The organism is Ruegeria sp. CDSC051, assembly GCF_059610665.1.
On the sequence record NZ_JBXWOC010000002.1, the window covers coordinates 115,343 to 346,028 of the forward strand.

209 protein-coding genes, 1 tRNA gene and 3 pseudogenes (2 of these 213 cut by a window edge) are annotated in these 230,686 nt (G+C 54.9%); 100 read left to right on the forward strand and 113 right to left on the reverse strand.

The genetic code is table 11. The annotated features are described in order from the left end of the window. The 3 genes in view from AC2FH0_RS06155 to AC2FH0_RS06165 are tightly spaced (at most 4 nt apart) and all read left to right on the forward strand, a layout consistent with a single transcriptional unit that may run on beyond the window. Positions 1–310 carry the end of an ABC transporter permease subunit gene (locus AC2FH0_RS06155; RefSeq protein ID WP_185956667.1) on the forward strand. 593 nt of this gene lie to the left of the window's left edge, so the window shows 310 of its 903 coding nt (coding positions 594–903); its start codon lies beyond the left edge, outside the window; the stop codon is at positions 308–310. A 4-nt stretch (positions 311–314) separates the two neighbouring features. Next, entirely contained in the window at positions 315–1,292 is a 978-nt protein-coding gene (locus tag AC2FH0_RS06160; protein WP_142636312.1) for an ABC transporter ATP-binding protein, read from the forward strand. Beyond that, positions 1,289–2,245: an ABC transporter ATP-binding protein gene (locus AC2FH0_RS06165; protein ID WP_496691600.1), complete on the forward strand. Its 957-nt coding sequence runs from the start codon at positions 1,289–1,291 to the stop codon at positions 2,243–2,245. The genes AC2FH0_RS06160 and AC2FH0_RS06165 overlap by 4 nt, the downstream gene beginning before the upstream one ends. A 1-nt stretch (position 2,246) precedes the next feature. On the opposite strand, the gene AC2FH0_RS06170 is transcribed toward AC2FH0_RS06165, so the two are convergent. Continuing rightward, positions 2,247–2,924, reverse strand: coding sequence for a GntR family transcriptional regulator (locus tag AC2FH0_RS06170; protein ID WP_496691601.1), 678 nt, complete (start codon positions 2,922–2,924; stop codon positions 2,247–2,249). A gap of 157 nt (positions 2,925–3,081) precedes the next feature. On the opposite strand from AC2FH0_RS06170, the gene AC2FH0_RS06175 reads away from it, so the two are divergent. Continuing rightward, positions 3,082–4,119, forward strand: coding sequence for a GlxA family transcriptional regulator (locus tag AC2FH0_RS06175; RefSeq protein WP_246097212.1), 1,038 nt, complete (start codon positions 3,082–3,084; stop codon positions 4,117–4,119). Between the two features lie 32 nt (positions 4,120–4,151). Here AC2FH0_RS06175 and AC2FH0_RS06180 read toward each other — a convergent pair whose 3' ends face one another. The 6 genes from AC2FH0_RS06180 to AC2FH0_RS06205 form a co-directional block, all read right to left on the reverse strand. Continuing rightward, a complete protein-coding gene (locus AC2FH0_RS06180; protein WP_496693755.1) occupies positions 4,152–4,994 on the reverse strand; it encodes a fumarylacetoacetate hydrolase family protein in 843 nt (280 codons plus the stop codon). 19 nt (positions 4,995–5,013) lie between these two features. Continuing rightward, positions 5,014–5,772 carry an SDR family oxidoreductase gene (locus AC2FH0_RS06185; RefSeq protein WP_496701870.1) on the reverse strand — a complete coding sequence of 253 codons (759 nt, stop codon included), beginning with the start codon at positions 5,770–5,772 and terminating at the stop codon, positions 5,014–5,016. A gap of 84 nt (positions 5,773–5,856) precedes the next feature. Next, on the reverse strand, positions 5,857–6,687 hold the full coding sequence (locus AC2FH0_RS06190) for an amidohydrolase family protein (protein ID WP_496788845.1): 831 nt from the start codon (positions 6,685–6,687) through the stop codon (positions 5,857–5,859). Then, positions 6,684–7,112, reverse strand: coding sequence for an RbsD/FucU family protein (locus AC2FH0_RS06195; RefSeq protein ID WP_496697009.1), 429 nt, complete (start codon positions 7,110–7,112; stop codon positions 6,684–6,686). The genes AC2FH0_RS06190 and AC2FH0_RS06195 overlap by 4 nt, the downstream gene beginning before the upstream one ends. Next, on the reverse strand, positions 7,102–8,154 hold the full coding sequence (locus AC2FH0_RS06200) for an aldo/keto reductase (RefSeq protein ID WP_496788847.1): 1,053 nt from the start codon (positions 8,152–8,154) through the stop codon (positions 7,102–7,104). Before AC2FH0_RS06200 ends, AC2FH0_RS06195 begins: the two co-directional genes overlap by 11 nt. Further along, the gene (locus AC2FH0_RS06205; RefSeq protein WP_281995093.1) at positions 8,151–8,888 is read right to left on the reverse strand and encodes a GntR family transcriptional regulator; all 738 of its coding nucleotides are present in this window, start codon (positions 8,886–8,888) and stop codon (positions 8,151–8,153) included. The genes AC2FH0_RS06200 and AC2FH0_RS06205 overlap by 4 nt, the downstream gene beginning before the upstream one ends. Before the next feature lie 83 nt (positions 8,889–8,971). Here AC2FH0_RS06205 and AC2FH0_RS06210 point away from each other — a divergent pair, with 83 nt between their 5' ends. The 6 genes from AC2FH0_RS06210 to AC2FH0_RS06235 all read left to right on the forward strand — a co-directional run bounded on the left by AC2FH0_RS06210 (position 8,972) and on the right by AC2FH0_RS06235 (position 16,745). Continuing rightward, on the forward strand, positions 8,972–10,525 hold the full coding sequence (locus AC2FH0_RS06210) for a UxaA family hydrolase (RefSeq protein ID WP_496789046.1): 1,554 nt from the start codon (positions 8,972–8,974) through the stop codon (positions 10,523–10,525). Positions 10,526–10,565: 40 nt separating this feature from the next. After that, positions 10,566–12,092, forward strand: coding sequence for a sugar ABC transporter ATP-binding protein (locus AC2FH0_RS06215; RefSeq protein WP_496788848.1), 1,527 nt, complete (start codon positions 10,566–10,568; stop codon positions 12,090–12,092). Next, positions 12,089–13,096 (forward strand): ABC transporter permease, encoded by a 1,008-nt coding sequence (locus AC2FH0_RS06220; RefSeq protein ID WP_281995092.1) that lies wholly within the window; start codon positions 12,089–12,091, stop codon positions 13,094–13,096. The genes AC2FH0_RS06215 and AC2FH0_RS06220 overlap by 4 nt, the downstream gene beginning before the upstream one ends. A 48-nt stretch (positions 13,097–13,144) precedes the next feature. Further along, the gene (locus AC2FH0_RS06225; RefSeq protein ID WP_496788850.1) at positions 13,145–14,089 is read left to right on the forward strand and encodes an ABC transporter substrate-binding protein; all 945 of its coding nucleotides are present in this window, start codon (positions 13,145–13,147) and stop codon (positions 14,087–14,089) included. A gap of 153 nt (positions 14,090–14,242) precedes the next feature. Continuing rightward, on the forward strand, positions 14,243–14,890 hold the full coding sequence (locus tag AC2FH0_RS06230; protein ID WP_246097210.1) for a GNAT family N-acetyltransferase: 648 nt from the start codon (positions 14,243–14,245) through the stop codon (positions 14,888–14,890). Positions 14,891–14,975: 85 nt separating this feature from the next. Then, positions 14,976–16,745 carry an adenylate/guanylate cyclase domain-containing protein gene (locus AC2FH0_RS06235; RefSeq protein ID WP_281286267.1) on the forward strand — a complete coding sequence of 590 codons (1,770 nt, stop codon included), beginning with the start codon at positions 14,976–14,978 and terminating at the stop codon, positions 16,743–16,745. A 52-nt stretch (positions 16,746–16,797) separates the two neighbouring features. Here AC2FH0_RS06235 and AC2FH0_RS06240 read toward each other — a convergent pair whose 3' ends face one another. The 5 genes from AC2FH0_RS06240 to AC2FH0_RS06260 form a co-directional block, all read right to left on the reverse strand. Continuing rightward, positions 16,798–17,403, reverse strand: a complete 606-nt coding sequence (locus AC2FH0_RS06240; RefSeq protein WP_496691609.1) for a hypothetical protein — start codon at positions 17,401–17,403, stop codon at positions 16,798–16,800. A gap of 113 nt (positions 17,404–17,516) precedes the next feature. Continuing rightward, a complete protein-coding gene (locus AC2FH0_RS06245) occupies positions 17,517–18,812 on the reverse strand; it encodes a gluzincin family metallopeptidase (protein ID WP_496691610.1) in 1,296 nt (431 codons plus the stop codon). A gap of 43 nt (positions 18,813–18,855) precedes the next feature. Then, positions 18,856–20,178, reverse strand: coding sequence for a TfuA-like protein (locus tag AC2FH0_RS06250; protein WP_496788852.1), 1,323 nt, complete (start codon positions 20,176–20,178; stop codon positions 18,856–18,858). Then, the gene (locus AC2FH0_RS06255; protein ID WP_496709009.1) at positions 20,175–21,380 is read right to left on the reverse strand and encodes a YcaO-like family protein; all 1,206 of its coding nucleotides are present in this window, start codon (positions 21,378–21,380) and stop codon (positions 20,175–20,177) included. Before AC2FH0_RS06255 ends, AC2FH0_RS06250 begins: the two co-directional genes overlap by 4 nt. A gap of 404 nt (positions 21,381–21,784) precedes the next feature. Then, a tRNA-Leu gene (locus AC2FH0_RS06260) sits at positions 21,785–21,869 on the reverse strand. Between the two features lie 663 nt (positions 21,870–22,532). On the opposite strand from AC2FH0_RS06260, the gene AC2FH0_RS06265 reads away from it, so the two are divergent. The 16 genes from AC2FH0_RS06265 to AC2FH0_RS06340 all read left to right on the forward strand — a co-directional run bounded on the left by AC2FH0_RS06265 (position 22,533) and on the right by AC2FH0_RS06340 (position 45,237). Next, on the forward strand, positions 22,533–23,015 hold the full coding sequence (locus AC2FH0_RS06265) for a hypothetical protein (protein ID WP_246097206.1): 483 nt from the start codon (positions 22,533–22,535) through the stop codon (positions 23,013–23,015). A 2-nt stretch (positions 23,016–23,017) separates the two neighbouring features. Further along, the gene (locus AC2FH0_RS06270) at positions 23,018–25,030 is read left to right on the forward strand and encodes a dynamin family protein (RefSeq protein ID WP_142636261.1); all 2,013 of its coding nucleotides are present in this window, start codon (positions 23,018–23,020) and stop codon (positions 25,028–25,030) included. Positions 25,031–25,038: 8 nt separating this feature from the next. Then, on the forward strand, positions 25,039–26,754 hold the full coding sequence (locus AC2FH0_RS06275; protein ID WP_496788853.1) for a dynamin family protein: 1,716 nt from the start codon (positions 25,039–25,041) through the stop codon (positions 26,752–26,754). Between the two features lie 30 nt (positions 26,755–26,784). After that, positions 26,785–27,186, forward strand: coding sequence for a hypothetical protein (locus AC2FH0_RS06280; protein ID WP_496691615.1), 402 nt, complete (start codon positions 26,785–26,787; stop codon positions 27,184–27,186). Between the two features lie 22 nt (positions 27,187–27,208). Beyond that, complete coding sequence (locus AC2FH0_RS06285) at positions 27,209–28,081, forward strand: hypothetical protein (RefSeq protein ID WP_496749800.1); 873 nt, start codon at positions 27,209–27,211, stop codon at positions 28,079–28,081. A 67-nt stretch (positions 28,082–28,148) separates the two neighbouring features. Beyond that, positions 28,149–30,191 carry a dynamin family protein gene (locus tag AC2FH0_RS06290; protein WP_271948834.1) on the forward strand — a complete coding sequence of 681 codons (2,043 nt, stop codon included), beginning with the start codon at positions 28,149–28,151 and terminating at the stop codon, positions 30,189–30,191. Then, the gene (locus AC2FH0_RS06295) at positions 30,188–31,474 is read left to right on the forward strand and encodes a dynamin family protein (RefSeq protein WP_496709014.1); all 1,287 of its coding nucleotides are present in this window, start codon (positions 30,188–30,190) and stop codon (positions 31,472–31,474) included. Before AC2FH0_RS06290 ends, AC2FH0_RS06295 begins: the two co-directional genes overlap by 4 nt. A gap of 334 nt (positions 31,475–31,808) precedes the next feature. Beyond that, positions 31,809–33,968, forward strand: coding sequence for a serine/threonine protein kinase (locus tag AC2FH0_RS06300; RefSeq protein WP_496709015.1), 2,160 nt, complete (start codon positions 31,809–31,811; stop codon positions 33,966–33,968). 202 nt (positions 33,969–34,170) lie between these two features. Continuing rightward, positions 34,171–35,142 (forward strand): FHA domain-containing protein, encoded by a 972-nt coding sequence (locus AC2FH0_RS06305; protein ID WP_496691620.1) that lies wholly within the window; start codon positions 34,171–34,173, stop codon positions 35,140–35,142. 3 nt (positions 35,143–35,145) lie between these two features. Then, positions 35,146–35,934 carry a PP2C family protein-serine/threonine phosphatase gene (locus AC2FH0_RS06310; protein ID WP_281995081.1) on the forward strand — a complete coding sequence of 263 codons (789 nt, stop codon included), beginning with the start codon at positions 35,146–35,148 and terminating at the stop codon, positions 35,932–35,934. Between the two features lie 19 nt (positions 35,935–35,953). Continuing rightward, positions 35,954–37,195, forward strand: coding sequence for a transporter substrate-binding domain-containing protein (locus tag AC2FH0_RS06315; RefSeq protein WP_142636243.1), 1,242 nt, complete (start codon positions 35,954–35,956; stop codon positions 37,193–37,195). 44 nt (positions 37,196–37,239) lie between these two features. Beyond that, on the forward strand, positions 37,240–38,346 hold the full coding sequence (locus AC2FH0_RS06320) for a peptidoglycan-binding protein LysM (protein WP_496788855.1): 1,107 nt from the start codon (positions 37,240–37,242) through the stop codon (positions 38,344–38,346). Between the two features lie 258 nt (positions 38,347–38,604). After that, the gene (locus tag AC2FH0_RS06325; RefSeq protein ID WP_496691622.1) at positions 38,605–40,083 is read left to right on the forward strand and encodes a Y-family DNA polymerase; all 1,479 of its coding nucleotides are present in this window, start codon (positions 38,605–38,607) and stop codon (positions 40,081–40,083) included. Then, a complete protein-coding gene (locus tag AC2FH0_RS06330; protein WP_496705130.1) occupies positions 40,080–43,454 on the forward strand; it encodes an error-prone DNA polymerase in 3,375 nt (1,124 codons plus the stop codon). Before AC2FH0_RS06325 ends, AC2FH0_RS06330 begins: the two co-directional genes overlap by 4 nt. Before the next feature lie 155 nt (positions 43,455–43,609). After that, the gene (locus tag AC2FH0_RS06335; RefSeq protein ID WP_496691624.1) at positions 43,610–44,581 is read left to right on the forward strand and encodes an ATP-grasp domain-containing protein; all 972 of its coding nucleotides are present in this window, start codon (positions 43,610–43,612) and stop codon (positions 44,579–44,581) included. After that, positions 44,581–45,237, forward strand: coding sequence for an HAD family hydrolase (locus AC2FH0_RS06340; RefSeq protein ID WP_496691625.1), 657 nt, complete (start codon positions 44,581–44,583; stop codon positions 45,235–45,237). Before AC2FH0_RS06335 ends, AC2FH0_RS06340 begins: the two co-directional genes overlap by 1 nt. Here AC2FH0_RS06340 and AC2FH0_RS06345 read toward each other — a convergent pair. The 10 genes from AC2FH0_RS06345 to AC2FH0_RS06390 form a co-directional block, all read right to left on the reverse strand. Beyond that, complete coding sequence (locus AC2FH0_RS06345; RefSeq protein ID WP_496691626.1) at positions 45,212–46,330, reverse strand: glycosyltransferase family 4 protein; 1,119 nt, start codon at positions 46,328–46,330, stop codon at positions 45,212–45,214. The two genes, AC2FH0_RS06340 and AC2FH0_RS06345, sit on opposite strands and share 26 nt — an antisense overlap. A 3-nt stretch (positions 46,331–46,333) precedes the next feature. Further along, complete coding sequence (locus AC2FH0_RS06350) at positions 46,334–47,353, reverse strand: glycosyltransferase family 2 protein (protein WP_185956666.1); 1,020 nt, start codon at positions 47,351–47,353, stop codon at positions 46,334–46,336. Next, the gene (locus AC2FH0_RS06355; protein ID WP_496691627.1) at positions 47,314–48,261 is read right to left on the reverse strand and encodes an NAD-dependent epimerase/dehydratase family protein; all 948 of its coding nucleotides are present in this window, start codon (positions 48,259–48,261) and stop codon (positions 47,314–47,316) included. The genes AC2FH0_RS06350 and AC2FH0_RS06355 overlap by 40 nt, the downstream gene beginning before the upstream one ends. Positions 48,262–48,271: 10 nt before the next feature. Beyond that, positions 48,272–49,516, reverse strand: coding sequence for a class I SAM-dependent methyltransferase (locus AC2FH0_RS06360; protein ID WP_496788857.1), 1,245 nt, complete (start codon positions 49,514–49,516; stop codon positions 48,272–48,274). Then, a complete protein-coding gene (locus tag AC2FH0_RS06365; RefSeq protein WP_142636227.1) occupies positions 49,516–50,718 on the reverse strand; it encodes a DegT/DnrJ/EryC1/StrS family aminotransferase in 1,203 nt (400 codons plus the stop codon). The genes AC2FH0_RS06360 and AC2FH0_RS06365 overlap by 1 nt, the downstream gene beginning before the upstream one ends. 24 nt (positions 50,719–50,742) lie before the next feature. Then, a complete protein-coding gene (gene rfbG / locus AC2FH0_RS06370) occupies positions 50,743–51,876 on the reverse strand; it encodes a CDP-glucose 4,6-dehydratase (protein ID WP_496691636.1) in 1,134 nt (377 codons plus the stop codon). A gap of 8 nt (positions 51,877–51,884) precedes the next feature. Beyond that, a complete protein-coding gene (gene rfbF / locus AC2FH0_RS06375) occupies positions 51,885–52,694 on the reverse strand; it encodes a glucose-1-phosphate cytidylyltransferase (RefSeq protein WP_142636222.1) in 810 nt (269 codons plus the stop codon). A 96-nt stretch (positions 52,695–52,790) separates the two neighbouring features. Continuing rightward, positions 52,791–54,425 carry a glycosyltransferase family protein gene (locus tag AC2FH0_RS06380; protein WP_496691637.1) on the reverse strand — a complete coding sequence of 545 codons (1,635 nt, stop codon included), beginning with the start codon at positions 54,423–54,425 and terminating at the stop codon, positions 52,791–52,793. A gap of 1 nt (position 54,426) precedes the next feature. Continuing rightward, positions 54,427–54,849: a GtrA family protein gene (locus tag AC2FH0_RS06385; protein ID WP_496691638.1), complete on the reverse strand. Its 423-nt coding sequence runs from the start codon at positions 54,847–54,849 to the stop codon at positions 54,427–54,429. A gap of 84 nt (positions 54,850–54,933) precedes the next feature. Then, a complete protein-coding gene (locus tag AC2FH0_RS06390; RefSeq protein WP_185956665.1) occupies positions 54,934–56,868 on the reverse strand; it encodes a polysaccharide biosynthesis protein in 1,935 nt (644 codons plus the stop codon). Positions 56,869–57,888: 1,020 nt separating this feature from the next. Between AC2FH0_RS06390 and AC2FH0_RS06395 the strand changes: the two genes are divergently transcribed. Genes AC2FH0_RS06395 through AC2FH0_RS06405 form a run of 3 tightly spaced genes read left to right on the forward strand, consistent with a single transcriptional unit; the run spans position 57,889 to position 60,097 of the window. Continuing rightward, the gene (locus tag AC2FH0_RS06395) at positions 57,889–58,494 is read left to right on the forward strand and encodes a sugar transferase (protein WP_496788859.1); all 606 of its coding nucleotides are present in this window, start codon (positions 57,889–57,891) and stop codon (positions 58,492–58,494) included. Continuing rightward, complete coding sequence (locus AC2FH0_RS06400; RefSeq protein WP_281995073.1) at positions 58,491–59,405, forward strand: methionyl-tRNA formyltransferase; 915 nt, start codon at positions 58,491–58,493, stop codon at positions 59,403–59,405. Before AC2FH0_RS06395 ends, AC2FH0_RS06400 begins: the two co-directional genes overlap by 4 nt. Then, positions 59,402–60,097, forward strand: coding sequence for a PIG-L deacetylase family protein (locus tag AC2FH0_RS06405; RefSeq protein WP_496709025.1), 696 nt, complete (start codon positions 59,402–59,404; stop codon positions 60,095–60,097). The genes AC2FH0_RS06400 and AC2FH0_RS06405 overlap by 4 nt, the downstream gene beginning before the upstream one ends. Before the next feature lie 31 nt (positions 60,098–60,128). Here the strand turns inward: AC2FH0_RS06405 and asnB are convergent, their stop codons facing one another. From asnB to AC2FH0_RS06420, 3 genes are all read right to left on the reverse strand, one after another. Then, complete coding sequence (asnB, locus tag AC2FH0_RS06410) at positions 60,129–62,078, reverse strand: asparagine synthase (glutamine-hydrolyzing) (RefSeq protein WP_496788860.1); 1,950 nt, start codon at positions 62,076–62,078, stop codon at positions 60,129–60,131. Between the two features lie 3 nt (positions 62,079–62,081). Then, entirely contained in the window at positions 62,082–63,212 is a 1,131-nt protein-coding gene (locus AC2FH0_RS06415) for a glycosyltransferase (RefSeq protein ID WP_496730822.1), read from the reverse strand. A gap of 94 nt (positions 63,213–63,306) precedes the next feature. After that, on the reverse strand, positions 63,307–64,470 hold the full coding sequence (locus AC2FH0_RS06420) for a DegT/DnrJ/EryC1/StrS family aminotransferase (RefSeq protein WP_496788862.1): 1,164 nt from the start codon (positions 64,468–64,470) through the stop codon (positions 63,307–63,309). Between the two features lie 424 nt (positions 64,471–64,894). On the opposite strand from AC2FH0_RS06420, the gene AC2FH0_RS06425 reads away from it, so the two are divergent. Beyond that, positions 64,895–66,127: a glycosyltransferase family 4 protein gene (locus AC2FH0_RS06425; RefSeq protein ID WP_496691349.1), complete on the forward strand. Its 1,233-nt coding sequence runs from the start codon at positions 64,895–64,897 to the stop codon at positions 66,125–66,127. Between the two features lie 24 nt (positions 66,128–66,151). On the opposite strand, the gene AC2FH0_RS06430 is transcribed toward AC2FH0_RS06425, so the two are convergent. The 15 genes from AC2FH0_RS06430 to AC2FH0_RS06500 form a co-directional block, all read right to left on the reverse strand. After that, positions 66,152–66,988, reverse strand: coding sequence for a sulfotransferase family protein (locus AC2FH0_RS06430; protein WP_496705149.1), 837 nt, complete (start codon positions 66,986–66,988; stop codon positions 66,152–66,154). Between the two features lie 33 nt (positions 66,989–67,021). Continuing rightward, positions 67,022–68,185, reverse strand: a complete 1,164-nt coding sequence (locus AC2FH0_RS06435) for a glycosyltransferase family 4 protein (RefSeq protein ID WP_496788863.1) — start codon at positions 68,183–68,185, stop codon at positions 67,022–67,024. 75 nt (positions 68,186–68,260) lie between these two features. Continuing rightward, positions 68,261–69,472, reverse strand: a complete 1,212-nt coding sequence (locus AC2FH0_RS06440) for a polysaccharide biosynthesis/export family protein (RefSeq protein ID WP_496703153.1) — start codon at positions 69,470–69,472, stop codon at positions 68,261–68,263. After that, on the reverse strand, positions 69,469–70,746 hold the full coding sequence (locus tag AC2FH0_RS06445; protein WP_496705153.1) for an O-antigen ligase family protein: 1,278 nt from the start codon (positions 70,744–70,746) through the stop codon (positions 69,469–69,471). Before AC2FH0_RS06445 ends, AC2FH0_RS06440 begins: the two co-directional genes overlap by 4 nt. Continuing rightward, positions 70,743–72,089 carry a lipopolysaccharide biosynthesis protein gene (locus AC2FH0_RS06450; RefSeq protein ID WP_142636192.1) on the reverse strand — a complete coding sequence of 449 codons (1,347 nt, stop codon included), beginning with the start codon at positions 72,087–72,089 and terminating at the stop codon, positions 70,743–70,745. Before AC2FH0_RS06450 ends, AC2FH0_RS06445 begins: the two co-directional genes overlap by 4 nt. A 173-nt stretch (positions 72,090–72,262) precedes the next feature. After that, on the reverse strand, positions 72,263–74,119 hold the full coding sequence (locus AC2FH0_RS06455; RefSeq protein WP_496701921.1) for a GumC family protein: 1,857 nt from the start codon (positions 74,117–74,119) through the stop codon (positions 72,263–72,265). Positions 74,120–74,409: 290 nt separating this feature from the next. Beyond that, positions 74,410–75,975: a carbamoyltransferase C-terminal domain-containing protein gene (locus AC2FH0_RS06460; protein WP_496691355.1), complete on the reverse strand. Its 1,566-nt coding sequence runs from the start codon at positions 75,973–75,975 to the stop codon at positions 74,410–74,412. Positions 75,976–76,029: 54 nt separating this feature from the next. Then, positions 76,030–77,352, reverse strand: a complete 1,323-nt coding sequence (locus AC2FH0_RS06465; RefSeq protein WP_496691356.1) for an alginate O-acetyltransferase AlgX-related protein — start codon at positions 77,350–77,352, stop codon at positions 76,030–76,032. A gap of 605 nt (positions 77,353–77,957) precedes the next feature. After that, positions 77,958–80,174 carry an NADP-dependent isocitrate dehydrogenase gene (locus AC2FH0_RS06470; protein WP_496691357.1) on the reverse strand — a complete coding sequence of 739 codons (2,217 nt, stop codon included), beginning with the start codon at positions 80,172–80,174 and terminating at the stop codon, positions 77,958–77,960. A 219-nt stretch (positions 80,175–80,393) separates the two neighbouring features. Then, positions 80,394–81,419, reverse strand: a complete 1,026-nt coding sequence (locus AC2FH0_RS06475) for a trans-3-hydroxy-L-proline dehydratase (RefSeq protein ID WP_496691358.1) — start codon at positions 81,417–81,419, stop codon at positions 80,394–80,396. Between the two features lie 11 nt (positions 81,420–81,430). Next, positions 81,431–82,669 carry an NAD(P)/FAD-dependent oxidoreductase gene (locus tag AC2FH0_RS06480; RefSeq protein WP_496691359.1) on the reverse strand — a complete coding sequence of 413 codons (1,239 nt, stop codon included), beginning with the start codon at positions 82,667–82,669 and terminating at the stop codon, positions 81,431–81,433. Further along, entirely contained in the window at positions 82,666–83,598 is a 933-nt protein-coding gene (locus tag AC2FH0_RS06485) for a 4-hydroxyproline epimerase (protein ID WP_281995061.1), read from the reverse strand. The genes AC2FH0_RS06480 and AC2FH0_RS06485 overlap by 4 nt, the downstream gene beginning before the upstream one ends. Continuing rightward, on the reverse strand, positions 83,589–84,548 hold the full coding sequence (locus tag AC2FH0_RS06490) for a dihydrodipicolinate synthase family protein (RefSeq protein ID WP_282021739.1): 960 nt from the start codon (positions 84,546–84,548) through the stop codon (positions 83,589–83,591). Before AC2FH0_RS06490 ends, AC2FH0_RS06485 begins: the two co-directional genes overlap by 10 nt. Before the next feature lie 159 nt (positions 84,549–84,707). Then, positions 84,708–85,766 (reverse strand): ABC transporter ATP-binding protein, encoded by a 1,059-nt coding sequence (locus tag AC2FH0_RS06495; protein WP_496788865.1) that lies wholly within the window; start codon positions 85,764–85,766, stop codon positions 84,708–84,710. After that, positions 85,763–86,569 (reverse strand): IclR family transcriptional regulator, encoded by an 807-nt coding sequence (locus AC2FH0_RS06500; protein WP_496691361.1) that lies wholly within the window; start codon positions 86,567–86,569, stop codon positions 85,763–85,765. The genes AC2FH0_RS06495 and AC2FH0_RS06500 overlap by 4 nt, the downstream gene beginning before the upstream one ends. Before the next feature lie 140 nt (positions 86,570–86,709). On the opposite strand from AC2FH0_RS06500, the gene AC2FH0_RS06505 reads away from it, so the two are divergent. The 10 genes from AC2FH0_RS06505 to AC2FH0_RS06550 all read left to right on the forward strand — a co-directional run bounded on the left by AC2FH0_RS06505 (position 86,710) and on the right by AC2FH0_RS06550 (position 97,974). Further along, positions 86,710–87,969 (forward strand): ABC transporter substrate-binding protein, encoded by a 1,260-nt coding sequence (locus tag AC2FH0_RS06505; RefSeq protein WP_142636170.1) that lies wholly within the window; start codon positions 86,710–86,712, stop codon positions 87,967–87,969. A gap of 94 nt (positions 87,970–88,063) precedes the next feature. Further along, positions 88,064–88,987 (forward strand): carbohydrate ABC transporter permease, encoded by a 924-nt coding sequence (locus tag AC2FH0_RS06510; RefSeq protein ID WP_496788866.1) that lies wholly within the window; start codon positions 88,064–88,066, stop codon positions 88,985–88,987. 1 nt (position 88,988) lies between these two features. Then, positions 88,989–89,837: a carbohydrate ABC transporter permease gene (locus AC2FH0_RS06515; protein WP_142636166.1), complete on the forward strand. Its 849-nt coding sequence runs from the start codon at positions 88,989–88,991 to the stop codon at positions 89,835–89,837. Positions 89,838–89,859: 22 nt separating this feature from the next. Further along, a complete protein-coding gene (locus tag AC2FH0_RS06520) occupies positions 89,860–91,200 on the forward strand; it encodes an alpha-glucosidase/alpha-galactosidase (RefSeq protein ID WP_496677199.1) in 1,341 nt (446 codons plus the stop codon). 24 nt (positions 91,201–91,224) lie between these two features. Continuing rightward, complete coding sequence (locus tag AC2FH0_RS06525) at positions 91,225–92,934, forward strand: IlvD/Edd family dehydratase (protein WP_496701930.1); 1,710 nt, start codon at positions 91,225–91,227, stop codon at positions 92,932–92,934. Beyond that, a complete protein-coding gene (locus AC2FH0_RS06530) occupies positions 92,934–93,701 on the forward strand; it encodes an SDR family NAD(P)-dependent oxidoreductase (RefSeq protein ID WP_496691363.1) in 768 nt (255 codons plus the stop codon). Before AC2FH0_RS06525 ends, AC2FH0_RS06530 begins: the two co-directional genes overlap by 1 nt. 4 nt (positions 93,702–93,705) lie before the next feature. Next, positions 93,706–94,599 (forward strand): 2-dehydro-3-deoxygalactonokinase, encoded by an 894-nt coding sequence (locus AC2FH0_RS06535; protein WP_496788867.1) that lies wholly within the window; start codon positions 93,706–93,708, stop codon positions 94,597–94,599. After that, positions 94,596–95,201, forward strand: a complete 606-nt coding sequence (locus AC2FH0_RS06540; RefSeq protein WP_496705173.1) for a 2-dehydro-3-deoxy-6-phosphogalactonate aldolase — start codon at positions 94,596–94,598, stop codon at positions 95,199–95,201. Before AC2FH0_RS06535 ends, AC2FH0_RS06540 begins: the two co-directional genes overlap by 4 nt. Beyond that, positions 95,198–96,058 carry an SMP-30/gluconolactonase/LRE family protein gene (locus AC2FH0_RS06545; protein ID WP_496691366.1) on the forward strand — a complete coding sequence of 287 codons (861 nt, stop codon included), beginning with the start codon at positions 95,198–95,200 and terminating at the stop codon, positions 96,056–96,058. Before AC2FH0_RS06540 ends, AC2FH0_RS06545 begins: the two co-directional genes overlap by 4 nt. Next, positions 96,055–97,974, forward strand: a complete 1,920-nt coding sequence (locus tag AC2FH0_RS06550) for a beta-galactosidase (RefSeq protein WP_496788869.1) — start codon at positions 96,055–96,057, stop codon at positions 97,972–97,974. The genes AC2FH0_RS06545 and AC2FH0_RS06550 overlap by 4 nt, the downstream gene beginning before the upstream one ends. A 27-nt stretch (positions 97,975–98,001) precedes the next feature. Here AC2FH0_RS06550 and AC2FH0_RS06555 read toward each other — a convergent pair whose 3' ends face one another. From AC2FH0_RS06555 to AC2FH0_RS06620, 14 genes are all read right to left on the reverse strand, one after another. Continuing rightward, complete coding sequence (locus AC2FH0_RS06555) at positions 98,002–99,252, reverse strand: ABC transporter permease (protein ID WP_142636150.1); 1,251 nt, start codon at positions 99,250–99,252, stop codon at positions 98,002–98,004. Beyond that, positions 99,249–100,169 (reverse strand): ABC transporter permease, encoded by a 921-nt coding sequence (locus AC2FH0_RS06560; protein ID WP_271948748.1) that lies wholly within the window; start codon positions 100,167–100,169, stop codon positions 99,249–99,251. Before AC2FH0_RS06560 ends, AC2FH0_RS06555 begins: the two co-directional genes overlap by 4 nt. Positions 100,170–100,181: 12 nt before the next feature. Then, complete coding sequence (locus AC2FH0_RS06565) at positions 100,182–101,294, reverse strand: ABC transporter ATP-binding protein (protein WP_496788870.1); 1,113 nt, start codon at positions 101,292–101,294, stop codon at positions 100,182–100,184. A 117-nt stretch (positions 101,295–101,411) separates the two neighbouring features. Then, the gene (locus tag AC2FH0_RS06570) at positions 101,412–102,536 is read right to left on the reverse strand and encodes an extracellular solute-binding protein (protein WP_496691368.1); all 1,125 of its coding nucleotides are present in this window, start codon (positions 102,534–102,536) and stop codon (positions 101,412–101,414) included. A 141-nt stretch (positions 102,537–102,677) separates the two neighbouring features. Then, entirely contained in the window at positions 102,678–104,675 is a 1,998-nt protein-coding gene (locus AC2FH0_RS06575; RefSeq protein ID WP_496788871.1) for a beta-galactosidase, read from the reverse strand. Further along, positions 104,639–106,285 carry an amino acid ABC transporter permease gene (locus AC2FH0_RS06580; protein ID WP_496788872.1) on the reverse strand — a complete coding sequence of 549 codons (1,647 nt, stop codon included), beginning with the start codon at positions 106,283–106,285 and terminating at the stop codon, positions 104,639–104,641. Before AC2FH0_RS06580 ends, AC2FH0_RS06575 begins: the two co-directional genes overlap by 37 nt. Positions 106,286–106,350: 65 nt before the next feature. After that, on the reverse strand, positions 106,351–107,100 hold the full coding sequence (locus AC2FH0_RS06585; protein ID WP_142636138.1) for a basic amino acid ABC transporter substrate-binding protein: 750 nt from the start codon (positions 107,098–107,100) through the stop codon (positions 106,351–106,353). Between the two features lie 22 nt (positions 107,101–107,122). Next, positions 107,123–108,169: a LacI family DNA-binding transcriptional regulator gene (locus AC2FH0_RS06590; protein ID WP_496705183.1), complete on the reverse strand. Its 1,047-nt coding sequence runs from the start codon at positions 108,167–108,169 to the stop codon at positions 107,123–107,125. After that, the gene (locus AC2FH0_RS06595; protein ID WP_281972972.1) at positions 108,169–108,921 is read right to left on the reverse strand and encodes a sugar phosphate isomerase/epimerase family protein; all 753 of its coding nucleotides are present in this window, start codon (positions 108,919–108,921) and stop codon (positions 108,169–108,171) included. The genes AC2FH0_RS06590 and AC2FH0_RS06595 overlap by 1 nt, the downstream gene beginning before the upstream one ends. A gap of 84 nt (positions 108,922–109,005) precedes the next feature. Further along, positions 109,006–110,088: an ABC transporter ATP-binding protein gene (locus AC2FH0_RS06600; RefSeq protein WP_496709040.1), complete on the reverse strand. Its 1,083-nt coding sequence runs from the start codon at positions 110,086–110,088 to the stop codon at positions 109,006–109,008. A 3-nt stretch (positions 110,089–110,091) separates the two neighbouring features. Beyond that, complete coding sequence (locus AC2FH0_RS06605; RefSeq protein ID WP_496788874.1) at positions 110,092–111,747, reverse strand: alpha-amylase family glycosyl hydrolase; 1,656 nt, start codon at positions 111,745–111,747, stop codon at positions 110,092–110,094. A gap of 9 nt (positions 111,748–111,756) precedes the next feature. Next, positions 111,757–112,905: a carbohydrate ABC transporter permease gene (locus AC2FH0_RS06610; RefSeq protein ID WP_496691375.1), complete on the reverse strand. Its 1,149-nt coding sequence runs from the start codon at positions 112,903–112,905 to the stop codon at positions 111,757–111,759. A gap of 3 nt (positions 112,906–112,908) precedes the next feature. Further along, positions 112,909–113,916: a carbohydrate ABC transporter permease gene (locus tag AC2FH0_RS06615; RefSeq protein ID WP_496788875.1), complete on the reverse strand. Its 1,008-nt coding sequence runs from the start codon at positions 113,914–113,916 to the stop codon at positions 112,909–112,911. A gap of 66 nt (positions 113,917–113,982) precedes the next feature. Next, positions 113,983–115,251 carry an ABC transporter substrate-binding protein gene (locus AC2FH0_RS06620; RefSeq protein ID WP_281995047.1) on the reverse strand — a complete coding sequence of 423 codons (1,269 nt, stop codon included), beginning with the start codon at positions 115,249–115,251 and terminating at the stop codon, positions 113,983–113,985. Between the two features lie 223 nt (positions 115,252–115,474). Between AC2FH0_RS06620 and AC2FH0_RS06625 the strand changes: the two genes are divergently transcribed. From AC2FH0_RS06625 to AC2FH0_RS06655, 7 genes and pseudogenes are all read left to right on the forward strand, one after another. Then, a complete protein-coding gene (locus tag AC2FH0_RS06625; RefSeq protein WP_496691376.1) occupies positions 115,475–116,506 on the forward strand; it encodes a LacI family DNA-binding transcriptional regulator in 1,032 nt (343 codons plus the stop codon). Positions 116,507–116,508: 2 nt separating this feature from the next. After that, positions 116,509–117,813: pseudogene (locus AC2FH0_RS06630) on the forward strand (GH1 family beta-glucosidase); the annotation flags it as partial. A gap of 39 nt (positions 117,814–117,852) precedes the next feature. Continuing rightward, positions 117,853–118,833 carry a glucokinase gene (locus tag AC2FH0_RS06635; protein WP_496789047.1) on the forward strand — a complete coding sequence of 327 codons (981 nt, stop codon included), beginning with the start codon at positions 117,853–117,855 and terminating at the stop codon, positions 118,831–118,833. A 36-nt stretch (positions 118,834–118,869) separates the two neighbouring features. After that, complete coding sequence (locus tag AC2FH0_RS06640) at positions 118,870–119,796, forward strand: carbohydrate kinase family protein (protein WP_496788877.1); 927 nt, start codon at positions 118,870–118,872, stop codon at positions 119,794–119,796. A 16-nt stretch (positions 119,797–119,812) separates the two neighbouring features. Continuing rightward, positions 119,813–120,478 (forward strand): D-lyxose/D-mannose family sugar isomerase, encoded by a 666-nt coding sequence (locus tag AC2FH0_RS06645; RefSeq protein ID WP_496709043.1) that lies wholly within the window; start codon positions 119,813–119,815, stop codon positions 120,476–120,478. A gap of 127 nt (positions 120,479–120,605) precedes the next feature. Continuing rightward, the gene (locus AC2FH0_RS06650) at positions 120,606–120,875 is read left to right on the forward strand and encodes a hypothetical protein (protein ID WP_496786396.1); all 270 of its coding nucleotides are present in this window, start codon (positions 120,606–120,608) and stop codon (positions 120,873–120,875) included. A 9-nt stretch (positions 120,876–120,884) separates the two neighbouring features. Then, complete coding sequence (locus AC2FH0_RS06655; RefSeq protein ID WP_496788879.1) at positions 120,885–121,358, forward strand: hypothetical protein; 474 nt, start codon at positions 120,885–120,887, stop codon at positions 121,356–121,358. Positions 121,359–121,361: 3 nt separating this feature from the next. Here AC2FH0_RS06655 and AC2FH0_RS06660 read toward each other — a convergent pair whose 3' ends face one another. From AC2FH0_RS06660 to AC2FH0_RS06685, 6 genes are all read right to left on the reverse strand, one after another. Then, the gene (locus AC2FH0_RS06660) at positions 121,362–122,534 is read right to left on the reverse strand and encodes an acetate/propionate family kinase (protein WP_496691380.1); all 1,173 of its coding nucleotides are present in this window, start codon (positions 122,532–122,534) and stop codon (positions 121,362–121,364) included. Beyond that, positions 122,527–123,921, reverse strand: coding sequence for a bifunctional enoyl-CoA hydratase/phosphate acetyltransferase (locus AC2FH0_RS06665; RefSeq protein ID WP_281972984.1), 1,395 nt, complete (start codon positions 123,919–123,921; stop codon positions 122,527–122,529). The genes AC2FH0_RS06660 and AC2FH0_RS06665 overlap by 8 nt, the downstream gene beginning before the upstream one ends. 521 nt (positions 123,922–124,442) lie before the next feature. Further along, a complete protein-coding gene (locus AC2FH0_RS06670; RefSeq protein ID WP_496709045.1) occupies positions 124,443–125,522 on the reverse strand; it encodes a helix-turn-helix domain-containing protein in 1,080 nt (359 codons plus the stop codon). 54 nt (positions 125,523–125,576) lie between these two features. After that, positions 125,577–126,317, reverse strand: coding sequence for a hypothetical protein (locus tag AC2FH0_RS06675; protein ID WP_496691383.1), 741 nt, complete (start codon positions 126,315–126,317; stop codon positions 125,577–125,579). Continuing rightward, positions 126,314–126,910, reverse strand: a complete 597-nt coding sequence (locus AC2FH0_RS06680; RefSeq protein ID WP_246097204.1) for an RNA polymerase sigma factor — start codon at positions 126,908–126,910, stop codon at positions 126,314–126,316. The genes AC2FH0_RS06675 and AC2FH0_RS06680 overlap by 4 nt, the downstream gene beginning before the upstream one ends. A gap of 245 nt (positions 126,911–127,155) precedes the next feature. Next, a complete protein-coding gene (locus AC2FH0_RS06685; RefSeq protein WP_496709046.1) occupies positions 127,156–128,088 on the reverse strand; it encodes a LysR family transcriptional regulator in 933 nt (310 codons plus the stop codon). Between the two features lie 146 nt (positions 128,089–128,234). Between AC2FH0_RS06685 and AC2FH0_RS06690 the strand changes: the two genes are divergently transcribed. The 7 genes from AC2FH0_RS06690 to AC2FH0_RS06720 all read left to right on the forward strand — a co-directional run bounded on the left by AC2FH0_RS06690 (position 128,235) and on the right by AC2FH0_RS06720 (position 134,711). Then, the gene (locus AC2FH0_RS06690) at positions 128,235–128,981 is read left to right on the forward strand and encodes a class II aldolase/adducin family protein (RefSeq protein WP_496705200.1); all 747 of its coding nucleotides are present in this window, start codon (positions 128,235–128,237) and stop codon (positions 128,979–128,981) included. Between the two features lie 88 nt (positions 128,982–129,069). After that, positions 129,070–130,251 (forward strand): 3-hydroxybenzoate 6-monooxygenase, encoded by a 1,182-nt coding sequence (locus tag AC2FH0_RS06695; protein ID WP_496701968.1) that lies wholly within the window; start codon positions 129,070–129,072, stop codon positions 130,249–130,251. A gap of 10 nt (positions 130,252–130,261) precedes the next feature. Further along, entirely contained in the window at positions 130,262–130,957 is a 696-nt protein-coding gene (locus AC2FH0_RS06700; protein WP_496701970.1) for a fumarylacetoacetate hydrolase family protein, read from the forward strand. Beyond that, positions 130,954–131,601: a maleylacetoacetate isomerase gene (gene maiA / locus AC2FH0_RS06705; RefSeq protein ID WP_496788880.1), complete on the forward strand. Its 648-nt coding sequence runs from the start codon at positions 130,954–130,956 to the stop codon at positions 131,599–131,601. The genes AC2FH0_RS06700 and maiA overlap by 4 nt, the downstream gene beginning before the upstream one ends. A 22-nt stretch (positions 131,602–131,623) precedes the next feature. After that, entirely contained in the window at positions 131,624–132,727 is a 1,104-nt protein-coding gene (locus AC2FH0_RS06710; protein WP_496788881.1) for a cupin domain-containing protein, read from the forward strand. A 32-nt stretch (positions 132,728–132,759) separates the two neighbouring features. Then, positions 132,760–133,278 (forward strand): maleylpyruvate isomerase N-terminal domain-containing protein, encoded by a 519-nt coding sequence (locus AC2FH0_RS06715; RefSeq protein WP_496702092.1) that lies wholly within the window; start codon positions 132,760–132,762, stop codon positions 133,276–133,278. Between the two features lie 335 nt (positions 133,279–133,613). Continuing rightward, on the forward strand, positions 133,614–134,711 hold the full coding sequence (locus AC2FH0_RS06720) for an autotransporter outer membrane beta-barrel domain-containing protein (RefSeq protein ID WP_496786402.1): 1,098 nt from the start codon (positions 133,614–133,616) through the stop codon (positions 134,709–134,711). A gap of 139 nt (positions 134,712–134,850) precedes the next feature. Here the strand turns inward: AC2FH0_RS06720 and AC2FH0_RS06725 are convergent, their stop codons facing one another. Beyond that, entirely contained in the window at positions 134,851–135,288 is a 438-nt protein-coding gene (locus AC2FH0_RS06725) for a MarR family winged helix-turn-helix transcriptional regulator (protein ID WP_496788882.1), read from the reverse strand. Positions 135,289–135,388: 100 nt separating this feature from the next. On the opposite strand from AC2FH0_RS06725, the gene AC2FH0_RS06730 reads away from it, so the two are divergent. Together AC2FH0_RS06730 and AC2FH0_RS06735 are read left to right on the forward strand one after the other, a co-directional pair. Further along, the gene (locus AC2FH0_RS06730; RefSeq protein WP_496788884.1) at positions 135,389–136,468 is read left to right on the forward strand and encodes a CDGSH iron-sulfur domain-containing protein; all 1,080 of its coding nucleotides are present in this window, start codon (positions 135,389–135,391) and stop codon (positions 136,466–136,468) included. A 27-nt stretch (positions 136,469–136,495) separates the two neighbouring features. After that, positions 136,496–137,029, forward strand: a complete 534-nt coding sequence (locus AC2FH0_RS06735) for a cytochrome b (protein ID WP_496709051.1) — start codon at positions 136,496–136,498, stop codon at positions 137,027–137,029. Positions 137,030–137,066: 37 nt separating this feature from the next. On the opposite strand, the gene AC2FH0_RS06740 is transcribed toward AC2FH0_RS06735, so the two are convergent. Next, a complete protein-coding gene (locus AC2FH0_RS06740) occupies positions 137,067–137,507 on the reverse strand; it encodes a MarR family winged helix-turn-helix transcriptional regulator (RefSeq protein ID WP_496709052.1) in 441 nt (146 codons plus the stop codon). Between the two features lie 141 nt (positions 137,508–137,648). On the opposite strand from AC2FH0_RS06740, the gene AC2FH0_RS06745 reads away from it, so the two are divergent. The 6 genes from AC2FH0_RS06745 to AC2FH0_RS06770 all read left to right on the forward strand — a co-directional run bounded on the left by AC2FH0_RS06745 (position 137,649) and on the right by AC2FH0_RS06770 (position 140,518). Beyond that, complete coding sequence (locus AC2FH0_RS06745) at positions 137,649–138,101, forward strand: hypothetical protein (protein WP_496705209.1); 453 nt, start codon at positions 137,649–137,651, stop codon at positions 138,099–138,101. After that, positions 138,101–138,553 (forward strand): anthrone oxygenase family protein, encoded by a 453-nt coding sequence (locus AC2FH0_RS06750; protein ID WP_496709053.1) that lies wholly within the window; start codon positions 138,101–138,103, stop codon positions 138,551–138,553. The genes AC2FH0_RS06745 and AC2FH0_RS06750 overlap by 1 nt, the downstream gene beginning before the upstream one ends. Before the next feature lie 32 nt (positions 138,554–138,585). Continuing rightward, positions 138,586–138,975: a hypothetical protein gene (locus AC2FH0_RS06755; RefSeq protein WP_496788885.1), complete on the forward strand. Its 390-nt coding sequence runs from the start codon at positions 138,586–138,588 to the stop codon at positions 138,973–138,975. 12 nt (positions 138,976–138,987) lie between these two features. Beyond that, positions 138,988–139,320 carry a c-type cytochrome gene (locus AC2FH0_RS06760; protein WP_496788886.1) on the forward strand — a complete coding sequence of 111 codons (333 nt, stop codon included), beginning with the start codon at positions 138,988–138,990 and terminating at the stop codon, positions 139,318–139,320. A gap of 2 nt (positions 139,321–139,322) precedes the next feature. Then, positions 139,323–139,829 carry a cytochrome b gene (locus tag AC2FH0_RS06765; protein WP_496705216.1) on the forward strand — a complete coding sequence of 169 codons (507 nt, stop codon included), beginning with the start codon at positions 139,323–139,325 and terminating at the stop codon, positions 139,827–139,829. A gap of 107 nt (positions 139,830–139,936) precedes the next feature. Further along, complete coding sequence (locus AC2FH0_RS06770) at positions 139,937–140,518, forward strand: DUF2269 family protein (protein ID WP_496788887.1); 582 nt, start codon at positions 139,937–139,939, stop codon at positions 140,516–140,518. Between the two features lie 167 nt (positions 140,519–140,685). Here AC2FH0_RS06770 and AC2FH0_RS06775 read toward each other — a convergent pair whose 3' ends face one another. Beyond that, entirely contained in the window at positions 140,686–141,054 is a 369-nt protein-coding gene (locus AC2FH0_RS06775) for an antibiotic biosynthesis monooxygenase family protein (protein ID WP_496701997.1), read from the reverse strand. A 379-nt stretch (positions 141,055–141,433) separates the two neighbouring features. Between AC2FH0_RS06775 and AC2FH0_RS06780 the strand changes: the two genes are divergently transcribed. The 3 genes from AC2FH0_RS06780 to AC2FH0_RS06790 all read left to right on the forward strand — a co-directional run bounded on the left by AC2FH0_RS06780 (position 141,434) and on the right by AC2FH0_RS06790 (position 143,851). Beyond that, on the forward strand, positions 141,434–142,423 hold the full coding sequence (locus tag AC2FH0_RS06780; protein ID WP_496701999.1) for a TAXI family TRAP transporter solute-binding subunit: 990 nt from the start codon (positions 141,434–141,436) through the stop codon (positions 142,421–142,423). 143 nt (positions 142,424–142,566) lie between these two features. Continuing rightward, positions 142,567–143,280, forward strand: coding sequence for a dienelactone hydrolase family protein (locus tag AC2FH0_RS06785; RefSeq protein WP_496705222.1), 714 nt, complete (start codon positions 142,567–142,569; stop codon positions 143,278–143,280). 160 nt (positions 143,281–143,440) lie between these two features. Next, a complete protein-coding gene (locus AC2FH0_RS06790) occupies positions 143,441–143,851 on the forward strand; it encodes a DUF4345 family protein (protein WP_496702093.1) in 411 nt (136 codons plus the stop codon). Positions 143,852–143,945: 94 nt separating this feature from the next. On the opposite strand, the gene AC2FH0_RS06795 is transcribed toward AC2FH0_RS06790, so the two are convergent. Further along, positions 143,946–144,533 carry a YceI family protein gene (locus AC2FH0_RS06795; RefSeq protein WP_496705225.1) on the reverse strand — a complete coding sequence of 196 codons (588 nt, stop codon included), beginning with the start codon at positions 144,531–144,533 and terminating at the stop codon, positions 143,946–143,948. 75 nt (positions 144,534–144,608) lie between these two features. Further along, positions 144,609–145,829, reverse strand: coding sequence for an NAD(P)/FAD-dependent oxidoreductase (locus AC2FH0_RS06800; RefSeq protein WP_496709057.1), 1,221 nt, complete (start codon positions 145,827–145,829; stop codon positions 144,609–144,611). A 262-nt stretch (positions 145,830–146,091) separates the two neighbouring features. Between AC2FH0_RS06800 and AC2FH0_RS06805 the strand changes: the two genes are divergently transcribed. From AC2FH0_RS06805 to AC2FH0_RS06825, 5 genes are read left to right on the forward strand one after another with little or no spacing between them, the layout of a single operon-like run. Next, positions 146,092–146,412, forward strand: a complete 321-nt coding sequence (locus AC2FH0_RS06805; RefSeq protein WP_496702006.1) for an SCP2 sterol-binding domain-containing protein — start codon at positions 146,092–146,094, stop codon at positions 146,410–146,412. Positions 146,413–146,450: 38 nt separating this feature from the next. After that, complete coding sequence (locus AC2FH0_RS06810) at positions 146,451–147,143, forward strand: cupin domain-containing protein (protein ID WP_496705227.1); 693 nt, start codon at positions 146,451–146,453, stop codon at positions 147,141–147,143. Between the two features lie 21 nt (positions 147,144–147,164). Next, positions 147,165–147,734, forward strand: a complete 570-nt coding sequence (locus AC2FH0_RS06815; protein ID WP_496702010.1) for a cupin domain-containing protein — start codon at positions 147,165–147,167, stop codon at positions 147,732–147,734. 52 nt (positions 147,735–147,786) lie between these two features. Beyond that, positions 147,787–148,569, forward strand: a complete 783-nt coding sequence (locus tag AC2FH0_RS06820) for an IclR family transcriptional regulator (RefSeq protein ID WP_496788889.1) — start codon at positions 147,787–147,789, stop codon at positions 148,567–148,569. A gap of 43 nt (positions 148,570–148,612) precedes the next feature. After that, a complete protein-coding gene (locus AC2FH0_RS06825; protein WP_496702014.1) occupies positions 148,613–149,083 on the forward strand; it encodes a flavodoxin domain-containing protein in 471 nt (156 codons plus the stop codon). Between the two features lie 115 nt (positions 149,084–149,198). Here the strand turns inward: AC2FH0_RS06825 and AC2FH0_RS06830 are convergent, their stop codons facing one another. The 12 genes from AC2FH0_RS06830 to mhpA all read right to left on the reverse strand — a co-directional run bounded on the left by AC2FH0_RS06830 (position 149,199) and on the right by mhpA (position 162,356). Next, positions 149,199–149,963, reverse strand: coding sequence for a LamB/YcsF family protein (locus AC2FH0_RS06830; protein WP_496709059.1), 765 nt, complete (start codon positions 149,961–149,963; stop codon positions 149,199–149,201). A gap of 31 nt (positions 149,964–149,994) precedes the next feature. Next, positions 149,995–151,899, reverse strand: a complete 1,905-nt coding sequence (locus tag AC2FH0_RS06835; protein WP_496788890.1) for a TRAP transporter permease — start codon at positions 151,897–151,899, stop codon at positions 149,995–149,997. Between the two features lie 18 nt (positions 151,900–151,917). After that, complete coding sequence (locus AC2FH0_RS06840) at positions 151,918–152,874, reverse strand: TAXI family TRAP transporter solute-binding subunit (RefSeq protein ID WP_496703063.1); 957 nt, start codon at positions 152,872–152,874, stop codon at positions 151,918–151,920. Positions 152,875–153,193: 319 nt separating this feature from the next. After that, a complete protein-coding gene (locus tag AC2FH0_RS06845; protein ID WP_496702022.1) occupies positions 153,194–154,033 on the reverse strand; it encodes a 3-oxoadipate:acetyl-CoA acetyltransferase in 840 nt (279 codons plus the stop codon). Positions 154,034–154,037: 4 nt separating this feature from the next. Continuing rightward, entirely contained in the window at positions 154,038–154,913 is an 876-nt protein-coding gene (locus AC2FH0_RS06850; RefSeq protein ID WP_496788892.1) for a dioxygenase family protein, read from the reverse strand. Between the two features lie 25 nt (positions 154,914–154,938). Continuing rightward, the gene (locus tag AC2FH0_RS06855; RefSeq protein ID WP_496702026.1) at positions 154,939–155,955 is read right to left on the reverse strand and encodes a branched-chain amino acid ABC transporter permease; all 1,017 of its coding nucleotides are present in this window, start codon (positions 155,953–155,955) and stop codon (positions 154,939–154,941) included. A gap of 28 nt (positions 155,956–155,983) precedes the next feature. Further along, positions 155,984–156,847: a branched-chain amino acid ABC transporter permease gene (locus tag AC2FH0_RS06860; RefSeq protein WP_496703055.1), complete on the reverse strand. Its 864-nt coding sequence runs from the start codon at positions 156,845–156,847 to the stop codon at positions 155,984–155,986. Next, a complete protein-coding gene (locus AC2FH0_RS06865) occupies positions 156,844–157,557 on the reverse strand; it encodes an ABC transporter ATP-binding protein (protein ID WP_496702030.1) in 714 nt (237 codons plus the stop codon). Before AC2FH0_RS06865 ends, AC2FH0_RS06860 begins: the two co-directional genes overlap by 4 nt. Next, on the reverse strand, positions 157,554–158,273 hold the full coding sequence (locus AC2FH0_RS06870; RefSeq protein WP_496788894.1) for an ABC transporter ATP-binding protein: 720 nt from the start codon (positions 158,271–158,273) through the stop codon (positions 157,554–157,556). The genes AC2FH0_RS06865 and AC2FH0_RS06870 overlap by 4 nt, the downstream gene beginning before the upstream one ends. Positions 158,274–158,332: 59 nt before the next feature. After that, positions 158,333–159,598 carry an ABC transporter substrate-binding protein gene (locus AC2FH0_RS06875; protein WP_496702034.1) on the reverse strand — a complete coding sequence of 422 codons (1,266 nt, stop codon included), beginning with the start codon at positions 159,596–159,598 and terminating at the stop codon, positions 158,333–158,335. A 41-nt stretch (positions 159,599–159,639) separates the two neighbouring features. Continuing rightward, positions 159,640–160,713, reverse strand: a complete 1,074-nt coding sequence (locus AC2FH0_RS06880) for a maleylacetate reductase (RefSeq protein WP_496788896.1) — start codon at positions 160,711–160,713, stop codon at positions 159,640–159,642. Further along, complete coding sequence (gene mhpA / locus AC2FH0_RS06885; RefSeq protein ID WP_496788899.1) at positions 160,710–162,356, reverse strand: bifunctional 3-(3-hydroxy-phenyl)propionate/3-hydroxycinnamic acid hydroxylase MhpA; 1,647 nt, start codon at positions 162,354–162,356, stop codon at positions 160,710–160,712. The genes AC2FH0_RS06880 and mhpA overlap by 4 nt, the downstream gene beginning before the upstream one ends. 331 nt (positions 162,357–162,687) lie before the next feature. Here mhpA and AC2FH0_RS06890 point away from each other — a divergent pair, with 331 nt between their 5' ends. Beyond that, positions 162,688–163,326 carry a TetR/AcrR family transcriptional regulator gene (locus AC2FH0_RS06890; protein ID WP_496702039.1) on the forward strand — a complete coding sequence of 213 codons (639 nt, stop codon included), beginning with the start codon at positions 162,688–162,690 and terminating at the stop codon, positions 163,324–163,326. Between the two features lie 17 nt (positions 163,327–163,343). Here the strand turns inward: AC2FH0_RS06890 and AC2FH0_RS06895 are convergent, their stop codons facing one another. From AC2FH0_RS06895 to AC2FH0_RS06905, 3 genes are read right to left on the reverse strand one after another with little or no spacing between them, the layout of a single operon-like run. Then, complete coding sequence (locus AC2FH0_RS06895) at positions 163,344–164,633, reverse strand: TRAP transporter large permease (protein WP_496788900.1); 1,290 nt, start codon at positions 164,631–164,633, stop codon at positions 163,344–163,346. A 4-nt stretch (positions 164,634–164,637) separates the two neighbouring features. Then, entirely contained in the window at positions 164,638–165,117 is a 480-nt protein-coding gene (locus AC2FH0_RS06900; RefSeq protein WP_496703044.1) for a TRAP transporter small permease, read from the reverse strand. A 5-nt stretch (positions 165,118–165,122) separates the two neighbouring features. Then, positions 165,123–166,112, reverse strand: a complete 990-nt coding sequence (locus tag AC2FH0_RS06905) for a TRAP transporter substrate-binding protein (protein ID WP_496788902.1) — start codon at positions 166,110–166,112, stop codon at positions 165,123–165,125. A 500-nt stretch (positions 166,113–166,612) separates the two neighbouring features. Here AC2FH0_RS06905 and AC2FH0_RS06910 point away from each other — a divergent pair, with 500 nt between their 5' ends. The 6 genes from AC2FH0_RS06910 (at position 166,613) to AC2FH0_RS06935 (ending at position 172,413) form a co-directional block, all read left to right on the forward strand. Next, positions 166,613–166,906: a ribbon-helix-helix domain-containing protein gene (locus AC2FH0_RS06910; protein ID WP_496697140.1), complete on the forward strand. Its 294-nt coding sequence runs from the start codon at positions 166,613–166,615 to the stop codon at positions 166,904–166,906. Between the two features lie 110 nt (positions 166,907–167,016). After that, positions 167,017–167,412 (forward strand): VOC family protein, encoded by a 396-nt coding sequence (locus AC2FH0_RS06915; RefSeq protein ID WP_496705248.1) that lies wholly within the window; start codon positions 167,017–167,019, stop codon positions 167,410–167,412. Between the two features lie 18 nt (positions 167,413–167,430). Next, positions 167,431–167,955, forward strand: coding sequence for a twin-arginine translocation signal domain-containing protein (locus AC2FH0_RS06920; RefSeq protein ID WP_496702048.1), 525 nt, complete (start codon positions 167,431–167,433; stop codon positions 167,953–167,955). Positions 167,956–167,971: 16 nt separating this feature from the next. Beyond that, positions 167,972–169,543 (forward strand): GMC family oxidoreductase, encoded by a 1,572-nt coding sequence (locus AC2FH0_RS06925; protein ID WP_496702050.1) that lies wholly within the window; start codon positions 167,972–167,974, stop codon positions 169,541–169,543. 300 nt (positions 169,544–169,843) lie between these two features. Then, positions 169,844–170,326: a hypothetical protein gene (locus AC2FH0_RS06930; RefSeq protein ID WP_496702052.1), complete on the forward strand. Its 483-nt coding sequence runs from the start codon at positions 169,844–169,846 to the stop codon at positions 170,324–170,326. A 143-nt stretch (positions 170,327–170,469) separates the two neighbouring features. Next, positions 170,470–172,413, forward strand: a complete 1,944-nt coding sequence (locus tag AC2FH0_RS06935) for a sigma-54-dependent Fis family transcriptional regulator (protein WP_496697150.1) — start codon at positions 170,470–170,472, stop codon at positions 172,411–172,413. Between the two features lie 101 nt (positions 172,414–172,514). Here AC2FH0_RS06935 and AC2FH0_RS06940 read toward each other — a convergent pair whose 3' ends face one another. From AC2FH0_RS06940 to AC2FH0_RS06980, 9 genes are all read right to left on the reverse strand, one after another. Next, positions 172,515–173,558, reverse strand: a complete 1,044-nt coding sequence (locus tag AC2FH0_RS06940; protein WP_496697152.1) for an NAD(P)-dependent alcohol dehydrogenase — start codon at positions 173,556–173,558, stop codon at positions 172,515–172,517. A 48-nt stretch (positions 173,559–173,606) separates the two neighbouring features. Further along, entirely contained in the window at positions 173,607–175,244 is a 1,638-nt protein-coding gene (locus tag AC2FH0_RS06945) for a molecular chaperone GroEL (RefSeq protein WP_496705253.1), read from the reverse strand. Between the two features lie 66 nt (positions 175,245–175,310). After that, positions 175,311–176,114, reverse strand: coding sequence for an iron-sulfur cluster assembly protein (locus AC2FH0_RS06950; RefSeq protein WP_496788903.1), 804 nt, complete (start codon positions 176,112–176,114; stop codon positions 175,311–175,313). 4 nt (positions 176,115–176,118) lie between these two features. After that, positions 176,119–177,141 carry an amidohydrolase family protein gene (locus AC2FH0_RS06955; protein WP_496788904.1) on the reverse strand — a complete coding sequence of 341 codons (1,023 nt, stop codon included), beginning with the start codon at positions 177,139–177,141 and terminating at the stop codon, positions 176,119–176,121. A gap of 87 nt (positions 177,142–177,228) precedes the next feature. Next, positions 177,229–177,600, reverse strand: a complete 372-nt coding sequence (locus tag AC2FH0_RS06960; RefSeq protein WP_496697160.1) for an MmoB/DmpM family protein — start codon at positions 177,598–177,600, stop codon at positions 177,229–177,231. 18 nt (positions 177,601–177,618) lie between these two features. After that, entirely contained in the window at positions 177,619–178,683 is a 1,065-nt protein-coding gene (locus AC2FH0_RS06965; RefSeq protein ID WP_496697161.1) for an aromatic/alkene monooxygenase hydroxylase subunit beta, read from the reverse strand. Positions 178,684–178,734: 51 nt separating this feature from the next. Then, on the reverse strand, positions 178,735–179,793 hold the full coding sequence (locus AC2FH0_RS06970) for an NADH:ubiquinone reductase (Na(+)-transporting) subunit F (protein ID WP_496788905.1): 1,059 nt from the start codon (positions 179,791–179,793) through the stop codon (positions 178,735–178,737). Positions 179,794–179,882: 89 nt separating this feature from the next. Next, a complete protein-coding gene (locus AC2FH0_RS06975; RefSeq protein WP_496697165.1) occupies positions 179,883–181,547 on the reverse strand; it encodes an aromatic/alkene/methane monooxygenase hydroxylase/oxygenase subunit alpha in 1,665 nt (554 codons plus the stop codon). Positions 181,548–182,627: 1,080 nt separating this feature from the next. After that, the gene (locus AC2FH0_RS06980; RefSeq protein WP_496787420.1) at positions 182,628–182,903 is read right to left on the reverse strand and encodes a hypothetical protein; all 276 of its coding nucleotides are present in this window, start codon (positions 182,901–182,903) and stop codon (positions 182,628–182,630) included. Positions 182,904–182,957: 54 nt separating this feature from the next. Here AC2FH0_RS06980 and AC2FH0_RS06985 point away from each other — a divergent pair, with 54 nt between their 5' ends. The 3 genes from AC2FH0_RS06985 to AC2FH0_RS06995 are packed head-to-tail and all read left to right on the forward strand — an operon-like array spanning position 182,958 to position 184,581. Continuing rightward, on the forward strand, positions 182,958–183,239 hold the full coding sequence (locus AC2FH0_RS06985; protein WP_496703025.1) for a hypothetical protein: 282 nt from the start codon (positions 182,958–182,960) through the stop codon (positions 183,237–183,239). Beyond that, positions 183,239–184,369, forward strand: coding sequence for a WD40 repeat domain-containing protein (locus tag AC2FH0_RS06990; protein WP_496788907.1), 1,131 nt, complete (start codon positions 183,239–183,241; stop codon positions 184,367–184,369). The genes AC2FH0_RS06985 and AC2FH0_RS06990 overlap by 1 nt, the downstream gene beginning before the upstream one ends. A gap of 32 nt (positions 184,370–184,401) precedes the next feature. Next, a complete protein-coding gene (locus tag AC2FH0_RS06995; protein WP_496697173.1) occupies positions 184,402–184,581 on the forward strand; it encodes a hypothetical protein in 180 nt (59 codons plus the stop codon). Between the two features lie 2 nt (positions 184,582–184,583). On the opposite strand, the gene AC2FH0_RS07000 is transcribed toward AC2FH0_RS06995, so the two are convergent. Next, positions 184,584–185,552 carry a hypothetical protein gene (locus AC2FH0_RS07000; protein WP_496705258.1) on the reverse strand — a complete coding sequence of 323 codons (969 nt, stop codon included), beginning with the start codon at positions 185,550–185,552 and terminating at the stop codon, positions 184,584–184,586. A 125-nt stretch (positions 185,553–185,677) separates the two neighbouring features. Here AC2FH0_RS07000 and rpoN point away from each other — a divergent pair, with 125 nt between their 5' ends. From rpoN to AC2FH0_RS07015, 3 genes are all read left to right on the forward strand, one after another. Then, entirely contained in the window at positions 185,678–187,036 is a 1,359-nt protein-coding gene (gene rpoN, locus AC2FH0_RS07005; RefSeq protein WP_496709075.1) for an RNA polymerase factor sigma-54, read from the forward strand. A 115-nt stretch (positions 187,037–187,151) separates the two neighbouring features. Then, positions 187,152–187,625 (forward strand): GNAT family N-acetyltransferase, encoded by a 474-nt coding sequence (locus AC2FH0_RS07010; RefSeq protein WP_496702095.1) that lies wholly within the window; start codon positions 187,152–187,154, stop codon positions 187,623–187,625. A gap of 316 nt (positions 187,626–187,941) precedes the next feature. Then, the gene (locus AC2FH0_RS07015; RefSeq protein ID WP_496702067.1) at positions 187,942–188,829 is read left to right on the forward strand and encodes an MBL fold metallo-hydrolase; all 888 of its coding nucleotides are present in this window, start codon (positions 187,942–187,944) and stop codon (positions 188,827–188,829) included. Positions 188,830–188,980: 151 nt separating this feature from the next. Here AC2FH0_RS07015 and AC2FH0_RS07020 read toward each other — a convergent pair whose 3' ends face one another. The 8 genes from AC2FH0_RS07020 to AC2FH0_RS07055 form a co-directional block, all read right to left on the reverse strand. Continuing rightward, positions 188,981–190,495 (reverse strand): M81 family metallopeptidase, encoded by a 1,515-nt coding sequence (locus AC2FH0_RS07020; protein ID WP_496702069.1) that lies wholly within the window; start codon positions 190,493–190,495, stop codon positions 188,981–188,983. Further along, positions 190,492–192,138: an amidohydrolase gene (locus tag AC2FH0_RS07025; protein ID WP_496788908.1), complete on the reverse strand. Its 1,647-nt coding sequence runs from the start codon at positions 192,136–192,138 to the stop codon at positions 190,492–190,494. The genes AC2FH0_RS07020 and AC2FH0_RS07025 overlap by 4 nt, the downstream gene beginning before the upstream one ends. A gap of 11 nt (positions 192,139–192,149) precedes the next feature. Continuing rightward, positions 192,150–193,073, reverse strand: a complete 924-nt coding sequence (locus tag AC2FH0_RS07030) for an oligopeptide/dipeptide ABC transporter ATP-binding protein (RefSeq protein ID WP_142636099.1) — start codon at positions 193,071–193,073, stop codon at positions 192,150–192,152. After that, entirely contained in the window at positions 193,070–194,050 is a 981-nt protein-coding gene (locus tag AC2FH0_RS07035) for an ABC transporter ATP-binding protein (protein ID WP_496691388.1), read from the reverse strand. The genes AC2FH0_RS07030 and AC2FH0_RS07035 overlap by 4 nt, the downstream gene beginning before the upstream one ends. After that, positions 194,047–194,904: an ABC transporter permease gene (locus tag AC2FH0_RS07040; protein WP_496703015.1), complete on the reverse strand. Its 858-nt coding sequence runs from the start codon at positions 194,902–194,904 to the stop codon at positions 194,047–194,049. Before AC2FH0_RS07040 ends, AC2FH0_RS07035 begins: the two co-directional genes overlap by 4 nt. Before the next feature lie 12 nt (positions 194,905–194,916). Then, positions 194,917–195,855 (reverse strand): ABC transporter permease, encoded by a 939-nt coding sequence (locus tag AC2FH0_RS07045; RefSeq protein ID WP_271948705.1) that lies wholly within the window; start codon positions 195,853–195,855, stop codon positions 194,917–194,919. An 86-nt stretch (positions 195,856–195,941) separates the two neighbouring features. Continuing rightward, on the reverse strand, positions 195,942–197,507 hold the full coding sequence (locus AC2FH0_RS07050; protein WP_282021720.1) for an ABC transporter substrate-binding protein: 1,566 nt from the start codon (positions 197,505–197,507) through the stop codon (positions 195,942–195,944). 21 nt (positions 197,508–197,528) lie between these two features. Further along, complete coding sequence (locus AC2FH0_RS07055; RefSeq protein ID WP_496788909.1) at positions 197,529–199,505, reverse strand: CocE/NonD family hydrolase; 1,977 nt, start codon at positions 199,503–199,505, stop codon at positions 197,529–197,531. Between the two features lie 128 nt (positions 199,506–199,633). Between AC2FH0_RS07055 and AC2FH0_RS07060 the strand changes: the two genes are divergently transcribed. Together AC2FH0_RS07060 and AC2FH0_RS07065 are read left to right on the forward strand one after the other, a co-directional pair. After that, positions 199,634–200,395, forward strand: a complete 762-nt coding sequence (locus AC2FH0_RS07060; protein ID WP_281972993.1) for a helix-turn-helix transcriptional regulator — start codon at positions 199,634–199,636, stop codon at positions 200,393–200,395. A gap of 151 nt (positions 200,396–200,546) precedes the next feature. After that, positions 200,547–200,696: a hypothetical protein gene (locus AC2FH0_RS07065; protein ID WP_496788911.1), complete on the forward strand. Its 150-nt coding sequence runs from the start codon at positions 200,547–200,549 to the stop codon at positions 200,694–200,696. 69 nt (positions 200,697–200,765) lie between these two features. Here AC2FH0_RS07065 and AC2FH0_RS07070 read toward each other — a convergent pair whose 3' ends face one another. Beyond that, the gene (locus AC2FH0_RS07070) at positions 200,766–202,592 is read right to left on the reverse strand and encodes a BCCT family transporter (RefSeq protein ID WP_496788912.1); all 1,827 of its coding nucleotides are present in this window, start codon (positions 202,590–202,592) and stop codon (positions 200,766–200,768) included. A gap of 485 nt (positions 202,593–203,077) precedes the next feature. Continuing rightward, on the reverse strand, positions 203,078–203,287 hold the full coding sequence (locus tag AC2FH0_RS07075) for a hypothetical protein (protein WP_496788913.1): 210 nt from the start codon (positions 203,285–203,287) through the stop codon (positions 203,078–203,080). A 33-nt stretch (positions 203,288–203,320) separates the two neighbouring features. Between AC2FH0_RS07075 and AC2FH0_RS07080 the strand changes: the two genes are divergently transcribed. From AC2FH0_RS07080 to AC2FH0_RS07095, 4 genes are all read left to right on the forward strand, one after another. Next, positions 203,321–204,079 carry an IclR family transcriptional regulator gene (locus AC2FH0_RS07080; protein WP_496788914.1) on the forward strand — a complete coding sequence of 253 codons (759 nt, stop codon included), beginning with the start codon at positions 203,321–203,323 and terminating at the stop codon, positions 204,077–204,079. Between the two features lie 81 nt (positions 204,080–204,160). Next, on the forward strand, positions 204,161–205,561 hold the full coding sequence (locus tag AC2FH0_RS07085) for a selenium-binding protein SBP56-related protein (RefSeq protein ID WP_496788916.1): 1,401 nt from the start codon (positions 204,161–204,163) through the stop codon (positions 205,559–205,561). 3 nt (positions 205,562–205,564) lie between these two features. Beyond that, entirely contained in the window at positions 205,565–206,233 is a 669-nt protein-coding gene (locus tag AC2FH0_RS07090; protein ID WP_496689454.1) for a hypothetical protein, read from the forward strand. 446 nt (positions 206,234–206,679) lie between these two features. Further along, complete coding sequence (locus AC2FH0_RS07095) at positions 206,680–206,988, forward strand: DDE-type integrase/transposase/recombinase (RefSeq protein WP_496788917.1); 309 nt, start codon at positions 206,680–206,682, stop codon at positions 206,986–206,988. Here AC2FH0_RS07095 and AC2FH0_RS07100 read toward each other — a convergent pair. The 4 genes from AC2FH0_RS07100 to AC2FH0_RS07115 form a co-directional block, all read right to left on the reverse strand. Next, on the reverse strand, positions 206,899–207,786 hold the full coding sequence (locus AC2FH0_RS07100) for a LysR family transcriptional regulator (RefSeq protein ID WP_496788918.1): 888 nt from the start codon (positions 207,784–207,786) through the stop codon (positions 206,899–206,901). The genes AC2FH0_RS07095 and AC2FH0_RS07100 overlap by 90 nt on opposite strands. Before the next feature lie 201 nt (positions 207,787–207,987). After that, a protein-coding gene (locus AC2FH0_RS07105; protein ID WP_496709084.1) for an IS6 family transposase occupies positions 207,988–208,670 on the reverse strand; the annotation gives its coding sequence in 2 pieces (ribosomal slippage) (positions 207,988–208,385 and positions 208,385–208,670; 684 coding nt in all). A 423-nt stretch (positions 208,671–209,093) separates the two neighbouring features. Further along, complete coding sequence (locus AC2FH0_RS07110; RefSeq protein ID WP_496788919.1) at positions 209,094–209,561, reverse strand: GNAT family N-acetyltransferase; 468 nt, start codon at positions 209,559–209,561, stop codon at positions 209,094–209,096. Then, positions 209,558–210,781: a helix-turn-helix domain-containing protein gene (locus AC2FH0_RS07115; RefSeq protein ID WP_496788921.1), complete on the reverse strand. Its 1,224-nt coding sequence runs from the start codon at positions 210,779–210,781 to the stop codon at positions 209,558–209,560. Before AC2FH0_RS07115 ends, AC2FH0_RS07110 begins: the two co-directional genes overlap by 4 nt. 214 nt (positions 210,782–210,995) lie before the next feature. Between AC2FH0_RS07115 and AC2FH0_RS07120 the strand changes: the two genes are divergently transcribed. The 5 genes from AC2FH0_RS07120 to AC2FH0_RS07140 all read left to right on the forward strand — a co-directional run bounded on the left by AC2FH0_RS07120 (position 210,996) and on the right by AC2FH0_RS07140 (position 217,984). Further along, the gene (locus AC2FH0_RS07120) at positions 210,996–211,763 is read left to right on the forward strand and encodes an alpha/beta fold hydrolase (RefSeq protein WP_496788922.1); all 768 of its coding nucleotides are present in this window, start codon (positions 210,996–210,998) and stop codon (positions 211,761–211,763) included. Positions 211,764–212,047: 284 nt separating this feature from the next. Next, a complete protein-coding gene (locus AC2FH0_RS07125; RefSeq protein ID WP_496788923.1) occupies positions 212,048–212,944 on the forward strand; it encodes an alpha/beta hydrolase family protein in 897 nt (298 codons plus the stop codon). Between the two features lie 318 nt (positions 212,945–213,262). Next, positions 213,263–214,636, forward strand: a complete 1,374-nt coding sequence (locus AC2FH0_RS07130; protein ID WP_496788925.1) for a S41 family peptidase — start codon at positions 213,263–213,265, stop codon at positions 214,634–214,636. Between the two features lie 134 nt (positions 214,637–214,770). Further along, a complete protein-coding gene (locus AC2FH0_RS07135) occupies positions 214,771–215,880 on the forward strand; it encodes a peptidyl-alpha-hydroxyglycine alpha-amidating lyase family protein (protein WP_496788927.1) in 1,110 nt (369 codons plus the stop codon). Positions 215,881–216,112: 232 nt separating this feature from the next. After that, positions 216,113–217,984 (forward strand): serine hydrolase, encoded by a 1,872-nt coding sequence (locus tag AC2FH0_RS07140; protein ID WP_496703662.1) that lies wholly within the window; start codon positions 216,113–216,115, stop codon positions 217,982–217,984. A gap of 344 nt (positions 217,985–218,328) precedes the next feature. Here AC2FH0_RS07140 and AC2FH0_RS07145 read toward each other — a convergent pair whose 3' ends face one another. The 3 genes and pseudogenes from AC2FH0_RS07145 to AC2FH0_RS07155 all read right to left on the reverse strand — a co-directional run bounded on the left by AC2FH0_RS07145 (position 218,329) and on the right by AC2FH0_RS07155 (position 221,344). Next, positions 218,329–219,345, reverse strand: coding sequence for a serine hydrolase domain-containing protein (locus AC2FH0_RS07145; RefSeq protein WP_496788929.1), 1,017 nt, complete (start codon positions 219,343–219,345; stop codon positions 218,329–218,331). Between the two features lie 632 nt (positions 219,346–219,977). Next, complete coding sequence (locus AC2FH0_RS07150) at positions 219,978–220,505, reverse strand: GNAT family N-acetyltransferase (RefSeq protein WP_496703658.1); 528 nt, start codon at positions 220,503–220,505, stop codon at positions 219,978–219,980. A 206-nt stretch (positions 220,506–220,711) separates the two neighbouring features. Then, positions 220,712–221,344 (reverse strand): annotated as a pseudogene (locus AC2FH0_RS07155) (tyrosine-type recombinase/integrase). Between the two features lie 20 nt (positions 221,345–221,364). Here AC2FH0_RS07155 and AC2FH0_RS07160 point away from each other — a divergent pair. After that, the gene (locus AC2FH0_RS07160; RefSeq protein WP_496703656.1) at positions 221,365–221,496 is read left to right on the forward strand and encodes a hypothetical protein; all 132 of its coding nucleotides are present in this window, start codon (positions 221,365–221,367) and stop codon (positions 221,494–221,496) included. A gap of 89 nt (positions 221,497–221,585) precedes the next feature. Here AC2FH0_RS07160 and AC2FH0_RS07165 read toward each other — a convergent pair whose 3' ends face one another. After that, on the reverse strand, positions 221,586–222,584 hold the full coding sequence (locus AC2FH0_RS07165) for a LysR family transcriptional regulator (protein ID WP_496705284.1): 999 nt from the start codon (positions 222,582–222,584) through the stop codon (positions 221,586–221,588). 136 nt (positions 222,585–222,720) lie between these two features. On the opposite strand from AC2FH0_RS07165, the gene AC2FH0_RS07170 reads away from it, so the two are divergent. Then, positions 222,721–222,864, forward strand: a complete 144-nt coding sequence (locus tag AC2FH0_RS07170; RefSeq protein WP_496704174.1) for a YjiS-like domain-containing protein — start codon at positions 222,721–222,723, stop codon at positions 222,862–222,864. Positions 222,865–223,551: 687 nt separating this feature from the next. Continuing rightward, a complete protein-coding gene (locus AC2FH0_RS07175; RefSeq protein WP_496788930.1) occupies positions 223,552–223,953 on the forward strand; it encodes a hypothetical protein in 402 nt (133 codons plus the stop codon). 216 nt (positions 223,954–224,169) lie between these two features. On the opposite strand, the gene AC2FH0_RS07180 is transcribed toward AC2FH0_RS07175, so the two are convergent. Genes AC2FH0_RS07180 through AC2FH0_RS07190 form a run of 3 tightly spaced genes read right to left on the reverse strand, consistent with a single transcriptional unit; the run spans position 224,170 to position 226,736 of the window. Next, positions 224,170–224,661 carry an asparaginase domain-containing protein gene (locus AC2FH0_RS07180; RefSeq protein ID WP_496788931.1) on the reverse strand — a complete coding sequence of 164 codons (492 nt, stop codon included), beginning with the start codon at positions 224,659–224,661 and terminating at the stop codon, positions 224,170–224,172. Then, the gene (locus AC2FH0_RS07185) at positions 224,662–225,576 is read right to left on the reverse strand and encodes an ornithine cyclodeaminase family protein (RefSeq protein ID WP_496788932.1); all 915 of its coding nucleotides are present in this window, start codon (positions 225,574–225,576) and stop codon (positions 224,662–224,664) included. Between the two features lie 11 nt (positions 225,577–225,587). Beyond that, entirely contained in the window at positions 225,588–226,736 is a 1,149-nt protein-coding gene (locus AC2FH0_RS07190; RefSeq protein ID WP_496704161.1) for an alanine racemase, read from the reverse strand. Between the two features lie 90 nt (positions 226,737–226,826). Between AC2FH0_RS07190 and AC2FH0_RS07195 the strand changes: the two genes are divergently transcribed. The 3 genes and pseudogenes from AC2FH0_RS07195 (at position 226,827) to AC2FH0_RS07205 (ending at position 228,626) form a co-directional block, all read left to right on the forward strand. Beyond that, entirely contained in the window at positions 226,827–227,735 is a 909-nt protein-coding gene (locus AC2FH0_RS07195; RefSeq protein ID WP_496788933.1) for a LysR family transcriptional regulator, read from the forward strand. Between the two features lie 64 nt (positions 227,736–227,799). Then, a pseudogene (locus tag AC2FH0_RS07200) lies at positions 227,800–227,964 on the forward strand (IS6 family transposase); the annotation flags it as partial. A gap of 395 nt (positions 227,965–228,359) precedes the next feature. Next, complete coding sequence (locus AC2FH0_RS07205; protein ID WP_496703642.1) at positions 228,360–228,626, forward strand: hypothetical protein; 267 nt, start codon at positions 228,360–228,362, stop codon at positions 228,624–228,626. Between the two features lie 44 nt (positions 228,627–228,670). Here AC2FH0_RS07205 and AC2FH0_RS07210 read toward each other — a convergent pair whose 3' ends face one another. Continuing rightward, positions 228,671–229,879: an MFS transporter gene (locus AC2FH0_RS07210; protein ID WP_496705296.1), complete on the reverse strand. Its 1,209-nt coding sequence runs from the start codon at positions 229,877–229,879 to the stop codon at positions 228,671–228,673. Positions 229,880–230,020: 141 nt separating this feature from the next. Further along, on the reverse strand, positions 230,021–230,686 hold the 3' portion of the coding sequence (locus AC2FH0_RS07215; protein ID WP_496788935.1) for a hypothetical protein. It continues 6,903 nt past the right edge of the window; only the last 666 of its 7,569 coding nucleotides appear in the window; its start codon lies beyond the right edge, outside the window; its stop codon occupies positions 230,021–230,023.

Consider the following 230,686-nt stretch of genomic DNA (forward strand, 5'->3'; position numbering starts at 1 on the left):
CGGTGCAAGCAAGGCACGCCTGATGTTCAAAACCGTGCTGCCGAACTGTCTGGCGCCGATCATTGTCCAGGCGGCGCTGTCCTTCTCGACCGCGATTCTGGATGCTGCGGCACTTGGCTTTCTGGGCATGGGGGCGCAGCCGCCAACGCCCGAATGGGGCACGATGCTGGCCGAAGCGCGCGAATTCATTCTGCGCGCCTGGTGGGTGGTAACTTTCCCGGGCCTGGCCATTCTGGTCACGGTGCTGGCAATCAACCTGATGGGCGACGGTCTGCGCGACGCGCTGGACCCCAAGCTGAAACGGAGCTGACGACATGAGCCTGTTGGAAATCCGAAATCTTTCGGTCGAGTTTGCTACTGCGTCGGGTGAGTTCCGCGCTGTGGATGGCGTTGATCTGTCTGTCAACAAGGGCGAGTTGATGGCCATTGTCGGGGAAAGCGGCTCGGGGAAATCCGTGTCAATGCTGGCGCTGATGGGGTTGCTGCCATGGACGGCGACGATCACGGCAGATGAAATGAGCTTTGAGGGTCGCGACCTGACCAAAATCTCGGCACGGGATCGGCGCAAGATCATCGGCAAAGATATTGCCATGATCTTTCAAGAGCCGATGTCTTCGCTAAACCCCTGTTTCACGGTCGGTTTCCAGATCAAAGAAGCACTGCGTATCCATCTTGGGCTCAACCGCAAAGACCGTCATCAGCGCGCGATTGAGCTGTTTGACCTGGTGGGTATCCCGGCACCCGAGAGCCGTCTGAATACGTTTCCTCACCAGATGTCGGGCGGCATGAATCAGCGGGTCATGATCGCGATGGCGATTGCCTGCACCCCGAAACTTCTGATCGCGGACGAACCCACTACCGCGCTTGATGTAACAATTCAGGCGCAGATTCTGGATCTGTTGGTCCGATTGCGCGATGAGCAGGGGATGGGCCTTGTTCTGATTACCCATGACATGGGTGTTGTGGCAGAAACCGCCGAGCGGGTTCAGGTCCAATATGCCGGTCAAAAGGTCGAGGAACAGCCGGTACGCGATCTGTTCCGCACACCGCGCCATCCTTATACCTCAGCTTTGCTGAACGCTTTGCCTGAACGGGCAACTTCGAAATTGCTGCCGACGATTCCAGGTGTTGTTCCTGGTCAATTTGACCGTCCCAAAGGTTGCTTGTTCAGCCCGCGATGCCAATTCGCCGATGACTTGTGCCGGAACACACCACCCGCTCCGCATGGAGCAGATTTCGGCAAGGCCCGCTGTCACCACGTCAAGGAAATCACCGCTGGAGAATTGGCATGACCGCCCCGATCGTTCAGGCAAACGCGTTGGCCCGGCACTATGAGGTCAAAGGGGGATTGCTGTCGAAATCGGCAACGGTCAAAGCCCTTTCCGGTGTGGATTTTGCCCTAGAGCCTGGTAAGACGCTGGCCATTGTAGGAGAGTCCGGGTGCGGTAAATCCACCCTCGCTCGCGTCGTAACGATGATTGAAGAGCCCACTTCGGGAACACTGACCATCGACGGCGTCGAAATCACCCCGTCAAAATGGGCTGAGATGCGCGAAAACGTGCAGATCGTGTTTCAAGATCCTTATGGTTCGCTTAATCCGCGACAACGGATCGGTCAGATCCTGCAGGAACCTCTGATCATCAACCGGCCCGATATGACCGCTGCGGAACGGGAAACTCGCGCACGCGAAATGATTGATCTTGTCGGTCTGCGCCCCGAGCATTATGATCGCTACCCCCACATGTTTTCGGGTGGCCAACGGCAGCGGATTGCGATTGCCCGAGCCCTGATGCTGAACCCCAAGGTTCTGGTTTTGGATGAGCCGGTATCGGCGCTGGATGTTTCGATCCAGTCTCAAATCCTGAACCTGCTGGTTGAACTGCAAGAGCGTCTGAACCTGGCCTACCTGTTCATCTCGCATGACCTGTCTGTGGTGAAGCATTTCGCTGATGACGTAATTGTCATGTATCTGGGACGCGCAGTCGAGAAAGCTCCGAAAGAACAGTTGTTCGCGGCGCCCCGGCATCCTTATTCCAAAGCGTTGTTGTCGACGACACCGCGTGCCGACCCCGAGGCGCGTAAGGAACGGATCAAGCTGGAAGGTGAGTTGCCCTCACCGATGAATATCCCCAAGGGATGTGCCTTTGCTCAGCGATGCTGGCTGGCAACTGACGAATGCCGTGCGGCACCACCCGATCTGCAAGGAACAACCCATCAGGCTGCATGCCTGCATCCGCTGGGTTAGGTTAGCTCTCGGAACTGCGCGTTGCGGTGACCATCGCAAGCAAATGGTCTTTTGTACGCCCAATATGTTGGGTCAACAGCGCGCAGGCTTCCTCAACTTGCCCATTCTCGGCCAGCGTCAGCAGTTGGCGATGGTCCTTTTTCGCGGGCTCGCGTTGTTCCATAACGCTCAGGTGCATACGGACATAGCGATCGGACTGTAGATTGATCCGTTGTAGTATATCATTGGTGATCCCACGGTCTGCTGCAGCGTAAAGCGCATTGTGGTATTCGTAGTTCAAACCACCCCACCGCCCGACATCATAGGCTTCGTAGGACGTTTCCATTTCGTCCAGAAACCTTTCGCATTCGGAAAAATTTGCCTCGGTCATCTGTGGAATTGCACGCCTGAACAGATCGACCTCCAACATTATCCGGAGGTCAAATATCTCACCGATTTCTGACAGCGAATGTCTTGTCACCGCAGCGCCGCGATTGTTGGTCAGCTGCACAAGACCCTCTGCATCAAGCCGTTTTAACGCTTCTCGTATGGGCATGCGTGACACGTCATAGTCTTCTGCCAGGGCTTCTTGACGGATGGCTTCACCTTCTGCCATCTCTCCGCTTAGAATCCGCTCGCGCAGGTCATTTGTGATGACATCGGGCAAACTTTGCCTGGGAATTGCGCGGGTTCTTGGCATTGTTACAGTCTCTGCTGGTGTAATTTTGTATCCAAAATACAAAATAGACACCGATTTTCCAAGAGCCTTGCATTCACTAATGAATATAAAGTGTTGATTGATTTCAAGCCGCCTCGGCTGCCACAATAAAAATGGTCACGTTCTATAAGGATTAAACATGAAAGAGGATCGTATGGATAATCCGCGCTTTTTGCCAAAAGGCGCAATTTCCGTGGACGTTTCCTATGACGGGCCGCCCAAGGCCTTCTATTTTCTGCTTTTACCCAACACGACGATGCTGGCTTTCAGTGCCGCGATTGAGCCTCTGCGCATATCAAATCAACTGTCCAGAAAGCAGCTGTTCGAATGGTACGTGCTCTCCACCGACGGAGAACCCGTGACCTGTTCCAACGGCATACGTGTTCAGGCGGATCACTCGGTTCATGACCTGGAGAAGGGAGCGTTTGTCTTTGTGTGTTCCGGAACGCAACCGATGAGGTCTTTCAACACAAATGTCCTGAACTGGATTCGGCGCCAAAAGGCGCATGGATGTGAGTTCGGTGGGATTTGTACCGGTGCATTTGCCTTAGCAAAGGCGGGCGTGATCGGAACCAGAAACTTTACCGTCCATTGGGAAAACCGGCCTGGCTTTTGTGAGAACTTCCCAACAATGGAGCCGACCCAGAACCTCTATGAAATTGACGGGAAACTTAGAACATGCGGGGGCGGGCACGCCAGCACTGACATGATGCTTGAAGTTATCGAGGAATTGTTTGGAAACGCCTTGGCAAACAATGTTTCGGAAATGTGCCTGCACAGAAGGCTGGGAGAAGGCGGCAGCAAACAGGTATCGCCGGTTTCGGCGCTTTTGGGCACGCGAAATGCCAAATTGATCGAAGCGGTGCAAATCATGCGCGAGAATATTGAAACGCAGCTTAGCCTCGAGGCAATAGCGGATCAGGCGTCCCTGTCCCGGCGGCATATGGAGCGGCTGTTCAGGCAGCACACTAACATGTCGCCGGGACGGTTCTACAACGAACTCAGGCTGGACCGTGCTTTTGCCCTGTTGAATGAAACAAACCTGAGCGTTTCTGAGATAGCCTTTGCATCCGGGTTTTCCAGTACGGATAGGCTTTCTGTGCATTTCCGGAACCGATTTAGAATTTCACCGCATAATTTCCGGCGATCCTGGTCCGAGGAAACCCACCCAGAATAACTGGATGAGCACCACTTGATAGGTCCCAGGGACTATCCCTGTATAACGTTCTGACGTTGAACCCCCAGACCTTCGATCCCCAGTTCCATCTTGTCTCCAGGTTTGAGGTAAACCTGCGGATTTTGCCCCAGACCCACACCGGGGGGTGTCCCGGTCGAGATCACGTCGCCGGGTTGCAGTGACATGAACTGCGACAGGTGCGAGATCACCGCTGTGACACTGAAATGCATCGTTCTGGTCGAGCCATCCTGATACCGATGCCCGTTCACCTCAAGATACATTGGCAGGTCTTGGGGATCAGGGATTTCGTCCCGTGTCACCAGCCAGGGACCGATTGGGCCGAACGTATCTGCGGATTTACCTTTGACCCACTGACCTGAACGGTGCAGCTGAAAATCCCGTTCTGACAGGTCATTGATCACACAATATCCTGCCACATGGGCCAGTGCTTCATCCTCCGAGATGTATTTTGCTTCTTTTCCGATGACGACGCCCAGTTCCACCTCCCAGTCGGTCTTGACTGACCCGCGGGGGATTTCAACCGTGTCATCGGGGCCTATGATGGCGGATGTCGCTTTGAAAAAGACCACCGGCTCAGCAGGTAGGTCCATGCCGCTTTCGGCCGCGTGATCGGCAAAGTTTAAACCGATGCAGATGAACTTGCCGACACGTCCAACACAGGCGCCTATACGGCTGTCGGCATCGACGGGTGGCAGCGTTTCAAGATCCAGCGCGCGCAGCCGTGCAAGGGTTTCATCGCTAAGCGCTTCCCCAGCAATATCGGCGACGATCCCCGACAGGTCCCGGATAGTGCCGTCTTTATCAACTATGCCCGGCTTTTCCGCGCCTGCTGGGCCGTATCGTAGCAATTTCATTTCACATTCCTCATTTGCTTCAGATCGTCCAGCCGCCATCAATGGCAAAGGGCTGTCCGGTTGTGTATTTGCTGGCATCGCTGGCCAGATAGAGCGCAAGTTCCGCGATCTCATCTGCGGTTCCGATGCGGCCCATGGGTTGCCGCGCAATAAAATCAGTCATTGCTTTCTCGTAATCCCCAGTTGCGCGCAACCGGTCGTGCAAGCTGGGGCTGTCGACAGTGCCGGGGCAGATCGCATTGCACCGGATGCCTTGTGTGACGAAATCGGCTGCGATCGATTTCGTCAGTCCGATTACGGCGGCTTTCGAGGCGCAGTATGCAAACCTGTTTGGAACGCCCTTCAACGAAGAGGCGACCGAAGACATGTTGATGATAGACCCGCCACCATGTTCCAGCATGGTTGGCAGGGCACATTGGATCAGCTGGTACATCGATTTGACGTTCAGCTCAAAACTGAAATCCCAGTCACGTTCATCACATTCCAGAATGGACCCGCCAGCCACATATCCTGCGCAGTTGAACAAAACATCCAACGGGGGCGTGTCCGCGACGAAGGCCTGCAATGCCGCCGCATCGGTTACGTCAAGTTTTACCGACGTAACGCCTTGGATATTCTGCAACTCTGCCAGAGAGGTATCATTGATGTCGCTGGCAAAAACCTGTGCACCTTCGGCGGCGAACAATTCGGCTGTTGCACGCCCTATGCCCTGTCCCGCAGCGGTGATCAGAGCAGTTTTTCCAGCCAGACGGCCAAGGTTTTCGGATGATGTCATCATCTATTTCACTCTCCTTCTAAAATCCAAGCTTAGGGGAACCACGACGGCAAAATCCCATCGGCATACAGCCTCGGAAAGATCAATCTAGTTCCTGAGGTCATAGGCCTGGGCAGCATTACCGCCCCGTATCGCCTGATGCTCGTGTGGTGACAGACCGGTTAACAGCGTATCGGTCGCCTCGAGCCATCGTTCATAACTGCTGTTTAATGTGCAAACCGGCCAGTCGCTGCCCCAGATCAGGCGATAGGGCCCGAATGTGTTCAGCAGGTGATCCACATAGGGCTTCAAATCTTCTACCGTCCAATTCGCCCCGGCCTCGGTCACCAACCCGGAAAGTTTGCACCAGGCATTTGTATTTCGGGCCAATGTCGACATGTCTTCTTGCCAGTCCTCCATGACTCCCTCCCGGATCAGGGGCTTGGCACCGTGATCAATTACCGTGCGCATATGTGGGTGCCGTTCCAGCAGCTGTTGAAGCGGCCCCAGATGTCGCGGCAGGGTCAGCGCATCAAAGGTAAGGTTTGCCTGTTGCAGAGAGTCAAAAGCCGGTGTCAGCCCATCCCTGAGCATCCATAATGGGTCGGGAATGTCCTGAACCATGGGGCGCAAACCGACAAAAACCGGGTGGGCAGCCAGTCGTGCGATTTGTTCCGGTGCGTCGGCGGCCTCAAAATCAACCCATCCGACAACGCCTTTTATGAACGGGGCCTGCTCGGCGAGTGACAGCAGATACTCGGTCTCAGCAGCTGTCGGCGCAGCCTGTACTAAGACCGTACCGTCAATTCCCGCTCCTTTCAGCAATGGGGCCAGATCCGCGGGCGCGAAATCCGCGTAAATCGGCCCCAGATCCGGTGTCAGCCAGCCATAGTCTTCGCGCGCCAATGTCCAAAAATGCTGATGGGCGTCGATCTTCATCCAAGAACACCCTTTTTCAGGATGATGTTGCCATACAGCCGACGTTCGCCGGTTTGCACGATCGAAAAAGCTGTGGCCGCCCGGTCGTAAAAGGCGAAACGTTCAAGGCCCTGTATCGTGGCCGGGTGGTCCGCTATTTCGCTGATAATGGTCTGAAAATCGGCGATGGCCTCAGGTATAGCATCCGGATCGCCAACAACCTGCATGGTCAGGGCCGGGTCAGGGACAAATGTGTCCAACGGCATGACAGACAAAATAGCTCTTAGGATTTCGCTGGCGCTTGACCCGTCGGCACGTATGCAGCCCGGCCCAGAGCTGGAGCCGGGGAAATTCGCATCCGCAATCACGATTTCATCACCATGCCCCATAGCGCGCAGGGTGTACAACAGGTCAGGCGACAGGATGGGATCAATATTACGCAGCATAGGCAGCCTCTCCGGGAAGGGGGGCGTCGGAACGGATCAATCCTTCCGAACACAGATCAGACCAAAGCGCAGCGGGGATTTGACGTTCGAGCAGGGCCGCATTGGCCTGCACCTCGGCAGCATTCACCGCGCCGGGGACAACGGTTTTGACGCAGGGATGGCCAAGGACAAATTGTAAGGCAGCAGCGATCAGTGGTGTATCATGGGCTGAGCAGACAGCCTCGATCTGGCGAACTCGGGCAAGGATGTCTTCGGGTGCATCAGCATAATTGTATTTCGCACCGGGAACAGCGCCGGTTGCCAGGATACCCGAGTTGTACGGCCCGCCAAGAATTATGCCCACGTCCCGCTTTTCGCAAAGGGGTAGAAAGCTGTCTAAAGCGTCTTGTTCCAAGAGGGTATAACGGCCTGCCAGAAGAAACCCGTCAAAGTCGCCCAAGCCCAATAATCTTTCGCAGACCTTCCATTCATTTACACCGGCTCCAATGGCGGCAATTTCACCGGCTTCACGAAGTTCGACCAGAGCTTTGTATCCGCCGCCATCGAACAGTTCCCGGATCTTGGCATCAGATGCCTCCTGACTGCCCTGACTGAACGCACAGACGTCATGCACAAGCAGGATATCGGCGCATGAGACACCCAACCGGTCGCGGCTGGCGTCGTAGGATCGCATGACCCCGTCATAGGTATAGTCGAAAACGATACGTTTCTGCGGCACATCAACAAAGGCTTCGGGTGTGACATGATGCGGTGCGCAATCCAGCAGCAGACGCCCGATCTTGGTCGAAAGTTGAATCTCTTCGCGTCCGAACCGGGCAATAGCCTGGCCAAATCGTTGCTCGGAGCGGCCCAACCCATATTGCGGTGCGGTGTCAAAAAATCGGATACCCAAATCAAAGGCTGCCTGCAGCGCAGCCTGCGCATCCTCGTCTGATACTTTGCGATAGAGATTCCCCAAAGGCGCGCCACCAAATCCCATCCGAGTCAGCGGAACGGGTCGCGCCGTGCGGCCATTTAGAAGCTCTGTTGCGGTAACTGTCATCCTGCCTCGCGTATTGGATGAGGGGAGTCCGTGAAAAGGTGGGACTGTTCCTGCTGCAAGCGTTGAATCCGAGGCATCAACTGCCCCAGATGACGTTGCATGGCGTCCTGTGCAGCTTTTTCATCTCTCTCAAGAACCGCGTTGAAAATGGCGCGGTGTTCGGCCAGCGTTTCCACCACCCGGCCCGGGGTAGGCAGCAGCAGCATTCGCGCTCTGGTCACTTGCAGTGAAACGGTTTGCGCGACGTCGCTTAACCTGTTGAATCCTGTGAATTTCATCAGCAGGCCGTGGAATTCTTCATCCGCCTCGTAAAAGCCGGGGACATCTTCATCTTCGATCAGCAGCTCTTGCAGACGCATGTTGCGGCCCAGTATCTTGCGCTGATCCTCGGTCAAATCGCGCGCGACTTTGGCGACCGTCGCAAGTTCAAGTGCTTCACGCAGGAACATACCCTCGCGAATTTCGGACATCGAGAAATAGGATACGCGCGTGCCGGATTGGGGCACTACATCCACCAGACCCTCGGAAGCAAGTCGGGCAATCGCCTCGGTCACGGGCGCACGCGAAACGCCAAGGCGTTCGCATATCGGCGCCTTCCTGAGGTTGTCGCCCGGCGCGAAGTCCAGCGACAGGATTGCATGCTTGATTGAGAGGTAAACGCGCTGAGACAAAGAGCCCTCAGACGTAGAAATATCGCGCAGGTGCAGAGCGTTTATGTCCTGTGGTTTATTCATATCTAGCGACCTAGCATACTAACATGTTAGTTGACAAGTGCGTGCCCGACGATTAGCAGTCGGGATCAGCAAACAGGAAAATGATGCAACCAGATCAGAAAATAAAGGCTTCTCAGCCCGCAGCGCGCGATACAGTCAGGTTGAACCCGGACGACAATATCGTCATTGCACTCCGAGATCTGAAGATCGGCACGCAGCCTTCCGGGCTGAATGTCCCGCTTCGGGATCAGGTTCTGCGTGGGCACAAGATTGCTATTACCCCAATTTCTGCCGGAAAAAACGTCATTCGCTATGGTCAGATCATTGGTCAGGCAAAGGCAGATATCGCAGCCGGAGATCACGTCCATGTCCACAATCTTGGTATGGGTGCCCATCAGCAGGACTATGCCCATGCGACCACAAATACCCCTTTGCCGCATATCGACGAAGAGCGGAGTTTTCTTGGGTATCACCGGTCCGATGGGAAGGTTGGCACGCGCAATTATATCGGAATTCTGACGACAGTGAATTGTTCGGGTTCAGTAGCCCGGTTCATCGCCGAAGCGGCCTCAAAAAGCGGGTTGCTTGATCCATATCCCAACGTGGACGGGGTGGTGCCCATCGTGCATGGCACGGGCTGCGGTATGTCGGCCAAGGATGACGGCTATGCTACGTTGATGCGCACCCTGGCCGGGTACGCCCAGCACCCGAACTTTGCCGGCATTCTGCTGATCGGGCTGGGATGTGAGGTCATGCAAGTGGCCAGTCTGGTTGATGGCCGCCCCATCCGCGAGGACGGTGCCTTGCGCTATATGACCATCCAAAACGAAGGCGGTACGCGCCGCACGATCGAGCGCGGGCTTGCCGAGCTGGAGGGGATCGCGCGGCTGGCCAATCAGGCCGTCCGCAAGCCGGCTCGGATCAGTGCGATTACGGTCGGGATGCAATGCGGTGGCTCGGATGGTTATTCCGGCATCACTGCCAATCCGGCGCTTGGATATGCCTCTGATTTGCTTGTGCGCCATGGCGGAACAACAATCCTATCGGAAACCTCTGAAATTTATGGCGCCGAGCATCTTTTGACCCGGCGCGCAGAAACGCCGGAAATCGGCGAAAAACTGATCGAACGTATTCATTGGTGGGAAGATTACACCAAGCGCAATGGCGGCGAGATGGACAACAATCCAAGCCCCGGAAACAAGCGCGGTGGACTGACGACCATTCTTGAAAAGTCTCTGGGTGCGGTGGCCAAGGGGGGCACGGCCCCGATGCGCGACGTCTACAGATTTGGCGAAATTATCGACAAAAAGGGCTTTGTCTTCATGGACAGCCCCGGGTTCGATCCTTGCTCAGTCACGGGTCAGGTAGCAGCGGGTGCCAATTTGATCGTGTTCACCACGGGCAGGGGGTCGGTCTCCGGATATCAACCCACGCCCTGCATCAAGCTGGCAACAAATTCGGAAATGTACGCCCGCATGTCCGAAGACATGGATCTGAATTGCGGCGACATCGTCACTGACGGGGTCAGTATCGAGGCCAAGGGCGAAGAGTTGTTCGAAATGTTGATCCGTGTCGCATCGGGCGAACAAACAAAAAGCGAAGAGCTTGGTTTTGGGGGCGTTGAATTTGTCCCCTGGCAAATCGGCGCTGTTATGTAGCCGCAGGTTCGTCTGGGGTAGGGGCAAAATGGGAGGAGAGATGGAAAAACTGGTCGAAATGAAGGGGATCGAAAAGTATTTCCCCGGTGTGCACGCGCTGAAATCCGTGCAGTTCGATCTGTTTTCGGGCGAAGTCCACGCGCTTATGGGGGAAAACGGGGCGGGTAAGAGTACGTTGATGAAAATCCTGTCCGGGATCTATCAGCGCGATGGCGGCGACTTGGCCATTCAAGGCAAATCAGCCAGTCCCACATCCCCGCGTGAGGCTCAGAACCTCGGGATCGGGATCATCCATCAGGAACTGAGTCTGATGAACGATCTGACCGTAGCGCAGAACATCTTTATCGGACGCGAGCCCCGGAAACGTTTTGGTCGCCTGGACGAGGCTGCGCTGAACGCTCAAACCGCCGAAATCTTCGGGGCGATGAACCTGAATCTCGATCCCAAAGCACTGGTCGGCGGGTTGACCATTGCCAAGCAGCAGATGGTCGAAATTGCCAAGGCGCTGTCCTATCGCTCCAAGGTTCTGGTCATGGACGAACCGACCGCGGCCCTGAACGACGCCGAGATTGCCGAGCTGTTCGTCATCATCCGCCGCCTGAGGGCCGAGGGGGTGGGGATTGTCTATATCAGCCACAAAATGGACGAGCTGAAACAAATCGCCGACCGTGTGACTGTCATGCGCGACGGTGAATATGTTGGCACTGTCGGTGCCAGTGACACGCCGATCAGCAAAATCATTGCGATGATGGTTGGGCGCGAAGTATCAGAGGATCCCTTGGATGTGCCCGACCTGAGTGATGCCGAGGTTGCGTTGGAAGTCGTAGGGCTGACACGAGTCAACGATCTGAAAGACGTCAGCTTCTCGGTCCGAAAGGGCGAAATCCTGGGGTTCGCCGGGCTGATGGGGGCAGGGCGGACCGAAGTTGCGCGGGCAATCTTTGGGGCTGACACTATCGATGGCGGTGAAATCCGGGTACATGGGCAGATCGTGCCCATCCGTTCCCCTGTGGATGCCGTGCGTGCCGGGATCGGGTACCTGTCCGAGGATCGCAAGCATTTCGGCCTCGCCACGGGAATGAACGTCCGCGACAATATCGCTCTGGCTTCGATGGATAGGTTTACCAGTGCCACCGGTGTTCTGAACGATAGCGAAATCAGCACTACGGCCAAAGGCTATATCGCCCAGCTTGGCATTCGCACACCCTCGGATGTGCAAGAGGTGCGCCTGTTGTCCGGCGGCAATCAGCAAAAGGTAGTCATCGCAAAATGGCTTTTGCGAGATTGCGACATCCTGATCTTTGACGAACCCACGCGCGGTATTGATGTCGGTGCAAAATCGGAAATCTACAAACTGCTCGAAGAACTGGCCGCGCAGGGAAAGACGATCATCGTGATCTCATCCGAATTGCCGGAAATCATGCGCCTCAGCCACCGCATCGCCGTCATGTGCGAAGGCCGGCTGACCGGAATTCTGCCCGGCGGAATCAACACCACTCAGGAAGACATCATGCATCTGGCCACCCAACGCACGGCGGCGATGCAGGTCACAGGGACAGCAATATGACCACAGCAACGGATATAGACAAGAAAAAGCCCCTGGCGGGCCTGTCGGAAAGCGGCGCGTATCAAAAGCTGCTGGCCTTTGCCAGTCTCATCGCCCTGTTGATCGGCTTTTCGATCGCATCGCCAAACTTCATGCAAACCTCGAACATGATTGCCATTCTGCAGGCAACTTCGGTCAACGGCGTACTGGCCGTTGCCGCAACTCTGGTGATCATCACGGGCGGAATCGACCTGTCGGTTGGCACTTTGATGACCTTCTGTGCCGTGATTGCGGGCGTGGCCCTGACTTATCTCGGCATGCCCCTGCTTTTGGGTGTTGCTGCAGCCATTGCAGCGGGTGCGTTTTGTGGTCTGTGTTCGGGAACATTTGTGGCCAAAATGAAAATCCCGCCCTTCATCGCGACGCTGGGCATGATGCTGATCCTCAAGGGTCTATCGCTGGTTATCTCGGGCACACGACCGATCTATTTCAATGACACGCCCGGTTTCGATCAGATTTCGCGCGGGTCTCTGATCGGAGAAATCGTTCCCTCGGTGCCTATCCCGAACGGCGTGCTGATCTTGTTTTTGGTCGCGATTGCAGCATCCTATATCCTCAGCCGCACTGTTTTGGGCCGCTATACGTTCGCTTTGGGATCAAACGAAGAGGCGGTCCGCTTGTCGGGTGTCAACACCGACGCCTGGAAGATGCGAATCTACGCGCTGGCCGGGGGAATTTGCGGCATCGGCGGCATCCTGATCGCCTCGCGCCTGAACTCGGCACAACCCGCTTTGGGGCTGGGATACGAACTTGAGGCCATCGCGGCTGTGGTCATTGGCGGAACCTCTCTGTCCGGCGGGCGCGGCACGATCCTGGGAACGCTCATCGGCGCGCTTATCATGGCTGTCCTGACCAATGGGCTGCGCGTTCTGTCTGTCGCGCAGGAATGGCAGACCGTTGTCACTGGCGCGATCATCATTCTGGCCGTCTATGCCGACATGGCGCGGCGCAAAAAGACCGGGTGAACAATCTTTAGGACCAAAGAAGATAACGACCAACTGGAGGAGAATATCATGTTAACACGTCGTTTCGTTCTGGGGGCGCTCAGCGCAGCCACCCTCGCAGCTCCGGCCTCGATGGCCATGGCGGAAGAAATCTATATTCCGCTGGTATCCAAAGGGTTCCAGCACCAATTCTGGCAGGCGGTAAAGCAGGGCGCCGAACAGGCGGCCGAAGAGTTTGACGTCACAATCACATTCGAAGGACCGGACAACGAAACGATGGTTGACCGTCAGATCGACATGCTGGCCGCAGCACTGGCAAACAATCCAAAAGCCATCGGCTTTGCCGCACTCGACAGTCAGGCCGCCATTCCGTTGCTGAAGCAGGCAAATGACAAGGGTATCCCGATCATCGCTTTTGACAGCGGTGTCGACAGTGATATTCCTGTTTCTACTGCCACAACTGATAACCTAGCTGCAGCGGGGCTTGCCGCTGACAAGATGGCCGAAAAGATTGGTGGAAAAGGCAAAGTTGCAGTGGTAGTCCACGACCAGACCAGCCGCACTGGCATTGACCGCCGCGATGGATTTGTGAACCGCATTGCGGAAAAATACCCTGATATCGAGGTTGTCACCGTTCAGTACGGGCAGGGCGACCATCTGAAATCAACCGAGGTGACAAAAGCGATCCTCACTGCAAACCCCGATCTGGATGGTATTTTTGGCACCAATGAAGGCTCTGCCATTGGTGTCGTGAACGGGGTTCAGGAATTGGGCACCGAAGGCCTTGTCATCATTGGCTATGACAGCGGCAAAGCCCAAAAAGACGCGATCAAAAGTGGTCTGATGACCGGGGCAATCACCCAGAACCCGGTTGGTATCGGCTATGAAACGGTCAAGGCGGCCGTCGCGGCGATGAAAGGCGAAGAAGTCCCGGCCTTAATCGACACAGGCTTTTACTATTACGATGCTTCCAATATTGACGATCCGAAGATCGCGGCAGTTCTTTACGACTAAGAGCCTGACAGCTTAATACGGACCGGTTCGCCCGATCGGCGGGCCGGTATTTTTGTTTTACTGGGTTGCAACAATCATCTTTTCTGTTTGTGGCGTTTTCATGCTATCCTCTACGGGTTATTTTTTTGATGTTTATTGAAGGTTGAAATTCCGGTGAAAAAAAAGCCCAGCAACAAGACCTATGTCCTGCGTCCTCTGGAAAAATCCGATCTTGAGACAATTCTGCCCTGGTTTCAAAATGTAGAGGATTTAGCCAAATTCGAACGCGTGTCCCGCATCCCTCTTAATCTTGCACAGACAGAGGAAAGCTGGAGCGACATGTTCACCGGCTCAGCCATCGGCCGCAGGTGTTGGTTCGTTGTTGAGAATTCGGCGGGAAAACTGGTCGGCATGAGCGGCCTCGAGGGGATATCGCCGATCAATCGCGATGCTGTCGTTGCGATGTTCGTCGATCATTCGGTGCGCCGCCATGGAGTTGGTATCAGGGCGACGGCTTTGGTCGCCGATTTCGCCTTCCGACAACTGGGGCTGAACCGGCTGACTTCGTATTATAGGGCGGATAATGTCAGCAGCAGAGACCTGGTTGCCAGACTGGGGTGCCAGATCGAGGGGTCGATGCGTCAGGCCTGGTTTGCAGATGGTCAATTTCACGATATGGTTGTGGTCGGGTTGCTGAGCAGCGATTGGTTCGAAAACCGAAATTCACTGGCGAAAGAATTGGGCGGTGAAACCATCGTTAAGCTTGGCAATAATGCCTCGGATTGCTGGTGTTGGCCCCCGCAAGAGACTGGGTCGGACTAAGAGACGTTATTACCAATCATTTCAAATCTTTTTTTGTTATACAAAAGTTAGGGTTCGTTCAGAACTCAGGAATCGAGTACCGCCAGTGAATACAGTTAACCCGAATTCATCAATCACTCAGAAGCTGGGTGCAGTCTTATTTGCAGATGTCGTCGGCTATTCTCGCCTGATGAGTGAGAACGAACTCGACACCTACAACGCTTTGAAGACACTTCTATCGCAGATCGAAGCCGCATGCGCCCGTTATCAGGGGCGTGTTGTCGAAGTGCGCGGTGACGGCATCCTGGCCCTGTTTGAAACAGCGACCAGCGCGGTCGAATTTGGTGTTGAGCTGCACCAAATTTCTGCCCAGCACAACGATTCAGGATCAGATCAACAGCAAATCAAGTTTCGCGTTGGCATCCATCTTGGAGAGATCCTGATAGATGAGCGTGGAATTCATGGCGACAACGTCAACATTGCAGCGCGATTGCAAGAAATTGCGGAACCCGAGCGGGTCTATGTCAGCTCTGCGGTGTATGATCAGGTTTGTAACCGGTTGCGGTATGGGTACGAATTTCTTGGTCCGCAGCATCTGAAGAACATTCTTTCGCCGGTTTCAACCTACTGTGTCCGCAGCGAGGTTGCCGGTGCTACTTTGGCGGGCACTATGCGTCCCGACGCTATTGTCGATCTGTTGGAACGCCCGGACACTCCGTCGGTCGCTGTGCTACCGTTCAGCATCAGCGGTGGGGATGAGTCTGACGGCTGGATTGCCGATGGTCTGACCGACGACATCATTCTGAACCTTTCCAAATTCAGAAACCTTTTCGTCATCGCCCGAAACTCATCATTCTTCTTCAGGGCGCAGTCCATGCCACCGAAGGAAGCCGCAAGAAAGCTGAATGTCCGGTATATCGCCCGTGGCAGTGTGCGTCGCTCTTCCAGTCGAATCCGCATTACTGCGGAACTGGTCGATGCAAACACTGAACGCACGATTTGGGGTGAGCGGTTTGATCGAAACATTGACGATATATTTGATATTCTGGACGAGGTGACTGAATGTATCGTCGCGGCCACGGCCGTAATGATCGAATCCCATGAGCGCCAAGTTATGGTTCAGGCCGTTCCTTCAGATCTAGAGGCATATGGCTCTGTCCTGCAGGGGCAGCAGCACATCTTCAAATACACGCGCAACGACAACCGCAAGGCACAGAATTTCTATCAATCTGCGCTGGAACGGGACGGCAACTATGCCCGTGCCGCCGCCGCCTTGTCCCGAACGTTGAATCTGGATTGGCGATACTCGTGGACCGAAGATCCAGGCAGTGCTTTCGAGCAGGCGCTGTCTTTGGCACAGCGGTCGATCGAATTGGACCCAACAGACGCACGGGGATTTGGCGAGCTGGGATTTGTCCATCTGTATCGCAAGGAACATAGTGCGGCGCTACAGTCTTACCAACGTGCTTTGGCTCTCAACCCCAATGATGCGGATATGCATTCGGATTTCGCCGATGCGCTTGCACATTCAGGGGAAAATGAGACTGCCATCACGCATCTGCAACAGGCCATGCGTCTGAACCCGTACTTTCCGGATCAGTATCTCTGGCACCTCGGCGGCGCCTATTACAATCTCAGGCGCTATGAAGATGTTATCGAAACCGTCAACAAGATGAACAATCCGACCGAGGGTCAACGGATGCTGGCCGCCAGCCATGCGCAGCTGGGCAACATGGATATGGCACGTATGATTGCTGAAAAGCACCGCGCCGCACACCCGAACTTTTCTTTGTCACGCTGGGCCAAGGTGCTGCCCGACCGTCTGGAAGACGACACGCAGCACTTTGTCGAAGGGCTGAAAAAAGCGGGATTTTAGAACGGAAAAAGGCGCGAGAACCCGCGCCTTCTTTGCTGACTTTGTCCGAAGATCAGTCGCCGCCGCGTACTTTGGCTCCGCTAACCTTGGCGCCACTGACCTTGGCTCCGCTGACTTTCGCGCCACTGACCTTGGCGCCACTTACCTTGGCACCGCTGACCTTTGCACCGCTGATAGCAGGGCTGTCAAAGCCAAAATAGAGGTCTAGAAGAACCTGTTCGAACTGGCCTGTCGTGACATCCATTCGCATGGTCTGATCGGACTTATCATAACTCCAGAACTTGATACCGTCAGCGACCTGATAGTCCGCCGCCGCAACACCGCCGATCGAAGGATCCGTGGGCGCGCGCGAGGCCTGGTTTGGTGGCTCGCCCTTCTTGGCGACGTCTTGACCATTGCCGTGAACCAGGAAAATCACCGGCTCGGGCAGGTCGTAGTAGGTGCCTTCATAGGCAAACCCGTAAATCTTGGCAAATTTTGCTTCGTCATTTCCTGAACTCGCGAGTTGCTCATCAAGATGTTTGTTGTTGCCTTTGCCTCTGCTTTTCTTTTTCGCAGGGTCGTAATCCAAATCGTCGATAACTCTGCCGTAAATCAACACTTCCGAAAAACTGAGCAAGGATTCCGCCATAAACTCATCTCCCAAATATGGGTTCATCACCCGAACCCCCTTCGATTAAATCCCGAGGATGACCGCATCGGTGTCTCCTCAAAAATCACCCCGCCTCTAAATGCCATAAATCTGCCGAAAAAAAAAGAATTTTGCTGTCATCAGTCTGGAACCTGCGTGCGGACGGAGTGTGCGTGACTGTCTTCATCGGGGTCCGGCAGCCGCGGACCGGCAGTTGCCACCCCGATATCACGCATCCGAAAGTTACCTTCGATGATCCGACGGAAGGCACCCCCGGTAATTTCCTGATCCACCGCCAGCATGGCCTTTTCGACACCGAAATAGCTGAGCATATCGGCGTCCAACATGCTCCAGGCGTCGGCCAGATAGGTGCCCAGGAAATCGCGCGCCTCCAGAAGTGCTACGCGGAATCCATCAGGGTTTTCGGCATATCGCTTGTCAAAAATACCCTGCATGACCGCGCTGTAATCGGGTGAATCCTCTAGCTGATCGGACAGATCTTCCTCGGCCTGTGTGATAAGGTCATGAACCAACAGGCGCTCATGATAGATGTCCACCAAAATGTCGAACATTGCACCTGTCAGTGGCTCGGAAAGTGCATGTTCACTGGACCATCCGGCAGCGAATTCCGATAGTGACCGGTTGTTTGCGGCCGTTCTAATCTGTGCATTTTCCGAAAGCTCGGCAAAGCGATTCAGCCGGTTGAAGCTGTAGAGATTGCCTTTGGTGTTTTCCAACAGCGCCTCTACCACCGAGCCAAAATGCAAAGAGGCCAGAAGCGCCACCATATCGGCGGCTGATTCATGGAACCCGTAATATTCACCCGAGACATCTCCGTCGGTGGGCATGCCCACGACGCTGTAAATGATTGAGTGGCCGATTTCATGTGCGACCACGTCGAAATTCAGGCTGTAGGGGCGATATTCGTCCCCGTGTTCGTGGGTGCCCCCGGTTTCAAGGAAACCCCAACCGATATGCGCATTGTCCAGGCTTGGCAGCAGCGACAGTTCCAGTCGGTCAAAATCGCGGGAGAAATGCCATGGGATTGGTCGGTCAAAATAGCCCTGCCAGACATCCATCGTGAAATGCGCCGAGCCAAACAGATGCGCTGCCTCAAAAGCCGGGTCCGACGGGCCAATATGGATAAAGTTACCGAACTCATCAGGCATTGCCGGGGGATGGATATATCCGTTCCAGGGCGGCAGATACATTCCCGGACCATCCGGTCCGGGCACGATGGCCCCATAGGGTGTAGTCTTTCCGACAGGGTTAACCGTGTACATGCGCGGACCCGATGGACCAGGGCCGATACTGCCCTGCGGGGCCGATATTTCGACTAGCTCAAGCTGGGGGTCCTCTTCCAGAAAAGGGGATTGCGGATACAGCAGAAATCGCGTTCCAGGCTCTTCTTCATCAAGGTGATCTGGTAAGTTCACAATACCCCCCTTTCAGGCCACGCCTCGGATCCGCCTTGGGCGGCTAGTCAACGGTACTATTTAATCCGGCATCCGCGTGACAAAACAAATACTCTGCTTCTATCAAATCAAAAAATGCTTCCCGCCCGGCCAATCCAAGTGAAACTGCATATGATTCAAGATCATCCGGCACTGGTTGGTCAAGCTGTGTTTCAAAATACCACATAACCATAGGTAGGCGCCCGCTTGCGGGACCGCCTCGGGCAGTCAATGATTCAGCTCCCCTTTGTGCCTTGCGATGGGCACGATCCCGCAATTCGGCATAGCTCCCGTCACGGCGCAACTCGCGCAAAAGCGATGACTCAAGGACCGAAGCCCGAGAGGTAATGTGGCCGTGCACCCGAGCAGCATCGGCCAGCATCGCCTCGTATTCCTCGACACTCAGATCATTCTCGTCCAGCCATGCCATCAAAGCGGCGCGGCGCGACAGGCCGGCTTTTTGCCGGTGCGCATCCATTTGTGCCATCAGGGCAGGGCGGTCGGGCTCTTCATCCCGCCGATCAGCCTCTTCCCGCGCCAGCAGAGTCAGCGCGGCCCGTTCACGCAGCCGCGTATACATGTCCGGGTTCAGCCTGACTTCGTCGATAACCGCCTGATCGGCCTTCTGATCGGCATCCACTCGGGCACGCAGCCCTTTCCACATCAGCGTTTCTTCGGTCGGTTGCTGCGTCGCCGGGAAGGGAAGTTCGTTTGCCAGATCTTCGGCCATACGCCCAAGCATCTCAATGGCATCACGTGCTTTTGCATCAACCTTGCCGTTTGGCAGCCAGTCCACAAAGCCCTGGATATCAGAAAGCCCGTTCAACGCGTCAATTATGTTGGGCCAACTGCGCTGACGATAGTTCATACCCTTGGCAATCTGCAGAACTTCAGCGGCACGTTCAGCGACCAACATGCCTAGATTTTGCGCCTCCTCAACCGTTGCTCGAACCGAGACCATGGGTTCGCTCAATGGCAAATAGCCCAATTCTGCCGGGCTGTGCAGGACCGCAACTTCGTCGTCATCCTGCAGGGTTCGGCTGTAGAAATCCTCAAAGATTCGACCCACGCCGATCATACCGAAATCAGCCAACTCTGCCGCGCGCAAAGCACCCATGCTGGCACTGCCATAAACGGGGATTCCCTGATCCATCGCCCAAAGAATCTCTTTATGCCAGACCGACGGGACGCCCTCAAAAAAGCCGTCTATTATCCCGATCGCACGCGGACGATCACGTGCCACGCGATATACGTCCCCCTGCCGGACCGGGGGCAAGATCACAGGGTCCAAGCATTGGGCCACAGCATCGGCTGTCAACGTCGGGCCCACAAAAATAACGACACTCATCCGTATGTTTCCATTACACGCTGCGCGCGTTCCCCGGCGATGTAATCGGGGTCGTCATGAGGCGCTTCAAGCCCCGGTATGACAGCTCGGACAACGGCGATCTCATATTCCGGGCGCGATAGATCGACCGTGATCACCTGCGAAATACCTACAGTTTCGAGGCGGGTAGTCAGCAAGTTCAAATCCTCTTGGAATGATCCGGTGGCATATGTCGGAGCATTCGAAAAATCCTGCGTCGCGTCCGAGCTATCAATCTGATTGCGAATATAGGCACATCTTTCGGTCTGCGCCTGGTCAGTAAACTCTTCTGGGTCCAGATCATCACGCGCGCCAGAGATATAGGTGAGGCGGGTTTGTGCCGCTTCGGTCAGGGCCCGCAACAAAGCAATGGCGCGATCTGGATGGCAGCCATCACCGATACCGATGTGGCCGTTCTGCCCGTCCGGCTCGCAGATCGTACAGCGGAAACAGGCGATTCCGATGTCCGAGGTGGTGTCCCAGATGCCCAGGGTCAGGCCCGCCGCTTCAATCATGCTTATTGCGTCCTTGCACCTGTCATCATCTATAGTGTCTGGGTGGATCCGTGCTGGCGCGGACTGAAATTGCCACAGTGTGGTGGCATCGCGTTCGATGAGTTCAAAGATCGCATGGCAACTGGCTTCAAACAGGTTGTTGCCGGATGCCAAACCGTTTGTCGTTCTAGGAAAAGCAACCTGCCCACCCATCGGCAAAGACGTATAATCGGTATCGACCATCTCCATTGGAACCCAACGGGCGCAAGCGGAATTCAAATCCCGACCCTCTACCCACAATCTGTTCGCATCAGGATCAAATCGGCCACCAGTCACCCGAGGTAGCTTATCAACATCCACCACCGGCGCATCGCGCGCTATATCGGTAAATCGTGCCAGACGTTGAGGCGCCGTTACCCGTTCCGCGTGCCAGCTTTCGATCGCTTCCATAACCCCCGACGCTTGCGCGGCCGGGACTGACAATCCTTTGCCGAGCGACACCGAAACCGATCGTGAATTCGGGCGCGCAACCATGACCGTGGGCAATCCGATACGATCCAGGCCGGTTAAGTTCGCTATTCGAGTAATTCCCATTTCACGCAAATAGGGCGTTACGATTTCCAATGTTTGGCTGGGGCTTCGCAGGCGATGAGTATCAAGCACATATTGCTTTTCCGATACGTCAGACATGATGCAACCTTGCCAAAAACAAAAGAAATTGGCCACCAGGCGAAAATACATGCCGGTGACCGGATCAGCTCAGGATGGGGGATGATTTCATATGGGTCAACTCTGCCGCCCATAATTGTCTCAACACGACAATCTACTTGCTGGACAATGATAAGCGCGGGCTGAACCAACTGTGTCCAGCAGCCAGCACCTAGAATCGAATTGCAGCAACGATATTCAAAGGATGTCGCATTATTTTAACATAATCTTCATTCTGCGTCATTTATAGCGAGACCGGAAACCCAAAATGTTTCGAAAAGCTGTCAGAAGCGCGCCTTCTTTCGTGCGAAGGTCCCAGGGCAATCGGGAAAGTTGCTCTATGGGGTCTAACTTAAAAAATATAATCAATGCAATACACTGAACTATGGTGCGGGTGGAGGGACTTGAACCCCCACGCCTTGCGGCGCCAGAACCTAAATCTGGTGCGTCTACCAATTTCGCCACACCCGCACGACCAGCAGCTGCTGCCGGAATGCCGCTCAATAGCAAAGCTTTTGAACGAGTGCGAGAGGGAAATTGTAGTTTACACGAAGAAAATTGATGCCCGTTTCAGAGCAAATCCAACCTCTGCTCAGAGGCACCACACAACCCGAAAACATATGAAAGACCGCACGACCACACCGACCGGAAAGGCCAATGGACTTGCAGCTGACCAAGCTTTGCCTGACGCCGCCCAAAACAGAAATCTCGTAGACCAGGCAGACCCAAAAAAGACTATGTGAAACATAGCGTCCTGTTAAAATTCACCATTGATGAACCTGCCAAATTTAAACACCCTCACGTTGTGCCGTGTTGTTGTTGCCTTTCCCGAAAGCGCACTTTGTTTGGGCGATGGATTCTGTCTCATGACAAGATTTTGCCAAATATGGAGCTGACCACATGTATGTAAAACTATAATTTAATAAATAGTTACACTCCATTTGGAGGCCAGTTATCAAATTTGGCAGGCTGTGAACTTCAGCCGATATGCTCATATTTTTATACGCTTTTTAGTTTAGTAGTGGGCCCGGGCAACTCCGCAGCCATACTTGCGCCACAATTCAAACGCCAAAAAATCTTATTCGCGTCAAAATAAGACCGCCTTGCCAGTAGTTGATGGGTGGAAAGGAGTTAATGAGTCTTTTGCCTTCGGGCGTCTTACCAGTTCGTTCGCTCAACTCCAGTACAAGGGTCTTTACCGTGACCAACATGATGAACTCTGCATCTGCCGAGCAAGACGCGATTGGTCTTGCACGCGAAAGTTTTCTTGGTGAACTCAAAACCCTGAATCGCGAACACCCGAATACCGGGTTTGGCATCTCGCTGCGTACGCATTCTGGCGGGCATTATTTGCTTGCCAATTCCCGAATGCCCCTGCCCGAGGTCAAATCCCAGGGTTTCCCAACAGGGCGCAGTGTTGCGTGCCTGGAAAATAGCGACTGCTTCAGCTCGATCGAAGTGCTGGCCGATGCCCGCGCATATGAATCGATCACACCAAGCGCCGAAGCCGCAATTTTGGGCAACGCCCTGAACCTGATCGCCCGGATTGATACGCTGACTAGCGCACCTCACGGGCAGATCGAACCTCATATCGCCGCTACAGGAACCGGAGGCTAACCATGGCGCGTAACGATCATCTTTTGTCTGTTGGAAACGAAGCGCTGACCCCAATGACTTCGGCCATGTCGGCATTGACGACACAGATTGACCAACTGACAGAGGTGGCGGACGCGCGCTCTTCGGCACGTCTTGCGACGCTCAAGACACGCATGGAGAATTTCACTGCCAGCGTCACGCTGGTCGGTCAGGTCAAGGCGGGAAAATCTTCGCTTGTGAACATTCTGTCCGCACGCCCTGCCTTGCTGCCTTCGGATGTGAACCCCTGGACCTCTGTGGTTACCACGCTGAACATCAACACCAGAACCCAGGGTGATACAAAATCCCGGTTCACTTTCTTCGAACAAGAGGAATGGGACAATCTGATGGTTGGAGGCGGCCGGCTGGGAGAGCTGGCCAATCGGGCCGGCGCCGACGATGAAATGGACGATATCCGCCGTCAGATCGGCGAAATGAAAGCTAAGTCCGAGGAACGACTAGGTAAGCATTTCGACCTGATTCTGGGGCAAAGCCATCAATACGACTATTTCGATGAGGAACTGATCCAAAGGTATGTGTGCCTGGGTGATGAAGACGACCCGGACATCAACCCCAAGACCGGTCGTTTTGCGGATGTGACAAAGTCGGCTGAGCTGTACATGGACATCCCCCAGTACCCGATTTCCCTCAAGCTGTGCGACACACCGGGTGTAAACGATACGTTTATGGTGCGTGAACAGATCACCCTGCGCAGCCTGCGCGGGTCCGAAGTCTGCATTGTGGTTCTGGCAGCCAGTCAGGCTCTGACCACAATGGACATGGCGCTGATGCGGATCATCGCTCAGTTCGAAAATCGTCAGATTATCCTGTTCGTTAACCGAATTGACGAACTTGCAGATCCGGTCACCCAGGTTCCTGAGATTCGGGATCGGATTCTGGACACGCTGAAACAGAACAATATCGACACCAAGGCAAGTGTCGTGTTCGGCAGCGCCCTGTGGGCCGAGGCCGCGATAACTGGCAATCCCGATATTCTGTCTGAGGAATCCCGGAAAGCCCTGAACACGTTCTATCTGGCGGCCGGGTTTGGCGATCAGGCCCCGTCACTGGACAAGATTTGGGCGTTGTCCGGTTTGCCCGACCTATTGCTGGCGATGAATGAACGCATTGCCGAAGGCGCAGGAACTCGACTTCTGGACCGTGTACGCCACCGGGCGCGCAACATCGCCAGTCAGATCCGGGCGACCGCCGTGGCCAAAAAACTATCCGACAGCGAAGGGATCGTGCGAGAGCTGAACGGGGTAGCACCCGAAGACGCCGTGGCCGAGGTCAACGCAGAATATGAAAAGAAGGCCGCTGAGCTTACTGCTTCCTTGCGCGCGAAAGTGCTTGAGCGTCTGAACTCGGCCGAAGCCAACTTTGTTAAACGTGCCACCGATTCTCTGATCGCGCATCTTGAGCAAAATGGCGAGCAAGGAACGTGGCAGTACGATCCTGCCGGGCTGCGGACCTTGCAAAAAGCGGCCTATTTTAGCTTTGCCCGGTCAATGCGCAAAGAAGTTGGTGCGTTGTATTCAGCGGCAGCCGCTGACATCGAAGCGTTGTATCAAAGCTTGCTGGGCAACCATCTGGGAGAGTTCAGCATCGAGGCACCAATCGTCCCGCGGGTACCACCTCCACTGGGTATCGGACGCACGATTGCCCTGGACTTGCAAAGCACATGGTGGCGCCGCTGGTGGCAACGCCGCAATGGTTTCGAGGCCTATGCGGCGGATTATACGCGCCTGATCACATCAGAGGCGAATTCGATCACCAAGGATATCGAAGAAAACCAGATTGCAGCAGTTCTTGAAAATGTCCGCGCCGCCCTTTCCGACTTTATGCGCGAGCAAAAGGAGACTCTGTTGAACATTTCGGCCTCAGCCGAAAAGGACCCCGGTCGCAGTGCAGCGCTGATGGAGGGGCTGGCCCCTCAGAAATCCCGCGACGATATCCTCGGCGATATCCTGAAAGATCTTAGTAACGAGGCAGCATAAGTAGCGATATGGCAAAAGATTCACAAACCCGCTTCGTCTCTTCAAAAGCATGGGACCGCATTGAGAAATGGTCCCGCAGGAAACCTGTTTTTGCACTTATGGGGGAATTCAGCGCCGGCAAATCAACCTTGATGAACTTTCTGCTGCGCTCGGAGGCACTGCCTACACAGGTTACAGCCACACAGCTGCCACCAGTTTGGTTCAGTTGGGGTAGAAGGTCGGCCTATGTACAACGCCCTGACGGAACTCGCGAAAACATTGACCTGGACCAGCTGGAACAAGTCGGGGTGAATGATGCCCAGTTTATTCGCATATTTCTGGAATCCGACATCCTGGAAGCCGTCGACCTGATTGACACCCCGGGTATTTCCGACCCCAAGATTTCTACTGATGTCTGGCGACGGGCTGTCGGTCAGGCAAATGGTGTTATTTGGTGTACGCACGCCACGCAGGCATGGCGCGAAACGGAACGGGCAACCTGGGTTTCCCTGCCCGAACGGTTGCAACATAATTCATTGTTGCTGGTCACACGTGCAGACGTTTTGGATGTCAAGGATCGCCAAAAGGTCCTTCGTCGTGTGAACCGCGAAGCAGGTCACCTGTTCAACCGTTCGATCCTGTTTTCAGCACGTGATGCCATCATGGCCCGCGACAAAAGTGGGGACGCCGAATTGTGGACCCGCAGTGGCGGTGGCAAGATGGTCGACAGCTTCCTGGAAATCACAGAACTGATCATGGACAGCCGCGCTCATCAGCTGGCGCGTTATCAAATTGACACCAGCTTGTCCGATGCTCCTCAGGTACACCCGCTGCGCCCGCGGCGCAATTTCTCGAATGTACAGGGAACCGCTCCGCTGAAGCTGGTAAATCCGCTGCATGAGGGAACAGAGCCCGAGGTGGTGACACAATTCCCCGTGCGCCCTGCCCGGGTCGAACTGCGCCCCGATGAGGTTGAACGTGCCCCGCGCATTGACCCACAAGAGGCCGAACGTCTGCGCGCCGACATGACCTCGGGCGCCGAGATCGTAAAAGAAGAAAAAGAAGACGAATTGCGGGCGTTCTTCCGGGAGACCACTCCCGAGGACTTGGACGTTGCCGATCTGTCCGTTGCTCCTACCGAGGATGATGAAACAGACCCACAGGCCGTATCCGTCATTGATGAAACTGACATTGTTGAAGTTCAGCCACTTTCTGCGGAAGCCGAAGTTGCTGAAGAAGAAAACCTGTTCAGTGACGAAGACGAAGCTGACACATTCATGGCCTCTTTGGAGGACCAGCTTACAGATGTTCCGGAGCCCGAAGAGACCGCTCAGGCAGAGCCGGAAGAAACCCCGGTCGAACTTTCCGTATCCTCGATCACAGCGTTGATGGCTGAACAATCGGATGATGCCGAGGATGAGTTCGAACCAGAGCCGGAAACCAATGGCCTGGTGAACACTCAGGTTGTCGCCCTGCCAGAGAGCAGACCGGAAATCGCGGGCTCGTTTGAAGACATTGTGAACGTGTCCGTCGACACCCCGCTTAGCGCGGCGGCGATGTGGCGCGAGGTCACGGATGGCGAAGACATGCCCACTAACCCAGAAGCGTTGAAGAAGGTATTTCAAGCATTTCTTGAGGAGTTTGACCAAATCACGGCCGAACACAATGCGCGAAAATCAGATAACGCGGTAAGGCCCATGGCCAATACCTCTGAAGACACGGGTGTTGAACGACATGTACTTTAGCCGTGAGAAACCTAGGAGACAGGGCAACTGATGTCTATCGAAACAGCATTAAACGATGCGATGGCGACCATACCCGACTGCATAGCAGCCGGGTATGTCGACATGAAGACAGGTATGTTGCTAGGCACCCATGTCACAGACTCGGAAAGTGCCGAAGCCTTGGATACTCTGGCCATTGCGGTGGCCAACCTTTTTCAGGGGCACGGTGTGATCGCGTTTGAGAATCTGCTGCGTTCGACCGACGCCGACGATACGGAAAATCCTGGGTTTGGCGAAATCGCAGTGTTTTCAAAGGATCGGCTGAATATTTTCCTGCGGACCCCGGACTACCCGGACCATGTGGTCTGCTACATCTGTCGCGACAGTGCCAATGTGGGGCTGGCGCTTACTAAATCGCACATAAGCCTGGGGCCGGTTACGGCCGCTGTATAACGGGACCAGAGGGGGTCACGGCATGATGGATACTGACATACTGGACATGCTCGAAGACATCGGGCGGTTGTCGGTCGCCCGTTTGAATCCGACGGTTACATTAGCTGCTGAGACGACTGAGATTCGTCGTGAAAAGATCCTGCGTACAATTCGCGGAACCATTTTGCCGCGTCGGCTGGAATTTACCGCGGCCAATGGTGATTGTCTGGCAATGGAGGTCAACAGCTCGCGGGTAACTGATGTTTTCCGGGTCCGCTCGGGCATGATACCGGATTTTGAAACTACTCCGCGTGAAGAGCTTGCGACCCGCTTGGCCGAATTGGTGTCCGATATTGCAGCAGCCCCTGCCCCGTTGGAGCTGCTTTCTCTGCAACCGGACACGGCGCTTGAGGTCGATGATGTCGGTGTGACTTTCAGCGAGATTGCAAAGGCTTGCGGCACTATCGAACTGCCGCCCGAGACGGTCGTTTCTTTGGTTCCCGACACGCCTGCTCCGCAAGAAACAGATATTCCAGCGCCCGCCGCCGGGGCGACAGCCGGAACCATTGCCAGCGCGTTTTTTGACGGCGCTGAACGGTTCGCATTGGGACGCGCCGAAGTCACCTTAGACGGTGCAGCCATATTGCGGCTCGAAGGAGTATGCGACGTCGGGCAACCCATGCACGCCGATCAGGATCTGCTTCGTCAGTTTACACAGGATCTTGTTGGGTGGGACGGTGACGCCGCCACCGCGCTGGATCATCCTCAGCTGATTGTAATGCGGCCTTCAGGGGGCAAAGGGGATGCGCTTGCCGTTCTGCATGACGGGTCACATTTTGCGCTGGCCATTCATGAAGCGCGCAAACTGGGAGCCGTCGTAAACCTTTGGAAATCAGTTACGGGATCGGAAAAATGATCCGGTGCCAACAGTTCAATTTTTCAACGAATTCGATCCGTGAAATTAAGTAGTCAGGGTATGTGTTATGAGTGAGAATAATCGTCGCGAGTTACTTCGAATAGCCAACGAGATGAAAGGCGTCAGCAATGACGAAACCGGGCAGTTTATCTCTCGGATCATTGGTGATCTTTCGAACCTGAAGCCCTCGATTGCTTTTGTTGGTCAGATCAAGGCCGGCAAATCCCGACTGATCAATGGTTTTACCGGACAGGCCGAATATCTGCCGTCGGATGTGAACCCTTGGACAACCGTAATCACTGATATGCATTTCGGCCACCCGTCGGGCCGGACGCAAGGTGCCGAGTTCCATTTCTTCGACAACCGTCAGTGGCAGTCCCTGATTGCCGAAGGCGAAGAGCTGCGCAACATGTTCCCCGATGACGAGGACAGTTATAAGCGCGAGATGATCGAAGAACAGGTCGACGCAATGAAGACCCGCGCCAAGCTTCGGCTGGGCGATAGCTATGAACAGCTGCTGGGCCAACATCATGATCTGGAAGACCTGAATTCGGATGATTTGGCACGTTATGTTTGCGCAGGCGATGACCCGACCGAGGGTGGGACACATGATCCGGCATCGGACCGGGGCCTTTACAGCGACATCACCCGAAAGGCCGAGGTCTATTTTGACATCGGACATTTCCCATTTCCGCTTACGGTCACCGATACGCCCGGCGTAAATGACCCTCTGTTGATCCGCGAAGAGATCTCTCGCCAATACCTCAAAGAGTCCGACTTCTTTGTGGTTGTCCTGTCGGCGCATCAGGCGCTTTCTCGGGCGGACTTGAAACTGTTCCGCCTAATGCAAGCGCTGGAGCTGGGCCAGATCGTGGTTTTTATCAACCGCGTGGACGAATTGGGAAATGGTGCCGAAGATGCCTTCAAGGTGCGGGCCGATGTTCTGGACGGGCTTGAGAAGGCGCTTGGGAACTCGAACATTGACGTGCTGACCGGCAGTGCCCAATGGGCGCATTACGCCCTGACCGGTGACGAAGCCGGTATCAATCACGACGATGTCCTGGCCTGGCTGCGCGCGCATCCCGATCAGATGAAGCAATATCTGGACGGTGTCGAAGAGATCAAACAAGGCCCCGGCCCGATCAGCCGCGAAGGTGTTTTGCGCTTTGCCGCTATGATCGCCTCCGGGTTGCCCGATCTGCGCCGGCATGTGACCCGAGCGCTGACAGAAGGCCCGCGCGATGAACAACTGCGTATGGCCTGGCAGCATCTCAACAGCTTTGCCCAAGGTGAATTGGACCGGTCCAAAGCGCATCTGCGCGCGATCGAGAACGACACCACAACCTCGGCAGAAGACGCTGGTGAAAACAACAGGATATTGGCCGATCTGCGGAACTCGGTCAGCGACAAGACCACCAAGATCATTGACGAAATGGATGACGTCCTGGCCAACCTGAGAGGCGTAATGGATGACACCGTGGCCGAGGCCGTGTCGGGCGTTGTTCGCGGCCCGAACGGAGATTCTCCGCTGTTGTCGAAAACCGGAGAAACCGAGCTGAATTTTACGCCGCTGCGCGACCGCATGCGCGAACTTGTTCAGGGGGCCACCCAAGTTGTCCGCCAAAGAATGCTGAGCGAGCTCTACGCAATCGACATGCAAAGCAATGCCACGCTGCGGGCTCTGCCCGGCTGGCAGGACGCAACCGACAATCGGATGAACACCAGCGCAGTTCGCTGGTTCCGTCCGGACACGTCCGCTTTGACCCGTGGCATCACTGTCGAACTTCGGGTAAACTGGTTGTCCCGGCTGATTTCGCGTAAAAGTGTCGTGTCCCGTGCCGAACGCATGATCGTTCAGGAGTTTGAGATGATCGGAGATGATCTGGTGGATACCGCCCGCGGTGATTTGACCGAGCGGCTTAATACCGTGCTGGACCATTATCTGGCCCTGCTCGCCACACATCTTGAACATCGTGCCGGAACCGGCGAAACAAATGCCCGGGCCGAGGCGCAAGCCGCCTTCAACCACGCACAACATATTTCTGACGAGCTGGGCACCCTATTCAGCCAGCATCGAACAGATGAAAGACTAGCAGAGGCAGCGGAATGATCGAATTTCCCGGAACCGACAAGGAAGTGAGGCAGCTCGAGCGCTTTCTGACCGCGACCGAAAGCCTGCCGAGCGACGTGGCGCTCGAAGATATGCGCGCCCGCGCCTTGGCGCATGCCGAACGCTTGTCAAACGCGGTCAATATTGGATTCGCCGGAGAATTTGGGGCGGGAAAATCCAGCCTGGCCAACATGTTGGCCGGCGCAGATATTCTGCCTACCGGGCCGCAACATCTGAAACTGCCGCTCGTTATTGTGGCATATTCCGAAACCCCCGAAACAACTGTCGGGTGGTGGGACCGTGAACCTAAGGTCTATTCCGGAATTGCACTTGAAAAGGCCGCCAAAGACGAACCCGACTTTATCTCTGTTGGATTGAACACCCCTGCCCTGCAAGAGATATCGCTCTACGATCTGCCTGGGTCAGGCGCTTTGGATGATACCTATAAACCGACGCTCGATCTGCTCAAATTTGTGGATTGCGCAATCTGGTGCACCAACGGCACAAATGCATGGCGCGAAACGGAACGCCATCTTTGGGCCAAGGTTCCGGAAGAGTTGCGAGCAAACAGCATATTGGCTGTGACACATACAGATTTGCCTCCGGTACGCGACGCGCTTGACCGGGTATTGGCTCGCTTGAACAAAGAAAAGCGCAATATGTTCCGCTCGGTTGTGCCGATCGGCACCCCAGTGGCTGTCCGTGCCATGGCGCAAGAGCCAGAACCGGATTTCGCCCTTTGGGAAACCTGCGGTGGACAGGGGCTGGCCGAACAGGTGCTTGATATTGCTTCGAACCGGCGACAGGCAGACCTGAGTTCGGCGCGCGAAGATCTGGAACGGCACTTTCTGCCCTATCTGAAATCGATTGACGTTCAGGTGCCGGACATAGCCGCCCTCGACGCGCCCTCTATGCAGGCTACGCTGGAAAACGTGCTACCCCCTATCGACAATCCGATCCTGGAAGACTGGCTTGCCGCGATTGCCAGTATCTATGAAGACCTGCGGGAAACCTCAAATATGGAGCCTGCGGCTTTCCTGCAAAGCTGTCAGGAAATCGTTGAGGACTTTGCCGAGCGCCTGGAAAACGATGGCGAGATTGACCCGACGGCGGATTGGATTCCGGGTGAGTTCGAAAAGGCCACGGACTTGTTGCTTTTGCTTCAGTTCGAAAGCGGCGTTGCGCCACTGAAGGATGCGATTAGCATTCTGGCACAGCTGAGTGACAACCTTGCTTGGGCCGGCAGCCGGGTTGAATCGGCACAACCAAAGACCGGAACCTGAAATTTTCGCTCAAGGCTGAGCGGCAATTCCGCGAATCGTAGAAGCGATTCCTACGAATCTATTGTTTCGAATTTGTAGACCAATCCTTAAGAATTTGTTTTTAGCTTTCGATTTTTTCACAATATATTTCTATATGTAGTATAAACTGTCAAATAAACACTACATATAGATCAATCGCAAAAACGATCCTTAGTGAAGCCATCAGGCGGCCCCAATAAAGTCAAATTTGAATCGTCTAACCGACTTGAGTGTCCTGCGGTTGTTTTTGGTTGTGTGTTTGCGGGCTATTTGCCCAGGTTTTTTGCCGCAAAACGATTAGAACGGGCGGAATGAAATGAGCCATAACCAGGCTGTCGGTGCAACGCACGACGAACCTAAGATTGAGGGACTTGAACCTGGCGCAAAGCTGTTGCGCGGGCAGTATGAGATCCTTCGTTTCCTCAGCAATGGCGGGTTTGGGATTACCTACCTGGCCCGCGACAGCCTAGAACGCGATGTCGTGATCAAAGAGTGCTATCCAGGCGCTCTGTGCCGTCGGAATGGTGACGCGGTTGAACCCATCAATCCCGACCACAAAGAAGATCTGCGCGCGATCATCGATCTGTTCATTCAGGAAGCGCGCAATCACGCCCGACTGGTTCATCCCAATATCGTTGACGTACATCAGGTCTTTGAAGACAACGATACGGCGTATATCGCAATGGACCTGATCCGGGGTTGCGATCTTCTGGATTATTCCGAGAACCCCGAAAACGACGCGGGCCCGGATTTCATTGTCCAAGTCACCGAGAAAATGCTGTCGGCCGTTTCGTTCATCCACCAAAGCGGAATGCTGCATCGCGATATCTCACCGGACAATATTCTGATTGACCAAAACGGAGACCCGGTCCTCATCGACTTTGGTGCCGCGCGCGAACAGGCAGCCAATCAATCTGCTGCCCTGTTGACTTTGCGCGTTATCAAAGACGGCTATTCCCCGCACGAATTCTATGTACGCGGCGCAGATCAGGGACCCAGCAGCGACCTCTATGTTCTCGCGGCGACGCTTTATCACGCCATCAGTGGCGAACGTCCGATCGACGGGCAAACCCGACTGAATGCCTTCAACAATGGCCAGGATGATCCCTATACGCCCCTCGCAGGTCAGTACAGCGGCTATCCCGATGGGTTCCTTGAAGCGGTCGACAAAGCGATGGAAGTTCACGCAACAGATCGTCTGCAAACGGCCCTGGATTGGCTGCGGATGTTCCGTGGTCCCGGCGTCATGTTTGACTCCTTCGCCTATCGTCCGGTCTCGGTCATCGTGGCGATGGACCGTAAGGACGAAGTCGAAGAGCAAGCCCGGATCAAAGCCGAAAGTGAAAATGCCGAGGCGGTGGTGACTGCCTTGTTGGCTGGGAACCCTGACATTGCCCTGGGTAATGAGGATAAGTCAGAGGGCGATCTGGCCAAGTTTGCACAAAAAGAAGAGGCCGCGGTTGCGGTCGATACGATCGTCAAGAACGGATCAGGCGGCAGCGGTAAAGTCATCGCAGGCGCTGCTGCGGTGGTGGTTGCCTTGGCTGCAGGCGGATTCGTTTTGTTCAGTGGCAGCGAAGAAACCCCCGAACCGACAGCAGCGCCGGTCCAAGTGACCGAGACAGAGGCACCAGCCTCGGAACAGCCGGAAGAAGTCGTGGAAACGGCGGCACCGGCCGCTGCGGAAGAGGTCGTGGAAACGGCAGAACCGGCCGCTGCGGAAGCTGAAGCACCAGAACAAGAAGTCGCAAGCGCAGAACCTGTTGAGCAGACGGATACCCTCACGGCGAAAAACGCCGAAGCGCAACCTGTCGAGGCAGCCCCGGTTGCTGCCGACCCGGTAGAAATCAGCGCTGCTGCTGGCCAGCCGGCAGAAACGCAGATTGCGTATTCTCATTGGGATGTGGAAATACCGTTCCAGACCTCGAAACGCCGCGCCTCGACTGGCAGCGTCGTTGTCGTGACCGGCATTGACCCCACGCTGGATACTTCCGTGATCGGAGAATGGGTGCAACATGGGGCGTCAATTTATACTGTGAATGGAGTGCCGGTCCAGGCTGATGCAAGTTTTGCCGCCCAGATTTTGGATGACCTGAAGGTCGATCCGGATGGGTATATCCGCATCACTGCCCGTTATCGGGAACTCGGAAAAACCCGTGCGCAGAACGGATTGCTGGCCCTGCCCGCCATTCGCATGTTGGGTCTCGAGAATGGTTATGTGTTCACTATCAGGAACAGCAATGGAAACGGCTGGGCAACTGTTGTTGACACTGCACCAGACGCACCCGCAGCAGGCAGCCTGCGCAAAGGCGATGTACTGATCTCGGAAAATCATACCGGTCAGAACATTACCAACCCTGAAGGGCTGGACGCGCTTTTGCAGCTCCTTGTTTCTGAAAACCAGTCCGAAGCCCGCTTTACAGTTCTGCGCAACGGTACTGAAACGGGTGCGGTTATGCCCCTGGTACAGGAGTAATGATCCGGTCTGATTGTGATCTGCCTGTGTGTGTTTGCTGAGAGTGAAGCGAAAGCCATCACTCTGACGGGGACCGGCCCGTCGCAGAAGGTAAATGAGTTTTTTGTTCCCAATCATCAGTGCCTGTGTGCCGAACGTGCAGAGGTGAGTAGCAGCCCCATGGGACGTAGTTCCTGTGCCAAGAAACAAAGGTGTCGACACCATGTTTAAATATAAAAGCCCCCTTAGCCGGCTTCTCGAAGGTGCCGGCAAACCTCAAGAGACCGAAACCGAGGAGGTCGCGTCACCTGAGTCTGATAACGCTGAACCGATTGCGGATTTCAACGCACTTCGTAACGCACTGGCAGGCGGCAACATTGCTGCTGATAGCTACGATGAAAGCGAAGAACTATTACCCGAAGGCAAGATGCCGGTGTTCTCCGAAGCTGAACAAGCCACTGCCGATGAGATTATCGTCGAGGAAGTGGTCGCCGAAGTGCAAAGCGCCACCGAGGTTACAGTTGATGCCGACCCAAAGGACGACGAACCGGTTGTGACACTGCATGTGCCAACCGAAGAACTGACAGCCACGATTGAAGATCCCGCGCCTGAAATGGCGATGGAAGAACCGGTCGTAGACGTAGTCGTCGAGACAGTTGATCCGGAACCAGAAGCGCCTTCTGCCCCGGAGGTCGAGGCACAACCTCAGCCTGCTCCTGCGGCAAAAGAAGACAGACGCAGCCGTGTGAAAACCACCTTCCTGGGCTTCGAGCGCGCGGATACGCATGTTCAGGACCTGATGGAAACAGCCGAGCCGGTGGCTATGGCCAAGACCGAGACCGCGCAGGCGACATTCCCGGTAGGATGGCTTGTTGTAACTTCCGGCCCCGGCCGCGGTTCCAGCGTTACGCTGACAGAAGGCCTGATGCAGATTGGGCGTAATGATGACCAGGCGATCCAGCTGGACTTTGGCGACACTGGGATTTCCCGCAGCAACCATGCGGTAATTGCCTATGACCCGGAAGACCGCAAATGCTATCTGGGCCACGGCGGCAAGGCCAATCTGGTGCGCCTGAACGGCAAACCCGTTCTCAGCACGGTTCCACTCTCCACAGGCGATCTTATCCGGATCAGTGAAACCTCAATCCGTTTTGCAGCCTTCTGCGATGACGGCTTTGATTGGCGGGATGTTTAATTGATGCTGGCGACCCCGGCATATGATCTTGCGCTGATCCTGGATCAGGGTCAGCGCGACACGCAGGAAGACGCGGTCGCGTCGCGTATGTTCGACGCGGCGGATGCGGGCTATGTCATCGTCGCGGACGGAATGGGTGGGCATGCGGCAGGAGAAGTGGCATCTGAACTGGTAGTCAAAGCCTGGCGCGATGCACTGGATACCGAACTTGAAGCAGACGCTCCGGCTGAGACTGCGCTGATCGACGCCTTACCCTTGGCAGCCATGCAGGCAAATGCCGCGATTTCGACTTACTGCGAGGAGCAGGGTGAAGATTTCAACATGGGATCAACCATGTTGGGAGTTTTGCTGCTGGAAAAGCGCGTCTTCTGGATTTCGATTGGCGACAGCCCCCTTTATCTCTATCGCGACCGTACCCTCAGCCAAATCAACGAAGACCATTCGATGGCTCCGATGATTGATGCTCAGGTTGCTGCAGGTACCCTTACGCCAGACCAGGCGTCGTCTCACCCCGACCGAAACCAACTGACTTCGGTGATAATGGGCGCCGCAATTCCCAAGGTCGATTGCCCGGAAGAACCATTGGGTCTTAGCACTGCGGATGTGCTGATCGTGGGAAGTGATGGGCTGCAATATCTGAGCAACACAGAAATTCAGGCAATTCTTGAGGAAAACGAAGATGCGCTGGCTCAAGATATTGCGGATGCGCTGTTGCGGGCACTGAGAACCAGGAACGACCCGGATCAAGACAATACGTCGATTGGCGTCATCAAACTCAGAAGAAACGACTAGAGGCAAAGCAACCGGACCAATGAAACTCCATCTGATCATATCCAGCCTGGCACTAGCTGCCGCGACGGGCGCTGCTTCGGCACAAGAAGCATGCTCAACCTATGAAATCCAGCGAGGCGACAGCCTGCGGGAACTGACCATCGCAGTCTATTCGACCGAAGATTTTCGGATCATCTTCGAGGCAAACCGCGATGTAATCGGAAATAATCCCAATGTCATCCGCGTCGGCGACGTTTTGACCCTTCCGTGTTTGGAAGATATCGGGCGCGCAGCTGCCGTGCCGCAGACAGAGGCCGAAGCAATGGCCGCCGAAATGGCCGCCGAACTTGTCAAGGCTGCGGAAGATCGCGCTGCCAAAGCTATCGCCGAAGCCGAGTCCCGCGTGGCCGAAGCCAAAGCAGAGGCGGTCATCGCCGCCAAGGCTGCGGCCAAGGATGAGATCGAGGCCGCGCGTGCTGAAGGTGCTGCCCTAATCCGCAATGCAGGTACCGGTGAACGTCCTGAAATCCGGGACCGTCAGTTGATTTTGATCACTGGCGGCAACTATTCCCCGTTCACGGATGAAGCTCTGCCGCATCGTGGTCTATATACAAATCTTGTTGAAACCGCGATGTTGCGCGCAGCGCCGGAACAGTCCTACAAGATTCAGTTCGTCAATGACTGGTCTTCACATCTGGATCTGTTGATGCCGACGCTGGCATTTGACGCGACCTTCCCGTGGTCGCGTCCAGATTGTGACGACGCAGATGCACTGTCTGAAAATGACCGTTCACGTTGTGAAACCTACAATTTCTCGAACCCGTTCTATGAAGTTGTGGACACGTTCTTTGCTCGCGAAGGTTCGGGCTATGAAGAGACCCTGACATATGCGGACTTTGCCGGTGCAACCATCTGCCGACCCGAGGGCTGGTCCCTGTCGCATATGGACGCGGTGGGGCTGTACGAGCCCGCGATCACGATGCTGCGCCCGGTTTCGCCGGATGAATGTTTCCATGCATTGATGGATGGAACCGCCGACATTGCCGCAATTGAGGCCCATCTGGCCGTCGAGGCAATCGGTCGGCTGGGTTACGAGCATCGCATTGTAGAAAACCCCAACCTGGCAGCGATCAAGTCTCTTAACATCATGACTCATAAGGATAATCCTGATGGAGAAGCGATCCTTGAAACGCTTAATCAGGGTCTGGCGATCATGCAGCAATCAGGCGAGTGGCGCGACATCGTCTCAACCGCTCTGCGTTATCAAATGGAAAATGGCTAAGGCCCTTATTGGCCTAAACTCAAAAAAGTCTGGAGGAAGTGGACATGTATAAATTTAACCTGAAGAAAGTCGTGATTTCGGCCACCGCCGTCACCGCCCTGAGCGCCGGAGCTGCCGCAGCACAGGACGCCTGTAGCAACTATACCGTCGCGGATGGTGACACGATGGCGACCATCGCCATCGCGGCTTATGGCACCTCGAACTATCAGCCGATCTTCAACGCCAACCGCAACATCATCACCAACCCAAACGCGCTGGCGCCTGGATTGGTTCTGTCCTTGCCCTGTGAAGACGGCAGTCTGCCGAATGGCCAGTCAGCACAGGAACTGATCGCAGCAGAAGAAAAGCGTGCGGCCAGTGTGAAACGTTCGAACGTCTACGCCCCGCCAATCAAGCTGGTTGCGGGTAACGGATGGGAGCCATTCACGACCGAAAGTCTGAGTGGTGGTGGGATCATGACCCGCCTGGCGACCACAAGTCTTCAGCGTGCCGGCAACAGCCGTGATTTCTCGGTCAGCTTTGTCGACGACTGGACTTCGCATTTGGAAACTCTCTTGCCGCTCGGCGCATTCGACATCTCGATCGCCTGGACAGTTCCAGATTGTACAAATCACACCTATGAGTGGTCTGCAGCGACTGAATCCCGGTGCAACGAGTTTGTTGCTTCGGTTCCGGTCTATGACATCGTCGGCGGTTTCTTCACTCTGCCGGAAAGCGAATACTCACAAGCGACGGCCTTCGAAGACCTCAAAGGTGCAACCCTGTGTCGTATGGACGGCTGGAGCATGGTTGTACTTGAAGAAGTTGGCTTGAATTCCGATAACCTGACGTTGGTTCACCCCAGCTCGGCCCGCGAGTGTCTGGATGCCGTTTTGACCGGCTCAGCCGATGTGGCCGCGTTCGAGGTCGATCTTTTCGCCGCAACCATGAAGGACATGGGCCTGACCTCGGAAGATATCGTAGAAAACCCCTATGTTTCCACGCTGTCCTCGATGAGCTTCCTTGCTCACCGCACCAACCCGTTTGCACGTGAATACATCGCTATGGTCAACAAGGGCCTGAACGAAATGCGTGAATCCGGCGAATGGTACGCGATCATCTCGGACACGCTGCGTGAACAGAACGAAAAGCTGAACGCCGCGTCGAACTAATACCGATACATATGAACAGTCGCAGGGCCGGTCTTTGGACCGGCCCTGTCTTTTTTCAAGATCCAAAGATTTTTGCGACAAGAATGAGAGTCCGAATAATGGCTGCCGCGGTTTGATGCCTAAAAGGGCCGACCTTCCCTTCGAAGCCGAAACAACTTGGTCCCGGTGGCACTATCTGCCGGCGTTTGATCCAAAAGACTCGACTCTGTAAAAGCGGAAGCATAAAAAGAACAAATCAAGAACATATTGGTATCTGGCATGTTCGATGGAATGCAGCGTCGCGTCGTTTCATTGTGGTTTCCTCGGTTGGCAAGCGACCGGGTTCTGCGTCGACGCCTGGTGAATGGGCCCTTTGTCCTGACGCTCAAACAACAGAATGCCAATCGTATTTATTGCCTGAACGCTCAGGCTGCGGAACAGGGGCTGCATCAGGGCATGTCCTATGCGGATGCGCGCGCCTTTTGCCCCGCTTTGCAAAGCTGCACAGCCGATCCTCAGGCCGATATGCGTTTCCTGCACATCCTGCGTCGCTGGGCAACGCGCTATTGCCCCTGGGTGGGGATGGAAGGCGAGGATGGGCTGGTGCTTGACGTCACCGGGTCAGCCCATCTCTTTGGCGGCGAAGAGGCGATGTTGGCTGATATGCGCGGACGGTTTGCGCGCGCAGGGCTCTGGGTGCAGATCGGGTTGGGGGATACGCGCGGTGCGGCTTGGGCGCTTGCCCGTTATAACGAGGGGGTCGCAGCCTCTGGCAATATGCTGACGGCCCTAAAGTTGCTGCCGGTGGCGGCCTTGCGTCTGGATGAGAAGACCTCGGTCGCCTTACAGCGCATGGGCCTGCGCAAAATTGGTACATTGGCGGCAGCACCGCGCGCACCGCTGACACGGCGTTTTGGTCCCGGTCTGCTGCTCAGGCTGGATCAGGCTCTGGGCGCGCAACCCGAAGCAATCACGCCGCTGTCCGATCCCCCCCATTACGCGGTGCGCATGACCCTGCCGGACCCCATCGGATTACTGTCGGACGTGATGGCTGGTACCGAACGGCTGTTGGCCCAGCTCTGCGCCAAGCTGAAGGCGCAAGAGATGGGCGCCCGGAAACTTTGCATGACATTGCGTCGGGTGGACCAGGACTGCCAGCTGGTTGAACTGCGTCTGGCCCGACCTCTGCGCGATCCTCAGCGTATCCTGTCTTTGTTCGAACGCGGTTTGGGGGAAATAGATGCTGGCTTTGGCATTGATCAAATGCGGTTGGAGGCTACCGGGGTTGAAGCGCTGCCAGTACAACAAATCAGCCATGTGTCGGACCACAGCAAGAGCCGGCTGGATGATCTGATCACCCGGCTGGGCACCCGGGTCGGGCTGGAGAACATTCAACGTTTCCTACCTGCGGACAGCCATATTCCCGAGCACAGTTTCATCATCGCGGCCGCCGCCTATTCCAGCCCCTCCAGCGGGTGGAGCAGCCTGAACCCACGACCGCTCTGCCTGTTTCCACCCGAACCGATTGCGGCAACCGGCCCACATCCGCCCGCGCGGTTCCGCTGGAGACGCATGCCCCTGACAACCGGCCATGCCACGGGCCCCGAACGCATCGCGCCCGAGTGGTGGCATCAGGATGAAAGCTGGCGGTCCGGTCTGCGGGATTACTGGCGGGTGGAAACCACGCAGGGGCGCAGGCTCTGGCTGTTTTACACGCCGCAGAATCCGGGCTGGTTTGTACAGGGAGAGTTCGCATGATCACAGCAAACCGCCCGACAGACGCCCTGCACCGCCATATGCCAAAGCCCCATGCACAGGGGCTGGGTTATGCCGAACTCTGTGTCACCACGAATTTCACCTTTCTGACCGGGGCCTCCCACCCCGAAGAGCTTGTCCTGCGCGCCGCCGAGCTGGGATTGTCGGCAATAGCTATCACGGATCACAATTCGTTGGCAGGGGTTGTGCGCGCATGGTCGGCACTGCGAGAGCTTAAACGACAGACCAAACAGCCCCTTCAAATCAGATCTGAATATCGGGTTGATTCCTCCTCCCGGCAAGAGGTTGGCCACAGGCAGGCGCTTCCGAAACCGGACTGTACTGTTCTGCCTAAACTAATTACTGGCTGCCGGCTGCTGCTGCGCGACAGTGCGGTAGATTGGGTGGCGTTGCCCTGTGATCTGGCAGCCTACAAACGCTTGGCCCGCCTGCTGACTCTGGGCAAACGGCGTACAGATAAGGGCGATTGCGAGCTCTATACGCAAGACATGCTGACGGCTTGCAAGGGCATGATCCTGATCGCCCTGCCCCAGACCACCCTGTCAGAGGCCGCATCAGATATTCAGACCGTGCGACGGCGCTTTCCCAATCATGTTTTTCTGGGCGCTGTTCCGCGCTATGACGGCAGCGATCAGGCCTACCTGGCCGAATGCGCCCAACTGGCCCAGAAGAGCTGCGCCCCCATGGTGGCGGTCGGGGATGTTCTGATGCACCGCGCCCACCGCAAGCAACTGGCCGATACCCTGACCTGCATGCGCGAAAATATTACGATTGATCAGATCGGTACACGCGCATTGGCCAATGCCGAACGCCGCCTCAAATCCGGCCATGATCTGGTCCGGCTGTTCCGCCATCACCCCAGCGCCTTGCGGCGCACGATGGAGATTGCCGACAGGTGCAGCTTTGATCTGGCGGAGCTTTCGTATGAATACCCCGATGAGATTGCAAGCGGGGAACATCCGCAAACGCGTCTGGAACGTCTGGCACACGAAGGGTTGCAGCGCCGGTACCCCGAAGGGCCGCCCGACACGGTGGTCGGGCTGATGCGCAAGGAACTGGCGGTGGTCGCGGATCTGCAGTTTCCCGCTTATTTCCTGACTGTACATGACATCGTACAATATGCCCGGTCGCAGGGCATTCTGTGTCAGGGGCGCGGGTCCGCGGCCAATTCGGTGCTCTGTTACCTCTTGGGCATCACGGATGTCAGCCCCAACCAGATCGCCATGGTCTTTGAACGGTTCGTGTCCAGATACCGGGGCGAGCCGCCGGATATTGATGTCGATTTCGAGCATGAGCGGCGTGAGGAGGTGATCCAGTGGATTTACGAGAAATATGGCCGCGAACGTGCTGGTCTTTGCGCAACTGTCATCCATTTCCGCACCCGTGCAGCCATTCGCGAGGTGGGCAAGGTCATGGGGCTGTCGCAGGATGTGACCGCTGGGCTGTCGAGCCAGATCTGGGGCATGAGCAATGGCGGCGTTGATCTGGACCGTATTCGCGAGCTGGGGCTGGACCTCAGCGACCGGCGCCTCATGCAAACCATTCATCTGATTGGCGAAATCATCGGCTTTCCCCGCCATCTGTCCCAGCATGTTGGTGGTTTTGTGATCACCAAAGGACGCCTGGACGAGCTTTGCCCGATTGAAAATGCCGCAATGGAAAACCGCACCGTCATCTGCTGGGACAAAGATGATATTGATGCTCTGAACATCCTGAAAGTCGATGTGCTGGGGCTTGGTATGCTCAGTTGTCTGCGCAAATCCTTTGGCCTGCTGCAACAGCATGAAGGCCAGACCCTGAGCATCGCCAAGGTGCCTCAGGACGACACCGCCACATATGACATGCTCTGCCGGGCGGATGCGATCGGCGTCTTTCAGGTCGAAAGTCGGGCGCAGATGAATTTCCTGCCCCGGATGCGCCCCCGCGAGCTTTATGACCTGATAATCGAAGTTGCCATTGTGCGCCCTGGCCCCATTCAAGGGGATATGGTGAAGCCCTATATCCGGCGACGCAATGGGCTGGAAAACCCCGAACCCTTTGGCCCGAAACTGGAACAGGTGACAGCGCGCACATTGGGCGTCCCCCTGTTTCAGGAACAGGCCATGCAGATTGCCGTGGTCGGGGCCGGATTCACGGCGGAAGAGGCCGACCATCTGCGCCGCTCATTGGCCACGTTCCGGCGAATGGGCACAATCGGCACATTCCGGGATAAATTCATCAATGGGATGCTGGGTAACGGCTATGACATCAAAGTAGCTGAGCAGTGTTTTTCCCAGATCGAAGGCTTTGCCGATTACGGGTTCCCGGAAAGCCATGCGGCGGCCTTTGCCATGCTTGCCTATGTCTCGGCCTGGCTGAAACGCCATCACCCGGCGATCTTTGCCTGCGCGCTTTTGAACTCTCAACCCATGGGGTTTTACGCGCCCGCTCAGATCGTGCGCGACGCCCGCGAGCATGGGGTCGAAATCCGCCCTATCTGCGTCAATCATTCCGAGTGGGACAATATACTGGAACGCCGCCCCGATGGCGCGCTGGCGCTGCGGCTGGGATTCCGCCAGATCAAGGGGTTCAGGGAAGAAGACGCCGGCTGGATTGAGGCCGCCCGCGGCAATGGCTATCAGGATCCAGAGGCGCTGTGGCTGCGTGCGGGGCTGCGGCCTGATGTACTGACGCGCTTGGCCGAGGCAGACGCTTTTTCCGATATGGGGCTGACCCGGCGCGATGCACTCTGGCAGGTCAAAGCCATTCAAAGCCCCAAACCTCTGCCCTTGTTCAATGATCCGATTGACGGGGAAACGGTTCACGAACCCCCGGTCAACCTGCCCGCCATGCAGCTGGGCGAAGAGGTGGTCGAGGATTATGTTGCCACCCGCCTGACCCTGCGGGCCCACCCGATGGAACTGCTGCGCCCCTCTCTGCCAGGGCTGACCACACATGTCGCCTTGCTAGAGGTGCCCCTGGGGCGGCACAGCGTTTGTGGTCTGGTTATCACCCGTCAGCGGCCGGGCACGGCGTCGGGTATAATTTTCCTGACGCTAGAGGATGAAACCGGGGTCAGCAATGTGGTGGTCTGGCCCAAGGTTTATGAGCGTTTCCGCCGGGCCGTGATGGGCGGGCGCCTGCTGCGGATCACAGGGTATCTGCAGCGTGAAGGGATTATCGTGCACCTGATCGCCCAGGACGTTCAGGACATGTCACATAAGCTTTCCGAATTGGGGCACCCGCAACCAGAGGTCCTAAGCACCGAAGGGTCCCGCACTGATGATACACCGAAGAAATCCCGCTATCCTGCCAGGGCAATGCACCCACGGGATCAGGCAAAGCGGCTGTTTCCAAGCCGGGATTTTCATTGAACCGCACTGCTGCATATCTCTGGCAGGGTCCGCACTGTCGGATTGCCGCAACTCAAAACAATATTGAGGCAAACTCACCCCTACCCCGTTCACAGGGCAAGACACCCTGTGCTAGGTTAAGCACGTATAATTGTTTATGAATTGGTGAGTTTCCGATGGCGCGAAAATGTCTGACAATCCTGATTACGTCGGCGGGTCGCCGTGTTGGCCTACTGCAATGCTTCAGGGCGGCTGCGGACCGTCTGGATATAGATCTGACCATCATCGCCTGCGACCTGAACCCAGATGAAAGCGCGGCTTGCGCGCTTGCCGATCACGCCGCCGCCGTGCCGCGATGTGACAGCCCCGACTATGCAACCTCGATCCTCGAGATTGTGCGTCAACACAGGGTCAGCCTGGTGATCCCCACAATCGACCCGGAACTGATGCCCCTGGCACAGGCCGCGCCCGCCTTTGCCAATCTGGGCGCGCGAGTCCATGTCTCGCCAGTGAACGTGATTGAGGTTGTCCGGGACAAGCGCCTGACAATCCAGAAACTGTCCGAAGCCGGGGTTCCAGTTCCGCGCACATTGGATCATCAGGAATTGCTAGAGCGGCCACAAGACATCAGTTGGCCCATCTTTGCAAAGCCAAGTGGCGGCAGTGCAAGCCGGGGGCTGGATGTATTCGAAACCCTCGCTGATGTCCCCTCTGAATTCCCCGAACCGATGATCTTTCAGGACAAGCTGAACGGACCGGAATACACAATCAACATGTTTGTAGATGCCTCGGGTCAGCTCTGCACGGTGATCCCGCATCTGCGCATTCAAATTCGCGCCGGTGAGGTTGAAAAGGGTGAAACCAGGCGACGCAATGATCTGCAAACCATCGCCGAAGGCATTGCACAGGCCCTGCCCGATCTGCGCGGTGTCGCCTGTTTTCAGATCATCGATGACCCAGAACATGGCCCCGCAGTGCTTGAGATCAATGCGCGTTTCGGGGGTGGCTACCCTCTGGCCGATCATGCGGGCGCACAGTTCGCACAGTGGCTTTTGGAAGAGGTCGCCGAATTACCGTCAACCGCTCATAACAACTGGCGCGATGGTGTGAAAATGATACGATATGACAGTGCGGTGTATCAGGGCTGATGCTGGTATTTGATCTGGACGACACCCTGTATCTGGAGCGAGATTTTGCCTTTAGCGGCTATAACTGGCTGAACGGTTGGGTCCACGAAAAAACCGGCGCTGAAGGGTTCGGACAACGGTGTCAGGCCGCGTACAATGCGGGGGAAAGACGACGCATATTCAATGTGGCTTGCGCGCAGACCGGCCTTGATGCGACCGATTCTTTCATACAGGACCTGATCACCAAATACCGATCACACCCGCCCCTCATTTCGCTGTGCGAAGACGCCGAGCGGTTTTTGACAAACGCAGATCAGCCGATGGGGTTGATCACCGACGGGCCCGAAAAGATGCAGCGCAACAAGATCGCCGCGCTGGATCTGGACCGCTTTATTGCGCATATCCGCCCGACCGGCGCCTGGCCGGATGGCTACGGGAAACCGCATCCCCGCGCCTATGAAGAGATGGAATTGGCCGCGCAAAACCCGCGCAGAATGGTCTATGTAGCGGACAATCCGGCCAAGGACTTTATCACCCCGAATGCCCGAGGCTGGCGGACGGTTCAAATCCTCCGACCCGGGGCTGTGCATGATCCGATTCCACCCAGTTCTAAGCATGCCGCATATGCCACGGTCACCAGCTTAGGCCAGCTTACAGAAGTTCTGTCAGACCTTTAGCCGTGCCGGCTTTGGCAGCAACTCCGATTTGCACATTGGCAATCAAAGAATCCCAGTCCGACAGGACGTGCTGCGGTTCCAGCCATTCCCTGTTATGGCGCGCATTCTGACGCATTTTATTCAGTAAGGCATCATCCTTTGACAGGCTGAAAATCGCCTTGGTCAGACCGGCAACATCCTCGGCCGGAACAAGCAATCCGTTTTCCCTGTCGCGGATCAATTCCCGTGGCCCATAGGCGCAATCGAACGATATGACCGGCAGACCTGTGACCGTGGCCTCGGCAACTACATTCGGGAACCCTTCAAAGCGAGACGGGAATACAAGAATATCCGCGTCTTGCATCCAGTCTCCGGGTTTTGGGCTGGCGCCGGGCAATGATACGACATCCGATAAATTCGCAGCAGAGATCTGCTGTTCCAACGCGTCGCGCTCTGGGCCCTCGCCAAAGATCGTCAACCGGATGTCTGGGTTGTCGCGCAGCACTTCGGGCATTGCCCGCAGCAGCATATCGAACCCCTTTTGACGATCCAAACGCCCGACAGCCACAAGCCGGGTCTGTCCGGACCCGATGTGGATCCCCCCCAGCGGAGCACATGGATTGGGGATTACACTGGCCTTTGGGATCAGGTCCGCAGGCAAATCCAAACGCGCACGTTCGGTCTGCATGACAATTCCGGATGCCCCCCGCGCAAGCCTGTTCACCGCTTTCAGCCACATGGGATTTCCGCTTTGAACCAGCGGATTGTTCCGCTCAGAGATCACGACGGGCACCCCGGTTCCACGCGCGGCCAACATGGTCAGCACATTCACCTTGGTCAGAAACGAGATGATCAGATCGGGACGCACAGCCCGGATGACCTTGCGAATATGCAAGTAGCGCCGTGCCTGCGTCAGTCGCCGCGAGATCTTTAGCGGCTGAATCATGTGTAAATGCGCGCACTCAGGATAGGCGAAGTAGGAACCAGAATCCTCTGTCGCCATCCCGGCGACGTGAACCTCATCCCCGGCCGAGATTCGATGCGCGGCGATCATTGCGGCGATCTTTTCCGCACCGCCCGCTCCGAACCCAGCTTGCACCAATAACAGTTTCATTTTTCACTCAGCGGCGCTTTTTACACGATCAGCTTGCTGTACCAGATCCAGAGTTTCCGGACGGTTCAACTCTTGTTCGACAATGGGTCGATTCAAGTCTTTGGACTGCAGGAAAATCCGCCCAATATATTCGCCCATTATTCCCAGGAACATCGCATTCAAGGTCATCGACAGCAGCAACAGGATGGTGGTCGTGGCAAAACCGCCCGGCCAGTTCTGGCCAAAGAACAGCTTGCCGATCACATATCCGATCATCAGCAAAAAAGTCCCTGTGCCAACCGTCAGACTAATCATCGAGGCAAGGCGCAAGGGCAGAAGCGAGTGGTTGATCAACCCGTCGACAGCAAGCGACAGCATGGCCCGAAACGGAAATTTCGACTCGCCAGCGGTGCGCGCATTGCGATCATATTCAAAGCCGATCTGGCGGAAACCCATCCCACTGATTAACCCGCGAACATAAGGAGAGCGATCATCGACCCGGCGCAGCTCGTCCAGAATACGCCGGTCAGTCAGCCGAAACTCGCCCGCATTTCTCGGCAAATCATCATTGCTGATCATATCGATCAACGCATAAAAGCCGCGCCGCGCGGCAGCGACGATGGGTCCGTCCGGCAGGCTACGGCGAATGCCGTATACCACGTGATATCCCTGTCGCCAGGTATCCAGCATCTGCGGGATCAGCTCGGGCGGGTCCTGCATGTCGCAATCCAGTTGGATCGAACAGGCCCCGTTTGCGGATCGATAGGCCGTCAGAACTGATGACTGATATCCCATATTGCGGGCAAACCGGATAACCCGGACACGGGGATCAGCAGCAGCAATATCCGACAGGATTTCAAATGTACGATCCGTGGAATGGTTGTCAGTGAAAATGATCTCGGGCTCATAAGAGGGCAGATCATCAAACACTTTGGTCACACGTTCATAGGCCGTGCGAACGTTATCTTCTTCGTTCAAAGCGGGGATCAGGATTGAAACCAAAGTCACGCGTTCATCTCCGCTTGTTGTGACTGTTTTGTCCATTGAACCGTCCTTTCAAGGCCTTCACGCAAAGCGATTTTTGCCGACCAGCCATAACGTTCCGCCATCTGTGAAGGATCCGAAACCAACAATACCGGGTCATCCTTCGGCGGCGCAGAAGAAACCAAATCCAGAGCTGCTCCGGTCAACACCTGCAACTCTCCTGCGACTGCGGCCATATCCGGAGCATCGCCAGTAACAACATTGATGACCGACCCCGCCTTGTCCGGCGCGTCAGCAATCAAAAGCAGCGCTTCGACTATGTCGTCAATATGTATCAGATCACGCCGATCATGTGGACGATGAAGGAAAACCGGGGCTTTCCGCAACAGGCGGCCAATGGCATGGGGTATGAAGAAATCTTCTGACTGTCCGGGACCATAGGTCAGCGCCAACCGAGCCGTAACAGCCTTGAACGGCAGCCGGGGCTGAGCCATTTCAATATATTGCGTTCCGGCCACCAGAGACGCGCCATAGGAATTTCGCGGGTTCTCTCGCGAAGTTTCGACATAGGGCAGCTCGATATCACCATATTCCGCAATGGATCCGGTGCGCACAAACGCATTGGGCGGCTGATCACAGATGGCCAAAGCCGACAGGATCGCAACCAGCGTCGAGAGATTTTGCAAAATACTGGCATTCAGATCTGCCAGGTCATCAGTCTCGGCAAATTTTGTCTGCGCGGCGGTGTGCAAAACTACCTGGGGTCGGAACGCATTCGCGACGCGTTTGATCGCGGCAACATCCGAATACCCATCGGTGAAAAAGCGGATTCCCGAAGCACCTTGCAAACGGCCCCGAGAGGAACCCGGCCGCGTAAGCACAGCGACCTCATCGCCCCGGGCCAAGCAGGCCCGAACCAGATGAGAGCCAATGAATCCGCTGGCTCCGGTGATCAATACGCGCGTCATTGTTTCCCCTTCAGGGAATAACTACTGGCATTGGCAAAGGCACGATGAACTTGCCGCCAGCGGCTTCGAAATCAGCCATCTGCTCGCGGATTTCGTCAAAGAAGTTCCAGGCCAAAACCAACAGGTAATCAGGTTTGCGTTCCATGACCGCTTCGGGGGCCAATACAGGAATAAGCTTGCCCGGCGAATACAGGCCCTGTTTCAACGTGTTCCGGTCAACCAGAAAATCCAGAGTTTCCGTGCCGATATCAAAGTAGTTCAACAGCGTGTTACCCTTAGCGGGCGCGCCGTAGCCAGCGATCGTTTTACCCGATGCCTTGAGGTCGGCCAGCATGGAAACAAGGCTGTCCTGCATCGCGTGAACACGCTCGGCAAATGCTTCGTATGCCTCTTTGTTGGTCATACCTGCGGCATCTTCGTCAGCCAGCATATCAGCAACAATCGGCGCCGGGGTTTTGTTCAGCGCGGCGGGTTGCATGAACACGCGCATCGAACCGCCATGAACCGGCAGTTTTGTGACATCCACTACATCGAGTCCAACGGACTGGCCCAGTTTGACGACGGACAGAAGGCTCAGTTCAGAGACATGTTCGTGATAAACATTGTCGAACTCGTTGGTCTCGAGGATCATCTTGCCCCAAGGCACTTCGATGATGAAGACGCCGTCATCTGTCAACAGGTCCAGAACACCTTCGGTAAAGCCGTGCAGATCGTCTATATGGTTGAAGGTATTGGTCGTCGTGATGACGCTGGCCGGCCCTTCGGTTTCACGAATCTGCTGCGCGGTGGCGCGGTTGAAAAAGTCCACATGGACCCGAACGCCCCGTTCGCCGGCAATCTTGGCAAGGTTGGCCGCCGGGTCGATGCCCAATGTGCGCCCGCCCTGATCATTGGCATGGGACAGCATCAGCCCGTCATTACAACCGATATCAATGATCAGCCCACCTTGCGCACGCTCTACTGCGACCGAGGCGAGTTCGGCGAAATGCGTATGCATTGTTGCCGCACCGGACGGGACATAAAGATAGTCCGTAAAGAAATCAGCAGGCACCTGATCTGCAACCTGGATCAAGCCACAATCCAGACAGGCCTGAGTATTCAGCGGGAAAGCCGGTTGCGGAACATCCTTTTGCTCGGGCCGTGCGAACATATTGGCGGGCGGGTGATCGCCCATCGGCAGCACAAGCATAAGGTTGGTAGACCGGCAGGTCCGGCAGGTCGTGCGAACAGACGTATTGATGCTTTGATCGTTCATCAGACCAGTGCTCCTTGGAATTTCAATGCAAATTCTTCAAATTTTGCATGCATATAATCGATTTGCGCTTGTATCAGACCATGGTGACAAGCCAGCAGGATACCCCCGCGCATAACCGCATCGGAATTGGGATAGCCCGCGGGATCTGCACGGTATTCTACTTGCTTCATGGCAGGCTGACGCAGAATGTTTCCGGTAAAGACGGGCCGAGTTTGAATGTCTGAAGTCTCAAGGAATATCTGCATCTCGCGCCGCGTGAATGGGGCACCTTCGCGCAATGTCAGCGGGAAGGCCAGCCACCCGGTGCGCGAGTTCGGCAGTTGTTCAGGCAGGATGAACCAGTCTTCATAGCGGGCAAAAAAGGCGCGATGAGCAGCGAAGGCCTCTTCGCGCACGCGGATGTTGTTGTCCAGTTTGCTCAGCTGCACCAACCCGAATGCCGCGCTGATTTCCGAAGGTTCAACGTTATAGCCAAGATCCTCGAACAGAAATTTGGCATCATATTCGATCCCGTCCAGTTTGACGTTGAACCGGTTCTCGATGGCCTCGGATTCCACAAACAGCGAGGACGACCGCCCCCAGGACCTCAGCAAAAGCGCCTTGCGGCCAAGCTCTTCGTCATTCACGCACAACATGCCGCCATTCCCGGCGCCATTGATGACGTGGCTGCCGTAAAAGCTGGTGGTAGAGACGTCGGAATAGACGCCCGTGCTTGTACCGTCGATGGTTGCGCCCAGCGTGTCAGCGCTGTCTTCAATTACCTTCAGACCATGCGCATCGGCCAGCTCGCGGATACGGCGCCAATCTGGCAGGTTTCCGATCAGTGACGGGATCATGACGGCAGATGTATTTGGCGTAATCATGCGTTCGATCGCGTCTACGTCGATATTATAGGTCCCGACCGCGGCATCCACAAAGGTCGGGATCAGGCCCTGACGGACAAGCGGAGCAACCGTCGTGGCAAAAGTCAGGGCCGGAGTGATAACTTCGCTGCCCTTTGGCAAGTCCAGAATCTCGACCGCGAGATAGTTCGCCGATGACCCCGAGTTCACCATGATGCCGTGGCGTTTGGAAAACAAAGCAGCCACTTTTTCCTGCATCTCGCGCACTTTGGGGCCCATCTGGGTGGACGTTTTCAGAACTTCGACAACCGCGTCGATCTCTTCCTGGCCATGCACGGTTTGACCGTAATTCACTCGCATTATTCTTTTCTCCTCAATAACCCGCTATTGCGCGGCGACCGGAGCCCGGTCGAAATCCCGTGAAGACATCAGGTCACTGTAGAACCCGATCTGATTGTTTGTGATCCCACCCATCTCCGAACCGGTGGCATGGGCCTTGTACCAGTCTACTGTCAGGCGAACGGCTTCGGGCAATGTCAGTTGCGGACGCCAACCCAATCCCGTTTGCGCCTTAGTGCTGTCCAGTCGAAGAATACCTGCCTCATGCGGCGCGGCAGATGTCTGTTCAGCAGACGCCATCGAAAACTGTGGCGCTCCGTCGCCCCAGGCATCCTGCATCAGGGTTGCCAACTGCCGGACATCCACCGTCCCCGACACATCAGGGCCAAAATTCCAGGCGCCAGCAAAGCTTTGCCCATCCCGATACATTCGCGCGGCCAAGGCCAGATAGCCCGACAGCGGTTCAAGAACATGCTGCCAGGGGCGCACGCTGAGCGGGCTGCGGATAACCACCGGTTCGCCCGCCTCGGATGCGCGGATCACGTCGGGGATAAGCCGATCTTCGCCCCAGTCGCCCCCTCCGAACACATTCCCGGCCCGGACTGTTGCAAGTTGCGGCCCATCCGCTGATGAAAAGAAGGAATGACCATAAGATTGCGCCACAAGCTCGGTACAGCCTTTCGAGGCGCTATACGGGTCCCTGCCGCCCATCGGATCGTTTTCGCGATAACCCCAGGTCCATTCCTTGTTGTCATAACATTTGTCACTGGTGACAACGACCACCGCCTTCAGTGAGCGCATCCCCAAAGCGGCATCCAGAACATGGGCCGTTCCAGATACATTGGTCGCAAAGGTTTCGGCAGGATCCCTGTAAGACCGGCGCACCAAGGGTTGGGCGGCCATGTGGAACACGATTTCAGCGTCCACGCCTGACAGTGTATCCAGCACCGCCTGACGATTGCGGATATCCGCAATCCGACTGTCGGTCAGCCCGTCAACAGAACAGGCATCAAAGAATGAATGCCCCTGTTCGGGAGGCAGTGACAAGCCTGTCACCTCTGCCCCCAGACGCCTCAGCCATGCACAAATCCACCCGCCCTTGAATCCGGTATGCCCGGTCACAAGAACACGGCGGCCGGCAAAAACGCCATCAAACTGAGAATTGACCTGCCCGCTCACGGTTCACCTCATATCGCCAGAGCTGGGTAGCTCTTGCCCGAACCTTCGTTGAAATTAAGCCAGGGCGGCGTTTCACCTTCGCACAGACCGTCCAGGGTATTCCTGTCGCGCAGGGTATCCATCGGGTGCCAAAACCCATCATGGCGATAGGCCATCAACTCTCCGTCGCGGGCCATCTGGGTCAGCGGGGTCTGTTCCAGCGGCTCATTGTCATCAACCATATAGTCCAAGACGCCCGGCTCGAAGACGAAGAAGCCGCCATTGATCCAGGTTTCGCGATTGCGGACTTTTTCTGTGAAGGCGTCAACCCTGTCGCCCTTGAGCTCGATGTTACCAAACCGCGCCGGGGGCTGAACCGCAGTTACGGTCGCCAGCTTGCCGTGTGATTTGTGGAAATCAATCAGTGCATTGATGTCGATATTTCCCACGCCGTCCGAATAGGTGCACATGAACGGTTCATCAGGAGTCAGCCAATCCTTGAGCCGACGGATACGACCACTGGTCATGGTATGCGCACCGGTGTCGACCACTGACACATTCCACCCGCCCGGAGCAGAAGGGACCAGTTGCAATTCCCCAGTGTCCAACGATACCGATATATTGTTGGCGATCAGGTGATAATTGGCAAAGAACTGCTTCAGCAGCAATGCTTTGTACCCGGCAGCCACAACAAAATCACGATGTCCGAAATGGCTGTAGATATCCATCACGCGTGCGATGATCGGACGCCCGCCCACTTCAACCATGGGCTTGGGAATGGAAACCGTTTCTTCGGCCAGACGCGAGCCTAGTCCACCAGCCAGAAGTACCGTTTTCATTGTCTATCCTTCCTTTATTCGATCAATAGAATTGATGGTCATGTGAATGGGCCCGCCCAGGAAAAATATAGGCAGGTTGAGTCGCGCAGGCACTGGTCATTGTTCAGCCCCTGCAGCTTTCAAGTATACCACACCTTGGCCGTAGCGGTTGTTCAGACCTGATAATTCGACTGGGCGGTAGTTGTTTGCCCGCGCATAGCTCAACAATGGGGCTTCCAGAACGGAATCGTATCCAAGCAGGAAAGCCGAAGGCGGGTTATCTGCAAACAGAGCCGGTAAGTCTTCGGCGCCTGCCATCACGTATTTGCCGGCAAGTTCCGGATCCGTGAAGGGTGCAATTCGGTAAGCGAATGGCCCGGTTGCAAATTCTGGATAAACGCTCAGGCCCGCCTCAAGCGGATAGATCGGCAGCAAAGTCGCGACCGGACCATCAGGCAGTGCACTGCCTGCCACCGCATCCCGCAGGACAGCGCCGGAACCGGCAAAACGGGCCGAGGTGAACTTCGAAGGCTCTGTCAGCGAGACCAGGCCCATCCCGATACGCGGGAGTCCCAGGATGACCATCAAGACAATACCTGCCGCAAGCACAGGCACTGCCTCGTGCCGCCGTGGCGGGTCAAGCCGACGGAACAGAACCGCGAGCAGCAGAGGCAGACAGACCAGAGGCTGGATATAATATTGCGGGAAACCGGGCGTTGGAACAAAAGCCATTGAGGCAGTCAGGATAATGATCGCCAGAACAACACCACCATGCCGCAGTTGCGAGGGCTGCATTTCGTCGACACGCGCACCACCACGCAGGATAATCCAAAGCACGGACAGAATGGCCATAACCATCACCAGGCCCACTCCGGCCACCCATGCCGAATGGGCCAGCATCAACTTGCCCGACAATCCCAGGGCCAGCCCCGGTTCTGTTGCGGCGTTGGCCTCCCAATAGGCGACATGTGGTCCGGTGTGAAACCCCAAGACATGCGCCAGAAAGACGCCCGGATCAGCGAGCAGGAAGGCAAACAGGGGCAAGGCCCCGATCAACCCTCCGATCAGCAGCGGCAGAACCACGGCTTTCAGTCGTCGTGCCATCGAAACATCTGCTGGCAACAAGAATGCGGCAAGAGCAATCGGCGGAATAAACAGTACCGCACTGACCTTCATCCCCGCCGCAATAGACAATGCGACGCCCGATAGGACCAGCGTCAAAAATCGCGGCGCGGGCTTTGACGTCTCGATCAAAAACAGGCCAAGCCCGATGACCGCAAATGGCAGTGGCAACAGATTGTTGGTTGCGGCCATACCGGCGCCGGTCAGAAACAGCTCGCATGTCACGATGCCGATAACTGAAAAGACGGCGAGAACCGGCGATCCCGACAAGCGCAGCGTTACCCAACCAGTTGCAGCGATCAATCCAAGCCAGGCCAGAAACAGGCCGATCCGAGCGGACCCCAACAGGCCGAACTCATCGAACAGAATGCCGGACCCAAGGTAATACCACGCCGAATAAGGGACGTGATTGTAGAAGAAGTCCGAATAAAGCTCCCACTCTCCGAGTAAACGCGCCGGAGGGACGAACATCAGCTCATCCCGGCGCAGATCATAGGTCATCAGGCGGCCGAACAAACCGGCAATCAGCAACACAAGCCCCAGACCAGCGGTCACGATCCCAAGCATAGCACCCATGCGCGTACTTGACGGGGTGGTGCCCTTAAAGCTTGATATTCTCGCATCGCTCATCTCAGCCCCTCCGATCCAACGCCTGACCCCGGCCAAGCGCACGCGAAATCATGAGGTAAGACAATATGACAACCGGCCCCAATGCGACCGCCTGTGCCAGATAGGGATCAAGCCCAACCTGCATCAAACCGCGCAAAAGCAGCGCATTCACAAAATACAGCACGACATAAGACATCGCATATAGCGGGAAACGGCGGTATCCCTGCACGCCAAAGACAAACCGGGCGTGGATACAAAAATTCCAGATCACACCCAAAATAAATTGAAGCAGAAGCGCAAGCTGTGGATGCATGCCCGCAAAAATCAAAAGGGCAAACACGCTATAGCCAAACGCCGTGTTGATCAGGCCGGCCCAGATAAACCGTACCACCTGCGCACGTTCCTCTGACGGCGCAAAAGCCGAGCGTATATTAAGCCTCGCCATCAAATGTTGGCCCTTTCGGCGGAAATATTAAACACAGAAACCAAATTCGGCAAAATAACCGACACCAGAAAAAACAATGCTAAATCAGCTGCCAGCGGGCAGCAGTTCCGGGTTTTCTCCTTCAGACTGACTGACCGCATTTGCTGCGTTTGTGCCAGCGCTTTTGAAAATGGGCTTAGACGAGAATTCCGAAATCGGAACCGGACGCAGGCCATTTGCACCATACCCTGGCACGAGCTCTTTCAGCAGGCGCTTGGCTGCCAGTTCGTCACCTTCTGCCGCAGCCTGTTCCAGTTTCCGGATCATGGCGCGCAGGCGGGCGACGGGAATGCCCTCGGGCCGCGCGGATCCGACGCCCGGAATGCCACATTCGTGGCGCTTCTCAGACGCATCAAACAATTCCTCGAACAGCTTTTCGCCTGGACGAATTCCAATGAATTCGATGTCGATATCCTCATAAGGCTTTAGCCCGGCAAGGCGGATCATCCGTTCGGCCAAATCCACGATCTTGACCGGCCGACCCATATCCAGAACGAAAATCTCTCCGTGGCTGCTTTCCATTTTCAACCCGCTTGCGGCCGCAACCAGAGTCAGTTGCACGGCCTCACGGATGGTCATGAAGTACCGTTCCATCCGGGGATCAGTCACGGTCAGCGGACCACCGTTCGAGATTTGACGTTGAAACAGCGGGATCAGCGAGCCCGACGACCCCAGAACATTGCCAAACCGCACCGAGAAGAACCGGGTTTCTTCCTCGGTTCCGTTGGTTACACGGTCCTGCGCCTGAACGTAGAACTCAGCAACGCGCTTGGTTGCACCCATCACATTGGTGGTGTTTACAGCCTTGTCCGTGGAAACCTGTACCATCGCGATGGCACCATAGTTCCGGGCCGCATCCGCGACGTTACGGGTTCCGATCACATTGGTCAAAACGCCCTCGCAGGGGTTCATCTCAACCATCGGAACATGCTTCAGGGCGGCGGCATTGAACACCAGCTCGGGGCGATGACGTTCAAAGATGTCATTCACACGCGACGCATTGCGAATGCTTGCGATATACATCCGCCGGGGAACATCTGGAAAGTTCTGCGACAAATCCATGTCGATGGAATAGGCGTTGAACTCGCAATGGTCGATCATCACCAGTTCCGCCGGATCGAAAGAGGCTATCTGACGTGCCAGTTCGCTACCGATCGAACCACCGGCACCGGTCACCAATACGCGGCGCCCACGGAACATCTCGCGCAACATCGAGCGTTCGACAGCTTTTTGTGGCCGCTCGAGAATTTCTTCCGGGTTGATAATACAACCGTTGGCCGCATCCTGGCCTTCTTCCCCAAGACCCGGCACGCGTGAGACAGCGATACCGTTGGATTCACACCAGCTGGTCAGCTTGCGGATGCCGTCACTTTCAAAATGCGTGATCGGTTCGGTCAGGAACAAGCGTCTGGGCAAATGATCCCAGGCTTTAAGCCGCTCGACCACGCGATCGGCATCCAGAAGAGATCCGATAATCTGAACATCGTGGAAATACAGCCCCATGGTATTGCGCGCATCGTCAATAATGCCCACCGGCTGATACTTGGAATGCGTATTCCGCAAAGACCTGACAAACAGATCACAACTTGCACCCGTGCCAACCAAAAGCACCGGAACCTTGTCCTGATGTTCGGCCATCAACCGCGCATTCTGGCGATTCAGCTCACGGCTACGGGCAACTACACGCAGGGCACTGAGCAGAAGGATCATCAAGCCAAGCTGAATAATGAAGGCAGCGAAGGGTACAGCCTTGGTCACTTCGAAAACTGCACTGGCAGCCATGAGGCACAGGACCAACATTGTCGATCCCCGCAGGATCAGACGAATGTCTCGCAGTGATGTCGAGCGTGTGTGGCGCCGGTACATGCCCGCAAGCGGGAAAACCGCCAGTCCAATCAGGCTGGACAAGAGCATCAGCGGGAACATGGCGGGCGCCATCTGTTGCGCTACCGTTCCACCATTCGCAAGATTGATTGCCACTACGGCTGAGAAAGACGAAGCAACAATGTCTCCAAAGACTAATCGATGATTGGCACGCAACTCACTAACAATCTGCGTTTGCCAGCAATGAAAACCCGAAACCATTTACCTCACCCCTTTATCTCATCACCGGCTCAATTCCGGTCGAGAATTACTCGTACATCGTTACCCAACAGGGTCCTGCAGCATCAAAACATTGCCACAGCTCCCAACTGATCACTCACAGACCGCTTGCAGCTGTCCTATATAAACCAAAGGCTCGCGATCAGATGATCAACCGAAAGCCTTATACCCGTATCTTTGTTTTGCCCCCTTCACTTGAGCTTGTCTCAATCGCCCAAGTTGAACACACTCACTTCACTCGTTAATAATAATAATTCGCGCAAGTAACAAAATTGTTCCTCTGGTTCGCCGGTTAGCGCAATTTCTTCAATCTCCTTCAACGCTAACATACGTTTCCGCGCCCTCAAAAGTAATTTCTTCACACTTCATTAACGAATTGCAGCGTTTCCTGAAGTACTCTTTGACTGATATTTTGCTGAGGGTTGCCGAATTTCCTCCCTGTTTCGGCTGACTTGAGCGCCGATTGACCTAGCGTAAACAAGAGAAATGCTAATCTCACGGGGAAAATTACAGTCATTTTCTCAATCCGATGAAATCTTCGGGGGCCGCTGTCCGGGTCTCAATATTGGCCAATCGATCCACAATAAGCCCCTATCGGGGCATTGTGAACCAAGACGCAACAAAGATGACAACTCCTTTCGGCCAATCCTCTAATGAGTCGCAGGCCGGTTTTCCTGACAAAGGCTTTGTGAACTTGGCGCATGCTTGGAAAAATTTCCGCATAGTCAGGGTGCCGGTCAGCTCTGCCGCTTGAATCGAGAATCGATTTGGGATCAACTCAGCCCAGACTTCGTATCAGTGCGCCGGAACTTGGATCCGGCCAACAGGATGATCCGGAGAGATGTTGGTTCTTGGTTTGATATTCGTAGTTTTCAGCTACAGTTCTTGGGTTTGAATATGAACAGATTTCTCGAAATACTGTGTTGCCTGATCGCGGGCACGATCGCGCTGCCCTTTTTTCTGGCGGGTTGTGTGATTGTGCTGTTTTCGGTCGGGCGACCTTTGTTTTTTGGCCAACGGCGGGCAGGCTGCAACGGGCGCGTCTTTCGCATCTGGAAGCTGAGAACAATGTCCGACACACGCGATCAAAGCGGGGCTTTGCTGCCAGATTCGGAACGTCAGACAAAAACCACCAAGCTTCTGCGCCGCGTAAGGCTGGATGAGATGCCCCAGCTTGTGATCATCTTGCGCGGAGATATGGCCCTTGTTGGCCCCCGTCCCCTGCTTCCCGAAACCATCGAAGAGTTTGGAGACAATGGGCGGTTGCGCTGCACGGTTCGGCCCGGTCTGACAGGGTGGGCTCAGGTCAGCGGCAATACCGCGCTTTCAAATGACGAGAAGCTAAAGCTGGATCTATGGTATGTCGCGCACCGGTCACTGTCGCTTGATCTGAAGATATTGTTCGAAACCATTATGGTAGCCTTGGCCGGAGAGCATAAACGCCCTGACCGAATTCAGGCCGCAGACAACTGGCTGGACAGCCGAAAGGAGACACCTGCATGAAGACGGTATTTGTGGGGGCGGTCGAAGGATCGCATGTCGCCTTATCCGCCATATGTGCCCGAGGGTTTGTACCGGATTTGGTGGTGACACTACCGCCGGACTTGTCCCACCGGCACTCTGATTTTGCAGATCTCAAACCCACTGCAGATCGGTATGATATTCCTGTCCACTATACGGCCAAAAGTGACTCGGCCGGAACAATCAAAACCATTCAAGCCGTAAAACCTGATCTGATACTGGTCATCGGGTGGTCTCAGATATGCGGGCCGGAATTTCGAGCCCAGGCAAAGATCGGATGCGTCGGGTTTCACCCATCCGCCCTGCCCCGTCTGCGCGGACGCGGTGTGATCCCCTGGACTGTCATATTGGGCGAAACCGATGTAGGCGCGTCATTGTTCTGGCTGGGTGAAGGGGCCGATGACGGCCCGATTGCGGCGCAAGCTCGATATGCGGTCGATCCCAACACGGTAACAGCGCGCGAACTGTATGACCGGGCGCTTCAGGCCCTGACGCAGCTGCTGCCTCAGCTTCTGACGCAAATCTCTGAAGGCGATATCCCGGCGGCTCCGCAGCCAGAAACCGGGATCAGCCTTTGCGCGCGGCGGCGGCCCGAGGACGGGCTGATCGACTGGACCAGACCCGCGGCAGAGATTAACCGGTTGATACGCGCAGCCGGACCGCCCTATCCCGGCGCTTTCACCTACACTGCCTCCGGTGAGAAGCTGGTCCTGCTGGGTGTACAGAACACCGCCCTGCAGGGCTACTATATCGGCCTGCCTGGTCAGATACAGGCCATCGAAGGAAACCGGTTTACGGTCGCCTGTGGGGATGGGAAATGTCTGGACATCATAAACTGGACCGGCGCCGATGCGCCGCCCGAACTGCACTCAAAGCTCAGGAATTCCGAATGACAGCGCTGACACCTTTTGACGGACAGGACGGACCGGTACTTGTGGTTGCTCCGCACCCGGATGATGAAGTCCTTGGGGCTGGCGGCACCATCGCACGACTGGCAGATGCAGGTCGCGCAGTCCATATCGCGATTGTCACAACGGGTCGGTCGCCCCGGTTCAGCACGGAACAGATCGCCAATGTACAGGCCGAAGCCAGGGCCGCACATGAGCATCTTGGTGTGACGCATACGCATTGGTTGGATTTCCCTGCCGCTGAACTGGCTGAGCACCCCCATGGTGACCTGAACGCAGGTCTGGGAACACTGATCCGCGAACTCGACCCAAGTGTCATCTTGGCGCCGCACCCCGGCGACATCCATCTGGACCACCAGTTGAGTTTCCTTTCGACTTTGGTGGCAAGCCGACCTTATCAGGACAAATACCCGACGACAATCGCGGCCTATGAGACGCTGTCCGAGACAAATTGGAACGCGCCATATCTGACGCCGCCATTCGTGCCGAACATGTTTGTGGACATTTCGGATACATTGGAGCGTAAACTGGAAGCCTTCCAGTTATTTGCAAGCCAGGTCAAACAGCCCCCGCACGAGCGTTCGGTTCAGAGCTTGAAAGCGTTGGCAACTTTGCGTGGCGCGACGGTTCACCGGGCCGCGGCTGAGGGCTTTGTCTTGGTCAGGTCGGTTATCTGACTGACCTGATCGCAAAATCGCCAAGCTGTGATCAGCGCATCCACGCTTCGGACCATAGTTGGAACATAAAGACCGTCCACAGCTGAGCACCCCAGTTGCGTTTGCCTGATTGGTGCTCGGCCCAGCATTTTTCCAACGCTGCCTTGTCCACAAAACCCTCAAGCCCGTTCCCATCCAGAAGAATGCTGGAAACACGGGACTTTAGGGGCCCGCGCAGCCAAGCGTTGAGTGGGATACCGAACCCGCGCTTTGGCCGGTCGTACAGCGATTGCGGAACCCGCTTTTTCAAAAGCTCCCGCAACGCCACCTTGCCAACCTTCCCGTCGCACCGAAGCGAAGCCGAGGAACGCCAGGCGGCCGTTACAACGCGATAGTCCAACAATGGGGCGCGCATCTCAAGGCCCACCGACATCGAAGTGCGGTCGGCCTTCACCAGAATATCATCCGGCAAATAATAGAGCGAATCCAACAACATCATGCTGTCCAACTGGCTCAACCCTGCGGGCAAATCATGCGTTCCGATCTCATTGCCCAGCGGGATGCCGGACTTTCCAAGCATACCGGAGGACCAGATCGAAAACTGGGCCTGATAGCGGCACTGGAACTCTCGCCCCTGCAGAACCGGCGCCAGCTTGGCCAGACGATCCGCGCTCAGATCGTCACGCATGCTGCTTGGGGCGAATGGCTTGAGGACAGGCACCAGAGCGCTCAGCACCGATTGCGGCGTCTGCGACAGCGCCTGAATCGCCAGGTCAGGCATCTTGCCCTTCAGGCGTTCAAAAGCCTGCATCCGAACATAGCGAGCATAGCCACCAAACGACTCGTCACCGCCGTCGCCGGACATGACGACCTTAAGCTGCTGGCGCGCCAGTTGCGAAACCAGCAGGGTTGGTAGTTGCGACGGGTCGGCGAAAGGTTCGTCAAACACCTGCGGCAAGCCTTCGATGGCTTGAAACGCCATTTCCGGCGTCGCCGTCACCTCGTGATAATCCGTCCCAAGATATTCGGCGATAGCCTTTGCATGGTCGGCTTCGTTGGTGTCTTCGTCATCGAAACGCACAGTAAAGCTGGGCACTTTTCTGTTCGACTGCTCTTGCATCATCGCGGTGATCAGCGACGAGTCGATGCCACCCGACAGGAAGGTCCCAACCGGCACATCCGCAACCATCCGCTCGCCCACCGCGCGCAGCAGTTCGGATTCGATTTCAGCTATTGCTGTTTCATCGTCGGGATATGGGTTTGCGCGCGCCTCGGTGACTACCGCCTCGATATCCCAAAACCGCTCGATCCCTTGCAGAAGCGCATCCAGCGAGGCCGGTGGGGTGTCAAGTTTGATCTCGACCATAGAGCCCGCAGGTAGTTTCAGGACATTTGGGTAAATCGTGCGCGGGGCAGGAATATATCCCAACCGAAGAAACGATCCTAAGGCTGCGCGGTCCACCTCTGCCGGTCCAAATTCCGGATGCGCGCGCAGTGACTTCAATTCGGACCCAAACAGAACGGTTTTCCCGGCCAGGCCCAGATAGAGAGGTTTTTTGCCAATCCGGTCGCGTGCCAGTGTCACGCTTTGGGTTTTCCGGTCAAACACGGCAATGGCAAACATCCCGTGGACGCGGTCCAGTGTCTTGCGGATACCCCAAAGCTGCATCGCCGCCAGCAAAACTTCGGTATCGGACGTACCCCTGAAGCTTATGCCCAGATCCTGCAATTCCTGACGCAATTCCAGATAGCCATAGATCTCACCATTGAACACAATGGTGAACCGGCCATCGGCGGAATCCATCGGCTGTACCCCGGTTTCCGAAAGATCAATAATGGCCAGACGCAGATGCCCCAGGGCCACGCCCTGATCTGGGTCCACAAACAACCCGGTTCCATCCGGGCCACGGTGTTCAATCGATTGACACATCTTGCCAAGGACGGATGAGGCCTGAGACCGATCAACGGTGCCAAAGTTGATAAATCCGGTGATGCCACACATCGCTCAGATCCCCTTCTGTTCTGGCTGAGAGGCAATCTTATCGGGATCAAGACTGCCGCTCTCCAAAATGTCCCGATACTGTGCGGCAACGCGGTCAAGCTGGTAAGTGCTGGCCACAATCGCCCGGGCTTTTTCTCTTTTTTCCAGATACTCTGGGGCCGACCAATTTGCGGCATGGACCAAAGCGTCTGCCAGCAATTCCGCGTTGCGGGGCGGTACGATCAATCCGCAGTCGCGAATGATCACCACCGCATCACCCACATCCGTCGACACAACGGGGTGGCCATAGCTCATCGCTTCGACAATGACATTCGGAAACCCTTCGGTTCGGGATGAAAGCACCAGCGCATCAATCCGTTTGTAGAATGCAGCCATATCATGCAGGTCGCCGCACAGCTCTACATTGTCCGCAGTCAGGTTATAGCGCGCCAGCAATGATTGTACTTCGGAGTTTTCAGGCGACATATTCTCTCCGGCCGCGATGATGCGCAGATCGGGGACTGACCGCAGCGCCAGGGACAGAGCCTGGAAAAGGGTTTCGTGATCCTTCTGTGGATGAAACCGCGCCGCGATCCCAAAAACCCTGGGCGGGTCGCTCCGCACCACAGAGGCTTGAGGCATGATCAGACCGTTCGGAATGACGCAAGACCGCGCAGCAGCAAACCCGTTCTTCGTGTGCTGATCCAATGCGCGTTGCGAGTTATAAATGATCCCTGCACACCTGCCCGACAAACGCCGACACAGATCAACGGCAATCCGCGTGCTGCGCGTGAATGAGCTGGTATCGTCCAAAGCCTGCCGCACCGTCCAGTAAATTGGCACCTTTCGACCTGATATCCAGCTGGCAATCAGCCCGATGACCATCGCATGGTACATCCAGCACAGAACCGCCTGCGGTTTATACTGACGGATAAGACGCGATATCTGCAATATCGCGCGTGGCATGGACGACAGTGATCTGGCATTCAATCCGATCAGAACGGCGTTTGGATTTGCACATTGGCTTTTGATCCTGTCCGAAACCTCCGTCAGCGACACCACCAATACCCGATCCCCGGATATGGCAACCAGCCGCGCCAGCATCGCCTGGGCCCCGCCCTGACCGGAAAAATCGGTGATGACATGCATGATCATCCGTTCAACACCCGAAACTCACTAACCTGATCCGGCGGCACATGCCGGGTCGGAACCTTCAGACACGCGCCCTGGATGCGGCGGTGTGAACTGCCTATGCACGCGCCCGATCTCCGATTTCGCGTACAAATTCTGCCAGACCGGTGATGTCTTGATGCGACCAGGTCGGATCAACCAGAAAAGCAAGGCTGGTTTCACCAAGCTCTTTCGCCACCGGCAAGGGATCAACCGGGCCGACACCAAGGCGTGCGAACATCTCTTCTCTATATATTTCAGAACAACTGCCCGAGAACACGGGGAAACCCGCCTCAGAAATCTCAGCTATGATGCGATCCCTGTTCCAACCCGAGGCCAGATTCTCAGGTCTTATGAACGCATAAAACCGGTAATAGGCGTGTGTCAGCCCGGCAGGTGGAACAGGTACCCGAAACGCAGCGCATCCGGATAGAGCTTCCGCCAAAATCTCGGCATTTCTGGTTCTATGGGCGCGCCACCCGTCCAGTTTCGCCAGCTGAATGCGCCCGATGGCGGCGGACAGCCCGGTCATCCGCAGATTGGTGCCCGGCTGACCACTATGCAGCCATCGAAACCCCGGAGGGTGGCTTTTGTTGAACACCTGATCATAGCTTTTGCCGTGATCCTTATAGCTCCAGACCCTGGACCACAGTTCATCATCATCGGTGATCAGCATGCCGCCTTCACCGCCGGTTGTGATGATTTTATCCTGACAGAAAGAATACGAGCCGCAGGTGCCAAAGGTTCCCACGTGCTGGTCACCGATCATGGCACCATGCGCCTGCGCACAGTCCTCGATCACCCAGAGGTCCCGACTGCGCGCCAGATCCATGAGACCCGCCATATCCGATGGCCACCCGGCCAGATGGACTGCGATAATCCCCACGGTTCTGTCGGTCAGAACCGGTGCAATCGTTTCTGCGGTGATATTCTGGCTCTCGCGATCCACATCTGCAAATACCGGCTTGCCACCGGCCAGAAGGATCGAACTGGCAGACGCGATAAAGCTACGCGGTGTGACGATAACCTCGTCTCCGGGTCGGATGTTCAACGCCAGCAGCGCGGCGTCCAGAGTGACCGTGCCATTTGCCATGGCGATCGCATGCTGCGCGCCGGTATAGGCGCTGTATTCACGTTCGAACTCTTTGACATCGGGGCCGGTCCAGGCATTCACGCAACCGGATCTTAGCACTGCGCTGACAGCATCAATTTCATCTTCTTCGAAGAATGGCCATTTGGGCATCAGCTGTTTCCCTTCAGATAAGCGGCCAGAGGATAGCCGAGGGAAGATGGGCCAAGCCTATTATTGCTCAAATTTAGACAGCAGGATTTCCGGATCATTTCTTTACCTCACGCCAAACCATCCGAGGAGGTCAGGCAAACTCAACAATTAACAAATTTTTGGCGGCCAGCGCCTGAATTGGAAACAAACTCCGCAGTTTCGGAAATATCTTTTTGTGCCGCGGCAGGCGAAACCTGACCTGAATCGATTGCTTATGCAAGGTTCCAGGTCACTTAACAGCGTGATTTTTCAACAATCAGGCCGCAGACAGTCAGAGGTGAAAAATAGGCAACAATCGGCTTTGGTGACAGCCCCGTTGACAGCTTCGGCGACATGGATCAGCATCGTCTCAACCTTGGTTTTTAAAGTTTGAAATGTTTCTTTGATGAGTGATTTTCCCAACACCGCTTCCGGTGCCCAGGCCGTACCTGCCGAACGTGGTTCGACAACTGGCGGACGCCCAAAAGTTCTGTTTGTCGGCAATCTTACGACCTCTTTGACCAATTTTCGTTATGACCTGCTGAAAGAGCTTGCGGAACGCGCAGACGTACTTGCTTGCGCACCGGAAAACGATGCGGCCACCGAAGCAGCCCTAGCCGAGATCGGCGTGACATTTCGGCAAATCCCTATGGCGCGCGCGGGGTTAAATCCATTTCAGGATCTGTCCACCCTGTTCACACTGATCGGGATCTGCCGGGAAATACGGCCCGATATCGTCTTTGCCTATACGATGAAGCCGATCATCTTCAGCGGCCTTGCGGCGCGGTTGACCGGCGTTCGGCGGCGGTTCGCGATGTGTACCGGGTTAGGTTATGTATTTGCGGATGCCGAACTGACCCTGCGCCGAAAAGTGCTGAGAGCGGTGGCGACAGGCCTTTACCGGTTCGGATTGAAAGGTGCCGACGAAGTTCTGGTTTACAACTCGGTCGACGCCGAGGAGTTTCGCAGCAGACGTTTGCTGGCACCTCAGGCCGCGCTGTCGATTGTGCCCGGTTCCGGTGTCAATCTCGCCAGATACGCAAAATCCCATCAGCCTACGGATCCACCCGTGTTTCTGATGATCGCACGTTTGCTGCGTGACAAGGGCGTGTTCGAATATGCCGAAGCCGCCCGGCAGCTTAGGGAACAATTCCCTGATGTGCGCTGTCAGCTTTTGGGTCCGCTGGATGACAACCCGGACTCGGTCAACGCACAGCAGCTCGAAGAATGGGGCCAGCAGGGGCATATCGAGTATCTAGGCGAAACCAAGGATGTTCGGCCATTTCTCAAGGAATGTTCGGTCTTCGTATTGCCCACCGTCTATCGTGAGGGCATCCCCCGCGCCATTCTTGAGGCGATGTCGACAGGGCGCGCCGTCATTACGACCGATGCCCCGGGATGCGCCGATGCGGTCAGCGACGGGGAAAACGGGTTTATCGTCCCCAAACGCAATCCAGAGGCGCTGGCGGAGGCGATGAGAAAATTCGTTGAAGACCGGAGCCTAATCGAATCCATGGGTCAGGCCGCGCGGGCGCGTGCCGAGCAAGAGTTCGACGTCGCGCGGATCAACACGATCCTGCTGCGGAAGATGGGCCTAATCGACAGCGATACCAAGCTGCCCTCCACTGCCACCGACTGATCCACACCCATTCTAAGCTCACGTCTAATCCGAGAAACTGCGCCACCCGCGGCTGAGACCCGGATCAATAGCATCAAGCTCGGCGACGTCAGGCCTATAGAAATCGGCCATTTTCTGCGCCAATACATCCGGCAATTCAGGATACTCCACCTGCCGCGCCACCGCTTTGCGAATCGCCTTTAACGGCCCCGTATGCCGGATCGGGTCAAGCAACGGTCGAAGCGGCGCCAGAACCCGCCTCAGAGGCAAGGGCACGATTGGCGTATTTTTGTTTTTGACCCGCTCTTCTAGTGGCGGCTCCACGACACCGGAAAAACCGATGTGTTCGGCGACACGGCGTAAGGTTTCTACCGGTTGTGAGATCGTGTTTTCGTAGGCCAGCAACAGAATTTGATCTGTCGGGAACAGATCGTAGAAACGGCGCAGGTGATAGGCATATCTACCATTGTGCAGGAACCTTTCATCACCGGCCTTGTCAGGGTCCAGATACCGATGAATGTCGTCCCCGACAGTGCCCCGGCGATACAACATGCAGTAGTCGGAATAGGCCCTTCGAACCGGATCGCGCATCTGCAGGATCAACCTGACATCGGGATAGTCACGGGCAATCCTTTTGGCCGCCTCTGGATGTGTCAGATAGGTATTGCATTTTTCGCCTACGATACTCTGGTCTGAATATCCCTCGTATTGATCGCGATACCAGACCGCCCCCCGGTCATAATGATCCGAGAAATAGTGCAGCTCGGGATCCGGCATGAAAATCTGCGGCGTCGCCGTCAAAGAATTCTGCAACCAGGTGGTCGCACATTTCGCAGCACCGAATATCAGGAAATCTATCTTTCGCTCGTTCGCCAGGCCCATATTATCCTCTAATCCCTACGATCCGCATCGGGATCACGATACCAATTCGCGGTACACGTCGGACACTTCGGCCACGTGTTTATCCAACCCAAAATTATCCTGCACATATTGGTAGGCCGCTTGTGTAACCTGCTGCCTCAGCTCCTGGTCCTCGATCAGAGAAACGATTGGCTCAACAAAGGCTTCGGGGTCTTCTGGATCCACCAGAAAACCGGTTTTGCCATGATCGATTGCCTCGACATTGCCGCCGTGCCGTGTGGCCACAACAGGCAGTCCAAGGTGCATTGCCTCGATCAAAGTACGTCCAAATGGCTCGTTCAAGGCCGGCACAAGGGTGGCATCCATGGCGACCATGCACTTTTCAACATCCTGCCGAAACCCCATCATATGAATCTGCGCGCCCATCCCCTGTTCTCGTGCCACGTCCATGGAGCCTGTGTCCAACCCGTCATCGGGATTGAGTACTTTGCCAAATAGCAGGCCATGTACCGGCCTGTCCCCAATCTGTTTCTGAATGGCCACAAGGCTTTGGACAAAATGAACCGGCCGTTTTCGCGGTTCCAGATGGCCAAAATATCCTAGAAGAACTGCATTTTCCGGCGCACCGATTTCGTTCAGGATCATCCGACGCGCCGCGTCTGGATCCGGGCGCTGAATGCTCAGGTCGAAGGGGCTGCGGATGACCTGAAACTTTTTATCAACCGAGCGTATCGGGCGCGAGGGTTTCGAAAAATACGACACGCTTAGGATGCGGTTCGAAAACACCGGCGCGACATAGTTAACGCCTACCGCGCGCGGATCCTGCCTGTGGTGCCAGATATGCTTGATCCCCAACCGTCTGGCCGGAAACACCCAATTCACATGCAATCGGCCCTCATTTGTGTGGACGATATCTGGCTTTTTGTCCCGCAAAAACCGGACGAGCTGGCCGTAGGTCCGGGTCCAGTATTCCGGAAAGCCAACATCTGCATCCGTTTTGTTGTTTGGAGGGCCCATAAGCCTGGGGCCCTGCAAAACTTCGACATTCAGACCCAGCGATTGAGCATACTGCCCAACCGACCCAGCTTCGTTGTGGCAAAGGACCAATGGTTCAAACTGATCCCGGTCCAGACAGGACGCAAGTTTGAGCGCGGAAACATGACTGCCGCCCAGATCTGCCCAACCTGCAAAGGGAAATAAAACGCGTATCTTTTTCATTCTGGCCTGCCGCCTTTTTGGCTCAGCGCCGGACATCAGAACCGAGCGCTAAACCATAAATCATTGAACTGAAATCTATTGTGTTTGCGTGACGAAGGTTCGAGAAACCGAAAGCGTATCCCCGGGGGACAAGACAGTGTCACCCGAAATCGCCGTTGCGGCTCCTCCGGCCGCGCGGGTGACCGAGTATTCGATCACGATCTCTTCGACCGCATCAACCTCTTCAACAACGCCAAGCGCTGCCAGCTCGGCCTGCAGGATTTTCGCGGTGCCCAGCCGGGTCTGCAAATCCTCGAGTTCGATCTGCACCAGATTCAGCCGCACCAGCGCATTCGAGCGCGCGGTATCAAGCAACTCCAGCTCATCGCGTTGCGCGCGGTTCAGCTGTTGCCGGGCCAAGCCCAAAGCGATCTCGATATCCACACTTTTGCTTTCCAGATCGTTCAGCGAGTTGGACAGAGATGACACGCGCGAACTGACCGTAAGACCCTTTTTCTGTAGTGCCAGAGCATCATCCAGATCTTTGCGCGTGATCCCGATCTGATTTGCGCGCAATTCCAGCTGCCGTTCGAGGCTATCGATCTGATCTTTGAGGGTTTCCTGTAATTGGATGATGCGTTCACCCTGCCCTTCCCGGGCCTGTTGATCCGCTTGCAGAATCTCCCCCTGCAGACCTTGCGGGGGTTCAATTTTGGCATCACCACCGTCCGGGGTTAGTGTTGACAGATCAGCCAGCAGTCGGCGTTGTTCGGCTTGCAGAGCTTCGATCTGTTCATTGTACAACTGAACTTCACCCTGAACCCGCAATCCGGTAAAGTTCGTTCCTACGTCATTTTGCAACGGCAACCGGTATTCCCCGCCCGCAAGCGCCATCGCCTGCTGCGCGGTCAGTTGTGGCCGATAGGGGTACGAGCCTGGAATCTGGACATCCCCCAATATGTATACAGGCAGATGGCCGATGACTTCGATCGCCAGATGAGGCGGTTCTGCCATCCCCACGCGAGTGCGCATCTGAGTTTCCAGCAGCAGTACCAGTTCTTCGGTCGTTCGCCCTTCAGCATGAACCTGGCCAGCCAGAGGCACCATCAGCATCCCTCCCGAAGAAAGCGCATATTCACCGGAAACGCCTTGCCAGTTCACAAAAGACGCAACCACCGGATCCCAACGCATCGCACGCAAATTTATCTTGTCCTGCGGTGCCAGAACATATTCCTCGGCCTGAAGCGCACCGATAAAACAAGCCGAAGCCGCGATCACAGAAAGCATCAGTTTTTGCAATAATTTCACGACATTCTCCTAAGTGTATTCGTTGGTCCTAACACCGGCAGGCGCGACACGCTAAGCGCAATGGCAAGGACAAAGGGTACGTTCCAGAACCGGGCATAAAAGGTCGTCGCTCCGGCAAGCAGCACGACATACATCAGCATGGCAACGATGGTCAGTGCCCCGACCGATGGCGAGCGGCCGACAGAAATGGCCATCCAGGCCAAGTATATGCTGGCCAAAATAAAGCCGACCATACCGAGCAGAGAAATCAAGCCACCTTCGGACAGAGTCAGCAAATAGGCCGAATGAACCACGATTCCCTGTTCGCTGGCCAGGCTGTACTGGTTTGCACCCAGCCCGATCAACAAAGTGCCACGGGATACCTCGAAAGCCTCTTGCAGCAGGAATAACCGGTCAGAGAACGTGCCCGCCTGGCTAATGTCACCTGCAAGAACGGCATTCAGAACTCGTTCGCGAAAGACCTCGGGCAAGAAAAGCTCACCAAAGTTCAGGACCACCAAAACCGCAATCAACGTGCCGACGATCAGGGTCACAACATGACGCGGGGACCCGCTGCTGAGGATAATGGCGACAGTCCCCACTATGGTCACGATCAGACCAGAATTCGAACCGGTCAGGATGACGCCGTAAAACAGGATTGGCAGCCCGATCAGCCCCCAGATGCGGCTGCTTTGCTTCTGCAGGATCAGGCTAAGCAGGAAAACGATGGCCATCGCCAGCATAAGCGCGCATTCATTTGCCCGCTCGACCAGCGAAAGCATCCGACCATTGGCGGATACAAACCGGTGTGTCGGGTCTTCCATGAAATTGATTGCATAGATGCCAAACAGCACAACAATGCCCATACCAATAATAAATGCCTTCATCAGCAGGACGATCTGATCAAAGCTTCGATTGCCGATCAGGATTGGCAGCACGATCAACGAAAAGAAGTACTGAACAAACACGGTCAGCAGCTCGGTCGGATCTCCGTTGATTAACGAACCTATGGTCAGGCCCCCTGTGAAAAACAGGAACGAACTGTACCAGAACCCGCTTGCGGGCCCGAATATCTTAACCGGCAGCTGGCCAGTTGCCAGCATGACAAACCCAGCCAGCACAAAGAAGAAATCCGAGAGGGTGAAATAGACGAAATCCACTCTGAGATAGTTCATCGGCGCCAGGGCTACAGCCGCCATCAGGAAATAGAGAGCTGCCATGTCCACGCTTGGCAAATAGCCGATTCCATTGGTCGGCTTGCCAAAGGAAACTGATTGGGCCGATGCAGGTCTCATGGGCGCACCTGCTCCTTTCCGTGTAATGCAGGGTTCAGCAATGTACGCCGCAAGTGTAACACACACAGCCCTAGCCAGACGGAATTACACAGCACATGCGCCACAGCGGCACCGACCACGCCCAAAACAGAAACCAACGGTGCAATGAGGATCAGAAACAAAATAGTGTTCAACAAACCGATCCGAACCAAAGCCCGGTCTTGCCCCAGGCTCAGCAGTGCAGGGTTCAGCAGTATCCCACCAAGATAAATACCTACCGCGATTGCCTGCACGCGCACGACCGGTACTGCGGGGGCATAATCCACGCCAAAAATCGCAGTAACGATCGGTTCCAGCATCAAGATCACTGGAATCAAGACAAGGGCAATTACCCCCCAGAACCCGGCGCTGAGACCCGTTAGCATTTTTTGCAAACGGTCAAATTCATTTCGGGCGGCAAACCGGGTGAACTCGGGATAGATCGCCTGGCTTAGCGGCCGTCCAAGACGCAGTGCAGCTTCGCCGCACCGTTTCGCGATATGGTAATATCCCACCATCGTCGGTGAAATCAGAACACCCAATATGATCACGTCCAGGCGCTGCGTGGTCTGACGCAAGATGACCGAGAGATTGCTGTTCCAAACAAAGCGCAGAAACCCGGAATTTTCACCCAGAGTTTGCTTTATTCCAAGCATCGGACGGCCATAGCCATTCCGCGACATTTCTCGCAGCCCCGCGGCAAAGGCCAGAACGCCGTCTAAAAGGCTGACAGCAACAAATATCGCGACAAAGCCAGGCAGCCCAAACCCCAGTTGCCAGGCAATTACCCCCAGCACCATCCGCACAGACGCTGCGAAAATATCCAGTTTGGCCAACAGATCGAACCGGTCGAAGGACCGCAACAAAGCCAGCCCGGTTGGCCTCAGCGAAACCAGAATTCCCAGCGATGCGACCGGCAGCACCCATGCAAGATCCTGATCCAGCCCCAGCCATCCGGCGATGATCGGTGCGAATGCGATCGCAGCGCCGGCGGCCAATACGCCCCCAACCACATCAATCAGGACCGACAGCCCGACAAGTCGGCGAAATCGTTCGCGGTCTTCTTCCTCCAGCGCAGTGCTTCCATATCTAATCACCGCCTGCCAGGGCTCAAGATGAAGGAACCGGGAAACGATCCGTGCATAGGCCTCGCCTATTGCCATTACCCCCAAGCCTGCAGCCCCAAGTGCGCGAGCGGCCACCGGCAGAAACACAAGGCCCAGCAAAGCGACTGCTATCTGAGAGGAAAAGATCCATTTCAGATTGCGCAGTAAACGCCGAAGCACAGCAGTCGGGATTGAGGTTGCGCCGGGCTGAGAGGTCATGTCTGATCCACCCGCCCGCCGCACAAACGACCGGCCAATTCCACCCCTTGGCGGCTGCCGGTCATTGGACCACGCCGCAAAAGCGTCGCGGGCGCTGTGCCCTCATATTCGCAAATAAAAACCAATACCCAATCACCAATCTAACAAATCCTACAAGGGTCTGCGAACCGTAATCAGCTGCTTTTCCCAGGCTCATCCGAGTAATGATATGTATAGGCACCATACCCATATTGCTTTTGCTTCCGCATGTTCACACCATTCATGATCGTACCGGAAATCTTGATATTGCTCATCCGCAGCTTTTCGATTGCATCCTTGAGAATTTTTTCGGTGGTCTGCCCCCAGCGCACCACCAGGAACGTACCATCGACAAGCGGCCCAAGTCGGATCGTGTCATCAATGACCAATGTCGGCGGTGTATCGACCAACACAAGATCGTACTGATTGCGCAACATGCGCCCGTATTCGCCAAGCTGCTGCATCAACTGTTTGCGGGATATTTTCGGACGCAGGTTCAGACTGATCGACGAAACCCCCGGTACCCTTTCACCATCGACATAAATCTGGCTGGGTTGCACGGCACCGCTCAGCGCGTCCTCGATCTCGACCGGGGCCGCCCCGGTAAGACCCAGTGTTTTTGAGGCACGGCAACGGTGGTTATCCATATCCAACAATAGAACGCGCATCCCATCTGTACCCGCCACTAGGGCCAGCGAAACCGCAACCACGGTCTTGCCTTCTCCAGGAACACCAGAGGTAACCATGACGATGCTGCCGTCATCATTTGTGTTAAACCACATCGTCAAAACACTGCGCAGCGCCTCGACATAGGGCGAGCGGCCCTGATCACGGATAAAGCGCAACAACTCCTGCTGACCATCCGTGTCCGAATCCATCACTGTATCCGGCAGGAAACCCAAATTGGTCAGATCGGTTTGCTGTTCGATCTGGTTTTCGTTGACGATCCTCGTGTTGCTGCCCTCCATCAACAGGGCGATCACAAATGCCAGAGAGAACCCGACAATCGCGCTGACTGCGACGGCGACTTTGGTATTCGGCCAGAATGCCGAAGTCGGCGCATGAGCAACCGAAACCTGCTGAACTGCCTGGCCAAGAAACTGTTGCTGGGTTTCAAAATCATTCAGTTTTTCAATCGTCGTCTGATACCGGATCCGAAGAAGCTCTAGCGCGCGTTCCATCCGCAGCAATGCTATTTCCGAACCGGTCCGGCTGCGTAATGCCTGTTCAACAACGGCAATCTGGTCAGCAATTTTGTTGACCTCTTCGCTGCTGGCTCCGTTGATCTCATGCACATCTTTTTGCGAGTTCAGCCGCGCAAGTTCCGACCGAAGCCTACCCGGCACGGATTCATCCGCCAGATTTTCTTCAAGAATAAAGGCCGCCATCTGAAGTTCGTCACGGGTCAGTTCGTCACCCAGTTCATTTACGCGGTCCTTAAGAAAAGAAATGGAAGATGAAAGACCTTGCTGCCGCCGCTGCTGCAGGCGAAGGATAAAGGTTTCTGCAACTGTATTGGCAATATCGGCTGCCAGCTGCGGGTCTTCTGCTGTTGAGATGATCTCAATCGCAAGGCTCTCTCCTTGCCGAAGTACGTTATATGTCGACAGTGTATTGTCGATTACACGATTGCGGATAACGGATGTGGATTGCGGATTTGCGGGGTTTTGCGCCCCGGCAAAAGCCTCATTCTCGAACAGGTCCAGCGCCAGGGCGACCTCTGCCGCAAACTCTCGTGACCGCAGGATGTCGATTTCGGTTTCAATCAAAGTGCGGGTCAGCTCGTAGGATTCAAGTTCGACACTGTCGGCGCGGACGCGCATATCCAGAGATGTGAGAACGATTTCGGCGCGGGATTTGTATCTTGGGTCCAGTTGATTGACGACCATAAACGTGCCGACGATCACAGCTGCGGTCACTCCGAGGATCAACTTCAGATGACGGTAAATCATCCGCCATATGCCATCCAGACGCTGCTGGCCAAATTGGTTTGCGATATGGTTTTGATCCATTCTCTATCGTCCCTTGTAGCGACCAAGATCACCGTCGCCTGAAATACAAATCTTTGATGCTGCGCCCATGTTCGAACGAATTCTTATCCTAATGATTGGACAGCTTGGCCATTTTTCCGAGTTTTCTTGTCGTTATTTGCTCAATGTTTCCACACAAGAGACAATAGGCCGGAATCCTTGCTGTTGCAGAAGCTAAGAGGCGGCGTCTTTCAAAGTTTTGCAGACCTGATTCATACGACAAAGTACTTAACCTCCAAAAGTGCGGCGACACCGCAAGCGCGCCAATATTACTAGTTAAACCTGTAAAACGTGTTTCCTGCGACAAAGCCGTCCAGCTTTGCCGATCTTGCATAGTGATGCAGATCACTGGTTTTGTTTATGAACCCCGCTCCGCGAAAGTTCAGTGACGTATTGCACAATACACCCGTGCCCGAAGCCGACTTGAATGCGTTCAGCAGGTCGTAAAAGAAAGCATTCTGATCCCGGCGGACTGTTTGGACCCTTGCTGTCCCGTCTACATGCGTGATCGCGGCCAGGTTCTGATTGGTCACCTTCTGCAGATGCAACATATAAGGCGCGGAGTTTTCCCACTCAAAATGCTGGCTGACATCTTCCTCAAGGCAGGATGGGGCCACGGGGCTTGTATCCGGCCGGTTTTTAGCCCTGTTCAGGCGCACGCGGGTTTCGGCCCAGAACGGGGCCGCCAGAATCGAGCGGTTGCCCAATGCGCGCGGACCGATTTCACAGTTCCCTCTGGCCCAACCGATGAGCTCACCGGACATCAACGCATCCGCGACATCGTTCAGACGCAGCTCGCTGACCCGCATGCCGCTACTGTCGATTTTATCATCCACAAAGGACTGTCCGGAATAAACCGTCCAATCCAGCTTTGCCTGGCCCGTATAGTGGCGCATGGCATCAACCGCAGTTCCTATGGCGCAGCCGGAATCACTGCTGCAAGGCGGTACAAATACATCTCGGAACAAGCCGCAATTCTGCCACTTGGTGTTCCAATCGCAGTTCAATCCACATCCGCCAGCAATCACCAGCGGATAGCCCTCTGTCAGGTTCTGTTCGGCAAAGGCAAGGAACCGTGAAAAAATCGCATCCGAGAGTTTCTGTGCAAGATTACTGAACTGCTGGCTGTGCATTCCGACGTTGAAAAACGGGGAATCGGTCAGACGGTCCTTGCGTAGAATCTCGGCCAATGGCTGATCTGACAAAAGATAGTCTATCAGCGCATGTTCATCCGCGTCATGTGAACCGGGCTCTGCATAGGCACATGCCGCCATCATCCTCCCGGGGTCTTCACGCCGTTGTTCACGCGAAAGCACGGGATAATCGGGATCAACCAGTGCGCTCAGGAACGAATATCGGGCACCGGGCCCGGTCATCACCCGACCGACATGAGACAGCTTTAGATCTTCATCAATCTTGTAGAAATCGCCAAGCGTGTCTTCCCAAACCAACACATAACAAGGTTCACCTTGACGAAACGGAGACATCCCATAAGCGCCCCAGATATGTGCCCTTTCATGGGTCGATGAGAAATAGTCGATCTCTTTGCCAAAAAACGTCCGTTTCCCCACGGTCTGAGCATCTTCGCCAGTGCCGAAATACCCTGCCCCCGAGGTCGTCACATGTTGTGTTCCGGTCGTTGACCAGCCGCTAAGGGCCAGGATATCAGGCAAGTCCCGGAACCACAGGCCAGAGTCGATAAATGTATCCGGTGTGACTGACGTGTTGCGGGGAAAACTGTCTTTCTCGGATTCATAGGAAAACAGCAGGTTACCGTTTTGGGCATCAATACCCGCAACCGTACCGTCGTGACCCGACTTGAATGACAAAATCTTCATTTCACACCTCTTTACCGCGCTTGTTGCGCGGTCCTGGCAAAACACACCAATTCGTTACTGTTCTATCAAATTGCGTTGGCGCAGCCCCTCTGTAATTGCCCGAGCGGCCAGTTCTGCGCCTGCTTCGTTGAAATGAGAATCCGGCGCATAATACGATGCCGGATCCTCTTGCATTTCGATAACATCCGTTAAGTCTATCACGTCCAGCCCAGCCTGCGCAGCCGCATCTTTCACCAATACTCGCAGCGGGTCGTGGATAAAGGGCTGGGCGACCAGACCCATATAGCGGCTGACCGTCGGAACATACACAATGGCAATCTCACCATCCCATTCTGATGTAATCTGTTTTGCCCGCATCAGAACATCGGTAAATACCGGATTTTCATCAGTTGCCTTGGGATAGTGAATCCCAAGGATCTCGGCCGTTTTCTGCAATGCCAGAAAGTTTCTGAACACCCGTTGCGCCCGCAGGTAATCGCCCCAGGATAAAGTAGTCTCTGCCCACCATCCGGATATCACCGGTGCGGTTAATTCCGACTGGTCCGGATGCTCGATTGGGCCAAAATCTACAGCCGGGTCTAGTGCTGCGCTCAACCATGGCTTCTCAAGCTCTCGTTCCAGATTGCGCCAGTCATTGCCCGCAAAGAAAGAGAAAAGCGTGAGGTCGGGCTGGAACTCTGGCCCGTACCGGCCCAAAACCGCCAGTTGATACAGCGGGCCAATGCCCCTGTGGCCGGTGTTAAGCAGGTTCGGCATGCCCTGACGCAGCTTATCCGCCAGATGCTCACCCTCTCTCAGGCAGAACCCCTCGGAAAACGAGTCACCCAGCAGCATCACACTCACATCGTTTTCATAGACCGATGGTGGATTGCGAAACCCCAGACGATCCGGCGTGTAGGTCACCGGCTCGCCCAACACCGAGCACAATAGCATCTTGTCACCCGGCATGGGGGCCAGATACGCAGTTTCGAGCAGTTGTGTATCCAGCGCATCGTTTACATGTTTCATTGTCCTGCCCGGAGGCAAGTTTTCCTTGTATTCTTCGACGCTTACCTCATCGCCGACAAATCCGACTAGCCCTAGGCGTCCGGGGATTATTTTGATGGTCAGATAGGCCTCAAATGCAAACAGAGCCGCCAAAAGCGATACCGCGCTCAAACCAACAGTCAGCCTGGCTTCGTTCGACAAGAAGGCCGCGCACAAGGCCAGGGCCAGCCCAATCGCGCCCGGAGCCAGTATGTATCGGATCAACCGCGCTGTTCCATTGGCAAATTCCGCTGAATTTACCAGTGCATATGCGACGACCCCAAAGAAATAGAGAGCGGCGACCAGACATAGGATTGACCCGAAACGCGAACTGCGGGTTTTTTCAGTCATTCCATCTGGTCCCTTTCGACCGATATCGACATTTGCCGTCATTAACGGCGAAACCGGGCGAATTCAGTTGAACCGATTTGCGTATCATCGGCAAGCTTTTCTGCGGCGGCCTGAAACGCGCAGGAAGCAGACGCATCGCCTGACCCTCTAGAATATGAAAAACGCTCAAAAACAACAGGATAAATACACACAGCACACAACACTCGAATACAAAACAAAACCAGATTTTTTTACCACCGTTATGCCGAAAAGCAAATCACCCGCTCTTTCAACGCCTAGTGGGCGCACGGCGCTATCACATTGCACGCATAATCCGTCCTTGTACGGCCTATTGTTCCCGAATTCAGTACGGCGACATAGTCCTTTCCGTCGCCGGAGGACAATGATTTTGGCGGGTGTATCGTCAGCGGCACAGCAGACGGATGAATATACGGGAAACCCCTAATATCCAGCCAGCAGGGTTTTGTTACAGTTAACGCAACTACACCGGAGAGGCTTCGGCCTCCCCACTCGCTCAAAAAGGGACTGACTTTGGGGGTCGGTCCCTTTTTTTAGTTTTTACGTCAGGTTCAGAACCCTGCCCAAATCAGGACAGGGCACCTGGATTACCCGTCAATGATACCATTGAGTGTCGCGCTCGGGCGCATGACTGCTGCAGTCTTGGTCGGGTTGGTGTGATAGTAACCACCCAGATCTGCCGCTGCCCCTTGTGCGTTGGCCAGTTCGGATAGGATCTGCTGTTCTTTCGCGGCCAACTCTGCAGCAATCGGCGCGAACTCGGCGGCCAGATCAGCATCATCGGATTGCGCGGCCAGCGCCTCGGCCCAATAGCGCGCGAACCAGTAGTGGCTGTCACGGTTATCCGGCTGCCCGACTTTGCGGCTGGGCGACTTGTTGTTGTCCAGAATGCCCTGTGTTGCGGCCTCGGCAGCGGCTCCAAGAACTCCGGCTTTGGCGTTGCCTTTGCTGTCGGCTAGGAAATTCAAAGACTCGCCAAGCGCGCAGAACTCACCCATCGAGTCCCAGCGCAGGTGGTTTTCCTCAACCAACTGCTGCACGTGTTTCGGGGCAGAGCCACCCGCGCCGGTTTCGAACAATCCGCCGCCCTGCATCAGCTTGACGATCGACAGCATCTTGGCCGAGGTGCCCAACTCAAGGATCGGGAACAGGTCGGTCAGATAGTCACGCAGCACGTTGCCGGTGATGGCGATGCTGTCGTTACCGGCGGTGATGGTCTCCAACGACTGGCGGGTCGCCTCACGCGGTGCCAGGATTTGGAACTTGTCCGCCACGCCAGCAGCTTCCAGTGCGGGTTGGACGGATTTGATCAGTTCGGCATCATGGGCTCGGTTTGCGTCCAGCCAGAAGATCGCCTCGGACCCGGTCAGACGCTGACGGTCCATCGCCAGTTGAATCCAGTTCTCAATCGGAGCCTTCTTCACGGTGCAGGCACGCCAGATGTCGCCCTTTTCAACCGCATGCTCGTGCAACGTCTCACCATTGGCCAGCACGATGCGAATGGTCCCATTCGCAGGCGACTGGAATGTTGTCGGGTGGCTGCCGTATTCTTCGGCTTTCTGTGCCATGAGACCCACATTGGCCACAGCTCCGACGGTGGCTGGGTTCAGCGCGCCATTGGCTTTGAAGAATTTGACGGATTCATCATAAATAGACGCATAGCAGCGGTCGGGGATCACACAGTTGGTGTCACCCTTGGACCCGGTTTCGTCCCAACCCTTGCCACCAGCACGGATCACGGCAGGCATCGAGGCGTCGATGATCACATCAGACGGCACGTGCAGGTTGGTGATACCCTTGTCGCTGTCAACCATATACATGGACGGGCGGTCGCCCTTGATCGCGTCAATGGCGGCCATGATATCGGCGTTGCCTGCAACCCGCTCCAGCAGATCGCCCAGACCCGAGTTCGGGTTCACACCCAGCGCATCCAGTTCAGCGCCATAGGCCTCGAATACCGGGGCAAGCCACGCCTTAACCGCATAGCCGAAGATGATCGGGTCGCTGACCTTCATCATTGTGGCCTTCAGGTGAAGCGAGAACATGGTGCCATCTTTTTTGGTGTCTTCGATGGCCTCGGCCAGGAAAGACGACAGCGCATTGACGGACATGAAGGTCGCATCGGCAACGGTGCCCTCGGCCAGCGGCCAGCCGTCTTTCAGAACCGTAGTACTGCCGTCTTGTCCGACAAATTCGATTTTGGCGTCACCGGCTTGCGCCGCAGTGATGGTGGCCGATTTCTCGTTCGCGTAGAAATCATTGCCGGACATGGACGAGACTTTAGTCTTGCTGTCCGCGGCCCATGTACCCATCGAATGCGGGTTCTTCTGGGCATAATTCTTGACGGCGCGCGCGGCGCGACGGTCGCTGTTACCTTCGCGCAGAACCGGGTTCACAGCCGAACCCTTGATAGCATCATACCGCGTGCGGATCGCTTTTTCTTCGTCAGTCGCAGGTTCTTCGGGATAGCTCGGGATGTCATAACCCTGTGCTTGCAACTCTTCGACGGCGGCCACCAGCTGCGGCACCGAGGCCGAGATGTTGGGCAGCTTGATCACATTGGCATCGGGTGTCTTCACCAACTCACCCAATGCGGCCAGATCATCGGTGATGCGCTGCGCATCTGTCAGCTTTTCGGGGAAGGTCGAAATAATCCGCCCAGCAAGTGAAATATCCTTGGTTCCGACGCTGACACCGGCGGCGGATGCAAACTTTCGAATGATGGGTAGGAATGAGGCGCTGGCCAGCTCGGGCGCTTCGTCTACAATGGTATACAATATGTCGAAGTTCGATTTATCTGCCATATTCTTTTACCTTTTTAAGCCTTTCGGGGCGTGCGATCCAAGAGTTGGGGCCACGTCGATGTGGCACTTAAGGGACGTTACAAGACTGCCGTCCCGGGATGACTCTGTATTGACAGGGCCTCCCTTAAATGACGTTTGCCTTGGGATCAATCGCCAGAGACCGCGCATTTTGACACGGTTTGCGGAAAATCATCCAAACTGCTTACCAATGGGCAAAATTCAGACGCCCCAAGTATCGCTGAGCTTATATCCGCCCGGCCAGGGATCGTCCGGGTCAAGCATGTGTTGATGTGTACCGGTAATCCATCCGCGGCCACTGATCTCGGGAATGATCGCGGCACGCCCCCCGATCGTTGTGGCCTCGACGATCTGTCCGGTGAAAGACGAGCCTATGATCGAAACCGCCTGGAAAGTTCGCCCGACCGCCATTTCTCCCTTGGCGGCCATCAAAGCCATACGGGCAGAAACTGCGGTACCGGTAGGGGACCGATCAACTTTGCCCGGCTGGATCGCCACAGCGGATTTTCCGCGCAGGCCATTTGCGACCCGCTCGGTCGGGCCACAAAAAGCGCAGAATGAAATGTGATTCCAGTCCGGGTTTTCGGGATGCGTAAACCCAATTTGTTCGTTGGCCGCATTGGTGATCGCTACACCCAGCCGCGCAATGTCACGCGCTTCGTCTTGTACAATGTCGAACCCAAGCGCCGCTGCATCGACGACCACGAAACTGTCGCCCCCATAGGCCGTGTCCACGGTCAGGGTACCAAGGCCCGGCACCTCTAGCGGAACGGAGATCCGGTCTGCAAAGCTGGGCAGGTTCTGCACAAATATGCGCTCAGCCTTTCCATTCCGGCATTCGGCGCGCACCGAGACCAGCCCGCCCGGTGCCTCAAGCGTCAGATGTGTAACCGGTTCCTGCATCGGAATGATCCCGCTATCCAGCAGCACGGTGGCCACACAGATCGAGTTTGAACCAGACATGGGCGGTGTGTCTTCGGGCTCCATGATAATGAAGCCTGCATCTGCTTGCGGATGTTTTGGTGGTACCAACAGGTTTACATGATGAAATACACCCCCGCGCGGTTCATTCAGGACAAAGTTGCGCAAGGACTGGTCACGCGCGATGAACGACCGCTGCTCCCATAAGGTATCACCGGGTGGCGGAAGAACACCGCCAACGATGACATCTCCGACCTCGCCTTCGGCATGGGCGGAGATCACGTGGAGAGTTTTGATACTGCGCACGACCCCCTCCCTCAGAACCGGCCAGCAGCAAAAGGGGCTGGCGGAATCGGGGGGGCCTGACGGTCAACCATGGCCCCAACAAGTTCGGCCGTGCCTGCGGATTGGGTCAGCCCAAGATGCCCATGGCCGAACGCATAGAACACGCCAGACGCATTTGGAGAAACACCGATGACCGGGATGCTGTCAGGCATCGACGGTCGGAACCCCATCCATTGCGTGCCTCCTTCGGTCTTGAGGCCGGGTAGAAACTCTTCGGCTTTGTGCAATAACGTGTCGGCTCGTTTGAAATTGGGGGCGAGGTTCAGACCGCCCAACTCGACCGCGCCGCCGATCCTGACGCCATTGTTGATCCGGCTGGCAACGAACCCATGCCGCGAAAAGGACAGGTGCATCCGCAGATCAAATGCACCTTCGGGCAGGGTCGTGTTGTATCCTCGCTCGGTTTCAAGCGGGAACCGGTCACCAAGAGTTCTAGCGATGTGATGAGACCATGCGCCAGCAGCCACGACCACTTTCGCCGCGTCCACGGGCCCTTCCGCCGTTTCAAGGCGCATGCCACTTTGCTGTGGCACCAACGCCTGAATATCGCGCCGCTCGATCCGACCTTGCCGGCTTTGAAAGGTCTGGGCAAGGCGCTCGACCCATTTCTTGGGATCAACGGTATTCAACCAGTTGGGCGTAAATCCCGCATGAGTGAACCGAGGGCTGAGGCCCGGCTGTTTTTCGGCGATCGCCTGAGGGCTTTCCAGCAATTCAAAGTCGATACCATGCTGGCGGCGCACCTCCCAGGCGGGCAGGCTTGCGCGGTATTCGGCCTCGGATTCATAGAGCTGCATCTGACCGTCGCGCTGCATCATCGCCTCGCCGTCAACCGCTGGGATCAACCGTTCAAGCGCGGCGCTGGACACTTTCATGAGGCTGGCCTGAGCGGCCAACAGCTCGGCATAGCGACCGGGCTGGCTCGCGCGCCAGAAACGGTACATCCAGGGCGCAATCTGCAATGCATATGCAGGCGGGATCGACAACGGCCCCAACGGGTCCAGCAGCCACTTCGGTGCCTTTTTCATGATGCCGGGCGTTGCCAGAGGCTCAACCTCGGAAAAAGCAAAGGCCCCGGCATTTCCGGCCGAGGTCTGCGCGGCGACGCCTTCCTTGTCCAGGACCAACACGGCATGACCCCGGCGCTGTAGTTCCAGCGCAATGGTCATGCCAATCACACCAGCTCCGATGACGACGATCTGCTGGGTCATACCTCAATCCCCGAACGGAATGGATCAGCCGCTTCAAAAATCAACCGCGACTCCGCCATGACATAGGCCTGCCCGGTGATCGAGGGGATAACACCGCCATTGGACCCAGCCTGATAGGACAAGCGATAGGTGCTGCCGATCACACTTTGCTGGACGATTTCCTGCCCCGGGGCCAATAGACCCTCAGCGGCCAGACAGGCCAGCCGAGCAGAGCTGCCGGTGCCACAGGGCGACCGGTCGTAATTGTCATCCGGGCACAGAACAAAGTTGCGGCTGTGAATCGCTTGCTCGGGCGATGCGTCCTGAAAGATTACATGATCAATCGGTTCACCCTGCTCGCCCCCAACCCCCTGCGCGATCGAGGCTTTGCGGATAGCAACGGCCCTATCGGTCAGTTCCCGAATATTGGCCGGAATAACGGAAAGCGGGCTTGGATCGACGATAAAGAACCAGTTTCCACCATAGGCCACATCCCCTGCAACCTCACCGAAACCGGGCACATGAAGTGAAATGTCGCTGTGAACGCGGCGGCTTTCGATATTCGTGACCGTGACAGTATTGGCATCGTGCAGTTCGACCGTGACAACTCCGGCTGGCGTTTCGATCCGATGTATTCCAACATCGATCCGACCAAGATGCGCCAGCGTCACGGTCAGGCCAATGGTTCCGTGGCCGCACATTCCCAAAACAGCATCGACATCAAAATAGATCACGCCGGTGACACAGGTTGGATCAACCGGTTCCACCAACAAGGCCGCGACCATGGCCGGTTGTCCGCGCGGTTCAAGCATGACCGAACGATAGAAATCCCTGTATTCGGTGTCCAGCCGCCGGGCGCGTTCAGCCAGAGGGCCAGAGCCCAGATCTGGTGCACCATCGAGGATGACCCGGGTCGGTTCTCCTCCGGTGTGGCTGTCGATCACATGCATTCTGCGATCACCCCACCTTGTTTCAACCAATCGGCGAACCAAGCCCCAAACAACGCGTATTGCTGTTCGCAATAATTCCGCTGTGCATCTGTCAGGGCGTCAGTTTCATTGAAATGCAGGCGGTATTCCTCTTCCCCGTTCAACACCAGAAGATGCTTGTAATACAGCACAAGATCCGGGCCCTCATCAAAACTGGACAGCACCTGAATGGCCTCGGTCAGTTCTTGCGCCCGTGATCGGGCTTCGGCATCGCCCCGCGCGGCCTTTTGAGAAAGCGCAGCCAACAGCAACGCCTCACGTGGGAGGGCCGTTCCGATCCCGGTGATCGACCCGGTTGCCCCACAGTTGACGAAACCGTGGTAAACCTCGGTGTCCACACCCACCATCAACGTCACATCATCATCCTGACTGGTGATGTTTTCCGCTGCATAGCGCAGATCGTCCTTGCCTCCGAATTCCTTGAACCCAATGAGGTTAGGGTGTTCGGCACGCAGGGCAAAGAACAGATCAGCCTTTGTTGCGAAACCATAGTATGGGCTGTTGTAGATAATTGCCGGCACGTCCGGCGCAGCAGACAGGATTGCCTTGAAATGGTTCTTTTGCGCAGTTGATGAGCTCCCTCGGGACAGAACCCGGGGAATGACCATCAACCCGACAGCGCCGACCTTTTGCGCATGTGCTGCGTGGGCCTCGGCGGATTTGGTGTTGATTGCCCCGGTTCCGACCACAACCGGCAACCCGGCATCCACCAGACGTTCCACCCCTTCCATGCGCTGTGCATCCGTCAAAAGCGGCCAGTCGCCCATGGATCCGCAATAGACGACCGCAGACATGCCTGCGTCGATCATTTGCTTGCCCTTGCGAACAAGTGCGTCGAAATCCGGCTGCCGATCCGCCGAGCAAGGGGTCATGAGCGCGGGCATCGTACCGCTAAATACATTGGTCGACATACGGTGCTATCCTCTAGTTACAGGAGTCCAGATAGGCGTCATGCGCCCGTTTGCACGCGATAACGGATATTGGATACAAAATCCATATATAATTCGACGCAAAAAACCCGCGTTGGACCTTTCGTCTGACGCGGGTGTTTTTGACTGTCTAAACGGCGATTATCTCAACCGCAGACCGGTTTCAGGATCAAACAGCATGGTGCGTTCCGGGCGGATCGAAATACCGATGCGTGTACCCTGCTTACAGCGCTCGTCTTCGCGCTCTTCAACGATAAGCTTGTCGCCATTCGATGTCAGCAAATAGGAATAGCTGACGCCGCCAAGCGCCTCGGTCAGATCAACGGTGCAGGTATCGCCCGACCGATCAACCTGAATATGTTCCGGGCGGATACCCAGCGTGACCCGAGACAGACCCAAAGGAACCGATGCTGGGACAGGCAGAGGCTGAGTGATCGCCGGATGAGTCACCTGACCATCAACGATGTCGCAATCCAGAAAATTCATGGCAGGCGAGCCAATGAACCCTGCTACAAACTTGTTATCTGGATCCCGATACAGATCCATCGGCGCACCAACCTGTTCGATCCGACCATCGCGCAGCACCACGATCTTATCGGCCATGGTCATCGCCTCGACCTGATCGTGAGTCACATAGATCATGGTCGCGCCAATTTCATTGTGAAGCCGGGCAATTTCCACACGCATCTCAACGCGCAATTCGGCGTCCAGGTTGGACAGAGGTTCATCGAACAGAAACACCTCGGGGCCGCGCACAATCGCACGCCCGATGGCAACGCGTTGGCGCTGACCACCCGACAGGGCCTTGGGTTTGCGCTTCAGGTACTGGTCCAGCTTCAGGATACCCGAGGCTTCCTGAACCTTCCTGTCGATCTCGGCTTTGGCCACGCCGTTCATCCGCAGGCCAAACCCCATATTCTCGGCCACAGTCATATGCGGGTACAGGGCATAGGTCTGGAACACCATCGCCACGCCCCGTTTCGCAGGGTCCTGATGTGTCACCTCGCGCGCGCCGATATGAATTTGGCCTTCGGTCGTTTCCTCAAGCCCTGCGATCATCCGCAACAAAGTGGATTTTCCACATCCCGATGGGCCGACAAAGACACAGAATTCACCATCCTCAATTTCGAGGTCGATACCGTGTATCACCTGCGTCTGGCCGTAACGTTTGATCGTTTGGTTCAGAGTTACTCCGGTCATGTCGCTTGTATCCTGTCCTTCTGGCCATCGGGGCGTGTTTCAGGGAACCGCCAGGCCTGAGCTTCGGCCGCGATTTGTTCGGCCACCCGGCGCACGCGGGGAATCCAAGCCTCGAGCTGGTCGAAATTCATCCGCTCGGTCGAGCCGGTCACCGATATTGCACCCAGCATCCGCCCGCCCGGCGTTCGGATCGGGCAGGCAACACAAATGATCCCCGTCTCGTGTTCTTCATCGTCCAGGGCGTAGCCCCGGCTGTGGATCAGCTCTAGATCGGACCGCAGCGCAGCTTCCGAGGCCAAGGTCTTATCCGTAAACCGGTGAAAGCTTTGCTGTGAGATCACCTTGTTCAGCTCAGCCTCGTCCAGAAAGGCCATCATCGCCTTGCCCACACCTGTACAATAGGCCGGTCCGACCTTGCCCGCCTGTGAATACATCTCAACCGGCTGGGCAGCATTGCGCTTATCGACATACAGAACCTGACCAGAATCAAGCTGCGCCAGATGCACAGTCTCGCCCGTTTCACCGCTGAGCGTATCAAGAAACGGCCTTGCGATCGGCGCCAGTGAGCTTTGCGTCCACGCCGCATGGGCCAGCCGAACCAGCCTCAAACCCGGCGCATAGGTCTGCCTATCCGGGTCATAGGACAACATCCCCTGATTGGTAAGGGATTGCAGAAACCGATACAGCGTTGCTTTGGGAAAGCGGCTGCTTTCCAGCAGTTCCGCAAAGCGAATTGGCCGCTGAAACGCGGCCACCTGATCCAGCACGTCACATGCTTTCCCTATCGTTCCATCACCTGCCACGGGCGCTCTGTCTCCTCCGATTAACCTGCGGCCGCAGCCACGAGGGTCTTGACAAGACTAACCGAGTCGATGTGTAGTTTTCAACATATAAAACTAAGTTCCAATATATGGAACTAAAATGGAAGCTAAGGGAGGAAACCATGCATTCCATCTACAAGCGCACCACGGCCGCGCTGGCCATGAGCGTTGCACTTGCTGTTCCCGCCTCTGCCGAGCTTACCGGCGAATTGCGGATATTCCTGGACACATCGAACCCGGCACCCCGGGCCACGATGGAAGCAATGATCGACAGATTTCAGCAACAGCATCCGGATTTGGCCATCGAGACAACGGTGATCGACCGCGAGGCCTACAAAACCCAGATCCGCAACTTCTTGACTGCGGATACGCCGGATGTCGCCACGTGGTACGCGGCGAATCGGATGAAACCCTATGTCGAGGCTGGCCTGTTCGAAGACGTCTCGGACCTGTGGGCGGAACCTGCGATTGCGGACAATCTGGCCTCAACCAAAGGTGCGATGACGATCGACGGCAAACAATGGGGCGTGCCCTACACCTACTATCAGTGGGGCGTTTATTATCGCAAAGACATCTTTGACGAGCTGGGCCTGACCGAGCCCGCAACCTGGGAAGAAGAGCTGGCGAATTGCCAGAAGATCGTCGATTCAGGTCGCGCCTGCTATACGATCGGCACCAAGTTCCTGTGGACTGCCGGTGGCTGGTTCGACTACCTGAACATGCGCACCAACGGCTATGACTTCCACAACCAGCTGGCCAATGGTGAAATCAGCTGGGAGGATGACCGGGTCAAGCAGACCTTCGCCAACTGGAAACAGCTGATCGATATGGGTGCCTTCATCGACAATCACCAGACCTATAGCTGGCAAGAAGCTCTGCCCTTCATGGTCAACGGTGATGCGGCGGCTTATCTGATGGGCAACTTCGCCGTGGCGCCACTGCGTGAGGCGGGCCTGAGTGATGACCAGCTGGACTTCTACCAGTTTGTTGCCATCAACCCCGATGTCGAACTGGCCGAAGATGCACCGACCGACACGTTCCACATCCCGTCAAACGCGGCAAACAAAGAAGCCGCCCGTGAATTCCTGCGCTTCGTTGTGTCTGCGGATGAACAGACCGAGATCAACAATGGCTCGAATCTCGGCCAGTTGCCGGTCAATGCTCAGTCCTCGGTAGATGCCGACAAGTTCCTGCAGCAGGGCTTTACCATGCTGTCGTCAAACAGCCCGGGCGGAGTCGCCCAGTTCTGGGACCGCGACGCACCGGCAGAAATGGCCAAGGCGTCGATGGAAGGCTTCCAGGAATTCATGGTCAAGCCAGACAATGCGGACAAAATCCTGGCCAAACTCGAACGGGCGCGTCAGCGCATCTACGACAACTGAACCGGTCAGGATTGGCAAAGCCCATCCTGAGCCATGACCTGCGTAAGGCGGGTATCAACCCGCCTTACTCCGCCTACCAGAACCGGGGACGCCCATGACCGCCGTCGATACCCACCAACAGGAAAGCTGGTTCCACCGAAACCAACAGCGCATCGCGCCCTGGTTATTTTTGGCCCCGGGCCTGTTGTTCTTTATGGTCTATGTGATCATTCCGGTCTTTCAGTCCTTCAACCTGTCGCTTTACGAATGGGACGGCCTGGGGGCTGCCGAATATGTCGGATTTCGCAATTATGAAGACCTGTACTGGGAATGGTCGGATCGGGACGCCTTTTACATCTCGCTCAAAAACAACCTGATCTGGTTGCTGCTCTATCTGGCGGCGATTCCGGCGGGTCTGTTCATTGCGCTGTTCCTGAACCAGACGGTCTGGGGCATCCGCCTGTATAAATCCCTGTTTTTCTTCCCCTTCGTGATTTCTCAGGTAGTTGTTGGCCTAGTGTTCACATGGTTCTATGACCCCACATTCGGCCTGTTGAACGAATTCCTCGGATTCTTTGGCATGGGCCCGGTGAACGTGCTGGGCGACGAGCGTTTCGTCACCTATGGCATCATCTTTGCTGGCCTCTGGCCACAAACCGCCTATTGCATGATCCTGTACCTGACCGGCCTCAACGCTGTGGACCCCGAACAGATCGAAGCCGGGCGGCTGGACGGTGCCAAGAGCTGGCGGATGTTGTGGCATATCATCCTGCCGCAACTCCGCCCTGCCACCTTCATTGCCTTTGTCGTCACCATCATTGGTGCGCTTCGCAGCTTTGACCTGATCTCAATCATGACACAGGGCGGTCCGTTCGGATCATCGCGCGTGCTGGCCTATTACATGTTCGAGGTCGCCTTGTCCGAATACGGATTCCGCATGGGATATGGCGCGGCTATCGCGGTGATCCTGTTCCTGATCATGCTGTGTTTCATCGGTTATTTCCTGTGGTCAATGTACCGCGAAGAAAGGGGGCACTGAGATGTTTCCCAAGCCAATCGAAAAACAACCTCGTGCAGCGCAGATCACCTATCAGGCGTTGCTGCCGCTGGCCTTGCTTTTGTGGCTCGGGCCTTTGCTGGCCGTCGCCCTGTTCTCGGTCAAACCCGCCGCGGATTTCACCAATGCCAACTACTGGGGGATGCCGTCCAGCTTTGAGGGCGCATTCAACTATGGGCAGGTGTTTTTCAATTCGGATATGCCGCGCTATCTGATGAATTCCTTCCTGATCACCGTTCCCACGGTCATCGGGTGCGTCGCGCTCAGCAGCATGACGGGGTTTGCACTCGGCATCTACAAATTCAAATCGAACCTTTGGATCTTCTTCCTGTTCGTAGCGGGCAATTTCGTGCCTTTCCAAATCCTCATGGTGCCCGTGCGCGACCTAACGCTGGACCTGGGCCTGTACAACACCAAGACCGGGCTGGTCTTGTTTCACATCGCGTTCCAGACCGGGTTTTGCACCCTGTTCATGCGGAATTTCATCCGCGCCCTGCCCTTTGAACTGATCGAGGCGGCGCGGGTCGAAGGGATCAGTGAATGGCGTATCTTCTGGTACGTGGTGCTGCCGCTGATGAAGCCCGCCATTGCGGCGCTCAGTGTGCTGATCTTTACCTTCATCTGGAACGACTATTTCTGGGCTGTAGTGCTGACGCAAGGTGCTGAGAGCCAGCCTGTAACCGCAGGGATCACCAGCTTTAACGCGCAGTTCCGCGCCGCCTATCAGCTGATGAGTGCCGGTTCCATTGTCGCGGCGCTGCCGCCGGTTGCTATGTTCTTCCTGATGCAGAAACATTTTATCGCGGGCCTGACACTCGGTGCCGTAAAATAACATCAAGCTAAAGGTTTGCCTGATGACCAAAATCACTTTTATCGGGGCCGGTTCCACGATCTTCATGCGCAATATCGTGGGCGATGCCCTTTTGACCCCCGCCCTGGCCGACAGCCATTTTGCCTTGATGGATATCGACACACAGCGCCTGGCTGAGAGCGAATCCGTGGCCCGCGCCATGGTGCGCTCGGTCGGCACGGGGGCCACCATAACCACCCATACCGATCGACGCGCCGCATTGGAGGGGGCGGATTTCGTGATTACCGCCTTTCAGATCGGCGGGTATGACCCCTGTACAGTGACTGATTTCGAGATCCCCAAGCAATATGGCCTGCGTCAAACCATCGCCGATACGCTGGGCGTGGGCGGAATCATGCGCGGGTTACGCACCGTTCCGGTTCTGTGGGACGTGGCGCAGGACATGATGCAGCTCTGCCCCAACGCGACGCTGTTGCAATATGTGAACCCGATGGCGATCAACACCTGGGCTTTGGCCGAACGGTTTCCGACATTGAAACATGTCGGACTGTGCCATTCGGTGCAAAACACGGTCGAGGAACTGGCCCATGATCTGGAGCTGCCCAAGCAGGAGTTTCGCTATAAGGTCGCAGGCGTCAACCATGTGGCTTTCTTCCTCAAGCTCGAGCATCAGGGCCGCGATCTCTATCCTGCGCTCCGACAGGGATATGCCGGTGGACAACTGCCGAAACCGCCCCTATTGATGCCACGCTGCCCCAACAAGGTCCGATACGAAGTGATGGATCATCTGGGCTATTTCTGCACCGAAAGCTCGGAACATCTGGCCGAATATGTGCCCTGGTTCATCAAAGACGGGCGCGAAGATCTGATCGAACAGTTCTCGATCCCGCTGGATGAGTATCCCACCCGTTGCGTGGAACAGGTCGAGGACTGGAAGGAACAGGCAAAAACCCTGACCGACGGGCGGGCGGTAGAGGTATGTCGCAGCCACGAATTCGCGGCGGATCTGATGAACGCCATCGTGACCAATACGCCCTACACCGCCTATGGCAACCTGCCCAATACCGGCCAGATCCCACAGTTGCCCTTGGGGGCCGCCGTAGAAACACCGTGTCTGGTGGACAGCAACGGGGTGCAACCCTCGGTCGTGACCGACATCCCACCGCAGCTGATTGCGCTGATGCGCACCCAGATCAACGTGCAGGAACTGACCGTGCGGGCGCTGACCGACCAGAACCCCGAATACATATACCACGCCGCCATGATGGACCCACATACCGCCGCCGAGCTTGACCTGCGACAGATCCGCAATCTGGTCAGCGATCTTTTGATCGCGCATGCGGATTGGTTGCCAGGCTGGTGCAAACCGGCCAAAGCGGCATGACCAAATATTAAAGGGCTGACAATAATGACAAAAAAACGCCGCTCGCAGCATTGGTACGGCAAGCTGGACAAGGATGGTTTCATCCACCGGTCCTGGATGAAGAACCAGGGCTTTCCCGACCATGCCTTTGACGGGCGTCCCATTATCGGCATCTGCAATACATGGTCCGAACTGACGCCGTGCAATTCCGGCCTGCGCGATCTGGCCGAAGGCGTCAAACGCGGCGTGTGGGAGGCCGGCGGCTTCCCGGTCGAATTCCCGGTCATGTCGCTGGGTGAAACGCAGATGAAGCCCACCGCCATGCTGTTTCGCAACCTGCTGGCCATGGATGTCGAGGAATCCATCCGCGCCTATGGGATTGACGGCGTGGTTCTACTGGGTGGCTGTGACAAAACTACGCCGGGGCAACTTATGGGTGCCGCCTCGGTCGATCTGCCCTCAATCGTTGTCAGTTCCGGCCCGATGCTGAACGGCAAGTATCGCGGACAGGATATCGGCTCGGGCACGGATGTATGGAAGTTTTCCGAAGCCGTGCGCGCCGGGGAAATGACCCTGCAGGATTTCATGAGTGCTGAATCCGGCATGTCGCGCAGCGCCGGTGTCTGCATGACCATGGGCACCGCGTCGACCATGGCTTCCCTGGTCGAAGCGATGGGCATGAGCCTGCCCACCAACGCCGCGCTACCCGCCGTAGATGCTCGCCGAATGGCGCTGGCGCATCTGACGGGTAAGCGGATTGTCGAGATGGTGGATGAAGACCTCAAACCCTCGGACATTCTGACCAAAGAAGCCTTTGAAAACGCCATTCTGGCCAATGCTGCCGTGGGCGGATCGACGAACGCCGTGGTGCATCTGCTGGCTTTGGCCGGTCGTGTAGGCATCGACTTGACACTGAAGGATTTTGAGATCGGGTCGGATATCCCGCTGCTTGTGAACTGTATGCCCTCGGGCCAATACCTGATGGAGGATTTCTGCTATGCAGGTGGCGTGCCTGTGGTTTTAAACGAACTCAAACCCTTCCTACGACCCGCCAAAACGGTTCTGAACAAGGATATTTCGGCCCATTACGAAGGTGCAGAATGTTTCAACCGCGATGTGATCCGTCCCTTCAACGACCCAGTGAAACCTGCCGCAGGCCTGCGTGTGCTGCGCGGAAATCTGGCGCCGAACGGGGCCATTGTGAAACCTTCGGCGGCCACGGACGCACTGTTGGAGACCGAGGCTGTGGCCCATGTCTTCGAAAGCATCGAAGATATGAAGGCCAATATCGACAGGGATGACCTGCCGGTGACGCCCGAGACCATATTGGTGCTGAAAGGCTGTGGACCCAAGGGTTATCCCGGCATGCCCGAGGTTGGCAATATGCCGATCCCGGCCAAGCTGGTGAAGGACGGTGTGCGCGACATGATCCGTATCTCGGACGCACGGATGTCCGGCACCGCCTTTGGCACGGTCATCCTGCATGTCAGCCCCGAGGCGCAGGCCGGTGGCACGCTGGCGCTGGTCAAAACCGGAGACCGTATCCGTGTATCCGCTAGCAAGGGCGCGCTCGAGTTGCTGGTTGACCAAGTTGAACTGGACGCCCGACGCGCCGCATGGCAACCGGATGCTCCGCATTACACCCGCGGCTATGCCAAGCTTTACATAGACCACGTCCTGCAGGCCGATCAGGGTGCGGACCTGGATTTTCTTGTCGGCAAAGACACCCGCCTTGTGACCAGAGAGAGCCACTGATGGACCAACCCGCCACTTTCCACGACCTGAACGGTGCATCCGTCTTTATCACCGGAGGTGGTTCTGGTGTCGGGGCCGCTTTAACGGACGGATTTCTGGCGCAGGGTGCGCAGGTCGCCTTTATCGGGCGCTCCGACGCTAGTGCCTTTGTTGATGAGATGCGCGCCAAGCACGGGCGCGGGCCGCTGTTTCTGCAAGGCGACATGACAGATACCGACCTGCTGCGCGCCACAATGGCCAAAGCCGCCGAGGCCCATGGCCCCCTTGATGTGCTGATCAACAATGCCGCCAACGACAAACGCCATTCGCTTGACGAAACCACGCCCAAATTCTGGGACTGGATGATCGAGGTGAATCTGAAGGCGTATTTCTTTGCCTGCCAAGAAGCCGCACGTCAAATGCAGGACAAGGGCGGATCAATCATCAATTTCAGCTCGATCAGCTATATGATGGGTAATTCCGGTTATCCGATCTATACGACATCAAATGCCGGGATCACCGGGATGACCCGGTCGTTGGCGCGCGAGCTTGGCCCGCAGAAAATCCGCGTTAATGCGCTGGCCCCCGGATGGGTTCTGACACAGAAACAGCTGGACATGTGGGCCACGCCAGAAGATCTGGCCGCACATCTGGAACGCCAATGCCTAAAGGACCACCTGACGCCCGAGGATATGATCGCACCGACCCTGTTTCTTGCGTCGGAAGCCAGTCGCGCCATGACCGGGCAATGCATGGCCGTTGATGGCGGTGTTGTAGTAACAGGATGAGAACATGACAATCGAATGGATCGCTGTTGATTGGGGAACAACTCATCTGCGGGCATGGGCAATGCAGGGTGACACCATTCTGGACCAGGCTCAGTCCGCAAGCGGCATGGACCAAATTCCCCGGGATGGGTTTCAAAAAGCACTGCTGGACCTGATCGAGGGCTGGCTTGGCGATACGGTCATGGATGTGGTCGCCTGCGGTATGGTGGGTGCGCGTCAAGGCTGGGTCGAGGCTCCATATTCCGCTGTACCTTCGGTTCCTGTTCCCGATGCACCTGTCCGCGTTCCGGCAACAGACCCCCGTATCCGCGCCTTTGTCGTACCCGGGCTAAAGCAAACAAACCCCCCCGATGTCATGCGCGGAGAAGAGACACAGATCGCCGGTTTTCTGGCCCACCGGCCAAACTGGGACGGCATCATTTGCCTGCCCGGAACGCATACCAAATGGGTACAGGTCAGCGCGGATGAAGTCGTCAGCTTCCGCACATTCATGACAGGCGAAATCTTCGGATTGCTCAGCAATCAATCCGTCCTGAAACATACGGTCAGCGAAGGCTGGGACGACGCGGCTTTTGCCGAGGCTGTTGCGGATGCCCTGTCCCGACCGGAACAACTTGCCGCGCGCCTTTTCGGCCTGCGGGCCACTGATCTGCTGCAGGGTCAGGACTCCGGTGTCGCACGTGCGCGTCTGTCGGGATACCTGATCGGAGCGGAACTGGCCGCGTCCCGTCCCTATTGGTTGGGCCAGCAGATTGCCATTATCGGGGACCATAGCCTCTCGGAAATCTATGCCATCGCGCTGAAGCAGCAGGGTGCATTTGTTGAAATAGCCGACAGCACGCAATCTACATTGGCAGGTCTTTTGCAGGCCCGAAATCTGACGAGGCAAACCGCATGAGCCGTCCTATCATTGCAATTCTGCGCGGTCTGCAACCCACCGAGGCCGCCGAAGTCGGGCATGCCCTGATCGACGCGGGCATAGACCGGATCGAGGTGCCCCTGAACTCACCTGATCCGTTGACCAGCATCGGCATTCTGGCGGAACGTTTCGGCGATCGCGCATTGATCGGCGCCGGAACCGTCCTGACCATCGAACAGGTCGATGCGGTGGCCGGGGTCGGCGGCAAGCTGATCGTCTCGCCAAATTTCGACGCTGAGGTGATACAGCAGACTATCAAACTGGGCATACAAAGCTGGCCAGGCGTCTATACCCCGACCGAGGCCTTTGGCGCGCTCAGCGCAGGGGCAACCGGGCTCAAACTGTTTCCGGGCGTGATGGCGGGGCCCTCGGGCCTGGCCGCAATACGCCCGATCCTGCCCAAGGACGCGCTTGTCTTTGCTGTGGGTGGGGCGGGCCCTGAAAACTTTGCCGATTGGCTCAAGGCCGGGGCGGACGGGTTCGGGATCGGCTCAGCCCTGTATAAACCGGGAATGGCCGTTGCCGACATTGCAGAGCGCGCGCGAAAGATCGTCTTGGCCTATGACAAGGCCACCCAATGAGTGTCGTGTTTGACGACCGTCCCTGCGATCTGGGCGAAGGGCCATTGTGGCACCCGGAGCGCGCACAGCTGTTCTGGTTCGACATCACAGGCAACCGCCTGATGACCCAGAAGGACGGGCAACAGCAAAGCTGGCAGTTCCCCGAAAATGTCTCGGCCGCGGGCTGGGTGGACCAAGACACGCTGTTGATGGCATCTGAAACCGGGCTATGGCGGTTTGACCTGAAAACCGGCGAACGTGCCTTGGTTACCCATCTTGAAGCGGACAATACCGTCACCCGTTCCAACGATGGCCGCGCTGACCCCTGGGGCGGTTTCTGGATTGGTACCATGGGCAAGAACGCCGAACCCGGCGCAGGGTCCATCTATCGGTTCTGGCGCGGAGAGCTGCGGCGGCTGGTGCCGGATGTCACGATCTCGAACGCCATCTGTTTTGCGCCGGATCGCTCTTGCGCCTATTTCACCGACACGGTCACCAGACAGGTCATGCGCTGGAGTTTGGACCCGGAAACCGGGTGGCCAGAAGGCCAAAGCACCGTGTTCCTCGACCTTACCAAAGACCAGCTGAACCCTGATGGCGCGGTGGTCGATACGAGCGGAAATATCTGGATCGCCCAATGGGGCGCCAACCGCGTGGCTGCTTACTCGCCTGAGGGTCGGTTCCTGAAGGCAGTCGGTTTTGACGCGGCCCATGCCTCGTGCCCGGCTTTTGGCGGGCCAGACCTGACAACGCTGTTCTGCACCACCGCTCGCCAAGGGCTGGATGCGGCACAGATTGAAACCCAACCTACCAACGGAATGACCTTTGCCGCGCCCGACGCAGGCAAAGGTCAGGCAGAACACAGAGTCATCCTATGAACCCCAAACTTGGCGTTTGCTATTACCCCGAACATTGGCCAGAGGTGATGTGGGCGGACGATGCAGCACGTATGGTCGAAACCGGCCTGACATGGGTACGGATAGGCGAGTTCGGCTGGAGCCAGATGGAGCCCACGTCTGACGATCTGCACTTCGACTGGCTGGATCGCGCGATCGAAACCTTAGGTGCTGCCGGGTTGAAAGTGGTGCTGGGCACGCCAACAGCGACGCCGCCACGCTGGATGCTGGACAAATACCCGGACATGCTTGCCGTGGATGCGCAGGGTCAGCCGCGCAAGTTCGGCTCTCGCAGACATTATTGCTTTAGCCATACCGGGTATATCGAAGAATGCGTTCGGATCGCACGTGTCATGGGCGAACGCTATGGGCGCAACCCGCATGTCGCTGCATGGCAGATCGACAATGAATATGGCTGCCACGACACCACTGTCAGCTATAGCCAACCCGCCCTACACGCCTTTCAAAACTGGCTGGAAGGTCAATACAGCACGATTGGAACCCTGAATGCAGCGTGGGGAAATGTGTTCTGGTCAATGGAATATGACAGGTTTGATCAGATCGACCTGCCGAACCTGACAGTAACAGAACCCAACCCGGCCCATGTTCTGGCCTTCCGGCGGTTCAGTTCAGATCAGGTGGTGGCCTTCAACAGAGCACAGGTCGAAGTGCTGCGGCCCCTGACCGATGCGCCTTTGCTGCACAATTACATGGGGCGTGTGCTGGATTTCGACCACTTCGCAGTGGGTGCCGATTTGGATATCGCCACATGGGACAGCTATCCGATCGGGTTTCTATCTGACCGGCTTGAGGCGGATAAGGCACATAAGTCGGCCTTTCTGCAGCAAGGCGATCCCGACATGCAGGCCTTTCATCACGATCTGTATCGCGCTGTGGGGCGCGGGCGTTGGTGGGTGATGGAACAGCAACCCGGCCCGGTGAACTGGGCCCCTTACAACCCTGCGCCTCTGCCCGGTATGGTGCGCCTGTGGTCGCTTGAGGCCGTGGCGCATGGGGCCGAGGTGGTCAGCTATTTCCGCTGGCGGCAGGCGCCCTTTGCGCAAGAACAGATGCATGCAGGGCTGCTGACGCCGGACAACCGCTCTGCCCCGGCTTTGGCCGAGGCACGCCAAACCGCCGATGATCTGGCCGGGCTGGGAGCAATCACACAGGCCAGAGCGGATGTCGCGATCCTGTTCGACTATGCCTCGGATTGGGCCTGGGCGACGCAACCTCAAGGGGCTGGGTTCGACTATTTCAAACTGGTCTTTTCAACCTACCAAGCCCTGCGCCGGGCTGGATTGTCAGTGGATTTCCTGCCTGCGGATAACATCCCAAAGGCGGGATATAAGGTGATCCTTGCACCGGGTCTGGCGACCATCGGACCCGATCTGGAACAACGCCTGACCAATGGTTGTGATCTGGCTGTTCTGGGCCCGCGCTCTGGCGCCATCACGCAGGACTTTCAGATACCCGCAACTGGTCGCCCCGGGCTGACTGCACTGGATTGCACTGTCGATCTTGTGGAAACCCTGCCCCCTCAGGTGACCCGGGAAGTTGATGGTGGCGGCGCAGCCCGTCACTGGGTCGACCGCCTGTCAGGAAAGGCCCCGGGCCTTTTGACATTTCAAGACGGAACACCTGCCCTGAAAGGGACCGACCACATGTGGTATCTGGCCGGGTTCCCGGATGACACGTTATGGGATCGCGTGATCAGCATGGCCGCTGCTCTGACAGGCATTGCCTTGCATCCGATGCCTCAGGGTTTGCGGCGGCGCCAGACCGCCGGGCATACATTCCTGATCAACTACAATTCGGCGCCGGTTGAATGGAACGGCCGGATGATCGAAGCCTGTGATGTGTTCATTCAGGAAAATGACACGCCCGCCGAGGGGTAACCCCGGCGGGCGCAAACTGCGAGGCGCTTAGTTCGCCTGCAAACTGTTGGGATCAAAGGCACCGCCATTGCCCGAAGGCGTTTCAGTACCAGAATCCTCTTCTTCGTCACCCAGAGTATTCGGCGCAAACACATTGCCGAAACCGCTGTTATTCGAGGGTTTCGGGGCCGATTCCTGCGCACCCTCTCCCTCTTGCTCAGCCGCTTCCGCCTCGCGCTTTTTGCGCTGTTCTTCGCGCTGCTTGCGCAGCTCTTGAATACGCAGATCAGCTTCAAGGCGCTTTTGCTCTTTGACATCTGCGACACACTGAGCCGGATTGTAGGCGGTTGCGGTTCCGACCACAGTGATCGTGGCAACCGCAAAGACAACCAGCAGAACCGCAGCAAGGTTCCCGGCAAAGAAGCTGGGAAGCTTGATCTTGCCCGCCAGTTCCTCGACCGTGGCGTTCTTGCGTGCAGCAGCCACCAGTTCCTGTCGCTTCAGCTTGGCCTCGTTCAGCAGGGCAAAGAACACCGTCAGCGCCACGATGATGAAGGCCAGCGCCGAGATCGAGGGCGTGATGCCATAGCGCACCTTCTGCGCCAGTTCGATGGTCAGCGTCGGGTATTCACCAAAGGTGAAGGTGGTGGTGTTGTAGTTCTCAAACGAGGCCAAGAACGCCAGCACTGCCGCGCTGGCAATCGCCGGACGCATGAACGGAAGCATGATCTTGCGGAACGCCTGAGCATGGGTTGCACCCAGATCCAGCGCGGCCTCGGTCAGCGCCATATCATAGCGCTGCAACCGTGCCACCAGCACCAGCATGCAATAGCTGGCGATAAAGGTGGATTGGCCGATCACCGTCAGGAATATCCCGTTTGACAGGAAACTGTCGGCACCCAAGCCCAACATCCGGTTGATCCGGTCCCAGAACACCAGTGTCGAGATACCCAGAACAACGCCCGGGATCAGGATCGGCGCGATGATGACCGTATAGTAGGTCGCGCGCAGTTTTGGCCAGATCTGCGTCAGCATCAGCGCGCCCGCAAGACCCATCGCCACCGATAGAACCACCGTTCCGGCGCCGATGATCAGTGAGTTCTTGATGCCGTTCAGGATACGTTGGTCCTGAAACAATTCGCCAAACCACTGGAAGGTCAGACACTCCCACGGTGTCATCCTTGGGAATTCGGACGAGTTGAAGGCCGTGACCGACATGATCACCAGCGGACCCAGAAGGTACAGGAAGAACAGCACCAGGTAGACCCAAATGCTTACACGGAGGAAGGACAAATTCATTTCCCTATATCCCCCATATTCACCTTGAACAGGCGCATAACGGCCAGCACGAACAAGATACAGGTCACCAGCAGAACGATGGCGTAGGCGGCACCCTGCGGCCAGTCATTGTTGTCGTTGAACTGCTGATAGATCAGCTGCGTGAACCACAGGGAGGACGGCCCGCCCAGAATTTGCGGCGCGGCCAGCGCACCCGCGGACAGCATGAACACCATAGTACAGCCCGAACTGATCCCTGGCTTGGCATAGGGAATGACCACGCGCCAATGGATACGCCACCAGGGGGCTCCCAAATCTCGCGCCGCCTCGATCTGGTTTTTATCCAGACTTTCTATGACGTTATACATCGGGAAGATCATCAGCAAGATATAGGCATAGCCCAGCCCGGCATAGAGCGCGATGTCATTGCGGATGAAATCAAACGGCATATCCCAGACCCCCAGCCCAGTGAACAGCGTGTTCAGTACACCGGTTTCGCCAAAGATGATCCGCAGGGCAAAGGCGCGCAGGATCTCATTGATCCAGTAGGGGATGATCAGCATGATCGCAAAGATGCGGATGTGACTGCCCTTGGACTGACCCAGATAATAGGCGATCGGATAGCACAGGATCAGGTTGAAAATCGTAACGCATACCGCGGCCAGAAGGGTGCGGAAAAACACCCTCAGATCGACGGCGTTATAGTCCTGGCTGCCGCCTTCCGGGCCATAGATCAGGTATTTGTAGTTCTCCAGCGTATAGACATCTTTTGGCCCCCCGATCTCGGGCGGGGGCAGGTTTGGCCGGAATGAGAAATCCAGCATAGACAGCTGCGGCAGGATGATCAGGCCGATGGTCCAGAACAGGACCAAACCCAGTATCATCAGACCCATGCCAAGGCCGTTGCGGTTGAAGAATTCCTTCAAGAAATGGGGCATATCTTGGTCCCCTTATTCCGCAGCCAGCTCACCCGCTGGAACCAGAACCGCGTTATGGGTCTGATATTCCAGCGTGATGGTCTGACCCGTGTGGTCATCGAAAGATTGCCCCAGATTGGGCAGCGATACCTTGATTTCCTTACCGCCATCGCCTTCTGTGAAAATGTTGAAAGCGTTGCCTTCGAATTCTTCATGGTTCACGCGGGCTGTCACAAAATGGTCGCCCACTGCACCGTCCGGTGCAATCGCCAGCGCCTCGGGGCGAATGAACATCATCGCGTCATCGCCTTCTTTCAGCTTACCCTGATTTACAGTGGAAATCCGTGCAACCAGATCGCCGGATCGGTTGGTTGCAATCAGCGCCTCATCTCCCATGACTTGCTTGATCTTGCCGCGGAAAACGTTGTTTTCGCCAACGAACGACGCCGCAAAAGCCGTGTTGGGGTCATTGTAAATTGTCTTGCCATCGGCAATCTGGTCGATCACTCCTGCACGCATTACGGCGATATTGTCCGACATGGTCAGCGCTTCGCCCTGGTCGTGGGTGATGTAGATGAAGGTGATACCGACACGCTTCTGAATCTCGCGCAGCTCGGTGCGCATATGCTGGCGCAACTTCAGGTCCAGCGCCGAAAGCGGTTCGTCCAGCAGCAGTACATCGGGTTCGGCACATAGGGCGCGGGCAATCGCCACGCGCTGACGCTGACCACCCGAAAGTTCGCTGGGCAGCTTGTCACCCTGTCCCGGCAGCGCGATCATGTCCAACAGCTCATCGGCCCGCTTGCGGCGCTCGGCCGCGCTGGCGCCTTTGATCTCCATCGCGAAAGTGATGTTTTCCCAGACTTTCATCAGGGGGAACAGCGCGAGGTTCTGAAAGATCAGGGCAGTCGGGCGCTTGTTGGGCCCGATGCCGCGCATGTCATTACCACCGATCAGAACCTTACCCTCGCTGGGGTCCAGAAACCCCGAAACAGCGCGCAAAATCGTTGTCTTGCCGCAACCGGATGGTCCCAGGAACGAAAAGAAATCGCCCCCGTTTATGTTCACATTTGCGTCCCGCACCGCGACAAAATCGCCGAAACGGATCCACAGGTTTTCAAGATCTACACCGACCCCTGCACTCATTTTTGGTATCTCCGATTGATGCGCTTGGTGGTGCGCACCCAAATGGGTTCCGTCACGCAGTGGCGTGCGGGTTGGGAGCCCCCCGCGTTTGGCGGAGGGCACTTTTTTGAAAAGCTATCAGGCGCTTTTGAACTTGTTGACGAACTCGGTCCGGGTTTCCGCATACCAGGGCGCTTCGGCCGGCCACGGATTGAGGTTGGCCAGCGAGTCGCCCGGATAGGCTTCGGCGAAGTTCTTCTTGTAGGTGTCGCCCGAATATTGGTCGGCACCCAGAACGGGCGAGTTGTACCCGTGGCTGTCGATCGCAACACCGGCCGGTTTGGCCTGGTAGGCAAAGTCGATGAAGGCATAGATCTGGTCGATATTGGCAGCACCTGTTGGAATTGCCATACCATCAACCCAGGCCATCGCCCCCTCAACCGGAGCCTGATAATGCACAGGCTCACCTGCAGATTTAAGTGCCAGCGGCGGGCCATCCCATGTCTGGCCAACAATCACACCTTCGTTCAACAGACCGTTCTTCTGTGTGTCCGCGTCGTTCCAGATCAGCTTGATGCGGTTTTTACGTTCGATGCACCAATCTGCGATCTGACCCCAAACCTTGCGCATGGTATCTTCGTCGCCATAAGCGGCCCAGACGGAACCGGGCTCCATCTCGCCTGCGCGCTCCATGTACAGGCCTGCGCCCAGCATCATCGAGTGCGCGCGGCCCATGGTTTTACCTGCGTTTGCCTCGGACCAGACATCGCCATAGGACGGTGCATCACCTTCAGGCAGCCACAGGTCAGTCCGATATGCGATGCCTTCGGTGCCCCAGATATGTGGCAACCAATGCACACCGGAATCGCCAAAGTTCCAGGCATCTGTACCAATCGCTGCCATCGCCGGGTTCACCAGATCAATCGGAACCTTGTTCATGTCGAATGGCTGCAACAGCTCAAGCGGTTCCCACTGCAAAGACCGGTTATTGGTCGGCGACACGATGTCGAAACCCTGCCCCTTGGTGGCCTTCATCTTGTTGATGATTTCTTCGTTCGACCCGATACCGGTATAGTTCACCTTGATTCCGGTCAGTGTCTCGAATTCCTGCAAGAATGCTGGCGGCAGGTAATCGGACCACATCAGAATGTTGATCTCACCCGAGGACGCCAGCGCGCTTTTGCTGTACAGCGGTGCAGCAAGTGCTGCCGCCCCTGCGCTCTTCAAGATAGTACGTCTGGAAAGGTTTTTCCGTTCGGCCATATTCGATTCTCCCATAGTTGGACTTTCAGTCCTATTGTTATGCAATCACAGGCTAGAGGGTTGCTGCAAAGCTGTCAGTCCAAAAGGGACAGTTTGCAGAATTCATAGGTCCAGTTTGCAATCATGTCCGCAAGCTCTGGTTTACTTCCACTTCCAGACTGAGACACCATAGGATGGGATTTCTGAAGTACCAACAATATATTGCCGATTTTCGTCATCCGGCAGAACCTGTGCGGCAGCCCCGAAGTTGAACGCAAAGCCGAGGTCACCCCGCTGTGTAACACGAAGGTCCGGGTCACATTCCCGTATCGGAAGGCCCGCCCATGTCAGCGCTTTAATAAGGATCGACCGTAGCAACGGTCCGTTTGGGATCATCGCCAGATACATAGCCCGGTCCGATTGCACAATCGCCGGACTGCCAGCCTTGTAAGCACTTACGAAATGCGCGATTACCTGATTTTCGGTCTCGATGACTTCCCGCCAGCCCTTAAAATCAAAGGTTCCGGTGCTCTCGAGGCTTACGGATTCACCCGCCAGATCCGGCAGGGATTCGACGCGTACGACTTTTATCCCTGCAAGATCGGCCAACTCACCGGGCGCGAGATTTTCAGGGGTCCACATGTCCACAGTCTTGCTGCCCGCACGGGCACCGATCAGCAATTTGGCCTGGCTGTGGTGCAATCTCTTTGCCAGATCGGGCGAGATGATCATGTTTTGCGGCAATACGATCAATGAATACCCTGTCAGATCATCATCGGGACCAACGAAATCCAGATCGACCCCCAATGCACGCAGGCCAGCATACCAAACCCGGAAAATCCCGGCATTCGGGAATGCGTCATCTTGCGGCAGGATATCTGCAGCCCAAATGGATTCGTAATCCAACAGAATTGCCACAGCTGCCTTCTGCCGGGTGACTTCCGGCAGGGCAGCACGCTCTTGTGCAACCTGCGCCAGTTCCAGCGCGGCCTGATCCGGGCTGCCATCCGACCGCAGAAGCGCCGTGTGGAATTGTTCCTGCGCGAACTTCGCCTGACGCCATCGGAAGAACATCACTGCCTGTGCACCGTGGGCAAAAGCGGCCCACGTCCAAAGCCTGACCATCCCATCCGCTGGTGAGGGGTTCTTTTCGGCCCAGTCCACCGGGCCGGGCTGTTGTTCCAGAACCCACATTCGGCCCCTGCCCTGGCTGCGATACAAATCGCAGTGAAACCCCTGATAATCCGGCGCGCCTGTTCGCAGGTATCGACGTTTGTCTTCATCAGACAGTGACGATCCCAACAGGTTGCCCAGCGGATAGCTGTCAAAACCGACCACATCCAGATCCGCCGCAACAGCGTGATGGTCGAACTCAAAGCTGCCTGCCATGAAATTATGGGTAATATCGCGGCCCGGCGCAAACCTGCGCAGAATATCCGCCTGAGCGCGATTGAAATCCCGCACCCGGTCCGAAGAATAGCGGGCAAAATCCAGAGCATGGGTCGGGTTCGGGCTGGCCACCAAACTTATGGGCAGTTCGATCTGATCAAAATCGGAATAGAGCGACCCCCAAAACACTGTCCCCCATGTTCGGTTAAGCGCCTCAATCGTGCCATAGCGGTCTTGCAACCATCTGCGAAAACCGGTGCGAGCGGCATTGGAATAGCTCAGAACCGTATCGTGATCGTTATATTCATTGTCGATCTGCCAGGCACAAACAAATGGATTTTCGCCATATCGACGGGCATATTCCGTGGTGATCCGACGGGCCTCGGTCAGGTAGATATCGCTGGAAAAACAATAGTGTCGGCGCGACCCGAACCCACGCACCCGGCCATCCGGCCCCACTGGCAGGATCTCAGGGCAGTCATCCACTAGCCATTTCGGAGGTGCAGCCGTAGGCGTCGACATCATCACGCGCAAACCGGCATCGCCCAGAATTCCAATCACCTCGTCCAGCCAGCCCCATTCGAACCGGCCTCTTTCCGGCTCGATCAGGCCCCAGGTAAACTCAGCAATCCGAACCCAATCCAATCCCATATCGACCATGCGCTTAGCATCGTCGCGCCACAGCGATTTGTCCCATTGCTCGGGGTAATAGCAAACGCCCAGCTCAAGCCTGCTCATCGGTTTACCCGTGCGCTGCGGCGTTCGATCCATTTGAGGAAACTAGCGCAACCAAGCGTCACCACGACATAGAGGATCGCCGCTGTGTTGAATGGCGCGAAGGGCAGAAAACTTGAGGCCTGAAACTCGCGCATGCGTTGGGTCATGTCGCGAACCGACAGGATAGACAGCAATGAGGTATCTTTGATCATCGCGATAAACTCATTGCCCAAAGGCGGCGTCACGATGCGCAACGCCTGCGGCAGGATGATCAGCCGGGCAGTTTGCCAGCGGGACAGCCCAAGCGAGCCGCCTGCTTCGATCTGACCTCGTGGGATGGCCTCAATCCCTGATCGGAAAATCTCGGCCATATAGGCCGAATACCCTATGGAAATGGCGATGATGCCGCGAGTCATGTTGGTCATGTCGATGCCGCCACCTGTCGCATCCTTGACCGCACCGGCAAGCGGCAAGCCGATATAAAGGATGATGACCAGCATTGGAATGCCGCGAATGGTATCGACAAAAAACTCGGCCCCTACAGCCAGCGGATGCAGCTTGTGCTGTGCGCCTCCGACCGTCAGTGTCAGAAGCAAAAACCCAAAAACCGCAAAAGTCAGCGCCGGGTTACGAAACTTGTCTGGCAGAAAACTGGATTGCCAGATCACCGGATAGCCCTGCGTATGAATGCCAGCCGGAACAAAAGCACCAGATACGCTGTCGACGGTTGTGATCTGATCCAGTGCAGAGACGGCATCGGGGGCGCTGCGAATGCGATACTGTTGGCCTTCACCTCCGTCGAACTCTCCGAAGCGGATCAAATCCGCCTGGGCCTGCGGCGTACCCCGAACAATGGCAATTCTTGCTTCAGTACTGCCAACCAGAACAAAGCTCACCTTTGGTTGCATAAAAAAGAACGCCGACACGGCCAATAGTGTCAGGCTGATGGACCCATAGACAACGGTTGTCCGAGCTTTGGGCTTGAAGGACTGCAAACCGACCCAGACCAGACCCATAATGGCCGCAAAGATATAGGCAAAGATCGCTGCACGGAACGTTATCGCGACCCCGGTCGCAAATTGCCAATGCGCCAGAAACATCAGGTAAAACAAAACCAGCCCGGTCAGCAGTTCGAGTCCAATCTGAACATAGACTTTCATGGATTGTGGGAAACGGGCCGTAAGAGGGATCACCGCAACCACCATCGCAAACCCTACCAGCAGGGCCTGTAATCTCATTTGCACCTTTGCGACGATCTCGGGGAACAAGACCCAAGGTTGCGAAGATCGGTCAATGAACTCAGACGTGTTTTCGCTGAGCGCATTAAAGAAGACGGATTCCGCAAAGGGCATCAGCACCTGAGGCTGGACAAGTCCAAGGATCGCCAACCCGACCGAGGCCGGGATTGCCAAAACCGCCGCAACCCTCAACCAGTTCGGCGCTATCGTTTGAAACCGGATGTGGCGCGCCGAGAGATAGGCCAATATGGCCACAGCCAGTATCAGAAGAAACCCAACAAAAATGGGCCCCGCATTTTCACCAATCCCCAAAATGGCAACCAATGACCTCAGATATTTCGAGGATGAGGCAAACAGGTAGATGATGAACGGGGCAGCGGCGAGCAAAACAAGATTACTCGGCCGGATCGAGCTTAGGCGGATCATGGCGTCCCTCGGGTTATGCGTGACCCGGCAGGTTTTCCCGCCGGGTCAGAAAGGGTTTCAACGGCTCAATCAGTGCCCCAGTATTTGGCAACCAATGCGTCCATCGTACCGTCAGCCTGAATGGCGGCCAGCCCTTCGTTTATGGCGTCAACGGTTGCGTCGCCTTCCTGAAACACAATACCCAGTGGATCAGACTGAAGGCCTGTGATGCCTACAGCCAATTCCCCGGCAAATTCCTGTTCATATGCCGATGCCGAGGTTCCATCAATGATTACCCCCTGTACGTCAGCATTCTGAAGCGCCAGGATCGCAGCAGAGAAATTGTCATACAGGCTGACATTCTCGCGTCCCACCAGTTCTTCGGCCAGCTGGGCATTGGTGGTGCCAGTCTGCGCGGCTAGCTTCTGACCACCTGCTTTGAAGTCATCCAACGTCATGTCAGCATTGTCGACCTGCAGCAGGATCGCCTGACTTACAATGATATAAGGCTCGGAAAAATCCATGTTCTCTTCGCGTTCCGGAGTGATTGAGACACCCGAGATCACGAGGTCGAACTCCCCTTGCTGAAGCGCGGCAAAGATCCCATCCCAGGCTGTATTTACGAAATTCGGGACGCAGTTCACCTTTTCACAGATCGCATTCATGACATCGACATCAAATCCCACAATCTGACCCGTGGACTCATCGACCGTCTCCATGGGCGGATAGGTGGCATCTGTTCCGATCTTAAGTACGCGCCCTTCAAGATCCGCTGCAAACACAGCAGGCGCGGCAAGCGCGGTCAGGGCGGCGGCGGCAAATAGGTTTCTTAACATCTCCGGTTACTCCTTTGTTGGTTCAGGTGTTTAGCGCCGCTTCTGGCGCGACTGTGTCAGGTTGCCGCTCGATCAAAATGGCCCTGATCTTTTTTTGTGTTTCGGACGGGTCAACCCCGTCCAAAGCCTTGAGCATATACTCACCCAGCAATCGACTGGTTTCCTCAATAGGGACGTAATAGGTGCTGGGCGGAGGGACAAAATAACGGCTAAGTTGCAGATCATCGGTCGAGATCACGGTCAGTTCGCGACCGACCTCAACACCCGCCGCATGGGCAGCAGAAAGCACACCCAGGGTCATGGCTTCGTTCGCGCAGATGATCGCGGTTGGCCTATCGGATAGCCGCATCAAAGCTTCAAAGGCATTATACCCCGTTCGCGCGGTCGTAGGCCCGCTGAAGATCAGGGCCGGGTCAACGGCCAGACCGGACGCTCTGAACGCCTGGGCATAGCCCGTTCGACGTTGCGTCGCATAAACCAGGTCATCCGGCGGGTTCACCAGGGCAATCCGGCGATGCCCCAAGGCTAGCAGTCGTTGCGTTGCATCGTGACCTGCTGCCTGACTGTCGATATCGACATAGGCATGTGATCTGCCGCTGTCGCTCATACCCATGGTGACAAAGGGGAAACCATTCTGTTGCAGATAGGCAATGCGCGGATCGGCGTGGCGCGTACCCGAGAATATCACCCCGTCTGCCAATCCGTTCTGAACGATTTCCTTCAGCGTCGCCATCGTTCCCTGCAGGCCCGCCACGCTGTGAACGCCAAGCTCATAACGCGACCCTTTCAAAGCCCGCGAAATACCCGCGACAATGCGAGTGAATTCGACACCTTCCCATTCTTCATCTGAATCAGGCGACACGCTGACCAGAACGCCGATGCGATAGGACTTTTTTGTCCGCAGCTTCAGCCCGTCCAGATTGACCCGGTATCCAAGCTGTTCGGCGGCAGACTGAATCTGCTGCCGCGTTTCTTTCTTGACGGTTTCGGCACCACGCAGCGCGTTCGAGACGGTTCCGACAGAAAACCCCGTCTGCTTTGCAATCGACTTGATCGTCGCGCGCGCCACTATGTCACCTCAACGCTGCGCATTCGCATCAACAGGTCATGTCCCGTCTGCAATGTTTGCGCGTGATCGGCAGTTTCATCATGTTCCACAAAAAGGTCAGCGCAGGGACTGTCAGCCAGAACACGCAGGACCAGAGGCCAGTCCACAACCCCCTGCCCCAGATTTCGCCAGCACTCGTCGCCTTGTCCGGCCAATGGATCGACGTCTTTAGCATGGACGGAAACGATCCGGTCGGAATAATGGCTCAGCAGTGCAGCGGGGTCAGAAAGCGCCGAATATAGCCAACCGATATCCGGCTGCCATCCAATGGCCTCATGCGACAGGACCATATCCAATGGCGAACCCTGCCCAAGATCGACAAGGTCAAAATCGTGGTTATGATAGGCAAGGCGCACACCGTCGGCAGACAGGGCATCAGCCCATTTCGCCAACCGGCCCGACACTGCCTTCCACCCCTCGGCGGTGCCGGGCCGAGCCTTGGGCGACAGCCAAGGCATGACCGCCACAGGGCATTCCAAAGCTTCAAGCATTCTAAGAATGTCATCAAACCGTGTTTCAAATTCTTCCCAGTCAAAATGGGCCGATCGAACAGTGAAACCAGCCTGTCTAACCACATTGGTAACCTGCTTGGGGGTAAGATCGTGGAACCCGACCGTTTCAATATCGGTGAACCCGCAGGCACGCACCAAGTCAAGCTGGGCCGCCAAATCCCCAACCTGCCGGACTGTGTATAACTGCGCTGAAACTCGCATTTCCACGGTTCTACCACAAAATGAAACGTTTCAATCAAGTTGAAACAGCATCAGGGGTCTTGTCAAGAACCGTGTTGGAAAGGGTTATTTCCGCATGGAAACACCCTGATGGAACAAATGAACCTTGTCAGGATTCGCAGAGACCATCACGGTCTTGCCCCGCATATTCTTCTGAACGCCCGGAAGCTTGGCAATAAGGGCATCCGTCCCATCCTCGACCGCGAAATATAACAACGTCACCTCACCCAGGGCTTCGGTAAAGTCCACGACTCCTTCGAGAATTGGATCGCCGTCAACAGACACAAAATCTTCGGGGCGCACGCCAACCTTCACCTGCTTGCCTTCGTCATCGGCCTCGGTTGCAATCGCCGAAACGGCCTTTCCGCCACCGTCCAGTTTTACGACAGTCTGCGCACCAGTTTGAGTGATCACTCCGGGCAGCAGGTTCATTGCTGGTGAACCGATGAATTGCGCGACAAACTCATTGTCGGGCGTCTCATACAGCTCCAGCGGCGTGCCAACCTGAGCGATCCCTTTGTTGGCCAGCACGACGATCCGACTGGCCAATGTCATCGCTTCGACCTGATCATGGGTGACATAGATCATCGTGCTGTCCGGCATCGCCTCTTTCAGGCGGGCGATTTCGATCCGGGTGGCGACACGCAGCGCCGCGTCCAGGTTCGAAAGCGGTTCGTCGAACAGGTAAACCTTGGGGTCACGCACAATGGCGCGCCCGATTGCGACACGCTGACGCTGACCGCCGGATAGCGCTTTGGGCAACCGGTCCAGATAAGGTTCAAGCTGTAGGATGCGGGCCGCCCGATCGACCGCGGCGCCGACTTCAGCCACCGGCATTTTGGCTATCTTCAGCGCAAAGGCCATGTTTTCGCGAACGGTCATATGTGGGTACAGCGCATAGCTTTGGAACACCATCGCGATGCCTCGCTGTGCTGGCGGCACATCGTTCATCACCTGCCCTTCAATCTCGAGCGTTCCGCCCGAGATCTTTTCCAACCCGGCGACCATGCGCAGCAAGGTGGATTTGCCACAGCCCGAAGGCCCGACAAAAACGATCAACTCGCCCCGCTCAATCTCAAGATTGATGTTCTTCAGAACATCCACATTGCCATAGGTTTTGGCGACATCTGTGAGGTTTAGCTCTGACATGGTTTATTCCTTCTCCCTCAACAGCAGGCAGAATTGTGCAGCACCCAGAGACACTGTCCCCGTTCCTGCGACGCCGCCCAACTCTTCCCCGATCACGCGCCAGTTCCCGTCTGGCAAAATTACTTCGGAACGTTCGGTACCGAGGTTAAATGCGCAGAACACCTCTTCTGCATGATCTTCACGCGTGAAGGTCAAAACGGTCCCGATCTGCGTCATGTTCTTTTGCGCCCCCAACATCAAAGCCGGATGGGCATGGCGGAATGCAATCGCACGACGATAGTGGTGAAGCATGGACTTGGGCTCAGCCTCTGATCGGTCCACGGCACGCTCGGCCTGAGGGTCACTGACAGGCAACCAAGGCTTACCGGTGCTAAAGCCCGATTGTTCATCCTGCGCAGCCCAAACCATCGGCGTCCGGCATCCGTCGCGGCCCTTGAACTCGGGCCAGAATTCGACGCCATACGGGTCTTGCAGATCGTCAAAGGCCACGTCCGCCTCGGGCAGGCCCAACTCTTCGCCTTGATACAAGCAGGCCGAGCCGCGCATGCACATCATCAAAACTGCATGCTGTCTGGCGGCTGCATCGTCCAGACGCCAGCGCGACGCGTGACGTTCCACGTCATGGTTCGAAAATGCCCAGCAAGGCCAGGCATCACCTGCTTTGTCCTCGAGCTGATCAAATACCTGCTGTGCATAGCTGGCAGTCAAAGCGCGCTTTTCAAGGAACTCGAACGCATAGCACATGTGCATGCGCTTATTACCGCTGGTGTATTCGCCCATAATCTCAAGCCCACGCTGTGCGTCGCCCACCTCGCCCAGACAGGCGCGACCTTCATATTGATCGGTCAGGGCCCGCAGGCGTTCCAGAAAGGCAATGTTCTCGGGCTGGCTTTTGGAGAACAGGTGGTCCTGATGGTTATACGGGTTTACCATCGGCGCGATTGAGGCATTGCGCTGCTCCACGGGCAGGGCAGGATTATCTCGCAACTTTTTGTCGTGGAAATAGAAGTTGATTGTATCCAGACGAAACCCATCGACACCCAGATCAAGCCAGAACCTGGCGACATCCAGCAAGGCGTCCTGCACATCCGCGCAGTGAAAATTCAGATCCGGCTGTGAGGTCAGGAAATTATGCAGGTAATACTGCAACCGCCGAGCGTCCCACTGCCAAGCCGAGCCCCCGAAAATCGACAACCAGTTGTTCGGCGGCGTACCGTCCGGTTTTGGATCGGCCCAGACATACCAATCGGATTTGGCGTTTTCACGGCTGGCGCGGCTTTCGCTGAACCAGGGGTGCTGATCTGACGTGTGCGACAGAACCAGATCGATCATCACCTTCAACCCCTGGGCATGGGCGTGATCCAGCAGGTCCCGAAAATCCTCCATCGTGCCGAACATCGGATCAACATTGCGATAGTCGCTGACGTCATATCCGAAATCCTTCATCGGAGATTTGAAGAAGGGCGAAATCCAGATCGCATCAACGCCCAGAGAGGCAATGTACCCCAATCGCTGGGTGATGCCTTTCAGGTCTCCGATCCCGTCACCATTGCTGTCCTGAAAGCTGCGCGGATAGATCTGATAGATGACGCCACCACGCCACCAGTCAGCGGCCACCTTGGTTGCATTGGAAAGTTCTGTTGTGTTCTGCACGTTCATCAGACGCCTCTATTTGACGGACCCGGCCAGCAGGCCTCGGACCAGGTATTTTTGCATTGCGAAAAAGACAGCCAGCGGCACAGCGATCGAGACGAAGGCCGCCGTGGCAAGGATTTCCCAGTTCCCACCGCGCGTGCCCAACAGCTCGACAATCCGGTTTGTCATCACCGTGGTCTGGCCGGAGGCGTCGATCAGGAACACCTTGGCGACCAGCAGATCGTTCCATGTCCAGAGAAACTGGAAGATCGCAAATGACGCCAGCGCCGGAAAGCTGAGCGGCAGGATCAGTTTGGTAAAGATCTGGAACTCGGTCGCGCCATCAACGCGTGCGTTTTCGATCAGATCGCGCGGCAGCCCAGCCATGTAGTTGCGCAACAGGTAGATGGCCAATGGCATCCCGAACCCGGTATGGGCCATCCAGACTCCCAGATAACCTTTGCCTATCCCGATACTCAGGTGAAATTTCAGCAAGGGGATCAGTGCCAGTTGCAGCGGCACCACCAACAGGCCAACAACCGCAGCGATCAACAGCGCCCGACCGGGGAAATCCATCCAAGCCAAGGCATAGGCGGCAAAGGCGGCCACTAGGATCGGAATGATCGTCGCCGGTATCGTGACCGTCAGCGTGTTGAAAAACGCCCGCCCCATACTGTCAGTGCTGTCTTCAGCAAGCAGGACCTTGTGGTAATTGGCCAGGGTGAACTCGGGAGGCAGTTCCGCCGTCACAAAGACGCGCACGCCGCGACTGCCGGTGAACTCTTCGGTGTTTTCCATCCGGTACTTGCCGTCGGCATCCACCGTAATAGTACCGCCCTTACGCAGTTCCGCGGTATCGCCCGGTACAAAATCATCGATCGCACGAGAACTGATGCCCCATTTCGAGATCGCCGCCTGCGCGCCGGTTTCAAACAGGTTGCCTTCGATCATGTAAACGCCATTCTCCAGCACCTGAGTTTCAGGTGCTGCAGCGCGCAGGGTCAGGTTCTGCTCGGATGGGAACAACGACCGCCACCAGCCGCTTGTGGCAATCTGGTCAGCCGTGCGGAAGGATGAGATCAACAGCCCCAGCGTCGGCACCACCCAGAGCACGACCAGAAAAAGAACCGAGGCATGGACAGCCCAGCGAAGGGCGGGTTTGGTTCCTGCTATATCGCTCATGGCCTACTCCATCTCTTTGCGCGCATTGCGCACATTCCAGACAAGGATCGGTGCCACCAGCAGCATGATCACCATGGCCGAGGCCGAGCCCACGCCCCAGTCATTGGCGCGAAACAGCTTGTCATACATGTAATTGGCCAGAACCTGCGTTTCCCACTGGCCGTTGGTCATGGCAAACACGATGTCAAAGACCTTGAGCACGGTGATGGTGATCGTGGTCCAGACCACTAGGATGGTGGTTTTGATTTGCGGCACTTTGATACGGAAGAAAATCTGGAACGGATTGGCCCCATCCAGAATGGCAGCTTCGATGGTTTCCTCGGGAATACCGCGCAGGGCGGCCGACAGGATAACCATGGCAAAACCGGTCTGAATCCAGACCAGCACCACCATTAGAAAAAAGCTGTTCCAGAAAGGGATGGTCAACCATGTCTGCGGCTCTACTCCTCCGAAAAAGATGTAGAGCGCGTTCAGCATCCCGATCTGGTCCTGCTCAACCGGACGGGTGTCATAGACCAGCTTCCAGATCACCGAGGCCCCCACGAATGAGATCGCCATCGGCATGAAAATCAGAGACTTGGCGATGTTGCCCCAGCGGATGCGGTCGGTCAGCTGAGCCACCAAAAGGCCAAACGCGGTCGACATTGCAGGCACCACGATCAGCCATAACATGTTGTTGCGCATGGCTTCCCAGAATTTGGGCTCTTGCGCCATCTGGATATAGTTATCCAGACCCGCCCATTCGTAGCCGCCGCCCGGAATGCGGTGCGTCAGCGAAAGGCGCAGCGTTTCGACCACCGGGTAAGCCAGGTACAGGCCCAAAGCAGCCAGAGCCGGAAACAGGAACAGCCACGGGCGGATCATGCTCGCGCGGTTGATATTGCGGCCAGCATTGGGGCCGCGCGCCGGGAACAGAATTTTGTCCAGAAACTGATTAGACAGGTAGAAATAGCCCACACAGGCTGACACGCCGATTGCGATGGTCAGCAGGCCCTGAAATGCCGGATGCATGACGCTTCTCCCTTGTGACGGTTAGCTTGGGCAACCCGATGGTGCGGGTTGCCCAACCCCGGACGCTTAGTCCAGCGCATCCCAGGATGACTGAATTTCATCCGCCACTTCTTGGGCAGAGGCACCGCCTGCATAATCAACCATTCCGGTCCAGAATGTTCCGGCGCCTACGCCGCCCGGCATCAGGTCAGAACCGTCAAACCGGAACGTCGTTGCACCAAGAAGAATGTCGTTCATCTTTTTCAGCGTGGGATCCGAGAAGACCGAAGTATCTACCCCCTTATGCGGGGTCAGAAATCCGGTCAGCGCCATCCAGGTCTCATGCGCTTCAGGTGTTTGCAGATACTCGATCAGCGCATGTGCACCGGGACTGTCATTGGTGATTGCCCATAAAGTGCCCGCACCCAGAACCGGGCTGCCAAGGTCTTTGCTTTCATAGGCAGGGAAGTAGAAGAAATCCGCATCTTCCCCGACGATGGTGCCCTCTGGAAAGAATGCCGGAATGAATGAGGCCTGACGGTGCATGTAACACTGCGGAGGTGAGCTGAACATGCCTTTCGGGCTGTCGCGGAAATCCGTCGTTGCAACAGCACCGGCGCCCCCTGCGACATAGTCTTCATTGCGGGCAAAGGCCCCGAATTCCTCAATGGCCGCGACGACTTTTGGATCGTTGAACTTCAATTCATTGGCAACCCAAGCGTCGTAATCCGCGGGGGATTGTGTACGCAGCATCATATCCTCGACCCAGTCGGTCGCAGGCCAGCCGGTGGCCCCACCCGAACCCAGGCCAATACACCATGGCGTGCCGCCATCTGCCACAATCTGATCGGACAGAGCCTTCAGCTCTTCCATCGTGGTCGGCACCTCATATCCCGCATCCTCAAAATTCTCGGGCACAAACCACACAAGGGATTTCACATCGACCTTGTAGAAGAACCCATAAAGATGATCCTGACCGTCCGGCCCCGGATAGGTGCCGAGATCGACCCAGGATTGCCCGGCGGCATAGTTGTCGCGAATCCAGTCCCCTGACCCTTCTCCCAGTGGCGTCAGAAATCCGGATTTGGCCATATCCGCCGCCAACCCAGGTTGCGGGAAAACGGCAATATTCGGGGCCGATCCGGCCTCAGCATCAATACGGATTTGCGATTCAAAACTGTCCGAACCGACATAAGCGTATTCATGCCCGGTCGCCGCCGCGAACCCATCCAGTACCTTTTCGACATTCTCTTGGTCCGGCCCCAGCCACGGGCCGAATACGGTAACCTTGTCGGCCTGTGCGACGCCCCCGATCAGGGTAAATGCGGCGACGCCAGCATAAAGCGAGTGTTTCATGAATTTCTCCTCCCAACGATATCTCGCGCCTTAGGTTTCAAATTTCCAAAGCGCTTTGGTTGGAGCGAGTTTATGCGCTAACAGCCTCCACCTGTCAACGATTGCTTTGCGAAGGCCCATAAATATAAATATAAAACGAGATGTTCGTAAAATCTGTTGACCACCAGTGAAAATGCCCGCAAAAACAGGAATACGCAGTAATTTGTAGGCGCTTTGAACAAATATGAACCTAAAGCAGCTCTCTGAAATCCTTGGTTTGTCTCAAACAACCGTCAGCCGCGCGCTGAACGGATACCCCGAGGTCAGCGAAGCCACGCGCACAAGGGTTCAGGCCGCCGCAACAAAACACGGGTACCGCCCGAACAGCCGAGCCAAGGGTCTTGCGACAGGTCGATCACACGTGATCGGGCACGTGATTCCCAGCTCATCCCAGCATGAAATGGTTAACCCAATCTTTGGCGATTTTGTCGCCGGGGCTGCTCGTAGATATGCCGAACACGGCTATGACATGATGTTCACCAGCGCCGATGACACATCTATTGAACGCGCCTATCGCGACCTGTTTCAGCGTGGTGCCGTGGACGGTGTCGTTCTGCAGGGCCCCAAGGTGAACGAGCAGCGGATTGAAGTCCTCAATCGCATGGGCGCGCCATTCATTGTGCACGGACGATCTACTGGAATAGACGCGCCCTATGACTGGGTTGATGTGAACAACAAAAGCTCGTTCATGCGCGCCACCCGGTTTCTGATCGACCTGGGGCATCGACGGATCGCCCTTATCAATGGACTTGAAGATATGGATTTCGCCCAACGCCGCCGGGCCGGTTACCTGCAGGCCCTGAATCAAGCCGGTCTGTCACCGGACCCTGAATTGATGCGCAGCGCCGAGATGACAGAGGTATATGGCCACCACGAAGCGCGCGATATGGTGCAACTCAAGGACCCGCCGACCGCCATTCTGGTCTCGTCAATGATTTCGGCCATCGGAGTTCGGCGGGCATTGAACGAAGCAGGGCTGCAGATGGGCCGCGATGTTTCGGTGATCGCCCATGATGACGACCTGTCCTATCTGAAAAACGGGCAGGATGTACCGATCTTCACCGCCACGCGATCCTCGGTTCGGTCGGCCGGTGAAATAGCTGCCGAAATGCTGATCGAACGAATAAATGCGCCCGAAGACCCGGCCAAAACTAGATTGCTGGAGGCCGAGCTGGTAGTTGGCGGCTCGACCGGCCCCGCCCCCAACAGGTTCTGAATATGAAATACAACCGCACTGATTTCCCCAAAGATTTCCTCTTTGGCGTCGCAACCTCGGCCTATCAGATCGAAGGCCACGCACAGGGAGGGGCCGGGCAAACCCATTGGGATACCTTTGCCAGGACCCCCGGCAATGTTGTGCGAAATGAAAACGGGGATCTGGCCTGTGACCACCTGAACCGGTTCCCGCAGGATCTGGATCTGGTGCGCGATGGCGGCTTTGATTGCTACCGGTTTTCGACCAGCTGGGCGCGGGTGCTGCCCGAAGGCCGCGGTCAGGTGAATGAGGCCGGGCTGGATTACTATGATCGGCTGGCCGATGCGCTGCTGGAACGCGGTATCCGCCCCTGCGCAACGCTTTACCATTGGGAACTACCTTCGTCTCTGGCCGATCTGGGCGGCTGGCGCAATCGCGATATCGCCGGGTGGTTCGCCGATTTCACCGAGGTCATCATGGGCCGCATCGGCGATCGGATGTACAGCGTCGCCCCCATAAATGAGCCGTGGTGCGTCAGCTGGCTCAGCCATTTCGAAGGGCATCACGCCCCGGGTCTGCGCGACATCCGTGCAACCGCCCGCGCGATGCACCACGTCCTTCTGGCCCATGGCAGCGCCATCGACGCGATGCGGGGCCTGGGCATGTCTAACCTGGGCGCGGTTTTCAACCTGGAATGGGCCGAACCCGCAGATGACAGCCCCGAAGCGCGCCGCGCGGCTGATCTATATGACGGCATCTACAACCGGTTCTTTCTGGGCGGCGTTTTCAACAAGGCCTATCCAGACAACGTTCTGGAGGGGTTAGAGCCCTACCTGCCCGCTGGCTGGCAGGATGATTTCGACATCATCGGTACGCCGGTCGATTGGTGTGGTCTGAACTACTATACCCGCAAGTTGATTGCGCCTTCGGAGACCACCTGGCCCAGCCTGCAGGAAATCGCCGGCCCGCTGCCCAAAACTCAGATGGGGTGGGAGATCGAACCCGCCGCCCTGACCCGGTTTCTGACCCGCACCAAGCAGGATTACACCGGGGACCTGCCGATTCTGGTGACGGAAAATGGCATGGCCAGCCCCGAACGGCAGCAGGATAGCGACCGGATCGACTATCTGAACCAACATCTATCGGCGGTACAGGACGCCTTGGCACAGGGCGTGCCGATCAAGGGCTACTTCATCTGGTCCCTGCTGGACAACTACGAATGGGCGCTGGGATATGAGAAGAGGTTTGGCCTTGTGGACGTGGACTTTCAGACGATGGAGCGCACACCCAAGGCGTCCTATACCGCAGTACAAAACGCCCTGACGGGAAGCACAGTGTCCTTACCGCTGGCGCAACCGGCTGGGGCCATGCACGACCATTGGAACCTCGTGGCCGATATCGGCGGCACCAATACGCGGCTTGGCGTTATCACCAATGGTGAGCTGACAGATCTGCGCAAATACCCCACCGGCAAGCTGCCCGAATTGCTTGAGGCCTTTCATAGCCTGCGCGACGAGATCGGAACCGACCCAAGGGCCGTGGTCGCCGCCGGGGCAGGACCTGTCCGCAACGGTACAATCAGGCTGACCAACGCCCAACTTGATCTGTCAGAGGATGATATCGCCCGGGCAACGGGCGCCCGACATACCTTTGTGATCAACGACTTCACTGCCGCTGCGTGGTCTGTTGCCGAAATTTCCCATGAGAATGTTGAAGTCTTGCAAGGGGCCAAGCATCCGCCGACCGGCACACGTCTGGTCGTCGGGCCTGGAACCGGGCTAGGTGTCGGATCGCTGCTATATTCGAATGGCCGCTATCACACGGTGTCCGGCGAAGGCGGCCATATCGGCCTCTCGCCTCGAAATCAGGACGAGGTCGAAATATTCAACGCCGCTCGGCAGGTGGCCCCCGAGTGTTTCTTTGACGACACTCTGACACTTGAGGCGGAAATGTTCCTCAGCGGCACGGGTTTGCCAATCCTCTATCAGGCCATCGAACTGGCAGGGGGTCGGGCAAAGGCCGAGCCCCGAACCGCGCGCGATATCCTTCAGGATGCACGCGACGGAACCGATGCCCATGCCGTCAAGGCCGCGCATATGTTCACCACACATCTAGGCGCGGTCATGGGCGATCTGGCGGTCGTCATGATGCCTTCCGGTGGCGTGTTCCTTGTGGGCGGCGTGGCCGAAAAAAACCGCTGGCTGTTCAAGGACGCCTTCCGAGACGCCTTTAATGCCGGAGGCCGGTTCAGCGAGTTGCGCCGATCCATGAACCTGTATGTCTCGGAACAGGACGAATTTGGCATTGTTGGCGCTAACAATTTCTGTAAAAATGCGCTAAGGCGGTAGTCTGACCGCACGTTTCAGAAACAGAAAGGTCCCGGCATGATCCTATGCTGTGGTGAAGCCCTGATCGATATGATCGAGACGCCCACGATCTCGGGCGAACTGGGGTTTGTGCCCCATTCTGGCGGTGCGATTTTCAACACGGCTATTGCCCTGGGTCGATTGGATACGCCGGTGGGTCTGCTGACCGGGCTTTCGTCTGACATGTTCGGGCAACAGCTTATGATCGCCCTCAAGGCCAGCCATGTTGACTCCGACCGGGTAATCCACTCGGACCGCCCGACAACATTGGCATTTGTACAGCTCAAGGATGGGCAGGCAGCCTACAGTTTCGTCGATGAAAACTCGGCCGGACGGATGTTGACGCCAGAGGATATGCCAACCCATCTGCCCTCGGTCTCGGCGCTGTATCTGGGCGGGATCAGTCTGGCATGCGAGCCTTGCGCAGATGCCTATGCGGCGGTGCTTGACCGCTTTGGATCAGAGCGCGCCGTCATGCTGGACCCAAACATTCGCCCGGATTTCATACGGGATCAGACCCGGTATCGCACCCGGCTGAACCGCATGATTGCGCAAGCGGATATCGTCAAGGTCTCGGACGAAGATCTGGACTGGATCATTCCGGGCCCAGAAAACCTTGCTGAGAAAGTTCCTCTGTTGCTGCAGGCAGGACCTTCGGTGGTGATCGTCACCCGGGGCAGCGAAGGCGCGATCGGGTATCTTGCGGACGGGTCCGACGTTTCTGTTCCCGTAAAAAAGGTCGAGGTCGTCGACACCGTTGGCGCCGGTGACACTTTCAACGCAGGCGTCTTGTCCGCCCTAGATCAATCAGGCCACTTAACAAAACCTGAATTGCGCACATTGCCAGTAAACGCCTTGCGCGCAGCCCTTTCGAAAGGGGCGGAAGTCGCCGCTGTAACCGTCGCGCGCGCCGGGGCAAACCCGCCCTGGGCACATGAACTCTGACCCAACGAAGAAGCCGATGAAACGATCAGACATCAACGAAATCAAATCCGAGGCCGAAGCTTTTATCCGATCCTTTGGGGCAGTGCTGCCGCCGTTTGCGGGCTGGTCGCCCGAGAAAATGCGCAGCGAACAGGCCGCCGGTATCCGTGAACGCGGGCTTGGGTGGGACATAACCGACTATGGCCAGGGTCGGTTTGACGAACTTGGCCTGTTCCTGTTCACCCTACGCAATGGCGATGTCAGCGATCTGAACAAGGGGCAAGGCATGCTCTATGCCGAGAAACTGCTGGTGTCGCGGGACAAGCAGCTTTCGCCGATGCACCGGCACATCGTCAAAGCCGAGGATATCATCAACCGGGGCGGTGGCGATCTGGTGATGGAAATCTACGCCTCAGACCCTCAGGGCGGCATTGACCGCGATACCCCTGTGACCGTGCCTAGCGACAACTGCCCTGTGACGCTTCAACCTGGCGAACTGCTGCGGCTAAAGCCCGGTCAAAGCGTGACCTTGATGCCGGGTATCTGGCACGCGTTCTGGGCGGAAAAAGGCGATTGTTTGATTGGCGAAGTGTCTACCGTCAATGACGACCGAACCGACAACGTCTTCGAACAGCCGATCCCTCGCTTTGCGACAATCGAGGAAGACGCCATCCCGGATTTCCTGCTGGTTGCGGATTATTGACATTGGCGCATAGGTGCGCTGGCACCGGCTTTGAACCCGATAAGCCCCTTTTACTAAATCGGAAAATCAGTCTACCATGGGCGATACTGGCACGCTGATAGTGGTCCGCCGGGAAGGAGCCTGAGCAATGGTGACAAAAGCCGAGCTTGAAGCAGAGATCGCAGAGTTGCGACGGCAACTTGCCGAGCAGCCACCGGCAAAAAACGCTTCGCCAGATAAAGGGGCTGACGCCCCGCCGCACGAAACCATCGCCGACCGGCTTACAGATAACCTCGAATCCTGGTCCACACAGCTTGACGATATACTTGAGGAATTCGAAGATCTGCCGCACAGAAAATCAATTCTGTTTGCCGCTGGTATTTTTGCCCTAGGCTACATGCTTGGCCGGTCACGCTAGGAGACGCCCATGAGCCGCATATCCCGCAATGTCTCAGTCGTTTTGCGCGCTGAACGCTTGATCGCACGCGCACAGCTTGCGATCACCGTGAAACGGGCCGGGTTTTACATAGCCGCCGGAGTGGCGGTGGGCCTGGCGATCATCATGCTGAATCTCGCCGGATTTTTCTGGCTTTCCGCGATCCTGTCGAAACCCGTTGCTGCGATACTTGTGGCGGGGACCAATCTGGTACTTGCTTTGATTCTGGTTCTGCTCGCCAATTCGATAAACCAACACGGCGATGCCTCGGCCGCAGTCGAACTTCGGGATATGGCGCTGCAAGACATTGAATCCGAAATCAGGGAATCCCTGGCCGAGGTCCAAAACACCGTAGCCGGAATTCGCCGCGACCCGGTTGGCGTACTGGCGCCCGAAGCCATCACGGCCTTGCTGAGCATGCTGCTGAAATACGCCCGGCGCCGGAAAGAAACGCCGAACGAATAAGACCTACTCCAGAAAATTTACCGCAGCCCGCGCGATCACCATCTCCTCATTTGTGGGGATCGTCAGAATCCGGACACGGCTGAAATCCGTGGACAGAACTGTTCCACCATCGGCATTCCTGGCGTGATCCATTTCGATCCCGATCCATCGCATTCCATCACACACCATCTGCCGGATCTGGGCCGCGTTCTCACCAACGCCACCGGTGAAGACAAGCGCATCAATCCCCTCAAGTGCGGCGGACAGGGCGCCAAGCTCTCGCCGGATACGGAAGACGTAATAGTCGATTGCCTTTCGGGCTTCGGGCGTATCAGCGGCCAACAACGTGCGCATATCCGATGATATCCCCGACAGGCCCAGCAGGCCGGATTTTCTGTACAACATTTCGGCAATCTCTTCTGCGGTCATTCCGTCTTGCTGCAGCATATACAGCACGACACCTGGATCCAGTTGACCGCAGCGCGTGCCCATCGGCAACCCGTCAAGCGCCGAGAACCCCATGGTCGAAGCCACAGCTCGCCCACCTGAAACCGCACACATGGATGCCCCGTTTCCAAGATGGGCGATAACCACACGGCCATCATACAGACCCGGTGCCGTTTCTTTCAGCTTGTTCGAAATGTAGTCATAGCTCAGCCCGTGGAACCCATAGCGGCGAACGCCTTTGTCATAGTAGCTTTTCGGCAAGGCAAAGGTGTCGTTTACCCACGGATGGGTGCGATGAAACGCCGTGTCAAAACAGGCAACCTGAGTTGTTCCGGGGAAGGCAGCGCTGGCTGCACGAATACCCGAAAGACTGTAGGGCTGATGCAAAGGAGCAAAAGGAATAAACCCTTCTAAAGTGTTGATGACGGTGTCATCCACGCGCACAGGCTCGGAATAGACCGTTCCCCCATGCACTACGCGATGACCTATTGCGCACACATGAATGTCAGGAAGATATTCCCGCGCCATTTCAAGAAATGCGTGGATCGCTTCATCATGGCTTTTGGTGCTCGACAGGGGACGATCTACTGATCTGCCGCCTGCCGACTGGGCCAATAGGCGTGGTGCATCACCTAAACGTTCTATTTGTCCGCGCCACCGCATGCTGGGACGGTTGTCATCAACCAGTTCGTACAGCGCGAATTTCAGTGATGAGGACCCGGCGTTCAGTGCCAGAACATGGTCAGCCATGGAGTTTGCCTTTACTTGCATATGCATGAAGCGCCGCCACCGCGCAGGACGCCAGACGCGAGTCGTCATCATCCGAACGCGAGGTTAGGATAATCGGAGCAGCAGCCCCGACCACGATCCCTGCCGCCTCGGCATGAGAGATGAAGGTCAGCTGTTTCGCCACCATATTGCCTGCTTCTATGTTTGGGGCGACAAGAATGTCCGCAGCACCAGCCACCTCGGACGTAATCCCTTTGGTGCGTGCCGCATTCAGATCGACCGCGTTGTCCATAGCCAGGGGGCCGTCAACCAACCCTCCTGTGATCTGACCCCGTTCGGCCATCTTCGACAGCAAGGCGGCATCAACTGACGACGCCATGCGCGGGTTGATCGTCTCAATGGCTGAAAGCACGCCTACCTTTGGGGTCTCAATCCCGATGGAATGTGCCAGATGGATTGCATTCTGAACAATATCAGCCTTGGTTTCGAGGTCAGGGGCAATATTCACGGCCGCGTCAGTGACCATGATCGGACGCGACATCCCCGGAACATCCATAACGAATATATGTGACAGCCTTCGCCCGGTTCTCAACCCGTTTTCGCGGCGCAGAACCGCGCGCAACAGGTCATCGGTGTGCAAATGCCCCTTCATCAGTGTTTGCGCCCTGCCCTCAACCACCAGGTCAACCGCGCGATGGGCGGCGGCTTGGTGGCCATAGGCCTCGATAATTTCAAATCCGGACAGATCGGCACCCAGTGCCTCGGCTGCGGCAGCGATCTTGCCGGGATCACCCACAAGGATCGGCGTGATAATGCTGTTGCTATACCCCAGCAAAGCACCCCCCAATGAGTTTGGCTCTTCAGGTGCAACAACAGCAGTTGGCATCGGGTCAAGGGGTCTGGCTTTCGCCAGCAGCGCTTCGAAATGTCGGTGGCGTTGTACGATAAGTCCCGGCACCTCGATCGAATCGAATTCCATATGCTTTGCGGGCGGCGTGACTCGGACATCTCCGCTCAGGACCAGGGTGCTGTCGCCAACACGCCGAACCTCGGCGGTGCAGATAACATCACCATCGTCGGATTTTTCTGTAACCCGAACAACTGCGGTCAACTCATCTCCGGCCAGAACGATCGCGTGAAACCGTAGATTGGCCGCGCGGGTCTGGGTTCCCGCGCCCGGCAAAATATTCCCCAAGACAGCCGCCACCAGACCGGCGGGCCAAAGCGCAGGGGCCACCGCCTCGGGGTGTCCGTCGCCGTCACCGTCATAGGCCGCCAGATGCAGAGGATTGTGATCCCCCGATGCCGAGGCGAAGGCGTAAAGATCGTCAACCGTGCACAATCGTGTCAGCTGGGCTTCGTCTCCGACCTCGAGCTGTGAAAAGGTTCGGTTTTCCTGGATCTTCATTTTGGTCAGGCCTTTTTTCAGACGGTGCATCGGCATGCCTCGGAATTGGCGGCGGGTCGGAGCGGGGCATTCTCGGTCACTATTCGACCTGCGCCAAATCCTCCAGATCGGATGACGGATCCATACCTTCGCCAATAACACGTTAACCTACCTCTAGCCGATCCTCTGCTGACGGCAATAGGCCGGACAATGTTTCAACAGCCCAATTTAAAATGATGGTTTGTTCGACAACAGCACTGCCCGGACCCTCCGAAGGAGTACTGCGCCTGAGGTGGCTTGCCATCCACACCGTCAACCAAGAATAGTTTTCACAAATTGCGAGTTAAATTTTTGATTTAAGAACCACTTTTGACATATATACGATCCGGCCAAACACTTTACCGCCCTTAGACCTGTTTCCACTAGCCAGTAATGCGGGGGCAAAAATGGGACGGGCATTCACGTCTGCACAGGCAAAAACCTGCGGAAGCTGGTATTCAATGCGGCAGACCGGGCATATTGGTCTGATGACCCTGTTTGGGCTACAGCGCCGCTGTCCAAACTCTGTAACGTCCCTGCCCTGTCACCTCGCGGATCAAGCCCCTCCGGCTGAAACGGTCAATGTTGCGCTGAACCGCAGCGCGTGAGGCTTTAGTCAGCTCTTCCGCCAATGGGGCCGAGACCATTGGCCAGGCCGTAAACACGTCGATCAGTCTTGGTGGTGTGCGCCCGCTCAACTCTGCAGTGGTCTCTCTGGCGCGTTGCTCCCAGGCGCTGACCCGGTCCAGGTGCAGCAAGGCGGACAATACCGCCTGCCCTGTTCCCCTGATCCAGGCAGCAAGCTTTTCTAATGGTTCACCAACACCTCTCAACGCACCCGGACCCGACAGAACCAAGGGCATGAACACAGCCCCGCCCCGCCCCATCTTGGCCGCATGACGGGCGGCAATGATTGCAGCCTCGGTATCCTGTCCGATGCCTTGAGACAGGGCCCGCCAGGCATGAAAACCGATGGCGGCCTGCGTCACCGGGTGCAGCCCCTCGGAATTGCGCATGACTTCGGCAAGATCGGCGATGGCTTCGGGGACTTCGTCAATCCCCTGCGCAATACGATCTAAAAAGGCTGTCAGGCCGGTCTCCCACCCGCCATCCGATGGCGCGGCGCCGGATGTTAGCCGCCGTACGGCCCAACCCGCGCGGTACAGGGCCTGCACATCATCCCCGGTTGCACCAATGCGAAGCCCGGTCCAAAGCGCCAGCCGATCAACGCTGATCCGGTCGCCGGTCCACCATCCCAAATCGGATACATCCATCAGCGCCAGCCGGTGTGTCCACCCATCCGGACCGGCGCGCAAACGTTCGTCCAAGGCGCCAAAACTAACTGCCAGATCGGCCAGTTCCAACGACAGATCTGCCTGCGCCGCACGCCAGTCCCTGGGATCAAACAAAAGACTGCGGTCGACCCTTGGACCGGGCGGCAGGAAATCCTCGACAGCCTCTTCGTCAGGTGGCAGGAACCACAGATCATCCTCATCAGCGTCGTCATCATCATCATAGATGCTGCGCGGGCCGAGGGGGTCCTCGTCCTCATCCGGATCGGGAATGACGGGTGTGGTGGTCATGTCCGCTATATTTCTGGTATTTCCGCAGGTTCACAAGGCGTTTTTGACGCCACCTCAGCTTGCAAAGGTCGCGGTCAGAATATCCAGCTTACTTTCCAGGTCAGTCTGGTCGCTGTCACCAATCAGCATATAGCCATAACCGTCTTTGGACCAGGTGGCCGTCGCCAACCCGCTGAGCACTGCCTCTTTCAAATCCTTGCTTGGCGCGCCTTCACCCTGACGAATGACACAGAAGGCAAAAGGCTGGCCCTGTTCATTCGCAAAGACCACTTGAACCAACGGTTTGCCCCTGAAGGACAACACCTGCGCACGCTTCAATTCCATCCCCGGCAACGCCTCAAGAGTGTCACGTCTCAAGGATAGACCCAGCTGTGCCTCGGCCTGATCAAACTGAGTTGTCAACGCCTGTTCCGAGCTGTCCATCCCCGCGATCGTGTCCGCCGCATATAGTGATTGATAGATCGCCGCCTGCTCAGCCCACCCCATGGGCTGAGGCCTGGTTACCAAATATGTGGCCGACACAGAAATCACCGCGACAGATGCAGCTACGGCCAACAGGCGCAGAGGACCGCTACTGGTTTGTATCTCGGCATTTGGGTCAGGCAAAACCATCCGGGGCATCTCGGCCGGGACATGTTCAAACACCGCTTGTACCACCGGTGCGAATGGATCAAGCCCCATCAGGCGCGCCTCAAGCTCGGGTTCGGCCGCAACCGCAGCTTCTATCGCCTGGGCCTCGGCTTCATTCACTTTGCCTTCCAGATACGCTTTGAGAACTTCATCGGAAAACTTCATTTGCGACTCCGTCGAACGGCATCTGCCGCCTCATGCTGCATCACGACTTTCAGTTTTTGTCGCGCATTGGACAGCCTGCTCATGATCGTTCCTATTGGCACCTCCAGCAATGCTGCGGCCTCGCGGTAGCTATAGCCTTCGACATAGACCAGCATCACCGTTTCTCGCTGTGCTTCTGGCAACTGCATCACTTGGGTAAACACTTCGGCGGCGAATATATTCGTTTCCGAGTCCGGTCCGGATGCAATCAGCTCTGACTCTGGGGTCAACGACAGTGCCTGCGCTTTTCGGACCGAGCGGGCACGCAGCTCATTCAACCAGATTGAACGGCAGATCGTCATCAACCAACTGTCCAACCGCTCAAATGACGTGACCTGGTGGTGGCGTTCAAGCGCACGCAGGCAAGTGGCCTGCAACAGATCATCGGCCACATCGGAAGCACCCGACAGGGCAAGCCCAAACCGCCAGACGCGCCTCGAATGCGTCTGGATCGCGCCGCGCACGGCCTGCTCGGAACTCAATTCACCGACCATAGTTTGCTTCACGACCTCTATCATTTTCACGAACCAGGTTCGCTGGGTCAGGCCTGACATACCCTGCGCGGGAAAGAAATGGAACTTATGTTGAAAAGGAAAGTACCATGCGGTCTTTGAAATTGCCCGTGATCTGATCGGAAATCCGCAGGCTCTGATTGATACATCCTCACTAGGAACGGAGTCTACATCCAGACAGCCGGATCAAGGAGAGGAGTTTAGGTCGCGAAGATACACGTACATATCCTGCGCACTCTATTTTCTGGATCGTTGTTGTGAAGTCAGATTTCAGGCATGAAGCCGCTTCACGACTGCGCTTCATCTAGGCGTTTGATCTCTGTGCAGATATACTCGGCCAACTTTTGTTGAAATGCTGTGAGGTTCCGGTCTTTTCGTTGAACAAGATAGATCGGAAAGGCCAGCGACATCCCCGGTGTTTTTATCTCTCGTAAAGACCCGTTTTCCAATTCGTCTTTAACAGAAGACCAAAACAGGAATGAGATGCCCGCCCCTGCCCGGACGGCCTGTTTGATGGCTTCGCCATGTCCAAATTCCAGTGTGACATTGCTTCTGATTATTCCATGAGTCATCAGCGCATAGTCTTCGAGATCGCGCCGGGCAGTATTTGCCCTTGCGGTGACAAATGGAAGGTCCTTCAACTTCTCTGGTGTCACCTGATTGCCAACAAAGGTCGTCTTATCTGACCCCGCCAAGATCAATCTTTCATTGTACAACGGCGTTACATCAAGCCCGCGGATTCCGTGAATCTGGTCGACAATCGTCAGTCCAAAGTCACATTCGCCTCTCAATACCTGCTCGCTGGCCAGTTTTGGGCTCGCAACCTGCACTGAAATATCACTCTGTTCGTGGTCCGTTTTGAACTGAGAAACAATGGACGGCAGGATGTATGACCCCAAAGTCATTGACGCGGCGATTGAGGCGTGCCCAACCGCGCCGGATTTGCGGTCCTGAAGTTCCTGCTCAAGCTCTCGTGTCTGCGACACGATTTCCTTGGCCCAGACGTATATGCGTTTCCCATCTTCTGTCAGCGCTATCCGCCGCCCATTGCGCTGCGTAAGCTGCACCCCCAGTTTTTCAGAAAGCGCCTTGATATGCGTAGTTACAACGGGTTGTGCGATGCTGCATTCCTCAGCAGCCCGCGAAACGCTTTCTAACTCGGCGACGTGACAAAACACTTCAAGCTTGTGAAGTGTTAGCTGACTGATGAGTGACCGCATCTGTTGACCCTCGCCCTTGGACTTTTTTGTTCTGATGAACTTCCACTGTCATATCTATTATATGATATGAATTACCTCTGTACTATATATTTTTCATCAGGCGTCAGCGTTTCTATTTTGCACCCCAACTTGGCTTGGAGATGTAGATGGCTCTTGATCACGACTCACAAAACGACGCTCGGCTAATTGATGCGGCTATTAACGAGTTGGTTTTGGCCAATAGAATTCTTGCGCGTGAAGACGTTATAGACAGTTTTGGGCACGTCAGCGTGCGCCACCCGCTGCGGAAAGATCGCTATTTTCTGTCCCGTTCGCGCAGCCCTATCAATGTGACTCGCGAAGACATCATGGAGTTCACTTTGGAAGGTGAACTTATCGGCGAAGATCATCGTCGGCCATATAACGAACGACACATTCATGGGGCGATCTACAAAGACCGACCCGATGTGAACTCGGTGGCGCATCATCATGCGCGCTCGATCATTCCGTTCACAATGAATGATGTGTCCTTGCGTCCGATCTTTCACATGTCGTCAGTCATTGGCAAAGAAGTTCCGACCTGGGACAGCCAGGACGAGTTTGGTGACACCAACATGTTGGTTGACCGGATGGATATGGGCCACTCTCTTTCGCGCGCGCTTGGGCAAAACAGTGTTGCCCTGCTGCGTGGCCACGGCTGTATCTGTGTGGCTGCAAACATCCGGGCAGTTTGCATGGTTGCGACCGGCCTTAAAGACAATGCCGCGCTGGTTCAGCAGTCGCTGGCGCTGGGTTCCCTCAAACATCTGACAGATGGTGAAATCGACAAAACCAGCGCGATGCTTTTGGGCGACATGCCCCTAGCCCGGGCCTGGGATTACTGGGTGTCGCGTGCGGGCTTCGCCGGCTTGTAACAAAGCCGAGCCGCGCATTTCCGGCAAATGGATATAGCTAAGAGCGTTGCCTGTGTGACCTCTTGCCAAAGTGACTAAGGAGGCAACAGTGCCAATAGAGCCTATTTTGATTGCAGGTGCCGGAATCGGCGGCTTGGCCGCCGCAGCTGGTCTTGCCCGCAAGGGTTTTCGTTCGATCGTTGTCGAACAGGCCCCCATTTTGGGAGAGATCGGTGCTGGTATCCAGATCGGACCAAATGCCTTTCACGCTTTTGACTATCTGGGCGTTGGGGACGAAGCGCGATCCAAGGCCGTGTATGTCGATTCACTGCGTCTAATGGATGCTAAGAACGGGAATGATATTACGACAATCCCACTGGGTGAGGACTTCAGAAAACGTATGGGCAACCCATACGCTGTTGTTCACCGCGCCGATCTGCACTCGGTCCTGCTGGATTATTGCGAAGCAAGTGACCTGATCGACATTCGAACGAACACACTTGTTAGCGGTTACGAACAGGATGGAAAATCCGTCAGCCTCAAGACATCTCTGGGTGTATTCAAAGGCGCTGCGCTGATCGGTGCGGAAGGGCTTCGTTCACCAATCCGAGCCCAAATGATCGGAGATGGCGAGCCCAGAATTTCAGGTCACACCACATATCGAAGCGTCATTCCCACAGAGCAGATGCCTGAAGATCTGCGCTGGAATGCTGCAACATTGTGGGCTGGCCCCAAATGCCACATCGTGCACTATCCGCTGAAGGGCGGGAAGGTTTACAATCTGGTTGTCACCTATCACCGCGACCTGCAGGAGCCTATTGCAGGTCGACCCGTTAGCCGCAAAGAAGTGATGCAGGGCTTTGAACACATTGCCCCCCGAGCGCGTCAGATCATCGAACACGGTCAGGACTGGAAGCTTTGGGTGCTTTGTGACCGCGATCCGATTTCCAACTGGCGCGATGGTCGCGTGGCTCTCTTGGGCGATGCGGCTCATCCAATGCTGCAGTATTTTGCTCAGGGCGCATGTATGGCGCTCGAGGATGCTGTCTGCTTGTCGCATTGCATGGAAAACTATGGCGACAACATCGAGAACGCGTTGGAAACCTACCAGAACCAACGCCGGGTTCGGACGGCACGTGTTCAGATGAACTCGCGCCTGATCGGCGACTATATCTATCACCCGGACGATGCGCAGGCCGCCGTACGCGACCACGTAATGTCGAACATGACACCCGACGAATGGTGCGACCAACTTCATTGGTTGTACGGATCGAATGGACTTGAAAATTAAAGGATAACAGATGGGCTACGTTTTCCCCCCTCAAAACACCGTAACCCTTCCGGTAGCTGGCAGCGATGATCGTCTGCCAGTGCGCCGTATTTTGTGCGTCGGCCGGAACTATGCGGCACACGCACGCGAAATGGGTAAAGACCCTGACCGCGATCCGCCGTTCTTCTTTTCGAAACCCGCTGATGCAGTGGTTATGGACGGCGAAACCGTCGCATACCCGGCTGAGACCGCCAATTTCCACTACGAAGCGGAATTGGTCGTTGCGATCGGCAAAGAAGGTCGCAACATTCCAATGAACAACAGCCTCGATCACGTCTGGGGCTACGCTGTCGGCAATGACCTGACCCGCCGGGACCTGCAGCTTGCAGCCCGGGAACAGGGACGCCCCTGGGACATGGGTAAGTCGTTTGACCGCTCGGCCCCGATTGGCCCGATCCACCCGGTTTCGGCCGTTGGCCACCTGTCAACCGGGGAAATCAAGCTGACCGTCAACGGAGAAGTTAAGCAGCAGGCTGATCTTTCGGAATTAATTTGGTCCGTTCCCGAAATCGTTTCGATCCTGTCCAGCTTCATCGAGCTAAAACCAGGCGACCTGATCATGACCGGCACGCCGGCAGGTGTTGGATCGATGGATCCTGGTGATGTCTGTGTCGTCAGCATCGAAGGGCTGGGGCACATCACCACAACAATCGGGGCCGCTGAATGAACTTTCAGCTGCATAACTTCTTCAGGTCTTCAACATCGACGCGTTTGCGTGCGGTGTTGAACCTGAAAGGGTTGGACTACGACTATATCGCCTATGTTCTTCGCACGGGCGAAACCAGAAGTCCCCAATATCTGGCTATGAACCCCCAAGGGTTGGTTCCTTGCCTTGTACGGGAAGATGGCACGGTCATGACCCAATCCCTTGCCATCATCGAATGGCTGGATGAGGTTTATCCCGAACCTGCACTTTTGCCTTCCGATCCAGACGGAAAGGTGCAGGACCGTGCGCTTGCCTATATGATTGCATGTGACATCCATCCGCTGAACAACCTGCGCGTATTGCAATATTTGGGCAGTGAATTCGATGCGGATGAGGAAAAGCAGAAAAGCTGGTTCACACATTGGGTGAAAACCACACTTGATGCGTTTGAACAGACGCTGGCGTCTCGGGAAGAACAATCAATCTATTGCTTGTCCGAGACACCCGGATTGGCCGATGTCTGTTTGTATGCGCAAATCTGGAACAATAAGAGATTTGGCATCCCGATGAATGATTGGCCAAACATATCGCGTATTTACAAAGCATTGGATGCACTTCCTGCGTTCCGAAATGCGGCGCCACCGAACCAGCCCGATGCAGTATAATGAAAGACTTTAGGAGACTGTTTTGAGTTCCGATACCAGCCACGAGAACGTTGAGCATTCAATGCAGCCCGAAGACAGCCCCGAGCTGCGCAATTTGTACAAGAATTTTGCAGACGAGCATATCATTCCGCTCTGGACTCAGCTTGGGGATTTGATGCCGATGCATCCCAAGCCGAAGGCAGTTCCTTATGTTTGGAAGTGGCAAACGATCCTGCCTCTGGCAGAGGCGTCTGGTGATCTTGTCCCCGTCGGTCGGGGTGGCGAGCGTCGCGCGTTGGGATTGGCCAATCCCGGCCTTGGCGGCAACGCATACATAACCCCCACGCTTTGGGCAGCGATCCAATACTTGGGCCCCAAGGAAACCGCGCCTGAACACCGCCACTCACAAAATGCGTTTCGTTTCGTCGTCGAAGGCGAAGGGGTTTGGACCGTTGTCAATGGCGATCCGGTTCGAATGAGCCGCGGAGACCTGTTGCTGACACCAGGTTGGAACTTCCATGGTCATCACAACGATACCGACAATCCCATGGCCTGGATTGATGGTCTGGACATTCCGTTCAGCCAACAAAACGATGTCGGATTCTTCGAGTTCGGATCGGATCGGGTAACCGATTATGCGACGCCGCGGTTCTCACAAGGAGAGCGTCTGTGGTGCCACCCAGGTCTGCGGCCATTGTCGCAACTGCAGAACACCGTTTCGTCGCCAATCGGCGCATATCGCTGGGAGTTCACGGACCGGGCGCTGACAGAACAGCTTATGCTGGAAGACGAAGGAAACCCGGCAACCATAGCGCCGGGCCACGCCGCGATCCGATATGTGAATCCAACGACCGGAGGCGATGTGATGTCGACAATCCGGTGCGAATTCCATCGTCTGCGTGAAGGAACAAATACCCAGACACGACGCGATGTCGGATCAACCGTGTTCCAGGTATTCGAAGGCAGTGGTGCGGTCATCATAAACGGTGAACGTCGCGCGTTGGACATCGGCGACCTGTTTGTGATCCCGTCCTGGGTTCCATGGGCCTTGGAGGCGGAAACACAATTTGATCTTTTCCGTTTTTCGGATGCCCCGATTATGGAACGGCTCAACTTCGCGCGCAGCTACGTTGAAGGCCAAGAGTGACCGATAAGGCACGGCAAGACCACCGAGCAAGAATGGGTTCTGGCGCCAGATTTGATTCAGATCTGGCACCAAAGCAAGACTTGCTTCTAGCCCGCCGCGGCACCGCATTTTTTGCACGCTTATTAAATGATCTACCCGATACCGCTTTATCAGCGGACAGCACTGTGCCTGGTTGGCAGCGGCGACATGTCATTGCTTCAGTCGGTTTGCACGCCCGGGACATGTGCGAAACGATTGAACGTGTTCGATCTGATAGCCCCAGCTTTGAAACAACGGTCCCTGGGCGAAATGACATACATGAATACGCAACAATTCCAGCCCGCGCGCTTCATCATCTCTTCAGCCACGCGGCCGTTCACTTAAATGTAGTTTGGCGTGACTTAACTGATTTCGAATGGGGAATGTCCGATCCTCAGACCTCAATATCGGACACGCCTTCCGAACGTGCAAAGGTCATATGGGGCGCGGCGCTTGACTTGAATGTCGGGGCTGACTCCGCTGTATTTCCAGATCAGGCCCGGGCCCTTTTGGAAGAGCGCCATCACCAATAGACGGCGAGTGGATCCGTCTGAATATCGCTTCTGATCGCTGGGCGTGAATGCACATCAAAACAGCGACGAAAGTCCATTCGACTTCAATCTATGCGCGATCTACGAATGCTAGATAGCAATTCGAATCTCTCGCTTTGCATCCCCCAAAAGGCGTCAAAGTTTCTCTTTTGGTTGTCAATCCTGACGAACTTCAACCCCAGTTTGAAAATCTATGACAGAATTGTCATTTTAAAGGAAAAGCACTGTGTTTTAGTACGTGTTTTCTTTGTATTTGGGAATTCTGTACTCTATAAGCTCCCTAATACTCATATTTAGGGATTTCTAGGGAGGACCTCATGAATACCAAGACACCACTAAAGGGCATGGCCTTGGCGGCGTGCGCTACCATGGCAATGGCAGAAGAACAGGACACTCAGGATGGCGGCCAGCAGGGCCAGCTACCGGTTGGGATTGCTGCGATCTACAACCTTGGCGGGTCTGGCTTGCTGGAAAGTTATCTGTCGAATGAACCGTTTGGCATAGCTCAGACAAGGATTGGGGTCGCGCGCGCTGTTACCGGTGTCGCGCATGCAGGAGGGCCAACAACCGGATATGAGACGTCACCTGTCTCGGGGATCATTGATATTCATGCGTTGAAGATGATCGGGCCGGATTCCTTCATTCGGTTTTCGACTGAATACGTCGCCACAGATGGTGATGGCAGCATCGTCGTGGTAGACGCCGACACCATTCGTCTCGATGCTCAGTACGTCAAATTTTTTGATGTGAATACAATGCTTGCATTCGGCGCCTTTTACGAAAACACCGACATCGAAAACATTGGCGTTGCCGATTTGACCTATGGCGGATGGGGTCTGCGCGCGGATGCCTTGAAGCAATTCAATCCAAATTGGGGCATGTCAGCTCGGATGGAATACATGTTCGGCGAGACTGATATCTCGCTGCCGGTAAGCCCAACAGCCACATTGACCCAAAACCAGGACGATGATCGCCTGTACATCCAATCTGAGCTTGTCGGCCGGTTTGATAAGTCAGACTTGAAATGGTTGCCCCAAGGATGGGTGTTGAACCCAATCTTTGGCGTTTTGTACCAACGGGCATGGATCGAAGAGACTGCTGACAGCTTTGGCAATCTGGCGTCAGGTGTCGATGGTCCCGACGAGACCTATAGCACAATCTGGGCCAAGGCCAGGATCTCAAAAGAGCTGAGACCAGGAACTTGGTCACCCAAGGCGACGTTGGGCCTTGAACATGAGTTGGTCAACGACTTGGATGAGTACCTTGACGAACCGACCTACGGTGTTGTCGGGCTGGGGATTACGCATCTGACGAATTCCGGCGGCTATTTCGACCTGACATATTCCGGTCGCCTCGGCCTAAACGGTGTGCGCCGGCAAAACGGGCTCACTTTTGCCTTCACCAAGGCGTTCTGATCTATCGAGAAAAAGGGCGGTACATCTGTGCCGCCCATTACCCAAGTACAACAACATTCAATAGCTGCAGAAGAAAGCCAGCCCTCATAGACGATCCGGCGGCTACTTTTGATAGGCTGTATGTTCTCGTCACCCAGTTCTAGTGCTCTGATTCTTGTAACGTATGAAGCACGCGTTGCATCAGGCGCACAAATTGCTCCCGTTCGTCCGGAGCAAGGTCTTTCAATGCCAAATCGTTGACTTTCGTCGCAGCTTCGTAGGCATCGTCGCGGATCGATTTGGCTTTTTCTGTCAGAAAAATGAACTTTGCGCGGCCGTCTGTAGGGTGATGTTTACGCGAAATCAAACCATCACGTTCCATTCTGTTCAACGTGTTCGCCATAGTCGCCTGCTCGATGTCCAGCTTGTCGACAAGTTCCTTCTGCGTCTGCCCATCCTTCTGCCACAGCGCAAGTAATGCGGGGAATTGTCCCGGCACTATGCCCAAAGGTTCAATACGTCTGCGCAATTCCTCAAAAAACAAACGAGCCAAATGGTTTATGAGGTACCCGGGCGAAGACGTGTGATCAAATTCCATAGAACCTTTTAGATTTGCATAGCGGTGGATGCAATGATATATAGCAGGCTATGCACAGCCAAATGTACGACACGCGCAACTGCATAGAAGGACTATCCAGATGAAAACCCGCATCCATGCCACCGCTGGTGGCATCGCGTTTCTAACAATTTTGACATTTTGGACGTCGAGTGTTTTTTCAGAACTGTTCCTTGATCATGAAGCCATTGCATTGGTGAAGACCATGATTTTGCGGGGTATGTTTATCCTGATACCCGCGATGATCATTGCGGGCGGCTCTGGTATGGCGCTTGGGAAAAACCGGACGGACCAGCTGGTATTGGGCAAGAAAAGGCGCATGCCGTTCATTGCCGGAAATGGAATTCTCGTCCTTATCCCATGTGCATTTTTCCTTTCCAGCAAGGCCTCGGCAGGAGAATTTGACACTGTGTTCTATGTCGTACAGGCCGTCGAACTTCTTGCCGGTGCAACCAACCTCAGCCTGCTGGGGATGAATATACGGGATGGGCTGCGTATGACCGGCAAGATCGGCGGCGGTTCTAGCGTTGCGGACAAAACCGCGACAATCCGCGGTCTCCCGGATGGCCCCCTTCTGGCCAGAGAGATCCCCAGATTGACCGATGCTGACGGTTCCAATGTAGCCGTGAAAAAATCTTTGGCCTTGTGTCGTTGCGGAGCGTCAAAGTCCAAGCCTTACTGTGACAGTTCACATACTGGTATTGGCTTTAGTTCAGCGGTGTCCAAGGATCGAACCCCGGACAAGCTGACCGCCTATCAAGGCAAGGATATCACAGTTCACTACAATCGCCTGTTGTGTTCCCATGCGGGGGAATGCGGCCGCAGATTGAAGTCTGTTTTCGACTCGAGCAGAAAGCCATGGATTGAGCCTGACAATGGCGACGCCAACGCAATTCGCGAAATTGTTGCAGCCTGCCCTTCCGGCGCGTTGTCCTGGAGCGAACCAGGTGGCGAGCCACAGCACCCCAGCGTCGACAACCCCGGCATTACAATCGAGCGTAACGGACCCTTTCGGGTAACCGGAGTTGACTTGCAGGATGTTCAGTGGGCTGAGGGCGCGTCATCCAATAAATACGTCCTTTGCCGGTGCGGTGCCTCCAAGAACAAACCATTCTGCGATGGGTCGCATGTCGACATTGGCTGGGAAGACAGCGCTGAGTGATCTCGATATTCAACTGAGGCAATCGAAATGAAAAGTACAACAACGTCTTATGGGACTGTTGCAATCACTCTGCATTGGCTCAGCGCAGCATTGATCATTGCGCTGTTTGCAAGCGGGTTTCGGGCGGCGTCCATTGATGTCAGCGCCGCGAAGGCAGGGGTTCTTTCAGTCCATGTCCCAATCGGTATTTCGGTACTGTTGCTCACACTTATCCGTATCGGGTGGTGGATGTTTGCTGATCAAAAGCCCGCCCATTTGGAAACTGATCCGGCTTGGCAGGTGTTTATCGGCAAAGCGGTTCATCTCCTGCTCTATATCGTTACCTTGGGTATGGTCGCCAGCGGCATAGGCATGCTCGTGATGTCTGGCGCCGGGACTATTCTATTCGGCGGATCAACTGCACCGTTACCTAACTTCTTCGACTATCCGCCACGACTTGCACATGGGGCCGGTGCGCGGTTTCTGCTTGTTTTGCTAGCGCTTCATGTCGTTGGCGCGCTTTACCATCACTATGTCAAAAAAGACGGCACTTTCGGGCGCATGTGGTTTGGTCAAAGTTAACTAACTGATTGGGGCGCGGTGCGATTTAGGCCGCGTCTCAATATCTAGCTCGCGTGCCATTTGCCTTGATAGCTTTGGTAATAAGAGCAACAATTTGCTGCTGCTCAGTATCGCTTAGCCCCTCCAGTATTAACTCGTTTTGCTTGCTTGCCCGCTTCAGCGTTGGCTCTTTCAAAGACTTACCATGCTCTGTCAGCCATGTTTGTCGGATGCGCCCATCTTCTGTATCTCGCAGACGGATGATCAGGCCGTCTCGCTCCATCCGAGCCAAAGTATAGGCCATTGTTGCCTGTTCGATCCCGACACGCTCAACCAGTTGTTTTTGCGTCAGGCCGTCGTCTTCCCATAGGTGCACCATGATCGGGAAAACACCTGTTGAAAGGCCAAGAGGCTTTATTTGCTCTTGCAGCGCGTTCGCAAACAGGCGCGCGAGGTGATTAATCAGATATCCCGGAGAATTCTCTCGTGAAAAGGTCATATTCCTTCGATTCTTTTACATAGTAGACTATACATTTATTGTATAGCTTGCTATATGTGTTCTGGCAATGAGTCGTTTCACATAAGACTCACACCATTAAACATAGCTTACTATGTTATTATGCGAGAAAGGAGACTTCAGATGACTAAGAAAATTCACCCGATTGCAGGCGCCCTTGCCTTTCTTATGATCGCCAGTTTTTGGCTTTCCACTGTGATCGTCGAACTCTTTGGCACCGAAGCACAGATCATCGCGGTCAAAACGACAATACCTTGGGGCTTCTTAATTCTCGTCCCGGCAATGGCCGCTGTTGGCGGCTCGGGCTTCACCCTTGCAGGCAAGCGTCGCGGCGGGGTGCTTGGGGACAAGGCCCGCCGGATGCCAATCATCGCCTTCAACGGCATAGCGATCCTGATTCCTGCAGCCCTTTTTCTGGCCGCTAAAGCGAAAGCCGGAGAACTCGATAGTACCTTTTATCTGGTGCAAACTCTCGAGCTGGTCGCCGGTGCGACGAACCTCACGCTAATGAGCCTTAGCATGCGCGACGGTCTTCGCATGAAAGGTCGACTTCGTCATCGGAAGGTAAAAGCATGATGTCCGTGACCCGCACGGCGGAAGCGATCACAATCATAGCCTCGGGCATGTTTGCCGGGTCGATGCTGTTTATCGAAATGACGCTTGGCGGCTATTGGCAAAGCCTTGACCCGCAGCAGTTCCTGGACTGGTTTGCTGTGAACAACGTTTTCATCCAGCGAACCATACCCTTGGTATCGATGCCGGCTCTTCTCGGCTCGATTCTCTGCGTGGCTTTGTTTTGGCGAAGCCCCGCTCGTGGAATGTGGATTGCGGCGCTACTCAGTTGGATGATCGTGGCGATCCTGACATTCGCATTCTTTGTTCCGACGAACACGGCTTTTGCCTCTGGGGGTATGCCAACAGCTGAAGTTGCTGACACGCTGGAGCTTTGGCTGCAGGTGCATTGGCTTCGGATCATCTGCGGGATTGCCGCAACTGTCTTCGCTTATCTGGCAATACGACGAGCTTAAAATCTCGGCACTGACCAAAGGAACCTAAGACGATGAAATCACCTCTCATTCTAGCCACAGCCATAGTGATCACCACGGCTGCATGCGGCGCGACCTATTTGCAAACCGTTCAGGATGCCAAAGCTGCATTACAAGGTGCTCCTGCCGAACGTCTGAAAACCTGCATTGGCGAACCCGCGACTGTGGAAATTCAGGGCCGTCAATTCATTGCCACCTATAGTTCTGCTCAGGCGCGCGGACCGGACGGATTAACACTGCCATCAGCTGCAGCCGCCGAAGACCCTAAGGCTTGCGTCTTCAACTTCACCATCTCGGACCGCGTTATTCAGAACATCAATAGCGAAAACCGCGCCGGTTGGGGCGGTGGCAGCATCACGAAATGTGCTGAACTTGTAAAAGCCTGCACAAATCAAGCTCAGTGAAAGGGTTCAAAAATGGCTTTTGAGATTGGACTTCGCGGGGGGCTTTCCGTTCTGGTGACCGTGTTCGCTTTCAGCGCTGGCAGCCCGGTTGTTGCAGATAATACTACCTTTCAATCCGTATGTGCAGAATGCCACACGGGCGGCTTTAAAGGCTTCATGTCAGGTGCGCCCAACGTCAAGAAACCGGACACCTGGCAAAAGTTCCTGCAACGGGATTCAGAACAGCGCATGCGCGATATCGTGTTACGTGGCACCAAGGACCATAAAGCGAAAGGCGGCTGCACCACCTGTAGCGACGAACAGATCGACGCTGCGATCGACTACATGTTGGAGTTGGTGAAGTAACAATGGAACGTTACCACCCTCTTCTTGTTACGCTGCATTGGCTTATGGCAATTCTCATAATCCTGACACTTTTGTCGGGAGGCATTGCCCCTCTGAGTTTCCATTTGACCAGCGGAATCTTGATCCTGGGGCTGATAATGCTTCGGCTTCTCGTCCGTTTCAAAACAGAGAAACCAAGCGCGCCGGAAAGTGGGTTGAATATACAAGTGCGACTGGCAAGCTGGATGCATACCGCCTTGTATATTCTTCTTGGCGCCGTCGTCGTATCGGGCACCGGGATCGCAGTCGAGTCAGATTTGATACACGTGGTTCAAGGCAACAAGATGCTACCCGCCGGGTTCACTGAGACAGTCCTGTACAGGGTTCATAGCCTTGCAACGGATCTGTTGATGGTCGCAGTCGTCGCTCATGCCTTCGCTGCCGCTTGGCATCAGTTCGTTCAAAAAGACAAGCTCTTTGCGCGGATGTGGTTCAAAAGGCCCAAGCGTGGCCGTGCACAGACATCCTGATACTTGATGAACGACATCGCGAAATTTGCGCACCAGTGCACCAAACTATTAAGTCAGACGCCAAAATCTGAGCTTTTAGTTCTTTAGTTAAATCCCGAGGCACACCGATGCTGTTTACGCTTATGAAGTTCACTCACTTGTTCGGAATCCTACTGGTCGCGGCCGGTTTGTTTTCGGTTTTTGTCCAAGACATTCTGTCCCGCAGAATTGCAACACAGGCTGGCTACAAGAACGCACTTGGGGCCATGGGCATTGCCTATAGCTTCCTCGCCCTGCCGGGGGCCCTGTTTGTCATCTCATCAGGCGGATGGCTGATTGCGAACTACTATGGCCCGGTTGAATTATTGGAAACACCATGGTTGGCGGGCATGGTTGGCCTGTTTTCGGTTTGGCTGTTTGTGGTTCACGTCAAAGTAAGATTTGACCTGCGTCGCTGTCGTAGAATGCTTGGCGAGGGACAAACGGTCAAAAAGCTCGAGGCACTTCGAAACAACAGTTTGTCCTTATTTTGTCTGGCTCTGGATTTACCAATACTTATTTTGATCTTGGTCCTGGGAACCTTTCGGCCCGAAAGCTGGGCCCTGCTTTTGATCGGGATCGGCTTCGCGATCGAATTCGCGCTTATTCTGACAACCGTAGGTCCTTGGCTCTGTCGCCAAGCTAATCGTCAGGAAGCCACGGGTTTTTGACAGAGTGATGGACTTTAACGCGTTGGGACCGCTCAGCACTAAGCTATTGCCGGTTCCTCGCGCATCGCTTGGCTAGTAATGCCCCACGAATTTCAGAGGTAATGGTGGTCCTTTGGCCCGAAGAACCAGAAGTCATCGGGCCAAAAGATTGATGACAATACTGAGTATTAACCCACGCAGAAACCTGGGACGGTCATCTTGGTGAACAAGTGAGGACGCACGACTGCGCTCTCAGGGTATTGACCGATCCGGGCCTGGAATTCCGGGTTGGTAAACGCGTTGCGGAAAGACGCGACGTCCTCCCAGATTGCATAGTTCATATAAGTTCCGCTACCGGCCAGACCTTTGTGCATCTGAGTCGAAATGTAGCCAGGCTGCGCCTTCATAAAGCCGGCATCATGCGCCCACGCGGCAACCAGCGCTTCTTCGTCTTTCGGATCGATCGAGAATACGTTCACCAGAACAACTGGGCCTTCACTGCTGCCCAGTTGCTCGGCCAATGTGACGACCTCATCAAGTTCTACAAGTTTAGCCATGATTTTCTCCTAGTTGGTGGGTTTGCTAACTGTTGCGGGTCAAATCTGCGTCCTACCCGCCTGGATTCTGGTGCGCCTTTTTGCGCCCAAACGCCTATGACTAGGCATGCTTTGTGTTGACCAAATAACATAGTCAGCTATGATTTTATATATGATCTTTTTTGACATCATCAAATAGACCCTACGAACATCGTGCAAGCTTTGGCGCTATCTTGTCATTGTGCAAAGGTTCGGCTTCAGATCAGTTTCACCTTGTTTTGAATGAGTTAGCTGCGCACTTCACTTTCTTTATCATTTTTCCCACTTTACGGGAATTTCTTCATTGTTAAATATTCATTAATCCTATAAAGAGACAAAAGCAACAGGAGATGCCCTTAAGATGACAACTGCGCCAAATATGGACAAACAGCCAAAACTTGATCGCAGTGTTCACCTGAACTTTACTGGTGACTGGGGCCAAGCAAATTTTCACCGCATCTGCTCATGGCTGTGCCAGGAGGTCTGCGACCGCACCGAAAAAGGATCGCGCGTTGCAATTTGGAATCTGATTGCCGGTGCTGACTCTCCGATTGCTGTGTCTAACGGTGAGGTTGATCTCTGCATCGCCACGCCCGTCCAAATGTTGCCCGGCGCGCTGGCTGGGGAAGGGATCTTCGAAGGAAGCCCGCTTCCACGGCTGCGCACGCTTGCAATTCTTCCACAAACAGACCGCATGGTTTTCGCCATCGATCCAAAATATGGCGTCTCAACATTTGAAGAGCTGCGTGAGAAAAAACCACCAATCACACTCGCCACTTCGGAAGATGACGGTGTAAATCTGATCGGTTATACGGCCGCCCGTTATCTAGAGGCCCATGGCATCGACCGCGACACTCTGGAGTCCTGGGGTGGTAAATTGATTACGGATACCAGACCCGAACAATCGGTGTTCCGTATGCGTGATGGCGAAGTCGACGCCCTACTGCAGGAGGCATATATGACGCCTTGGTGGCGGGATGCTGTCGCAAACCGCTCTCTGGTGTTCTTACCAGCAGAAGATGCTGCCCTGACAAAGCTGGAGACCCAGTACGGCTGGCCCCGTGCCGTTGTGCCTGCTCATTTCTGGGAAGGTCAAACCGAAGATCTGCCCGCGTTGAATTTCTCTGATTTCGCCGTGCTTGTGCGTGATGATATGCCCGAAGATCTTGCGCATCTGTTGACCTGGTGTCTGGTCGAAACTCGCGAGGTTATCGAACAACAATTCCGTCACATCCCATCACATCACAGCCCCCTCAGCTATCCGCTTGTGCCGGAACGCATGGCGGATTCCCCGATACCCTTACATCCCGGTGCTGCGCGCTATTACAAAGAAGCGGGCATCATCGAGTAGAACAACCCCATAACACCTACTCACTCACAAACCCCCCTCGCTCTACCACTCACACCCCCCCTCACTCACAGACCCCCTCGTTCTACCACTCACAACCCCCCTCGAACTTGTTCCCTTCAACATTCAACACGGAGCACGACATTATGGCTATTGATAGTAAGACAATCACTATTGCTGCAGCTGATGGCCAATCGTTTTCAGCCTATCGCAGCAGACCGTCATCGACCGACGCTATCGGTGGAATCGTTCTGATCCAGGAAATTTTCGGTGTAAACGACAATATCCGAGCAGCATCCGACTGGTTTGCCGAGCAAGGTTATGATGTCATCGCACCGGATATGTTCTGGCGGCAGGAGCGCGATATCGAACTGAACGCCGCACTGGAAGAAGATCGCGAAAAGGCGATGGGGTTTATGCAGGGGTTTGACCTCGAGGCAAGCCTTGGCGACATGGATGCCGCCGTTGCACTTCTTCGCGAGGATGCCAAGCTGCAAGGCAAGATCGGTGTTGTTGGCTATTGTCTGGGAGGGCGCGTTGCCTTCCGCATGGCGACGTCCAATGCTGCCGATGCCGTCGTTTGCTTTTATCCAGTGGCTATCAGTCAGGATCTTGGGAGCAGCACTGGTCCTCAGGCTCCGCTTTTGATCCATTTGGGTGCCGACGATCATCTTTGCCCGCCTGAAGCTCAGACCGCGATTACCGAACATGTCGAGCAGTCAAAAGACGGCTCTGTAACTGTACATGACGGTGTCGGCCACGCATTTGCACGTTTGGGCCGTTCTGGTCGTGCAGAAGAAGCTGCTATTGCCGCAGAATCGGCCACTCTGGAGTTCTTCAAAAAGCATCTGGGTGCATAAACCCAAGGCGAACCAAGCGGGTCACCTGCTCTTCAAACGTTATGAGAACCGGATTTCGTAAGCCCGGTTCTTATTGCATGCGCAAGCACCTACTCAGCTCGCTGAGCTTGCTGCGCAACGTCCGTAAACTCTAACTCGATGGGGAATGTAAATGAGCACGATGCCAAGGAAGATAATATCCTGGATTCCAAGACTAACTTTGCTGTTGTGTGGGCTCATCATGTGTCTCGCCGGTATTGCTGGCGTAATGGACCCTACCGTCATCAGTGGAACTGCAACTCTTGCTCCTGACGGGATCACCAGCATCCGCGTCGACTTCGGCGGCTTCCACTTGGGTTTGGGACTGTTCGCTCTTTACGGCGTATTCTTTCGGTCGTTTTTGAAGCCTGGATTGGTGGCAGTTGCCACCACACTGACTCTTGTTGTCATTACCAGACTTACCGGGATCAATCTGGACGGGTCGAACGATGCCCAGCTCACAATCCTATCCAGAGAATTGGTTCCCTTCACCCTCTCGGTCGTGGGATTGCTATGCCTCGTAGTTTCATCCAGAGCGCATTCTGAAACCTGAAGCTCTTTTAGGGCAATCATCCGATTACAAAGACTGGCCCGCGGCCCCTACCTATCCAGTGAGAACAGGTAGGGGTCAAACGCGTCGCCTAAATTTATTCAGCTTTCATAGCTTCGATCGAAATCGAAATGTCGACTTTGTCGCTGACACCCGGCGCGTATTTGCCCAAACCAAATTCAGACCGTAGCACGGATGCTGTCGCATCGAACCCCACCCAATCCTTTTGCTCTTTGTCATGGAAACCCATTTTATTCATTCTTGCATCAAGAGTGACTGGATGTGTTGAGCCATTCATCGTCAGGTCGCCAGTTATCTTGGCCGTTGTCTCACCAGTGACTTCAATATGCGTTGACTTGAACTCGATCTGATCATTCTCAGTCGCAACAAAAAAATCTCCACCGACGGTAAAGTTCGCATCTCTCTGCTCGAGGCCGGTGAACATCGTTGACACCGGGAACCAGACCGCAACACTGGATCCTTCCGGGTTCTCTTTGTCAAAGTCGATCTCACCTTCAATACCTGAGAACATGCCGGTTGTTCTGGAGTAACCAAGATGATCGTAGCTAAATATAATTTGTGACCATTTCGGCGCCAGAAGGTATTTTTCCGAGTCAGCCACACTGGTGGATGCCAGAGCCGAGGCGGTTAAGGCCATTGCGGCAAACAACACCGAAAGCTTCATGAAATATCTCCTGATAGAAGCGTGAAATTCTAAGGACAAAAAGCCACTCGTAAGAAAGAGCTCACTTTGTCTCCGCTAGCGTCGTGCTGATTTCATTATCTTCCTGAGCGGCACGGAATCGTCACTAAAGATGGCTTCGTCACCGTGAAAATTCGGGTCGGCGATCATTCTCCGTAACAAAGGCATATCGCGGGCCTGATTGATCGTAACCGCACCTTGGATTTTGTTGTCGACAAGCTGAATCAGGGTCAGCCCATCATCCTCGCCCGCACGCTCAATACAATGCATCTCTGCGTCCAACTGCCCCAGAATTTGAATATTCAGATCGCCCTGATCAGACCAGAACCACGGAATCGTGGAAACTTCGGTCAGCTCGCCCACCACCGATTTACCGACCGCATCACCCTGTACATTGGCATTTTCCCAAGATTCCAGGCGCATGTGACGATCATATTCAGGGTTCATCTGGTTAACTGCATCACCTACGGCGAAAATATCAGGATCAGAAGTTCTGCCAAAACTATCCGTCTTGATGCCGTTTTCGATAGTCAATCCAGCATCTTCGGCAAGCGATGTTTCGGGGTCTACCCCAATACCGACTAGGATCATATCGGTGGGAACAGACGTGCCGTTCGACAATACCAAGTTTTCGCCATCCATTGCCTGGGCCTGAACACCAAACAGAAAGCGCACGCCTTTGTCAGAGTGATAGGTCTGCACAAAGGTACTGACAGTGGGTGATCCAACTCGGGGCAACAGCGTTTCACCAGCTTCAACGATTGTGACAGTGCACCCAAGCTTTTGGGCCGTTGCCGCAACCTCAAGTCCGATGAACCCGCCACCAATGACGGTCAATCGTTTGCCTTTTGTCAGTTGATCCCGCAATTTGCTGCAGTCATCCATGCTGCGAAGATAGTGAACACAATCCTTTTCGGCACCGTCCAACGAGATACGCCTTAGCCGGCTACCGGTCGCGAGAATCAGTTTGTCATATGCTATGTTTTCGCCATCTTCGAGAAGAACGGTTTTTGTCGCCCGATCAATTTTTGTCACCGACACTCCCAAGTGCAAACGAATATCCCGTTCCTTGGCCGTCGCATCATCGAAGACAAAAGGAAGCTTGGTTTCGTCATCCAGCAACATGGCTTTCGACAGAATCGGCCTTTCGTATGGTGCGCAAGGCTCCATTGAGATCAGAGAGATGTCGGCAGCTGGGTCTGATGCGCGCGCCGCCAGAGCCGCACGGCCACCCGCTTGTCCGCCACCCACAATCACGATTTTTTGTCGCTGTGACAATGCTCCACCCTTTCTTTCGTGAGTCGGGCTTCGATGAACCCTTTCTGCGATATGGACTCCTGCCTGGCGAGTGCGAATATGTCAGGAAATGCACGCTCAGACAGCATTCAATTTCAATCGCATATGGCACATTTTCTCGCACTTAACAATAAAATTAGATGTTCTATTTGACATTTTTCCCAGCATATGCGATTTCTGGCTGAAATTGGTGATCAAGTTGAACACCTATTAGCGAACCATTGCTCAATGGGAGGAAATCCAAATGGCTAAACCAACACTAGAAGAAATGACTCAGGAAATGCGCAAGCGCGTCGGTGAAGACAGCGGCTTTGGGCACACTGTAAAATTCAACTTTGGCGACGAAGGCGTCATCTATATTGATGCCAAAAATGTCCCTCATATCGTTTCGAATGAAGACAATGACGCCGAAACAATCGTAAACATCAAATTTGGGGATTTCTGCAAGATTTCTGACGGCAGCAAAGACCCAACCGAAGCCTTTATGGCTGGCCGGATGACGATCGACGGAAACGTTGACGCAGGCTGGAAGCTCGGCTCGATCATCGGACCCGACCGGGCTTGAGTGGAAATTAGTTGAAACCCAACATGGGACGTTAGCGAATGAGCACAGACAGCACCCAACTAACTATTGCGCCACCTGATCCGGATCGCCCGCCTATGGCGTCGAACGCATTCCATGCAGCTCGGACAGCAAATACGACACTTACAACCCCGTTCCCTTATGTGACGGACGAATGCCTTGTTCCTGGTATCGCCTTGTTCCAAGGCGACCTGGGGGATGATGGCATGGGCCATTTCCATCACACGAACTCGGTTGATGAAACCTTCCTTTGCCTGGCGTCCAAGGGCTCGGCGGTCAGAACTGGTACGCTGATGGTTGGTCCACGTAGCCACCACGTTGGGTCGTTCTTTGAGAACGAGAGAGACCCGGAAAACGTGATGCTGATGATCGTTGTTCAACGTCAATCAGCAGAAGGTGTACGTCAGCATGAAGGCCTGACCTTCCATTGCCACAAGTGCCAGAATGTTATGCTGGATCACGAATTCGACGTTGAGAATTACAACGAAATCCGCGGCCCTGTGCCTGGGTACTTTGCTCCGCTGGAAACGCTGCTCAAGAGCTATGAATTCGGCAAAGAGTACAATGACGACCCAGAAGTTCGGAAATGTTCCAAATGTGGGCACGAGCACAACCTGTTCCCGATGCACGTCTGGGGTTGGACGAGCTACCATACAAATTACGAAGCCAGTGAGCATTGCCGCGATTTGCTCATCGAAGCGACGTCCGCTTGAATTTAGCGAGGAGACAGAAAGATGCCACGTAGGCGATTTCATCAAACCTATCAACTCGCTCAGCAGATCGGCTGCTATGACGAGTATCCAGCAATATCTGAAGGTGTAGACCCGCAGGTCAACATCAGCCGAAGCGACCGCATTCAGCCGTTCCATCTGATTTGTGAAAAAGACACAATGATCGTACTGATGTCGGGCGCAGCCAAGGTTGAATTCCGCGACAGCAGCGTGAATTACGTCAAAGGCACGCCTGGTGAAATGATCTATGTTCCGGCCCGTACCCCGCATCGCGTCGTACCTTCGGAAGAGACCATCCATTATCGTTACAAAGCAGAGCATGCCGGTTTGGAGGCTGTTGCTTGGTATTGCGAGAAATGCTCATCAGAAGTTGCGCGCGTAACTTGGGATACGGCCGAGGAACTCCCTCAGGAGGCGTATCTGCGTGCGACCAACGCCTTTAACAGTGACAAAGACATGCGCACATGCGGCGACTGCGGCACCGAACATCCGCCGGTGGATACTACCGGCAACAGATGGCAGGCAATAGTCGACGAGTTAACGGCTGAAACAGACGACGATGACGACTGGTAGGTTGTGCTGCGATTAATTACCATCGGCGATCAGCAAATAGGAGAAAAGCTATATGACAACTGCAGATAAACTTTTATCAGTCATGAAGCTTTTCACCATTGAAGAACCGGAATGGACAGTGGAAGAGGCGACCAAACGTCTTTCCCTGTCCAGCAGCTCGACTTACCGCTACTTCAACAGTCTGAGTGCTTTCGGTCTGGTCGAGGCCTTGAACCCCGGCGTTTACACTCTTGGTCCGGCGATTATCGAATTCGACAGAATGATAAGGCGTCAGGATCAATTAGTGAAAACGGCAACGCCGATCATGCGTAAGCTGGTCGATCTGACGGGCGACAATGGTTCCGCATTGCTGTGCCGAAAGTATCGCCATCAGGTCATGTGTGTTCACTCGGAAGGGTTTGTCGATCCGGAAAAATCCCTTTCCTATGAGAGGGGCCGGCCTTTGGGGTTGTTTCTTGGCGCAGCTTCCCGAGTTGTCCTTGCCTATATCCCTAGCAGAAACCTGAAAACGATCTTTGCCGAACACGAGAAGGAAATCGAAGCTGCCGGTCTTGGGGCAACCTGGGAAGAGTTTCGTCGCAATTTGAAGCGTATCCGGTCCAACTCCATCGTAGTTGCGTATGGGCAGCTGGATCCAGGGAAGGTTGGAATCGCCGCACCTATATTCGCAGCAAACAAGTCTGTGATCGGCAGCATGACGCTTGTCTTGAACGAGCATGAAGTGAATTCGCAGATGGTCGAACGGCTATCAATTTATGTTCAGGCTGCGGCTCAGGAAGTAACCTTGGGTCTCTCAGCAGCCTTTATCGAAAAACAGTCCGGTTCGACCGGTTAAAAGAATGCAAAACCCAAATGAGGGGTGCTGCGAAAGGATAGAAATGAACGATCATCCAGTTGTTGTTCTGGTCGCGTCTATGAGCGGCGTTGCAGAAATGGTCGCGGATGAAGTGGCCGATAAGCTTGTTGAAACCGGGTACAAAGCCCGCGTTGTCCGCATGGAAAAAGCATCACAAAAAATGCTGGATGCACGCGATACCTATGTGATCTGCAGTTCGACATATGGCACTGGTGAAGTGCCGGACAACGGCAAAGAGTTTCACGAGTTCCTGACAAAAGATCGCCCCGATCTGTCGTCTGTGCGCTATGGCGTCATTGCTTTGGGAAGCATGGATTATCCACAGACATTCTGCGGTGGCGGCAAAGCCTTTGATGCAACCTTCGCTGAATTGGGTGCCAAGCGGCTGGTAGATCGCATGGAACATGATGCGAAATCCGGCGTCTATCCTGAAGAAGCCGCGCTGGACTGGATCGACGGTTGGGTCGCGGCACTATCCAAAGAAATGGCCTAAAAAACCGGGAACCTTGCACCTTGCGAGGTTCCCATACAACTTGTGAGGACGGCCTTCAGAAATCAGGTTTTGTCACGGCAGTTCCCGAAGCATTTCGCCAGGAAATGCAATGAATCTACGCCTCAAACATTTTGATACCGATACCTGCGTCAACAAGATTTCTGCGAATTTTGGTTCCCATAGCAACGGCACCAACAGTATCGCCATGCAAACACACCGTATCAACGCGACATGGAAGGCGTTTCCCGGTTTTGGTGATAACCGCCTGCTCTTTCAACATCATCATGATGCGCTCGGCGGCATAGTCGGCATCCTCCAAAACAGCGCCCGGTTGCCTGCGGTCTACCAAGGTTCCGTCATTTTCGTAAGCGCGGTCAGCGTAGACCTCGCCTACCCATGAGCAATCCAGTTCCTTCACTGCCTGCTCCATCGCAGTTGATGCAATCGCCATGAGTATGATTTCGGGCTGAACTTTCAACGCGGCCTCAAAGCAGGTTCTGGCAATATTGATGTCTTCCGACGCCATGTTTCCCAAGGCACCATGCAGCTTAAGGTGTCGAACTTTTCCACCCGACAGTAGCGCCATCGACTGCGCCGCACCCAGCTGATATCCAATCATATTGGTCAGCTCATCCGAGGAAAAACTCATCCGACGGCGACCGAATCCAGTCAGATCGGGAAAACCGGGATGTGCACCAATTCCGGTCCCTTTTTGGACCGCAATTTTCATGGTCTGGGCCATAATGTTCTGATCTCCGGCGTGGAATCCGCAGGCGATGTTCGCAGATGAAACGATGTCCATCAGTGCAAGATCATCCCCCATTTTCCATGCACCAAATCCTTCGCCAAGATCCGAATTTAGATCAACCACATTAGTCATTATTGCCAGGCCCTAATTCTTAGATGTCGGATTATTGAGTGTCTGAGGCAGCCACGCGATTTCTCGAACCCACAATGAAGAAAGCAAGCACAGACAAGCCCACAATATCTGTCCAGATCGCGGAGGGAAACAAATCTGAAGGCAACAGACACAGCACACCACAAAGCGTCAAAGTTAAGCGACCGATGAACCCCCTGACATGTTGGAAAAACCCAACGAAGCCAGCAGTTACCATGTAAATACCAACCAATGCTGTTGCTATTGACCAAAGTGCCTTCAGCAGATTGCCTTCCAAAATCAATCCGGGTGCAAACAGAAAAAGAAACGGGACCAAATAAGCCGGCCAAGCCAGCTTCATTGCCTCTTTGCTTGTCTCCCATGCTGATGACCCCGCGATATTCGCTGCGGCAAATGACGCCAGTGCAACAGGCGGAGTGATCATCGACATCAGCCCGAAATAGAACACGAAAAGATGTGCTGCCATCACTGGGACACCGAATTCGATCAAAGCCGGGGCGACCAGTGTCGCCAACAGAATGTAGACCCCAACAGTTGGCATCCCCATCCCCAAAACAATGGAAATCAACGCCGTGATCAAGGCGAGCACCAGCAGACTGCCACCGCTTGCGGTGATTATGTGCAGTGTCAAATTAAAGGCAAGGCCGGTGATATTCAGAATACCAATGATCAGTCCAGCAGCTGCACAGACAACAACCAGCCCGATAGCCGATTGGCCCGCAGACGCTATGGCCTGCCAAATCTGAATTGGCCTGATACGACGGCCTTTGTAGCCAAAAATCAAGCTGCCGACCAATAACACCACAATCGAAATGACCGCAGAACGCTCCGGTCTCATGTTCAGGGCGAACAGCGTATAAATCAGCACAACGAACGGTAAAATGAAGTGCCAACCCTGCTTGAGTGCCTCGCGGCCGCTCGGGATATCAGCTTCTTCAACCTGTGCCACCCCTCGCCTGGCCGCTGTCAGATCAACATTGATGAAAATAGCGCTGTAGTAGAGCAGAGCAGATGGCAAAGCCGCCAACATCACGGTCGAATAATCCACGCCAATAAAGTCGGCCATGATAAAGGCCGCGGCTCCCATCACAGGCGGCACCAGTTGCCCACCCGTAGACGCGACCGCCTCAACCGCGCCAGCATATCTTCCATTAAAACCAGCTTTTTTCATCATCGGGATCGTAACCACGCCCGTGCCGACGACATTTCCAACCGCTGATCCTGAAATAGATCCGAACAAAGCCGACGCCGAGACTGCTACTTTTGCTGGTCCACCCCTGAAACGACCCATCCCTGATAAAGCCAGGTCATTGAAAAAATCCGCGGCTCCACAGGCCGTCAGAAACTGACCGAACAACAGGTAGGGAACGACAATTACGACGGCGACTTTCAATGCTGCGCCAAGAATGCCGTTTGCATCCAGGCTCAGATAGATGACAAGTTCGTCCCAATAAGTAGGGCGGCTCTGGAGATCACCGGGGAGAAGATGCCCCCAGAGCCCGTAGGCTATGAAGACTAGCACTACGATTAGAATTCCGGTGCCCGCAGAACGCCGCAACAACAAAAGCAACCCACCCAGCAGAACGCAGCTGATCGCAACCAGCAAAGAGGGCACAAACGGAGCGTCCATCGAAAGCCGGACATAGTTCACCGCAACGTAGCCACCGGTAACAAGTGTGACCGCGGCCCACAGGACAGCAATTCTGCGGGTGATCGGCCTGTCCGCGGTTTTCGCAAAACTTAAAATTCCAGAGGCGAGTGCGAGCGCGAAAGACGCGACCAATAATTGCGCATCATAGACGGACACCCCGACATAGCGATGCAGATTGGCAGCATAGATGACCGAGAGGGCCACGATCAGCCCTCTCAGCACCTGATTGGCTTGCTCCAAACGAGCGGTTTCGGATGTTCCAACCATGATTTATGTCAGCAGACGTTACTGCGACAAACCTGCTTTCTGATAATAGGTGGCCGCTGCCGGATGGTAGACGAGATCCCCCATATCAGGCGCCATTTTTTCCGGGTCGAACCGCGCGAAAGTTTTAAAGATACTCCGCACTTTTTCCGGATTCTGATGAATGTATTCGACAATCGGGGCGATCGTTTCATCCGAAACATGCGCGCCTGCCAAAAGCACATAATCATAGAACATCATGTTCGTATCGACATCCACGCCAGGGGCCGATCCTGCGGCTACAGTGTCAATATATGCGGTCGGAACGAATTCGCGCACACCGGCGAGTGCCTCGGGTGTGTTCTCCAGCCCCAACCAACGGACTCCTATCGCGGCGTCCGCTTCGCGTGTCTTGCCCCCAGCAAGGGCAAAGAACGCAACTTCAGCGGTGCCGGAAATCAAGTCGTCGACGCCGTTTGGCACCGACGGTACATTGTCGAGCTGCATCTCATCGATGCTTAAACCGCCGCCTGCAAGAATGGCGTCGACCTGTGGCCGAAGCGTCGGTTGTGCGGTGTATCCATAGGTGATCGTTTTGCCTTTGGCGTCTGAGACCATGGCCATGTCGGTGTCTTTGTTGACCATGAAACCATAGGCGGACCCACCCATGGCTGCAACGATGCGCAAATTACCTAGCTGTCGCCCTTCGAAGGCACCTGTACCACCCGCGGCGGCAGAAAAGTCAGGGCTAGGAGCAAGCAGCAAATCCAAGCGGGCATTATCGACCAGAGGCATTGTTTGGCCTGATCCCCCAAACGATTGCACTCGAATATCGTACCCAAGCTCATCGGCCAGAAGTTTTGCGAATCCAGCATTGGCCGCATAATTCTGTGATCCCTGTTTACTGGCTCCGATCCCCAAGCTTTGTGCGCTGGCAACTGTGCCAAGCGTCGCAATACCCAAGGCAAGAATTGCCATCCGGTTGATCTTACTGAACATAAAAATCCCTCCCTGTCAGGGTTGGCTCTTGGCTCATGCGGCAAAAGACGAGTGTTTTTAGGCTCTTAAAGTTTGCCAATGGTTTTGGGCGAGCAAAGCCAACCTCTATGGTGGGGATGATTTTTAGCAGAATTTCTATATAACAATAATACAATACACGGCATATTACATATCGTATGAAGTATACTTATCTACTCAATTCGCTCAGCCAAGGCTGGAGCAGGCCTGCCACGCGCCCCTTTTCAACTTGAGGGACAGGAGGTTGCGCACCGACCCAGGCAAGTCGATGGCTGGTCAAACAGCCAGCCATCTCATTAGGTTACACTGCGGGCTGCGAAAGCCCCAGAAGTGACCGCGCTTCTGTCCAGGTTGCCACCGGGCGGCCGTGATTATGACAAATCTCTGCAGTTCGGGCCACCAAAGCGGCATTTGATGGGGCAAGTGTGTTTCGATCAAGTCGGACATTGTCCTCAAGCCCGGTTCTTGCATGACCGCCGGCCGCAATCGACCATTCGTTCAGTTCAAGCTGATGCCTTCCAATCCCGGCGGCACACCATTCCGCGTCCGGGGCAAGCCTTTGCATTGTTTTCACATAGTAATTGAAGACATTCTTGTCGGCCGGCATTGAGTTTTTCACACCCATCACGAACTGCACGTAAAGCTTGCCCGGAAGCTTACCTGCGTTACTCATGGCGACAGCCTGGTGAATATGGCTCAGATCGAACGCCTCGATCTCTGCGGTAATTTCGTATTTCGTCATTTCCGCAGCCAGCCAATCGACCAGATCGGGTGGATTGTCGTAGGTCCGAGTTGGAAAGTTTGTCGATCCAACGGACAAAGAGGCCATATCAGGACGCAACGGCAAACTGCCCCCGCGTTCATGTCCTGCGCCCGATCGTCCTCCGGTCGAGAACTGAACAATCATACCCGGGCAATGTTTGTTCAAACCTTCAAACAACCGGCCGAATTTATCGGGATCCGAGGTAGGCGAGCCATCGTCATTGCGAACATGACAATGTGCGATCGTCGCCCCGGCTTCGAATGCAGCTTGTGTGCTTTCTATTTGCTCGGAGACCGTGATAGGCACCGCCGGGTTGTCTGATTTTTGGGGCAAAGATCCTGTAATTGCCACACAAATAATACAAGGCTTTTGCGTCATTGGCTTAGGACTCCACCTTTTCTGGCACCATCACAAAGTCAAAAGGAGAACGCCAAACTGTATCACCGTCCTTATTTTCAACAAATGGTGCAACCAGCGTCGCCTTTACGCCAAAAACCGCATCAGACTTGAGGTATTCATCTTCGCCAACAAAGGTATGCGTCACGATTTTCTCATGGCCAGGCGCCGTCACCATGTAATGCATATGCGCAGGGCGGAAGGGGTGGCGATCGAGCTTGATCAGAAGTTTTCCAACCGGCCCATCATGGGGGATCGGATATGACACCGGCTTAATCCCCTTGAAGTGATAGCACCCATCCGGGCCAGTCGTGAAGACACCCCGATTGTTCCACTTGGGCTGAATACCGGGTTGCTGAACGTCGTAGAAACCATCTTCGTTGTCGCACCAGACATCGATACGCGCACCTTCGATCGGGTTTCCTTCAAGGTCCAAGACCCGCCCCTCAAACAGGCAAGACTGTCCCTTGCCGTCCAATGAGATGTCGGCACCCATTTCGTATTCAGGGGCGTTTTCGACATGGAATGGGCCAAACACCGTGTTCTCGGTTGCGCCTTTCGGGCGTCGGTTATTGATTGCGTCTGTCAGCATCGAGAAACCCATGACATCGCTCAACAAGATAAATTCCTGCCGGCTTTCGTCACAGATTTGACCGGTTGCCGTAAGGAAATCGATTGCGATATCCCACTCGTCCTGACGCAATTCGACGTCCTTGGCAAAAGCATGCAAATGCTTGATCAATGCACCCCAAATCTGTGCCAGACGGGCATCGGCATTTGAACCATTGCGCCCAAGCACGGCCTCAACAGATGACTCTTCAGTGAAATAGTCGATTTTGGAAAGATCAACCAAATTTGACATGGGTATACCTCTATATTTGTGTGTGTCAGCGCGCTTGGTTTTCTTCCGGGGGCAGCTGTCGCAGAGACAAAAGCTCAATCCCGGTTTTTTCAGTGAACAGCCCCCACAATCCGCGCCGAGCGAACAGCATCACGGCAATCCCGAGACAGCCCAGAACGATCAGATAGACCGTGCCATAATCAGCAAGGGCCCGTTGCAAGAAATAGAACACGATCACACCGATGATCGGTCCCGGCAGTGTTCCGATTCCACCAATCACGGTTATAAAGATCACGAAAGCGGTCCAATCCACCACCGAGAATGCCGCCTCGGGTGTAACCCGTGTAATCTGAATGAACAGAAGTGCACCGCAAAGACCGGTACCAAAAGCCGTCAGCATGAACACCCAAGCTTTCAGACGCGTAGGATTTACACCGACTGACCGGGCAGCCTCTTCGTTGTCGCGCAGCGATTGCAGGCCCAGGCCCATTCGTGACTTTAGGAAAAGATACGCCGCAATAAGGGTTGCAAGGGCCAGGGTCAGTGCTAGCCAATAGGTCAAAGCGTCAGATGCGGCGGATGAACTACCACCCAACCAACTTTTGATCTCAGGCACGCCAAACATGGTTTTTGTGGTGCCTTTCGGCAATGAGGTGCCGGTACCGCCGCCAAGTGCTTTCCATTGGGCAAAGCAAAGGCGCGTTATCTCTGCGATGACCCATGTTCCGATGGCAAAATAGGCCCCGGCCAACCGGAATGAAAAGAAGGCCATTGGAATTGCCAGGATCATGGCAGTGATACCTCCAACGGCGATGCCAATCAGAGGATCCAGACCCAGCAGGATAACGCAGGCGAACATGGCATATGCACCAACGCCGACAAAAGCCTGCTGGCCCACGGATACCAACCCGGCAAATCCTGCAAGCAGATTCCAATTCTGCGCCAGGATCAAAAGCGTCAGCACGCCAAACAGATCTTGCACCAAGGCCCGGGAGCCAATGACAGGCACGAGAAACAAAAGTACGATGCCAGCAAGGCCAAAAAGCTGAAGCAAGCGGGTCATATTCTTTTGATCAGACACTGCGGGTACCTCAGTCTTTGGAACGTGGGAAAAGTCCGCGGGGGCGAACGAGAAGGACAGCGACAAATGCGATATGTCCCGACAGAATTTGCCATTCGGGGTTGATGGAAGCGCCCAAAGCCTGAGCGACACCGATAATCACCCCACCAGCCAAAGTGCCCCAAAGCGAGCCAAGCCCACCAATGATCACCGCCTCAAATGCGTAAAGAAGGCGTGCGGGGCCAATGCTGGGATCGAAATTGGCGCGAATGCCAAGATACAAGGCTGCAATCGTGGCAACTACCATCGCAATACCTGTAGCGACTGCAAAGACGTTATTGGGGCGGATCCCCATCAGACCCACGGTCTCGCGGTCGTCCGAAGTGGCTCGGAATGCACGCCCAAGCTTGGTTCTGTAGAAGATCTGGTTCAGCGCAAAGATAACCACAACAGCGGATACAAAGGTCAGCAAAGGCATCACCCCAACGGTAACCGGCCCCAGCGCCAAAGACTGTGCCTCGATGGGCCCGGCTGTCAGTTTCTGACTATCCGCTGTGAATATCTCCAGCAAACCATTCTGAATCACCACAGACAGGCCGAAAGTCACCAGCAAGGGCGGCAGGATATCGTCCCCCAGCACACGGTTCAGCAAATAGGTTTGCAGCCCCCACCCCACAGCAAACATGATGGGAAACGCGAGGATCACCGCAACAAACGGGCCGAGATTCAGAGCCGTGCCGATGGACAAAATGACAAATGCTGCCAGTACAATCAGATCACCATGTGCCAAGTTGACAAGGCGCATAACGCCAAACACCAGGCTAAGCCCGGCAGCGAACAGAGCATATAGGCCACCAAGCAAAATGCCCTGAATGAGTGTGTCGACTAAGATCATGCGCTTACCCCGAAATACGCGTTGTGAATCTCTTCTCGCGACAACTCGTCGGGCGTGCCCTGTAACGTCACGCGACCTTCCATCATGCAAAACACCCGGTCTGCAACTCTCATCGCTTGCCCAATATCTTGCTCAACGACGACAACAGAGGCTCCGCGCTCTTTGATCGTCGGGAACGAAGCATAGATTTCTTTGATGACAACAGGTGCAAGCCCAAGGCTGAGTTCGTCACAGAGCAAAAGATCCGGGTTTGACATCAACGCCCGACCAATCGCTACCATTTGCTGCTGACCACCGGATAATGCGGTACCCGGATGATCCCGGCGGTCCTTCAGTGCAGGAACGACTTCGTAAACACTCTCAAGGTTCCAGACCCCATTTCCGGTTCTGGTATGTGCCCCGATCAGAAGGTTTTCTTCCACCGTGAGAGAGGGAAACAACCGTCGCCCTTCCGGGACCATGGAAATCCCCCGCTCCAGCACCTCTGGTGCAGAGAGGTCACCAATGCTCTCACCCCGAAGTTTGATTGCGTCCGGTTTGTTCTTCAATAGACCCGTGATGGCACGCATCAGTGTGGATTTTCCTGCACCGTTCGCACCGATGATGGCAATCGTTTCGCCCTGCTTGATGTCGATATCGACACCAAACAGGGCCTGGAAATCACTGTAGTGAGCCGTAAGTCCGTGAGTGGATAATAGTGGCTCAGTCATACTTCAATCCCCAGATAGATTTCTCGGACCGCAGGGGCGTTCATGACCTCGTCAACCCCTCCGACCATGAGATTCTTACCGAAATTCAACACCATAAGACGATCGACAACCGAGTTGAGAGCATGCAGCACATGTTCAATCCAGATGATTGACGTACCCTGACTGTGGATGTTCTTGATCGTCTTGATCAGATCGACACACTCACCGTCGGTTAGACCTCCGGCAATTTCATCCAACAAGATCAGCTTGGGAGAGGTCGCCATAGCCCGCGCCAATTCCAGGCGCTTGCGCTGCAACAGTGATAGACCACCCGCCAGATCGCGTGCGCATGATTCAAGACCGGTTTCAGACAATATGGACATGCAAAATGTCCCTGCCTCGTATCCCCGATGTTCTCCTCCGAACTGGGCAGCAACCATCAAGTTTTCGTAGACACTTAAATGCGCAAAAGGTTGTGGAATTTGGAACGACCGCCCGACCCCGGCATGAACTCTTTCCATGGGTGTCCGCTGAGTAACGTCCACACCCTCAAGAACGACCTGCCCTTCATCCGGTTTGATATTCCCGGCAATCAGATTGAACAGGGTCGACTTCCCTGCCCCGTTGGGCCCGATAATTCCCAGAGCTTCCCCTGCCTGAACGTCCAGAGACACATCGTCCGTAACCTTCAAAGCCCCAAACGATTTGGATACTGATTTGAGTGTCAGGATAGACATTCGAATCTCCGAACAAAAGGAATTGGCACCGGGCCCGATTGGCCCGATGCTCAAAGGCGCTAGTTGAGGGTTTCGAGCGTACCGTCGAGCGGGATCTCGGGCGCGTTGCTGTTCTCAACGATCAGAAGTTCGAAATCACCACTGTCCTGGCGGCGCCACTGGCCACCGACCAGGGGTGTCTTGGCCACGTTTTTCTGCGCAAATGGTGGCAGGTTGTCTTTGCCCCAACCGATATGGCCAACCACTGTTTCCAGATCGGTGCTGGCAATCGCTTCAGCCAATGCATCTCCGTCTGTTGGGTCTTCGGTGCGCTGAATTGCGCTGGCCGCAACTTCGAAAAGGGCGTGTGTAAAGCCGACGGGTTGCGTCCATTTGCGCTTAGCCGCTGTTTCGAAACCGGCGGCCAGCTCAGCACTGGTTTCACCAGTCAGTGACGATTTGAAGGGGAACGAAGGTGTCCAGTAGACTTCGCAGGTCAAGTTGTTCCCGAGATCGCCAAGTTGCTGAACGCTTTCGGGGAACAACAATGCCTTGGCGATCGAAGCCATCTTTGGATTATAGCCCTGCTGTTTCGCCTGAGTCCAAAACGTGGTGAAATCCGGAGGGATCGGAATGCCCGTAAAAATTTCCGCGTTCGCATTTTTATAAGCGTTGATCTGCGCGCTGAAATCATCGGTCAGGTTTTGGTACCGACCCGGATCGATCAGCTGATATCCTGCAGCCGCTGCAGCCGGTGGCATGCCAACATCACTTGCCCAGGCGTTCCCGTCCCCATCATTGGGCCACAGCGCCCCTAGTACCTTGTTGCTTTCAATGCTGTTCCACATGTTCAGGAACACGGACACGTTGTCTTCCAGCCCCCAGAAGAAGTGGTAGACATAGTCGAATTCCTGCCAGCTGGACGGATCACCCGGATTGCCTTGCTGACCGATGAACCACGGCTGCCACGGAGCCACAGAAGAAATCACCGGGATTTCTTCGGCTTCTGCAATGGTGCAGACAGGGTTTGTAGTTTCAGGTGTCGATGCGACACAGATCAGATTGACCTCATCGCGGACAATCAATTCGCGCGCAACTTCGGCCGCACGGTTGGGATTGGATTGGCTGTCCTTGACGATCACTTCAACATTCAGACCGCTTGCGGCACTGTTCTTGATGAATTGTTCGATGACATAGTTGTCAGCCTCGGAAAATGCGCTGAGCGGGCCGGACTGCGGGCTGACATATCCAATCTTAACCGTTCCGTTCTGGGCCAGGGCTGGCATCGCCAAGGCGGTGGCCCCGGCGGCCGCGCCTGTTTTCAGAAGTGTGCGTCGTGTCAGCATGTTGGTTTCCTCCCTGATGCATTTGACGGTATTTCAGGCTGTTACTCTGGTCGGCGACCTTCAAAGGCCTGCTGCAGCAATTCCCTGATAGCCTGACGTTCTATTGGGCGTGGATTCCAATAAGGATTCTGGGTCGCAATCTCGGTCGCGAGGTCCAGATCGACTGCTTTGACATTCAAATCGCGCAGTGCCAGCGGGGCATTCAGAGATTTCGCAAAATCCCACAATCCTCCGCCAATAGAACCACCGAACAGATCGGCGATCGGTTGCATCTCATCAACCGCAGCAGGCGCGTTATATGCGGCTGAGTGTGGCAACATGATCGCGTGCGTTTCCGCATGCGGCAGATCAAATGTCCCGCCCAGTGTGTGGCAAATCTTGTGGTGCAAAGCCATGCCCACAGTCCCCAGGACCGCGCCACAAAGCCAGGCACCATACAGTGCTTCGCTGCGTGCTTCGATGTTTTTTGGGTTCTCCACAATGCCGGGCAGAGCGTCTCGTAGCGCGCGAACACCTTCCGCTGCCATAAGCGAGGTCACCGGGTTGCGGTTTTCAGAGTAAACAGCCTCGACCGCATGCGCCATCGCATTCAGCCCCGACGTTACGCTCATGCCTACGGGCAGACCCACGGTCAATTCGGGATCATAAATCACAACTTCGGGCAGGATCTTGGCGTGACGGACAGTTGTCTTCAGTCCATTTTCAGTCTGCCCGAGGATCGGCGTGACCTCTGATCCCGCGTAAGTGGTTGCAATCACGACCTGAGGGGTATCATTTCGATAGGCGATTGCCTTGCCGAGGCCGATAGTGGACCCTCCGCCCAAGGCAATAACACAGTCAGAATTCGCTGCTTCATAGGCAGCCATGGCTTTCTCAGTAACATCCACAGGCGTATGCATGGCCGCCTGTGAGAACACCCCAACGGCAAGTGAGCCCAGATCCGCAGCCAGTTTTTCAGCGTCATTCGCCTGAAATGGCGTCGACAAAACCAGTGCGCGGCTACAGCCCAAGCTGCTAACTTCTGCCGCGACATTGGTCGATGCTCCCAGCCCGAATACGATCCGCGCTGGATTTGCGTTGTAGGTAAACCCTGAAAACATGGCGCCCAACCTCACTCAGCGGCTACGGCAACGGCCGTATCCAGGTGCAATGCTGACATGACCTTGTCAAAACGAGATTGGAGATTTTCCGGTGTGTTGGCAGTAATAGCCACGTAAAAATCAGGACGTACCAAGACATATTTCGCGTCGATGTCTTCCAACCAGGCCTTATAAGTCCCTTCGGTGTCGACAACATCATGCTGACCGCCTGGTGCACCAATCTGAACGCCGAAGCCTTCCAATTTTCCTAGTTGCTCACGCTGGGTTTCAGTCAATGCTGCAATCGGGTCCGCCTGATAACCGATCAGAACCCAACCCCGACCAACGGCCTGGTCAAAGCGACCGTTGTTTCCATTGTATTCGACAACGCCTTGCACAGAAAGTTCACCGGCATGAGCGCTTTCATCACACCAGACACCCTCGCCCAGATGGCAGATATCTGTCGGTACCGGCTGATTGTTCCGATGTTTCAGATCGGCGATCATACGCGCGTCGCGGTCAATCGCTTCCTTCTCATCACTGATACAGATGATGCTGCCCAGCTCCTGGCTGAAGTTGATGTAGTGTTTGGCGTGCTCAATGCGTTCTGAGGAGTAGCTTTCCAGCACTTCAAGCCCGGTCTTGCCCTCAAGAATGGCATTCAGACGCCAGCCCATCGCCACTGCATCGCGCAAACCAGCGCACATCCCTTCGCCAGCAAAGGGCGGCATCAGGTGTGCAGCGTCGCCGCCGATGAGGCACCGGCCGCTATGCCATTTCTTGGCCCAGCGGGCCTGAAAGCGATAAACTGCAGCGCGTTCCAATTCAGAGTTTTCCGGGGTCAGCCCCCAGGGCTTCAACAACCTCCAGGCATTTTCCTCTTTCTGAACTTCTTCCACAGACTCACCAGGGAGAACCATGAATTCCCAACGCCGGCGATCCGGGCCACCTTCGACAGGGCCGGGCCCGCCTGGCACAATCGTTGTTGGGCGTTTTGGATCGCACAGCTGCCACTGCGCCGGATCTTCCGGGCGTGAAGCGCAATAGTCGAACTGCGGGACCATATCCAGGATGAGCCAATCGAAGAAGTAACCCTTGTCTTCGTTCTCGATACCTAAGCTTTCGCGCACGAAACTGTTCGCGCCATCGGTTCCAACGGCGAATTTCGCGCGAATGACTTTGCGTTCTCCGTCGGGCCCAAATTCTTCGGGGTTTTGCTTAAGCGACAGCGACACGCCAGTGCTATCCTGATCCAGAGCAACGCCGTCCCAACCGCGCAAGATTGTTACGTCGGGGATTTCACCGGCAATCTTCAGCAAGCGCTTTTCAAGCAGCGGCTGGTTGAACCAGTAACGCACGCGCCAGCCGCTGGCTGATTGGCTCTGCCAGTCAACAATCTGCAGGTTCTGACCATCCCGGTTGCGCCAGTAATACAACTCATCATGACAGTTGATCGCTGAATCGGTTTCAGAATCGATTCCAAGGGACGCCAGAATGCGGGCAATCTCGTGGTCGTATGTAACCGCACGCGGCAGGCCGTAATGCGTGGACCACCGCTCAACCAGAGTGACCTTCTTCCCCTTCTGGCCCAGCAGAATGGCCAGCATGGTGCCAACCGGACCAGCACCTACAATTGCAACATCAGTATCGAAATCACTGTTGGTCGCGGGATGGGTCATCTTTGTCTCCTCCTAAGCCCTTAGCCGTTCAACCAGAGCCCTTAAACGGGCTGGGACGGCCAAAAAGTTACCTCTTCTTGACGCTAGATCGTTTTCGAATGCTCGTCAAGTTTGGATACTATTCGCTATTGGAGGCCACTCTTTCCAGTGAAGGTGAGAAATATTATTGTTTGTTTATCGTAAGTTATGATCGCATTCCGGCGTTTTAGGGTGAGATCCAAAAATACGACAGAAGCAATCCATAGGCTTCAACTTTCCCAATGGTTGTGAAAGAAGTTGTGGCAAAATTCAAAATTGAATATGATTCGATTATTGTCAGGCGGAACTCAAAATGAGCGAAATGATCCCCGTTAAGGAGGGCCGAGTTGCAAAGCGTCAGCGTCGAAATAAACAGGCGCTGATTGGGGCTGCTCGTGAAATCATGTCCGAGCGCGGCGTCGATGCCGCGACCATGTTGGAGATTGCCGAAAAGGCAGATGTCGGCGCTGGCACAGTCTATAGCTATTTCAAATCGAAAGACGAATTGGCAATCGCCGTTTTGGAAACCCTGATGCATGATCTGGCGTTGAGGATCGAAGAGGTCACGGACACGTTCGACGACCCCGCCCAGGTCTACGCCTTTGGTATTAGAACCGTGCTCGATACAGCAACAGGCGACACGCACTGGAAACAGCTTTTGCACAGATCTGAGGTCATATCAGACACGATGTTCCGGATGATGGGTCCCTTCGCCATTCGCGACTTGAGGCGGGCCTCACAGGCCGGTCGATTTCAGGTCTCTGATGCCGAGCTGGTCTGGAGGTTGACCACACATGCCCTGATTGGTGCCGCCCTTGCGATAACCAATGACAATGTCCCTCACAGCAGCAAAAGCCAAATCATCACCCAACTTTTGTGCATGACGGGAATTGGCAAGAATGCAGCGGTTGAGCTGGCTGCGCGTCCACGTCCGGAAATCAGTGGTCAATAGCACCTACGCTTCAACGCCTACTGCCCAAGCATGAGGTTCGGCAGCCACAAGGTCAACGCAGGGAAGAAAACGACCAGGGCCAGCAAGACAGCCAATGCGATTAGGAACACTCCGGCTTCACGCACGACCTGACCAACTCTGGCACCAGACTGGGCAGCGGTCACGAACAGCAAAATGCCAACCGGTGGAGTAACCAGACCAATCGCACCGGCCAGGACCACCACAAGTCCAAACTGAACTATATCCACCCCCGCCATGATCGCTGTAGGTGCCACAATCGGGGCCACAACGATTGTGATGATCACCGGGTCCAGTACCGTCCCCAGAATCAGCATAAAAACCGCCACAAGCGCCAAAAACATTGTCGGAGTGGGCTGAATCCCATTCACCATTGAAACGAATTGCGCCCCAACCCCAATGCGTGCGGTGATCCAGATGAATGCACCGGACACACTGACGATGATCAGGACCTTGGCGCTGTCAATCGCCGCATCCCCAAGCGCCGCACAAAAGCTGCGCAGCGTCGTCTCGCGATAAATGAGAAGTGAGACAATTATCGAATACAGTACGGCAATCGAACCAATTTCTGAAACAGTTGCGAAGCCAGATACCATCCCTCCAATGACGACAACTGGCAGGATCAGCGCAAGGATACTGCGCCGCAATGCGACCCAAACCGCACGCCAGCCCTGCCAACGCTGAGCGGGATATCCGCGCTTGATCGAAACGACGATCGATACGCCCAAAAGGAAAACCCCCATGAGAATCCCGGGCAAAATCGCAGCCACGAAAAGTCGCGTGATATCTGCACCCGTAAACAGCCCAAAAACGACCATCGGAATTGAGGGGGGAATGACAATTCCGATGGTCGCAGAGGCTGCAGTCACCGCCGCCGCGTAGGCAGGGCTATACCCATCGCGTTTCATTGCGGGGATCATTACTGATCCAACTGCGGCGACATCAGCTATGGCAGAGCCTGAGATACCGGCGAAAATCATGCTCGACCCGATATTGGCATGGCTCAATCCACCCCGGATATGCGCCAACAGAGTCCGGGCGAGATCCAGCAATCGCGCACTCATGCCTCCGGCGTTCATGATTGTGCCAACAGCCATGAAGTAGACCAGCGCCGTAAAGGCGGAATTGTCGAGGCCCTGAACCAATCCCTGCACCACGACCGAGGGGCGCATGATCGGTGCATAGACAAACGCAAAAGCTACGACCGAAAGTGCCATCGCATAAAACACCGGAAACCGTAGCAGCATCAGGACAATCATTACGGCTACGGTAAACGCAGTCTCTAACACGGCTTCAGTCCTTTTGAACGAGTGCCGTGATACTGACCAAGATCAGTAAAAACGACCCCACCATCACTGGAAAGAACTTCTGGTTTGCATGCGCGCCAGGTATTGATGTCAGATCAATCTGCGCATAGCGGGCCGCAGCCTCAGACGCGTGATACAACAGGAACCCACCGCTCACCGCCATGGAAAGCTGTAAAACAATTTGCCCTACCCTGCGCAGGGACCGGATGTTTGGCACAGGTATGAAATCGACGGATATATGCGAACGTTTCATCCACAACAGCGGGGCGCCCAGCCAAGCCAACCACATCAACCCGATTGTTGAAACATCTCTTGCCCAAGGCAACCCCAGCGCAAAAAAGTAGCGCAGAATGACCTGCGTAGACTCCAGCAACACCAACCCGACCAAAAGCCCCCCCAGCACAGCCCGCAAAAACCATGTAAGGGAGGTGTCGATCTGTTTAGACCAATCAACGACGTGCAACATGAACCTCAGAGACCTCTGATCTGGTCGTACAACCCAGCGGGCCACATCTCTCCGTCAAGTTTTTCGATGACTGGGGCTATGGCCTCCTGAAAGGCCTCAATATCCGGCGTCGAAATCGTGACACCACGCTCCGCCGCAAGCGCCTGAGCGGCCTCCATCCGGGCTTCTCCGGCCGCGTTTATAGTCGCAGAAGTGACAGTTGCGGCTTCGGTCACCCAACCCTTTTGCTCCTCTGTAAGTGTGTCCCACTTTCCACCTGACATCCAAAGCCCCATGCCGGCATGGACGGTATTGATTGGCGCGTAGTAGGGACTGGCCTCATCATAGCCCGCGTCAAGGTAGTCTACGAGACCTTGATCTTGACCATCTACCGTTCCGGTTTTTAAAGCGATCATAAGTTCGGGCGACGGGATCGGTGTCGGCACCGCACCAAACGCTTCATAGGTGGCTACGATAGCCGGGTGCATGGCCACACGCACCCTTTGGCCCGAAAGGTCTTCGGGTTTGACAACTTCAATATCACGAGTGGAAACCGCACGTGGATAGCGATCGCCAACATACCCGACATAATGAATTCCGGTCGCAGTGTCAGCGCGGTCCATCATGGCCTTGAACAGCTCGCTTTCTGTAAACCGGTGTAGATGCGCTTGATCTTCAAACAGATAAGGCGCGAAGAGCACTGAAAAGTCCGACGCTTCCTTCATGAAGCTGACGCCGACAAGTTCAAACAGATGCAGATCCAGATCACCGGCCCGCAGTTGAGCCCAGTGATCCGGAATACCCCCCATTGCGCCGCCGCCGACAATATCCACGGCAACCGTTCCGCCGGATAGGGTGTCCAGTGACTCGGCAAAAATCTCGGCGCTTTCCTGAAACACCGAATTCGTTGGTGCGGTATGACCTAACAAAAGTGTGACATCTGCTGCATATGCAGCGCCTGCGCTTAATGTCAGTGATGCAATAGTACCGTTCATCAATCTCGTAAGCATTCCCATGAGTTTTCCCCTCCGTATTCGGTTTCAAACAACCCTGAATTAATCCAATCGGCATCTCTCTAAACTGGACAGCCATTGGCGCGGTTGTTTCCGGGGCCGATCTCAGAATTCACATTGAGCGCATCAGAGATGTCGCAAGCCTTGCAAGCTGACGGCACATCGATAGCGTTGGTCTACATTTCGAACCTATTAGCCAAAACCGCCCCCAATTCGGCTAACGATTGTAGCCTAATGTCGTAGAAACCATTGTGTGTAATACATAATTTTTGCCCCATTAATATCCTATTGGATATGTATTAGAAAACTACTAAGAGGTTGCCGCAATGGAAATCCCGAGACAGCTCCCAAACCTAGTGAGCGAGGAAAAGGCACTCAATCTAACCTGAGAAATCCGCCTTAGGTCGGTCATCCTGGCCAGGATGACGCATCGCGCTTGTCAAAAAAGATGCAAAACTTCGGTTTTTGTGCAGACTAGAAAAGAAACCGAAGGGAGAATGCGCATGTGCCAGGTATTTGCCGGTCAAGACCCGGAACGTTATGCGAGCGCAACGCGGCGCATTCGTATTAATGGCCAAAGCACGAGCATCAGACTCGAAAATGCATTTTGGCAAGTCATTGATACGATTGCGGATAATGACGGGATGACGACACCGGTTTTCATCTCGAAGCTGCATAGCGAAGTTCTGGAGCTTCGCGGAGAACCCGTTAATTTTACGTCGCTTTTACGCTGTGCCTGTTTGAAATTCATGGAGATTTCTACCCATGATGAACAGCCAGCGGTAGCCGCGGAATAGCCGCGGAGTTCTTAGAATATAAATTCTGCAGGGTAGTAAGCCTATACTACCTGCCTAGCCAATGATGGTCTGTAGACTGCTTCTGTCACAACAGAAGGGGGAAGCGGGCTTTGGCAAAAGCAATACACTCGATGATACGTGTTCTGAACGAGGCACGATCCGTCAGCTTCTACGGCACAGCATTCGGCCTCAAAGTTGCCGATCGTCTTGATTTCGAGAATTTTACGCTCGTTTATCTCAGCAACTCTGAAAGTAGTTTCGAGCTGGAACTGACCATCAACAAAGGCCAGACCGAAGCCTATGAGCTGGGAAATGGTTACGGCCATTTTGCGGTGTCTGTCGATAACCTTGATGAAGAACATGCGCGGTTCGAACGCGAAGGGTTATCTCCACGTAAGCTCGTCGAGTTTGCCCCGGACGGCAGACTTGTCGGCCGCTTCTTCTTTGTCACCGACCCGGATGGCTATGAGATTGAAGTTCTCGAACGGTCTGGTCGCTTTCAGTAAAATCAAAGGGAGGAAAAGATGGAGAGTTTAAAACGCCGGAAGGGACTGACACGTCGACAGCTTTTGTCCAATGCGACAGCAATAGGCGCGTCCTTCGTCGTCGGTGCAACATTCATCGCCGCACCAAACGCAGCCTGGGCCGTCGAAACGTCAGTTCTAAAGCCCGAGACATTTGCAACGCTGGTTCAGATGGCACGCGATATCTACCCGCACGACAAAGTGGGTGACGAATTCTACGTGATCGCGGTCAAAGGATATGACACCGACGAAGCCGCAGCATCTGTCGAGGCCGGTATTGACGCCCTGAACGCGGCTGCACAGGGCAAGGGATATGACAGCTACCTGGGCACCGGCTGGGAACGAGATCGCGTCGATATTCTGCGCAGCATGGAAGATAGCCCGTTTTTCCAGACAGTTCGCGGTGGTCTTGTGACCGGTCTTTACAACCAAAAAGCCGTTTGGCCAATTTTTGGGTATGAGGGCTCCTCTTTCGAGTTCGGGGGGTACATCGACCGAGGCTTCAACGACATCAACTGGCTTTAAAGGGAGAGATGGCACCATGACGGCACCTTTTGATCTCACCGACGACAGCGTTGTTGTCGTAATTGGAACCGGCGCTGGCGGCGGCGTTCTGTCAAACGAATTGGCGCAGAAAGGCATTAGTGTTGTCGCGCTCGAAGCTGGCGGGCGATACCTGCCAGAAGATTATGTAAATGACGAATGGGAAAGTTTCGGCCAGCTTGCCTGGGTCGACCCTCGAACGACATCGGGTGACTGGCGTGTTGCAAAGGATTTTTCTGGCCTGCCTGCCTGGATCGTCAAGGCCGTTGGCGGCACCACAACGCATTGGGCCGGAGCGTCGCTGCGCTTTCAGGACCACGAATGGAAGGCCGCGACGACCTATGGTGACGTTCAGGGCGCAAACCTATTGGACTGGCCCATCGACCCGCGCGAGATGGATGATTACTATACCAAAGCCGAAAACAAACTGGGTGTGACCCGAACCGGAGATCGTGCCGGCTTGCCGGGAAACAACAACTATCTCGTCTTCGAAAAAGGCGCAAAGGCGCTTGGGTATGAGCAGGTTAATACCGGTCGTATGGCAATCAACTCTGCCGAAACCGAAGATCGCTTGGCCTGCCAACAAACCGGGTTTTGTTTTCAAGGATGTAAGTGGGGTGCGAAATGGTCCGCAGCGTACACTGATATCCCTGCAGGCGAGGCCACCGGCAACCTAGAGGTGCGCGAAAACTCCCATGTCGCACGCATCCTGCACAATGATGAAGGCAAAGTCACCGGCGTCGAATACTTCGACAAAGATGGCAATCTTCAGATGCAACAGGCCCGTGTAGTTTGTGTTGCGGGCAACTCGTTCGAAAGCCCGAGAATGCTTTTGAACTCTGCTTCTTCGATGTTCCCTGACGGTTTGGCAAACAGCTCTGGCCAGGTTGGGCGGAACTATATGCGTCACATGACCGGTTCGGTCTATGCTGTCTTCGATCAACCCGTGAAAATGTGGCGCGGCACCACGATGGCAGGGATCATCCAAGATGAATCACGTCATGATCCAAGTCGCGGTTTTGTCGGCGGTTATGAACTTGAAACTCTGGCTCTTGGGTTGCCATTCATGGCGGCCTTCTTGGATCCGGGCGCTTGGGGGCGTGAATTCACATCAGCTTTGGATTCATACGAGAATATGGCCGGTATGTGGATCGTTGGCGAAGACATGCCACAAGAAACAAACCGCGTTACGCTCAACCACGAAGTGAAAGACCAGCATGGACTGCCAGTCGTGAATGTACATTTCGATGATCACCCAAATGACATTGCAATGCGCAATCACGCCTATGCGCAAGGCGCTGCTGTCTATGAAGCGGTTGGTGCGACACGGGTCTTCCCGACGCCACCTTACCCCTCCACCCATAACCTCGGGACAAATCGAATGTCCGAGAATCCGCGGGACGGCGTAGTGAATAAATGGGGCCAGACCCATGACATTTCCAACCTCTTCATCTCGGATGGTTCGCAGTTCACAACCGGCGCTGCCGAGAACCCGACACTGACCATTGTGGCTCTTGCCATCCGTCAAGCCGACCACCTTGCCGAACAAATGTCAGCGGGTAATCTCTGAAACTTTATTTGCGTGCCCGGGCAATCCGGGCACCAAAACATCATATTTGGATCGCATTATTTCAGCGTGAATCCGCTGGATTTTGAAGATACAAGAAAAACTATGCCAGAGCCCATGTTTTTAAGGGCATTTCATCGTTGTATTCGGTGCTCAGCCTAGACTCAGAAGGCTGAAATTGCTAGTTTAAGATACATAATAAAAAGCCAAAATAGCACGCGGACAAACATATCGCTTTTGTCACGGTTGTTGCCCCGTTGTTTTTTTGGCGAACCGAACAAACAGGGAACTGCGAGATTAGGCATGGTTGATATTTTCTCGAAAAAAGACGGCCCGCGCCGTGAAGACCAAGACGCAAGGCGCCTTCTGCAAGGGAACGGCGCAACCATTCGTCGACTAGCAGATCAAATCAGCGGCGGCGGATACTCGCGCTCCCGCGCTGCCATGGCAAACGCCAAAAAAGAACCAGAGCCGGAGGGCCTGAACATCCATGTCTATGGCGGTCCATCTGCGCCCTCGGAACTAAATCCCGTCGTTCGCATCAGTACAAATGAACGTGTTTTTGTTATGGATGCGAACTCTGGTAAACAAATGGAGTTCCTAGGACAAATACGCGTAAACGATGGCGTAAAGTTCTTCGCTCTGGCGACCAAAGAGAATGGGTTCGTATCTCCACTCCCCGATGAAGTCACAGAGGTTTTGAGCGACCTGAACAACATCGTAATCGAGTCTGATGAAATAAAGGAAAAGCTCGCAGATGTCATAACACGTCGTCTCGAACTTTGAGGCCATCCCAGAAGTAGCCGTTTTTTGAACCGCCTATCTATTAGAGGTGGTGTCAGTGAAAGAAAAACATGCGAAACAGATCCTCCACCTTCCCCAACCCCCCCCTCACGCAAGTCAGCAACGACAGCGACCAAAGAGCGACAATGAACGCTTGGGAAGCTTTCGTCGACACTGGGCGAAAGTCCGAAGAAGTCGAGAAAACCGTAAGGCGGGAAATCCTGGACTCGTGGACGAGGTGCACAGATTTAGGCATCAACGCACTGACGCCGGCGGGCACACCGCAAAAAATTGGCGACGAACGCGTAGACGAATTGAAGCGGAAAAACGCTTCTTTATGCCGTGCTGCGCGCTCGGCTTTTCTGCGGCTTGGCCCCCATTTGTCAGAGTCCGGTGCTGTCCTTCTTTTGACCGACCGAAACGGAACAATAATCGATGCCATTGGCGATGATAAAACCCTGGACGAAGGGCGTGATATCCAACTGGAAGTAGGCGGTGTCTGGGACGAAAATGTCATTGGCACAAACGGTATCGGCACAGCTTTGCGCACAGGAAAACCAACCTATGTGCACGCGTCAGAACACTTCTGTCAGGGCATCAAATCCTGGACCTGTGCCGGTGTTCCGATCTTTGATCCGCTTGACCGGCAAGTCTTAGGGGTCGTCGATCTGTCGGGACCGCTGGATATTTTTCGCCCCCATAATTTAGCGCTGGTTGTGGCCGCCGCAAAAGAAATTGAAATCGCTCTGGCAGAACAACAAAGGGAAGAACGAACCAATTTGCTTGAGGCGTTTATCGATTTGCAAAAGCCGCGCAGCACAGACGACACTGTCGTCTTGCTGGATTCAACCGGCCGGATCGTTTTCAGTCGAAATACCGAGGTTGAACCTATTCTGAAAACTGGCGGCCTACCGATCGGAAAACAGCTTTTGTCCTGGACGCCAGATATGACGGACGGGGATTTGGTCGCAGCATTACCATCTTCACTGAGCGGTATTGAGATAGATATTCTTAAGTCCGGAACGCAGATTCAAGGCGCGGCACTAATACTTCCAGAGAAAAGAACATCCCCGACACCTACACGATCCACTGGGATCACCATTCGGCCACGGCATGGCGTTGAAGAAGACGAGATCCAAATTCTCGGCGAATGTCCTAAGATGTTGGAAGCTATCGAATTCGCCCACCGGGCCGCAAAGGCAAACGTCACGGTTCTTGTTCAGGGCGAAACCGGCGTTGGAAAAGAACTGTTCGCCCGTCTCATCCACAGCCATCACGCCGATAAAAAAGCCCCCTTCATTGCCGTCAACTGTGCAGCGATTTCGGGTGAACTTATCGGGGGTGAACTGTTCGGCCATGTTGCCGGGGCCTTTACAGGTGCCTTACGTGAAGGTCGGCCCGGAAAGTTTGAGCTGGCAAATGGCGGTGTCCTTTGCCTGGACGAAGTTGGCGACATGCCACCCGAGCTGCAAACATATCTGCTGCGCACGCTAGAGCAGAGGGCGCTTTATCGAATTGGCTGTGACAAACGCCGTCCGATTGACGTTCAACTGGTGGCGGTGACAAACAGAAACCTTCGGCAAGATATCGAAGCCGGCCGGTTCCGCAGGGATCTTTTCTATCGAATTGGCACCATAGTCATCGATGTACCTCCACTGCGTGAACGTGGGCGGGACATCGTCTTGCTGACTGAACATTTCAATCAAAAACTGTCGGCGAATTTTGATCGTGAACCGCTGCAATTTGATCAAGATGCCATGGCCGCTCTTCAAAGCTATCATTGGCCTGGAAATGTCCGTGAATTGCGCAACATAGTCGAACGGCTTTGCCTGTTGCACGGTACCGCAAGGGTATCTTTCGCCGATCTACCCGAAGAGATTTCCAGCCCCGAACCAAGCGACAGCATGTTTGGGAATACACCCCGGAATGTATCCACCAATTTCAATCTGCATGGAATCGAATCCGAAGCCATCCAACGTGCCATTGAGCAGGAAAATGGGAACCTGACGAAGGTGGCTCAATCACTCGGAATTTCGCGCCCAACTTTGTACCGGAAGATAAACCTGTACGGTCTTGGCCGCGGGAAATAATAGATGCGGCGACAGATCAGATCTGCCGCCGCATTTAGGGACCGATTTTCCATGGGGAGACGGACAGAACAGGTTCCCTAATTAGGCTGTTATTTGCGACTCTAAGGAACGATGACAGCGCGTCCCGTGAACTTGCGGTTTTTGAAATCGTCAATCGCTTGATTGATGTTATCAAGCGAATACTCAGTCTGGTGCATCTTCACCAACCCATCGGCATTCAGCTCCATCAACTCTACAAGTTCGGTATAGTCTCCAACCAGGCTACCGCCGATTTTGATTTCATTGACTACCAGGTCGACAGTCGGGATCTCGATCTTACCACCATAACCCACAACGATCAGTTCGCCGCCTTGCCGCAAAAGCTTCCAGCAAATGTTCTCGACGCCAAGCTCGCCGACAAAGTCGATGACAACATGGCTACCACCGCCAGTGACATCCATGACTTGTTCAATCAGATCCGGACCACCATCAAGAACAATGTCGGCGCCGAGTTCCTTGGCCAGAACCTGCGCGCCTGGCTCACGGTCTACTGCGATAACTCGGGCGCCGCACAGGTTCTTCAAACACTGAATCGCAATATGCCCTAGGCCACCAACGCCCAGAACAGTGACATATGCGCCTGGGTAAACCAGTTCGGCCGCACGCTTTGCAGCGCGATATGCAGTAATGCCCGCATCAGCCATAGGGGCAACTTCCAACGGAGTCACATTGGTGTTCAACTTGATCAATGAGCTCTCGTTTGTAACGAAATACTCTGCAAATCCGCCGTCCAGACCGAGGCCGGGAAACAAGCCATGATCACAATACATATCGTGGCCATACCGACAGTTTAAACAGATCCCGCAACTGCGATGTGGATGGCAAATCACCGCATCACCGGGTTTGACAGAGGTCACGTTGCTGCCAACATCTTCCACCCAACCGGCATTCTCATGGCCCATAATGTAAGGCAAAAGGCTACCTTCGACATCCATGATATCTTTCCAGACGCCTTCAATGATGTGCAAATCAGTACGGCACAAACCTGCGGCACCGACTTTCACAATCACCTCATCCGGAGAATTTACCGTTGGGGCAGCGACCTCTTCGATCTTTAGCTGAACATTCATGGCCGGATCGTAATCATACAAGCGTGCGGCTTTCATGTTTCATTCCTTTTCTTAACTTATTTTCGGGTCTTCAAAAGCGATAGGTTACGGGCGGCCCAACAATTCGGCACCGCCACCCAGGGCCGGGCCTTCGGTCGGATCGGCTTCACCTTCTGACAGGTCACCGACCAGTGTTTCAGTGGTCAGAATCAGCGTTGCCACTGATGTCGCATTGACCAAGGCACTGGCAGTGACACGAACGGGATCGATTATTCCTGCTTCAAACATGTCTCGGAACTCGCCCTTTGACGCATCAAAACCGTGCCCTCTTGGACCGGCCGTAATGGATGCAATCACTGCATTCGGATCCGCGCCGGCGTTGCTGGCGATCCGTTCGACTGGACGGGTCAGAACCGAGCGAACCAATTCAACACCTTTGCTGACATCGCCGTCATTCGCCGAAACGATGCCTTCCAGGACCGAGCCAATCTGAGCAAGCGCCGTTCCACCACCTGCGACGACCCCATCTTCAGAGGCCGCGCGAACCGCACAGAGGGAGTCCTCGATCAACTGAATTTTGCGCTTTTGTTCAACAGGTGTGAAACCACCGGCATAGATAACAGCAGTTCCGCCGGATAGTTTGGACACACGCTCACGCAACTTGTCCTGCTCAATATTCGGCGGAGCGGCGTCATGCTGGCGCTGCACCTGCGCGCGTCGAGCGCGCACTGCAGCCGGGTCACCGTCACCCTTCAGAATGCTGGTCAGAGAGGATGTAACCCGCGCCTTTTGAGCACCACCTAATTGTGCCAACGTGACGTTTTCGATCTTTTTGCCAAGGTCACGCGCAAGCACTTCACCGCCGGTCATGATCGCAAGATCATCCATCATCGCGGCGCGCCAGTGACCATACTCGGGAGGGTGCACAATCAGGTATTTGCCCGCACCGTCATTGTCCATCAACGAGATCACGACTTCTGGCGCAATTTCTTCAGCGATCACCAACAAAGGTCGCTTCTGTTCGTCGGCAATGCGTCTTGCATTATCCAGAATCTCAGGACGCAGGATTTTTTGATCCGTCATCAAAATCAGCGGATTCTCCAGGACCGCTTCCATGTTTTCACGGTCCGTCACCATATGATGTGAGATATAGCCCCGCTCGAAGGACATACCCTCGACCACCTCAAGCGTTGTGTCGATCGTCACCCCGAAATCGGCAGTGATTACACCCTCTTTCCCTACACGTTTGAAAGCTTCGGCAACCAACGATCCCAGTTCAGGTTCTGTTGCGGACACCCGCGCGACGGATTCCAGATAACTGGGGTTATCGTCGCAGGACCGCGATGCCTCATCCAGCGCGTTGATGATTTTATGTACAGCCAGCTCTATGCCTTTGCACAAATCCACGGGTTTGACACCCTCGGCGGTCAATTCGACGCCTTTCTGAATCAAAGCATTGGCCAGAACTATTGCAGTGGTCGTTCCGTCGCCCGCGACTTCATTGGTCTGCATCGACACTTCACGGACCACTTGGGCGCCCATGTTTTCAAATCGGTCGGACAACTCAATTTCGGATGCGATGGATACACCGTCCCGGGTCACCAAAGGGGTGCCGACGGGCCGGTCAATCATCGCGTTCAGCCCCTTGGGACCAAGGGTCGGCTCCACTGCCGCGGCCAGTTTGGAAACACCCTTGGCGAGCGCCCGCCGTGCTGTTCCGTTGTGTATCAGTAGTTTTGCCATGACTTCTCCCTTCCATCGGCTTAGAACCGATGGCTTCTTATGTTGACGGTTACGCGTGAAACGTTTTTAGCTGCGGGCTTCAGAAACTCTTGGTGGCACCCGGTTCTGAATGAAATCGATCAATGTCGGTCCATCTTCACCAATTTCAACCTCCTTGTACCGTGTGGATTGGAGCCCCCGACATAGCGCGCCGTTGAACTCCATGTTGATACGAACACCCCTGAGCTTACCCAGGTAGTCGCGCAATCCAGTCGCTGTTAGACGGTCACCTTCCCAAGTGACAAAAGCCGGATCTTCTGCTGATTTTGCCAAGTTTTGGGACAGCAGCAATTCGCGGTAACGCGGTTTCTGCTTAGACTCCTCACCGCCGGAAAACTCGATGGCGTCAAATTCTGAAAGTGTCATGTTGACGATCTTGGGCCCGGAAAAACCTTTGGCTTCCAACCCAAGCAATACGGTTTCCTGACGGCGTATAAATGCCTTCTCCAGAAACTTCGCACGGATTGAATTGAGATCATCACCATTACAATATTCAGCGAACACTTCGGTGAAGTCTTTCTCACCGTTAACGCCGTCATTCACTCGATCTGCAAAACAGTGATCATTAAGGGTGACTCTCACCTTACGAACCCAACTCAGCTTGCCAAGCTCATGGCGAATATCAAACGCCATGAGAAAGGCAAAATTTGGAGAGCACCAATAGGTCGGGAGCCGAAATTCGACCTCTACAAGTTTTGAATCGATGTTCACGTCAACAAGTTCGACAAACCCCATATCGGTGATCGGTTCGTCCAACTCAGGATCCGTGACCAGATCGAGACGTTGCCAAATCTCCAACTCCAGCTCATCTTTGTGCATCTCCAAAAACATCGGCTTACTCCGCCGCGATCTGCACTGGTGATGCGCTAAGCTCAGCCTTCTTAGCTTCGACATCGATATCGTAAAGTGCTGCTGCATTCAGACCCAGGATCTTTTCTTTGATCTCATCGGTCAGTTGAACGCCGCGTTCTTTGGCGATGTCTTCAGGGATCTGATACTCCCAGAATTGCTCAACAAGCCATTGAGGGGTCCAGATTGCATAGTCCGAGCCGAACAGGATCTTATCCTCGCCGATCCAGAACAGCAGTTCCGCCATCAATTCACCGAAATACCTGGGACGGGTAAAAATGAACGGCATGGCAACGGCAAGACCGCCGTAGACATTGGTTTCCTGCGTCGCAATCCAGCAGAAATCATCCAAGCGCGGCAATCCGCAATGCTCAATTATCCAGTTCAGATTCTGGAAATCGGTAGCGGCGTAATCTACATCACGAACGTCAAACGCATCCATGCTGAGCGGAATGATGGTCGGACCTTTGTGAACATGGATATTCTTGATACCCAGCTTGTCGCACAGTTCAAAGCACTTGTAAGCGGCAGGGTCATTGAGGGCCCAACCTTTGCTTTCTCCGTTCCATTCAGCGGTGTACATTTTGACACCTTGGATATCGAAGTTTTCCTTCATGTAATGGATGTATTCCAGCGCTTTCTCACCGTCTCTCGGATCGAATGACCCGTTCACGATAAAGCGCTCAGGATGGCGCGAGGCCATTGAGCTGCTGCGCTCAATGCTAGAAAAACCATTCTTGTAGAAGTCGCGCAGATATGTCGACTGGATGATCGCCACATCATCAGGCCCATCGATGAACAGATCCCGATAGACATCATCTTCCGAGTACTTTTCGAACCGTCCTTTTTCCCACAGCTGTTCCGGCGGGCTTAGGTTGGTGTGGTAAGCATAGAAGCAGTCAATGAACTGCTTACCGTGAATATTGCTCTGGTTTTCCGGGCTGCCGTCCCAAAAATGAGTGTGACCGTCGACCACGAATATTTCTTTGCCATCTTTGGTTTTAAACATCGATTCCTCCTCAGGTAGTCTGAATTTTCACGCCGTGAAGTTTGGGAATGCGAACCCGAGCAAAGCCGGGTTCGCACATCGATTTTGTCACTCGATATATTCGAAGACGTCGTCCATGTTTCCAAACAGGACGACGGTGTTGTCATCGACCCGGACCATCCGGCCATAATGAGTGGACGTGTTGACTTCGAAAGTTTCCGCAGTCATTTCGCGACCCAGAAATTCACTGATCTCATCCATTTTGAAAACCAGTTTGCCCTCGCCGTCGACACGGATGGTCGCAGGGTTGTGGGTTACTGTGACTTTGGGATCTTCGCCCATGAACTCGGCAATCGCCCGGGCTTCAACAGAGTCATTCATGGTCACACCGCACTGGTGCGAAATGGTCTGTTCAAACTTGATTTCGTTCATCGGCTTGAAGATGTTTTGTTTTGAAGCGTCGCGTGCTGTACTCGACATCGTAAATTCTCCTTTGGGTTAGCGGCTCAGGCCAAGTTCAGACAGGATTTGGCCAAGACGCTCTTGCGAGACGGCTTTGACATCTTCGAAAGCAACGGGCTTGGAATGCGGCTGTGACCAGACTGGTTGCAACGCCAGTACGGCTTTGTCAGCCAGATCAGCATGTTTCTTGATCCAAGTTTGGAACAATGCCTTGTTATGCGCACCATGCTCTTCATCGTTTGCCAGCAGGTACATAAGGTCGATTGTGTTCGCGAGGTTGCGCTCATAATCGGCCTCGGCGGCCGAGATAACTGGCGGCGTGATGAAGTCATTGTTCGCAGCGGCGGCCTGCATCAGGAAACCCGACCGGAAAAGCTCGCCAACCAGCGGTTCAAAGATCAGATTGATCGCGAAATATTGCTCAAGGTAGTCTTCCGACCCCATGATGGTTTCGATCGCCTCGCGGCACGGTTGCCACATTGGATCTTCCAGCCAGGCTTTCTTGCCCAGTTCATCGTTCCAACCTTCGATATCCATTCCGATCTCGGCCAGATACAACGTGATGTCCTGGCACAACCGCATTTTGTAGGACGAGTTGGTCAACGTGGCGTTGTTGATCATCTGAGTATAGCCATACCGCTGGGCTTGCATCAGAGATGTGCCAAGACCAAACTCTGCATGTTTCCAGGCACCCAAATGAGTTTGCAGGATACGCTCCCAAGCCTTGTCAAAAGACTTGTGGGCCCCTGCCTTGCGCGCATTGTCGACAACCGATTTTACCATTGAACAGATTTTGGACTGGCGCTGATAATGCGTGCGCTCCCATTCCTGATCAGGGGCTCGGAAGGCGTGCCAGTTTGAACTCAGCGCAGCTGTATTGTCCTTTTGATAGGCACCGCCGCCTTTGCCCCCTTCGAACTCGATGATCCAGTTTTGGATCAGATAGCGTTCGGGATCTGGTTGCACGTCGACAGTTACGTCTTCGTAATGCGTGGCACGTTTGCCGCGTGGTTCAAAATAGTTGTATTTGCGGCTGGTCGATCCGACGAACGTTGCAGCGCCTGCGGCACCGGATCCAACGGAACTTGATGTAGCTACCATGGTAGCCTCCCTTGTTGTGTTTCATTCACATGACTAGCGATCAACCCAACATCAGTGGGTTGATGAACCGGAAGTCGGTGTGAATTTGTCGTAAAAAACGCGCTCGCCATCGAAGTCGTTCATGAACAGCACTGGCGTCAGTGCATCGATCATCGGAGGGGGACCGCAGGCGTAAACATCGCCTTCTCCATCGACGTCCAATTCCTTTAGATATTCGTCCACGATCTCGTGAACGAAGCCCCTAGCACCCGTCCAGTTATCGTCATCATCTGCGTGGCTTAACACTGGGATGAATTTGACATTCGCATTGGCGCCAGTGATCTCTGCGATCTCGTCCAGCTTGATCAGATCCTCTTGCGTGCGAGCCCCGTAAAAGAAATAAATATCGCGATCTTCGCCACTGCTGAGTTGATCATGCAGTATTGACCAGACCGGCGACATGCCGGAACCCGCCCCGACCAGGATCACCGGTCCTTGTCGGCCTTCCCGTCGGAAACACATTCCGTACGGTCCGCTGATTTCGACGGTGGCGCCTTTTTTGATCCCCCCTGCGTCGAGCTCGTTTGAGAACCTCCCGTCTGGGTATTTTTTGATGATGAAGGAGAGTTTCTGGGCTTCGCTCGGCGAATTTGCCATGGAGAACGAGCGTGTAATCTTCTCCCCTTTTTCGGTGGTAACCGTGATGTCGACATATTGCCCCGCCCAAAATTTGAGCGGTGTATCAATTTCAATATCAACACCGCGAATGTCATGGGTCAGCTTTTGGAAATCGACAATTCGGCCATTGAATTCTTTGACCGGAATGGATTTCGATAAAACCTCCTCGTCATAGTTCAGGAGTTCAATTTCGACGTCGCTATACGCCACAGTTCTGCACATCAGAACGTGTCCACTTTCCTTCTCAAAGTCATTGAGTGCGAAGGTTGAATACTTGAGCATTTCGGTGTCGCCATCCAACTGGACACATTTGCAAGCCGAACACTGGCCTTCTTTGCATCCATGCGGCAGAGCTATGCCTTGGCGGAAAGCGGCATCGAGAATGGTTTCATCCTCTTCAACCTCTATTTCCAAGCCAACCGGCTCAAAACGAACCCTGTATATTTCACCCATTAGTCGAGTCTCCTGTGTCCCGAAATCACGCGCGGAATTCGGACCTTCCTGTATGCAAGGGCCAATCAAGGCCCTTGCAAAAGATTGCTTTAGTTGAAGGGTGTGATGGTGAAACCAGCACGGTACTCGGCCAGATGTGCTTCACGCTCACCGTCCGACATGCCACGCAGTGCATTAAGCGGCGAGCCAAGGGTATGACCGCGAACATCGTCCAGCGTCCACATATCCTTGTTGTCAAAGCGCAGATGCGGCTGCGGCACCAGTGTCTTACCGTCTTCACGAACGAAGTTGAGGTCTTTGATGGCATCCGCCAGATCCCAACCGTCGTAAACGGTTTCCCACTCACGTTTGCCCGAGAACTTGCCCATCGCCGGCGTTGGCCGACCCTGGTATTCGTCTGCGAACGCTTCAACAGCGGTCCAGCGATCAAGCTCATGTGCAAAGGTGTGCAGCTGACCGTCGATTTCGTCGACAACCATGTCTTCGCGGATCAGGCACGGCACCAGGCACGACCAGCAGCGATGCGGATAAACATAGCCAACTTCTTCGTTGAAGGTGATGACTTTCTGGCCCGGAACGCTCAACTTGGCATACCATTTCCAGAAGTCGCCAAACTCGGCATACCAACCCGGATACTTGTGCTCAAACCACTCAAAATCTTTCTCGGTCTGAGCTTCAATCCGCCAGAAGTTCACCGGCCAACCAACTGCGAAGAACTGAGCAACTTTGTGCACATAGTTCTTCTCGGTGATCCGCTTCCAGGCTTCCTGCACATCGTCGTGATGTACTTTTACGCCGTATTTCTCGAGCGGCAGCATGTAGGTCCGGTAGTAGTCTTCAAAGATCCAGCGATGCCACATCTCCGCATAGGATTCCTTTTCCTTGTCGCGGTTGGTGGTGCCATATTCGATGAACGTACCGATCGCCGCATCAACGATGGCGTGGTTCTGCCAGAAGGAGTACCGCAGGTCGCGTTCCAAAAGCAGATGGTTCTCTGGCTCTTTCAGGGCCGCCATCAGAAGCGAGTGACCGTTACCGATGTGACGGCTTTCGTCAGACTGAACCGACAGGAACACAGTCGGCAAAGCATAATCGCCATTACGGGCGGCCTCTGAAGGCATTGCCACAAAGAGAGTGTTCGTGAACGCGGTTTCAGCAACAACGGTCAGATACATGCATGCGGCGGTCATTGTGTCGCCGGTGATGAACCCTTCGCCGAACTGACGGCCAATGGTGGTAGCATAACACTTACCAAAGGCTTCTTCGGTGATGTCGAAACCAGCCGGATCGATGTAGTTTTCCATGTACCACTTTTTCAGGTTCATCTGAATTGTGGAGTGACGGAATTCATCAACCATCTGCATGGTGAAACCCGTGCGCAGGTCTTCACCCGGCGCCAGACGAGCCACCATGGCCATCGAACGCGCAGCCGAAATTTCCGGGAACGGAATGATCGCCAGGAACAGCTTCATCCATTCGATCCAGCGCGGTTCAACGTTGCGGAACATGTCACCACGCAGCGCAGCGTCGAGCGCACCGTATACCCGGTTGTCTTTCTCTTCTTCCATCGGGAAGTAAGAGCGCAAAACCTGCTTCATCGGGTCGCGCGGCGCTTTGGTGATCTTATAGTCTGTGGGGAAAGTATTCGCTTCCTGAACATAGGTTGGATTCCAACCCAGGTCCGAAATCTTCTTGGTGGCCTCCCCTACCGAGATTCCTCTCTGAGAGGTAATTTTATTTAGCGTAATCGCCATGCCATGAGACTCCTTTGTTGCTGACCAATTTCTCGGTCGGTTGGAGACAGCGCATGCTGCCGTTTCTTCGACCCGATCACTGAACAGAGCCAAAAGGCACGGTCAGTTGATCCAGTCGTTCGGATCACGGCAAAGGTTTCGGAATGTATGCTCGGCGCTACGCGTCAGTTCCTGCCGAAATCATCGGCGGGCACTCACTTCTTTGGCCGAACCCTCCCTGGTCCTTCGTTCTTGATGGTCCCCGTTTGAACGGGAACGCGGCGTTATGCCTAATTACATGCAAGGGGCATGCCAGATTTTGGATTTGGGTGATATTTTGGCTTGGAAAAGTAGCGTGGTTTATCTAAACTATTGTTTTATATGTTTATTTTATTTCTAAAAATTCTACTTCGTTCACACATGCTGTGAAGAGATCGTGTTTTGACAGTTCCAGAATCCTGTTAAAACTGTCACGTTGCTTTACAAACTTTACGTTCACACCGCTGTTTACACTTAGCGTTACGATTAGGCCGCACGCACGGTAACATGTATTTTTTCTGCGCTTATATTCCGACTTCAGAGGCTTCTTTGCTCGAATTGACGACACACTCTGTGCTGCGTTGAACCTGTTCCGGACCACGCGCCACTTTCAGAGTGCATCTACAGGAGCGCAAATACGTAAGCCCACTACCCGAGCGCTTGGTAACCCAATGCGCAAAACCGATCGCGAATCACCACCTTGGTCAAACAAGCATACCCAACGACAGCAGGACGTTGATTTTTCCCTTTGTAAAACAATGAAACTAATCCGCGTTACACTCTGTAAACATGTTTAACTAATCGCGCCAAGGTTGTGAAAAAAGATGCTTTTTCGAGGCATATTTTGCGCTGAACATTCTTTGTAGACCAGACAACTGATGATAATTTGAGCACTGCAAACATCGCACGTCTTCAGTCAGGTCAGCCGCAATCGGGCGAAGCGTTTAGAGGCAGCACAGTCGAGTAAGGACAGTGTTTAATCGTATCTTTTCGGGGGATCAAATGAGCGACCAAGGCACAATCAAACTCGCCCCAGGTCGCCGCGTGGCAGTGTCTCAAATGTCAGTTCGGTCGTTCGGTTTTCACAGCGTAGGGCATCTGGTCCCAAATCGCTTCGATATCGCTGCTCAAGAGCGCGTGGAGTTCCCGCAGTATTTGTTCACGAAGATCACCCGAAGTTTGTGCCAGCGCCTCTTGCGCGGCTACGAGGTTTATCGGGCTTGGCTCGGAAGCCGCCTTTTCAGCCGCATGTGTCAGCAAGCTGTCATTGCCGCACAAATCCAGACTGATTTTGTGCAGGCCCTGAAAGAACCGATCGGTTGCGTCTTTCTGTTTCACGAGAAGTCTCTCATCTGTTCCAAGCAACAGCTCGAATTTCTAAAGGAGGTTTGAATGGCCGGTCAATCCTCAGCAGTCTCGGATTTGTTTCTCAAGCGCATGGAACTAATCAACGGTCTGTCGCAAGCCAATGTAGAGCACCTGCGCATTTTACAACAAATCGCCGGCTACGACATCTTACTGATGAAAGACCCGGACTGTGCGCAGACGCTCGATGCAATTGACAAATCTTCGAACGAATTGACCGCTTCACAGGAACATATCGACGCTTTGGAACGCGATGTTGCGAAGATCGATGAACAAATTGAAAACGCCCGCAATCTGGAGGACGGATAATGGTCGAAAATAGTGCCGCAGGGCTTTCTTTGTTTGACCTTCTGGGCCGAGACTGGGCATTGGATGATGCAATAGATCAGGTTCTCTTCAATAAAGAAGACAGTTGTGCAGCCTTCAAACTGACATCTGGAAAATTGGCGTTGGCTGCTGTCGAAGATCTGGAAAGTCCAAAAATTCGAACCCGAATGGATTTGGAAACCGGTCGGACAACCATCCGTCCGCGCGAAAACCCGATAGCGCCGGTTAAGACCCCGGACATCTCTGTCCGTACTGACCTATCCATCGTTCGTTTTGGAGCGCAGGGCTTCGCGGCAACCTGTGGCGACGGGGTTCTACGGCAGATCACGGCGGGGGGACAGGTTGTTGACAGGCTCAAGCTGCAAGATCGGAACGTAACAGGTGCCGCAGGCACTAAGAATGGCGATCAAATCGCCATTGCTGCAGACACGCTGATTGAGGTCATCTCAACATCAGAATTGACGTCCGTAGTCACACTCACAACAAGTCATCCTGTTGTTTGCCTGTCATATTCCGACGATGGCCGCGCTCTTGCTAGCTGGGGTGATGGCAAACTGACCCTGTTTGATCTGGGCACCCCCGATACGGCCCCTGTCACATATGACATCGCAAGCGAGATTACGGAAATCAAATGGCGTCATACAGCAAACCATCTGTGTTGTGCCTCAGCTGACAACAGCTTTTATCTTATCGACCGCAGTGCGGGATCGGTCCAGCAGGTCGAAGGATACCCTGCACCGGTTCGCAATGTCGCGTTCAGCAAATCGGCCAATGCGCTCGTGACATCAGGTGCGTTCCGTCTTGTTGGCTGGGACGCAGATGACCTGCCGCAGAATGACGAGGCAGGCACACCAATCGCTACTGGCAAACCCGGCTTTGTCGTACTGAACGCGATTGCCGCACATCCCAAGCGGGACGTTGTCGCAACAGGATATGCCAGTGGTTTGGTGACTTTAGCCAGCGTCGGAACTCCACAAGACATGATGTTGCATCAAGAACGCGGAACCGAAGTGACCAGCCTGGCCTGGTCAAAGACCGGAGAGCATCTGGCAATCGGTTTTGCATCTGGAAAGGCTGCACTGGCGACCTTCCCTTCTCAGATGTTCAAATAAACCACTCCACCCAAGCCATCAGGAGATAGAAAATGTCCAAGACCTTGTCCCCGGAAGAGCAAAGTAAAGATAAATACTTCGCTCAACTATCGAAAATTTCAGAAGCGATGATCGAAGAACATGGCAAAGACTTTGCCATGGGCGCTTTGGTAATGGCGGCGCAATGGATCGCTAAGAACCAGTTGGGCCCGCAAGAAGATATCGTGCACTAGAACTAACTGTGCAGAACTGCCAACACGCCAGCCGCGTCAACCGCAAGCATCCGCCTCATCTGATCAACGGTTACTTCGGAAATCAGCGGCGTCATGCGCCCGATGCCATCATGTGCATCTGGCCCTTCAGCATTGCGAACCGCAGCCAGATCCTGCCCGAAATCACCGTTTAGAACATGAGAATACGCACACATCTCTTGCAAGCGCAGAGTGACGAAATAGAGGCAATCCCCGGTTTCGTCGAACTGGCCTGCGTATGGTTTGGATCCACGTTTTCCGGAACCAGAGAAAGAGGTATGAACAGCAGTGCCCAGGATGGCCTTAACCTGTTGGCGCCAAGCGGCATACGTCCCATCCTGATCAAATTCCAGGCCTGCGCGGTAAAGTCGTTCGCTTACTGCTTTGAACGCGCGACCGCCTGCAATATGACGCCGCCAAAAGTCTTGAGCTTCTTCGATGGTCGTGCACTCGACAAATCGTTTGGCCAGCTTCGGTCTGGATACAAATGCCAGCGCCATATCCACATCTTCAGAAATAGATCGTGCAATCTGCATAGACGGCGTCGGCAAATCATGTTGGAAAAGCAACCGGATCGCATCCAACTGTTCGATCATTCGAAACGTCAATGCGCGAAGCGCCTCCCACTGATCTGTTGTAAGCCCACTGTCCGGCAAATTGACTGCCTCAACCGATGCAGAGTGCAGAGACGCAACCCAGATGGCAGCCTGATCAAACATAAAGAACGTATCGACTGCATGGCTGTCGGTACCAATGTCCCAATCTTCAAGAAAGCTAAAGCCGCGAAATCGGACAATCGTCTTTCGCCAAACGTCATCCAGGTCGAGACCTTTTGCCGACCACATTTGCCGGGTCCGCGCAAGAAGTTGAGGGGAAACACCGGGGTAGCTGCGTTCAAAAGAGCCTGGGAAAACATGAGACGTGTCAGATTGCATGTCGAATTTGTCTCTCATTGGGTTGCGTCAGTCTATCAACGATCTCTGACGCGACAAACCATCAATGCAAAGCATCCGCGCCAAACGATACGTAATTTCGACCGATCTTTGGCATTTGAGGTCTGAGGGGTAATCCAATGGTTATGAGTTTCCGACATTCGCAACGTCAGACCGGGCTTTTGAACCACTCGATGGCGCAAGCGATCAAGTTGATGCGGATGCATAAGTTCGAACTACTGAACCATTTGGCGCAAGTCACAGAAGAAAACCCGTTTCTCGAAGCTGGTTCTGAGGACCTTGGAGAGCAATCAGGCGGGTTAGTTGCACCCATGACTGACATGTCCGACACTGTTGCCGACACCAAGACCAGCCTTTACCAAAATATTGCTGAACAACTGCCACTGATTTTCGACAAAAAAAGCGATATCAGCATTGCTTTGGCATTCCTGGCCGAGATCGAACCCAGCGGATGGCTTGGGGCTTCGGTGGATGACGTCGCAGCTGCCTATGGCTATTGCCCCAAAATCTGCGCCGAAGTCCTGTCAAAGCTGCAAACAGTCGAACCGGCTGGACTGTTTGCCCGCGACCTCAAGGAATGCCTGCGCCTACAGGCGAGTGACCGCGGAATTCTAAGCGGAGCTATGTCGAAACTGATCGACAATCTCGACGCACTGATGGATTGCGATCTGCCAGGTTTGGCACGAAAACTCGGGGTGGATCTGGCAGATATTGCACGATGTCTGGATGACATACGCAAAATGAATCCAAAACCAGGGGCTAACTTCGAAATTGATGAAACACTGGCACGGGAAAGTGACGCCACAGTAGAGATCGTTGGTTCCGACCTGTTGATAGCGTTGAATTCGTCAAGCTTTCCGACTGTTCGACTATCGCAGGCGCTGAACTCGAGCGAGCCTGCCAAAGCCGCACTGCAAAATCACCACGTTTCAATGATACGACAAGCCAAGTCATTGCGTTCAGCATTGGAGGTCAGAAACGCAACTGCGATGGCAGTAATTACAGCGATATGTATGCGTCAACGCAGGTTTCTTGCACGCGGATTCTATTCGTTGCGCCCAATGCGCATGAGTGATGTTGCCGAAGACACTGGCTTCAGCGAAGCGACGATAAGTCGGGTCGTGTCAGGTCTGACGATTCAATGCCCATTGGGTAATATTTTGGCCAAATCGCTTTTTTGTGCACCAATTGCCCAGGGTGCCCTGTCCGAGACCAAACATGTGGCGTTGCATCAAATCAGGCGTTTAATTGCGTCCGAAGACAAATTCGCTCCTCTCAGTGATGGAGACATCGCAGTTCATGTGAATAAATCTGGTTTCGCTCTGTCTAGGCGAACAATTACCAAGTACCGGCAATCACTTGGACTTAGCGCACCCAGCGTCAGACGAAAAAACGCCGAAATAGAAATGCTGTCGATAACCGCAAGAAAGGGAAGAACCTTAGGTCAGCGGGGATTTGGCGAGAAACAGAACCTGGGAACCTGAATGTCCCAAGGTAACCCCCAGTGAAACCCGCTATTATTCAGTCAACTGAGAAACAGGCGACGCCTGAAACGAAACAACCATGAACCGAACACCAAACGAGTTCGTAGAGCCGGTTATGCTGCGTAGCTTACGCCCTGTCTCGCTCGATGACCTAGGGGCCGTGCACGGGGCCCTTCAAAACCACGACCTGGTCCGCTGGCTGGGGGCATTGCCATTGAATGTCGATTGGGAAACGTCCCGGAAGTACCTTGAGTTCCTCCTGGACCCAGAAGTGGAATCTGCCGCAATCTGTTTGGGTGACCGACTGGTCGGAACCGTCAGCAATGGCCTCGAATTATCATTCTGGCTGGAACCTCGCCTTCACCGTCGCGGCTTGGGAAATTGGGCTATCTCGACTTTTATCGAGAGGCTTCCATCTCATTGTAACACGATTACTGCATGCTGCATGATAGACAATTTCGCGGCTTCGGCAGTGCTGGGGCAAATCGGGTTCCAGCGAGATAACCTGCCGTTAAGACGATTTTCGTTTGCTCACGAACACTCTGTTCCGATGTGGCGACACACACTGAAACGGTTCCCTGAAATTTAGGAATCCCAACACAAATTTCGCTTGCTAATTTACATTGCCAGCTATTGATACTCAACCTCTACGGATTACTTTGATAGCGTTGAGATACTCTGGAAGCTCAGTAGGGAAAAGCCTTGCCGAGGAAACCAATAGCTGAGGACGTCCTTACATATGTGCACTGTGGTGACCTTGTGAAAATAGCGTGTTCATTAATCACCAGCAGCGCGCGCCCAAAACAAGCGGAGCGCCAAGGGGCGTTCAGGTATCTTCCTGAACGGTCTATTGATCACGCCCCTACGATCACAGCAGGATAGAATTTGAAAAGGAAACAACTGAAATGACAAAAGCAGGCTCGTCAGACAGATCATTCTTACACGGACATGCTGACGGAGGCGTATGGGATAAGGCCGGTGCCCCGACGGGCGAAGATGCGTGGGATCCGGTTGATCTCGGGAACGGGATTTTTATGTTGGAAGTCGGCAGTGGGAACCCCGGCGGGACGCTCGGGCTTTTGGTTGGTGATGAAGGTTCTGTCCTGATCGACAACGGTTTGCAAAAAGCCGCCGATGTCACTGTATCCACAACCGAGAAGCTGGCTGGCGGACCGATAGATTTCCTTATCAGTACGCACCTTCATGGCGATCACGTCGGCTGTAATGCGAATTACGCGGCAAGGGGCGCAACTATTCTAGCCCATGACGAAACACGCCGCGCGCTGTTGGAAGATGATCAGTTCGACAAGGCCGGATTGCCGGTCATCACATTCAATGACAGGATGACGTTCCACCTGAATGGGCAGACAATTGAACTGATGCACTTTGCTAATGCGCACACCGTCAGCGACACAATCGTCCATTTTGTCGAAGCTAATGTCATTCATGCTGCTGATCTGTTCTTTAACAAGATCTATCCGTTCGTCGATCTTGAGAATGGCGGTAGCATCGACGGGTTTATTTCAGCTCAAAGACAGATCATCGATTTGGCCAACGACGACACTGTTATCATTGCAGGGCACGGTCCGGCGGGTAACAAGTTCGACATGCAGGCTTCGGTCGATTTGATGCTTGCGATCAAGGACACGATGAAACCCCTCGTCGATCAGGGCATGTCCATGGATGAAGTCCTGGCGCAAAATCCGTTATCCGTCTTTGAGAAGTTCGCCTGGTTTCACATTCCAACCGAGCGGATGACGATGATCATCTATTGTCTGCTGGCAGAGAACTGAAATTCTCTTGGCCGAATTCACCTCCTAGAATTTGGCCGTCAAGAATAAGGGCACAATGCGAGGCAGTAAGCTGCCTCGCTCAAAACCCCACACAGCCCGCAATAGGCGCGCTTCACAGATGATAATGGACCCGCTAGATCAACGGAATTCACTAGCCAGTGCCAGTTGAGGCAACGGTACCGCAGCGAGTGTTCGCCAGCCTTCTGGTGATACAAGTGTAGGGGATTTCTTTCAGGTTGCAGAGAAAGGCACCTGGCGAAGAAACGGAACAGATATTTCCTGCAATAGGTTCGAAATCCGCTCGGAAATGTACGGTGCTTTTTACACAGATAACCGCGTAGTTCGTTGGGTCTAATCCGATATGAGTAAAATGCGCGCGATCAAGACATTGGTTCCGTATACTTGTGACAACAAGGTCAATACTTGCCTCATGCCCAATCAAACGTAGGGCAGCTGTCTCGCCCAGCGTAGCTACCCCACCGCCATACATTTTTCCGGTATAGCGACAAAGGCCATCACCCAAAGCCAGAACTTCAAACTCTGCTTTGACTGGAACGTGCCCAGCCAAGTTGGACTTTGCACCGACCGCAAGTTTTATCCGTGCACCTTCTCCGGCCTTATGGGCTTGTTTTGCACTTTCAGGGTCATGGAACAGACCCATTAAGACACTCTTTGTCCCGCCCTCAATCAGTGCTGCCAGCAAGCCTGTAGTATCTGATGTCCCGCCCGCACCAGCGTTGTCCTGGACATCTGCGACAACAATGGGTTTTCGCCGCCTCTCGCGACATATCGAAACGGTTTCCTCTAGAGACAACATCGAACAATCAAGATCGGCTTCGCGAGATACGAACAAATGCACGACTTCTTCCGCGGCAGCAGCAGCTTTCTGGGCTGTGGCCGCGTAGGCAAGACATGATGGGCCTGTGTCTGAGAAGTCCGCCGCAGTGAAGCCGAGGGCAATTTCTGCCAGAATTTCCTGCTTCTCAAATCTTTCGGGCAACTGATAGATCTCGCTGAATGGCTTGGAGCCCGTATGTTGCGCATGCAGAGGGATGAGGTAAGGCACCGGTTGGAAAGCCTTGTAGAGCGTTTCGCCCGCTAGCAACCGCTGCAGGACAGGAACGCATCTTGCGCCGGTTTCCGCCATATCCAAGTGGGGATAGGTTCTGAAAACAGACAAATAGTCTGCATTGTCGACCATCTCAGCCGAGATGTTGGCGTGAAGGTCCAAACTTGCGACCACTGGCAATTCGAAGCCCACAACTTCACGTACACGACGCAGAAGCTCTCCCTCACCGTCAGCGAAGCTTTCGGTGACCATTGCCCCGTGGAGATCGAGATAAACGCCATCAATGTCGCCCACATCCCGGATGCGATCCAACAACATCTCGCAAATTGTTTCGAATGCGTGATCGGTTACATGTGCGGACGGTTCGGCAGAACACCACAGGGTTGGTGCGACTTCAAATCCTGCTGCCGCTGCAGCCTTCGCAAAACCGGCGATAGGTAGGTTCATGCCAAACGTTTCCGATATCACCTGCGCACCGTGCAACATGCTGGGCCAGGAATCGGCCATCTCAAACTCGTGCAGACCGGCCTGCGTCACACCAAAGCAATTAGTTTCATGCTGAAAACCCGCGATCGCAATACGCTTGGTCGCCATCATGTGTGCTCGATTTCTTGTTCGGCATGGGGCGCAGCAAAAACACTTTGGCCATAGCGGATCGTTTCAAGCACCCGCGTATCTGTCAGGCGGTCCGGATCGTGCAGTGGATTACGCGAAAGGACAACAAAGTCAGCAACTTTGCCCGGTTCGACAGAACCGCGCTGCTCGTCCTTGAAGACTTGCCAAGCAGCGTCGATGGTCTGAGCGCGTAAGGCTGACAGAACGCTGATCTTCTGATCTTCACCGAGCACGCGACCAGAAACGGATTTTCGATTTACCGCACAGTGGGCCAGATGGATCGGACGCGTCGGCGTGACCGAGGCATCATTGTGGATTGTATATCGCAAGCCAAACCGCTCGGCAGACGCCGCAGGGGATATCCGCTCGGAGCGCTGCGGCCCCAAGAATGTATCGTAGTGGCGATCACCCCAAAAATGTATATGAGCCGGAAAGAAACTGACGGTAAGTCCAAGCTGGGCCATACGCTCCAACTGATCATCCCGCAGAGCCTGACCGTGGATAATGGTGTGGCGATGATCTTGGCGAGGATGCGCAATAAGCGCCTTTTCCACCGCATCTATGAACATCTCGGCACCGGCATCACCATTGCAGTGGCAATGCATTTGGAAGCCCTTGCCATGGAGTTTTCTGACGTCGGCATCTAACTGTTCTTGTGAGGTGTAAACCATCCCACAAGGGTGACAGGGATCGGACGGCTTGAAATACGGGGTAGACAAAAACGCGGTCTGCAACTGAAAAGCCCCGTCCGTGAACAATTTGCGCGGACCCAGTGTGAAATGCGGGTTGCCGGGCCAGTTCGTACCGATCCAATGCTCGGACAATTCGGGTTCCAGACTTCCGACGGGTAAGAGCTCAATGTCTATTCCCGGATCCAGATCCGCGGGCTGGCTGGCAAAGTGTTCCAACATGGTTTGCGACGCCCAGGCGTTTTGGGCATAGGTCACACCATAGGATAGGTATTCGTCACGACAGGCCTCAAAGCCTTGCCAGAACCTTTCGCGGTCGATCAGAAAATCAGTATCGCCCATCTCGCCCATGGCCGATAATCCTTCGATCAATCCCGTCAGGGCTCCGGTCTCAGGATCACGGCCAAAGCGGCCGCCTTCTGGATCCGGTGTTTGACAGGTTAACCCGCGCCTCTGAAGGGCAACAGAATTGGCTACGCCACAGTGCCCCGACGCATGAATAACCCAGATTGGATGACGCTGTGATACATCGTCCAGCTCAGCCCGCGTGGGCATGCGGCCTTCGCGAATGGCAGTATTATCAAACAACACGCCCATGACCCACTCACCCTCGGGCGTCTCGCCAGCCTTTTCCCGAATCCTAGTCAACGCCTGCGCCATGTGTTTGCAGTCCCCTAAAGGAGGCGAAGATAAGTCGACACGGAACAGCCGTATGAACCCTGGATCCGGGAAATGCCCGTGCGGGTCGATAAACGCCGGCATCAGTGTACGACCTTGTAGGTTATACTCATGTGAGTCAGCCGGCATGCGTGCGCGCAGATCTGCTTCAGCACCGACGGCCTGAATTCTTTTGCCCTCGGTCAGAACAGCCTCTGGAGAGGAGTTCTGTGCATCCATAGTCAGGATTGTGCCGTTAAAATATAGTGTGCTTGGCATTGGGTTTCCTACTACGACAGCGGGGCCAGACAACGCAGCCCGTGGCCGCCATTTACTTCCCATTCCGGAGTCTGGGTGCAGATATCCTTGGCAAAGGGACAACGCTCGCGGAACTCACAACCGGACGGGCGTTTGAGCAAACTGGGGGGCTCACCTTTAAGAGCGATCCGTTCCAACCGCGCATCCGGGTCCGGCTCTGGGTTGGCACTCAGCAGGCAGCGGGTATAGGGATGGCGCGGCTCGTTAAAGATGGCCTCGGTTGTACCTTCTTCAACCAATCGGCCCAAATACATGATGCCCATTCTGTCAGCCACATGGCGTACGACGCTAAGGTTATGCGTGATAATCACCATCGCAAGCCCCAGCCTTTCGCGCAGGTCGTTGAGCAGGTTCAGCAGCTCGCCCTGAACCGACACATCGAGACCTGCAGTGGGCTCATCCGCAAGGATCAATTTGGGTTCCAGTGCCAGTGCACGTGCCACACCCACACGCCGAGCTTGGCCACCAGATAGCTGATAAGGATAGCGGTCCGCGAAATGCGTGGGCAAGTTGACCATTTCCAACAGGCGCTTGGCTTCGGCGTCCATGTCACGGTCTTTCATGCCCTGAATGCGGTAAGGCTCGGTAATCAGACTGCGGATGGTCAGACGCGGCGACAGGCTTCCAACCGGGTCTTGAAACATCATCGCCATGTCTTTGCGCAACGGGCGCATGACACTTTCGGGTGCGCCCCGAATTTCCTGACCTTCGAAGGTGACCGAGCCATCTTGCGCAGGTGCTAACCCGGCAATGGCGCGAATGACCGTGGTTTTACCAGACCCACTTTCACCAACCAGCGCGTAAGTCTCTCCGGGTTCTACGGTAAAGCTGACACCCGCCAGTACATTGACCGGGCCATAGCTGGTATTGAGGTCCACAACGTTCAGCAAGCTCATGATGCGACCTCCTGATGGTTCAGCCAGCACGCAGCGTGATGGCCTTCTTTCAATTGATCCAGTGGCGGCACTTCGGTGGCGCAGCGCGCCATGGCCTGATCACAACGATCCCTGAAAATGCAGCCCCCAGGCAGGTTGGCCAAGTCGGGCACTTCACCGGGAATGGTTGGCAATACACGGGCACGCTCTTTGATGTGACCGGGGTCGCATTCGATCAGTCGGCGTGTGTAAGGGTGTTTAGGATTGTGGAAAATCTCCCGCACGTCCCCGCTTTCAACAACTGCGCCAGCATACATCACAACAACCCTGTCGCAGAGTTCTGCGATCACGCCCAAATGGTGCGAGATGAACAGGATGGCACAGTGAAACTCGCGCTGCAGCTCTTGCAGGCGCTCAATAATCTGCACCTCCAGTGTCGCATCCAGTGCAGTTGTCGGCTCATCCGCAATCAAAAGATCAGGTTCGGACATCAACGCCATCGCGATGGCGATCCGTTGACGCATCCCGCCAGAGAATTCATGCGGATATTGCGCCAGACGCGCCTCAGGGTCAGGAATGCCAACAGCGCCCAACAATTTGGCCGCGTGCGCCAACTTGTCAGCCTTGGACTGTCTGGATCGGTGCTGAATATCCAGCATCTGCTGACCGATAGTCAGAACCGGGTTGTGCGTTTGCATCGGATCCTGAAAGACGATGGATATATCCGCCCCGCGCAGGTCCCGCATGTGCCGATCAGAAGCTTGCAGCAAATCCTTCCCCTTGAACCTAATTTCTCCTTCACGGAACCGGGTATTGGGCGCGGTCAAACGCAGAATGGATGAAATCAATGTGGATTTACCACAACCGGACTCACCCACGATGCCAACGATTTCGCCTTTGTTGACGTTGAATGTGATGTCCCTCAATGCCCTGAGGTCGCCACGGCCTGTTTCGTAATCGACGCAAAGCTGGTCGATTTCCAGAAGTGTCTCGGTCATCGCTGTTTCCTCAGTTTCGGGTCAACTACATCGCGCAGGCTTTCACCCAGAAACGTGAAGCCAAGCGTTGCCAGAATGATCGGCAGGCCTCCGCCAACAACCAACCAAGGAGTTTGGCGGATCAGGGAATAGCCATCCTTAAGCAAAGAACCCCAGCTCGGGGTCGGAGGCTTGACGCCCAGACCCAGGAAGGACAGGCCGGCCTCAAGCGCGATGACTGTAGGGATATCCATTGCCGCCAACACAGCCAGAACGCCAATGATGTTGGGCAGCATATGAACGCCTAGAATGCGCGCCATGCTGGCCCCCATTGAACGTTCAGCCAGGATGAACTCAGAGTTGCGGAGTGTCAGCGTTTGGGTCCGCGCCACACGCCCATATGTTGGGATCGAGGTCGCCATGACGACAAACACGACCGTCTGCAGACTGGGCCCGATCAGGGCCACAACGGCCAGCGCGAACATCACTGTCGGAAAGGACCGGATGGTATCGAAGAACAGCATTAGAAGATTATCGAGCCATTTCGGCCCATACCCTGCAATCATGCCCAGTGTCAGGCCAATCGCCATTGCTCCGAACACGGCGGGCAATGCCACCTTGAGCGCAACTTGGCCCCCCGCGATGACCCGCGAAAACGTATCGCGCCCTAACTGATCTGTGCCCAGCAGGTGTGCTGTGGACGGTCCCTGCAAGCGGGATTTGATATCCATCGCAATCGGATCATAGGGTACGATCCAATACGCAAAGATTGCGCAGAAAACGATGATACCGACGATGATTAAGCCCATGAGACCAAGCGGGTCGCGCGCAACGCCGACTATGATCTGGCCCATTTCGGAACGAGATTTTTCCATGTGCCTGCCTCCTCAATGAGCCGTGCGCGCGCGTGGATCAAGCAGCGCATTGATCAGATCGGCCAATGCGGTCGACACCACGAACAAAGCTGTTGATACTAGGACAGAGCCCATCACAATCGGGTAGTTTCGGGTCGTAATGCTGTCGATGACCAGTTTGCCCAAACCAGGTCGGGCAAAGACGATTTCAGCGAAAACCGCCGAGCTGAGAAGAAAACCCATCCCAACACCGATTACGGTAACCACGGGCAAAATGGCGATCCGCAGCGCGTACACCATGACCACGCGACGTTCGGCGATACCAAAGGCTCGGGCCGTGCGGACATGGCTTTCACCCATAACCTCCAGCATCGACGCGCGTACCAACCGGGCAATATAGCCAACCCAACTGAGCCCGATGGCAAAGGCGGGCAGGACCAAATGGTCAAGACGGTCAAGGAAGCCTTCCCCGGCACCGATCGCGGGAAACCACTGTAGATGCACTGCAAAAACCAAAAGAGCCAGGAGCGCGACAACAAAGGCCGGAGCGGCCACAAAACTGACAGATATCGCGGCGGCAACCCGGTCGATCAACGTATTGGGATGCGCAGCCGCATAGGCGCCGAGTGCGATGCCCAGCGTAGCTGACCACAGGATCGACGCGAAAATCAGTTCCAATGTGAATGGTAGTTGCTGGAACACGATGTCAGTCACGGAACGACCCGAAAAGACATCGGTTCCCAAGTCACCCTGCAAGAGGTTTCCGTAAAAAATCAAAAGCTGTTTCCAGATTGGCTGATCCAGCCCCAACGCTACTGTGAGTTGGGCCTGAAGCTCGGGCGTGGCGCGTGGACCGAGCATGATTTGGACCGGATCGCCTGGCACGGCGCGGATCATCAGGAACATGACGGTGACCGCCACGAACAGGATAAGCAGCGACAGCCCGAAGCGACGGGTTGCGAATTTCAGCATGGCCAACTGGCTCCTTTTGGCTTGATGGCGTTGGTGTTGGTACGGCGAGCGTTACGCACCCGCCGCACCCGGTCGACCTGGGGAGATCAGGTCGCCTTGCCAAAATAGCGAAGCAGGGACAGGCCATCTGGCCGCAGCGCTGGAATGACGCGTGCGCTGTGAATAACCGGTGTCGCCTCGTGAGTGATAAAGCGATAAGCACCGCTTTCTTCCATCAGATCCTGCGCACGCTGATACATTTCAGCTCGCTTTGCGATGTCCGTTTCAGCAGCCGCAGATTCATGGATTTCGTTAAATTCCGGGCTGTTAAACCGTTCCCAGTTCCATTTCCCGATCTGTTCTGGTGTGAACCACGACGTCGCATAATACGGATCAGGCGTCATCGAGAAACGGTTCAGAACAAGCTGTAGGTTCTCATTGTCACCGGACGCCCAGAATGCCCCAGATTCCAGAACGTTAACCTCAACCGTGATTCCGATCTGCGCCAGCGTCGCCTGAATAATCTGTGCAGTTGTTGTAAAGGTCGTCTTGTTCAACGTATCGAGGGTTAGCGTGACATTGGTTTCACCGGATTCCGCGAGCAACTGCGCGGCTTTCTCGAAGTTCGCCTCAGGTGGTACAAGCGAAGATGGCCGATGGCCAGCAAGGCCCGGTGCGATGATGCCGGTAGCCGGTTCAGCAGCTCCAAAATATGCTGCCTCCAGGATGCTCGGAACATCCACTGCGTGCTGAATTGCCTGCCGCAGTTTTTGATTTTGCAGCTTTGGATGCTCGACGTTCATTCCCATCCAGACATAGTAAAGCGAGGGTTTCTCAACCAGCGACCCACCATTGGGAACCCCGGCGCGATACCGCTCAACCGAGCCCAGCGACACGCGAGTTACGTCCAACTCGCCTGCCTCGAACGCAATCTCGGCCGTGTTTTCATCATCGATCGGATAGATCTCGACGGTATCCCAAGCGGGGGCATCCCCTTTCCAGTCAGGGTTGCGCTTTAGAACGGTCTTTTCTTTGGGCGACCAACTGTCTCGCAGATACGGGCCGGATTCCGCAACCGGATCAGCACCGATCCGGCCACCGGCGGCTTCGACCGCTGCCTTCGAGACGATGTTTCCAGTAATATACGGCAGGGCAATCGACCAGATCGGGGCAAACGGGCTGTTCAGAACGATTGTCCCTTCACGGTCTCCTGTCACTTCAACATGGCTGAATGGCCCTAGGTCGGGCTTATTCGGACTGTCGGTCGTGTCGTCCACGATCCGTTCCATGCTGAATTTGACGTCTTCAGCAGTCATCGCGCCAAATCCGTTGGTGAATCCAATATCGTCACGCAATGCGAACTTGATATGGGTCGGGTCAACCTGCTCGATCATAGTTGCCGCATCCATTTGCCAACCCCATTCCTCGCCCGGCTTGTATTGGATCAGCTTGTTGTAGATGGAGGCATGCACTTCTTCTTCAACGACACCAACGGAATGTGCTGGATCCATGTTCTGTGCATCACCATAAGCCCGCACCCGCAGAACACCGTCATCTGCTGCAAACGCGCGGTTCGCCCACCCCATCGGAAGCGCTGTAGCGGCCCCTAGCGCAGTTGCACCTTTCAGAAACCTCCGGCGACCAACATTGGCCTTTGTCCATTCGATCTTCATAGTATCCTCCCTTAGATTAAGTCAGAGAAGTCCGCGTGGAACGGTTTCGGACCATTCCCTTGTTAGGACTTCGATTTCATTTGCGCCTTCGGTGGCGCGTAGTTTGCGGTAGAGATAGAAATTCTCGGTGTCACAGCTCATGCGGCACTCGGTCGTGATGGCGACCTGCCATTCTTCGCGCTCGAACGAAAAACTCCAAGCGATCTCGAAATACGCGGTTTTCGGATCATCGGGGTGAATGCGGTAAAGCATGCGTACGTCGCTACCAACAATCAGATCGTGGTAGGGATCGCGCGTTTTACCATAGTCATCAAACGTCTCCAGAACCACGCAACCGCTTTCCGTCACCGTGCGTTCTGATTGCGCTGAAGGTAAACGCAACTGCTCAGCTGCCAGAACCGGATACGCCTGCGCCGGGCCGGGTTCAGAGGCTTGAATTTCATGCGCAACTTCGCGCACCGGCAGATGAAGAGTACAATCCAGCAAGTGTAAAGTTACCTTGGCCGATTGAGGTGCTGGCCAGACAATCGGCCAATAAGACGTCGACAACGCCAGTCGCAAAACGTGGCCCTCGCGCAAATGGTGCGCACATTCGTTCAGCGTGATTTCAGCCTCGTAGATCTCACCTGGCTGCAGGACCTGCGGCGTCTCATGACTGTGGTAGTGACACAGGTTCAACGGACGATAGCTGATCCGCTGTGACACACCTTCGGGTGAAACATCACACAGCCGCGCGACAAGCTGGGCAACAGGCTGATCCACTGAAAACTGGAACTTTAGCTTTGCCCGACCCAGCAGCTCGAGCGGTGCTTGCAGCGGCGAGCTGTCAAAACAGACCGATAAGGCATCATCACCGGCCTGATCCCCTGCAAGTTCATTGTCGATACGCATGCCCGCACAGAAATATCCGCCTTCCCCACCAACATGGTTGGGCGACGTGACAACGACCGTACCAACCACCGGGTCCCGCGAAAACCCACCAGGAACCAGATGCCAGACCCGTTCTGAGACATGAGGTGACGGCCATGCCGTCTCTGCAATCCAACGACCTTTCCGAGGACCGTTTTGCGCAGTCGGATTGAAGTGTTCCTGCATGTAAGTCCGATAGGCAGGCAAATCCTCGGCGCCGTTTTGTTGTCCCTTCAGCCAGCGGTCAAACCACCCGACGACTTCGGAATGAAAATCTGCGGGATCGAGCTTTGAGATGTGCGGATAGCGGTGTTCCCACGGCCCAATGATAGCTTTGGTTGGCGCCGTCAGGTTGGCTGCCAAAGCCGGAGGCGCATTGACATAAGCATCTGCCCAGCCTGTAATCGCCAAGACAGGGGTTTGGATCGCGGTCCAATCCTCGCAAACTGAGCCGTGCTTCCAATATGGGTCGCGCGTCTGATGTCGCAGCCAATCTGCAGAAGAGAATGGGACGTTTTGCAGTCGGGCAAGCCAGTCCTGTCGCCAATCTGCTCGAAGCTCTGGATCAGCTGGGCGCGTCAGATAGGCAAACATCTGACTGCCCCAATTCATGTTGTCACTCAGCAGGCACCCACCCATGAAATGGATGTCATCGGCATATCGATCCACAGTCGAAGCGACACTGACGATGGCTTTCAGTGCAGGTGGTTGCCTGAAGGCCAGCTGCAGACCATTAAACCCGCCCCAAGATATCCCAATCATCCCGACATTGCCGTCACACCAATCCTGCGCGGCAATCCAGGCTATGACTTCCTCACCATCATGCAGTTCCTGTTCCGAGTATTCGTCGTCGAATTGCCCTTCGCTGTCCCCGGTGCCAGCTATGTCGACCCGAATACAGGCATAGCCCGCCTTTGCAAAAACCGTGTGTGTTGTTTCATCTCTGGGCGCGGTGCCGTCACGTTTGCGATATGGCAGATATTCCAGAATGGCCGGTGTGGGGCCTGTCTCGGGCAACCAGAGGCGCGCCGCAAGCCGTCGCCCATCGGCGAGTGTGATCCATGTGTTTTCGATTGTTTCGATTGGCATCTGAAGCTTGTCTGTTACGATCTGATGCTGAAGAAGAAACCGATTTGCAGATAAATCAAATTGTGCAATCTTATGCGAGTTGACGCAGTTTGCAGTGATATAGCGTCAAAACGCGAAAGGTTTTTCTTGTGTCCGAGTATTTTTCTGCCAACTTACGATCGTTGTGCGCAGAGCATGGAAACATTTCGCAGATTTGCCGCGAAATCGGCGTCAATAGACAGCAATTCAATCGCTATTTGAATGGCTCCAGCCTGCCCTCTGCCCATAACATGCGCCGCATTGCACGTCATTTCGACCTGACCGAAGCACAGCTTTTCGAGGAAACTGCAAGCTTCGAACGAATGCTAAGAGGCGTCCTGCCACAAGTTGGGAAAACGCCCACAGATGCGTTTTTGGAACCCTTCCGGGGGCAACAGAAGAACCTGAGGCGCTACATAGGTTTTTATCATTCCTATTTCTGCACGCCATCTTGGGAAGGAAAAATCTTCTGTTCATTGATCCGCATTCAGGAAGTTGAAGGGCTAATCACGATCCGGTCCCGTGAAATTGCCACGTCTCCAGACAAGAGCATGCATCAGATTTCGCGCTACGCTGGCTTTGTAACTATGCGCGGGAACAGGATATTCGTGACCGAACACGAGCTCGCGCGCGAAGGCAGCGTTTCCAATACAATCTTGTACTCGGCGCATCGCCAGCAACTGAAGTATTTGCGAGGGATGACCATGGGCGTTGCTTGGCGCCCATACCCCCATCCATACGCTGCCAAAACAATCTGGAAACGTCTGCACGAACGCGTAACTGCGCGCGAGGCGATCGCAGCTTGTGGCATTTACCCAATTCAAAGTAATAGGATTGATCCAACTGTCAGAAAGCACCTGACCGAGGTTTGAATCGCCGGATTGACATAAGCGGCAGCACCGTTCTTTAGGTGCCTAACCCAATTCCGATAGCAATTTTTCGTCCAAACTGTACGAGATCAATTCGTACCAGTTCTTCGAGACAGCACTGACAATGCCGCAAGTCTAGCTCGTGCAACGGGTAATGTTCGTCTCTGATTGCAGCGAAGAGGCGGACTATGGCCCAGGCATCACCACCGATCTGGCATACCATGTGCGCGCAGTAGCATTTGTGCTGCTTCTGCAAACATGCTGCCTGTCTGACGTCTGGCACGAAACACTGGTCAGAACTTAACCCACCGCTGCACGAAAACGCCGCCCCCGATCAAAGGGGCGGCGCAAGGTTCGTAACGCTATAGGTTGATTACTCGGCAGCCTGTGTGCTTGCGTCAGCATGCTTGTCACGCTGTCCGTCGCGGTAAAGCGCTTTGGTCAGCGAGACCATCATCAGGGCCATCACCATGGTAAATGGCAATGCACCGATGATCATCGCGTTGCGCAACGCATCCATCGGGTTGTTTTCCCCTGCAGCAAGGATCAGCGCGCCGATCACAGCCGTCAGGATCACCCCCCAGATGATGCGGTGCTTGATGCCGGTCTCCTGGCTGCCGCCGGACATGATGGTGTTCATCACCAGAATGCCCGAGTCAGCTGAGGTCACCAGGAAGGTCATGATCAGGATCACGCACATGACGTTCAGCATGGACAGCAGCCCTCCGTCGATCATGTAGGACAGGGTCACGAACAGCTTGTTTGTGTTCGAGGCACCAATGATCGCGCCTTCTGCGGCACCGGCCAGTTCAAGATCAATCGCGGTGCCACCCAGTACAGTCATCCAGGCAAAGCACACCAGCGCCGGTGCGAAGACACAGCCCAGAATGAACTCACGCACCGAACGACCTTTGGAGATACGCGCCAGGAACAGGCCCACAAACGGCGAGAACGCAATCCACCAGGCCCAGTAGAACGTGGTCCAACCGGCCTGCCAGCCGAATTGACGGCCCTGCTCACCAGCGGCATATGCCGCGGCCAGCGTGGCCTCGTCCAGTTCAGCTGCTGCGCCCTCCAGACCGCTCTTGAAGCCATCAAAGCTGCCCCAGGCGTTGGTTGCGCCACCCATCAGGGCATCCGCATGTGCCTGCGCTTCGGCAGGCAGAGCCGCCGCAAAGGCCTCGGCTGACAGCGGGCCATAGGCACCAAAGCTCAGCGAGAGGAAGTTCAGAAGGTAATCAACCAGGGCTGTACCATAGGTGGTCATAGCAAAGACAAAGGACCCGAAGATCACAAACGTGCCCAGCAGGATGATCGACAGGACAAGGTTCAGGTTCGACAGGTATTTAACACCCCGGCCAACACCCGACACCGCCGAAATGATGGACAAGCCCATGATAACGACCAGACCAGCAATCAGACCAACTTTGCTTGGCGTCGGAACATCTCCGCCAAAGTCCATGATCCATTCCATGCCGGTGATGGCATAGAGACCGTCGATGAACTGGCTGACGCCAAAACCGATGGTCACGGACACACCCAGGATCGTTGCAACAACGCCCAGAACGTCGACCACATGGCCAAGGAATCCGTTCATCAAACGACCGAACAGCGGGGTCAGAGCCGCACGGATGGTCAGAGGCATGTCACGGGTATAGGCGTAATAGGCCAGCGACAGGCCAGTCACCACATAGATTGCCCAGGCGTGGAAGCCATAGTGCAGGAAGGTATACCGATAGGCCGACTGAACGGAGTCGGGATCGTTGCCAGCAACTGCACCGGACACGACCTCGGGGTTTGATCCCCACAGGCCCAGCGGTTCAGCGGTCGCAAAGACCATCAGGCCGACACCCAGACCGGCACCAAACATCATCGAGAACCACGAGAAGTTCGAGAACTCGGGCTTTTCGCCAGGTGTTCCCATGACCCGCTTCCCTGTCGACGGCAGGATCGCCACAATCACCAGAAAGATGGCAAACAGGCCGACAATAACAATGTAGAAGCTGTTGAAGATTTCCAGCAGCTTGCCATTCCAGCTACCGAGGGTGCTGTTGGCATTGGCCGGGAAGACAAGCGCCCACAGTACAAGGGCAACCATGATGCCCTTGCTGATCAGCGCGATCGGTACGCTGTAATTCTCATAGAAACCGGCATCCGCCGTTTCTATCTCTAGATCCGTAAATGGTTCAGGTAATGACATAAGGTTCCTCCCAGTTGTCACTTTTTCATTATTTTTCCGCACAGGTTAGTTGGCTTTGTACCATGAACCCGACGGGCCTTTGGTTCGAACACACGTGCCGATCTTCTCATGCAGCGTGGCGGTTAGCGCTACGTCTCCGGTAGCGGCACATTCAAGGATTACCGACGGTTCACATCTGGTAGCCGAGCATTGCTCGCCGACTGAAACGACGCGATCAGGTTCAGAAGTGGTCACGTCTGGCTCCAAATTCGGCAATTCCGATTCAGAGCAGAATGCAGCTAGAGGGCGATATCAGTCAAACTCAATTAGCTTTAATTAACTTCAGTAAAGATGAAGTCGGTAACTTTCCTTGCCAGAATTCGAAAACCGCAGGGATCTACTTAGGTGCATGCATAGGGTCGACACTAATGATCTGAACCGCGCCAACAGGTCGTAACCTTTGAATAGCGTTGGGCCTATCCCGCCCTATCCGACGCGAAACCGGTTCAGTCAATTTCGGCCTCGGCCGGATTGGCAACAGCTACAGTCCCTGTCGCATAGATCTCTATCAGGGCTTCGCCAGCCTGTGATCCGTCTAGCTCAACCTCAATGATCTCAAGGAATTTTTCGGTCTCAATCGCAGCCGCCGCCACTGTCCGCATATAGATTTCCCAAAGATTATACTTGCGTTTGGGCGAAAGATTCTCATCATTCAATATACAGTCTCGTGTTGTGAGAATTTCATTAACATGCACCTAGAACGTCTGATCCAGATACTTGAAATCATCGCAGTCGTCGGACGCCCTGTTTCAGTGGCGGAGGTTCAACGTGCAACCGATCTGCCCAAGCCCACATGTTACCGGCTCATTCAGTCACTTGTTGAACAAAATCTCCTCGACGAACCCTCTGATGACGGAAAATACATCATTGGCGAACGGATGATCAGGATTGCCTTGCTTGGAAAGTCCGATGCCGATGTCCGACGCTGTGCAGCCCCCCTCATGCGCCTCGCAGCGACTAATTTTAATGAAACGGTTTTTCTTGCGCGCTTTCGCGACAACAAAGTTGAAATCATCCACGTAGAAACACCCGATGATCCCGCTCGTGCCTTCATTCATCCGGGCTTGGGCGTACGTCCCATGCATGCCTGCTCGTGCTCGAAAGCCATTGCCGCCTTTGCGGAACCGGAATTTCGCGAAAGCATCATGTCAGGGAGCCTGAAGACGTATACTGAACACACCAAGACGTCCGAAGATGAGCTACGCCGCGAATTCGAGATAATTAGCGAACGCGGCTTTGCCGATTGTGATCAGGAAATCGACATCGGAATTGCCAGCGTTGCGGCACCGGTATCGATCGGCAACATCGGAGCTACGTTCAGTATTGGTGCGGTTGGCCCCATTCGCCGGTTCCGCACCGAATACCGCATCGAGATCGGCGAAAAACTGAAAGGCTTGTCCAAGAAGGTCAGTGGCGCAATCCAGCTGTGCAACGTAACGGATACATAAGGAAACGAATAACTAACGGCCCTTTTGGCCAAAAGGATGACACTGAGAATAGGAAAAATTCAACAAACCGGAGGAAACCAAATGAACCTGAGACCAGATCCAACGTTTCACGCCTCGCCTAAGCTTGCCATGCAGGCACCGGTGGAAAACTACGCCTTCACTGTAATGCTCAGCCCGGACGGATCGCAATCTGATGGCATCGCGGTCATTGACCTCAAACCGGACTCCGACACCTATGGCCAGATCGTACATCAGGTCATTGTCCCCAACAAAGGCGACGAATTTCACCATTTCGGCTGGAACGCCTGTTCGTCATCTCTGTCTCCTCTGACCGGACACGCCTTTCTGGAACGACGTTATCTGATCGTACCTGGAATCCGATCCTCACGTATTTACATCATCGACGTGAAAGACCCGTTGAAGGCCAAGATCCACAAGACGATCGAACCCGAAGAACTATTTGCAAAAACCGGTTATTCGCGCCCGCACACCATCCACTGCGGTCCCGAAGGGATCTATGTTTCCTGCCTTGGAGGTGGCGGCGAAGACGGTACAGACGGACCTCCGGGCATCTTCATCATGGATTGCGAGACGTTCGAAATAATCGGGCAATACGAGATGGATCGCGGCAAGCAGGACAAGCACTATGATTTCTGGTGGAACCTGCCGCAGGACTACATGGTTAGTTCCGAATGGGGTTTGCCGCCGCAGTTTGAAAACGGCGTGGTGCCCGAGGACCTGTTGTCGAACAAGTATGGCCATTCGATCCACTTCTGGGACTTGCGCGCGCGCAAGAATATCCAGACGATGGATTTCGGCGACAATTACCAGATGGCACTGGAAATTCGCCCTGCGCATGACCCGACAAAATCTTATGGTTTCTGTGGTGTCGTGGTGGACACCACCAACCTGCAAGGCGCAATTTTCACATGGTGGCGCGGTGACGACGGCAAATGGCAGTCCAAGAAAACGATCACCATCGACCCGCGCCCCGAAAAGCCAGAGAACCTGCCGCCACTGTTGCAAGGGTTCGAGGCCGTGCCGCCGCTGGTCACCGATATCGACCTGAGCCTAGACGACAAATACCTCTATGTTGCGTGCTGGGGGCTGGGCGAGATGCATCAATACGATGTCAGCGACCCGATGAACCCGAAGCTGACCGGAAAAGTCGAGCTGGGCGGCATCGCCCGCGACACCAAGCACTCCAACGGCAAGGATTTTGCCTATGGCCCGCAAATGGTTGAAATCAGCCGCGACGGCAAGCGCGTCTACTGGACCAACTCGCTTTACTCCACCTGGGACAACCAGTTCTATCCCGACGACGAAGGCGGACAAATGGTGATGGCCGATGTGGGCGAAAACGGGGGGCTGACTCTGAACAATGACTTTTATGTCGACTTCCCCAAAGGTCTGCGCAGTCACCAAATTCGCCTGGAAGGCGGTGACTGTTCGACCGACAGCTTCTGCTATCCGTCCGTCTAAGAAATGGGCGACATAACAACAATGACAGCCCTTTGGTGGGCTGTCATTTTTTCTGGACTCTACCACGGTATCAACCCTGGCATGGGTTGGCCGCTGGCCGTTTCGGCGGCGTTGATGGAGCGAAAGCACAGCGCCCTGCCAAAAGCGCTGGCAATGCTGGCCACGGGGCATTTCCTCGCGATGATTGGCATCTTGTTGCCGCTCTCACTGATGATGTTCCTTGTTCAGTGGGAAGTTCAAATCCGCGTGGTCGCCGGGCTTTTGGTTATCGCCATGGGCCTCTATCTGCTGATCAACCGAAGACATCCGAAAATTCTGGCGCGCGTGCATCCTGCCCGGTTGGCGCTCTGGTCATTCCTCGCTGCGATGGCGCATGGGGCTGGTTTGATGCTGGTGCCGATTTTTCTGGGCATCTGTGCGATTGGAGCGAACGAAACCGGTCATGCCGCAGCACAAACACTTATGAGCAGCAACGTGACGACTGCGTTTCTTGTTGCAGCAGTACACACGTTGTCGATGACAATTGCTGGCGGCACCATCGCAGTTGTGATCTACCTTTGGCTGGGGCTCAGGTTCCTCTCAAAGACATGGTTCAATCTTGATGTCGTTTGGGCACTCAGCCTCATCGCCGTCGGAGCATTCGGACTCTATGCAGCACTTTTTGGCCATTGAAATCGGTTACCCGACCAAATGCCACCTGTTCACGAGCTGGCAGAAACCAGCAATCCCGGCAGTTAATCTTTCAACGCATCTAGTGGCACCTGAAGCACCGCGTTGCCGGTTTAGTCAGGTGGAATTTCTCCTGCAGGCTCTGCCGCAAACTTTTCAACTTGATTGCCTGGAATAACCCCGACCGGCATGATGCGTGAGTCAATCTGCAAAGCGGATGCTCAACACGCTCTCGTTCAAAGGATGCCATTTTCCAAAGCACATCGTTGTCCACGCAATCTACTTTTACTCACGATACTCAGTGCCTTAACGCGACCTGGAGCAGATATTGGCTGAGCGGGGCGTTGCGGTTGATCATGTGACAATCAGCAGATTGGGTGGTGAAATTCTCGCCCCAAGTCAAGATTGAGACGCACAAATGCAAGCGCCCTAGTGCAGTTTCATGGCACATGGACGAAACCTATCTCAAAGTGCGCGGCCATTGGAAGTATCGGTATCGGGCGGTTGATCGCGACGGCGAAACCCTTGATATTATGCCGTCTGAAAGTCGTGATACCGCGGCGGCCAAGCAATTCTTCGCCGAGGCATTGGCCAACAAAGGCATACCGTTGCAGATCGTGGTCGACAAAACCGTCCCTCTCGCTGCAAAATCTATTTTCATCCCAAGATCAAACATCTTCTTTAAACTGCTTACGCAACCAGTCCACAAAGATCTCGACCTCTGGTCGTACAGCTTTTTTGGAAACAGGTTGCATTAGGAAATGTGCATCCGGGTGTGGCAGCGGTTTGCCGGCAAATCGAACGCCCGAGGCGAGCCCATTTTCGGCATTGACCAGTCGCGAGAACACTAGGGCATAGCCACCGCCACTCGCGACAAGTTGCAGCGCAGAAATGGTTGTGTCTACCAAGTATTGCGGGGCGTCTTGCGGCTTGGTGCAGTCATATGCGCTCAAGTATCGTTCCCAATGGCCTTCATGGCCTAATATGTGAACAAATGGACCAGACAGCAGATCCTGCACTTGCTTTGAACTGTTCTTCCGGCCTTTAGCGCATATCGGGACGATCGCTTCATCAGAGAGTTTCTCGGAGAGTGCGTCGGTCCAGTTGCCACGACCCAAGCGCAGCTCTACGTCGATCTCTTCTAAATTGGTGGTCTCTGTCCAGATATTTGTCACAAGGCGAAGATTTATCGTCGGGTGGTCTTTCTTGAACGACGGAAGACGGGGCGCAAGCCAAAGTGAAGCGGTCGATATCGGCGCTTTGATCGTAACTGTCTTCGTCGCCATCGACCCGAAAAGGTTTGCCGAGGCCATATCGATATCAGCAAGCGCCTGCCGGACAGTTGAACAATAAGCCTGACCAAGCTCTGTGAGAGACAGGTGTCTTGCGCGCCTCACAAATAACTTGTGCTGCAACTGCTGTTCCAATGATCGGATGTGCAGGCTGACGGCAGCCTGCGTCAGCCCCAATTCGACGCTTGCACTGGTAAAATTCAGATGTCGGGCCGCGGCTTCAAAGCTACGCAGCCAGGTTAGACTTATCTGGTTGGACGGCATTTACCACCAAGAAAAATTCGCGATAGATCGTTTTATCTATCAATTTTCTTCTATCAGCAAGTTCCCAAATTTGGTCTGGTTTTGTTCTTTCACTCGACCAGGAGATACGGGCATGACTGAAAAAAACATAAATCAGCAGGTAATTGGGATTCTGTCGCAAACTTTTTGGATGGCAGAACATCAGTGGAATTGATTAGCAGTTTACCCCGCCAGTTGGGCGAACTGCTGAAACGGACGGAGTTTGGGTGTGAATTGACCTTTGCGGATCATGTTGACCAGTTCTATGCCTGCCAGGACAGATGCGGCTGAAGCGAAAGATTTGAAGCCCAGCATGGGTCTGATCCTTCGTTTGATGAAGCGGTGATCCTGTTCAATGATGTTGTTGAGGTATTTCCGCCTGACCATATCGATCGGGATCGGACAACCAAAGCCTTTCAACATCTTGTTGATCGCCTTGATGCCAGCAGTATTGGCACCACTTTTGTCGATGACGATCTTGCGTGGCAATCCGTTCAACTCGAGAGCGCGGGCGAAGAACCTCGTCGCAGCGGCTTTGTTCCGGCGCTCGGACAACATGAAATCCAGGTCTTGCCGTGTTTGTCGATCGCTCGGTAAAGATAAACCCATTCGCCTTTTACTTTCACATAGGTTTCATCCATGCGCCACGAACGGTCTGCGGGACGCTTTCTATACCGCCCTGTTTCAGCAAGGGGACCTGCATATCGACTGACCCAACGGTTTAGCGTCGTATGATCCAGATCAACGCCACGTTCCGCCACGATTTCTTCCAGATCCCGGTATGAAACACCGTAGCGGAGATAGAAGAAAACCGCGTGAAGGATCACGTCTTTCGGAAAATGCGCGCCCTTAAATGAGATCTTCACGGCCTGCTCCTGTCGTGTTCCAGCACGCGCTACCAGAAATGCAGTCGAACTGACAGGTGGGGGCGAAGTTTGCGGCAGAACCGCGTTCAATGTGTGCTCGCTTGGTTCGGCTTATCGTCGTCTACGCATCGGTGTTTTTAAGTTTGTGACGGAGGCAAGAGTGCTTCCAGTATCTGGTTGCGCGGCGACGCGGGCGATGAGAAAGCGGGCGTCAAGGTGCGCGCAGTGTGAACGACTGGACGCTTCTGTTACCGTGATCTGCCAGGCACCGAACGGAAGCGCCCTGCCAGCGTCATGGGCACCCAACATGTGTTTCTCCCGTCACGAAATTTCGTCCAGTCCTGCCGGGACGGACAAGGGGGGTAGCACAAGAAATCGCACTTTCAGACAGGCTTGGTATGAATGATCACGGTTGTGGGCTACTCAATCGCCGTAGCGAAGCACAAGGCCTGTCGCAGGGAAGCACTCATTTCCAATGAGGTTTCCTTTTCGGCGGTCAGTAATCACGAGCCCTTCAGATGCATAGAGCGCCTGAGCGGGACTGTTGCCTTCAAGGAGATCAATCTGCATGGTCCCGTTGCTTCGGCTCATGGCATAGCGAAGAAGTGCGCGTCCAACGCCAAGACGTGAAAGCGCAGGATCGACATAGAGCCACGTCAGTTCTGTTTCGTCGAAGGCCGCAAAACCTGCTACGACGCCGTCTCGCACGGCGACCGCCAAATCCGCGTCGAACAACCCTTCATCTTCGAAGGTTTCTTCAAGGGAACGAAAGGCGGCGACGCCGACCGTATAGGCGAGTTCGTCTTTGCGCGCCGCATCATGAATGACGCACAGACGTGGCCAATCATTTGGTTCATATGCACGGATTCGTAGTCTGTTGCCCGTTGTCATGGCTTTCTGGCATTCGCAATGGATGTTTTGTGATTGGCAGTCTTCGCCTTGGCTACAGCGTTTTTACAACTGGTGGGCGTCATGCCCGTTTCCCGCTTGAAAGCGGTGTAGAACGAAGAGCGAGAGTTGAAGCCGACCTCATAAGCAATCGCCAGGACCGTCGATGCACCTTCTTCAACCAAAGGGATGGCCTCTTTGACCCGCCAAGTGTTTACGAATTCAAAGAAGGATTGGCGAATGTGCTGGTTCAGCGTTTGGGACACATAGTTCAGCGACACGCCAATATGTGCCGACAAAGCGCTGAGTGTTAGATTAGGGTCGCGATACAAATGTTCTTTCTCCATCGCGAGAATAAGCTTACGCGCTATCCGTTCAGACTGGTCCGAACCTAAAGCGCTCTTTACATATTTTTTGCTGTGCGGCTCTTCGAGGCTTTCCAATTCCGCAGTGACGAAATCCAACTCCTTCGATGGCCTAAGCCCCCAGAGCGCAAGGGAGAGAATTACAATCAGAACCCATAGGCCATCGAGCAACGGGCCAATGGGGTCTCGTGACCCAGAAACGGCAAGCAGCTCACCGATGAGGCTTTGCAAGACATAAGTTCCCATGGCACCGGCGAGGACCGCGACCCAGCGCAATTCAAGCCCCTCGGTGCTTGAGAAATGCTGCTTGAGCAACGCAATGTGTTTTGTTTGGGTTCGGATGACCCAGAACACATAGAGCGCCCATTGGACAACAAGCGCGATGGTCAGGGCCGCGAAGCCATATATCAGGAAACCGAGACCTGGCAGGGGCTCCGGTGTGGATACTCCTGCGTACCAGACATCGCGTGATGCTTCCGGTAGCGCCATCGCGATAACTGCAAATAAGAACGCCGAGCAAGGCAATGCAAAATGAAGCGCAACCGAGCGCCTTGTCTCATACTGGCCCTTGCTCAGCGTCAACTCGCGCACATAAAGCAAGAAGACAGGCATCAGGCAAAAATTGGCAACGACACTTAACAGTGCGGTCCCATCGCGAACGGCTTGTGGAATTTCGCTGGTAAGCGTGACGAGAACCGTATCAAGCTCGCTGACAGCGAACATTACGAAAAACACCGCCAGGCTTGCCCGTGAGGACGCGCTCCACCGCTGGGACCAGCTGATCATTGCCGCCAAGACAGCGACCGCAAAAGTGGCGGCGACTGTGGCAATCAACAGGGTGTCCGGGTCAAAGGTCATAGTGCGGTCTGGCAAACTGCGTTTGGGCGGGATACCCCCAAACCCTACTTGCCAAAGTGTCTTTGCTCAACGCGTGTGCCCGTATGTCCTGTCCGCGCCGACCGGGTCGGACACAAATTTGGGGCCATGCGGACGATACCGCAGCGTAAAAATGCCATGTGGGGGCTGCAGGCCGCATCCTACGGCCCCGAACATGCGAAAGGGCTGCCCCAAAATGTCACGCGATCCTGACCCCGTCACCAGTCCCGTTGGTTCGATCGTAGCACCGACCGATCCATTGGCATTTGTCGATAGTGTTTGGCTTCATGGTGCGGGTCTGGCTGGTGACACTTGGCACCCGATCACGAACGGATACACCAAGGCCTTGACACCGGACCTTCCCGGCCACGGGACCAACCCGCTCTCGCAGCCATATAGGGTAGAAGCATATGCTGAACGCTTGTCAGATAACGTGCCACTCGGATCCGTGCTCATAGGGCATTCACTTGGTGGAATGGTTGCGCTTGAACTGGCTGCCCGATTGCAGGATCGCATCAAGGCGTTAATCTTGATCGAAGCTGTTCCGACGGTGCGTGACCGACTTGTCTGGCGATTGTCTGCGACGGTCGCAGCATCCCTGTACCGCTCGTTCCCGACGTCCTTGCTCGCGAACCTCTCTGGGTTGGGCGAAAGCCGCGATACCAAGGTCGAGCTTCAGCGACAGTTGGCTCAGATGGATCGGCGGCGGATTTCGGCAGCGCTGGAGGCCGCATCCCTTTATGACGGACGCCTACGCCTCGCTGCGATAGCTGTTCCAACCCTCATTATCGTCAGTAAACGAAACTCGGCGACGCATCACGGCGCGGGCCTTTTGGCCCAACGTATCCGCGGGGCTGAATACGTGAAGCTGCCGGGCGGGCACATGTTACATACCGACAATCCCGTCCAACTCAGACGAAGCATCAGCGGTTTCCTGCGTCGCACAGGTGCAGCCGAAAGCTGAATCTTGCCGAACCAGATCAACTGTCGTGTGCGAAGACAAATTGCGGTTCTGCACGATGGAGCGCGAAAGCACAGGGTTAGCAACCATCAGCCCGGTCGGGGTCGCGCCTAACCACAAAGACATGCTTTTGGGCCGGTCGCGGTGTTTGCGCACCAAAATCGCACCCATCCGGACTAGACAGTGCTCCACCTCAGGACCGCGTGCTCCTCGCCAATAGGAAGAGACGACAGACCGAACATTTTGCGCCAACTGCAGCACAGTGCAAACACATGACAAGGCTCAAAATGACCATACCATATCAGTTTCACATGCGCCCCAGCACTGGCATGGCCATGTTAGTTGCCCTCCTGGTGCTCGGCGGGTGTGCAACCTCGACTCCGCATGCCTATGACGCTGAACAAGAGATCGAATTCCTTTATAGCCGCGCCGGGCCTCATGCGGTCACGACAACTGATATCCCGGCAACCTTTGGCCAGCCCGGGGGCCGTGTGTACCTCCCTGCGGGTCACGACGGGTCTGCTCCCCTTGTGGTCTGGCAGAACGGGACCGGTGAGCCCATTGGAACCTACGATGCCATTGCAAAGCACCTCGCCTCTTGGGGAATGGTGGTGATCGGGAGTGATGATCGGCAGATGGCCACTGGTGAACGCGCGGTGGCCATGCTTGCCAATGCCAGGCTTTGGTCGATGACTCGTAACCACCCGCTTTTTGCGCGCATAGACGCGGACACTTTCGCGCTTGTGGGATCGTCCCAGGGCGCGGTGAGCACGATCAACGCCCACACACAATATGAGACCGGACGCGGCGCGACAGCTTTGGCGATCCACGGAACGCCGACCGACGACGCCATCGCGTTCTTTCGGCTCGACATGGACTATGATGCCGGCGCGGTCACGGCTCCAACGCTGATCCTGACCGGCACCGAAGATGAATTCATCTCTCCATTGTGGCTCAACAGAGCGCTTTTTGAGGGGATGCGCGGCCCAGGTTTGCGGGTTCTCGCAGTCGCAGATGGCGCGGACCACATCGAATTGGCAAATGATGCGGGCCGGTTTCGGGGATACCTGACGGCCTGGCTGTTGTTTCAACTCCTCAACGATCCGCATGCGGCACAGGGCTTCATAGGCCGGTCGGAAATCATGTCAAACCCTGGCTGGAGTGTCGCTGATGTCTTACAATGAGTCTCATACCCTGTTCAGGGACCGCCCCCATATGAGCTACGGGCGACATCGCATTGTTCCCATGCGAGTTTACGTGCTGCTGATCGCAGGCATTGGCCTGATTTTACTTGTCCACACCGCCTACAACATGGCGTCAGAAGCGCTTGAAACTGATAAACGGCCCGAACGGGCGTCCCTTTCGACATGTCTTTCGGGGCCTGCGCCCTGTTCGGTCTTGTACCTATATCCTCTTGCGTGTCGTCGCCTACGCGACACGACGACAAGGCAGAGCCTTCAGGCCATCTTTGTCGTCGACCGACTTCAAAATCGGAGGACATGATGAGGCTTATTATGCTGACAACCTGCTTATATTTGGGATCATTTGCCGGGTTTGACAGTCGGACCCCACCGCTTGATGGGGTCTGGCACTCGGACGGCTACGGCTTTGTTCTGGAGATCCAAAGCCACACGGCGCGCCTGTTCAGCACCGCGGAAGACCTTTGCCTTCCGGAGGTCAGTACACTCGTCCCCCTAGACGAGCTCTTACCGGGTTCCAGCTTCGCGGTGTCGGGAGACGGCCAGAGGCTCAGCATTGGATTTCCCATGGAACCCCACCGGATAAGTGCAATCCGGCTCGGGTCTCTTCCGATGCAGTGTTCAGTCGAGATGTCCACAGATGCCAACGCCGTGTTCGAGGCCTTCGTCAGGTTCTTCGATGCCAACTATCCCTATTTTGCCCTCTACGATGTGGACTGGGTCAATCGCGTCGCTGCAGCAAGACGACGAGTGAACGATGCCACAGACGACCAAGCCCTGTTCGAAGCATTGGCATGGCTGATCGCACCCATTCGAGACGCACATGTCGCGCTGATTGTTGACGTGGACGGGTCGCGTCAGATTTCGGCACCGGGCCGCGCGCGCGTTCTTCGGCATCTGCGCGACACCGCACGGGTCGAAGGTCGCGATCCAGCATCGGCAGCCCGGGAGTTTCGTTTGTCCATTTGGTATGAGAGTATCGCGACGGTCATGCTTCGCGATACAGGTCAGATGCGCGGTAACGATCGTATTCAATATGGCATGCTAACATCTGAGGTCGGGTACCTCGCTTTCAGCGCACTGGACGGGTTCGGACCCCAAGATGCGACGCTCGAGGAAAACCTGGCAGCAACGCAAGGCATGTTGGACGTTATCCTGGACGACCTGACCTCGCTTGGGGCGCGGTCCATTGTCCTTGACCTTAGCCTGAACTTTGGCGGCAGCGACTACATCGCGCGGGAGGTTGCAAGCCGGTTCTTACGCGAGGGCGTGCATGCCTACAGCAAGTTCGCCGCCGATGCTGCGCTGCCAATCGTGACGGACGTGCGCATTGACCAAAGCCCGCGCGTTCAGTTTGACGGCGACATTTTTCTGCTGACCAGCCACATAACGGTCAGCGCAGCAGAAGTCTTGACGCTGTCTCTGCGGACCCAGCCTCACGTCACTCACGTCGGCGAGACCACGCGCGGTGCCTTGTCGGACGCATTGTCACGAACCTTGCCGAATGGATGGCAACTGAATCTATCAAACGAGGTCTATCTCGATAGCGAAGGCCAACACTGGGAAGGTCTGGGTATTCCGCCAGATATCGAGATGCAGGTGCTGTCAAACGCTGACCCAATCGCCAGTCACCAGGCAGCTATCCTAAGGCTCTTGGGAGTAGAGAGTTCTTTTTGAGAAGAGACCTTTAGCCGATGCTGAACCACCTGCGGTAAACCGCACAGTCCAACCTCAATTGAGCTGAGCGCTATCGAGACACGAAGATGAAAAACTCTGAAATTCGATCGGGCACTGCGCGGTCTTCGACCCCCATGAGACGCAGAACGGCCGCGCTTGCCGCGGCTGCATTGATCGGCTTTGGATTGTGGTGGAGTGCCACTGACCCTGCTCAGATCCAGCCGGTGGATGGTTTGCATCCTGACGAGGCAATAGCCTTCGACACTACAGCGTCGAACATGAGAGTCTTCTGGCCACCCAACGCAACAGACACTGAACTGGCCGTAACTGGGGTCGCTGTGGGGCTGGATGAAAGCATCTACATTTTGCACCGCGCAGGTCGTCCCTTCGCCGCTGGCAGAGCGCTGATACCTGACCCGGTCATTCTTCGCGTGGATGCGGACACCGGTGAAGAAATCGCACGTTTTGGCGCGGATTTGTTTGCGAGCCCACATGGGATATCGGTTGCCCATGACGGTTCGATATGGGTTGCAGACACCTCACTGAATATCGTTGTGCACCTTGATCCGCGGGGCCAACCAATTCGCAGGTTCGGCGATAGCTATCCCTTCTATTTGGAGGCCCTCTTGCGTGTGCGAAACGTTTTGCCGCGACTCCCAATCCCGATGAGCGACGCAACTTTTGCGCGCCCTACCGACGTGATTCCCCTCTCGGAGGGACGCTTTGCCGTCGTTGATGGGTACCGCAACTCCAGACTCGCCGTTTTTGACACGCAAGGACGGCTTGTCTGGCAGGTGAACAGGCGCGGGTCTGACCCAGGGGAATTCCACCTCCCACACGGTATCGCCGCGGATGCTCAGGGCAACATCTACGTCGCGGAACGCCGCAATGCGCGAGTTCAAGTCTTTTCTGAGCTGGGTCAATTGCAGCGCGTCATTAGTGGTCCATATGTTGGACGGCCCTTCGGGGTCGATGTGGACACACGCGGCTGCATGTTCTTTGCAGACGGTGGCGACACGCTTGATCTGGATCGCCACCATGTCCATTCCCGTTCCGGCAGCGGGGTTTCCATGTTTTCGGCAGACGGTGCCCTGATTGGACGCTATGACGGGCCGGATCAGGGCCAGCCCGGTTTCCAATTGCCACACGACATCGCGGTTGGAGGTGATGGACGGGTCTACGTTGCCGATCTTAATGCAGACCGTGTGTTTGCTGTGGATATGGCCGCCCCGTGCCAGAGCTAAGTGGTTCATTGAATTCGGCTCGCTGCTTGGGCTGACCTCTTTTCATTTCCATGCTCTGCTATTTGTTCCGCTGGTTCCCAGAAAATGCCCACTTAAATAGGGCCAGACACCCCTTGGACAATATCCTGTCCGCGCCGAACGACACGGACGCATTGAACTTCGCAGTCTGACACGCAGAGCGCGACAGGCAAGTTGGCCTGTTATTTTTCCAATTTCGAAAAGGACACTTGATATGGCCCATTTGGACCCCAACGCCTTGAACAAGGCTCCAACAGACGCATTGACGCCATTCGCGGATAGCGGACCAGCGCCTGCCGTGTTGATGGAAATCGCGCGCGACGGGCTGTCCGTGCGAAACGCCGTAGGTACGGTTGAACTTGACGGCGATCAACCGGCCACCGCTGAAAACCGGTTCGAGATCGGTTCGCAAACGAAAATGATGACGTCGGTCATCGTACAGCAGTTGGTCGGTGAAGGACTGATCGACTTTGACGCGCCGCTGGCAGATCAGATGGATTTGGCAGGCCTCGAAGACATAGCCAACATCAACAGCGTCACGGTGCGAGAATTGCTTGCCAATCGCTCCGGCATACCTGACTTTGATTCCGTGCCGGGTCAGGCCGGTCTTCCCGCCTATATCGAGCAACTGCTCTTTTCTCCCGATCAACCTCTTGGTCCAGACGGGTTGCTGGCGATTGCATCCAAACAACCTGCTTCTTTTGCGCCCGGCGAAGCCTATGAGTATTCGAACACGAACTATCTGCTTTTGCAGAAACTAATCGAACAGGCGACAGGCGACAGCTTTGGCGAATTGCTGTCGGATCGCATCTTCTCCGTTGCCGGTATGGACGATAGTATCCTGGGGTCTGAGGGTGGCAATGAAGGGCTGCTGCGCTCCTACACCGAAGTCGTACCGGGGCAGCCCTTGGACGTGACAGACGCATTGCTGGACTTTGGGGCTGCGGGCGGTGTTGTATCCACCACCGCTGATATGATCAGCTTTCTTGACGCGTTGCTGGTGTCGCGGACACTGCTATCGCCCGATCAGTTGGCAGAGATGCAGGATTTCCGCGCGCCAGATGGAACACCCGGCATCAATGGGGAGAGCCTCGGCCTCTCCTCTGGCACCATCTTCGGTCAGCAGATCATCGGGTTTCAGGGCGGAACGCTGGGGACCAACACAGCGACGTTCCTTCATGTCGAATCTGGTACAATCATTTCTATCGCAGCGACGCACTCCGGAGAAGAGCCGACGGAACTGCTGGTCTCTGCATTTGCCGCTATTTTTGGTGACGACGCCTGGGCAGCGTTCGACCCATCAGATGAAAGCTTCAGCATAGAGGCCACAGCGGCTGATATCACTTTGACAGAAGACAGCGACGCCCCGGGCGGCCCAGAGACAGTCCTGGAATTGGATGGTGTTAGTCTCACCTTCGAGGGTGCGTTGGATGATCTTGATACCGGCCGGTTTACCTTCTCAGACAACTCGACCCTTTGGATCGGAAATGCAAGTGGGGATCGGTTTGATGTCATGAAGGATGCCGCCGAAGCCGCGCAAAACAACAACCAGATTATCGGGCTCGACGGCAATGACCACTTGCGCGGCGGACACGGCGACGACAACATTGATGGTGGTGCCGGGCGCGATCACCTGCGCGGCCGGGATGGTGACGACATCCTGAACGGCGGTGCGGGAAACGACATCCTGAATGGCGGGCACGGCGATGATCAGCTGAATGGTGGCGATGGGCGCGACTATCTACGTGGCGGCACTGGCAATGATGTGTTGGCTGGCGGCAATGGCGGCGACGTGCTGCGCGGCGGTGCCGGTGACGATGTTCTTGAGGGAGGCGCAGGCCGGGACCACATGTGGGGTGGCGCGGGCAACGACGTATTCGTGTTTCAACTCGATTCAGGTCAAGATCGGATCTTTGGGTTCAATCCTGAAGAGGACCTTTTGGATTTTTCGCAAACCGGATTGTCTTTCGAAGACTTGGAGATCACGTTTCGCGGTTCGTTCACAAAGATTAGCTATGGCGACGCGGAGGTTTCGATCTTAGGCACCTCCTGCGCGCTTTTGGCGGAAGACTGCTTCATTTTTTAGCCACCACAAATAACTAGCTGGCGCGCGTGGTTTCCGCGCGCGCCTAACCAATGTGTTCAGCGTTTGGACATTCGGGTTTCCGTGACGGTTTGACCAGCTATTGGCCCATGCCCGAACATCGGGTTCCCAGCTTTCTACCCGGTGGGATTTAACGCCACGGTCCGTTGTGCGCTGTGCCCCTGTTGCGAGGCCCCGGCTGGAGCATATGAACGCTGTCCGACTTCAGTCAAAGCGTTGACCCACTCAGCACGACAAAAGTACGGGCGCGCGACCTACCGCGCAATCGTTTGTTGTCAGCCGCATATAGTAGCACGGACAGTAGTCGTGACCTGGCGATAAGCTACTCAATCACTTCCGTGTAGCGCGTGATCCGCATCCAATACATTTTGCATCTGGCCATTTTGGTTCGTGACCCCTGCGCGGACCCTGCCGGATACGAGATCGGCTATCATCGCAGATTCGAACCCCTCGTTCCGACCATCGTGTCCGATTGTTTTGCCCGGTTCCACAAATACCCCATGCGCAACACCGGGACTTACAGGTTTGATCATCTGCCTGGCCAAACCGGACGGCAACAGGGCATCGCTGTCCCCGTTCAGAGAGACAAGGATTGCGCGCATGATTTTAGTCAAATCCGTGGCGCTCGCCCAAAGGCCCGCGGCAGCGCTTTCAGGATGGCGCACAAAACCGCCAGGTATCGGCAGCCCATCCTTAAGGTAGCCATTCGCATGCGCCCTACGGGGTTCAAGATCAAAGGTCGCTCCTGCGGCTCCGATTGGACGCAGAACATTTGTCGTCACATACTTGCGAAAACTTTCATCCGAGACGTCCTCAATAAGGCACTGCAAAATAGTTGTCCCTCCACCACTGTAGTCGTAACGCTTGAACAACCGCCGCTCTGTGCGGACTGCGGGGGACGTCGCTGGATGTTGTCCGTTTAAGATATCTATCACGTCTGGAATGTCGTCATCGGCGCTATACCCCATAAAGCCGTGAATGTTCGTACCAGCAGTATGGGAAAGGAGGTCCGAAATCGTTGTCCTGTCACTGCGCGGACCGGTCAATTGCCAGCGCTCAAGGTACGCGTTGACCGGGTCGTGTAGGTCAAAATACCCGTCACGAACCAGCGTGAAGACCGCCAGGGCGGTCACCGTCTTGGAGCATGAAGCCACCTGAAACAGCGTCCGGTCATTGACCGGCGTACCGGGTGCGGCCATGCCGCCATGTGCCAGCCGAAGCCCATCGCTCGATAGGTCGGCAATCTGCCACCCTGTCTGATCTGCATGCCCTGCGAAGGACGCCGGTGCCAGGGCTGATGTCAGCGATGCCAGCCCGATCAGGGAAAAAACTCGTCGGTTCATTGGATTTCTCGTCATTATTTGCTTGTGGGAAGTCCGTCCAATTGGAAAGACCATCCAGCAACAATAGCGTCTCGCTGCGGGTGCATCGCCCGACCCTATAGGCACGTATAGTCCGGTGCCGCGTGGTGGGGTAGAACCGCCGCTTTGATGTCTGGTTTCGACCTCTTGATCCTCGATGAGCTGCCTATGTCCCTGTTGCCCAAACCGATTGCCAGATCCTCTCCTACCTAATCAGCGAGCTCTACGAACGAACTTCAATCATTGTCACCGCTAATCTGGCATTCAGCGAATAGCCAAGGTTGTCTTCGCGTGTCCGATTAGGCTGCGCAAAATTACAGTTTCAGCCCGCACCAGCTCCGCCATGCTGAACGGCTGCTTCGGAGACTTACGCTGCACTGCGACAACGAATCTGCTGCATTTGCAAACGAATGCTGCGTCAGCTAAATGCCAAAGTCCAAGGTCTGCTCCGTCCCGCAACTTCCCCGTTCGTAGCTCTCGGGATCTCGCTATCGCAACGAATGGTCGCTAAGTGGGCTGCGACTGCAGCATCCCGAACGTGCTTCCAAGGTCGGCTTTGGGCCGCGAGCGCCTGTTACCTATGCCAGCCAAGTTTGACTGCGGCTGCATTTGTCTCAAATATCTTTGGCGAAATAGTGCAGATGTGGGCGTAACGAGGGTTGATCCTTGTACGTTGTCGTTTCTATCGGACCGTCCAACTCTACAAACCCTAGCTTGGGATACAAGTTTCTCATTTCTATATTGGGTGTGAGCGTGTCCGCAATCAGCCTTTTGAGACCCATATTGCGCGCAGCATTCTCACGCGCCTCAATCAATGCACGGCCAGTGCCCGTTCCTCTGGCTTGTTCGGTAACAAAAACTCTTTTGAGCTCGCCGGTATCTGGCCCGAGACACTTCATCATTCCGCAGCCGACAATCTCACCGGCTTCAGACCGTGCAACAACCAGACATCCCTTCGGAGGCAGATAGTCATCCGAGTTTTCCCAGAATTCAGCGAGCGCACTTTGGGGTGCCGCAGGATCAATATCGAAGCCTATGGCCCGCATCCTTTGGACGATGAGTTCATAATACTGCGATAGGATTTTATTGAGCTCGCCCTTAGCTGGCAGCTCCGCACAGGTCTCAATTCTTACATCTTGCATGGGTCAACCACCTGTCCCGAAAGAACTCAATGCAAATAGGATAGGCCGGAAAAGCGGCGACGTCATCTTCGTCCGCAGTGCGGCTTTCTTTCCAGATCAGTTTCTGCATTCGGTAGCCGATGCCCGCTTCGGGGAAGCTGTATCGCGGCGTCCAGCGGGTCGGCCGATGTCTCCTACGGGCCGCCCGCGAAGACGGCCCCTCCATTCTATATCTCAATGGCTTCTGCGATGGCCAAAGCGTCTTCCAGCTCAACGCCCAAATATCGAACGGTACTGTCCATCTTGGTATGTCCCTACAGGAGCTGAACGGCCCGCAGATTGCCAGTCTTTTTGTAGATCTGTGTGACCTTGGTGCGCCGCATTGAATGCGTACCATAGGCTGTTGCCTCAAGACCTATAGATGTAACCCAATCGCGAACGATCCGTACATATTGGCGCGTTGAAATGTGTAACCGCTCGTGGAAGCGGCCTGGCCACAGAAATTCAGAGCCAACCATAAGAGGGTCCTCCATCCATTTCGCAACTGATGCTAGAGTGCTTTCCGAGATTTCAAATCGCACTGGCTTCTGCGTCTTGCTTTGCAGAACAGACGCACGTTCCTTAATCTGACCCGACGCCATCACATCCACAACTTGCATGCGAACGAGGTCACAGCCTCGAAGCTTGCTATCAATTGCCATGTTGAAAAGAGCGAGGTCTCTGTGGTTTTCGGCGAGTTCAAGGCGAACTCTTATTGCCCAGACATGTTTCGGTTTCAGTGGGCGCTTCTGTCCGACGATCCGGCCCTTGTTCCAAGCAGAGCGAAGTGCGCGAATGGCAGGTAAATTTGGTGTTTCCATGACTGATCCTCCGATCCGCCATGCCCTCCCAGAACGACAACCCGGCGTTGACGGCCAATCATATCACAGGATGCCGCATTGCATTCGAGGTCGGCTCGGAACCCGAATTGGCAAATGCTGCACTTACCATTCAATGTCAGGTGTCGGATTGAGGCGCCCAGTCATTTCTCTTCCAATTTCGGTAGAGCTTTCGCACCTTTACAAGCGATTTAGCCGGATTGACTAGGAAACTTCCGATCATTTACAGGGATAATTTGCCAGTCATTTTGTTGTCTTCGACTTTGCGAAACCGCCGTACGAGATAATCCACGAACGCGCGGGTTTTCGGCGCCAGATTGCGCCTGTCGGCAAACATTACGACGATATCTGTACTAGGTGGTGCGTATTCCGGCATAACACGGACGAGTTCCCCGGATTTGAACTTCCGGTTTGCAATGTAGCAAGGTAGTCGCGCGATCCCGATGCCAGCCAGTGCCGCTCGAAATACAACATCGGTGCTGTTCCCTTCAAAACTGCCAGTTGCTTCAAATCTTTCGCCTGACTTTGGTTCGTTACTGTTCCAAGCGTTCCGTTGGCTTCTCCCAGCAACTCTCAGGCAATTATGTTCAGCCAACTCGGCGAAATTCGTCGGCGTTCCAGAAAGCTCAAGGTATTCAGGTGAAGCACAAAGCACCCTGCGACTCCGCATAATGCGCCTGATGACCATATCTGGGTTCTGACGTTGTTCAGCAAAGCAGATCGCAGCATCAAACCCTTCACTGCGAAGATCAATCTCACGGTCGGTTAAATCTAACGATACTTGAACTTCAAGATTCTCTTCCATGAATTTAGGCAGAGCAGGTATCAGCTGTGACTTACCAAAGGCAACCGTGGATGCGACTCTGAGCACTCCGCGGGGGATACCATCAAAGTTATGGATCATCGCCTCGGCCTCTTTGAACTTGTCAGCCATCGCTTTGCACTTTTCGTAGAACGCTCGGCCTTCCAGCGTTGGGGAGATACCCGTTCTGGTGCGGTTCAGAAGCCGGTAGTGCACCTGATCTTCAAGCAATCCGATCTGCTTGCTCACAGCCGATGGGGTTTGCCCCATTGATCGCGCTGCCGCAGAGATGCTTCCCTGCTCGACAACCGTCGCAAAGATCAACATTTGCGCAGAAATATCCATCTCATGAACCTTGCTGTTCCAATCTGGCATGGGGCCCTTGCCAAATTGCCAAATTGTGAGCGCTACCAAATCCACTTATCTCTGCAGTGCAGCATAAATACTGCATCGCAGCAAGACACGAGGCAATATCATGGCAATTACACGATCAAACAGCGCGCTGGATGTCGTTTTCGAAGCTGGCCGCACGTTCTTTCATCAAAAGATAGACACGATGCGAAGGGCACAGGCCAATCGCAGGGTCTACCGCGCGACGTATTATGAGCTATCGGTGCTATCTGACCGCGACTTAACAGATCTGGGTATTCGGCGCAGTAGCATCAAAAAACTTGCTATAGAGGCTGCGTATGGCTGTTAACACCCAAACGGCTAGCTCAGATCGTGATCAGGCCATTACCGTATCAATCGCCTTCCTGGCTTGGATCAGAGCCACGGCAAATGCTGGCCTAAAGACTTTTCAAATGGCCAGAATGCTCTCCACTCTTTCGAGTATGAGCGACTACCAGCTCGCTCAGATCGGAAATTCGCGATCCGATATCCCGAAATATGCCGCAAAATTAATGGCTGACGATTAGAGAAGTAGACCCTCAGGACAGAAGATTGCACGAAATTTGCTGGTCCTCGCTCCTCCCAGAGTAAGCCAGCAAAAGCGGCGGCGAAAAAGCCAACAGGGAGCGCCAACGCAAAGGGCCAGCATTTTCACCTCCTCCCGAAAATGCTGGCCCAAACCAAACTGCCAAGCAGGAGCTCCGAAAAATGACCGGTGAAAGAACTTTACACGATCCGGTCGTCCGTCGTCTCCGTTTCGGCGATCAAAATGACATCTGTTAACATTTTCTTCAGTTAGATAATCAAACCCGGTGGGCGCGTTTTTGTGGAGCCATCAGCAACAAAGGAGTCTTGAGTTACGCACAGAATGTCCTTCGTTACGACGGTATCGCTTGTGGGGCGTTTGTCTGTGGGTAATTGGGGGCCTTGTGGAATTGCGCGGTCTCTTTCATTCATGGCCAGCAACAACCGAGGCTGCGTTTTCTGTCGAGACCGAGTGCCAAAGTATCGGGATTGGGGCGACAACCGGCATGATCCGCCGGAACGGGTCTGGGAGCAGCTGGGGAGCATAGACATACTTCTGCTGCCGCTTGATGATTCAGAGCATGTCATGGGGTACCCAATGGCTGAAAGGGTTATCCGGCGGACAGCGGCGCGGGTCATCATCCCGCACCACTACTTCATCTGGAATGTTGTCCTGCGCCAAAGTACACTCTTTTCCGTAGACAACTGGCTTGCGGAGCAGCCGAACGTCCAGCATCTGAAATGTGCGAAAGCAAGCTATTGCGCGGCCAGCCTTCCATCAGTTCCCCGGATTGACAACTTTGGTGATCACGTTGCCTTTGATGTCGACGCTTGGCACCGGGACAATGGGAAGAACGTTCAGTCAACCGGGTAACCGCCTAAATACTGCCGTCTAGACCTTCAGAGCCCTGAAACAACTACTCCATTAGGGCGCGAATGGGAGTCAGTCTAAAATATGCGGGACTACTTCAAAAGATGCGTGTCGGGGTTACGAAAACCCCGCTCATGACTTGACCGAATGGTTTCCGTCGGCTCCGCGATGCTGTGATCTTTTTGTGGCGTCAGCGGTAATCTCATCTAAGAAACGAGGTCAGTCGTCGAAGCGACCTAGCGCTGTATTTTTCCTCAGCACACCCGCCGGGAAGACGCGACCATTCATAACACCCCAAACGCCCGATTCCAGAAGCTGAGCTGCGATAACCGCGCCGCCGAGATTGAAGTCTCCATCTGACGCCGAAAGTGAAAACGGTCGCATTGCGCCTGTCAAGACAACGGTTTTGTCTGGAATCTGACCATCCAGAAACTGGGCTGTCACATCCATAGTCCCTGTTCCGTGCGTGATAACCAAAGCGTTTTCAGTGCTGTTGGAAGCGGCCCGAAGGATCGCCTCCCGGTCTGCATCGTCAAAATCAAGGCTGTCCTTCAACATGAGAACTTCAACGACTGGGAAGTAGCAGCGACCAATCTTCAGCATTTGAGAGAGGTGACTTTCGCCGTTGCTCCTAAAGCTCAGTGCCTCGGTTCGCGTGTCATGAACCTTGTCGATTGTGCCACCTGTGGCAATGATCCGAACTTCCTTCATCTAAGCGTCCAGCAGATCAAGGATGGTTTGCGCTACATAAAGGTCCTGGACAGATAGGCCGGAGCTGTCGAATACAGTGATGTCATCGTCGCCGGATCGGCCTGCCTTCAAACCTAACAGAACTTCACCAATCGCCGTCAGCTCTGCCGCATCCTTGGCATGTTGAAACTCACCGATTTGTCTCGATTGTGCGGGCAGATCGCAGAATAATCTGGCACGGTCAAAGAGTTGGGGCGGTAATTCTTGTTTCCCTGCGGAATCTGATCCCATGGAAGCGACATGTGTACCTGGTTGTACCCATGCAGCGTCGAACAATGGCGCAATTGCTGGCGTCACGGTGACAATGATATCCGCCATGCGGCACGCCTCTTCAGCCTCCATCAATTCAGCGGAAATGCCTTCTTCATTGAGCGAAGAGACGAACTGCGCGCCTTTCTCGGAATTTCTGGTAACTACCAAAACTCGTTGCAGGTCACGGATACGAGCGAGAGCTCTCACCTCGTACTCAGCCTGATGACCTGCTCCAAACACGGCAAGCGTCTGGGTATCAGAGCGGGCAAGAGCATTGGCTGCGACTGCATTGGACGCTGCTGTTCGGTAAGCATTGAGCTTTCCGGCCTCGACCGCAGCTCCTATGCGTCCACAGCTTTGATCGAACAACAGAATGATCGAGTTGTGACGCGGCATGCCAAGCGCATCATTGCCAGGCCAATAAGAACCGACTTTAAGGCCTGCTAACTCCGCGACAGCAGAAGACTTGATAGCATAGCTATTGGTGGGTTCGCTCCCATGCGCCAGAACTACGGGAAAAATCGTGGCACGTTCGCTCGCAGCTATCAGAGCTGATTTAACGGCATCATAAGCCATTTCATGGGACGCAAGCTTAGCCGAAACCTCTTCGGGGATGTAACGCATGGGTGTTTCTCCTACCAACCGCCGAACCTTGGCCAGACATGCAAGTCAGCCTCGTGATTTGCGGGAATGACGTTGTATTCAGTGAATTGCGCGGCCATGGCACAGGCATGGTTTGGCAAAATGCGAAGGCGGGTGCCCAAAGGGAGGTCGGGCAACTCACGTTCGCTGCCTGGCCTGCGCGCGATGATTCCATGTTCCTGATTTGCTTTAATGACAATTAGGTCGGGGATCACGTGTCCGGCTTCATCACATACGACGCCATAGCCCTGATCGATACGTTGGTTTGCCGTGCCACGATCTTGCGACAATGCCATCCATCCCGCATCTACGATGGTCCAACCTTTTTGGTGTTGGTGACCGAGAACAGTTGTGAGGACAGAAAGTGCGATGTCATCAAGATCGCAAACACCGATTCCCGCCTGAACCAGATCGAAAAACGCATAAACGCCTGCGCGGACTTCGGTGACACCATCCAGTTTGCTGGCAGAATGTGCAGTTGGCGTAGATCCGATACTCACGACGGGGCAAGGCATGCCAGCATCTTGCAATGCATTGGCAGACTGAACGGCAGCGTCACGTTCTTGTTTGGCAAAAATCTCATGACCATGGCGGCCTTGGATTTCATAGCTTTCACCCGCATGGGTGAGCACACCGCGAAGCTCAGCTGCCCCATCATGCAACACGCGACCGATCTCAAGCAAAACTGGGTCTCCGGGAACAACCCCGCTACGGTGACCGTCGCAATCCAGCTCGATAAGCGCAGGAATGGCCAATCCCAGACGGGCAGAAGCATCTGCGACGGCCTGGGCTTGCGCGACACTGTCGAGAACGACGGCGAGATCACAACCCTTAGAGCGAATGGCCGCTACTCGGTCGAGCTTCTGAGGCGTGATCCCCACGGCATAGATGATGTCTTTGACCCCTGCCTCGGCAAAAACTTCGGCTTCAATGAGAGTCGAAACTGTGGCCGGACCAGACCCGTCTGTCAGTATACGGCGCGAGATTTCTGTAGATTTCACGGTTTTTAAATGTGGGCGCAAAGAAACACCCAAGCCGTCTACCTGTTTGGCAAGACGTTGGATGTTCCGCATCATCTTGGTTTCATCAAGAACGAGTGCAGGGGTCTGCAAATTCTTGAGTTGGGTTTCTTCGAATGACATTGCGACTCCTTTGCGTAATGTCAGACTTTTAGCGGAAATTTTCGTCAGCCTCTATTAACATGAACTGCATCTTGCATTAAGCTGAACTTAATGCTTGAAACACCTGATCTAAAGTTCTTCACAACTTTGGCCGCGGCACCATCACTGGCAGCGGCTGCACGTGAATTAGAAGTGACGCCGTCTGCGGTTTCGCAACGCTTAGCACAGATCGAGGCTCGGCTTGGTCTGCGTTTGGTCGAAAGGGGTCGCGGCCCAGTCGTATTGACTGCAGAAGGGGACAGGCTTGCACGCCGTGCCAAGACGGTTCTTACCGATCTGTCACGCCTAAACGATGAACTTGTGGGTTTACGCGGGGACGTAGCTGGCCCCCTTCGTATCATCGCACCCTTTGGTTTTGGCCGTATCCACATCGCCCCAATCATCGGAAAACTTGTCCTGGAGTTTCCTAGCATAACACCAGACCTCGTGTTGAGCGATGACCCCTACGGCGCTGCTGCCTCCGACAATTGGGATATAATCATCCACATCGGCCAACTCGCTGATTCCACATTGATTCAGCGAAAACTCGTATCAAATAGAAGGTTCCTTTGTGCAACACCGGATTACCTCAAAGTGCATGGAGAACCACGTCACCCTCAAGAGCTTCTTAAGCATGCTTGTGGTGTAATACGCGAGGATCAGGCTGATGTTACAATGTGGGGTTTTAAGGACCCAAAAGGCTCTCGCCACTCGGTCCGAATTCGCCCGGCCTTTGCCAGCAACGATGGTGAGGTGGTCAAGGCTTGGGCCTGTCAGGGGCTGGGAATTGTAATGCGCTCGGAATGGAGCATTGCAAGGGAACTAAGAGAAAATAAGCTGAGGCTTGTCATGGAAGACTACACGCTTTCAAGCGCTGACGTTATTGCGCTTGTTAGTCCCAAATCACTTAGAACGAAACGTGTTGAGCGCCTCATAGACAAACTCTTTGAGGAAGGATGTGTCGCAAACTCTGGGGTCTAGTTGACGAGCATGCATGATCTGAGGTTTTTACTGGTCGAATAATTTTCGAACAGGTTACCTGAGCATGATCTCGTTAAAGGGCTGTCATTTCCCCAAGGACGCAGTTTTGTACGCTGTTTTCTTCTATCTGCGGTACACGGTGTCCTATCGTGACTTGGAGGAGATCATGGCTGAGCGCGGTGTCCGAGTTGACCATGCCACGTTGAAAAGGTGGGTGGTGAAATACTCGAAGAGTAACACGCTAAAACGAGGCTTCCCGATCGCAAATTAGCGAAGATTGAGACCCAATGACAATGAACTCGGGCCGGAACGGACCTACCCTATGTTCACCAGGTTGTTCTTTGTATCACGGGAGTTCGTAGTCCAGTTCAAACCACTCAAATAATCAACGCGTGGAATTGGAGCTATCCTGTTGCAGTCGACTAATCTGACAAAAGCAGCAAAGAAATTGACCAGGATTCCAGAGAATTAACGATAGCACTACACTACATGTTTCTTGTCTCCGGGTGAAAAGCTTGATGGTCAGTGCGTTTGTTAATCAGTGAAAAAAAGAAGCTTAGAGAATCCCGGAGACACCGCACAACTGTAGCCGCAGCCGCTTGTGCATAAGTAGGAGAACCATGCATGCCTGAAACAACCTATTGGTTGCGGCAACACGCGGTTGAGTTGCACAACTTAGGCATCCTGGATTTAACTGATCCTAAGGCCTATCCAATTTGGCTGGCAGCTGATCTGATAGATCAATTAGAGGCGCAGCTTGCCCAGTACATATCAGGTACTTTGATTGTAGAGCCAAAGAGTGCCGAGCACGCGCAAGCGATGATTAACGAGGCCGTTGCCTATATCAATTCCGAAAAAAACTGTTTTGAGTTGCCAGAGACTACGTCTTGACTGCAGTTCAACATCACATTCGAGCCTTTTAATAGCCCAAAATACTACACTTGCCGCGATGATGTCTTTGCGCCGAGCGCTATGAAGGGAACCAAGATGCAGGGGATGAGGGTGACCAGCCCTGCAATTCCCAAGAATGCCGAGGCTAGATTGATGCTGTCAGATGTGAAGCCAATGAGTATTGGACCAACAACATAAGCTATGTTCCCTATTGCAGAAGCTCGGGTAATCGCGAAGACACGGTGATTGTCGGACACGTATTGCCCGAGTATGGTAAGTGCAAAGGGTGAAATCAATGCAAGAGAAAGTGACGCCATCGTAAAACCAACATAGGCTTGAGTGGGTACAGAGGCGGTTGCTGCGATCGCGAGGCTTATTGCCGCTGCAGTAGCCGCGGTAGCAAGTACGATAATCGACTTTATTCGTTGCGCTAGCCAATTCCCGGTAAGCAGTACAATACCGTTGGCCAAAGCAGCCAGTGCTGGAGCATAAGATCCTTCACCTGGATCGCCGCCCAGATCCCGCTCAATAAACAATGCTGACCAGTCGCTAGTGGGTTGTCCGGCAAGGTATTCAATAAAGATGATCGCTGACACCATTGCGAATACAAGTCCCAACCTTGAACGGCCAATCACACTATCCGTGATCTTTTTCGCAGGTTCTGCGCGCATCCAAAAGGACAAAGCTAACATGAGAACGCAAATCCCGAACAAGATGGAAAAAGTCGAATACCCTGCTTCGCGAGCCAGACCAGCCATGAAGGCGGCGACTGCGTACGAAAAGGAATAGAATGACCAGGTCATCGCCATAAGTGGTTGCTCGCGACGTGCTTCAACTTCGGAAACACGCGCGTTCGACAGCACATCACTTTGGCCAATCCAAAATGATATGAAGAAAAACGTTGCAGCCAGCCACCATATCGAAGTCAGCAGACCGGGAATAAGCAGGAGCAGTGCCGCCAAGCATGTTGTGATGGACATGGAATAGGCTCTGAGCCTCTGATCGACCAAAGGTGCCGCCAGCATCCCAACCACACCGCCAATGGCTGATATCAAAAACGCGATCCCAAGTTCGGTGTCCGTAGGGTCCGTCAGTTCGACAAATCCGGGTACCATCGCCGCAATTGCTCCCCACAACATACCTTGGGCTACGAATGCAACAATTGCAGGGCGCGTCTCTGCGAGCTGAATCAATCCGACCATAAGCAGCAAAACTCTTTGGAAAATGCGAAAACCACCGCCCTCAACCTTCAACTCTAGGCATAACTGGTTCAAGTGCTTTCGTTGTAAGCATGTGCTTTTCGTAGCACTCCTTCATGGCCGAGACGATCGAAGATCGCCTTATACCTTTCCAATCCACCCAGACGGAAAAAGGCGCAATACTCTATCAGCAAGTCAGAACAGGTATGAAAGCCTCAAGTCACCACCATATGTTTGTTCATTCTCACCCAATAGTGCGCCAACCGAGAGTTTCAGAGTTGTCTGCTTGCCAATCCGGCCTGCAATGCGTGCCTTTAGCTCAAAGAACTGATCGTCATAATTCGATGTCGACCTGAAGGTCCCCGCAGTTGCGGCGTGATCAACTGCCGAGACGTCGCTTTCAAAGTCATCGCCAAAAATGCCCAGGTAGCCAACGCCAAAGCGCATATCCATCGGGCCGTTTTTGGTTTCAAGATCCCATCCGAATTCGACACCTGGGTTTATCGAGTACTTGGTTGTCGATGAAGAACCAATATCAAGACTGAACGGCAGCGATCCACCGATTTCGCTCCCATCTTGTCCTACCCACGTCACGCCAAGGTCGAAGTAAGGTTCGATGAATGAGCCACCAGACCGTTCAAAGAGCTGCGAAACACGCCCATGTAGCGCCAGCCAGCTATTGGAGATATCGTTTTCAGTCGGCGACACACTGAAGCTGTCTAGACCATTTCGGGTCAGGCTATAGTCACCCCGTCCACCTGACAGCGAAAGTGCATAGGTACGATTTTTGTTTTCGCGTTTGAGGACCGCACCGACGTTGTATCGGTCGCCATCGCCAGAAGAAATTGATGTGCTGTAGTT

Bases quoted from the DNA above. Each gene is read 5' to 3' on its own strand.
- AC2FH0_RS06300 (WP_496709015.1), top strand. From the start codon at position 31,809: ATGAGCCATAACCAGGCTGTCGGTGCAACGCACGACGAACCTAAGATT.
- AC2FH0_RS06830 (WP_496709059.1), bottom strand. From the start codon at position 149,963: ATGACTAATGTGGTTGATCTAAATTCGGATCTTGGCGAAGGATTTGGT.
- AC2FH0_RS06335 (WP_496691624.1), top strand. From the start codon at position 43,610: ATGGCGCGAAAATGTCTGACAATCCTGATTACGTCGGCGGGTCGCCGT.
- AC2FH0_RS06280 (WP_496691615.1), top strand. From the start codon at position 26,785: ATGTCTATCGAAACAGCATTAAACGATGCGATGGCGACCATACCCGAC.
- AC2FH0_RS06740 (WP_496709052.1), bottom strand. From the start codon at position 137,507: ATGACCTTTTCACGAGAGAATTCTCCGGGATATCTGATTAATCACCTC.
- AC2FH0_RS06485 (WP_281995061.1), bottom strand. From the start codon at position 83,598: ATGCATGTGATCGACAGCCACACCGGAGGAGAACCGACCCGGGTCATC.
- AC2FH0_RS07040 (WP_496703015.1), bottom strand. From the start codon at position 194,904: ATGGAAAAATCTCGTTCCGAAATGGGCCAGATCATAGTCGGCGTTGCG.
- AC2FH0_RS06555 (WP_142636150.1), bottom strand. From the start codon at position 99,252: ATGAATTTGTCCTTCCTCCGTGTAAGCATTTGGGTCTACCTGGTGCTG.
- AC2FH0_RS06805 (WP_496702006.1), top strand. From the start codon at position 146,092: ATGGCTAAACCAACACTAGAAGAAATGACTCAGGAAATGCGCAAGCGC.
- AC2FH0_RS06255 (WP_496709009.1), bottom strand. From the start codon at position 21,380: ATGTCTGACGTATCGGAAAAGCAATATGTGCTTGATACTCATCGCCTG.
- AC2FH0_RS06430 (WP_496705149.1), bottom strand. From the start codon at position 66,988: ATGGGCCTGGCGAACGAGCGAAAGATAGATTTCCTGATATTCGGTGCT.
- AC2FH0_RS07185 (WP_496788932.1), bottom strand. From the start codon at position 225,576: ATGCGTTACATCCCCGAAGAGGTTTCGGCTAAGCTTGCGTCCCATGAA.
- AC2FH0_RS07055 (WP_496788909.1), bottom strand. From the start codon at position 199,505: ATGCCAATCGAAACAATCGAAAACACATGGATCACACTCGCCGATGGG.
- AC2FH0_RS06490 (WP_282021739.1), bottom strand. From the start codon at position 84,548: ATGTCGACCAATGTATTTAGCGGTACGATGCCCGCGCTCATGACCCCT.
- AC2FH0_RS06220 (WP_281995092.1), top strand. From the start codon at position 12,089: ATGACCACAGCAACGGATATAGACAAGAAAAAGCCCCTGGCGGGCCTG.
- AC2FH0_RS06520 (WP_496677199.1), top strand. From the start codon at position 89,860: ATGACCAAAATCACTTTTATCGGGGCCGGTTCCACGATCTTCATGCGC.
- AC2FH0_RS06565 (WP_496788870.1), bottom strand. From the start codon at position 101,294: ATGAGTGCAGGGGTCGGTGTAGATCTTGAAAACCTGTGGATCCGTTTC.
- AC2FH0_RS06420 (WP_496788862.1), bottom strand. From the start codon at position 64,470: ATGCCCAAATGGCCATTCTTCGAAGAAGATGAAATTGATGCTGTCAGC.
- AC2FH0_RS06470 (WP_496691357.1), bottom strand. From the start codon at position 80,174: ATGGCAGATAAATCGAACTTCGACATATTGTATACCATTGTAGACGAA.
- AC2FH0_RS06595 (WP_281972972.1), bottom strand. From the start codon at position 108,921: ATGCGAGTTTCAGCGCAGTTATACACAGTCCGGCAGGTTGGGGATTTG.
- AC2FH0_RS06525 (WP_496701930.1), top strand. From the start codon at position 91,225: ATGACAAAAAAACGCCGCTCGCAGCATTGGTACGGCAAGCTGGACAAG.
- AC2FH0_RS06425 (WP_496691349.1), top strand. From the start codon at position 64,895: ATGAGTGATTTTCCCAACACCGCTTCCGGTGCCCAGGCCGTACCTGCC.
- AC2FH0_RS06515 (WP_142636166.1), top strand. From the start codon at position 88,989: ATGTTTCCCAAGCCAATCGAAAAACAACCTCGTGCAGCGCAGATCACC.
- AC2FH0_RS06900 (WP_496703044.1), bottom strand. From the start codon at position 165,117: ATGTTGCACGTCGTTGATTGGTCTAAACAGATCGACACCTCCCTTACA.
- AC2FH0_RS07025 (WP_496788908.1), bottom strand. From the start codon at position 192,138: ATGCCAAGCACACTATATTTTAACGGCACAATCCTGACTATGGATGCA.
- AC2FH0_RS06950 (WP_496788903.1), bottom strand. From the start codon at position 176,114: ATGTTTTTGGAGATGCACAAAGATGAGCTGGAGTTGGAGATTTGGCAA.
- AC2FH0_RS06690 (WP_496705200.1), top strand. From the start codon at position 128,235: ATGGCTCTTGATCACGACTCACAAAACGACGCTCGGCTAATTGATGCG.
- AC2FH0_RS06560 (WP_271948748.1), bottom strand. From the start codon at position 100,169: ATGCCCCATTTCTTGAAGGAATTCTTCAACCGCAACGGCCTTGGCATG.
- AC2FH0_RS06365 (WP_142636227.1), bottom strand. From the start codon at position 50,718: ATGCGAGTGAATTACGGTCAAACCGTGCATGGCCAGGAAGAGATCGAC.
- AC2FH0_RS07080 (WP_496788914.1), top strand. From the start codon at position 203,321: ATGCACCTAGAACGTCTGATCCAGATACTTGAAATCATCGCAGTCGTC.
- AC2FH0_RS06910 (WP_496697140.1), top strand. From the start codon at position 166,613: ATGTGCCAGGTATTTGCCGGTCAAGACCCGGAACGTTATGCGAGCGCA.
- AC2FH0_RS06940 (WP_496697152.1), bottom strand. From the start codon at position 173,558: ATGAAAGCCGCACGCTTGTATGATTACGATCCGGCCATGAATGTTCAG.
- AC2FH0_RS06170 (WP_496691601.1), bottom strand. From the start codon at position 2,924: ATGCCAAGAACCCGCGCAATTCCCAGGCAAAGTTTGCCCGATGTCATC.
- AC2FH0_RS06265 (WP_246097206.1), top strand. From the start codon at position 22,533: ATGAGTCTTTTGCCTTCGGGCGTCTTACCAGTTCGTTCGCTCAACTCC.
- AC2FH0_RS07125 (WP_496788923.1), top strand. From the start codon at position 212,048: ATGACCATACCATATCAGTTTCACATGCGCCCCAGCACTGGCATGGCC.
- AC2FH0_RS06955 (WP_496788904.1), bottom strand. From the start codon at position 177,141: ATGTTTAAAACCAAAGATGGCAAAGAAATATTCGTGGTCGACGGTCAC.
- AC2FH0_RS07170 (WP_496704174.1), top strand. From the start codon at position 222,721: ATGCGAAGGGCACAGGCCAATCGCAGGGTCTACCGCGCGACGTATTAT.
- AC2FH0_RS06745 (WP_496705209.1), top strand. From the start codon at position 137,649: ATGACTAAGAAAATTCACCCGATTGCAGGCGCCCTTGCCTTTCTTATG.
- AC2FH0_RS07065 (WP_496788911.1), top strand. From the start codon at position 200,547: ATGTTCGTCTCTGATTGCAGCGAAGAGGCGGACTATGGCCCAGGCATC.
- AC2FH0_RS06755 (WP_496788885.1), top strand. From the start codon at position 138,586: ATGAAATCACCTCTCATTCTAGCCACAGCCATAGTGATCACCACGGCT.
- AC2FH0_RS06225 (WP_496788850.1), top strand. From the start codon at position 13,145: ATGTTAACACGTCGTTTCGTTCTGGGGGCGCTCAGCGCAGCCACCCTC.
- AC2FH0_RS06905 (WP_496788902.1), bottom strand. From the start codon at position 166,112: ATGGGAATGCTTACGAGATTGATGAACGGTACTATTGCATCACTGACA.
- AC2FH0_RS07190 (WP_496704161.1), bottom strand. From the start codon at position 226,736: ATGTCATTCGAAGAAACCCAACTCAAGAATTTGCAGACCCCTGCACTC.
- AC2FH0_RS06580 (WP_496788872.1), bottom strand. From the start codon at position 106,285: ATGATCCGCCTAAGCTCGATCCGGCCGAGTAATCTTGTTTTGCTCGCC.
- AC2FH0_RS06795 (WP_496705225.1), bottom strand. From the start codon at position 144,533: ATGAAGCTTTCGGTGTTGTTTGCCGCAATGGCCTTAACCGCCTCGGCT.
- AC2FH0_RS07035 (WP_496691388.1), bottom strand. From the start codon at position 194,050: ATGACCGAGACACTTCTGGAAATCGACCAGCTTTGCGTCGATTACGAA.
- AC2FH0_RS06965 (WP_496697161.1), bottom strand. From the start codon at position 178,683: ATGGTAGCTACATCAAGTTCCGTTGGATCCGGTGCCGCAGGCGCTGCA.
- AC2FH0_RS06600 (WP_496709040.1), bottom strand. From the start codon at position 110,088: ATGTCAGAGCTAAACCTCACAGATGTCGCCAAAACCTATGGCAATGTG.
- AC2FH0_RS06685 (WP_496709046.1), bottom strand. From the start codon at position 128,088: ATGCGGTCACTCATCAGTCAGCTAACACTTCACAAGCTTGAAGTGTTT.
- AC2FH0_RS06935 (WP_496697150.1), top strand. From the start codon at position 170,470: ATGAACGCTTGGGAAGCTTTCGTCGACACTGGGCGAAAGTCCGAAGAA.
- AC2FH0_RS07030 (WP_142636099.1), bottom strand. From the start codon at position 193,073: ATGAGCTTGCTGAACGTTGTGGACCTCAATACCAGCTATGGCCCGGTC.
- AC2FH0_RS06785 (WP_496705222.1), top strand. From the start codon at position 142,567: ATGGCTATTGATAGTAAGACAATCACTATTGCTGCAGCTGATGGCCAA.
- AC2FH0_RS06435 (WP_496788863.1), bottom strand. From the start codon at position 68,185: ATGAAAAAGATACGCGTTTTATTTCCCTTTGCAGGTTGGGCAGATCTG.
- AC2FH0_RS06865 (WP_496702030.1), bottom strand. From the start codon at position 157,557: ATGACTGAGCCACTATTATCCACTCACGGACTTACGGCTCACTACAGT.
- AC2FH0_RS06605 (WP_496788874.1), bottom strand. From the start codon at position 111,747: ATGAACGTGCAGAACACAACAGAACTTTCCAATGCAACCAAGGTGGCC.
- AC2FH0_RS06770 (WP_496788887.1), top strand. From the start codon at position 139,937: ATGCTGTTTACGCTTATGAAGTTCACTCACTTGTTCGGAATCCTACTG.
- AC2FH0_RS06400 (WP_281995073.1), top strand. From the start codon at position 58,491: ATGAAGACGGTATTTGTGGGGGCGGTCGAAGGATCGCATGTCGCCTTA.
- AC2FH0_RS06810 (WP_496705227.1), top strand. From the start codon at position 146,451: ATGAGCACAGACAGCACCCAACTAACTATTGCGCCACCTGATCCGGAT.
- AC2FH0_RS06200 (WP_496788847.1), bottom strand. From the start codon at position 8,154: ATGACAGTTACCGCAACAGAGCTTCTAAATGGCCGCACGGCGCGACCC.
- AC2FH0_RS06760 (WP_496788886.1), top strand. From the start codon at position 138,988: ATGGCTTTTGAGATTGGACTTCGCGGGGGGCTTTCCGTTCTGGTGACC.
- AC2FH0_RS06415 (WP_496730822.1), bottom strand. From the start codon at position 63,212: ATGATCATGCATGTCATCACCGATTTTTCCGGTCAGGGCGGGGCCCAG.
- AC2FH0_RS06860 (WP_496703055.1), bottom strand. From the start codon at position 156,847: ATGATCTTAGTCGACACACTCATTCAGGGCATTTTGCTTGGTGGCCTA.
- AC2FH0_RS06850 (WP_496788892.1), bottom strand. From the start codon at position 154,913: ATGTCAAATTTGGTTGATCTTTCCAAAATCGACTATTTCACTGAAGAG.
- asnB (WP_496788860.1), bottom strand. From the start codon at position 62,078: ATGTGTGGCATCACCGGATTTATCAACTTTGGCACCGTTGATCGGTCT.
- AC2FH0_RS06615 (WP_496788875.1), bottom strand. From the start codon at position 113,916: ATGCATCCGGCATTTCAGGGCCTGCTGACCATCGCAATCGGCGTGTCA.
- AC2FH0_RS06455 (WP_496701921.1), bottom strand. From the start codon at position 74,119: ATGGATCAAAACCATATCGCAAACCAATTTGGCCAGCAGCGTCTGGAT.
- AC2FH0_RS06210 (WP_496789046.1), top strand. From the start codon at position 8,972: ATGCAACCAGATCAGAAAATAAAGGCTTCTCAGCCCGCAGCGCGCGAT.
- AC2FH0_RS06340 (WP_496691625.1), top strand. From the start codon at position 44,581: ATGCTGGTATTTGATCTGGACGACACCCTGTATCTGGAGCGAGATTTT.
- AC2FH0_RS06540 (WP_496705173.1), top strand. From the start codon at position 94,596: ATGAGCCGTCCTATCATTGCAATTCTGCGCGGTCTGCAACCCACCGAG.
- AC2FH0_RS06670 (WP_496709045.1), bottom strand. From the start codon at position 125,522: ATGACCACCACACCCGTCATTCCCGATCCGGATGAGGACGAGGACCCC.
- AC2FH0_RS06395 (WP_496788859.1), top strand. From the start codon at position 57,889: ATGAACAGATTTCTCGAAATACTGTGTTGCCTGATCGCGGGCACGATC.
- AC2FH0_RS07160 (WP_496703656.1), top strand. From the start codon at position 221,365: ATGCCCTCCCAGAACGACAACCCGGCGTTGACGGCCAATCATATCACA.
- AC2FH0_RS06315 (WP_142636243.1), top strand. From the start codon at position 35,954: ATGAAACTCCATCTGATCATATCCAGCCTGGCACTAGCTGCCGCGACG.
- AC2FH0_RS06240 (WP_496691609.1), bottom strand. From the start codon at position 17,403: ATGAACCCATATTTGGGAGATGAGTTTATGGCGGAATCCTTGCTCAGT.
- AC2FH0_RS06870 (WP_496788894.1), bottom strand. From the start codon at position 158,273: ATGTCTATCCTGACACTCAAATCAGTATCCAAATCGTTTGGGGCTTTG.
- AC2FH0_RS06385 (WP_496691638.1), bottom strand. From the start codon at position 54,849: ATGGCGAGGCTTAATATACGCTCGGCTTTTGCGCCGTCAGAGGAACGT.
- AC2FH0_RS07095 (WP_496788917.1), top strand. From the start codon at position 206,680: ATGGACGAAACCTATCTCAAAGTGCGCGGCCATTGGAAGTATCGGTAT.
- AC2FH0_RS06875 (WP_496702034.1), bottom strand. From the start codon at position 159,598: ATGCTGACACGACGCACACTTCTGAAAACAGGCGCGGCCGCCGGGGCC.
- AC2FH0_RS07195 (WP_496788933.1), top strand. From the start codon at position 226,827: ATGCTTGAAACACCTGATCTAAAGTTCTTCACAACTTTGGCCGCGGCA.
- AC2FH0_RS06270 (WP_142636261.1), top strand. From the start codon at position 23,018: ATGGCGCGTAACGATCATCTTTTGTCTGTTGGAAACGAAGCGCTGACC.
- AC2FH0_RS06735 (WP_496709051.1), top strand. From the start codon at position 136,496: ATGAAAAGTACAACAACGTCTTATGGGACTGTTGCAATCACTCTGCAT.
- AC2FH0_RS07115 (WP_496788921.1), bottom strand. From the start codon at position 210,781: ATGACCTTTGACCCGGACACCCTGTTGATTGCCACAGTCGCCGCCACT.
- AC2FH0_RS06495 (WP_496788865.1), bottom strand. From the start codon at position 85,766: ATGACCGGAGTAACTCTGAACCAAACGATCAAACGTTACGGCCAGACG.
- AC2FH0_RS07135 (WP_496788927.1), top strand. From the start codon at position 214,771: ATGAGACGCAGAACGGCCGCGCTTGCCGCGGCTGCATTGATCGGCTTT.
- AC2FH0_RS06970 (WP_496788905.1), bottom strand. From the start codon at position 179,793: ATGGGTGAAATATACAGGGTTCGTTTTGAGCCGGTTGGCTTGGAAATA.
- AC2FH0_RS06620 (WP_281995047.1), bottom strand. From the start codon at position 115,251: ATGAAACACTCGCTTTATGCTGGCGTCGCCGCATTTACCCTGATCGGG.
- AC2FH0_RS06610 (WP_496691375.1), bottom strand. From the start codon at position 112,905: ATGAGCGATATAGCAGGAACCAAACCCGCCCTTCGCTGGGCTGTCCAT.
- AC2FH0_RS06655 (WP_496788879.1), top strand. From the start codon at position 120,885: ATGAGCCGCATATCCCGCAATGTCTCAGTCGTTTTGCGCGCTGAACGC.
- AC2FH0_RS06295 (WP_496709014.1), top strand. From the start codon at position 30,188: ATGATCGAATTTCCCGGAACCGACAAGGAAGTGAGGCAGCTCGAGCGC.
- AC2FH0_RS06840 (WP_496703063.1), bottom strand. From the start codon at position 152,874: ATGTTCAGTAAGATCAACCGGATGGCAATTCTTGCCTTGGGTATTGCG.
- AC2FH0_RS06175 (WP_246097212.1), top strand. From the start codon at position 3,082: ATGAAAGAGGATCGTATGGATAATCCGCGCTTTTTGCCAAAAGGCGCA.
- AC2FH0_RS06640 (WP_496788877.1), top strand. From the start codon at position 118,870: ATGATCCTATGCTGTGGTGAAGCCCTGATCGATATGATCGAGACGCCC.
- AC2FH0_RS07130 (WP_496788925.1), top strand. From the start codon at position 213,263: ATGAGGCTTATTATGCTGACAACCTGCTTATATTTGGGATCATTTGCC.
- AC2FH0_RS06195 (WP_496697009.1), bottom strand. From the start codon at position 7,112: ATGCTGCGTAATATTGATCCCATCCTGTCGCCTGACCTGTTGTACACC.
- AC2FH0_RS06835 (WP_496788890.1), bottom strand. From the start codon at position 151,899: ATGGTTGGAACATCCGAAACCGCTCGTTTGGAGCAAGCCAATCAGGTG.
- AC2FH0_RS07070 (WP_496788912.1), bottom strand. From the start codon at position 202,592: ATGTCATTACCTGAACCATTTACGGATCTAGAGATAGAAACGGCGGAT.
- AC2FH0_RS06995 (WP_496697173.1), top strand. From the start codon at position 184,402: ATGTCCAAGACCTTGTCCCCGGAAGAGCAAAGTAAAGATAAATACTTC.
- maiA (WP_496788880.1), top strand. From the start codon at position 130,954: ATGAACTTTCAGCTGCATAACTTCTTCAGGTCTTCAACATCGACGCGT.
- AC2FH0_RS06185 (WP_496701870.1), bottom strand. From the start codon at position 5,772: ATGATGACATCATCCGAAAACCTTGGCCGTCTGGCTGGAAAAACTGCT.
- AC2FH0_RS06750 (WP_496709053.1), top strand. From the start codon at position 138,101: ATGTCCGTGACCCGCACGGCGGAAGCGATCACAATCATAGCCTCGGGC.
- AC2FH0_RS06405 (WP_496709025.1), top strand. From the start codon at position 59,402: ATGACAGCGCTGACACCTTTTGACGGACAGGACGGACCGGTACTTGTG.
- AC2FH0_RS07205 (WP_496703642.1), top strand. From the start codon at position 228,360: ATGCCTGAAACAACCTATTGGTTGCGGCAACACGCGGTTGAGTTGCAC.
- AC2FH0_RS06920 (WP_496702048.1), top strand. From the start codon at position 167,431: ATGGAGAGTTTAAAACGCCGGAAGGGACTGACACGTCGACAGCTTTTG.
- AC2FH0_RS06675 (WP_496691383.1), bottom strand. From the start codon at position 126,317: ATGAAGTTTTCCGATGAAGTTCTCAAAGCGTATCTGGAAGGCAAAGTG.
- AC2FH0_RS06720 (WP_496786402.1), top strand. From the start codon at position 133,614: ATGAATACCAAGACACCACTAAAGGGCATGGCCTTGGCGGCGTGCGCT.
- AC2FH0_RS07120 (WP_496788922.1), top strand. From the start codon at position 210,996: ATGTCACGCGATCCTGACCCCGTCACCAGTCCCGTTGGTTCGATCGTA.
- AC2FH0_RS06625 (WP_496691376.1), top strand. From the start codon at position 115,475: ATGAACCTAAAGCAGCTCTCTGAAATCCTTGGTTTGTCTCAAACAACC.
- AC2FH0_RS06290 (WP_271948834.1), top strand. From the start codon at position 28,149: ATGAGTGAGAATAATCGTCGCGAGTTACTTCGAATAGCCAACGAGATG.
- AC2FH0_RS06790 (WP_496702093.1), top strand. From the start codon at position 143,441: ATGCCAAGGAAGATAATATCCTGGATTCCAAGACTAACTTTGCTGTTG.
- AC2FH0_RS06660 (WP_496691380.1), bottom strand. From the start codon at position 122,534: ATGGCTGACCATGTTCTGGCACTGAACGCCGGGTCCTCATCACTGAAA.
- AC2FH0_RS07045 (WP_271948705.1), bottom strand. From the start codon at position 195,855: ATGCTGAAATTCGCAACCCGTCGCTTCGGGCTGTCGCTGCTTATCCTG.
- AC2FH0_RS06780 (WP_496701999.1), top strand. From the start codon at position 141,434: ATGACAACTGCGCCAAATATGGACAAACAGCCAAAACTTGATCGCAGT.
- AC2FH0_RS06855 (WP_496702026.1), bottom strand. From the start codon at position 155,955: ATGACCCGCTTGCTTCAGCTTTTTGGCCTTGCTGGCATCGTACTTTTG.
- AC2FH0_RS06450 (WP_142636192.1), bottom strand. From the start codon at position 72,089: ATGACCTCTCAGCCCGGCGCAACCTCAATCCCGACTGCTGTGCTTCGG.
- AC2FH0_RS06925 (WP_496702050.1), top strand. From the start codon at position 167,972: ATGACGGCACCTTTTGATCTCACCGACGACAGCGTTGTTGTCGTAATT.
- AC2FH0_RS07145 (WP_496788929.1), bottom strand. From the start codon at position 219,345: ATGAACCGACGAGTTTTTTCCCTGATCGGGCTGGCATCGCTGACATCA.
- rpoN (WP_496709075.1), top strand. From the start codon at position 185,678: ATGAGTTTCCGACATTCGCAACGTCAGACCGGGCTTTTGAACCACTCG.
- AC2FH0_RS06165 (WP_496691600.1), top strand. From the start codon at position 1,289: ATGACCGCCCCGATCGTTCAGGCAAACGCGTTGGCCCGGCACTATGAG.
- AC2FH0_RS06990 (WP_496788907.1), top strand. From the start codon at position 183,239: ATGGTCGAAAATAGTGCCGCAGGGCTTTCTTTGTTTGACCTTCTGGGC.
- AC2FH0_RS06320 (WP_496788855.1), top strand. From the start codon at position 37,240: ATGTATAAATTTAACCTGAAGAAAGTCGTGATTTCGGCCACCGCCGTC.
- AC2FH0_RS07150 (WP_496703658.1), bottom strand. From the start codon at position 220,505: ATGCAAGATGTAAGAATTGAGACCTGTGCGGAGCTGCCAGCTAAGGGC.
- AC2FH0_RS06160 (WP_142636312.1), top strand. From the start codon at position 315: ATGAGCCTGTTGGAAATCCGAAATCTTTCGGTCGAGTTTGCTACTGCG.
- AC2FH0_RS06665 (WP_281972984.1), bottom strand. From the start codon at position 123,921: ATGAAGATCCAGGAAAACCGAACCTTTTCACAGCTCGAGGTCGGAGAC.
- AC2FH0_RS07010 (WP_496702095.1), top strand. From the start codon at position 187,152: ATGCTGCGTAGCTTACGCCCTGTCTCGCTCGATGACCTAGGGGCCGTG.
- AC2FH0_RS06575 (WP_496788871.1), bottom strand. From the start codon at position 104,675: ATGGATCGAACGCCGCAGCGCACGGGTAAACCGATGAGCAGGCTTGAG.
- AC2FH0_RS06190 (WP_496788845.1), bottom strand. From the start codon at position 6,687: ATGAAGATCGACGCCCATCAGCATTTTTGGACATTGGCGCGCGAAGAC.
- AC2FH0_RS06330 (WP_496705130.1), top strand. From the start codon at position 40,080: ATGATCACAGCAAACCGCCCGACAGACGCCCTGCACCGCCATATGCCA.
- AC2FH0_RS07020 (WP_496702069.1), bottom strand. From the start codon at position 190,495: ATGATGGCGACCAAGCGTATTGCGATCGCGGGTTTTCAGCATGAAACT.
- AC2FH0_RS07180 (WP_496788931.1), bottom strand. From the start codon at position 224,661: ATGAAGGAAGTTCGGATCATTGCCACAGGTGGCACAATCGACAAGGTT.
- AC2FH0_RS06725 (WP_496788882.1), bottom strand. From the start codon at position 135,288: ATGGAATTTGATCACACGTCTTCGCCCGGGTACCTCATAAACCATTTG.
- AC2FH0_RS06585 (WP_142636138.1), bottom strand. From the start codon at position 107,100: ATGTTAAGAAACCTATTTGCCGCCGCCGCCCTGACCGCGCTTGCCGCG.
- AC2FH0_RS06285 (WP_496749800.1), top strand. From the start codon at position 27,209: ATGATGGATACTGACATACTGGACATGCTCGAAGACATCGGGCGGTTG.
- AC2FH0_RS06180 (WP_496693755.1), bottom strand. From the start codon at position 4,994: ATGAAATTGCTACGATACGGCCCAGCAGGCGCGGAAAAGCCGGGCATA.
- AC2FH0_RS06350 (WP_185956666.1), bottom strand. From the start codon at position 47,353: ATGGACAAAACAGTCACAACAAGCGGAGATGAACGCGTGACTTTGGTT.
- AC2FH0_RS06345 (WP_496691626.1), bottom strand. From the start codon at position 46,330: ATGAAACTGTTATTGGTGCAAGCTGGGTTCGGAGCGGGCGGTGCGGAA.
- AC2FH0_RS06635 (WP_496789047.1), top strand. From the start codon at position 117,853: ATGCACGACCATTGGAACCTCGTGGCCGATATCGGCGGCACCAATACG.
- AC2FH0_RS06545 (WP_496691366.1), top strand. From the start codon at position 95,198: ATGAGTGTCGTGTTTGACGACCGTCCCTGCGATCTGGGCGAAGGGCCA.
- AC2FH0_RS06550 (WP_496788869.1), top strand. From the start codon at position 96,055: ATGAACCCCAAACTTGGCGTTTGCTATTACCCCGAACATTGGCCAGAG.
- AC2FH0_RS06535 (WP_496788867.1), top strand. From the start codon at position 93,706: ATGACAATCGAATGGATCGCTGTTGATTGGGGAACAACTCATCTGCGG.
- AC2FH0_RS06570 (WP_496691368.1), bottom strand. From the start codon at position 102,536: ATGGCCGAACGGAAAAACCTTTCCAGACGTACTATCTTGAAGAGCGCA.
- AC2FH0_RS06250 (WP_496788852.1), bottom strand. From the start codon at position 20,178: ATGAGTGTCGTTATTTTTGTGGGCCCGACGTTGACAGCCGATGCTGTG.
- AC2FH0_RS06275 (WP_496788853.1), top strand. From the start codon at position 25,039: ATGGCAAAAGATTCACAAACCCGCTTCGTCTCTTCAAAAGCATGGGAC.
- AC2FH0_RS07140 (WP_496703662.1), top strand. From the start codon at position 216,113: ATGGCCCATTTGGACCCCAACGCCTTGAACAAGGCTCCAACAGACGCA.
- AC2FH0_RS06530 (WP_496691363.1), top strand. From the start codon at position 92,934: ATGGACCAACCCGCCACTTTCCACGACCTGAACGGTGCATCCGTCTTT.
- AC2FH0_RS06945 (WP_496705253.1), bottom strand. From the start codon at position 175,244: ATGGCAAAACTACTGATACACAACGGAACAGCACGGCGGGCGCTCGCC.
- AC2FH0_RS06765 (WP_496705216.1), top strand. From the start codon at position 139,323: ATGGAACGTTACCACCCTCTTCTTGTTACGCTGCATTGGCTTATGGCA.
- AC2FH0_RS06775 (WP_496701997.1), bottom strand. From the start codon at position 141,054: ATGGCTAAACTTGTAGAACTTGATGAGGTCGTCACATTGGCCGAGCAA.
- AC2FH0_RS06480 (WP_496691359.1), bottom strand. From the start codon at position 82,669: ATGACCCAGCAGATCGTCGTCATCGGAGCTGGTGTGATTGGCATGACC.
- AC2FH0_RS06505 (WP_142636170.1), top strand. From the start codon at position 86,710: ATGCATTCCATCTACAAGCGCACCACGGCCGCGCTGGCCATGAGCGTT.
- AC2FH0_RS06815 (WP_496702010.1), top strand. From the start codon at position 147,165: ATGCCACGTAGGCGATTTCATCAAACCTATCAACTCGCTCAGCAGATC.
- AC2FH0_RS07085 (WP_496788916.1), top strand. From the start codon at position 204,161: ATGAACCTGAGACCAGATCCAACGTTTCACGCCTCGCCTAAGCTTGCC.
- AC2FH0_RS06700 (WP_496701970.1), top strand. From the start codon at position 130,262: ATGGGCTACGTTTTCCCCCCTCAAAACACCGTAACCCTTCCGGTAGCT.
- AC2FH0_RS06680 (WP_246097204.1), bottom strand. From the start codon at position 126,910: ATGTCAGGCCTGACCCAGCGAACCTGGTTCGTGAAAATGATAGAGGTC.
- AC2FH0_RS06930 (WP_496702052.1), top strand. From the start codon at position 169,844: ATGGTTGATATTTTCTCGAAAAAAGACGGCCCGCGCCGTGAAGACCAA.
- AC2FH0_RS07015 (WP_496702067.1), top strand. From the start codon at position 187,942: ATGACAAAAGCAGGCTCGTCAGACAGATCATTCTTACACGGACATGCT.
- AC2FH0_RS06355 (WP_496691627.1), bottom strand. From the start codon at position 48,261: ATGACGCGCGTATTGATCACCGGAGCCAGCGGATTCATTGGCTCTCAT.
- AC2FH0_RS06460 (WP_496691355.1), bottom strand. From the start codon at position 75,975: ATGAAGATTTTGTCATTCAAGTCGGGTCACGACGGTACGGTTGCGGGT.
- AC2FH0_RS06510 (WP_496788866.1), top strand. From the start codon at position 88,064: ATGACCGCCGTCGATACCCACCAACAGGAAAGCTGGTTCCACCGAAAC.
- AC2FH0_RS06380 (WP_496691637.1), bottom strand. From the start codon at position 54,425: ATGAGCGATGCGAGAATATCAAGCTTTAAGGGCACCACCCCGTCAAGT.
- AC2FH0_RS07100 (WP_496788918.1), bottom strand. From the start codon at position 207,786: ATGCCGTCCAACCAGATAAGTCTAACCTGGCTGCGTAGCTTTGAAGCC.
- AC2FH0_RS06205 (WP_281995093.1), bottom strand. From the start codon at position 8,888: ATGAATAAACCACAGGACATAAACGCTCTGCACCTGCGCGATATTTCT.
- AC2FH0_RS06960 (WP_496697160.1), bottom strand. From the start codon at position 177,600: ATGTCGAGTACAGCACGCGACGCTTCAAAACAAAACATCTTCAAGCCG.
- AC2FH0_RS07000 (WP_496705258.1), bottom strand. From the start codon at position 185,552: ATGAGAGACAAATTCGACATGCAATCTGACACGTCTCATGTTTTCCCA.
- AC2FH0_RS06820 (WP_496788889.1), top strand. From the start codon at position 147,787: ATGACAACTGCAGATAAACTTTTATCAGTCATGAAGCTTTTCACCATT.
- AC2FH0_RS06730 (WP_496788884.1), top strand. From the start codon at position 135,389: ATGAAAACCCGCATCCATGCCACCGCTGGTGGCATCGCGTTTCTAACA.
- AC2FH0_RS06215 (WP_496788848.1), top strand. From the start codon at position 10,566: ATGGAAAAACTGGTCGAAATGAAGGGGATCGAAAAGTATTTCCCCGGT.
- AC2FH0_RS06845 (WP_496702022.1), bottom strand. From the start codon at position 154,033: ATGACGCAAAAGCCTTGTATTATTTGTGTGGCAATTACAGGATCTTTG.
- AC2FH0_RS06825 (WP_496702014.1), top strand. From the start codon at position 148,613: ATGAACGATCATCCAGTTGTTGTTCTGGTCGCGTCTATGAGCGGCGTT.
- AC2FH0_RS06715 (WP_496702092.1), top strand. From the start codon at position 132,760: ATGGGTTCTGGCGCCAGATTTGATTCAGATCTGGCACCAAAGCAAGAC.
- AC2FH0_RS06465 (WP_496691356.1), bottom strand. From the start codon at position 77,352: ATGACTGAAAAAACCCGCAGTTCGCGTTTCGGGTCAATCCTATGTCTG.
- AC2FH0_RS06975 (WP_496697165.1), bottom strand. From the start codon at position 181,547: ATGGCGATTACGCTAAATAAAATTACCTCTCAGAGAGGAATCTCGGTA.
- AC2FH0_RS07090 (WP_496689454.1), top strand. From the start codon at position 205,565: ATGGGCGACATAACAACAATGACAGCCCTTTGGTGGGCTGTCATTTTT.
- AC2FH0_RS06985 (WP_496703025.1), top strand. From the start codon at position 182,958: ATGGCCGGTCAATCCTCAGCAGTCTCGGATTTGTTTCTCAAGCGCATG.
- AC2FH0_RS06325 (WP_496691622.1), top strand. From the start codon at position 38,605: ATGTTCGATGGAATGCAGCGTCGCGTCGTTTCATTGTGGTTTCCTCGG.
- AC2FH0_RS06890 (WP_496702039.1), top strand. From the start codon at position 162,688: ATGAGCGAAATGATCCCCGTTAAGGAGGGCCGAGTTGCAAAGCGTCAG.
- AC2FH0_RS06310 (WP_281995081.1), top strand. From the start codon at position 35,146: ATGCTGGCGACCCCGGCATATGATCTTGCGCTGATCCTGGATCAGGGT.
- AC2FH0_RS06305 (WP_496691620.1), top strand. From the start codon at position 34,171: ATGTTTAAATATAAAAGCCCCCTTAGCCGGCTTCTCGAAGGTGCCGGC.
- AC2FH0_RS07110 (WP_496788919.1), bottom strand. From the start codon at position 209,561: ATGACAACGGGCAACAGACTACGAATCCGTGCATATGAACCAAATGAT.
- AC2FH0_RS06360 (WP_496788857.1), bottom strand. From the start codon at position 49,516: ATGAACGATCAAAGCATCAATACGTCTGTTCGCACGACCTGCCGGACC.
- rfbF (WP_142636222.1), bottom strand. From the start codon at position 52,694: ATGAAAACGGTACTTCTGGCTGGTGGACTAGGCTCGCGTCTGGCCGAA.
- AC2FH0_RS06445 (WP_496705153.1), bottom strand. From the start codon at position 70,746: ATGAGACCTGCATCGGCCCAATCAGTTTCCTTTGGCAAGCCGACCAAT.
- AC2FH0_RS07050 (WP_282021720.1), bottom strand. From the start codon at position 197,507: ATGAAGATCGAATGGACAAAGGCCAATGTTGGTCGCCGGAGGTTTCTG.
- mhpA (WP_496788899.1), bottom strand. From the start codon at position 162,356: ATGACCCATCCCGCGACCAACAGTGATTTCGATACTGATGTTGCAATT.
- AC2FH0_RS06650 (WP_496786396.1), top strand. From the start codon at position 120,606: ATGGTGACAAAAGCCGAGCTTGAAGCAGAGATCGCAGAGTTGCGACGG.
- AC2FH0_RS06645 (WP_496709043.1), top strand. From the start codon at position 119,813: ATGAAACGATCAGACATCAACGAAATCAAATCCGAGGCCGAAGCTTTT.